Source organism: Limnohabitans sp. Hippo4, assembly GCF_003063605.1.
Taxonomy (GTDB): Bacteria; Pseudomonadota; Gammaproteobacteria; order Burkholderiales; family Burkholderiaceae_C; genus Limnohabitans_A.
Map to the genome: position 1 here is coordinate 516,942 of NZ_NESE01000001.1, position 229,964 is coordinate 746,905.

At 53.6% G+C, this 229,964-nt stretch carries 216 protein-coding genes, 1 tRNA gene and 1 pseudogene (2 of these 218 cut by a window edge); 117 read left to right on the plus strand and 101 right to left on the minus strand.

What is annotated here, in order from left to right; translation table 11 throughout:
* The 8 genes from B9Z46_RS02350 to B9Z46_RS02395 form a co-directional block, all read right to left on the minus strand.
* A protein-coding gene (locus B9Z46_RS02350; protein ID WP_158268386.1) for a metallophosphoesterase family protein crosses the window boundary here: on the minus strand, positions 1-833 show its 5' portion. It extends 643 nt beyond the left edge of the window; 833 of the gene's 1,476 nt are visible here — the first part of the coding sequence; the start codon lies at positions 831-833; its stop codon lies off the left edge, out of view.
* A gap of 9 nt (positions 834-842) precedes the next feature.
* The gene (locus B9Z46_RS02360) at positions 843-2,360 is read right to left on the minus strand and encodes a metallophosphoesterase family protein (RefSeq protein ID WP_108254395.1); all 1,518 of its coding nucleotides are present in this window, start codon (positions 2,358-2,360) and stop codon (positions 843-845) included.
* A gap of 583 nt (positions 2,361-2,943) precedes the next feature.
* Positions 2,944-4,527, minus strand: coding sequence for a YHYH protein (locus B9Z46_RS02370; protein ID WP_108254397.1), 1,584 nt, complete (start codon positions 4,525-4,527; stop codon positions 2,944-2,946).
* Positions 4,524-4,829, minus strand: a complete 306-nt coding sequence (locus B9Z46_RS02375; protein ID WP_158268387.1) for a hypothetical protein — start codon at positions 4,827-4,829, stop codon at positions 4,524-4,526. Before B9Z46_RS02375 ends, B9Z46_RS02370 begins: the two co-directional genes overlap by 4 nt.
* 2 nt (positions 4,830-4,831) lie before the next feature.
* The gene (locus B9Z46_RS02380; protein WP_108254399.1) at positions 4,832-5,374 is read right to left on the minus strand and encodes an RNA polymerase sigma factor; all 543 of its coding nucleotides are present in this window, start codon (positions 5,372-5,374) and stop codon (positions 4,832-4,834) included.
* Between the two features lie 29 nt (positions 5,375-5,403).
* Positions 5,404-5,826: a DUF3106 domain-containing protein gene (locus tag B9Z46_RS02385; RefSeq protein ID WP_055360370.1), complete on the minus strand. Its 423-nt coding sequence runs from the start codon at positions 5,824-5,826 to the stop codon at positions 5,404-5,406.
* 86 nt (positions 5,827-5,912) lie between these two features.
* On the minus strand, positions 5,913-6,821 hold the full coding sequence (xerD, locus tag B9Z46_RS02390; protein ID WP_108254400.1) for a site-specific tyrosine recombinase XerD: 909 nt from the start codon (positions 6,819-6,821) through the stop codon (positions 5,913-5,915).
* Positions 6,821-7,798, minus strand: a complete 978-nt coding sequence (locus B9Z46_RS02395) for a tripartite tricarboxylate transporter substrate binding protein BugE (protein WP_108254401.1) — start codon at positions 7,796-7,798, stop codon at positions 6,821-6,823. The genes xerD and B9Z46_RS02395 overlap by 1 nt, the downstream gene beginning before the upstream one ends.
* Positions 7,799-7,890: 92 nt before the next feature.
* On the opposite strand from B9Z46_RS02395, the gene B9Z46_RS02400 reads away from it, so the two are divergent.
* Positions 7,891-8,808, plus strand: a complete 918-nt coding sequence (locus B9Z46_RS02400; RefSeq protein ID WP_055360367.1) for an AEC family transporter — start codon at positions 7,891-7,893, stop codon at positions 8,806-8,808.
* Here the strand turns inward: B9Z46_RS02400 and queG are convergent.
* A complete protein-coding gene (queG, locus tag B9Z46_RS02405) occupies positions 8,805-9,863 on the minus strand; it encodes a tRNA epoxyqueuosine(34) reductase QueG (protein ID WP_369907413.1) in 1,059 nt (352 codons plus the stop codon). The two genes, B9Z46_RS02400 and queG, sit on opposite strands and share 4 nt — an antisense overlap.
* A gap of 60 nt (positions 9,864-9,923) precedes the next feature.
* Here queG and tsaE point away from each other — a divergent pair, with 60 nt between their 5' ends.
* Together tsaE and B9Z46_RS02415 are read left to right on the plus strand one after the other, a co-directional pair.
* Positions 9,924-10,490: a tRNA (adenosine(37)-N6)-threonylcarbamoyltransferase complex ATPase subunit type 1 TsaE gene (tsaE, locus tag B9Z46_RS02410; RefSeq protein ID WP_108254402.1), complete on the plus strand. Its 567-nt coding sequence runs from the start codon at positions 9,924-9,926 to the stop codon at positions 10,488-10,490.
* The gene (locus B9Z46_RS02415; RefSeq protein ID WP_108254403.1) at positions 10,471-11,784 is read left to right on the plus strand and encodes an N-acetylmuramoyl-L-alanine amidase; all 1,314 of its coding nucleotides are present in this window, start codon (positions 10,471-10,473) and stop codon (positions 11,782-11,784) included. Before tsaE ends, B9Z46_RS02415 begins: the two co-directional genes overlap by 20 nt.
* On the opposite strand, the gene B9Z46_RS02420 is transcribed toward B9Z46_RS02415, so the two are convergent.
* Both B9Z46_RS02420 and B9Z46_RS02425 read right to left on the minus strand, forming a co-directional pair.
* Positions 11,785-12,813 carry a PfkB family carbohydrate kinase gene (locus tag B9Z46_RS02420; protein ID WP_108254404.1) on the minus strand — a complete coding sequence of 343 codons (1,029 nt, stop codon included), beginning with the start codon at positions 12,811-12,813 and terminating at the stop codon, positions 11,785-11,787.
* A 15-nt stretch (positions 12,814-12,828) separates the two neighbouring features.
* Positions 12,829-13,464, minus strand: a complete 636-nt coding sequence (locus tag B9Z46_RS02425; RefSeq protein WP_055360363.1) for a VTT domain-containing protein — start codon at positions 13,462-13,464, stop codon at positions 12,829-12,831.
* Positions 13,465-13,538: 74 nt separating this feature from the next.
* Here B9Z46_RS02425 and mutL point away from each other — a divergent pair, with 74 nt between their 5' ends.
* From mutL to miaA, 3 genes are read left to right on the plus strand one after another with little or no spacing between them, the layout of a single operon-like run.
* A complete protein-coding gene (gene mutL / locus B9Z46_RS02430; RefSeq protein WP_108254405.1) occupies positions 13,539-15,431 on the plus strand; it encodes a DNA mismatch repair endonuclease MutL in 1,893 nt (630 codons plus the stop codon).
* Positions 15,431-16,684: a Bcr/CflA family efflux MFS transporter gene (locus B9Z46_RS02435; protein ID WP_233245885.1), complete on the plus strand. Its 1,254-nt coding sequence runs from the start codon at positions 15,431-15,433 to the stop codon at positions 16,682-16,684. Before mutL ends, B9Z46_RS02435 begins: the two co-directional genes overlap by 1 nt.
* A complete protein-coding gene (gene miaA / locus B9Z46_RS02440; RefSeq protein ID WP_108254406.1) occupies positions 16,681-17,667 on the plus strand; it encodes a tRNA (adenosine(37)-N6)-dimethylallyltransferase MiaA in 987 nt (328 codons plus the stop codon). Before B9Z46_RS02435 ends, miaA begins: the two co-directional genes overlap by 4 nt.
* A 1-nt stretch (position 17,668) precedes the next feature.
* Here miaA and arfB read toward each other — a convergent pair whose 3' ends face one another.
* Positions 17,669-18,073, minus strand: coding sequence for an alternative ribosome rescue aminoacyl-tRNA hydrolase ArfB (arfB, locus tag B9Z46_RS02445; protein WP_108254407.1), 405 nt, complete (start codon positions 18,071-18,073; stop codon positions 17,669-17,671).
* Between the two features lie 96 nt (positions 18,074-18,169).
* Here arfB and B9Z46_RS15190 point away from each other — a divergent pair, with 96 nt between their 5' ends.
* From B9Z46_RS15190 to B9Z46_RS02460, 4 genes are read left to right on the plus strand one after another with little or no spacing between them, the layout of a single operon-like run.
* Positions 18,170-18,313 (plus strand): hypothetical protein, encoded by a 144-nt coding sequence (locus tag B9Z46_RS15190; RefSeq protein WP_197274916.1) that lies wholly within the window; start codon positions 18,170-18,172, stop codon positions 18,311-18,313.
* 19 nt (positions 18,314-18,332) lie between these two features.
* A complete protein-coding gene (locus B9Z46_RS02450; RefSeq protein ID WP_231717700.1) occupies positions 18,333-19,361 on the plus strand; it encodes a DUF6352 family protein in 1,029 nt (342 codons plus the stop codon).
* A gap of 2 nt (positions 19,362-19,363) precedes the next feature.
* Complete coding sequence (locus B9Z46_RS02455; protein WP_108254408.1) at positions 19,364-20,239, plus strand: bile acid:sodium symporter family protein; 876 nt, start codon at positions 19,364-19,366, stop codon at positions 20,237-20,239.
* The gene (locus B9Z46_RS02460; protein WP_108254409.1) at positions 20,220-21,968 is read left to right on the plus strand and encodes an amidohydrolase family protein; all 1,749 of its coding nucleotides are present in this window, start codon (positions 20,220-20,222) and stop codon (positions 21,966-21,968) included. Before B9Z46_RS02455 ends, B9Z46_RS02460 begins: the two co-directional genes overlap by 20 nt.
* 19 nt (positions 21,969-21,987) lie before the next feature.
* Here B9Z46_RS02460 and B9Z46_RS02465 read toward each other — a convergent pair whose 3' ends face one another.
* Positions 21,988-22,629, minus strand: coding sequence for a trimeric intracellular cation channel family protein (locus B9Z46_RS02465; RefSeq protein WP_055360356.1), 642 nt, complete (start codon positions 22,627-22,629; stop codon positions 21,988-21,990).
* 63 nt (positions 22,630-22,692) lie between these two features.
* On the opposite strand from B9Z46_RS02465, the gene B9Z46_RS02470 reads away from it, so the two are divergent.
* Entirely contained in the window at positions 22,693-23,883 is a 1,191-nt protein-coding gene (locus tag B9Z46_RS02470; protein WP_199220532.1) for an aminotransferase class I/II-fold pyridoxal phosphate-dependent enzyme, read from the plus strand.
* An 18-nt stretch (positions 23,884-23,901) separates the two neighbouring features.
* On the opposite strand, the gene B9Z46_RS02475 is transcribed toward B9Z46_RS02470, so the two are convergent.
* The 20 genes from B9Z46_RS02475 to rpsO all read right to left on the minus strand — a co-directional run bounded on the left by B9Z46_RS02475 (position 23,902) and on the right by rpsO (position 43,093).
* Positions 23,902-24,441, minus strand: a complete 540-nt coding sequence (locus B9Z46_RS02475) for a DUF1178 family protein (protein WP_108254410.1) — start codon at positions 24,439-24,441, stop codon at positions 23,902-23,904.
* 87 nt (positions 24,442-24,528) lie between these two features.
* The gene (gene nuoN / locus B9Z46_RS02480) at positions 24,529-26,016 is read right to left on the minus strand and encodes an NADH-quinone oxidoreductase subunit NuoN (RefSeq protein WP_108254411.1); all 1,488 of its coding nucleotides are present in this window, start codon (positions 26,014-26,016) and stop codon (positions 24,529-24,531) included.
* Between the two features lie 42 nt (positions 26,017-26,058).
* A complete protein-coding gene (locus B9Z46_RS02485; protein WP_055360345.1) occupies positions 26,059-27,534 on the minus strand; it encodes an NADH-quinone oxidoreductase subunit M in 1,476 nt (491 codons plus the stop codon).
* A 12-nt stretch (positions 27,535-27,546) separates the two neighbouring features.
* Positions 27,547-29,577 (minus strand): NADH-quinone oxidoreductase subunit L, encoded by a 2,031-nt coding sequence (gene nuoL / locus B9Z46_RS02490; protein WP_108254412.1) that lies wholly within the window; start codon positions 29,575-29,577, stop codon positions 27,547-27,549.
* A 14-nt stretch (positions 29,578-29,591) separates the two neighbouring features.
* Entirely contained in the window at positions 29,592-29,900 is a 309-nt protein-coding gene (gene nuoK / locus B9Z46_RS02495; RefSeq protein ID WP_055360343.1) for an NADH-quinone oxidoreductase subunit NuoK, read from the minus strand.
* Positions 29,900-30,580: an NADH-quinone oxidoreductase subunit J gene (locus B9Z46_RS02500; RefSeq protein ID WP_108254413.1), complete on the minus strand. Its 681-nt coding sequence runs from the start codon at positions 30,578-30,580 to the stop codon at positions 29,900-29,902. The genes nuoK and B9Z46_RS02500 overlap by 1 nt, the downstream gene beginning before the upstream one ends.
* Before the next feature lie 35 nt (positions 30,581-30,615).
* Complete coding sequence (gene nuoI, locus B9Z46_RS02505) at positions 30,616-31,125, minus strand: NADH-quinone oxidoreductase subunit NuoI (RefSeq protein ID WP_055360341.1); 510 nt, start codon at positions 31,123-31,125, stop codon at positions 30,616-30,618.
* Positions 31,126-31,137: 12 nt separating this feature from the next.
* Positions 31,138-32,220, minus strand: a complete 1,083-nt coding sequence (gene nuoH, locus B9Z46_RS02510) for an NADH-quinone oxidoreductase subunit NuoH (RefSeq protein WP_108254414.1) — start codon at positions 32,218-32,220, stop codon at positions 31,138-31,140.
* Positions 32,217-34,343, minus strand: a complete 2,127-nt coding sequence (nuoG, locus tag B9Z46_RS02515; protein ID WP_108254415.1) for an NADH-quinone oxidoreductase subunit NuoG — start codon at positions 34,341-34,343, stop codon at positions 32,217-32,219. The genes nuoH and nuoG overlap by 4 nt, the downstream gene beginning before the upstream one ends.
* Positions 34,344-34,357: 14 nt before the next feature.
* Complete coding sequence (gene nuoF / locus B9Z46_RS02520; RefSeq protein WP_108254416.1) at positions 34,358-35,716, minus strand: NADH-quinone oxidoreductase subunit NuoF; 1,359 nt, start codon at positions 35,714-35,716, stop codon at positions 34,358-34,360.
* Positions 35,713-36,204, minus strand: a complete 492-nt coding sequence (gene nuoE / locus B9Z46_RS02525; protein ID WP_055360337.1) for an NADH-quinone oxidoreductase subunit NuoE — start codon at positions 36,202-36,204, stop codon at positions 35,713-35,715. The genes nuoF and nuoE overlap by 4 nt, the downstream gene beginning before the upstream one ends.
* Entirely contained in the window at positions 36,201-37,454 is a 1,254-nt protein-coding gene (locus B9Z46_RS02530) for an NADH-quinone oxidoreductase subunit D (protein WP_108254417.1), read from the minus strand. Before B9Z46_RS02530 ends, nuoE begins: the two co-directional genes overlap by 4 nt.
* A gap of 25 nt (positions 37,455-37,479) precedes the next feature.
* Positions 37,480-38,085, minus strand: a complete 606-nt coding sequence (locus tag B9Z46_RS02535) for an NADH-quinone oxidoreductase subunit C (RefSeq protein WP_055360335.1) — start codon at positions 38,083-38,085, stop codon at positions 37,480-37,482.
* A 10-nt stretch (positions 38,086-38,095) separates the two neighbouring features.
* Positions 38,096-38,575, minus strand: a complete 480-nt coding sequence (locus B9Z46_RS02540; RefSeq protein ID WP_055360334.1) for an NADH-quinone oxidoreductase subunit B family protein — start codon at positions 38,573-38,575, stop codon at positions 38,096-38,098.
* 37 nt (positions 38,576-38,612) lie between these two features.
* Positions 38,613-38,975, minus strand: a complete 363-nt coding sequence (locus B9Z46_RS02545; RefSeq protein WP_055360333.1) for an NADH-quinone oxidoreductase subunit A — start codon at positions 38,973-38,975, stop codon at positions 38,613-38,615.
* A gap of 55 nt (positions 38,976-39,030) precedes the next feature.
* Positions 39,031-39,115: transfer RNA gene (locus B9Z46_RS02550), tRNA-Leu, on the minus strand.
* Between the two features lie 160 nt (positions 39,116-39,275).
* Positions 39,276-39,653, minus strand: coding sequence for a preprotein translocase subunit SecG (secG, locus tag B9Z46_RS02555; RefSeq protein WP_108254835.1), 378 nt, complete (start codon positions 39,651-39,653; stop codon positions 39,276-39,278).
* A 46-nt stretch (positions 39,654-39,699) separates the two neighbouring features.
* The gene (gene tpiA, locus B9Z46_RS02560; RefSeq protein WP_108254418.1) at positions 39,700-40,455 is read right to left on the minus strand and encodes a triose-phosphate isomerase; all 756 of its coding nucleotides are present in this window, start codon (positions 40,453-40,455) and stop codon (positions 39,700-39,702) included.
* 30 nt (positions 40,456-40,485) lie between these two features.
* Complete coding sequence (pnp, locus tag B9Z46_RS02565; protein ID WP_108254419.1) at positions 40,486-42,603, minus strand: polyribonucleotide nucleotidyltransferase; 2,118 nt, start codon at positions 42,601-42,603, stop codon at positions 40,486-40,488.
* A 223-nt stretch (positions 42,604-42,826) separates the two neighbouring features.
* Positions 42,827-43,093 (minus strand): 30S ribosomal protein S15, encoded by a 267-nt coding sequence (rpsO, locus tag B9Z46_RS02570; protein WP_055360330.1) that lies wholly within the window; start codon positions 43,091-43,093, stop codon positions 42,827-42,829.
* Between the two features lie 250 nt (positions 43,094-43,343).
* On the opposite strand from rpsO, the gene B9Z46_RS02575 reads away from it, so the two are divergent.
* From B9Z46_RS02575 to B9Z46_RS02585, 3 genes are all read left to right on the plus strand, one after another.
* Entirely contained in the window at positions 43,344-43,763 is a 420-nt protein-coding gene (locus tag B9Z46_RS02575; RefSeq protein ID WP_108254420.1) for an RNA-binding S4 domain-containing protein, read from the plus strand.
* Positions 43,764-43,892: 129 nt separating this feature from the next.
* A complete protein-coding gene (locus tag B9Z46_RS02580) occupies positions 43,893-44,906 on the plus strand; it encodes a tripartite tricarboxylate transporter substrate binding protein (RefSeq protein WP_055360328.1) in 1,014 nt (337 codons plus the stop codon).
* Between the two features lie 80 nt (positions 44,907-44,986).
* Positions 44,987-45,964 (plus strand): tripartite tricarboxylate transporter substrate binding protein, encoded by a 978-nt coding sequence (locus B9Z46_RS02585; protein ID WP_055360327.1) that lies wholly within the window; start codon positions 44,987-44,989, stop codon positions 45,962-45,964.
* A 53-nt stretch (positions 45,965-46,017) separates the two neighbouring features.
* On the opposite strand, the gene B9Z46_RS02590 is transcribed toward B9Z46_RS02585, so the two are convergent.
* Both B9Z46_RS02590 and tsaD read right to left on the minus strand, forming a co-directional pair.
* Positions 46,018-47,265 (minus strand): branched-chain amino acid ABC transporter substrate-binding protein, encoded by a 1,248-nt coding sequence (locus B9Z46_RS02590; protein WP_108254836.1) that lies wholly within the window; start codon positions 47,263-47,265, stop codon positions 46,018-46,020.
* A 43-nt stretch (positions 47,266-47,308) separates the two neighbouring features.
* The gene (gene tsaD / locus B9Z46_RS02595) at positions 47,309-48,364 is read right to left on the minus strand and encodes a tRNA (adenosine(37)-N6)-threonylcarbamoyltransferase complex transferase subunit TsaD (RefSeq protein WP_108254837.1); all 1,056 of its coding nucleotides are present in this window, start codon (positions 48,362-48,364) and stop codon (positions 47,309-47,311) included.
* Between the two features lie 123 nt (positions 48,365-48,487).
* Here tsaD and B9Z46_RS02600 point away from each other — a divergent pair, with 123 nt between their 5' ends.
* From B9Z46_RS02600 to B9Z46_RS02655, 12 genes are all read left to right on the plus strand, one after another.
* Entirely contained in the window at positions 48,488-49,150 is a 663-nt protein-coding gene (locus tag B9Z46_RS02600; RefSeq protein WP_108254421.1) for an ANTAR domain-containing response regulator, read from the plus strand.
* A 270-nt stretch (positions 49,151-49,420) separates the two neighbouring features.
* On the plus strand, positions 49,421-50,665 hold the full coding sequence (locus tag B9Z46_RS02605) for a CmpA/NrtA family ABC transporter substrate-binding protein (RefSeq protein WP_108254422.1): 1,245 nt from the start codon (positions 49,421-49,423) through the stop codon (positions 50,663-50,665).
* 9 nt (positions 50,666-50,674) lie between these two features.
* On the plus strand, positions 50,675-51,469 hold the full coding sequence (gene ntrB, locus B9Z46_RS02610; protein WP_108254423.1) for a nitrate ABC transporter permease: 795 nt from the start codon (positions 50,675-50,677) through the stop codon (positions 51,467-51,469).
* Positions 51,466-52,299 carry an ABC transporter ATP-binding protein gene (locus B9Z46_RS02615; RefSeq protein ID WP_108254424.1) on the plus strand — a complete coding sequence of 278 codons (834 nt, stop codon included), beginning with the start codon at positions 51,466-51,468 and terminating at the stop codon, positions 52,297-52,299. The genes ntrB and B9Z46_RS02615 overlap by 4 nt, the downstream gene beginning before the upstream one ends.
* Positions 52,296-54,767, plus strand: a complete 2,472-nt coding sequence (gene nirB, locus B9Z46_RS02620; protein ID WP_108254425.1) for a nitrite reductase large subunit NirB — start codon at positions 52,296-52,298, stop codon at positions 54,765-54,767. The genes B9Z46_RS02615 and nirB overlap by 4 nt, the downstream gene beginning before the upstream one ends.
* A gap of 10 nt (positions 54,768-54,777) precedes the next feature.
* Complete coding sequence (gene nirD / locus B9Z46_RS02625; RefSeq protein ID WP_108254426.1) at positions 54,778-55,119, plus strand: nitrite reductase small subunit NirD; 342 nt, start codon at positions 54,778-54,780, stop codon at positions 55,117-55,119.
* A 14-nt stretch (positions 55,120-55,133) separates the two neighbouring features.
* A complete protein-coding gene (locus B9Z46_RS02630; protein WP_233245886.1) occupies positions 55,134-57,989 on the plus strand; it encodes a nitrate reductase in 2,856 nt (951 codons plus the stop codon).
* Between the two features lie 34 nt (positions 57,990-58,023).
* Positions 58,024-58,926 (plus strand): DNA-binding protein YbiB, encoded by a 903-nt coding sequence (gene ybiB, locus B9Z46_RS02635; RefSeq protein ID WP_108254428.1) that lies wholly within the window; start codon positions 58,024-58,026, stop codon positions 58,924-58,926.
* Entirely contained in the window at positions 58,923-59,756 is an 834-nt protein-coding gene (cobA, locus tag B9Z46_RS02640; protein WP_108254429.1) for a uroporphyrinogen-III C-methyltransferase, read from the plus strand. Before ybiB ends, cobA begins: the two co-directional genes overlap by 4 nt.
* Entirely contained in the window at positions 59,743-60,966 is a 1,224-nt protein-coding gene (locus B9Z46_RS02645) for an NAD(P)/FAD-dependent oxidoreductase (protein WP_108254430.1), read from the plus strand. The genes cobA and B9Z46_RS02645 overlap by 14 nt, the downstream gene beginning before the upstream one ends.
* A gap of 164 nt (positions 60,967-61,130) precedes the next feature.
* Positions 61,131-61,343 (plus strand): 30S ribosomal protein S21, encoded by a 213-nt coding sequence (rpsU, locus tag B9Z46_RS02650; RefSeq protein WP_053175654.1) that lies wholly within the window; start codon positions 61,131-61,133, stop codon positions 61,341-61,343.
* 156 nt (positions 61,344-61,499) lie between these two features.
* Complete coding sequence (locus B9Z46_RS02655) at positions 61,500-61,946, plus strand: GatB/YqeY domain-containing protein (protein ID WP_108254838.1); 447 nt, start codon at positions 61,500-61,502, stop codon at positions 61,944-61,946.
* 151 nt (positions 61,947-62,097) lie between these two features.
* On the opposite strand, the gene B9Z46_RS02660 is transcribed toward B9Z46_RS02655, so the two are convergent.
* Together B9Z46_RS02660 and pmbA are read right to left on the minus strand one after the other, a co-directional pair.
* Entirely contained in the window at positions 62,098-62,997 is a 900-nt protein-coding gene (locus tag B9Z46_RS02660; protein WP_055360322.1) for a DMT family transporter, read from the minus strand.
* Complete coding sequence (pmbA, locus tag B9Z46_RS02665; RefSeq protein WP_108254431.1) at positions 62,997-64,400, minus strand: metalloprotease PmbA; 1,404 nt, start codon at positions 64,398-64,400, stop codon at positions 62,997-62,999. The genes B9Z46_RS02660 and pmbA overlap by 1 nt, the downstream gene beginning before the upstream one ends.
* A gap of 91 nt (positions 64,401-64,491) precedes the next feature.
* Here pmbA and yjgA point away from each other — a divergent pair, with 91 nt between their 5' ends.
* Both yjgA and mog read left to right on the plus strand, forming a co-directional pair.
* A complete protein-coding gene (gene yjgA / locus B9Z46_RS02670) occupies positions 64,492-65,154 on the plus strand; it encodes a ribosome biogenesis factor YjgA (RefSeq protein ID WP_108254432.1) in 663 nt (220 codons plus the stop codon).
* Between the two features lie 29 nt (positions 65,155-65,183).
* Entirely contained in the window at positions 65,184-65,780 is a 597-nt protein-coding gene (gene mog, locus B9Z46_RS02675; RefSeq protein WP_108254433.1) for a molybdopterin adenylyltransferase, read from the plus strand.
* 15 nt (positions 65,781-65,795) lie between these two features.
* Here the strand turns inward: mog and cysE are convergent, their stop codons facing one another.
* Both cysE and B9Z46_RS02685 read right to left on the minus strand, forming a co-directional pair.
* Positions 65,796-66,575: a serine O-acetyltransferase gene (gene cysE, locus B9Z46_RS02680; protein WP_108254434.1), complete on the minus strand. Its 780-nt coding sequence runs from the start codon at positions 66,573-66,575 to the stop codon at positions 65,796-65,798.
* Between the two features lie 24 nt (positions 66,576-66,599).
* Positions 66,600-67,397, minus strand: a complete 798-nt coding sequence (locus tag B9Z46_RS02685; RefSeq protein WP_108254840.1) for an RNA methyltransferase — start codon at positions 67,395-67,397, stop codon at positions 66,600-66,602.
* A gap of 142 nt (positions 67,398-67,539) precedes the next feature.
* On the opposite strand from B9Z46_RS02685, the gene B9Z46_RS02690 reads away from it, so the two are divergent.
* Genes B9Z46_RS02690 through B9Z46_RS02705 form a run of 4 tightly spaced genes read left to right on the plus strand, consistent with a single transcriptional unit; the run spans position 67,540 to position 72,770 of the window.
* Positions 67,540-68,448 (plus strand): inositol monophosphatase family protein, encoded by a 909-nt coding sequence (locus B9Z46_RS02690; protein WP_108254435.1) that lies wholly within the window; start codon positions 67,540-67,542, stop codon positions 68,446-68,448.
* Between the two features lie 3 nt (positions 68,449-68,451).
* Entirely contained in the window at positions 68,452-71,112 is a 2,661-nt protein-coding gene (mutS, locus tag B9Z46_RS02695; protein WP_108254436.1) for a DNA mismatch repair protein MutS, read from the plus strand.
* Between the two features lie 21 nt (positions 71,113-71,133).
* Positions 71,134-71,958, plus strand: a complete 825-nt coding sequence (locus tag B9Z46_RS02700; RefSeq protein ID WP_108254437.1) for a proteasome-type protease — start codon at positions 71,134-71,136, stop codon at positions 71,956-71,958.
* Positions 71,958-72,770, plus strand: coding sequence for an alpha/beta fold hydrolase (locus tag B9Z46_RS02705; RefSeq protein WP_055360314.1), 813 nt, complete (start codon positions 71,958-71,960; stop codon positions 72,768-72,770). Before B9Z46_RS02700 ends, B9Z46_RS02705 begins: the two co-directional genes overlap by 1 nt.
* Positions 72,771-72,792: 22 nt before the next feature.
* Here B9Z46_RS02705 and B9Z46_RS02710 read toward each other — a convergent pair whose 3' ends face one another.
* Entirely contained in the window at positions 72,793-73,617 is an 825-nt protein-coding gene (locus tag B9Z46_RS02710) for an undecaprenyl-diphosphate phosphatase (protein ID WP_055360313.1), read from the minus strand.
* 75 nt (positions 73,618-73,692) lie between these two features.
* Here B9Z46_RS02710 and B9Z46_RS02715 point away from each other — a divergent pair, with 75 nt between their 5' ends.
* Complete coding sequence (locus B9Z46_RS02715) at positions 73,693-75,528, plus strand: glutamine--tRNA ligase/YqeY domain fusion protein (RefSeq protein ID WP_108254438.1); 1,836 nt, start codon at positions 73,693-73,695, stop codon at positions 75,526-75,528.
* An 8-nt stretch (positions 75,529-75,536) separates the two neighbouring features.
* Here the strand turns inward: B9Z46_RS02715 and B9Z46_RS02720 are convergent, their stop codons facing one another.
* The gene (locus B9Z46_RS02720) at positions 75,537-75,917 is read right to left on the minus strand and encodes an MAPEG family protein (RefSeq protein ID WP_055360311.1); all 381 of its coding nucleotides are present in this window, start codon (positions 75,915-75,917) and stop codon (positions 75,537-75,539) included.
* 18 nt (positions 75,918-75,935) lie between these two features.
* Complete coding sequence (locus tag B9Z46_RS02725; protein WP_055360310.1) at positions 75,936-76,721, minus strand: fumarylacetoacetate hydrolase family protein; 786 nt, start codon at positions 76,719-76,721, stop codon at positions 75,936-75,938.
* Between the two features lie 123 nt (positions 76,722-76,844).
* Between B9Z46_RS02725 and B9Z46_RS02730 the strand changes: the two genes are divergently transcribed.
* Positions 76,845-78,107: a hypothetical protein gene (locus tag B9Z46_RS02730; RefSeq protein ID WP_108254439.1), complete on the plus strand. Its 1,263-nt coding sequence runs from the start codon at positions 76,845-76,847 to the stop codon at positions 78,105-78,107.
* A gap of 11 nt (positions 78,108-78,118) precedes the next feature.
* Here B9Z46_RS02730 and ntrC read toward each other — a convergent pair whose 3' ends face one another.
* The 9 genes from ntrC to B9Z46_RS02775 form a co-directional block, all read right to left on the minus strand.
* On the minus strand, positions 78,119-79,618 hold the full coding sequence (ntrC, locus tag B9Z46_RS02735) for a nitrogen regulation protein NR(I) (RefSeq protein ID WP_108254440.1): 1,500 nt from the start codon (positions 79,616-79,618) through the stop codon (positions 78,119-78,121).
* Between the two features lie 39 nt (positions 79,619-79,657).
* Positions 79,658-80,737, minus strand: a complete 1,080-nt coding sequence (gene glnL / locus B9Z46_RS02740) for a nitrogen regulation protein NR(II) (RefSeq protein ID WP_055360307.1) — start codon at positions 80,735-80,737, stop codon at positions 79,658-79,660.
* A 7-nt stretch (positions 80,738-80,744) separates the two neighbouring features.
* Positions 80,745-81,230 (minus strand): hypothetical protein, encoded by a 486-nt coding sequence (locus tag B9Z46_RS02745; RefSeq protein WP_146179215.1) that lies wholly within the window; start codon positions 81,228-81,230, stop codon positions 80,745-80,747.
* A 151-nt stretch (positions 81,231-81,381) separates the two neighbouring features.
* On the minus strand, positions 81,382-82,797 hold the full coding sequence (gene glnA, locus B9Z46_RS02750) for a type I glutamate--ammonia ligase (RefSeq protein ID WP_055360305.1): 1,416 nt from the start codon (positions 82,795-82,797) through the stop codon (positions 81,382-81,384).
* Positions 82,798-82,998: 201 nt separating this feature from the next.
* Positions 82,999-83,853 carry a molybdopterin-binding protein gene (locus tag B9Z46_RS02755; RefSeq protein WP_108254841.1) on the minus strand — a complete coding sequence of 285 codons (855 nt, stop codon included), beginning with the start codon at positions 83,851-83,853 and terminating at the stop codon, positions 82,999-83,001.
* Positions 83,854-83,888: 35 nt separating this feature from the next.
* Positions 83,889-84,749: an EI24 domain-containing protein gene (locus B9Z46_RS02760; protein WP_233245887.1), complete on the minus strand. Its 861-nt coding sequence runs from the start codon at positions 84,747-84,749 to the stop codon at positions 83,889-83,891.
* Positions 84,750-84,754: 5 nt separating this feature from the next.
* Positions 84,755-85,735 carry a sterol desaturase family protein gene (locus B9Z46_RS02765; RefSeq protein ID WP_108254443.1) on the minus strand — a complete coding sequence of 327 codons (981 nt, stop codon included), beginning with the start codon at positions 85,733-85,735 and terminating at the stop codon, positions 84,755-84,757.
* Positions 85,736-85,760: 25 nt separating this feature from the next.
* Positions 85,761-86,582 (minus strand): polysaccharide deacetylase family protein, encoded by an 822-nt coding sequence (locus B9Z46_RS02770; protein WP_055360302.1) that lies wholly within the window; start codon positions 86,580-86,582, stop codon positions 85,761-85,763.
* On the minus strand, positions 86,566-87,522 hold the full coding sequence (locus tag B9Z46_RS02775) for a hypothetical protein (RefSeq protein WP_108254842.1): 957 nt from the start codon (positions 87,520-87,522) through the stop codon (positions 86,566-86,568). The genes B9Z46_RS02770 and B9Z46_RS02775 overlap by 17 nt, the downstream gene beginning before the upstream one ends.
* 151 nt (positions 87,523-87,673) lie before the next feature.
* Between B9Z46_RS02775 and B9Z46_RS02780 the strand changes: the two genes are divergently transcribed.
* A complete protein-coding gene (locus B9Z46_RS02780; protein WP_108254444.1) occupies positions 87,674-88,477 on the plus strand; it encodes an alpha/beta fold hydrolase in 804 nt (267 codons plus the stop codon).
* Here the strand turns inward: B9Z46_RS02780 and B9Z46_RS02785 are convergent.
* The 9 genes from B9Z46_RS02785 to B9Z46_RS15090 all read right to left on the minus strand — a co-directional run bounded on the left by B9Z46_RS02785 (position 88,426) and on the right by B9Z46_RS15090 (position 104,780).
* A complete protein-coding gene (locus B9Z46_RS02785; RefSeq protein WP_108254843.1) occupies positions 88,426-89,151 on the minus strand; it encodes a pseudouridine synthase in 726 nt (241 codons plus the stop codon). The genes B9Z46_RS02780 and B9Z46_RS02785 overlap by 52 nt on opposite strands.
* A gap of 45 nt (positions 89,152-89,196) precedes the next feature.
* On the minus strand, positions 89,197-90,858 hold the full coding sequence (ettA, locus tag B9Z46_RS02790) for an energy-dependent translational throttle protein EttA (protein ID WP_055360300.1): 1,662 nt from the start codon (positions 90,856-90,858) through the stop codon (positions 89,197-89,199).
* 129 nt (positions 90,859-90,987) lie between these two features.
* Positions 90,988-91,902 carry a 3'-5' exonuclease gene (locus B9Z46_RS02795; protein WP_233245888.1) on the minus strand — a complete coding sequence of 305 codons (915 nt, stop codon included), beginning with the start codon at positions 91,900-91,902 and terminating at the stop codon, positions 90,988-90,990.
* 28 nt (positions 91,903-91,930) lie between these two features.
* Positions 91,931-93,919 carry an exodeoxyribonuclease V subunit alpha gene (gene recD / locus B9Z46_RS02800; RefSeq protein ID WP_108254446.1) on the minus strand — a complete coding sequence of 663 codons (1,989 nt, stop codon included), beginning with the start codon at positions 93,917-93,919 and terminating at the stop codon, positions 91,931-91,933.
* Positions 93,916-97,560: an exodeoxyribonuclease V subunit beta gene (recB, locus tag B9Z46_RS02805; protein WP_108254447.1), complete on the minus strand. Its 3,645-nt coding sequence runs from the start codon at positions 97,558-97,560 to the stop codon at positions 93,916-93,918. Before recB ends, recD begins: the two co-directional genes overlap by 4 nt.
* Positions 97,557-100,982 carry an exodeoxyribonuclease V subunit gamma gene (gene recC / locus B9Z46_RS02810; RefSeq protein WP_108254448.1) on the minus strand — a complete coding sequence of 1,142 codons (3,426 nt, stop codon included), beginning with the start codon at positions 100,980-100,982 and terminating at the stop codon, positions 97,557-97,559. Before recC ends, recB begins: the two co-directional genes overlap by 4 nt.
* 74 nt (positions 100,983-101,056) lie before the next feature.
* The gene (locus B9Z46_RS02815; RefSeq protein WP_108254449.1) at positions 101,057-103,645 is read right to left on the minus strand and encodes an ATP-binding protein; all 2,589 of its coding nucleotides are present in this window, start codon (positions 103,643-103,645) and stop codon (positions 101,057-101,059) included.
* 24 nt (positions 103,646-103,669) lie between these two features.
* Entirely contained in the window at positions 103,670-104,515 is an 846-nt protein-coding gene (locus B9Z46_RS02820) for an ABC transporter substrate-binding protein (RefSeq protein WP_233245889.1), read from the minus strand.
* A gap of 115 nt (positions 104,516-104,630) precedes the next feature.
* Positions 104,631-104,780, minus strand: a complete 150-nt coding sequence (locus tag B9Z46_RS15090) for a hypothetical protein (protein WP_158268388.1) — start codon at positions 104,778-104,780, stop codon at positions 104,631-104,633.
* Positions 104,781-104,802: 22 nt separating this feature from the next.
* On the opposite strand from B9Z46_RS15090, the gene B9Z46_RS02825 reads away from it, so the two are divergent.
* The gene (locus tag B9Z46_RS02825; RefSeq protein WP_108254845.1) at positions 104,803-106,614 is read left to right on the plus strand and encodes a DEAD/DEAH box helicase; all 1,812 of its coding nucleotides are present in this window, start codon (positions 104,803-104,805) and stop codon (positions 106,612-106,614) included.
* Positions 106,615-106,636: 22 nt separating this feature from the next.
* Here the strand turns inward: B9Z46_RS02825 and B9Z46_RS02830 are convergent, their stop codons facing one another.
* Positions 106,637-106,921 (minus strand): TIGR03643 family protein, encoded by a 285-nt coding sequence (locus B9Z46_RS02830; RefSeq protein WP_055360294.1) that lies wholly within the window; start codon positions 106,919-106,921, stop codon positions 106,637-106,639.
* A 91-nt stretch (positions 106,922-107,012) separates the two neighbouring features.
* On the opposite strand from B9Z46_RS02830, the gene B9Z46_RS02835 reads away from it, so the two are divergent.
* The 3 genes from B9Z46_RS02835 to B9Z46_RS02845 are packed head-to-tail and all read left to right on the plus strand — an operon-like array spanning position 107,013 to position 109,350.
* A complete protein-coding gene (locus tag B9Z46_RS02835) occupies positions 107,013-107,201 on the plus strand; it encodes a DUF2256 domain-containing protein (protein WP_108254450.1) in 189 nt (62 codons plus the stop codon).
* Positions 107,194-108,732: a cryptochrome/photolyase family protein gene (locus tag B9Z46_RS02840; RefSeq protein WP_108254451.1), complete on the plus strand. Its 1,539-nt coding sequence runs from the start codon at positions 107,194-107,196 to the stop codon at positions 108,730-108,732. The genes B9Z46_RS02835 and B9Z46_RS02840 overlap by 8 nt, the downstream gene beginning before the upstream one ends.
* A gap of 9 nt (positions 108,733-108,741) precedes the next feature.
* The gene (locus B9Z46_RS02845; RefSeq protein WP_108254452.1) at positions 108,742-109,350 is read left to right on the plus strand and encodes a flavin reductase family protein; all 609 of its coding nucleotides are present in this window, start codon (positions 108,742-108,744) and stop codon (positions 109,348-109,350) included.
* Positions 109,351-109,379: 29 nt separating this feature from the next.
* On the opposite strand, the gene B9Z46_RS02850 is transcribed toward B9Z46_RS02845, so the two are convergent.
* From B9Z46_RS02850 to B9Z46_RS02860, 3 genes are read right to left on the minus strand one after another with little or no spacing between them, the layout of a single operon-like run.
* A complete protein-coding gene (locus tag B9Z46_RS02850) occupies positions 109,380-109,763 on the minus strand; it encodes a hypothetical protein (RefSeq protein WP_108254453.1) in 384 nt (127 codons plus the stop codon).
* A 25-nt stretch (positions 109,764-109,788) separates the two neighbouring features.
* Positions 109,789-110,532: a FadR/GntR family transcriptional regulator gene (locus B9Z46_RS02855; RefSeq protein ID WP_108254846.1), complete on the minus strand. Its 744-nt coding sequence runs from the start codon at positions 110,530-110,532 to the stop codon at positions 109,789-109,791.
* Positions 110,529-111,473, minus strand: a complete 945-nt coding sequence (locus B9Z46_RS02860; protein ID WP_108254454.1) for a 2-hydroxyacid dehydrogenase — start codon at positions 111,471-111,473, stop codon at positions 110,529-110,531. Before B9Z46_RS02860 ends, B9Z46_RS02855 begins: the two co-directional genes overlap by 4 nt.
* Before the next feature lie 156 nt (positions 111,474-111,629).
* On the opposite strand from B9Z46_RS02860, the gene B9Z46_RS02865 reads away from it, so the two are divergent.
* The 5 genes from B9Z46_RS02865 to gloA are packed head-to-tail and all read left to right on the plus strand — an operon-like array spanning position 111,630 to position 116,391.
* Entirely contained in the window at positions 111,630-113,366 is a 1,737-nt protein-coding gene (locus tag B9Z46_RS02865; RefSeq protein WP_055360289.1) for an IlvD/Edd family dehydratase, read from the plus strand.
* Between the two features lie 33 nt (positions 113,367-113,399).
* Positions 113,400-114,404, plus strand: coding sequence for a D-erythronate dehydrogenase (gene denD / locus B9Z46_RS02870; RefSeq protein ID WP_108254455.1), 1,005 nt, complete (start codon positions 113,400-113,402; stop codon positions 114,402-114,404).
* A 2-nt stretch (positions 114,405-114,406) separates the two neighbouring features.
* Positions 114,407-115,312 (plus strand): 2-dehydro-3-deoxygalactonokinase, encoded by a 906-nt coding sequence (locus B9Z46_RS02875; protein ID WP_108254456.1) that lies wholly within the window; start codon positions 114,407-114,409, stop codon positions 115,310-115,312.
* A gap of 9 nt (positions 115,313-115,321) precedes the next feature.
* Positions 115,322-115,957, plus strand: a complete 636-nt coding sequence (locus B9Z46_RS02880; RefSeq protein WP_108254457.1) for a 2-dehydro-3-deoxy-6-phosphogalactonate aldolase — start codon at positions 115,322-115,324, stop codon at positions 115,955-115,957.
* Positions 115,958-116,001: 44 nt separating this feature from the next.
* Positions 116,002-116,391 (plus strand): lactoylglutathione lyase, encoded by a 390-nt coding sequence (gene gloA, locus B9Z46_RS02885; RefSeq protein WP_055360285.1) that lies wholly within the window; start codon positions 116,002-116,004, stop codon positions 116,389-116,391.
* Here the strand turns inward: gloA and eda are convergent.
* Together eda and edd are read right to left on the minus strand one after the other, a co-directional pair.
* Positions 116,373-117,017 (minus strand): bifunctional 4-hydroxy-2-oxoglutarate aldolase/2-dehydro-3-deoxy-phosphogluconate aldolase, encoded by a 645-nt coding sequence (eda, locus tag B9Z46_RS02890; RefSeq protein ID WP_108254458.1) that lies wholly within the window; start codon positions 117,015-117,017, stop codon positions 116,373-116,375. The genes gloA and eda overlap by 19 nt on opposite strands.
* On the minus strand, positions 117,008-118,855 hold the full coding sequence (gene edd, locus B9Z46_RS02895; RefSeq protein ID WP_108254459.1) for a phosphogluconate dehydratase: 1,848 nt from the start codon (positions 118,853-118,855) through the stop codon (positions 117,008-117,010). The genes eda and edd overlap by 10 nt, the downstream gene beginning before the upstream one ends.
* 203 nt (positions 118,856-119,058) lie before the next feature.
* Here edd and B9Z46_RS02900 point away from each other — a divergent pair, with 203 nt between their 5' ends.
* Positions 119,059-119,637, plus strand: coding sequence for a gamma-glutamylcyclotransferase (locus B9Z46_RS02900; protein WP_108254847.1), 579 nt, complete (start codon positions 119,059-119,061; stop codon positions 119,635-119,637).
* A gap of 3 nt (positions 119,638-119,640) precedes the next feature.
* On the plus strand, positions 119,641-120,273 hold the full coding sequence (gene pdxH, locus B9Z46_RS02905) for a pyridoxamine 5'-phosphate oxidase (RefSeq protein WP_055360282.1): 633 nt from the start codon (positions 119,641-119,643) through the stop codon (positions 120,271-120,273).
* Here the strand turns inward: pdxH and B9Z46_RS02910 are convergent.
* The 4 genes from B9Z46_RS02910 to msrA are packed head-to-tail and all read right to left on the minus strand — an operon-like array spanning position 120,270 to position 124,266.
* Positions 120,270-121,226: an AEC family transporter gene (locus tag B9Z46_RS02910; protein ID WP_108254460.1), complete on the minus strand. Its 957-nt coding sequence runs from the start codon at positions 121,224-121,226 to the stop codon at positions 120,270-120,272. The genes pdxH and B9Z46_RS02910 overlap by 4 nt on opposite strands.
* 50 nt (positions 121,227-121,276) lie before the next feature.
* Complete coding sequence (locus B9Z46_RS02915) at positions 121,277-123,328, minus strand: TonB-dependent receptor (RefSeq protein ID WP_082466740.1); 2,052 nt, start codon at positions 123,326-123,328, stop codon at positions 121,277-121,279.
* Between the two features lie 60 nt (positions 123,329-123,388).
* Complete coding sequence (locus tag B9Z46_RS02920) at positions 123,389-123,718, minus strand: hypothetical protein (protein WP_158268389.1); 330 nt, start codon at positions 123,716-123,718, stop codon at positions 123,389-123,391.
* Positions 123,715-124,266 carry a peptide-methionine (S)-S-oxide reductase MsrA gene (gene msrA, locus B9Z46_RS02925; protein ID WP_055360279.1) on the minus strand — a complete coding sequence of 184 codons (552 nt, stop codon included), beginning with the start codon at positions 124,264-124,266 and terminating at the stop codon, positions 123,715-123,717. The genes B9Z46_RS02920 and msrA overlap by 4 nt, the downstream gene beginning before the upstream one ends.
* Positions 124,267-124,424: 158 nt before the next feature.
* On the opposite strand from msrA, the gene B9Z46_RS02930 reads away from it, so the two are divergent.
* The 7 genes from B9Z46_RS02930 to B9Z46_RS02960 all read left to right on the plus strand — a co-directional run bounded on the left by B9Z46_RS02930 (position 124,425) and on the right by B9Z46_RS02960 (position 133,134).
* Positions 124,425-125,612, plus strand: a complete 1,188-nt coding sequence (locus tag B9Z46_RS02930; RefSeq protein ID WP_108254462.1) for an acyl-CoA dehydrogenase — start codon at positions 124,425-124,427, stop codon at positions 125,610-125,612.
* 121 nt (positions 125,613-125,733) lie between these two features.
* A complete protein-coding gene (locus B9Z46_RS02935) occupies positions 125,734-126,369 on the plus strand; it encodes a TetR/AcrR family transcriptional regulator (RefSeq protein ID WP_233245890.1) in 636 nt (211 codons plus the stop codon).
* Between the two features lie 8 nt (positions 126,370-126,377).
* Entirely contained in the window at positions 126,378-127,508 is a 1,131-nt protein-coding gene (locus tag B9Z46_RS02940; protein ID WP_108254464.1) for an efflux RND transporter periplasmic adaptor subunit, read from the plus strand.
* 20 nt (positions 127,509-127,528) lie between these two features.
* Complete coding sequence (locus B9Z46_RS02945; protein ID WP_108254465.1) at positions 127,529-130,705, plus strand: efflux RND transporter permease subunit; 3,177 nt, start codon at positions 127,529-127,531, stop codon at positions 130,703-130,705.
* Between the two features lie 57 nt (positions 130,706-130,762).
* Positions 130,763-131,428 carry a protein-L-isoaspartate O-methyltransferase gene (locus B9Z46_RS02950; protein WP_108254466.1) on the plus strand — a complete coding sequence of 222 codons (666 nt, stop codon included), beginning with the start codon at positions 130,763-130,765 and terminating at the stop codon, positions 131,426-131,428.
* A 2-nt stretch (positions 131,429-131,430) separates the two neighbouring features.
* On the plus strand, positions 131,431-131,769 hold the full coding sequence (locus B9Z46_RS02955) for a rhodanese-like domain-containing protein (protein WP_108254467.1): 339 nt from the start codon (positions 131,431-131,433) through the stop codon (positions 131,767-131,769).
* Between the two features lie 51 nt (positions 131,770-131,820).
* Entirely contained in the window at positions 131,821-133,134 is a 1,314-nt protein-coding gene (locus B9Z46_RS02960) for a TolC family outer membrane protein (protein ID WP_233245891.1), read from the plus strand.
* Here the strand turns inward: B9Z46_RS02960 and B9Z46_RS02965 are convergent.
* Positions 133,112-134,386 carry a 3-deoxy-D-manno-octulosonic acid transferase gene (locus B9Z46_RS02965; protein ID WP_108254848.1) on the minus strand — a complete coding sequence of 425 codons (1,275 nt, stop codon included), beginning with the start codon at positions 134,384-134,386 and terminating at the stop codon, positions 133,112-133,114. The two genes, B9Z46_RS02960 and B9Z46_RS02965, sit on opposite strands and share 23 nt — an antisense overlap.
* A 61-nt stretch (positions 134,387-134,447) precedes the next feature.
* The gene (locus tag B9Z46_RS02970; RefSeq protein WP_108254469.1) at positions 134,448-135,851 is read right to left on the minus strand and encodes a phosphomannomutase/phosphoglucomutase; all 1,404 of its coding nucleotides are present in this window, start codon (positions 135,849-135,851) and stop codon (positions 134,448-134,450) included.
* Positions 135,852-135,927: 76 nt separating this feature from the next.
* Here B9Z46_RS02970 and B9Z46_RS02975 point away from each other — a divergent pair, with 76 nt between their 5' ends.
* The 4 genes from B9Z46_RS02975 to B9Z46_RS02990 are packed head-to-tail and all read left to right on the plus strand — an operon-like array spanning position 135,928 to position 139,607.
* On the plus strand, positions 135,928-136,467 hold the full coding sequence (locus B9Z46_RS02975) for a methylated-DNA--[protein]-cysteine S-methyltransferase (protein ID WP_055360270.1): 540 nt from the start codon (positions 135,928-135,930) through the stop codon (positions 136,465-136,467).
* Complete coding sequence (locus B9Z46_RS02980) at positions 136,467-137,378, plus strand: DMT family transporter (RefSeq protein ID WP_108254470.1); 912 nt, start codon at positions 136,467-136,469, stop codon at positions 137,376-137,378. The genes B9Z46_RS02975 and B9Z46_RS02980 overlap by 1 nt, the downstream gene beginning before the upstream one ends.
* 7 nt (positions 137,379-137,385) lie before the next feature.
* Positions 137,386-138,384: a tripartite tricarboxylate transporter substrate binding protein gene (locus tag B9Z46_RS02985; protein ID WP_108254471.1), complete on the plus strand. Its 999-nt coding sequence runs from the start codon at positions 137,386-137,388 to the stop codon at positions 138,382-138,384.
* A 2-nt stretch (positions 138,385-138,386) separates the two neighbouring features.
* A complete protein-coding gene (locus B9Z46_RS02990) occupies positions 138,387-139,607 on the plus strand; it encodes a flavin-dependent oxidoreductase (protein ID WP_108254849.1) in 1,221 nt (406 codons plus the stop codon).
* Here the strand turns inward: B9Z46_RS02990 and B9Z46_RS02995 are convergent.
* From B9Z46_RS02995 to ompA, 4 genes are all read right to left on the minus strand, one after another.
* A complete protein-coding gene (locus B9Z46_RS02995; protein ID WP_369907414.1) occupies positions 139,571-140,650 on the minus strand; it encodes an RNA methyltransferase in 1,080 nt (359 codons plus the stop codon). The two genes, B9Z46_RS02990 and B9Z46_RS02995, sit on opposite strands and share 37 nt — an antisense overlap.
* Positions 140,651-140,697: 47 nt before the next feature.
* Entirely contained in the window at positions 140,698-141,363 is a 666-nt protein-coding gene (locus B9Z46_RS03000) for an HAD-IA family hydrolase (RefSeq protein WP_108254850.1), read from the minus strand.
* A gap of 11 nt (positions 141,364-141,374) precedes the next feature.
* A complete protein-coding gene (ubiG, locus tag B9Z46_RS03005; protein ID WP_055360267.1) occupies positions 141,375-142,115 on the minus strand; it encodes a bifunctional 2-polyprenyl-6-hydroxyphenol methylase/3-demethylubiquinol 3-O-methyltransferase UbiG in 741 nt (246 codons plus the stop codon).
* A 92-nt stretch (positions 142,116-142,207) separates the two neighbouring features.
* Entirely contained in the window at positions 142,208-142,855 is a 648-nt protein-coding gene (ompA, locus tag B9Z46_RS03010; RefSeq protein WP_055360266.1) for an outer membrane protein OmpA, read from the minus strand.
* Between the two features lie 226 nt (positions 142,856-143,081).
* Here ompA and gyrA point away from each other — a divergent pair, with 226 nt between their 5' ends.
* The 10 genes from gyrA (at position 143,082) to B9Z46_RS03060 (ending at position 155,163) form a co-directional block, all read left to right on the plus strand.
* The gene (gene gyrA / locus B9Z46_RS03015; protein WP_108254473.1) at positions 143,082-145,742 is read left to right on the plus strand and encodes a DNA gyrase subunit A; all 2,661 of its coding nucleotides are present in this window, start codon (positions 143,082-143,084) and stop codon (positions 145,740-145,742) included.
* Positions 145,739-146,845 (plus strand): 3-phosphoserine/phosphohydroxythreonine transaminase, encoded by a 1,107-nt coding sequence (gene serC / locus B9Z46_RS03020; protein ID WP_055360264.1) that lies wholly within the window; start codon positions 145,739-145,741, stop codon positions 146,843-146,845. Before gyrA ends, serC begins: the two co-directional genes overlap by 4 nt.
* Before the next feature lie 39 nt (positions 146,846-146,884).
* Positions 146,885-147,982, plus strand: a complete 1,098-nt coding sequence (gene pheA / locus B9Z46_RS03025; RefSeq protein ID WP_108254474.1) for a prephenate dehydratase — start codon at positions 146,885-146,887, stop codon at positions 147,980-147,982.
* A complete protein-coding gene (locus tag B9Z46_RS03030; protein WP_055360262.1) occupies positions 147,979-148,863 on the plus strand; it encodes a prephenate dehydrogenase in 885 nt (294 codons plus the stop codon). The genes pheA and B9Z46_RS03030 overlap by 4 nt, the downstream gene beginning before the upstream one ends.
* Positions 148,864-148,873: 10 nt before the next feature.
* Positions 148,874-150,901 (plus strand): bifunctional 3-phosphoshikimate 1-carboxyvinyltransferase/cytidylate kinase, encoded by a 2,028-nt coding sequence (locus tag B9Z46_RS03035; protein ID WP_108254475.1) that lies wholly within the window; start codon positions 148,874-148,876, stop codon positions 150,899-150,901.
* A gap of 183 nt (positions 150,902-151,084) precedes the next feature.
* Positions 151,085-152,773 carry a 30S ribosomal protein S1 gene (gene rpsA / locus B9Z46_RS03040; RefSeq protein WP_108254476.1) on the plus strand — a complete coding sequence of 563 codons (1,689 nt, stop codon included), beginning with the start codon at positions 151,085-151,087 and terminating at the stop codon, positions 152,771-152,773.
* A gap of 92 nt (positions 152,774-152,865) precedes the next feature.
* Positions 152,866-153,177, plus strand: a complete 312-nt coding sequence (locus B9Z46_RS03045; RefSeq protein WP_055360259.1) for an integration host factor subunit beta — start codon at positions 152,866-152,868, stop codon at positions 153,175-153,177.
* 98 nt (positions 153,178-153,275) lie between these two features.
* Positions 153,276-153,566: a lipopolysaccharide assembly LapA domain-containing protein gene (locus B9Z46_RS03050; RefSeq protein ID WP_108254477.1), complete on the plus strand. Its 291-nt coding sequence runs from the start codon at positions 153,276-153,278 to the stop codon at positions 153,564-153,566.
* Positions 153,556-154,713, plus strand: a complete 1,158-nt coding sequence (gene lapB / locus B9Z46_RS03055; protein ID WP_108254478.1) for a lipopolysaccharide assembly protein LapB — start codon at positions 153,556-153,558, stop codon at positions 154,711-154,713. Before B9Z46_RS03050 ends, lapB begins: the two co-directional genes overlap by 11 nt.
* 120 nt (positions 154,714-154,833) lie before the next feature.
* Positions 154,834-155,163: a helix-hairpin-helix domain-containing protein gene (locus tag B9Z46_RS03060; RefSeq protein WP_108254479.1), complete on the plus strand. Its 330-nt coding sequence runs from the start codon at positions 154,834-154,836 to the stop codon at positions 155,161-155,163.
* 28 nt (positions 155,164-155,191) lie between these two features.
* Here B9Z46_RS03060 and B9Z46_RS03065 read toward each other — a convergent pair whose 3' ends face one another.
* Positions 155,192-158,833, minus strand: a complete 3,642-nt coding sequence (locus B9Z46_RS03065) for a hydantoinase B/oxoprolinase family protein (protein WP_108254480.1) — start codon at positions 158,831-158,833, stop codon at positions 155,192-155,194.
* Positions 158,834-159,032: 199 nt separating this feature from the next.
* Here B9Z46_RS03065 and B9Z46_RS03070 point away from each other — a divergent pair, with 199 nt between their 5' ends.
* Genes B9Z46_RS03070 through B9Z46_RS03080 form a run of 3 tightly spaced genes read left to right on the plus strand, consistent with a single transcriptional unit; the run spans position 159,033 to position 161,836 of the window.
* Complete coding sequence (locus B9Z46_RS03070; protein ID WP_108254481.1) at positions 159,033-160,016, plus strand: TRAP transporter substrate-binding protein; 984 nt, start codon at positions 159,033-159,035, stop codon at positions 160,014-160,016.
* Positions 160,017-160,022: 6 nt separating this feature from the next.
* Positions 160,023-160,532 carry a TRAP transporter small permease gene (locus B9Z46_RS03075; RefSeq protein WP_055360247.1) on the plus strand — a complete coding sequence of 170 codons (510 nt, stop codon included), beginning with the start codon at positions 160,023-160,025 and terminating at the stop codon, positions 160,530-160,532.
* Between the two features lie 2 nt (positions 160,533-160,534).
* Positions 160,535-161,836, plus strand: coding sequence for a TRAP transporter large permease (locus tag B9Z46_RS03080; protein ID WP_108254482.1), 1,302 nt, complete (start codon positions 160,535-160,537; stop codon positions 161,834-161,836).
* Here B9Z46_RS03080 and B9Z46_RS03085 read toward each other — a convergent pair.
* The gene (locus B9Z46_RS03085; RefSeq protein WP_233245892.1) at positions 161,805-162,497 is read right to left on the minus strand and encodes an aspartate/glutamate racemase family protein; all 693 of its coding nucleotides are present in this window, start codon (positions 162,495-162,497) and stop codon (positions 161,805-161,807) included. The genes B9Z46_RS03080 and B9Z46_RS03085 overlap by 32 nt on opposite strands.
* A 121-nt stretch (positions 162,498-162,618) precedes the next feature.
* Between B9Z46_RS03085 and B9Z46_RS03090 the strand changes: the two genes are divergently transcribed.
* From B9Z46_RS03090 to B9Z46_RS03140, 11 genes are all read left to right on the plus strand, one after another.
* Complete coding sequence (locus B9Z46_RS03090) at positions 162,619-163,560, plus strand: recombination-associated protein RdgC (protein ID WP_108254483.1); 942 nt, start codon at positions 162,619-162,621, stop codon at positions 163,558-163,560.
* Between the two features lie 49 nt (positions 163,561-163,609).
* Entirely contained in the window at positions 163,610-164,008 is a 399-nt protein-coding gene (crcB, locus tag B9Z46_RS03095) for a fluoride efflux transporter CrcB (protein ID WP_055360243.1), read from the plus strand.
* 52 nt (positions 164,009-164,060) lie between these two features.
* Positions 164,061-165,038, plus strand: coding sequence for a TAXI family TRAP transporter solute-binding subunit (locus tag B9Z46_RS03100; protein ID WP_055360242.1), 978 nt, complete (start codon positions 164,061-164,063; stop codon positions 165,036-165,038).
* Positions 165,039-165,121: 83 nt separating this feature from the next.
* Positions 165,122-167,308: a TRAP transporter permease gene (locus B9Z46_RS03105; RefSeq protein WP_108254484.1), complete on the plus strand. Its 2,187-nt coding sequence runs from the start codon at positions 165,122-165,124 to the stop codon at positions 167,306-167,308.
* A gap of 86 nt (positions 167,309-167,394) precedes the next feature.
* A complete protein-coding gene (locus B9Z46_RS03110) occupies positions 167,395-167,862 on the plus strand; it encodes a (2Fe-2S)-binding protein (protein ID WP_055360240.1) in 468 nt (155 codons plus the stop codon).
* A gap of 10 nt (positions 167,863-167,872) precedes the next feature.
* The gene (locus B9Z46_RS03115; protein WP_108254485.1) at positions 167,873-170,248 is read left to right on the plus strand and encodes a xanthine dehydrogenase family protein molybdopterin-binding subunit; all 2,376 of its coding nucleotides are present in this window, start codon (positions 167,873-167,875) and stop codon (positions 170,246-170,248) included.
* A 22-nt stretch (positions 170,249-170,270) separates the two neighbouring features.
* On the plus strand, positions 170,271-171,062 hold the full coding sequence (locus B9Z46_RS03120; protein ID WP_108254486.1) for a xanthine dehydrogenase family protein subunit M: 792 nt from the start codon (positions 170,271-170,273) through the stop codon (positions 171,060-171,062).
* Positions 171,059-171,979 carry a MoxR family ATPase gene (locus tag B9Z46_RS03125; protein WP_108254487.1) on the plus strand — a complete coding sequence of 307 codons (921 nt, stop codon included), beginning with the start codon at positions 171,059-171,061 and terminating at the stop codon, positions 171,977-171,979. The genes B9Z46_RS03120 and B9Z46_RS03125 overlap by 4 nt, the downstream gene beginning before the upstream one ends.
* A gap of 12 nt (positions 171,980-171,991) precedes the next feature.
* Positions 171,992-173,170, plus strand: a complete 1,179-nt coding sequence (locus B9Z46_RS03130) for a VWA domain-containing protein (protein ID WP_055360236.1) — start codon at positions 171,992-171,994, stop codon at positions 173,168-173,170.
* Positions 173,171-173,192: 22 nt separating this feature from the next.
* On the plus strand, positions 173,193-173,762 hold the full coding sequence (locus B9Z46_RS03135; RefSeq protein ID WP_055360235.1) for a CoxG family protein: 570 nt from the start codon (positions 173,193-173,195) through the stop codon (positions 173,760-173,762).
* A 16-nt stretch (positions 173,763-173,778) separates the two neighbouring features.
* The gene (locus B9Z46_RS03140; RefSeq protein WP_108254488.1) at positions 173,779-174,819 is read left to right on the plus strand and encodes an XdhC family protein; all 1,041 of its coding nucleotides are present in this window, start codon (positions 173,779-173,781) and stop codon (positions 174,817-174,819) included.
* Position 174,820: 1 nt separating this feature from the next.
* On the opposite strand, the gene B9Z46_RS03145 is transcribed toward B9Z46_RS03140, so the two are convergent.
* The 3 genes from B9Z46_RS03145 to B9Z46_RS03155 form a co-directional block, all read right to left on the minus strand.
* Positions 174,821-175,564, minus strand: a complete 744-nt coding sequence (locus tag B9Z46_RS03145; RefSeq protein WP_233245925.1) for a substrate-binding domain-containing protein — start codon at positions 175,562-175,564, stop codon at positions 174,821-174,823.
* Between the two features lie 86 nt (positions 175,565-175,650).
* Complete coding sequence (locus B9Z46_RS03150) at positions 175,651-176,373, minus strand: energy-coupling factor ABC transporter ATP-binding protein (protein WP_108254490.1); 723 nt, start codon at positions 176,371-176,373, stop codon at positions 175,651-175,653.
* A complete protein-coding gene (locus B9Z46_RS03155; protein WP_108254491.1) occupies positions 176,370-177,107 on the minus strand; it encodes an ABC transporter permease in 738 nt (245 codons plus the stop codon). The genes B9Z46_RS03150 and B9Z46_RS03155 overlap by 4 nt, the downstream gene beginning before the upstream one ends.
* A 133-nt stretch (positions 177,108-177,240) precedes the next feature.
* Here B9Z46_RS03155 and B9Z46_RS03160 point away from each other — a divergent pair, with 133 nt between their 5' ends.
* The gene (locus B9Z46_RS03160) at positions 177,241-178,374 is read left to right on the plus strand and encodes a substrate-binding domain-containing protein (protein WP_108254492.1); all 1,134 of its coding nucleotides are present in this window, start codon (positions 177,241-177,243) and stop codon (positions 178,372-178,374) included.
* A 136-nt stretch (positions 178,375-178,510) separates the two neighbouring features.
* Positions 178,511-179,590: a TRAP transporter substrate-binding protein gene (locus tag B9Z46_RS03165; protein ID WP_055360231.1), complete on the plus strand. Its 1,080-nt coding sequence runs from the start codon at positions 178,511-178,513 to the stop codon at positions 179,588-179,590.
* 116 nt (positions 179,591-179,706) lie between these two features.
* Here B9Z46_RS03165 and B9Z46_RS03170 read toward each other — a convergent pair whose 3' ends face one another.
* The 5 genes from B9Z46_RS03170 to xseB form a co-directional block, all read right to left on the minus strand.
* Positions 179,707-181,428: a TRAP transporter large permease subunit gene (locus tag B9Z46_RS03170; protein WP_055360230.1), complete on the minus strand. Its 1,722-nt coding sequence runs from the start codon at positions 181,426-181,428 to the stop codon at positions 179,707-179,709.
* A complete protein-coding gene (locus B9Z46_RS03175; protein WP_108254493.1) occupies positions 181,425-182,042 on the minus strand; it encodes a TRAP transporter small permease subunit in 618 nt (205 codons plus the stop codon). Before B9Z46_RS03175 ends, B9Z46_RS03170 begins: the two co-directional genes overlap by 4 nt.
* Positions 182,043-182,113: 71 nt before the next feature.
* Positions 182,114-183,958, minus strand: coding sequence for a 1-deoxy-D-xylulose-5-phosphate synthase (gene dxs / locus B9Z46_RS03180; protein WP_108254494.1), 1,845 nt, complete (start codon positions 183,956-183,958; stop codon positions 182,114-182,116).
* 1 nt (position 183,959) lies between these two features.
* The gene (locus tag B9Z46_RS03185; protein WP_055360227.1) at positions 183,960-184,907 is read right to left on the minus strand and encodes a polyprenyl synthetase family protein; all 948 of its coding nucleotides are present in this window, start codon (positions 184,905-184,907) and stop codon (positions 183,960-183,962) included.
* Positions 184,904-185,158 (minus strand): exodeoxyribonuclease VII small subunit, encoded by a 255-nt coding sequence (gene xseB, locus B9Z46_RS03190; RefSeq protein ID WP_055360226.1) that lies wholly within the window; start codon positions 185,156-185,158, stop codon positions 184,904-184,906. Before xseB ends, B9Z46_RS03185 begins: the two co-directional genes overlap by 4 nt.
* 174 nt (positions 185,159-185,332) lie before the next feature.
* On the opposite strand from xseB, the gene B9Z46_RS03195 reads away from it, so the two are divergent.
* From B9Z46_RS03195 to B9Z46_RS03205, 3 genes are read left to right on the plus strand one after another with little or no spacing between them, the layout of a single operon-like run.
* Entirely contained in the window at positions 185,333-186,466 is a 1,134-nt protein-coding gene (locus B9Z46_RS03195) for an aromatic ring-hydroxylating dioxygenase subunit alpha (protein WP_055360225.1), read from the plus strand.
* A gap of 5 nt (positions 186,467-186,471) precedes the next feature.
* On the plus strand, positions 186,472-187,359 hold the full coding sequence (locus B9Z46_RS03200) for a DMT family transporter (RefSeq protein ID WP_108254495.1): 888 nt from the start codon (positions 186,472-186,474) through the stop codon (positions 187,357-187,359).
* A gap of 19 nt (positions 187,360-187,378) precedes the next feature.
* On the plus strand, positions 187,379-188,236 hold the full coding sequence (locus B9Z46_RS03205) for a sulfurtransferase (RefSeq protein WP_108254496.1): 858 nt from the start codon (positions 187,379-187,381) through the stop codon (positions 188,234-188,236).
* Positions 188,237-188,245: 9 nt separating this feature from the next.
* Here the strand turns inward: B9Z46_RS03205 and B9Z46_RS03210 are convergent, their stop codons facing one another.
* From B9Z46_RS03210 to B9Z46_RS03245, 8 genes are all read right to left on the minus strand, one after another.
* A complete protein-coding gene (locus tag B9Z46_RS03210) occupies positions 188,246-189,076 on the minus strand; it encodes a ZIP family metal transporter (RefSeq protein ID WP_055360222.1) in 831 nt (276 codons plus the stop codon).
* Positions 189,077-189,140: 64 nt separating this feature from the next.
* The gene (locus B9Z46_RS03215; protein ID WP_108254497.1) at positions 189,141-191,558 is read right to left on the minus strand and encodes an FAD-dependent oxidoreductase; all 2,418 of its coding nucleotides are present in this window, start codon (positions 191,556-191,558) and stop codon (positions 189,141-189,143) included.
* Between the two features lie 18 nt (positions 191,559-191,576).
* Positions 191,577-192,413 carry an EamA family transporter gene (locus B9Z46_RS03220; RefSeq protein WP_108254498.1) on the minus strand — a complete coding sequence of 279 codons (837 nt, stop codon included), beginning with the start codon at positions 192,411-192,413 and terminating at the stop codon, positions 191,577-191,579.
* 7 nt (positions 192,414-192,420) lie between these two features.
* The gene (locus B9Z46_RS03225) at positions 192,421-192,972 is read right to left on the minus strand and encodes a phosphonate degradation HD-domain oxygenase (protein WP_108254499.1); all 552 of its coding nucleotides are present in this window, start codon (positions 192,970-192,972) and stop codon (positions 192,421-192,423) included.
* A 27-nt stretch (positions 192,973-192,999) separates the two neighbouring features.
* On the minus strand, positions 193,000-194,655 hold the full coding sequence (locus tag B9Z46_RS03230; protein WP_055360218.1) for a Na/Pi cotransporter family protein: 1,656 nt from the start codon (positions 194,653-194,655) through the stop codon (positions 193,000-193,002).
* Positions 194,656-194,659: 4 nt separating this feature from the next.
* Entirely contained in the window at positions 194,660-196,117 is a 1,458-nt protein-coding gene (gene phnY / locus B9Z46_RS03235) for a phosphonoacetaldehyde dehydrogenase (protein WP_108254500.1), read from the minus strand.
* Between the two features lie 19 nt (positions 196,118-196,136).
* Positions 196,137-197,354 (minus strand): phosphonoacetate hydrolase, encoded by a 1,218-nt coding sequence (phnA, locus tag B9Z46_RS03240; protein ID WP_108254501.1) that lies wholly within the window; start codon positions 197,352-197,354, stop codon positions 196,137-196,139.
* An 11-nt stretch (positions 197,355-197,365) separates the two neighbouring features.
* The gene (locus tag B9Z46_RS03245; protein WP_108254502.1) at positions 197,366-198,100 is read right to left on the minus strand and encodes an FCD domain-containing protein; all 735 of its coding nucleotides are present in this window, start codon (positions 198,098-198,100) and stop codon (positions 197,366-197,368) included.
* Between the two features lie 157 nt (positions 198,101-198,257).
* Here B9Z46_RS03245 and B9Z46_RS03250 point away from each other — a divergent pair, with 157 nt between their 5' ends.
* The 10 genes and pseudogenes from B9Z46_RS03250 to B9Z46_RS03295 all read left to right on the plus strand — a co-directional run.
* Positions 198,258-199,289: a putative 2-aminoethylphosphonate ABC transporter substrate-binding protein gene (locus tag B9Z46_RS03250; RefSeq protein ID WP_108254503.1), complete on the plus strand. Its 1,032-nt coding sequence runs from the start codon at positions 198,258-198,260 to the stop codon at positions 199,287-199,289.
* A 54-nt stretch (positions 199,290-199,343) separates the two neighbouring features.
* Positions 199,344-200,414 (plus strand): putative 2-aminoethylphosphonate ABC transporter ATP-binding protein, encoded by a 1,071-nt coding sequence (locus B9Z46_RS03255; RefSeq protein WP_108254504.1) that lies wholly within the window; start codon positions 199,344-199,346, stop codon positions 200,412-200,414.
* Between the two features lie 7 nt (positions 200,415-200,421).
* Complete coding sequence (locus tag B9Z46_RS03260; protein WP_055360212.1) at positions 200,422-202,119, plus strand: putative 2-aminoethylphosphonate ABC transporter permease subunit; 1,698 nt, start codon at positions 200,422-200,424, stop codon at positions 202,117-202,119.
* 50 nt (positions 202,120-202,169) lie between these two features.
* A complete protein-coding gene (locus tag B9Z46_RS03265) occupies positions 202,170-203,285 on the plus strand; it encodes a 2-aminoethylphosphonate--pyruvate transaminase (RefSeq protein ID WP_108254505.1) in 1,116 nt (371 codons plus the stop codon).
* A 36-nt stretch (positions 203,286-203,321) separates the two neighbouring features.
* Positions 203,322-204,695, plus strand: a complete 1,374-nt coding sequence (locus tag B9Z46_RS03270; RefSeq protein WP_108254506.1) for a glutamine synthetase family protein — start codon at positions 203,322-203,324, stop codon at positions 204,693-204,695.
* A 26-nt stretch (positions 204,696-204,721) separates the two neighbouring features.
* On the plus strand, positions 204,722-205,855 hold the full coding sequence (locus tag B9Z46_RS03275; protein WP_108254507.1) for an iron-containing alcohol dehydrogenase: 1,134 nt from the start codon (positions 204,722-204,724) through the stop codon (positions 205,853-205,855).
* Between the two features lie 18 nt (positions 205,856-205,873).
* Positions 205,874-206,659: a gamma-glutamyl-gamma-aminobutyrate hydrolase family protein gene (locus B9Z46_RS03280; protein ID WP_108254508.1), complete on the plus strand. Its 786-nt coding sequence runs from the start codon at positions 205,874-205,876 to the stop codon at positions 206,657-206,659.
* A 45-nt stretch (positions 206,660-206,704) separates the two neighbouring features.
* Positions 206,705-208,090, plus strand: a complete 1,386-nt coding sequence (locus B9Z46_RS03285) for an aldehyde dehydrogenase family protein (RefSeq protein ID WP_108254509.1) — start codon at positions 206,705-206,707, stop codon at positions 208,088-208,090.
* Between the two features lies 1 nt (position 208,091).
* Positions 208,092-208,751 (plus strand): HAD family phosphatase, encoded by a 660-nt coding sequence (locus B9Z46_RS03290; protein ID WP_108254510.1) that lies wholly within the window; start codon positions 208,092-208,094, stop codon positions 208,749-208,751.
* Between the two features lie 124 nt (positions 208,752-208,875).
* A pseudogene (locus B9Z46_RS03295) lies at positions 208,876-209,430 on the plus strand (putative Na+/H+ antiporter); the annotation flags it as partial.
* 11 nt (positions 209,431-209,441) lie between these two features.
* Here the strand turns inward: B9Z46_RS03295 and B9Z46_RS03300 are convergent.
* Positions 209,442-209,651: a DUF2892 domain-containing protein gene (locus B9Z46_RS03300; RefSeq protein ID WP_108254512.1), complete on the minus strand. Its 210-nt coding sequence runs from the start codon at positions 209,649-209,651 to the stop codon at positions 209,442-209,444.
* A gap of 53 nt (positions 209,652-209,704) precedes the next feature.
* Entirely contained in the window at positions 209,705-210,157 is a 453-nt protein-coding gene (locus B9Z46_RS03305) for an OsmC family protein (RefSeq protein ID WP_108254513.1), read from the minus strand.
* A gap of 176 nt (positions 210,158-210,333) precedes the next feature.
* On the opposite strand from B9Z46_RS03305, the gene trxC reads away from it, so the two are divergent.
* From trxC to B9Z46_RS03335, 6 genes are all read left to right on the plus strand, one after another.
* On the plus strand, positions 210,334-210,768 hold the full coding sequence (gene trxC / locus B9Z46_RS03310; protein WP_055360203.1) for a thioredoxin TrxC: 435 nt from the start codon (positions 210,334-210,336) through the stop codon (positions 210,766-210,768).
* Between the two features lie 89 nt (positions 210,769-210,857).
* Positions 210,858-211,202 carry a metalloregulator ArsR/SmtB family transcription factor gene (locus tag B9Z46_RS03315; protein ID WP_199220534.1) on the plus strand — a complete coding sequence of 115 codons (345 nt, stop codon included), beginning with the start codon at positions 210,858-210,860 and terminating at the stop codon, positions 211,200-211,202.
* Between the two features lie 68 nt (positions 211,203-211,270).
* On the plus strand, positions 211,271-211,696 hold the full coding sequence (locus B9Z46_RS03320; RefSeq protein ID WP_108254514.1) for a DsrE family protein: 426 nt from the start codon (positions 211,271-211,273) through the stop codon (positions 211,694-211,696).
* A gap of 43 nt (positions 211,697-211,739) precedes the next feature.
* Positions 211,740-212,051 (plus strand): class I cytochrome c, encoded by a 312-nt coding sequence (locus tag B9Z46_RS03325; protein ID WP_233245893.1) that lies wholly within the window; start codon positions 211,740-211,742, stop codon positions 212,049-212,051.
* Between the two features lie 9 nt (positions 212,052-212,060).
* Positions 212,061-213,344 carry an NAD(P)/FAD-dependent oxidoreductase gene (locus tag B9Z46_RS03330; RefSeq protein WP_108254515.1) on the plus strand — a complete coding sequence of 428 codons (1,284 nt, stop codon included), beginning with the start codon at positions 212,061-212,063 and terminating at the stop codon, positions 213,342-213,344.
* 9 nt (positions 213,345-213,353) lie between these two features.
* Entirely contained in the window at positions 213,354-213,965 is a 612-nt protein-coding gene (locus B9Z46_RS03335; RefSeq protein WP_108254516.1) for a cytochrome c, read from the plus strand.
* A gap of 9 nt (positions 213,966-213,974) precedes the next feature.
* Here B9Z46_RS03335 and B9Z46_RS03340 read toward each other — a convergent pair whose 3' ends face one another.
* Together B9Z46_RS03340 and B9Z46_RS03345 are read right to left on the minus strand one after the other, a co-directional pair.
* Positions 213,975-215,048, minus strand: a complete 1,074-nt coding sequence (locus tag B9Z46_RS03340) for a YeeE/YedE family protein (RefSeq protein ID WP_233245894.1) — start codon at positions 215,046-215,048, stop codon at positions 213,975-213,977.
* Between the two features lie 104 nt (positions 215,049-215,152).
* Entirely contained in the window at positions 215,153-216,214 is a 1,062-nt protein-coding gene (locus B9Z46_RS03345) for a YeeE/YedE family protein (protein WP_233245895.1), read from the minus strand.
* Positions 216,215-216,341: 127 nt separating this feature from the next.
* Between B9Z46_RS03345 and B9Z46_RS03350 the strand changes: the two genes are divergently transcribed.
* The 14 genes from B9Z46_RS03350 (at position 216,342) to B9Z46_RS03415 (ending at position 228,378) form a co-directional block, all read left to right on the plus strand.
* Entirely contained in the window at positions 216,342-216,851 is a 510-nt protein-coding gene (locus B9Z46_RS03350; RefSeq protein ID WP_233245896.1) for a thioredoxin fold domain-containing protein, read from the plus strand.
* Between the two features lie 137 nt (positions 216,852-216,988).
* Positions 216,989-217,303 carry a hypothetical protein gene (locus B9Z46_RS03355; RefSeq protein ID WP_055360197.1) on the plus strand — a complete coding sequence of 105 codons (315 nt, stop codon included), beginning with the start codon at positions 216,989-216,991 and terminating at the stop codon, positions 217,301-217,303.
* Between the two features lie 144 nt (positions 217,304-217,447).
* Positions 217,448-218,023 (plus strand): DUF302 domain-containing protein, encoded by a 576-nt coding sequence (locus B9Z46_RS03360; protein ID WP_108254517.1) that lies wholly within the window; start codon positions 217,448-217,450, stop codon positions 218,021-218,023.
* Between the two features lie 18 nt (positions 218,024-218,041).
* Positions 218,042-219,364, plus strand: coding sequence for an OmpP1/FadL family transporter (locus B9Z46_RS03365; RefSeq protein ID WP_108254518.1), 1,323 nt, complete (start codon positions 218,042-218,044; stop codon positions 219,362-219,364).
* 185 nt (positions 219,365-219,549) lie between these two features.
* Positions 219,550-220,938 (plus strand): sulfite dehydrogenase, encoded by a 1,389-nt coding sequence (gene soxC / locus B9Z46_RS03370; RefSeq protein ID WP_108254856.1) that lies wholly within the window; start codon positions 219,550-219,552, stop codon positions 220,936-220,938.
* Positions 220,922-222,022: a c-type cytochrome gene (locus B9Z46_RS03375; RefSeq protein ID WP_108254519.1), complete on the plus strand. Its 1,101-nt coding sequence runs from the start codon at positions 220,922-220,924 to the stop codon at positions 222,020-222,022. Before soxC ends, B9Z46_RS03375 begins: the two co-directional genes overlap by 17 nt.
* Before the next feature lie 84 nt (positions 222,023-222,106).
* Positions 222,107-222,562, plus strand: a complete 456-nt coding sequence (gene soxY / locus B9Z46_RS03380; protein ID WP_055360193.1) for a thiosulfate oxidation carrier protein SoxY — start codon at positions 222,107-222,109, stop codon at positions 222,560-222,562.
* A gap of 43 nt (positions 222,563-222,605) precedes the next feature.
* The gene (soxZ, locus tag B9Z46_RS03385) at positions 222,606-222,917 is read left to right on the plus strand and encodes a thiosulfate oxidation carrier complex protein SoxZ (protein WP_199220535.1); all 312 of its coding nucleotides are present in this window, start codon (positions 222,606-222,608) and stop codon (positions 222,915-222,917) included.
* 78 nt (positions 222,918-222,995) lie between these two features.
* Positions 222,996-223,799, plus strand: coding sequence for a sulfur oxidation c-type cytochrome SoxA (gene soxA, locus B9Z46_RS03390; protein WP_108254521.1), 804 nt, complete (start codon positions 222,996-222,998; stop codon positions 223,797-223,799).
* A 15-nt stretch (positions 223,800-223,814) separates the two neighbouring features.
* Positions 223,815-224,480 carry a sulfur oxidation c-type cytochrome SoxX gene (gene soxX / locus B9Z46_RS03395; protein WP_108254522.1) on the plus strand — a complete coding sequence of 222 codons (666 nt, stop codon included), beginning with the start codon at positions 223,815-223,817 and terminating at the stop codon, positions 224,478-224,480.
* 64 nt (positions 224,481-224,544) lie between these two features.
* Complete coding sequence (gene soxB, locus B9Z46_RS03400) at positions 224,545-226,281, plus strand: thiosulfohydrolase SoxB (protein ID WP_108254523.1); 1,737 nt, start codon at positions 224,545-224,547, stop codon at positions 226,279-226,281.
* Between the two features lie 13 nt (positions 226,282-226,294).
* Positions 226,295-227,335, plus strand: a complete 1,041-nt coding sequence (locus tag B9Z46_RS03405; RefSeq protein WP_108254524.1) for an MBL fold metallo-hydrolase — start codon at positions 226,295-226,297, stop codon at positions 227,333-227,335.
* Positions 227,336-227,410: 75 nt separating this feature from the next.
* Positions 227,411-227,758 (plus strand): rhodanese-like domain-containing protein, encoded by a 348-nt coding sequence (locus B9Z46_RS03410; protein WP_108254525.1) that lies wholly within the window; start codon positions 227,411-227,413, stop codon positions 227,756-227,758.
* Positions 227,755-228,378 carry a bifunctional 2-polyprenyl-6-hydroxyphenol methylase/3-demethylubiquinol 3-O-methyltransferase UbiG gene (locus B9Z46_RS03415; RefSeq protein ID WP_108254526.1) on the plus strand — a complete coding sequence of 208 codons (624 nt, stop codon included), beginning with the start codon at positions 227,755-227,757 and terminating at the stop codon, positions 228,376-228,378. The genes B9Z46_RS03410 and B9Z46_RS03415 overlap by 4 nt, the downstream gene beginning before the upstream one ends.
* 2 nt (positions 228,379-228,380) lie before the next feature.
* Here B9Z46_RS03415 and B9Z46_RS03420 read toward each other — a convergent pair whose 3' ends face one another.
* On the minus strand, positions 228,381-228,725 hold the full coding sequence (locus B9Z46_RS03420) for a carboxymuconolactone decarboxylase family protein (RefSeq protein WP_055360187.1): 345 nt from the start codon (positions 228,723-228,725) through the stop codon (positions 228,381-228,383).
* Positions 228,726-228,748: 23 nt separating this feature from the next.
* Entirely contained in the window at positions 228,749-229,129 is a 381-nt protein-coding gene (locus tag B9Z46_RS03425) for a rhodanese-like domain-containing protein (protein WP_108254527.1), read from the minus strand.
* Between the two features lie 189 nt (positions 229,130-229,318).
* Between B9Z46_RS03425 and B9Z46_RS03430 the strand changes: the two genes are divergently transcribed.
* A complete protein-coding gene (locus B9Z46_RS03430) occupies positions 229,319-229,447 on the plus strand; it encodes a DUF3149 domain-containing protein (protein ID WP_082466735.1) in 129 nt (42 codons plus the stop codon).
* A 12-nt stretch (positions 229,448-229,459) separates the two neighbouring features.
* Here B9Z46_RS03430 and B9Z46_RS03435 read toward each other — a convergent pair whose 3' ends face one another.
* Positions 229,460-229,964, minus strand: partial view of a Crp/Fnr family transcriptional regulator gene (locus B9Z46_RS03435; RefSeq protein WP_055360185.1) — the 3' portion only. Its footprint extends 200 nt past the window's final position; the window shows 505 of its 705 coding nt (coding positions 201-705); its start codon lies beyond the right edge, outside the window; its stop codon occupies positions 229,460-229,462.

Consider the following 229,964-nt stretch of genomic DNA (forward strand, 5'->3'; position numbering starts at 1 on the left):
GTGTCTCCCAGATAAAAACCGTCAGGTTTTGGGTTGGCAAAATAAGTTTGTCTGGCAGATGTTGCCCACACGGGTAGGACATTGTTTGAGCCGTTGAGCAACCACCCCAACTCGCCATCGTGATTGCCATTGACCAAAAACAATGGGACTGAATGTGTCATCAATCCAAAATTATTTCGCTCATACACATAACGTTGATTGACGATGGCGGCGTTGGCAGCAGCTTGCAACGTGGCCGACAGCGGTTCGCTGTATTTTTCTGTCATGAATGTATCGCCCAAATCAATGTGGAAGTCGGGTTGATCCAACAAGACATTGTTCAAGGTTTGCTTGTATACCGCCAAGTCTGAGTTTTCATCTAAATGTGAATCTGCTTGAAGCGTGAAAGTAAATGATGAGCCAACAGGTTTGGCCGTGCTGAAACTGTAGGTTGACGAGACCAAACTCCCTGTGCTGGTTTGCAGGGTCAGTTTGTAGGTGTAGCGCGTATTGGGTTTGAGGCCAGTCAATTGAATTTCTTTGGGGACGTTGGGGGTGATCATGCCGGCCGCCATCTGAAGATCCTGCATCGCCAAGTTTGATTGATACGCCACATTAACAGCGCCAGAGCGTGGTGTGAGCACGAGTAATTTGATGCTTGTATCGGTTGGCGCTGCCAACAAAATATTGCCTTCAAAGACCTGTGTGGCTTCTGGCACAACTGGGGTCGTCACGGTAGGCGTTGCTACAGTGCCAGTTTCCGTAGTTCCGCCGCCACCGCCACCGCCACCGCAACTCGCACAGACAGCGGACGCCAAAATCAAGATACACAAGCGCAAAGGTTGGCATGTCATCAAATCACCTCAAGGTAATGTGTATGTAAAAGCGACCTCGCCATGTACCTTACCGGGCCCTTCATCTTTTTGGAGGTAAGTTCTGACGTAATCAACTTTGACTTGATTGGGGCTCACACTCACGCGTGTGTAACCTGTGTTTGGAAACTTATCTCCCGTGAGGTAAGCATCTGCATTCCACAGGGTGTAATTGGGGTCTGCAGGTTGTGACAATGTTTGGTAGGTCACACCATCTAGCTTTTGCCGGACCCAAATGTGATCATGTCCTTGGAAAAAGATACTCACTTTATTAGCCGCCATGAGTTGGTGAATGGGTGTTGTCCAATTAGGCCGCTGCCCTGCAAAGTCAAGCTGCCCATTCTGGCTTTCACCACCCCACTCCCACAATTTGGCCAATTCAATGCCCCCGCGCCCCGTGCCCATGACATGGTGCGCAAAAACAAACTTGTATTTGGCCTTGCTTTGCTCTAGCGTACGTTTAAGCCAGTTGTATTGCGCATCGCCATGGGTCACATCCCACATGCTCAGGCGCTTGCCAGCTCCACCAAATTGATTGTCAACCGCAACGGGCGACTCCCAGTAAGGATCGATCACCACAAACAGTGCGTCACCCCAATTCCAAGCAAAGTAATTCCGCAACAAACCAATGAAAGGGACCTGCTCCAAATTGCCCGAATAAAAAGCATTGGGCGCCGGTTGTGAATAAAGAGAATTCCTAGCGTTTTGCGCCCAGACAGCCACATTGTTGGGTGTACCGTTTAACAAATAGCGGGCGGCCTGCTCATGATTGCCATTGACCAAATACAAGGGCGAGGTACGTCCAATCAGATTGAGATAGGGTCTTTGCAAGGTATAGCGTTCGCGTACTAGGGCTTGCGTGATGGTGTCTGGATTGAGCGTGTCGACGCTAAAGTCATCACCGCTCAAGATGTAGAAATCAGGTTTGTCTGCCGCTGCGCGCAGCAGCGTACGCTTGTACAAATCAGCATCAAATTGTGTTTTGAGCCGCTCGGGATGCGAATCACCCTGAATGGCAAAGACAAAGGCTTGTCCAGCTGGCTTGGCGGTCTGAAATTCATATTCAGGCGTGACCACCACATCCTTGCTGTTGCTGGCTTGAAATCTCAATCGATAAAAATACCGCTTACCTGCTTTCAAATTGGTCAGCATCATTTCAAGCGGCTTGTCCATCTGAAGTTGGACTGGGGCTAGCTGCTGATCGTATTGAACACTGCTAGTCCCAAACTCAATGGAGACAGTGCCCTGCTGATCAACGCTGTGCACATTGAACGTGACTGAATCAGCCGTGGGAGAGCCCATCACCCAGGTTCCGCTGAATACGCCAGATGTGACTGCATCAGGCGGCAATGGATTGATCACCGGCGGACTGACGCCTGAAGGCGATGTAGCTGAATTGTCTGCGAGTGCTGCGGGTGAGCTGCCACCGCCACCACCGCCACAAGAAGTGAGCGCTGCACACAGGGCCAGAAGTGTGAACTTACAACGCAAATTCAAAATTTGATCCATTGCGAACTTTCAGTACTGTCAACCCACCTTTGCTGGGGCTTGCTAGCGATCACCAAAACTTTTCCCCAATGTGAAGGGAGCTTAGGTTGAACAACAGACAATTCAGAATTGCCTGTCAATTGAACGCTGAATTGAACGGGCTCTATGTGCGCATGCATGTTCGGATTCACCAATTGTTGGGCCAAGTCCAATTGAATTTGCCGCTTCACAGACTGCCAAGTGGCGAATTGCCAATAACTCAGTTGTGCCTGCTTGTCTTTGTTCAATTTAAAACTGATTTTCTGTTGATAGAAAGTCTGAGCTTTTGTGTACAAATCTTCAAAGGCAGCATCATCTAGGCTCGCCAGATGCACGTAGACTGTTTGTGCAGTGATTTGCCCATCGAGAACCGGCTTGAAAAAATCTTGCGGGCTGACATAAAAGGTCGCTGAAACATGCGAAGACTCTCTTTGTACAAGACTCAGTCTGGTTGATGCCACTTCGTGTGAATTGGCCATGGTGATAGTGCAAAGCCAAATCAAGCAACATCCGAGCGATGTGGCCATCCAATTCACCCAAGTCAAATATGAGTTTCTGGACTGATTCATTTGCAATAAATCACATCAGGTTGACTGACTGCACCAGTACCATTTTTGAATTGAAACACCCAACACATTGACTTTCCTTTGTTCTCAGTCTTGGTCAATGCAGTTTGCAAATCAACATCTGCCAGTGCCTTGTACCGAATTTTGTAAGTGCCCGCTGAATTTGTGTAACTGTCTTTACCTGTTTCGGTACTCACAAAAGATTTTTCTGTTGTGAATTCCAATACTTGAAATGAATCGGCGGTATCTGTTGTCAAACTCATGTTGGAAACACCAAATGGGGTGACGGGCGGTTGTCGCATGGGTGAAAACTTCGTTGCTTGATTGGCCAAGTCTGGGCTTGGCACACCACGGAAGCAGGACAAAATATAGGGCGATATTGAACTAACGTGATAGCTATAGCCAGGGGGTGCATTGCTGACACTGCTGGTATTACCCCCGCAGAGACCATCACGACTGGCAATTTGGCCATCCGCATTGTTGAATCCAAAAATCCCGTAACCATCCAAGGCCCAGCCTACAGGGTGAGTATTCCAATAGCCGTCCGGTTTATTGGCCATCAAACAAATGGGGGCGGCATGGTAGTGGTAATCATCAGCCCTGCCTGCATGGCCATTGCAAATGTCCAATTCACCCAAGACTTTGGTATCGCCGTTCTGACACCCCCCTTGCTTACACGGGTTAAAAATAGGGACGCCATTGACTGCAATGCCGATGGGTCCATCGACAGCAGACACAGGATTGACAGCCAATTCGGGTGTCAATGGAATTCGCCACCCATTCGAGCCCCAAAAGTTTTGTGCGGTTGGCACCTGTAAGTTGGTGGCTGTAATGCCATTCATCATGGCGTGTGAAGGCAGACCCTTGGAGCTGACATACGCATACTGCGTATCACAATTAACACTAACGGGAACTTGGGCGCTGGCTTGAATTGAGTTGCGCACCCATTGACATGCGTTTGAAGCACCCGTTGATGCACTTGTTCTTGAATAACCCGCCTCAAGTGTGGCTTGTCCCAAAATGCCATTTGCCATCAAACTCAGTAAGTCGATGCCTGTCACTGTGCTTGTCGCTGTTTTCAGTGGCGTTGGATAAGACAGCGCATACAAAGTGAATTTGTATTTCTTCAAGCCAGGGCCTTGTGAGCATGGCGGCTGATACGCCAATGTGGGTCCATCACTTCCAGCGCCGTAGGTACCCACCAGCACAGAGTTTTTGGTCAACCCTGTCAGCGAAGCAGGCAAGTTGTAATTCACCCAGTTGTATTTCAAAACGCCATCCCCAGGGTCAGTGCTCATCAACAAAGCAAATGACTTTGTTCCAACAGGCGCATTTCGCCAAGTCAAGGATGGGCTGGAACCCGATCCGTCACAGGTTGCATCCGATGAGAGCATGCCATCTTGGCCCACTTCGGAACTGGTCAGAGTAAAAGCGCTGACCACAACGGGATCGGGTGTCGTGGGTGTCGTGGGTGTCGTGGTTTGCGCAATCTCCGCGGCACCACCGCCACCGCCACATGCCGAGATCAAAGCACTCATGAATAAGGCCAATAAGCTAGCGCGAGAAAATGTGTTGAGTTTCATAGTGTCCCCATAGAGAACTCCAACAACACATCAAACTGTCGCAGCTCCTCCAATTCATGCAGGTGGCGCCAATACCAAACACCCAAGGTCAAAGATACAAGCAACGTCATACCCCACCACCAACGTTGCGACAGAAACGCAAGTACTTGAATGTCTCTGGGATGCCCATTGACATGGGTTTGAGTCATCGACTTGTCTAGCCATGCTGTCGTCAGTTTGTCTTGGAAATCAGGTCGAATGCTCGGTTCCGCATCCATTTGAATCAGATTCCGGACCGCCTGTTTTTCAATTTCTTCTTGCATCATCATCTTTCCGTCAATTTTTCACGCAATGCATTTTTTGCTCGCCAGAGCAATTGATCTACCGCATTTTTTTTCAGTTCCATGACTTGCCCAATATCAACAGCAGTCATGTCGTGGAATGCCCATAAAACCAAAGCCATACGCTGTTTGCTAGACAGGGACTCTAAGGCCTGGTGAATAATTTCTTGGTGGAGACGGAGATCAATCTGAAAATCAGACATCACCTCATCCGCTGAGTCCAACATGTCAATGTCTTCGTGACTTCTGTTGTGTCGAATGAAGGCATGGCATTCACGCATCACAATTTTGTTAAAGTAAGTTCTGATTGATGATTGACCTTCGAATTGTTCAGCTGACCGCCACAGTTGAAACACAGCTTCTTGGACTACCTCTTCAGCTGCGTCTTGGTTTCTTAAAATTCGCCAGGCCAGTGCGTGCGCAGGTTTGATCAAAAGGTGCATCAAACCCCTGGCGGCCTCAGCATTCCCCTGCTTTGAAAGGCGAAGAAGCTCCCTTTCAGCCATCCAAGTAGAAACGTCATTCATCAAAGTTCACTTCAAGCACGTCAAAGGAATCAAGGCCAATGCTTTCTCTCCTCGGGCGACATGAATTCCAGCATCAGCTCTCTGCGTCGCTTCAATTCTTTGCGCTCTGCATCCGGCAATGAAGTGATGTAATTGCGAGCCTCTTGCTTCACTTGCTTTTTTTGATCATCCGTCAGCTTTTTCCACTGAGATTTGAACTTTTCACTCAAATCGCGACGTTCTTCAGCCGATAACTTCTTGACAGCTTCCAAGGACTTGTCAAAGTACATCAATCGCTCTGCAGCACTTGCCTCCTTCAATTTGGCGTGCAGCTGCTTGGTCTGAGCCATACGCTGCTCGAAGGTGTAATTGACAGAATCGCGAGGGTCTACCGGATCTGGAACTGCTGCATGCACAAATGAACCCACAGCAAAGGCTAAAGAGAGTACAAAGTTTTGAAATAATCTTTTCATAAGCCTCCCAACTGAATTTTTCAGATGTTTCAAGCTTAGAGGATCGGAAGTCTCAAAAACTTACGCAATACCCGAAATTAAATTCTTCACCCTCTTGGGTGATGCTGCGCATGCAAGTTCTTCAAGCGCTCCCGCGCCACATGGGTGTAGATGGTGGTGGTCGAAATATCGGCATGCCCCAACAGCACCTGAACCGACCTTAAATCGGCGCCGTGGTTCAGCAAATGCGTGGCAAACGCATGTCGCAAGGTGTGCGGCGACAAGGGCGATGTGATGCCCGCGATCACGGCATACTTTTTGATCAAACCCCAGAACATGATGCGCGACATGGCAGTGCCTGCTTTGGGGCCACTGGCGGTCACAAACAAGTCTTCGGTTTGTTTGGCGCCCAGCAAAGCACCGCGAGCATTCTGCATGTAATTGAGCAAGCTATCTCGGGCCATGTCCCCAAAAGGCACCAAACGCTCTTTGCTGCCCTTGCCCATGATGCGCAAGATGCCTTCGTTCAAAGAGACATGCAAGGTTTTGAGTTTGACCAACTCTGATACGCGTAAGCCACTGGCGTACAACAACTCCAGCATGGCTTTGTCACGCAGGCCCAACGCGGTGTTGGCATCGGGCGCCGACAACAGTGCGTCCACTTGGTCTTCTGACAAGGTTTTGGGCATACGCAAGGCTTGCTTGGCGGCCAGCATTCGGAGGGTGGGATCGATTTGGACAATGCGCTCTCGCAATGCCCAACGGTAGTAGCGCTTGAAAACAGTGAGTCGCCGATTGGCCGAGGTGGCTTTGGAGAGGCTGTGCCTTGCGGCAAAGTAAGCCTGCAAGTGCGACTCTTGAACACTGTCGAGTGGCGTGCCAGAAGATGTCTGGAGCCACTCTGCCAATGCCGACAAATCTCTGCGGTAAGCAGCCAAGGTGTTGGCTGACAAACCATCTTCAAGCCAAACCGCATCAACAAAGCGGTCGATGGCGGCTTGGCTGTCGGGCGTCATCAGTCCAATTTGAGTTTTTGATCGTCCACAACTTTTTTGTAGATCTCAAACTCAGCTTTGATTTGCGCAGCAAACTGCTCGGGTGTGTTGGCCACAATCAAAGAGCCTGTGTCTTCAATGCGCTTGCGAACAGCAGGATCTTCGAGGGCTTTTTTAACACCGCCGCTGATTTTGTCGATCACTTCTTTGGGCAAATTCTTGGGACCCAAAATGCCGTAATAGGCCATGCGATTGACCGGCTCCAGACCAACTTCTTTGAAAGTGGGCACATTGGGCAGCTGCGACAAACGTTGGGGTGCCGCCACCACGATCGGGATCAGCTTGCCCGTTTGAATGAATGGCAAGGCTGATGGCATGTTGTCAAAAATGATGGGCACTTGACCTGCCACTGTGTCGTTCAATGCAGGACCTGCACCGCGGTAAGGAATGTGTGTGATGAAAACGCCTTGCAAGCTTTTCCACAACTCCGTTTGCAAGTGGCCAATGCCGCCTGTACCGGAAGATGAATAAGAATATTTGCCTGGGTTCTTTTTCAGCTCAGCCACAAAATCTTTGTAGTTGCGCGCAGGAAAGCTGGGGTGCACCGCAATCACATTGGGGGTGGCCGCAATGTTGATGATGGGTGTGAAATCTGTAATGGGGTTGTACGGATTTTTGGGGTTGATGGCAGGGTTGGCAGCCGTGGTCGACACAGTGGCCATGCCAAGGGAATAACCATCAGGTGTAGAACGCACAGTTTCAGAGGCACCCACCACTCCGCCGCCACCGGCTTTGTTTTCTACAATTACCGACTGGCCCAAGGCTTTGCCCAAAGGTTCGGCAATGACGCGGGCCACGATGTCTGTGGTGCCGCCAGGCGCAAATGGCACCTGCAATTTGATGACTTTGTTGGGGTAGTTTTGAGCCCAAGCCGCACCCGATGCAGCACCCAAAATGACACAAGTAGCTGTTGCTACCAAACTTGTACGACGGTCCATCTGAACTCCTTCTTTTAACTTCTCAGCATCATAAGCAATAACTCAAGCACTTAGAAGGCAGAAATCGCAAAGTCTGCCGTTATGCTTGAGGGGTGAATTTCGCCCAACTTTTATTCCCCGACTTCTCACTCATTCTGTGCGGCTACTTTTTGTGCCGCTACACAGCACTGAACCGCCCCGTTTGGCAACAAGCCGAATACTTGGTCTATTATTTTTTATTCCCAGTTTTGCTGTTTCACTCCATTGTGAAAAGCCCCTTGGATATTCAGGCCACTTCAAGTTTTTTGCTGGCCGGTATCAGCATGGGCTTGATGGCCATTGCCCTGTCCTACAGCCTGCCCTACTGGCCCTGGCTTGGCAAACACATTGACAGACGCGACCATGCCGCCAGTGCACAAGCCGGCTTTCGATTCAATTCCTTCATCGCCCTGGCCTTGGTGGAGCGGCTTGCAGGCCCACAAGGTCTCTTGCTGATTTCAGTGCTGATTGGCTTTTGTGTGCCGATGTTCAATGTGGGTGCTGTATGGCCCATGGCACGTCACGGCGAAAGTGGCTTCTTGCGAGAACTGATTCGAAACCCCCTCATTTTGGCCACCACGGGCGGCTTGGCTTTCAACCTGCTGGGACTTCGAATTCCCGCATTCATGGACCCCACCTTGTCGCGCATTGGCGCAGCCTCTCTGGCTTTGGGCTTGATGTCTGCCGGCGCAGGCATGGAGCTCAAGGCCCTCAACCAAGGCAAACTCTTGGGCACCATGGTCTTGACTTTCAAGCACTTGGTTTTGCCTTGTTTGGCTTGGGGCTTGGCGCAATATTTCGAACTCAACTCGCTGCAAACCACCGTGCTGTTGATTTTCTCGGCCCTGCCCACGGCGTCCACCTGCTATGTCTTAGCGGCTCGCATGGGTTACAACGGGCCTTACGTAGCCGGCTTGGTCACACTCTCCACCCTGCTGGGCATGCTCAGTTTGCCCTTTGCCTTGGGCGTGCTGCGGGACCTGCGTTTTTAAACGCCTTGCTTCAAAGACCAAGCCACTTGCTCTTGCACCACAGGGTCTGTGTGGCTTGCCCAGTGTTGAAGCCCTTGACGCAAAGCTTGCCTTTGATCTTCTGACAATTGAGTTGGCTGAGCCAAGGCATTCCCTGCAGCCAAAGCCACGTTGCGAAGCCACCTGACGTGGCCAATTCGCCGAATGGCGCTGCCCTCGGTCATGCGCAAAAAGGTGGCTTCGTCCCACGCTAACAAATCGACCAACTCGGGTTCGCTCAACGCTTGACGTGCGTCAAAGTCAGGCAAAGGGCTGCGCTTGGCAAACTTATTCCATGGGCACACCCACTGGCAATCGTCACAGCCATAGATGCGGTTGCCAATGGCCGCTCTGAACTCGATCGGAATGGGCCCATCATGTTCAATCGTGAGGTAGGAAATACAGCGTCTAGCGTCCAGCTGATACGGCGCCACGATGGCTTGCGTCGGGCACACATCGAGGCAGGCAGAACAAGTGCCACAGTGATCGGAGACAGCCTCAGTGAACGGCAAGGCCATGTCAACAAACAGCTCACCCAAAAAGAAAAACGAGCCGGCTTCTCTTTGCAAGACCAAGGTGTTTTTACCGCGCCAGCCAAGGCCGCTGCGCACTGCCAATTCGGCTTCCATCACGGGTGCCGAATCGGTGAACACGCGGTGTCCAAATGGTCCTAACAAGGCCGCCATGCGTTCTTGCAATTTTTGCAATCGACTGCGCAAGACCTTGTGATAGTCGCGCCCCCTGGCGTAAACAGACACCACGCCCTGCTGCGCTTGTTCGAGGTTCTGCCAGGCCGATTCAGCTGAGAGATTGGCCACATTGCCGGGCAAGTAGTCCATGCGCACCGTGATCACACTGACCGTACCGGGGACCAATTCTGCAGGCCGGGCACGTTTCAGCCCGTGGCTTGCCATATAGTTCATGCTGCCGTGAAAACCTGCCGCCAGCCAAGCCTCTAATCCCGGCTCAGCTTCGGTCAAATTCACACCTGTCACGCCAATTTGAGAAAATCCCAATTCCCGGGCTGCTGATTGCAGCTCAGCCCACACTGCCGCGGCGTCCACAGGGCGCGCTGGCAATGCATTTGAAAGAGATTGATGAGCGGTGTTCACCCAGCGATTGTAGGAACTCTGAAGCCCCCAGCTTCGGCCCACTGGCTGTGGACGGACGAAATCGCCACGCAAGCGTTTGCCCAAGCCCTGGCACAGCAGCCAGGTTTGCAAAACGCGTACATCGAACTGGTGGGTGATTTAGGCGCAGGCAAAACCACTTTCGTGCGCCATTTACTCAAGTCACTGGGTGTCCAAGGCCGCATCAAAAGTCCAACTTATGCCGTGGTTGAACCGCATGAGGGGGTTCTCCCCAGCAGCCAAGCGCCCCTGGCCATTTGGCATTTCGATTTTTACCGTTTCAACGATCCCCAAGAATTTGAAGAAGCAGGTTTTCGAGATCTGTTTGCCAGCACCGGTTTGAAAATCGCTGAATGGCCCAATCAAGCGCAAGGAATGTTGCCCCTCGCCGACCTTCAGCTGACCTTGACCGTTAATGACCAAGAGGTTCGTCAAGTTCAAGGTGTGGCCAGCACCTTGCAGGGTCAGGCCATCTTGAAGGGCCTGTTGGCTGCCCAATCCCCAACTGCTTCACATGCAAATTCAAAGACGTGATTGGCTCAAGGTTTCCAGCCTGGCTTTGATGCTGGGATGGGCCGACATCAGCAAAGGCGCCAGCCTGATGGCCGTGCGCGTTTGGCCTGCCAAAGACTACACACGGGTCACCTTGGAATCGGACGTTGCGCTCAAAACCAAGTACACCTTTGTCCCCTCTCCCCCTAGATTGGCCATCGACATTGAAGGCTTGGAGCTGAACCCCGCCATCAAGGAGTGGGTCGGTAAAATCAAACCCGATGACCCCAACATCACGGGCGTGCGGGTGGCGCAAAACAGTCCGGGCATCGTGCGCATGGTGTTTGATTTGAAGCAAGCCGTGCAACCGCAAGTGTTTGCATTGACACCCGTAGGCGCCTATCAACATCGTTTGGTGTTGGACTTGTATCCCACAGCACCCGTTGACCCCCTTGAAAGTTGGATTGCCGAGCGCACCCAAAGCAACGACCCCTTGAGCGACTGGCTCAACAAACAAGCCAATGCCACGCGTCCCAGCGCCAGCAACTCTCCCACACCACCGGCTGAAGCCAATGCGCCCGCCAACCCCCCAGCTGGCAATGCTTCAATCACCGATCGTTTGATCATTGTGGCCATCGATGCAGGTCATGGCGGCGAAGACCCCGGTGCCATTGGCCCAAACGGCACCAAAGAAAAAGACGTGGTCTTGCAAATTGCCTTGAAACTGCGCGATCGCATCAATGCAAGCAGCGTCAAGGGCAGCCCCATGCGCGCTTACTTGACGCGCGATGCCGACTACTTTGTACCCCTGCATGTGCGCGTCCAAAAGGCACGCAAAGTGCAAGCCGATTTATTTGTCAGTGTGCACGCCGACGCCTTCTTCACACCCAATGCGCAAGGTGCCAGTGTGTTTGCACTGAGCCACGGCGCGGCGTCCAGCAGTGCAGCCCGGTGGATGGCACAACAAGAAAACAAAGCCGACTTGATTGGCGGCATGAACTTTGGCGTGAAAGACTCGCAAGTGCAACAAGCCTTGCTTGACATGAGCACGTCTGCACAAATCAAAGACAGCTTGAACTTGGGCGGCGCTATTTTGCGAGAGATTGGCGGCGTGGGCCGATTGCACAAACCCAAGGTTGAACAAGCTGGGTTTGCCGTGTTGAAAGCACCCGATATTCCCAGTGTGTTGGTCGAAACCGCCTTCATCAGCAACCCAGATGAAGAAGCCAAACTGTCAGACCCCAACTACCAAAACAGCGTGGCCGACGCCTTGGTCAAAGGGCTGCAAAAATACTTTGAACGCAACCCACCTTTGGCGCGAAAGCGCAGCACCTGATCAGACGGCTGGAAAGGCCTTCATGCGGGCGCGAACTTCTTCCCAACGCGCAGGGTCGCAGCCGCGGCGCATCACCACCAAGGTGGCACTGGCCAGAGCATGCGCTAAGACATCTTTCAAAGTTGCATCAGCGGCTTGTGAAGCCCACGACTTCAAATCAGGGGCATGAACATCGTCATCTGCATGGTGCAATACGCAAGCCAACAAACCCGCCAAAAAACTGTCGCCAGCCCCCACGGTGTCGACCACTTTCACTGGTGCAGCCTCACGGGCTGCGTAGACCTTGATCTCATTGCCCCTACGAACCAACAGCCGCGCACCTTCAGCACCCAAAGTCAAGGCCATCCACTGCGCCGTGCCCAACTGCATCAAGTTCTGGGCTTGGTCCATGGGCGTCTCGCCAGGCAGTTGCAGATGGGCCAAGTCCTCGTCACTGGCTTTCAGCACATCAGCGCACTTGGCCATTTCTAAAACATGCGCACGGTATGCTGCCAAGTCGGGCATCACGGAGGGGCGCAAATTCACATCCACCACAATCCAACGACCCGCCGTCTTTTGCGCTTTCAACCAAGGCAGGTAATGCGATGCATCGGCAGGGTCCAAGGCCAAACAGCCCGTGCAGGCAATTTCCAACTGGGGCTGAGCTTGGCAAATGGCATTCATGGCCGCCGCAGAAATTTGACGATCGGCCACGCCCTCTCGGTAAAACGCATAGTCTGGATGACCGTGTTCGTTCAATGCCACCACCGCCAAGGACGTGGTTTGAGGCACGGGTGCAGGCATGGCCAATTGAACCCCATCGGCCGTCAAAGCCTGCGCCAATTGACGACCGAAACGATCACTTGACAAGGGGTTTTGATACAAAGTCGGCACATTTTGACGGCCCAAGGCACGTGACAAATTGAACACAGCCCCACCCAAGCAAGGCTGAAAATTGCCATCGGCTTGGGCGACCAAATCGATCAAGGCTTCGCCAGCAGTGACCACACGGGGTGCGACCTGTGTGTCGCGGGTCTGAGGTGTCTTCATTGTCATCCGCACATTTTAGGATTGGCGCGCCCGCCAAGCGCCCCACAAGGCGAACAAACCGGGTACGAAAATCATGGCCCAGATAATTTGGCTTAAGTAGGCTTTGACGAAAGCCGTTTCGCCAAACAGGTAACCTGCCGAGGTCAGACCGCAGACCCAAATCAAGCCACCCAACACGTTGTAGGCCACAAAACGGGAAGGCGTCATCTCAGCCACACCCGCCACGAATGGTACAAAAGTGCGAATAAAAGGCATGAACCTGGCCAAAACCACGGTGATGCCGCCGTAGGTTTCGTAAAAATGGTGCGCTTTGTCAAAGGCTGCGCGGTTGAAAAAACGTGAGTTTTCCCATTGGAACACCTTGGGTCCAAAGTACCGGCCCCAACGGTAATTGACCTGATCGCCCGCAATGGCGGCCACCAACAAGAGGCCCATGGCCAAAGGCAGGCTGAGCAGGCCGATGCCGCACAAGGTGCCGACCACAAACAAGAGGGAGTCGCCGGGCAGAAATGGCATGACCACCAGACCCGTCTCGACAAACACAATCAGGAACAGCAAGACGTAGACCCAGGCACCGTAATTCCCAACGAAGGCTTCCAAATAGCGGTCGACGTGAAGTACAAAGTCCAGCAGTTGCATCAAGGTGTCCATGGGCCAATTATCCCTGTCTTCTGCCCCTTCAAGGTCGGCGCCAAGCCAGGGGCCGGAACACCTACAATTTGAGGATGAGCCAGCCCCAACCCCGACGAACCATTCGTGAACTCCCCGATGTGCTGATCAGCCAGATTGCGGCGGGTGAAGTCATTGAGCGCCCGGCCTCCGTGGTGCGTGAATTGGTCGATAACGCCCTCGATGCGGGTGCGCGCCACATCACGCTGCGCCTGTTGGGCGGTGGCATTCGCTTGATCTCGGTCGAAGACGATGGCTGCGGCATCCCCGTCGAAGAATTGCCCGTGGCCTTGAAACGCCATGCCACCAGCAAGATCGTCAGCTTGGAAGATTTGGAATCGGTGGCCACCATGGGCTTTCGCGGCGAGGCCCTGGCTGCCGTCAATTCAGTGTCTGAAATGAGCCTGTTGTCTCGGACCGAAGGCGCTGCCACAGCTTTCTTGTTAGATGGACAAACCGGTGAAGTCAGGCCTGCTGCGCGTGCCGTGGGCACGACGGTGGAAGTGAAGGAATTGTTTTTCTCAACACCTGCCCGCCGGCATTTTTTAAAGTCAGAAAATACCGAACTTGCGCATTGCATTGAAGCCGTCAGACGCCATGCCTTGGTGCGATCAGAGGTGAGTTTTGCCATTTGGCATGAAGGCAAAATTGTGGAGCAATGGCGCAGCCATCCTGGCGAAGCCGGTTGGAACCAACGCTTGGCCGATGTGCTGGGCGAAGACTTTGTCGCATCCTCTGTCAACATCGATTTCAGATCAGGCCCCGTGCATGTGCGCGGGCGCGCAGGTACACCCGACGCAGCGCGTGCGCGTGCCGACCAACAATTTGCATATGTCAACGGCCGCTTTGTGCGCGACAAAGTGATCACGCACGGTGCGCGCAGTGCCTACGAAGATGTGCTGCACGGCCAACGGCAACCGGTGTATGTGCTCTATTTGCAAATGGACCCCACACGCGTCGACGTGAACGTGCACCCCACCAAAATTGAAGTGCGATTCAGGGACAGCCGCGAAGTTCATCAGGCCATGCGGCATGCCATTGAACGTGCTCTGGCCGTGCCACGTGCGCAACTGTTGACCGGCGCCAATACCAACTTGCCGCAAAGCAAGTTAGACCCAGACGCCGCCGCTTCATTTTTAGGCCCAACACCCAGTGCCCCTGCGACACAAAGCACTTGGTCGCAGCGCGGCATGGCCTTTGGCAGTGATCAGAGCAATCGCAGTGACCATGACCCTGCCAAAGCCATGGCCGACCTCAAAGCGCTTTGGGGCCAGACTGATCAAATTCAAGAACGCACACCGAGTTGGACGCCAAGCAGTGACAAGGCACCTGCAACGCTTTCACAAAATGAAAATGCTGCACAAGAGTGGCCTTTGGGTCGCGCCATTGCGCAGCTTCAAGGCGTTTACGTCTTGGCTGAAAACAGCCAAGGCTTGATCGTGGTTGACATGCATGCAGCGCATGAACGCATTGTTTATGAACGGCTCAAGCAACAACTCGACACCACACGCATCACCAGCCAACCGCTTTTGATTCCCGCATCGTTTGCCGCCACACCCCAAGAAATCGCCACCGCAGAAAACTGCGCCGAGGTGCTGCAACAGTTGGGCCTCGAAGTGTCTGCGCTGTCGGCCAAAACTTTGGCAGTGCGTGCCGTGCCCACTTCTTTGGCGCAAGGTGATGCCGTGGAATTGGCCCGCAGCGTTCTGGCCGAGTTGGCCCAGCACGATGCCGCCACCGTGGTGCAACGTGCGCAAAACGAAATCTTGGCCACCATGGCTTGTCATGGTGCGGTGCGGGCCAATCGCAAGCTCACCTTGGACGAAATGAACGCCTTGTTGCGTCAGATGGAAGCCACCGAACGGTCAGATCAATGCAATCACGGCCGCCCCACTTGGCGACAGGTCAGCATGCGCGAATTAGACGCCTTGTTCTTGCGAGGCCGTTGATGTCCCACACACCCACAAGTTCACGCAGCCAAGCCATGACGGTGCTACTGCTGGCACTGCTACTGGGCTTGCAACCGGTCACCACCGATTTGTATTTGCCTGCCCTGCCCGCCTTGACCCAAAGCTTTGGGGCCAGCATGGTGCAGGCACAACTCACCCTCACAGCCCTGCTCCTCGCTTTCGGCACCTCTCAATTGGTCTGGGGTCCTTTGTCCGACAAATGGGGCCGCAGACCCGTTTTGTTGGGCGGCATTGCTGTCTACGCGGCATCGGCCATTGCGTGCGCTTTGGCGCCTGACATTGAAACCTTGATTGCAGGCCGCACGCTTCAGGGCGTGGCCATGGGCGCTTGCGTCATGGCCGCACGGGCCGTCATTCGTGATTTGTACGAGCCCGTACAAGGCGCCAAAGTGATGTCCCAAGCGCTGTCGGGTTTGGGTTTGATTGCTTGCACATGCGTGCCCGTGGGTGGCTACCTCACGGATTTGTTGGGATGGCGTTGGGCTCTTAGCAGCTTGGTCATGTTTGCTGCGCTCACTGGGGTCCTGATTTACTTTTATTTTGACGAGAGTTTGAAGCAGCGCAACCCGCATGCACTTCAAGCCAAGACTTTGTGGGCGTCGGTCAAGCACATTGTTCGCAACCCCACGTTTCAGGCCTACAGCGCCCTCTCTACGGCATCCTTTGCAGGTCTGTTTACTTTCTTGGCCACATCGTCTTTTGTGTTTACGCAAAGCATGGGCTTGAGTAAAACGGTGTATGGCCTGCTAATGGTCTCGATGTCGCTGTCCTACATCGTTGGCACTTTTTTCTGCCGCTGGTTGTTGCTGCGCATCAGTGTGCAAACTTGTGTGTTTGTGGCCAGCTTTGTGAGCTTGTTTGCCGGTTTACTTTTAATGCTGGTGGCTTATGTTGGCCCTGGCCAATCTTGGTTTGGTGCATGGGCCATCATGGTGCCCATCAACATCTTTTTATTGGCCCATGGCGTGCATCAACCTTGCGGCCAAAGTGGCTGCATCGCCCCTTTCCCTGAAATGGCTGGCACGGCCTCGGCACTGAACGGTTTTTCAATGATGCTGGTGGCTTTTGCCATGGGCACCTGGATTGGCACGCACATGACAGACCCCCTTCAAGCCATGGCCCAGGGCCTCATGCTCTGGTCCGCATGCTTAGCCTTGATCGGCAGCTTGGCTGTTCGCAGAATTCCATTGCCGCGAATGACTTCGTCTGCACCAAAGTCCACCACGCCATGAAAGTTCGTGCGCTCGCCATTGCCGGACCCACCGCCAGCGGCAAAACAGGCTTGGCCTTGGCCATCGCAGCGCATTTGCAATCACGCGGTGGCTCAGAGATCATCAGCGTGGACTCCGCTTTGGTCTACAAGGGCATGGACATTGGCACAGCAAAACCCACACAAGAAGAGTTGGCCACCGTACCGCACCATCTGATTGACATTCGCGATCCGTTGGTTGCCTACAGCGCAGCCGAATTTGCGCGCGATGCGACCAGCTTGGTGAACGACATTGCAAGCCGTGGCAAAGTTCCCTTGTTGGTAGGCGGCACCATGCTGTACTTCAAAGCCATGCTAGAGGGTTTGAACGACATGCCTGCTGCCGACCCTCAAGTCAGAGCCCAAATTCAAGCAGAAGCCGAAGTGGCTGGTTGGCCCGCCATGCATGCGCAACTTCAAGCCGTCGATCCGCAAACAGCGGCAAGATTGGCACCTGCCGACAGCCAACGCATTGCCCGTGCGCTGGAGGTTTTTAGAATCTCTGGCCAGCCTTTGTCGAGCTTTCAACACAACATCAGCACGACCAACACAAGCCCTGAAACATCTGAAGGCCAAGCCCCAACAAACGCACTGAACTTCCACAACGTCCCCATGCTGAGCCTTGAGCCTCTAGATCGGGCGTGGCTACACCGCCGCATTGCGCAACGCTTTGACGACATGTTGGCGCAAGGATTTTTAGATGAAGTGAAAGCCTTGCGCGCGCGAGGCGACTTGAACATTGACCTGCCCTCTATGCGCTGTGTGGGGTATCGCCAAGCATGGGAGGCACTCGATGGCAGCCTGCCCATGGCGGAACTGCGAGATCGCGGCGTCTTTGCGACCCGTCAATTGGCCAAGCGACAACTCACTTGGCTCAGAAGCATGCCGCACCGGCATGTGCTGCAGGCCGATGGCACGGATGTCTTGGCGCAAGCGTGCCAATGGGTTGAAGCGCAACTGGACTGATTCAATCCCAATTTGCTTTGCCGCGCAGCGCCTTGGTCTGCCCCCTTTTCACTTTGCTTTCGACACGCTTCACTTGAGAGCTGCGGGTGGGCCGTGTCGCTTTGCGTTTCTTGGGAACCACCGCCGCCATTTCCAACAAATCGTGCAATCGCAGCAGTGCCGCCATGCGGTTCATGTCTTGGCTGCGGTGTTCTTGCGATTTGATCACCACCACCCCGCCTTGGGTAATGCGATGGTCAGACAAAACGAGCAGCCGTTCTTTCAATACCATGGGCAAACTGGAAGCGCGAATGTCAAAGCGCAATTGAATGGCGCTGGCCACCTTGTTCACATTTTGCCCCCCTGGCCCCTGTGAGCGGATGGCCGTGAGCTCAACCTCATCGGCAGGAATGTGAAATATTGTCATGAAAAACCCTGAATATGCAGCTTCTGATGCCCTTGTACCGCGTGCGTTGATTGTGCCTCGCTTAAACTGAGTGCTTAACTACCTCAAGGTGTTCCTATGGCCAAAGGTCAACAAAAATCAAACAAAGAATCCAAGAAACCCAAAAAGGACACCTCTCCACCCAAAACCATCGCAGTGGACACCGAGCGTCCCGTTCAAAAAATCACGGCTGTGATTCCCCGTGGCAAAAAACCAATTTGAGATAGAACTGCAATAAACGATGAGTGATTCAGCGCAAAGTCTTTGGCCCCAAGCGGGCTATGCACAACTGAAGAAAGACGCGAGGGGTCACCTTACCGTCACCGACGATTTTCTAAGAGTTTTACTGCTGCGCCCTGAATTGGCGCCCATTGAGAGCTCTTGCAAGCATGAAATTCAAATTCATGAACGCTTGCTGGAAAATCCGCGCCTGGATTTGCAAGCAGCCGACTTGGCCCAGATTCAAGACCGTGATGCCGCCGACAACATGGCGGTTTGGTTGCGTTTTCGCAATCGCATCTTGGCGCACGCCACCCTAGAAGCCAGTTACTGGGCTTTGTTTGAAGGACAAGGCGTCGATGTGCCCCCCATCTTGGTGAATCAAATCACGCAAGTGCTGGTGCAACATGTGCTGGGTGACGACTGCACGCCCCTAGAAGCACGTGCCGCAGAATTGCTGTTCAGAGCACAAAAAATTTCTGTCCTTGACGATGGCTCGGTCATGGCTGCTGACCATGAAACAGTGGAACGGCATGCCCTTGAAAGCGGCTTTGGCAGTGTGGGCGAGTTACTGAAACAAGGTGGCATCCCACTTCGCACTGTCGATCTGGATGTGATTCAAGACAGCAACGAAGACAGTTACTGGGAGCGCAGTGAGCGCTTTGACATGGTGGCCTGCCTCAATCTGGGTCAACCCCTCATCGACGCTTTCTGCCGCGTGCTGGAACGTTGGATTGTGCATTTCACCAGCGCCAGCGTGCGCATTGCCACTGCCCGAGAAATTGAAGATGCCCATTGGGTGTGGCATGTGGGTTTGGATGCGCAGGCCAGCAGCATGCTCAACGACTTGTACAACGGTCAGAGCATTGACGAAGACCGGCAACGTCGCATGCTGTGCTTGTTTGTGCTGAACTTTGACAACGCCAGTGACATGCTACAAGACGTCAGTGGCAAACCGGTTTATATGGCCATGGCCATGGACCCACAAAATCTTCTCAAAATCAAACCGCAAAACTTACTGTTGAATTTGCCCCTTGCACGAAGGTCTTGAACATGAACGCATCGCAGATCGTCTTGAGTTTGGTCTTGGCGACCATGGTGTTTTCAGTTGCGCTAGAACTGCGCCTCGAAGACTTCAAGCGTGTTGCACAAGAACCCAAAGCTGTCATCTGCGGCCTCATTCCTCAATTCATTCTGTTGCCCGTTGGCACTTGGGTGGCCACGCTGTTGCTCGACCTCCCGCCCAATGTTGAAGCCGCCATGATTTTGGTGGCAGCTTGCCCTGGCGGTAGCTTAAGCAACGTGGTGACCCACATGGGACGCGGCAACACCGCTTTGTCGGTCAGCATCTCGGCTGTTGCCAGCCTCATTGCGCTGTTTGCCACGCCCTTCAACTTCAGCTGGATGATGGCAGCCAACCCCGAGACAGCCTCGTGGTTGAAAGAGTTGTCGATCGATGCATCTGGTATTTGGATCAGCTTGTTTTTGCTGCTGGGTGTGCCCCTCACATTGGGTTTGATGGCCTCGCATCGCTTGCCAAGCTTGACCGAGCGCATTCGCAAACCGCTTGGCAATTTTTCACTGATTGCACTGCTTTTGTTCATCGTGGCAGGCCTTATCAAAGAGCGTCAATTGCTCACACTGGGATTGCTGCCCACATTGCTTTTGGTTGTTTTGCACAACGCCAGCGGCTTGTTTTTTGGCTGGATCACCAGTATGGTGATGGGTGTGAGCGAACGCGATCGCCGCGCCGTCATGATTGAAGGCGGCATGCAAAACTCTGGCTTGGCACTGGGCATCATTGCGGTGCAATTCAACAGCGACTTGGGCATGGTGACATTGGCCAGCCTGTGGGGCATTTGGCACATTGTGAGTGGCATGTCCTTGGCGTATTTGTGGAGAAGAAAAGATGCTCGATTGCTTGATTAAAAACGGTACGGTGGTCGACGGCACAGGCCAAAAACCTTTCATCTCAGACGTTGGCATTCAAGGTGGGCGCATCACCCACATCGGGCAGATCAACGAAGTCGCCAAAGAAACCATCGATGCCACCGGTTTATGGATCACACCGGGCTTTGTCGATTTGCACACCCACTACGACGGTCAAGTGACTTGGGATGAATGCTTCACCCCCAGCATTTACCACGGCGTGACCACCGTGGTCTTGGGCAACTGCGGCGTCGGCTTTGCGCCCAAGCGTCCTGGCGCTGAAGACGATTTGGTCAAACTCATGGAAGGTGTGGAAGACATTCCTGGCGCCGCTTTGCATGAAGGCATTGTGTGGAACTGGGAGAGTTTTACAGAGTACATGAATGCTTTGGCCGCCACGCCTCACAGCCTCGACTTTTTGGTGCAAGTGCCACACGACCCGCTGCGCATGTACGTCATGAAAGAGCGCGCTTTGGCCAAGGAAGTGGCCACGCCACAAGACATTGAACAAATGCGAGCCTTGCTGCGCGAAGCATTGGAAGCCGGAGCAGCGGGCTTCAGTACGGGTCGCAGTGACAACCACCGCACCTCAGAAGGCAAGGACACCCCTGCGGCCGAGGCCAGCCATGCAGAGCTGACCGGCTTGGCCAAGGCCTTCGAAGGTTTGAATCACGGTGTGGTCCAAATGGTGAGTGACTACAACCTGCTGAACGGTCCTACCGAATTTGATGCCGAATTTGACTTGGTCGAAGCCATTGCAAAAGCCAGTGGCAAATCGCTCTCACTGACTTGGCTGCAACGTGACCCGGGTGGTGAGCAGTATTTGCGCATACAGGAACGCGTGGAACAGGCTGTGGCTAATGGCCTGCCCCTCTTCATGCAAACAGGTGCACGCGGCATTGGCGTGTTGAATGGCTTGGACGCCAGCTTCCATCCCTTCATGGGATTCCCTTCTTACAAAGAAGTGGCCCACCTGCCTTTGGCTGAACGTGCTGCTGCCTTGCGCGACCCCGCCAGAAAAGCCCGCATCCTCTCAGAAAAGTCTGAACGACTGGCTGGCGATGGCAGCTCCATTCCGCCATTGGTCGACATCTTGTTGGCCAAGATCGACATGATCAGTGGGCGCATGTTCCCACTCGAAGTCACTTTGAATTACGAACCCTCCGTGATGGAAAGCTTCTTGGTACGCGCGAAGCAAAAAGGTGTCACACCTTTGGAAGTGATCTACGATCATTTGAGTGCAGGCGATGGCAAGGGTTTGATTTACTTCCCCATCTTCAATTACAACGAAGGCAATCTCGACACTGTTCGCAAAATGTTGGGTCACCCCCGGGCATTGAGCGGTCTCAGTGATGCAGGTGCGCATGTGGGTACTGTGTGCGATGCAAGCTTCACCACGTTCATGCTGACGCATTGGGTTCAAGGACGAGGCAAGGACACTTTGCCCCTCGAGTCCGTGATTGAAATGCTGACCCGGCGCAATGCCAACTACTTAGGTCTCAAAGACCGCGGTGTTTTGGCGGTGGGCATGCGCGCCGACATCAATGCCATTGACCCGCAAAAATTGAGTGTGGGCTTGCCTGAGTTGGTTCACGACTTACCAGCAGGCGGCAAACGCTTTCTGCAAAAGGCGCATGGCTATGTGGCCACGTGGGTAGCGGGTGAGCAAGTTCAGCGCCATGGAGAAATTACTTCTGCACGGCCAGGGCACTTGGTGCGCATGTCATGAATGGTGGGTGCCTGACCACTTAATCTTTTCGCCAAGCGGGCAGCACCCAGTTGTTCCAAATGGCCAGCATGCGAAACACAATGGTGATCACGGCGCAAACCGTCATGCAAAACCAAGGCTCTGCATCAACTGCAGCCAATACAATGTAAATGACACCACCGGCTACCGAGCACAAAGCGTAAGGCCGGTGGTCTTTGAAAGACACTGGAATTTCGTTGCAGACAATGTCGCGCAACACACCGCCAAAAATGCCTGTGATGGTACCCATCAGAACAGCCACAGTAGGCGACATGCCCAGCGCCAAGGACTGGGCAACACCCGATGCCGTAAAAAGCCCCAGTCCTAGCGTATCGGGCCACTGAATGGTTTTCTCCGTCAGCTCGAAGTGCCTTTGTCGCATGAAGGTAATGGACAAAATGCACAACGCCAGAACGGCCCACATCACAACTTCGTTTTCCACCCAAAAGAACGGGCGCTGATCAAGCAAAATATCACGCAGAGTGCCGCCACCAAAGGCTGCCAAAAACCCCACAACACAGACACCCACCACATCCATGCGTTTGCGCGCTGCCTCCATAATCCCTGACAATGCAAAGGCCAAGGTGGCCAGCAATTCAATGCTGGGCAACAAGGTGGAGCCCCATGTTTCGAAACTGTTCATGAGCGATACTTTAATCCAATAGACGCATTCCAGAACAGCCAATCAATCCAAAGAACCAAGCTTATGATTCGCCCTCACCTCCGACTGGCCGCCGTTGAAACGCCCATCATCCCCACCATTGCGGCCTTGGTCAGGAACAACCCTGGCACCATTTCGCTTGGACAAGGCGTGGTCAATTATGGTCCGCCCGGAGAAGCCATTGCCGCTCTGCCCAGCATGATGGGTGATGGCAGTTTGCACAAATACTTAGGTGTCAGTGGCCACCCCGGTTTGGTCGAAGCCATCCAAGCCAAGTTGGCGCAAGAAAACCAAGTCCAATTGGGCACAGATGCCATGCTGATGGTCACAGCGGGCAGCAACATGGCCTTCTTGAATTCAGTCTTGGCCGTGGCCGATCCCGGTGATGAATTCATCTTGCCGATGCCGTTTTATTTCAACCAAGAAATGGCCATCCGCATGTGCGGTTGTGTGCCTGTTCCCGTTCCGGCCAACGACGACTGGAGCCTGAACGTTGATGCCATGGCGGCCGCCATCACACCCCGCACGCGCGCCATCGTGACCGTGTCACCCAACAACCCGACAGGTGCCGTTTATTCAGAGGCCTCCTTGCGTGCCATCAACGCGTTGTGCGCTCAGCATGGTCTCTATCACTTCAGTGATGAGGCTTATGAATACTTCACCTTTGAAGGCGTGAAGCACTTCTCACCTGCCAGCATTCCAGGTGCCATGAAGCACACCTTGTCTTTTTACTCCATGTCGAAGAACTACGGCATGGCCAGCTGGCGTGTGGGCTACGTGGTGTTTCCATCAGACCTGTTTGATGCCATGAACAAGGTGCAGGACACCAACCTCATTTGTGCGCCGATGCCCTCTCAGCTCTTGGCATTGCAAGCCTTGAAACAAGGCAAGCCTTGGGTTGAACCCAAAGTAGAGGCTTTAAGCCAAGTGCGCCAAACGGTTTACAAGACGCTCGAAGGTTTAGGCGACTTGGTGCAATTTCCCAAAACGCAAGGTGCGTTTTACGTGCTGATGAAACTGCCAGGTTTAGCGCAAGGCACTGAACCCATTGCGTTCAACCGCGCTATGACAGAGAAGTTCAAAGTGGCGTCCATTCCAGGTTTTGCGTTTGGTCTCACGCAAGTGCATGAAGCCAACTACCAGCGATTGTCATACGGTGCATTAGACGCAGCCAGTGTGGCTGAAGGTGTTCAGCGCTATGTGGCTGCAGTACAAGATTGGTACGGTAAGCGCTAAGCCGCGCGCCATGACAACTTACTGAAGCCCACCTTTTAGCGCATCAGGCACTGGCAGAGGCATGACCTCAATGCCCTCTTCCAACAAGTCTTTCGTTTCTTCCATCGAGGCTTGCCCTCGAATGTTGCGCTCTTCCGATTCGCCGTAGTGCATCTTGCGCGCTTCTTCGGCAAAGTTTTGTCCTACATCTTCCGTATTGGCAATAACGTGCTTGACCATCTTCATCCAAGCTTCTTGAACCATCTCTGCTGCTTCAGGATGCACTTGCGCCAACCCAGCAGCGACGGCTTCAGCAGTGATCTCCGATGGCACATTGGACGCAGGAGGGGCATTTCCCGTGTTGGTTGATGGCTCTTCTTGAGGTTCAGGTTTGGCCGAACGAGGCTCTGCTGCACCCAAATTCAAACGCGGTGCAGATGGAAGTTTGCGCACTTCGGTGTTGGCACACATTGGGCAAGCCACCAAGCCTCTTTCACGCTGGGACTGGTAATCTTCCTCTGAACCAAACCACCCTTCAAAGGTGTGCAGGCCTGCGCATTGAAGGTTCAAAACTTTCATAACGTGCTCACACAAAAGAAAAGCTGAAGCGCACGGGTCGCTTCAGCTTGGCTTGGATCAGATGGGCGTGCATCTGATGGGCCCTGTTCAATTGGCCAACATCTGGGCCACTGAGCGTGCGCACAGTGACATCAAAGCACCGGGCACAATGCCCAAGACCAAGACGAGCAAACCGTTGATGGACAAGACCATGCGCACGTCGGCGTCAGCGGTAACGGTGGTTGCCGTCACCGCCTCATCAAAGTACATCACTTTGACAACGCGCAAATAGTAGAACGCGCCAACCAAAGACATCGCCACGGCAAACACGGCCAGAGCGATGTCGGCTGTTTGACCAGAGGCTACCAAAGCTTGCAACACAGACAGCTTGGCATAGAAGCCCACCATGGGTGGAATACCGGCCAAGGAGAACATGCAGATGGCCATCACGCCAGCGTACAAGGGGCTGCGGTTGTTCAGGCCAGCCAAGTCGGTGATCTCTTCGCTTTCAAAGCCTTGACGTGCCAGCAGCAAAATGATGCCGAAGGTTGCCAAGGTGGTGAGAACATAGCCCACCACGTAGAACATGGCAGAGCTGTAGGCGTTGGCGCCCATGGCTGCATTGCCACTGACCACGCCAGACATCAGGCCGATGAGCACAAAGCCCATTTGCGCGATGGTGGAGTAAGCCAACATGCGCTTGAGGTTGGTTTGTGCAATGGCAGCCAAGTTACCGACCAGCAATGAGGCAATGGCCAACAGCGCCAGCATTTGTTGCCAATCAATGGCCAATGGCAGCAAGCCCTCTACCAACAAACGAATGACAATGGCAAACGCTGCCAATTTGGGCGCACCAGCAATCATGAGGGTTGCAGCAGTTGGCGCACCTTGATAAACGTCAGGCACCCACATGTGGAATGGCACCACACCCAGTTTGAAAGCCAAACCGGCCACCACAAAGACCAAACCAAAGACCAAGACTTGGTGCTTCACTTGACCGCTTGCAATGACTTTGAACACAGTGGCCAGGTCCAAAGAACCCGTGGCGCCGTACAACATGGACATGCCGTACAACAAGAAACCAGAGGCCATGGCACCCAATACGAAGTACTTCATGGCAGCTTCTGTGGCTTGGGTGTTGTCGCGGCGCAATGCCACCAAGGCGTAGCTCGACAGCGTGAGCAATTCCAGGCCCAAATACAAGACCAAGAAGTTTTGGCCGGAGATCATGACGCACATGCCCAGCAGCGCAAACACCGACAAGCTGAAAATCTCGCCACCGCGCAACATGTCGCGCTCTGCCGCATAGGGGCGTGCATAGACCAAGGTGACCATGACGGCGATGGTGGCAAAACACTTGAGCCAATGGCCCATGGGGTCGGAGACCACCAAACGACCAAAGCCATAGAGCGTGTGGCCGGCATCGGCATAAAACGCATTCAGCAATGCCACGCCACCCAAGGACACCAAGGTTAAAACGTATGTCACAGTGCGCTTAGGGCTGGTGACCAACAGGTCTACCAAGGCAATGACGCAGGCCATGACCAGCAATGCGATTTCCGGATACACCGTCGTCCAGCTGGTTGAGTCAATCATGTCAATTCTCTCTATCTTTAAGTTTCAGCGGCGCAATGTCGATCAAGGCAATTTAGAAGCAGCCACGTGCTGCAACAAATTGGCCACAGAGACTTCCATCACATCGGTGAAAGGCTTGGGATACAAACCCATGTAAAGCACCGCAATGGCCAACAATGCCATGACAGTGAATTCACGTGCGTTGATGTCAGTCAGTTCTTTCACGTGATCGTTGGTGACAGGACCCAGGTAGACGCGTTTGAACATCCACAAGGTGTAAGCGGCACCAAAAATCAAGGCCGAGGCAGCCAACAGGCCCACCACGAAGTCAAACTTCACGGCACCCAAAATGACCATCCACTCGCCTACGAAACCGGCTGTGCCTGGCAAACCGCAGTTGGCCATGGAGAACAACAAGGCAAAGGCTGCAAACTTGGGCATGGTGTTGACCACGCCGCCGTAGCTGGCAATTTCACGCGAGTGCACGCGGTCATACAGCACGCCAATGGACAAGAACATGGCGGCAGATACAAAGCCGTGCGCAATCATTTGCACCAATCCACCCGACACACCCAGCGGATTGAAGATGAAGAAACCCAAGGTGACAAAGCCCATGTGTGCCACCGATGAATAAGCCACCAGCTTTTTCATGTCTTGTTGCACCATGGCCACCAAGCCCACATAGATCACCGCCACCAAGGACAAGACGATCATGAAGGTGGCCCACTCGCGCGCAGCGTCGGGGGCAATGGGCATGGAGAATCGCAAGAAGCCGTAGGCACCCAGTTTCAACATGATGGCCGCCAACACGGCAGAGCCACCTGTAGGTGCTTCAACGTGCACATCAGGCAACCAGGTGTGGACTGGCCACATGGGCACCTTGACCGCAAAGGCTGCGAAGAACGCGAAGAACAAGAAGTTTTGCGCCGTAGCCGACAAAGGCAGTTTGTGCCATGCCGCAATGTCAAAGCTGCCACCCGACTGGGTGTACAAGTAAATCAAGGCGATCAATGTGAGGAGTGAGCCCAACAAGGTGTACAAGAAGAACTTGAACGCTGCATAGATTTTGTTCGGGCCGCCCCAAATACCAATGATCAAGTACATTGGAATGAGCGTGGCCTCAAAGAACACATAGAACAGCAAGCCGTCTAATGCTGAAAACACGCCAATCATCAAACCAGACAAGATGAGGAACGCGGCCATGTACTGGTTCACTTTGCGCGTGATCACTTCCCAACCCGCAATCACCACAATCACATTGATGAAGGCAGTGAGGATGACGAACCACACAGAAATGCCGTCAACACCCAAATGGTAGTTGACGTTGAAGCGCTCAATCCAAGACGCTTTTTCGACAAACTGCATGGCAGCTGTGTCAAGTTTGAAGCCACTGTACAAAGGCAGTGTGATCAGGAAACTGATGACCGATCCGACAAGGGCCAACCAGCGCACAGCCGGAGCTTGTTCATCACGACCCAAAGCCAGTAAAACAAGACCGAACGCGATAGGCGTCCAGATGGCAAGGCTCAACAAATTCATTTTGATGCTTCCTTATTTGTTGAGCCAGACGAAGTACGTCATGAGCAAGAAAATACCCAAGATCATCACCAAGGCGTAGTGGTAGAGGTAGCCCGATTGCAGCTTGCGGGTCCAGGCTGAAACCATGCCCACCAGCTTCCAAGAGCCGTTGACAAGCAAGCCGTCGATCAAGGTGCGATCGCCAACTTTCCAAAGTCCATTGCCCAAGGCGCGTGCACCGCGGGCCAAAACGTTTTCGTTGAACCAGTCCATGAAGTACTTGTTCTCAAGAATGACCACCAAGGGACGCAGCGCACGGCCAATGGCGGCTGGCACTGCGGGGTTGATCAAGTACATGTACCAAGACACCACCACACCGGCCAAAGCCAGCCAGAACGGCGCAGTGGTCACAGCGTGCAATGCCATGGCCACGGGGCCGTGGAAGGCATCTGCCAATTCATGCATCACGTGGTGCTTGTCGCCGTCCACAAAGATCGCGTCTTTGAAGAACTCGCCAAACAGCATGGTGTCGATGGTCATGTAACCAATGACCACAGAAGGAATGGCCAACAAAATCAGGGGCACTGTGACCACCCAAGGTGACTCGTGCGGACCATGATCATCGTGACCATGGTCGTCATGGTGATCATCATGGTGACCATGATGTGCATCAGGGTTCTGGTCATAGCGCTCTTTGCCATGGAACACCAAGAAGTACATGCGGAAGGAATAGAACGCTGTGACGAAGACACCTGCCAGCACCGCAAAGTGCGCAAAGCCAGCCGCAGGCAAATGGCTTTCGGCCACGGCTTCAATGATGCTGTCTTTGGAATAGAAGCCAGAGAAGAAAGGCGTGCCGATCAAAGCCAAAGAACCAAGCAAAGACGTGATCCATGTGATGGGCATGTACTTGCGCACGCCGCCCATGTAGCGAATGTCTTGGTTGTGGTGCATGCCCATGATGACCGAGCCTGCGCCTAAGAACAACAAAGCTTTGAAGAAGGCGTGCGTCATGAGGTGGAACACGGCCACTGAGTAAGCCGAAGCACCCAAAGCCACTGTCATGTAACCCAATTGCGAGAGTGTGGAGTAAGCCACCACGCGCTTGATGTCGTTTTGAATGATGCCCAAGAAACCCATGAACAAGGCCGTGATGGCACCAATCACCATGATGAAGTTCAAGGCAGTTTCAGACAACTCAAACAAGGGTGACATGCGCGCCACCATGAAGATACCCGCCGTCACCATGGTCGCTGCGTGAATCAACGCAGAAATAGGTGTAGGACCTTCCATGGAGTCTGGCAACCAAACGTGCAAGGGGAACTGAGCTGATTTGCCCATGGCACCAATGAACAAGCAGATGCAAATGACGGTGATCAGCATCCAAGAAGTGCCAGGCAATGTGAGCGCGCTGAGGTCAGCGGCTTTGGCAAAGGCTTCTGTGTAATTCAGCGTGCCTGCAAATGCAGCAATGAGGCCAATGCCCAAGATGAAACCGAAGTCACCCACACGATTGACCAAGAAGGCCTTCATGTTGGCAAAAATGGCGGTGGGTTTGTTGAACCAGAAACCAATCAACAAATAAGACACCAAGCCCACAGCTTCCCAACCGAAGAACAGTTGCAGCATGTTGTTGCTCATGACCAGCATCAACATCGAGAAAGTGAACAATGAGATGTAGGCGAAGAAACGGTTGTAGCCCTCGTCTTCTTCCATGTAACCGATGGTGTACAAGTGAACCATCAGCGATACGAAAGTGACGACGCACATCATCATGGCGGTGAGGCCATCGACCATGAAGCCCACTTCCATTTTGAGACCCCCAACGGCCATCCAGGTGTAGAGGGTTTCGTTAAAGCGTGCACCGTCCACCGCCACACTCTTCAAAGTGGAAGCGGACAAGATGAAAGCAATCAACACGCCCAAAATGGTGAGCGTGTGTGTCAGGCGACGACCAATCCAGTTACCACCGAATTGCGTTCCCAAAATACCAGCCAGCGCCGAGCCCACCAGAGGGGCCAATGGCACTGCAAGCAGCGTTGAAGCGTTGAGGGTTTGGCTCATGTTCTTTTAACCTCTTAACCCTTGAGCGAATTGAGCTCGTCCACATTGATGCTGTTCTTGTTGCGGAACAAGAGCACCAAAATGGCCAAACCAATGGCGGACTCGGCTGCTGCCACTGTGAGGATGAAGAAGACGAACACTTGTCCGTGCATGTCACCCAAGAAGTGAGAGAAAGCCACAAAATTCATATTGACCGCCAAGAGCATCAACTCAATGGCCATCAACAACACGATCAGGTTCTTACGGTTCAAAAAGATACCGATCACCGACAGGGCAAACAGCATGGCGCCCAGCGACAAATAGTGTCCAAGTGTCAATGTCATTATTTGGTCTCCTTGGAAGCATCGGCCAAAGCGGGGGCTTCGGGTGCTTCAGGTGCTTTTGGCGCTTCGCCAACTTTGACGGCATCCATCTTGACCACGACCAAACGGTCTTTGGCGCGCACATGAACTTGTTCAGAAGCACTGATGGCTTTGCTGTCTTTGCGTTGACGCAATGTGAGGGCAATGGCGGCAATCATGGCCACCAACAAAATAGAAGCTGCCACTTGAATCGGCATGAGGTACTCGGTGTACAACAAGATACCCAAGGCCTTGGAGTTGGAGATTTGGGGGGCTAACTGCCCGACCGCCATGGCCACTTTGGGCGCTTCAGAAGAGCGGAAACCACTCATCAAAACGCCAGCCATTTCAAGCGCAACCAAAGCACCCAATGATGCTGCCAAAGGGAAATGCTTCCAGAAGCCTTGTCGCAAAGTGTCCAAGTTGATGTCCAGCATCATCACCACAAACAAGAACAGCACCATCACGGCACCCAAGTAAACCAAGACCAAAGTCATGGCCAAGAACTCGGCTTGCAAGAGCAACCACAAACCCGAGGCTTGTGAAAATGCGAGCATCAGGTACAACACAGCATGCACTGGGTTGCGCGCAGTCACAACGCGGAAGGCTGCAAACATCAGCACCACCGAGAAGAGATAAAAGAAACCAGTTTTGACGTCCATGGGTTGTCGCTTGTTAGTTTTGTAAATTCAGTCGATCAACGGTACTTGGCATCTGCTGCTTTAGAAGCCGCAATGTCTTTCTCATAGCGATCGCCCACTGCCAGGAGCATCTCTTTGGTGTAGTGCAGATCGCCGCGCTTTTCGCCGTGGTATTCCAGAATGGAAGTTTCCACAATAGAGTCGACGGGACAACTTTCTTCGCAGAAACCGCAGAAGATGCACTTGGTCAAATCGATGTCGTAACGTGTGGTGCGGCGTGAGCCATCCGCACGCACGTCGGATTCAATGGTGATGGCCATGGCGGGGCAAACGGCCTCGCACAGTTTGCATGCGATGCAACGCTCTTCACCGTTTTCATAACGGCGCAAGGCATGCAAACCCCGGAAACGAGGTGACAAAGGTGTCTTCTCTTCAGGGAACTGAAGGGTCACCTTGCGACGGAATGCATAACGACCCGTTAAGGCCATGCCCTTGACCAACTCAAACAGCATGAAGCTCTTGAGAAAGTCTTTGAGCGAAAAATTGGATACAGCCACTGTAGACATGTCTTAACCCGGTTATTTCCAAATGTTCCAAGGCGAGTGCAACCACACGCCCACAATCAACAGCCACACCAACGTGACTGGGATGAAAATTTTCCAACCCAAACGCATGATCTGGTCATAACGGAAGCGCGGGAAAGTGGCGCGAATCCAAATGAACATCGAGACCACGATGAAGGTTTTGATGCCCAACCAAATCCAACCTGGGATGAGGTTGAAAACAGTGCTGTCAATGGGCGACATCCAGCCGCCCAAGAACATGATGACGGCCAAGATGGACACCAGCCACATGCTGGCGTATTCGGCCAAGAAGAAGATGGCAAAACCCATGCCGGAGTACTCCACCATGTGACCGGCCACAATCTCGGCCTCCCCTTCCACCACGTCAAACGGGTGGCGGTTGGTTTCGGCCACACCAGAGATCAGGTAGACCATAAAAATAGGGAACAAAGGCAACCAGTTCCACGACAAGAAGTTCAGGCCCATGTTGGCCATCTCGCCTTTGCCTTGACCCAGCACAATTTCTGTGAGGTTCATGCTACCCGTGACCATGATGACCACCAAGAAACAGAAGCCCATGGCAATTTCGTAGCTGACCATTTGCGCAGAAGCGCGCAAGGCACCTAAAAAGGCGTACTTGGAGTTGGAGGCCCAACCCGCAATGATCACGCCATAAACCTCGATGGAGGTGATGGCCATGACGAGCAGCAAACCTGCATTCAAATTGGTCAATGCAACTTCAGGGCCAAAAGGAATAGCCACCCATGCGGCAAGAGCCGGCATGATGGCCATGATGGGACCCAAGCGGAACAAACCAGGCGCCACAGCAGATGGCGTGATGATCTCTTTGGTGAGAAGCTTCAAAGCATCTGCAATAGGCTGCAACAAACCAAATGGACCCACGCGGTTGGGTCCCATGCGAACTTGCATGAAACCGAGCAACTTGCGCTCCCACAAAGTGAGGTAAGCCACAGCACCCATCAGGGGGGCCAACACCGCCACAATTTTGATCAAGATCCACAAGACGGGCCAGACCATGGCAGCCCACCAAGTGGCGGAGATGGCGTTCAGGCCACCGTTGTACAGAGCGTCGATCATGCGTGCACTCCTTCAGCAACAGCCTTGGCATTTCTAGCATCTGCTGTCAATTGCAAAGAAGGTGCGCGGCGCACCAAGCTGTCGAGTTGATAAATAGATGCCACGCAAGGTGTGTCTACATCACCTGCCATGCGAACCTCAGAACCACAAGCATTGCTGAGGTTCAAGGGTGTGGCGCTGATTTGTTTCAACACATCTTGTGAAGTTTCAAAAGCCAACTGTGGCAAGCCGAGCATGTTGGCCAAGACGCGCAATACTTTCCAAGCAGGACGGGTTTCGGCCAAAGGCTTCACCACGGCATGGAAACTTTGCAAGCGCCCTTCTGCATTGACAAAACTGCCAGACGTTTCCGTGAACGGTGCGATGGGCAGCAACACGTCTGAGAAAGCCATGTTGGTTTTGAACGGGCTGAGTGTGACCACCATTTGCATGGCGGCCAAAGCAGCAACGGCTTTGGCACCCGCAGCAGAGTCCTCAACAGGCTCAGTGTTGAGCAACAAAGCTGCTTTCAAACCACCAGCCAACATTTGTGCAGCATTCAAGCCACCAGACTGTGGCTGGGCTTTGGCCCACTGCGCACCCACGGTATTGGCAGCTTCTGTGAGGTAACCGAAAGTGGCGCCTGTTTGTGCCGCTATCCATTGGGCCAAGCTGAGCAAGCTTGTAGCGTTGGCATGGTGTGCAGCGGCGTTGCCCAGCAAAATGGCTTTGCGTTCACCGCCAAGCAAGGACGTGGCGATGGCTTTGGCTGCTGGTGTGATTTGACCGGCAACAGGGGCAGCAACGCCCTTTTCTGCCGCAACGACCGCAGCCACATTGGCCAAGCTTTGTGCCCACGCACTGGCTTCTTGCACATCGGCGTTTGCAATCGGCATGGCCCATGCATCCGCAGCGTTGAACAAGGCTGGAGAAGTAATGGCATTGACTTGCGCGCCATTTCGCTGTGCTTGACGAATGCGCTGCGCAAACAGCGGATGGTCTTTGCGCAAGTTGCTGCCCACCACCAACACACGTTGGAGTTGCGACAAGCTGGCAATGGAAGTACCCAAATAGCGCACACCTTCTGCTTTGGCAAACTCAGCATTGCGCAAACGGTAGTCGATGTTGTCAGAACCCAAAGAACGAACCAGGGTGCTGGCCAAATGCAATTCTTCAAGGGTACTGTGAGGGCTGACCAATGCACCGATGCTGCTGGCACCGTGGTCTTTGCTGATTTGGTTCAAGCCGTTGGCCACATATTCCAATGCAGTTTGCCAGTCGACTTCTTTCCACTCACCACCCTGTTTGATCATGGGGGCGCGCAGACGGTCGGCACTGTTCAAGGCTTCGTAAGAGAAGCGATCGCGGTCGGCAATCCAGCACTCGTTGACGTCTTCGTTTTCCAAAGGCACCACGCGGAGCACTTCGTTGTTCTTCACTTGCACCACCAAGTTGGCACCCGATGAATCGTGCGGCGCAACTGATTTGCGACGTGACAACTCCCACGTACGGGCACTGTAACGGAAAGGCTTGCTGGTGAGCGCACCCACGGGGCAAATGTCAATCATGTTGCCGGAGAGTTCCGAGTCAACCGATTGGCCCACGAAGGTTTCAATTTCTGCATGTTCACCACGGTGTGACATGCCCAGCTCCATGACGCCAGCCACTTCTTGACCGAAGCGAACGCACCGTGTGCAGTGAATGCAACGGCTCATCTCTTGCATGCTGATGAGCGGGCCCACATCTTTGTGGAACACCACACGTTTTTCTTCTTCGTAGCGTGACTTGCTGCCACCATAACCCACAGCCAAGTCTTGTAACTGACACTCGCCGCCTTGGTCGCAGATGGGGCAATCGAGGGGGTGATTGATGAGCAAGAATTCCATCACAGACTCTTGCGCTTTGATGGCTTTGTCTGACTTGGTGCGCACAATCATGCCTTGCGTGACGGGGGTCGCGCAAGCGGGCATGGGCTTGGGTGCTTTTTCCACATCGACCAAGCACATGCGGCAGTTGGCCGCAATGCTCAATTTCTTGTGATAGCAGAAGTGAGGAATGTAAGTACCGGCCTTTTCTGCGGCATGCATGACCATGCTGCCTTCTAAGACCTCAACTTTTTTACCGTCTAGTTCAATTTCAACCATGGTGATCTGCCGTCTCAAACGTAAGCGGGGACCATGCAGGTCTTGTGCTCAACGTGGTACTCAAATTCGTGACGGAAATGTTTGATCATTCCGCGCACAGGCATGGCGGCGGCATCACCCAAAGCGCAAATGGTGCGTCCTTGAATGTTGTCAGCCACCGAGTTCAACAGGTCGAGGTCGCTTGCACGGCCGTGACCATTTTCGATGCGATCCACCATGCGCCACAACCAACCTGTACCTTCTCGGCAAGGGGTGCATTGGCCACATGATTCGTGGGAGTAGAAATAAGACAAACGCTGCAAAGACTTGACCATGCAACGCGTGTCGTCCATGACGATGACCGCGCCAGAACCCAGCATGGAGCCGGCTTTGGCAATCGAGTCATAGTCCATGGTGACGTCCATCATGATGTTGGCGGGCAACACAGGCGCAGACGAACCGCCAGGAATGACGGCTTTCAACTGACGTCCACCGCGCATGCCACCTGCCAACTCCAAGAGTTTGGCAAAGGAAGTGCCCAGGGGAATTTCGTAATTGCCAGGACGCTCAACGTCGCCACTGATCGAGAAAATCTTGGTGCCGCCGTTGTTGGGCTTGCCGCATTCCAAATACGCCTGACCCCCATTGCGAATGATCCAGGGAACCGCTGCAAAGGTTTCGGTGTTGTTGATGGTGGTGGGCTTGCCGTACAAACCGAAGCTAGCGGGGAATGGCGGCTTGAAGCGCGGTTGGCCTTTTTTGCCTTCCAAAGACTCAAGCAATGCGGTTTCTTCACCGCAGATGTAAGCACCGAAACCATGGGATGCATGCAACTGGAAGTTGAAGCTGCTGCCCATGATCTTGTCACCCAGATAGCCTGCTGCGCGCGCTTCTTCTAAAGCCGCTTCAAAGCGTTCGTAGGTTTGGAAAATTTCGCCGTGGATGTAGTTGTAACCCACGTTGATGCCCATCGCATAAGCCGCAATGGCCATGCCTTCAATCACAATGTGGGGATTGAATTGCATGATGTCGCGGTCTTTGCAAGTACCCGGCTCGCCTTCGTCCGAATTGCAAACCAGATACTTTTGACCCGGGAACTGACGGGGCATGAAGCTCCACTTCAGACCTGTAGGGAAACCAGCACCACCACGGCCGCGCAAGGCAGACTCTTTGACAGTGGCAATGACTTGGTCTTGCGTCAGGCCTTCGCCGCCATCTTTGCCCAAGATTTTGCGCAGGGCTTGGTAACCACCGCGCGCTTCGTAATCTTTGAGGCTCCAGTTAGCGCCATTCAAACCCGCCATGATTTGCGGGTTGATGTGACGCTCGTGGAAAGAGGTTTCCACGCCTGTGGCCGCAAAGCGCGACAACAACTGATTCAAATCAGCGCTCATGCTGCGCCTCCAGATTTTTGCAAGGTATCGACCAACTCATCGAGCTTTTCGTTGCTCATGAAACTGCACATGGTGCGATCGTTGACAAGCAACACAGGCGCATCAGCGCAAGCGCCCTGGCACTCGCTGGGCTGCAACGTGATGAGGCCATCCGGCGTTGTTTCACCCGACTGAATGCCCAAACGTTTTTGTAAATGGACCAAGGCTTGTTGGCCGCCACGCAACTGGCAAGGCAAATTGGTGCAAACGTTCAGTTTGAACTTGCCCAATTTTTGCTGGTTGTACATGTTGTAAAAAGTGGTGACTTCGTGCACAGCCATGGGCGCCATGCCCAGGTAGTCGGCCACCACTTTTTCGCTCTCAGGGCTGACCCAACCGAGCTCTTGTTGCACGATGGACAAGCAGGCCATGACGGCAGACTGCTTTTGATCGGCAGGAAATTTGGCCACTTCGCGTGCGAAGCGGGCTTTGGTCGCATCAGAGATCATCGGTCAATCTCTCCAAACACAATGTCCATGGTTCCAATAATGGCCACTGCGTCGGCCAACATGTGGCCACGGGCCATTTCATCAAGGGTCGCCAGATGGGCATAGCCCGGGGCACGGATTTTCAAGCGGTAAGGTTTGTTGGCACCGTCGCTGACGAGGTAGATACCAAACTCACCTTTAGGGTGCTCAACGGCCGCATAGGCTTGGCCTTCGGGCACGCGGAAACCTTCTGTGAAAAGTTTGAAGTGGTGAATCAAACCTTCCATGTTGGTCTTCATGGACTCACGTGATGGCGGTGCCACCTTGTGGTTGTCGGTAATGACGGGGCCTGGGTTGACGCGCAACCACTTGATACATTGCTGAATGATGCTGTTGGATTCGCGCATTTCTTGCATGCGAACCAAGTAGCGGTCGTAGCTGTCGCCTGTTTTGCCCACAGGCACATCAAACTCAACTTTGTCATAGGCATCGTAGGGCTGCGTTTTACGCAAATCCCAAGCAATGCCCGAGCCGCGCAACATCGGACCTGTCATGCCCAAGTTCAGAGCGCGCTCTGGGGACACAACACCAATGCCAACGGTACGCTGCTTCCAAATGCGGTTGTCGGTGAGCAATGTCTCGTACTCGTCGATGCACTTGGGGAAACGGTTGGTGAAATCTTCAATGAAGTCGAGCAATGAACCTTGGCGATTCACATTCAATTCGGCAATGGCTTTGGCATTGCGAATTTTGTTGACTTGGTATTGCGCCATAGTGTCTGGCAAGTCGCGGTACACACCACCTGGACGGAAGTACGCCGCGTGCATGCGCGCACCAGAGACCGCCTCGTACATGTCGAACAAGTCTTCACGTTCACGGAATGCGTAAATCAAAACGGTAGAGCTGCCGCAATCGTTGGCGTGCGAACCCAACCACATGAGGTGGTTGAGCAAGCGCGTAATTTCGGAGAACATCACACGGATGTACTGCGCGCGTTCGGGCACTTCAATGCCCAACAATTTTTCAATGGCCAAGCAGTACGCATGCTCGTTGGACATCATGGACACATAGTCCAAGCGGTCCATGTAGGGCAAGGACTGAATGTAGGTTTTGCTTTCGGCCAACTTTTCAGTAGCACGGTGCAACAAGCCAATGTGCGGATCAGCACGCTGTACGACCTCACCATCCATCTCAAGCACCAAACGCAAAACGCCGTGTGCCGCAGGGTGCTGCGGGCCAAAGTTCAAGGTGTAGTTTTTAATTTCTGCCATGTTGATTCACACGAGCGCCAAGCGCTCAGTGCAGACCTCCGTATTTCTCTTCGCGAATGATGCGCGGTGTGATTTCGCGAGGCTCGATCGAAACGGGCTCGTACACAACACGTGCACGCTCTGCGTCGTAACGCATTTCGACATGACCTGAGACAGGAAAGTCTTTGCGAAAAGGATGGCCGATGAAGCCGTAGTCGGTGAGAATGCGGCGCAAATCGATGTGGCCATCGAACACAATGCCGTACAAGTCGAAGGCTTCACGCTCGTACCAGTTGGCAGCGTTCCACAGGTGCATGACCGAATCAACCAAGGGCAAGTCATCTTCTGGGCAACGCACCATGACACGCACACGCTGGTTCAGGGAGACGGACAGCAAGTGCACCACCACACCAAAACGAGGACCCTCATCCCCTACTTCGCGGTAGGTGGAATAGTCCATGCCGCACAGGTCCATGAGTTGTTCAAATTGGCACAAAGGCGCATCGCGCAATGTTTGCATGACCGCAAGGTAATTGGCGGCGCTCACATGCACTGTGACCTCGCCCAAAGCCAAATCGACATGCTCGACTTGCTCGCCCAAGACTTGCGTCAAATTTTGTTGAAGTTGTTCGGGATGAATTGAAAAAGTCATGGTGCTTCTTTCAAACCCGCGCAATGGTTTGCGTGCGGCGAATCTTTTGCTGCAACTGGATGATGCCGTAGATCAGGGCTTCCGCAGTAGGTGGGCAGCCTGGTACATAAACGTCCACAGGCACAATGCGATCGCATCCGCGAACCACTGAATAGCTGTAGTGGTAGTAGCCACCGCCGTTGGCGCAAGAGCCCATGGAGATGACCCAACGGGGCTCGGACATTTGGTCGTAAACCTTGCGCAAAGCAGGTGCCATTTTGTTGGTGAGCGTGCCTGCCACAATCATCAAATCACTTTGACGAGGACTGGCACGGAACACTTCAGCACCAAAGCGCGCCAAGTCGTAGCGTGCCGTGGCAGCGTGCATCATTTCAACCGCGCAACATGCCAAGCCAAAAGTCATGGGCCACAAAGAACCCGTCTTGGCCCAGTTCACCACAGAGTCATAGCTCGTGGTGATGAAGCCTTCTTTCATCACGCCTTCAATCATTGTTCACATCCTTGTTGAAGCACAAAGTCAAACGGGATCATTCCCAATCCAGGGCGCCTTTTTTCCACTCGTAGACAAAGCCCACAACCAGAATGGCGAGAAAAATTACGACAGCGACAAAGCCTGCCACACCCACTTCCTTCAAGGCCACGGCCCAAGGAAACAAGAAAGCAATTTCGAGGTCAAACAAAATGAACAAGATCGCCACCAAGTAGTAGCGAACGTCAAATTTCATGCGGGCGTCTTCGAAGGCTTCAAAGCCGCATTCGTAAGGGGAGTTTTTGGCAGCGTCTGGACGGTTGGGGCCTAAGATGTACCCCAAGACCTGAGGCAGTACGCCGACGGCGACTCCCACCAAGATGAACAACAAGATGGGGAGATACTGGTCAAGGTTGGTCATGGACTTCTACTCACTTGTGAAACGCTGGGTGATCACACCCAGCGACTCTCTGTGTTGGTGCCGTCGGCGAGACTCGAACTCGCACAGCTTTCGCCACTACCCCCTCAAGATAGCGTGTCTACCAATTTCACCACGACGGCGGTTATTTTTGCTCTGATGGCGTGAGGCACCTACAAGTAGGTTTTGGCTCTCAGAACAACTCGTAGTTTACCCCTAAACAGGGTTCATCTTTCGGGGTAAACGCCGAAATTTATGACGCGCATCAAGAAGACCACAAGTGCGCAAAAACCAAGAGATTTCTTACTTCGAACTTGCAGGTGCAGGTGCACCGGAAGTTACTGGTGCGTTACCTGGAATTTGTGACGCTGTGCTGTTGTCTACAGGTGCTGCGGGAGCCACGACTGCGGCGCCTTCCAACACACTGCCAGACGCTGCGGGGCGAAGGTTACCAAAGTAGGCCAACATCAGTGTGCTTGTGAAAAACACAGCGGCCAAAACAGCCGTGGTGCGTGACAAGAAATTGGCACCACCCGATGCACCAAACAAGCTGCCAGAACTGCCGCTGCCAAACGCGGCACCCATGTCGGCACCTTTGCCATGTTGCACCAAAATCAAACCAATCATGGCCAAGGCCGACAACATCTGTACAGCCAAAATTACGGTGATCATTGCATTCATGCTTTGCTCCAAATCTAAATGTCTACTGTCGTACGTTCAAGAGGGCTTAAGCACTCACTGAACCTGCGGCCATGATGGCCAAAAAGTCGGGCGCCTTGAGGGCGGCACCGCCAATCAAGCCACCGTCAATGTCGGGTTGTGCCAGCAACTGTGCGGCATTGGCGGCATTCATGCTGCCGCCATACAAAATAGAAATACGGTCTGAATGTGACGTTGCCGCTTTCAGTTGCGCACGCAACACGGCGTGAACCTCTTGCGCTTGTTCAGGCGATGCCGTTCGACCCGTTCCGATGGCCCACACGGGCTCATAAGCCACCACGATTTCACTGATGCAATGACCGTTGGTGTGAATGACGGCAGCCAATTGGCGCTTCACCACTTCTTCGGTTTTGCCAGCTTCGCGATCCGCCAAAGTTTCTCCCACGCACACAATGGGCGTGATGCCAGCCGACAAAGCGCGCTGCGCTTTGAGGGCCACCGTGGCATCCGACTCTGCGTGGTATTGACGGCGCTCCGAATGACCCACGATGGCATAGCGCACCGAAAAATCATTCAACATGCCAGCAGAGATTTCGCCGGTAAAGGCACCCACCTCTTGCGCTGACACATCTTGCGCGCCCAAGGCGACGAGGGTTTGACCCGAAAGAATGGTTTGCACCTGCGCCAAATAAGCAGCAGGCACACACACAGCAGCTTGGCAATTCATGCCTTTGCTGCCATCAAGCACTGCTTGCAACAAAGAAGCGTTGGCAGCCAAACTGCCATTCATCTTCCAGTTGCCTGCAATGAGCTTTTTCTTCATGGTCTTCCCCTCTTCTGCCTTGGTGTTTGATCACTCAGACTGCGCAGGCGCAGCAGGACGATCGATCAAGGCTTTCATGGACAATTTCACGCGGCCTTTTTCGTCGGTCTCGAGCACTTTGACTTTAACGATCTGACCTTCTTGCAAATAGTCAGACACTTTTTCAACGCGCTCGTGGGCGATTTGGCTGATGTGCAACAAGCCATCTTTGCCTGGCAACAAATTGATCAATGCACCGAAGTCCAACAACTTGGTGACGGGGCCTTCGTAGACTTTGCCGATTTCAACTTCAGCAGTGATCTGCTCAATGCGGCGTTTGGCTTCATCAGCCTTGGCGCCATCGGCAGCAGCGATGGTGATCGTGCCGTCTTCATTGATGTTGATCTGTGTACCGGTTTCTTCGGTCAACGCACGGATGGTGGCGCCGCCCTTGCCGATCACATCGCGAATTTTCTCGGGATTGATCTTCATGGTGAAGAGCTTGGGTGCGAAGTTGGACACTTCGGTTTTGGCTTCGCTCATGGCGTCTTGCATCTTGCCCAAGATGTGCATGCGCGCTTCTTTGGCTTGTGCCAAGGCCACTTGCATGATCTCTTTGGTAATGCCTTGGATTTTGATGTCCATCTGCAAAGCCGTCACGCCGTTGGTGGTACCGGCCACTTTAAAGTCCATGTCACCCAAATGATCTTCGTCGCCCAAGATGTCGGTCAACACAGCAAAGCGGTTGGCGTCTTTGATCAGGCCCATGGCAATACCTGCCACGTGCGCTTTCATGGGCACACCAGCGTCCATCAAGGACAAGCAGCCACCGCACACAGAAGCCATGGAAGAAGAACCATTGGACTCTGTAATTTCAGATACCACACGCATGGTGTAGGGGAACTCTTCTTTGGTAGGCAAAACAGCAGCCAAGGCACGCTTGGCCAAACGTCCATGACCAATTTCACGACGTTTTGTAGAACCCATGCGGCCCACTTCGCCAGTGGCAAAGGGAGGCATGTTGTAGTGCAACATGAAGCGGTCTTCGTACTCACCGGCCAATGCGTCAATGCGTTGTGCATCGCGCTCTGTACCCAAAGTGGCGATCACCAAGGCTTGTGTTTCGCCGCGTGTGAAAAGTGTAGAACCGTGAGTCCGTGGCAACACGGAGTTGCGGATTTCGATAGGACGCACGGTGCGTGTGTCTCGGCCGTCGATGCGGGGCTCGCCTGCCAAGATTTGACTGCGAACGATGTTGGCTTCGATGTCAAACAACATGCCTTCAACTTTGACGCTGTCGAACTCGACGCCTTCAGCCTTGAGGCCTTCCATGGTGGCGGCATAGGTTTCGCGGCAAGCTTGTGTGCGGCTTTGTTTGTTGCGAATTTGGTAAGCAGCGCGCAGTTTTTCTTCAGCGTGAGCTTTGACCTTGGCAATCAGGGTTTCGTCCTTGGCGGGCGCAGTCCAATCCCAAGCTGGTTTGCCAGCATCGCGCACCAATTCGTGAATGGCGTTGATCGCAATGTTGCCTTGCTCATGGCCAAACACCACAGCGCCCAACATGATCTCTTCAGACAATTGTTGCGCTTCAGATTCCACCATCAACACGGCAGCTTCAGTACCGGCAACGACCAAGTCCATCTGGCTGTCTTTGCGTTGTGTTTGACCAGGGTTCAACACGTATTCGCCGTTGATGTAACCCACGCGCGCAGCGCCGATGGGGCCATTGAATGGCACGCCAGAAATTGACAATGCAGCGCTCACAGCGATCAAAGCTGCAATGTCGGCATCGACTTCAGGGTTCAAAGAAACGGTGTGCACCACAACGTGCACGTCGTTGTAGAAACCTTCTGGAAACAGAGGGCGAATAGGACGGTCGATCAAACGGCTGGTGAGGGTCTCCAACTCGCTGGGCTTGGCTTCTCGCTTGAAGAAGCTGCCAGGAATCTTGCCGGCTGCGTATGCTTTCTCAATGTAGTCCACGGTCAAGGGGAAAAAATCTTGACCGGCTTTCGAATTTTTGGAAGCCACCACTGTGGCCAAAACCACGGTGTCTTCAATGTTGACCAGCACAGCGCCGGAAGCTTGGCGAGCAATTTCGCCGGTTTCCATGATGACCTTGTGTTGGCCCCATTGGAAGGTTTTTGTCACTTTGTTAAAAATGGACATGTTCAATAACTCCAGAAAATCACAGTGCAAACGGCTGCACTGAAAAGCCTAGATATTTGCAGTCTGAACTCGATGCCATTCCATGAATGATCTGCTTTGAAACACAGATGATTGATGGAATGACACAGCGCGGGTTCGGTCTGAAAACGTCTTTTTAGAAAATTAAAGTAGAAAGCGCCTGAGCTAGCGGGCTAACTCAGGCGCTTGTCATCTTTCGATACGCTTATTTGCGCAGGCCAAGTTTGGCGATCAGAGCAACATAGCGGTCAGCGTCTTTGGACTTCAAGTAGTCCAACAATTTACGACGACGGCTCACCATGCGCAACAAACCGCGGCGACCGTGGTGGTCTTTGGCGTGTGTTTTGAAGTGAGGTGTCAACTCGTTGATGCGAGCTGTCAGCAAAGCCACTTGGACTTCGGGGCTACCAGTGTCATTGGCAGCGCGGGCATTGGCCTTAACGACCTCTGCCTTGATGGAGGATGCAATCATTTTTCTTCCTTGTTTTCGTTAGGCATTCACATTGCTAGGCAACATGAACAACAAAACGAGGTTTTATAACTTGCGCAAGCGGTTTGGAATCAACTGCTGCGTGCGATCTTGGCCTTGCAAATCCCCAAAGGGGTCTGCTTGGCAAAGCCTCGGAATTATAACCATAGCCACCTGCCTAAACCACCCCCTCCGGCCATACTGGCTTTAAATACAGGTATCAATGCTGATTTTCAGCCCAAAATGGCGTCTTATGGACAAAATCAGAATCGACAAATGGCTGTGGGCTGCCCGGTTTTACAAGACGCGTTCCCTGGCCACAGACGAAATTGGCAAGGGCCGAGTCGAAATCAATGGCCAAACGGCCAAAGCCTCCCGCGAGGTCAAAGTTGGCGACATCGTCAGCACTCGACAAGGCGACATCACCCGAACACTCAGGGTTCTCGGCCTCAGCGACCAGCGGGGCCCCGCACCCATGGCCCAAACTTTGTACGAGGAAACGCCTGAAAGCATTGCCCTCAGAGAAAAAACCAGCATTCAAAGGCGCTTGGCCCGCGAGCCCGCACTGAGCATCGAGCAAGGCCGCCCCACCAAGCGCAATCGCCGAGAATTGGAAAAAGCCAAGGGCGTGGGCTGGAACGACCGCTGGAGCGCTTCGGTCGATTTCGATTGAAAGCGATGCTTCGTGGCTCCAAGTGACGCCTAAGTGCCAGTTTGAGAAGTTAACAGGGGTTTTCACCCTCCCCCAGCCTTCGCCTCCCCCCTACAGTGTGGTCACCCTTTAACCCGTAGGAGACCCTCAATGAAGTTTTCTGGCACCGCAGCCCCAAGCACGCGCCGACTCAGCCTGCGCATTTTGTACGCTTTGAGCTTGGCAGCCCCTCTTGGCCTTGGTCTATTGAGCAGCACCTCAGCCTCTGCACAAGCCTATCCCAACCGGCCGATTCGCTTGGTGGTGACATTCCCAACGGGTGGCGCACCCGACATTTTGGCGCGCCTGTTCAGCGAAAAAGCGCAACTGGGACAGCCCGTGGTGATCGACAACAAACCTGGCGCAGGCGGCAACATTGGTAGCGACATCGTGGCCAAATCTGCTGGCGACGGCTACACCCTTGTGATGGGCACTGTAGGTACGCATTCGATCAATGGCTCCCTTTACGAAAAGATGCCCTACGACATGGTGAAAAACTTTTCACCCATTTCCTTGATTGCGTCTGCCCCCAATTTGCTGGTGGTCAACAACGACCTGCCTGTTAAAACTGTGAACGAGCTGATTGCCTACATGAAGGCCAATCCGAACAAGCTGTCGTTTGGCTCGCCTGGCATTGGTACCTCGGTGCACATGTCTGGCGAATTGTTCAAGTCCATGACTGGCACCAGCATGACGCACGTGCCCTACAAAGGCCGCCAATTTTTCTTGCCCGATTTGTTGGGTGGCAGCATTCAGTTGGTGTTTGACAACATGCCATCGGCCTTGCCCATGGCCAAAGAAGGCAAGATCCGCGCAATTGCGCAAACCACAGCCAAGCGCTCGCCTGCAGCACCAGACGTTCCCACGGTTGCAGAGTCATTGCCTGGCTTTGAAGCCACCACTTGGTTTGCCATGTTTGCACCCGCCAATACGCCCAAACCCATCATCGACAAATTGAATGCCGAGGTGGTTCGCGTCTTTAAATTGCCAGAAGTGACTGAGCGTTTAAAAACATTGGGACTTGACCCTGTGTTGTCGACACCCGATGAACTGGGCAAATACCAAGCCAGTGAAATCGTGAAGTGGACCAAAGTGGTCAAAGAGTCAGGTGCCAAGGCTGAATAAAAACGCCGCAAGCATTCACGAAATTTTGATCTTGATACTGTCCACCTGAATTTTTACTTCCTCTATTTTTGGAACATCAAATGACCTTTGAATTGAATCGACGCGACGTCCTCCAAGCAGGCTTGGCGGGTGCTGTCACCATTGCCATGCCGGCCATGGCGCAAAGCAACTTTCCATCTAAACCCATCAAATTGATTTGCCCTTGGCCAGCTGGTGGCTCTACCGATGGTGTAATGCGCGCCTTGGCTGAAAGCGCCACGCGCATCTTAGGCAGCCCTGTGGTGATTGAAAACAAAGCTGGCGCCAGCGGCATGTTGGGCCCCAATGAATTGGTCAATGCCAAGCCCGATGGCTACACCCTGTCTCAATTGACCATTGGTATTTTGCGTTTGCCGCACATGCAAAAAATGCAATTCAATCCCATGCAAGATTTCACCTACATCGCCTGTCTGACTGGCTACACCTTTGGCATTGTGGTGCGCTCCGACTCGCCCATCAAGTCCATCAAAGATTTGGTGGACTATGCCAAAGCCAATCCCGGCAAATTTACCTTCGGCTCTACAGGCAACGGCACCACACCGCATTTGGCAGTTGAAGAATTCGCCATGAAAGCCGGTATCCAGCTTCAGCACATTCCCTTCAAAGGCAATGCAGATGGCATGGCCGCACTCTTGGGTGGCCATGTCATGTCACACAGCGATGCCACAGGTTGGGCACCGCACGTTGACGCAGGCACCTGTAGATTGCTGGCCACCTATGGCAGCAAGCGAACCAAGCGTTGGCCCAATGTGCCCACACTCAATGAATTGGGCTACGACACAGTGTCCGATTCACCCTTCGGTATTGGCGGCCCCAAAGGCATGGACCCAGCCATCACACGCAAATTGCAAGATGCGTTCAAGAAAACTTTGGAAGACCCACAAGTCTTGGCCACCTTCGAAAAATTTGACCAATCGGTGATTTACATGAACACCGAGGAATACACCAAGTTTGCGCGTGACAACTACCAAAAAGAAAAAGTCATCATTGAAAAACTCGGATTGGCCAAGCAAGGCTAAAACGAAAAAAGCCCAGTCAAAACTGGGCTTTTTACATGGGCATTTGTTTTGTTTCAGAATGCGGGGCGGCTCATTTTGCAACTGCTCGGCATCGCCACTTCGGCTGCTTTGAATTGCTTCACTGTTTTGAATCCGTAGCCTGAGCCTTCCACATCAAAGGGCACGTCTGTGCCGCCCTGTTTGGCCATCACACCCACCACCAAGGGTTGCTGAAACTGATGATCTTGTGCACGCATTTTGCCGCTCCGCCCGGCCATGCTGACTTCCGCATTTTCAAGTTGCAAGGCCACCGCCAAGGGCTCGGCCGAGCCTGCCTTTTCAATCGACTGCGCCAAGGCTTCCACCATCAACTGCATGCGCAAATGCACATAGTCTTCAGAAGGCTTGTCAAAGCGTTGTTTGAAGGCTTGATAAAACTTGACGCTTTCCGCGCCTGCCACGTTGGGCATCCACTCGGCCACCGCCAAAACTTTGCCAACACCCGCCTCACCCATGGCAGCCGGCGCACCTAGGGCATTGCCATAGAAGGTGTAAAACTTACCTTCAAAGCCCACTTCTTTGGCAGCCTTCACCAACAATGTCAGATCATTGCCCCAATTGCCCGTGATCACAGCTTGCGCACCTGACGCTTTGATTTTGGACGCATAGGGTAAAAAGTCTTTCACACGCCCCATCGGATGCAACTCGTCACCGACGATTTGAACGTCGGGCCGCAATTGGGTCAGCTGTTGCTTGGCTTCACGCAGCACCGCTTGGCCAAAGCTGTAATCTTGTCCGATCAAATACACAGACTTGAGTTTGGTGTCTTGTTTTAGCACCTGCATCAGTGCGGTCATGCGCATGTCGGCATGTGCATCAAATCTGAAGTGCCAAAAATTGCACTTCTCTTGCGTCAGCGCAGGATCAACTGCTGAGTAATTTAAAAAGAGTACGCGTTTTTGCAAATCACGATCGTTGTGTTTCTGAATTGCATCAATCAACACAGCCGCGTTGGCAGACGAGTTGCCTTGAAATACATATTGGGCTCCTGCATCAATGGCGGCACGCAATGCAGTGATGGCTTCCTCGTTCTGGCCTTTGCTGTCATAGCGGTTCAAAACCAAAAGCCGTTTGCCTTCAGCAGTGTTCACACCTCCACGTGCATTCACGCGCTCCACCGCCCATACCAAATTGCGCAACACTGCTTCGCCTGTGTTTGCAAAGGGGCCACTCATGCCCTCAATCAATGCCAATTGGATGGGTGCCTTTTGCGCATGCGCAGTCATGCAAACGCCAAGCGCCAGACACGCAATGCTGCGCATCACCGAATGAAACAAGTGAATCAAAACTCAATCCTCAAAAAAATTAAATGCTGGATGCCACAATTTGCGAAAGAGGCCAGCGTGGTTTGACATCAAAGCTGTAGTCAAATTGCGGTGCTTGTTGTCCCGCTTGGACGCGCATGGCAGCGGCCATGGCAATCATGGCGCCGTTGTCGGTGCACAAATGAAGTTCGGGGTAGTGCACACGAACACCTGCTTTTTGACAGGCTTGGTTCAACTGCAGACGCAAGGAACGATTGGCCCCTACACCGCCAGCCACCACCAAACGGCGCATGCCCGTCGCTTTCAGTGCCGCCATGGATTTCTTCACCAGCACCTCCACAATGGCTGCTTCTGTGGATGCAGCCAAGTCCGCTTTGTGCGTCGTGCTGGCATCATGCAAGCTAGCGCCCAATTTGTTAGCCTGCGTCAGCACGGATGTTTTGAGTCCAGCAAACGAAAAATCAAAATCACCACTGTGCAGCAAAGGACGCGGCAATTTGAAGGCTTGTGGATTACCACCCTCCGCGCACTTGGACAATGCAGGGCCGCCTGGGTAGCCGAGTCCCATCAGCTTGGCCGATTTGTCAAAGGCCTCACCGGCCGCATCGTCCACTGTTTCACCCAAAATTTCGTAGGAGCCGACAGCTTCCACGCGCATCAATTGCGTGTGTCCACCCGACACCAACAAAGCCACAAAGGGAAATTCAGGGGGGTCCTCGCTTAAAAAAGGCGACAGCAAGTGGCCTTCCAAGTGGTGAACACCCAAAACGGGTTTATTCAATGCCGCACCCAATGCACATCCCACACCTGCCCCCACCAGCAATGCACCCGCCAAGCCGGGGCCGCGTGTGTAGGCGACCACATCCACCTGGTCCAATTCAACTTGCGCACCCTTCAACACGTCACGGGTTAAAGGAATCACCCGCTTAATGTGGTCACGGCTGGCCAACTCTGGCACCACCCCACCATAGGCTTGGTGCATGTCAATCTGGCTGAACAGCGCATGCGACAGCAGGCGTGGCACGCCAAAGGCTTGGGTTTCAACCAAAGCCACACCGGTTTCATCGCAAGAAGACTCAATTCCAAGAAAAAGCATAGGGGCAGAGTTTATGCGATGCCCTGAGGGCCAGGGTTTTTGAACCAGCATGCCCTTGGTTGGCGCATAAATTGCGTAAGCATTCAAAGTCAGCCCTGCCCACTCTGACTTTTCATAAGATCGATGATTCAAACTTCTAAGTCCAAGAAATCCAAACCACCAGAGGCCCTGCGCATCGTGGTGGTCGCGCCAGACTTGGAAGTCACAGATCCAGAAGACGACCATGCCCTGTCCCAAGCAAAACGCTCCCGCGCCTTGCGCATTGGTTTACTGGAAAACGGCTTCAACCTGATTGCATCCTTGCCGGCCGATGTCTTTTTGGCCGATCGAATTGCACAGCTGCAACCCGACTTGATCATCGTCGATGCAGAATCAGAGGCACGTGATGCACTTGAGCACGTTGTATTTGCCACGCGCGATGCGCGTCGTCCCATTGTCATGTTCACAGACGACAGTGACACCAGCCATGTGAAAGACGCCGTTGCGGTAGGCGTTTCTGCTTACATCGTGGATGGTTTGGCAAGTTCTCGCATCAAACCCATCTTGGATGTGGCCATGGCACGCTTTGAGTACGAAGAGCGCCTGCGTCAAGAACGAGACCAAGCCCGCAGTGATTTGCAGGACCGAACCTTGATAGACCGCGCCAAGGCACTTTTGATGAAGCACCAAGGCTGCACGGAAGAGCAAGCATTTTCGAAATTGAGAAAAGTGGCCATGGACAAAGGCCTTAAATTGGGAGAGGTGGCCCAACGCACCTTGGACATGGCAGATCTCCTGAAATCATAAAGTCGCGTCTCTTCAATGCAATTCAAGAACATGCTGTCTGCGCATTCTTTTGGTGCAAGGCGCTCAATTTAAAGTGCGCCAATCCCTAGCTTGGGGCAGACAAGGCCATCGAATCGAAGAATTTCAGATGGCACAGGTATTGCAAACGACTTGAAGCAAGAGCCCGCGAAGGCTCAGGACAAAGGCGTCCCCACCCGTTCAAACGATTGAACGTGGTGAGGACGCCTTTGTCGTTTCTGACTTTTTTTAACTTGTTTGAGGAGCCCTGCCATGTCCGATATTTTGGAGACCCCTATGAGCCGACGCAATGTCCTGCAAGCCGCTACAGCCGGCGCATTGACCATCGCCCCCGCCTTGCGCGCAGCTGTTTACGCGCAAGGCTCTGACAAACCCGAAAAAGAAGAGGTCAAGATTGGCTTCATTCCCCTCACAGATTGCGCCAGCGTCGTCATGGCCTCTGTTTTAGGCATCGACAAAAAATACGGCGTCAAAATCATTCCAACCAAAGAAGCCAGCTGGGCCGGAGTTCGAGACAAACTGGTCAATGGCGAATTGGATTTTGCCCACGTCTTGTATGGCCTGATTTATGGCGTGCATTTGGGCACATCCGGCCCCAAGAAAGACATGGCCATCTTGATGACCTTGAACCAAAACGGACAGGCCATCACTTTGTCGAAGAAGCTTTCTGATAAAGGTGCGGTGGACGCTGCCAGCTTGGCCAAGCTCATGGCCACTGACAAACGCGATTACACCTTTGCACAAACCTTTCCAACAGGGACCCACGCCATGTGGCTTTACTACTGGCTGGCCAGTGTGGGTGTCAACCCGTTGAAAGACGCCAAAGTCATCACGGTTCCACCACCCCAAATGGTGGCCAACATGCGGGTTGGCAACATGGACGGCTATTGTGTCGGCGAACCTTGGGGTCACCGCGCCATTGCAGATGGTATTGGCATCACAGCCACCACCACGCAAGACATCTGGCCCGATCACCCAGAAAAAGTTTTGGGCACAACCGCAGAATTCGCCAAGAAATATCCCAACACCGCACGCGCTGTGACTGCCGCCATTTTGGAAGCCAGCAAGTGGATTGACGCTGGTCTGCAAAACAAAATGAAGATGGCGGAAACCATTGCCGACAAAGCCTATGTCAACACCAGCGTCGACGTCATCAACCAACGCATTTTGGGACGCTATCAAAATGGTTTGGGCAAAACATGGGATGACAAAAATCACATGAAGTTTTATGCCGATGGCAACGCGACATTCCCCTACCTGTCAGATGGCATGTGGTTCTTGACCCAGCACAAGCGTTGGGGCTTGCTCAAAGATCACCCCGACTATTTGAATGTGGCCAAGCAAATCAATCACATCGACATCTACAAACAAGCGGCCACGGCCAGCAACACACCCGTTCCCAAAGATGCCATGCGCACCAGCAAGTTCATGGATGGCATGGTGTGGGACGGCAAAGATCCCAAGAAATACGCAGACAGCTTCAAAGTTAAAGCTTAAGGATTTCGAATGCCCACTTTCCATTTCAAAACCATTGTGCTCCGAGTGCTGCCACCCCTCTTGGGCATGGCATTTCTCGTCGGCATTTGGGGCTTGGTCTCATTCAGCAGCACCAACAATTTCCCCTCCCCCAAAGAAACCTTGGTGCAAGCCATCCAAGTTTTCAGCGATCCGTTTTACAGCAATGGCCCCAACGACCAGGGCGTGGGCTGGAATATTTTGAGTTCTCTCAAGCGGGTGGCCATGGGATTTGGTTTGGCTGCATTGGTGGGCATACCCTTTGGCTTTTTGATTGGTCGTTTCGAGTTTCTCTCCAACATGTTCAACCCCTTGATCAGCCTGCTGCGTCCTGTTTCACCGTTGGCTTGGTTGCCGATTGGCTTGTTGGTGTTCAAAGGCGCCAACCCTGCTGCCATTTGGACCATCTTCATTTGCTCCATTTGGCCCATGGTGATCAACACAGCGGTGGGTGTTCAACGCGTTCCGCAAGACTACATGAACGTAGCGCGTGTTTTGAATTTGTCTGAATGGAAAATTGTCAGCAAAATTTTGTTCCCTGCTGTCTTGCCTTACATGTTGACAGGCGTGCGATTAGCCGTGGGCACGGCATGGCTGGTCATTGTGGCCGCAGAGATGCTGACAGGCGGCGTGGGCATTGGCTTCTGGGTTTGGGATGAGTGGAACAACCTGAACGTTAAAAACATCATCATTGCGATCTTTGTGATTGGTTTGGTGGGATTGATATTGGAATATGCCTTGATCAAGTTGGCCACTGCATTCACTTTTGAAGAGGTGCGCTCATGAATTTGAATCTCTCATCCAAGTTCCTTGAAATTCAAGGTGTCGCGCAAACTTTCAAAACCAGCAAAGGCGATTTTCCTGCACTGCGTGACATCGACCTGACAGTCGCCAAAGGCGAGTTTGTGGCCTTGATTGGACACTCCGGCTGCGGCAAATCCACCTTGCTCAATTTGATTGCAGGCTTGACCACTCCCACGCAAGGCAATTTGATTTGTGCCAACCGTGAAATCTCGGGTCCTGGTCCTGAGCGCGCTGTGGTGTTTCAAAACCACTCTTTGCTGCCTTGGCTCACTTGTTTTGAAAATGTCTACTTGGGCGTCGAGCGCGTGTTTGGCAACAATGGCCGGGTCGATGGCAAAACCAAAGAAAATGTGGCGCAACTGAAAGCACGAACCGACGCCGCCCTTGACATGGTGGGCTTATCGCATGCCTCACAAAAACGTCCTGGTGAGATCTCTGGCGGCATGAAGCAACGTGTGGGCATTGCCCGTGCCTTGGCCATGGAGCCTCAAGTTCTCTTAATGGACGAACCCTTTGGCGCACTGGACGCACTCACACGCGCCAAACTACAAGACGAACTTCTGGCCATTGTGGCCAACACACAAAGTACGGTGGTCATGGTGACACACGATGTCGATGAGGCTGTGCTGCTGTCCGACAAGATTGTGATGATGACCAATGGCCCTGCGGCCACCATCGGTGAAATCTTGCAGGTTGACTTGCCGCGTCCCCGCTCACGCGTTGAACTGGCTGACGATCCACGTTATCTGGGTTACCGCAAAGCCGTGATTGATTTCCTCTATACAAGACAAGCACACGTGGAGAAAGCATGAGCAAAATGAAATTGGTCATGGTGGGCAACGGCATGGCTGGCGTCCGCACCTTGGAAGAACTTCTCAAACTCGCGCCTGATTTGTTTGACATCACGGTCTTTGGCAGTGAGGTTCACCCCAACTACAACCGAATTTTGTTGTCCCCCGTTTTGGCGGGCGAACAAACACTGGATGAAATCATTCTGAACCCACTCACGTGGTACCAAGAGAATGGCATTGAACTGCACACCGGTTGCACGGTCACGCAAGTTGACCGGGTGAAGCGTGAAGTCCATGCCCAGAACCTGGATGGCAGCACGGTGGTCAAACCCTACGACCGCTTGCTCTTGGCCACTGGCTCCAACCCCTTCATGCTGCCCATTCCTGGCAAAGACTTGAAAGGTGTTCTGGCATACCGCGACATCGCCGATACCCAAGCCATGATTGATGCCGCCAAGCAGTACAAAGAGGCGGTGGTGATTGGCGGTGGCTTGTTAGGCCTTGAAGCAGCCAATGGCCTCATGAAGCGTGGCATGCAAGTGACGGTGGTGCATGGCGCTGAATGGCTGATGGAGCGTCAGCTCGACAAAGTGGCTGGCGGCTTGCTTCAAGAGTCGCTGGAAGAGCGTGGCATGAAGTTCTTAATGCGCGCCCAAACGCAAGAACTCAAATCGGATCCAGACGGCCGCGTCAGTGCCGTTTGTTTCAAAGATGGCTCGCACGTCAATGCGCAATTGGTGGTGATGGCGGTCGGCATCCGGCCCAACACAGCACTGGCTGAGAGCATGCGCCTGCATTGCGATCGCGGCATTGTGGTCAGCGACACACTCCAAACCATCACAGACCCCCGCATCTACGCTGTGGGCGAATGTGCCAGCCACCGCGGCATTGCCTACGGCTTGGTGGCACCGCTGTTCGAACAAGGCAAAGTATTGGCCACCCATTTGGCACAAATGGGGATTGGCCGCTACACCGGCTCTCTGACTTCCACCAAACTCAAAGTCACTGGCATTGATTTATTCTCGGCTGGCGACTTCATGGGCAACAACGGCGCCGCCACACCCGGCTTGGCCGACGACACAGAGGAAATCATCCTCAGCGACCCGCATGAGGGCGTGTACAAAAAATTGGTCATCCGCAACGATCAATTGGTGGGGGCATGTTTGTTTGGCGACACCGTCGATGGCAGCTGGTATTTCAAGCTGTTGCGAGAAGGCCGCAGTGTGGCTGACATTCGAGACAGACTGATGTTTGGCGAGTCCAACATTGGCGATGTGGGCCACGAAGGTCATAGCAAAGCGGCCAGCATGCCCGATGAAGCTGAGGTGTGCGGTTGCAATGGCGTGTCCAAAGGCAGCATCTGCAAAGCCATCCGCGAGAAAGGCTTGTTCACTTTGGACGAAGTGCGCAAACAAACCAAGGCCAGCGCGTCTTGCGGCTCCTGCACGGGTTTGGTAGAGCAAATTTTGATGTTCACGGCGGGCGGTGACTACTCGGCCACACCCAAGAAAAAAGCGGTGTGCGCTTGTACAGACCACAGTCATCAAGAAGTTCGTGATGCCATTCGCGATGAGAAGCTACTGACGCAATCGGCTGTTTTCAAATTCTTAAATTGGCGCACTGAAGATGGCTGCCCCACTTGCAGACCCGCCATCAATTACTACCGCTTGAGCAGTTGGCCCAAGGAAGCGCAAGACGATACGCAAAGCCGTTACATCAACGAACGCAGCCATGCCAACATTCAAAAAGATGGCACCTACAGCGTCATCCCTCGCATGTGGGGCGGTGAAACCACAGCCGATGAACTGCGCCGCATTGCCGACGTGGTCGACAAGTACAAGATTCCCACCGTTAAAGTCACGGGCGGCCAACGCATCGACTTGCTGGGCGTGAAGAAGGAAGACTTGGTCAACGTATGGAAAGACATCGGCATGCCCTCCGGTCATGCCTATGCCAAAGCGCTGCGGACCGTCAAAACCTGCGTGGGCAGCGAGTGGTGCCGTATGGGCACGCAAGACAGCACCCAAATGGGCAAGGACCTGGAGCGTGCCATGTGGCGCATGTATGCACCGCACAAAGTCAAGTTTGCAGTGTCGGGTTGCCCTCGCAATTGTGCAGAAGCGGGGATCAAGGACGTCGGCATCATTGGTGTGGAAAGCGGCTGGGAGATGTACATCGCAGGCAATGGCGGCATCAAAACCGAAGTCGCTCAGTTTTTCACCAAAGTCAAAACCGCTGAAGAGGTGATGGAGTACACAGGCGCCTTCATGCAACTCTACCGTGAAGAGGGCTGGTATTTGGAGCGCACCGTGCACTACGTGAACCGCGTCGGCATGGACTATGTCAAGAAGAAAATTTTAGAAGACGAAGCTGGCCGCAAAGCACTTTGGGCCAAGCTGCAATTTGCCCTGGAAGGTGAACCCGATCCTTGGTTTGAGTTCGACAAAGCGGGTGTGGACACGCGCCAATTCAACGCCTTGAGCGTTTAGGAGACCGACCATGACGCAATGGAAAATTGTTTGCCAAGTCCAAGACATTCCTGTTTTGGGGGCGCGACGTGTGGCCCGTCAAAAAGGCGCCGAGATCGCTATTTTTCGAACACAAGCTGACAAGGTGTTTGCCCTGCTCGACAAATGTCCGCACAAAGGTGGTCCCTTGAGCCAAGGCATTGTGTATGGTGAAAGCGTGGCCTGCCCACTGCACAATTGGCAAATCAAATTGGCAGATGGCCAAGCGCAAGCACCCGACATAGGCTGCACCACCAAGTTTTCAGTGCTGGTTGAAAACGGCAATGTGTCGCTTGATTTTGACGAAGTCAACACACTGGCCATTGAAGCTTAATTGAAACTGCCTTGATGAGTTCAATGCACACGCAAGCACCCAAGAAAACTCGCTCAACCTGCCCCTACTGTGGTGTAGGTTGTGGCGTGATCATTGAAACGCAAGGTCAGCACATCACGGGTGTTCGGGGCGACCCCGAGCACCCCGCCAACTTTGGCAGACTGTGCAGCAAGGGTTCGACCTTGCACCTCTCGGCCAAAGCGGAGGTAACACAGCAAACCAGGCTGCTGGTACCGCAGGCCCGAGCCAAGCGCACGGAGGCCTTCACCCACACCACTTGGGACTCAGCGCTGCAACAGGCGAGCAACAAAATAGCCCAAGTGGTTTCAGACCATGGACCTGATGCCGTTGGCTTTTATGTGTCGGGTCAATTGCTCACCGAAGACTATTACGTTTTCAACAAACTGGTCAAAGGTCTGATCGGCACCAACAACATCGACACCAATTCGCGACTGTGCATGAGCAGTGCCGTGGCAGGTTACAAAATCACCTTGGGTGCTGACGCCCCACCCGCCTGTTATGAGGACATCGCTGCCACCGAGTGTTTGTTCATCGCTGGCAGCAATGCGGCCTATGCGCATCCCATTTTGTTCAGACGCATTGAAGATGCGCGCGCCAAGAACCCAGCCCTCAAAATCATTGTGGCCGACCCCCGCAAAACAGACACCGCCAGTGCAGCCGATTTGCATTTGCCATTGAAGTCTGGCACCGATGTCATGCTGTTTCACGGCATGCTCAGGGTCATGTTGTTGAATGGCTGGACCGATACCCCTTACATTCAACAACACACCGAGGGCTTCGATGAATTGGTTGCCAAGGTGATGCTGTGCACTCCCGACAAAGTCCAAGACATTTGCGGCATTTCACCCGCCCAATTGCACCAAGCAGCTGAGTGGTTTGCCACATCCAAAGCCACCCTCAGTTTGTATTGCCAAGGCTTGAACCAGTCCAGCAGCGGAACGGCCAAAAATGCTTCTCTGGTGCACTTGCATTTGGCCACGGGTCACATTGGCAAACCAGGCGCGGGGCCTTTCTCATTAACGGGCCAACCCAATGCCATGGGTGGCCGTGAAGTGGGCGGCTTGGCCAACTTGCTCAGCGCACACCGAGACCTTGGCAATCCAACCCACCGCGCAGAGGTTGCCAAACTATGGGGCTTGGACGATGTGCCTGCTCAACCCGGCAAAACCGCAGTAGAAATGTTTCAAGCTGCAGCAGACGGCCACATCAAAGTCTTGTGGATTGCCTGCACCAACCCCGCGCAATCCATGCCCGACCAACGCACCGTCCGTGCAGCATTGGAACGCGCAGAGTTGGTGATCGTGCAGGAGGCATTTGCCACGGCAGAAACTTGTGCGTTTGCAGACCTGTTGTTGCCCGCCACCACTTGGGGCGAAAAAGAAGGCACCGTCACCAACAGCGAGCGGCGCATCACCCGCGTGCGGGCTGCTGTGCCGCCTTCTGGTCAAGCGCAGCACGACTGGCAAATTGCATTGGCCTTGGCAGAACGATTGGGTCAACAGGACGTCTTCAAACTGCGCGCGCAGCAAATGAATTTAGCCTACGTCACCCCAGAAGCCATATGGAATGAGCACCGTGAGAGCACACGCGGCCGCGATTTGGACATCACCGGATTAAGTTACACGCAATTGGAACGTCAACCAGAACAATGGCCCTTGCCGGAAGGGGCCACCACTGGCGCCAAACGGCTTTATGAGGATGGTCAATTTCCCACAGCCAACGGCAAAGCCAAGTTCGTGGCGCTGGACTATGTGCCTGTTGCAGAGCCCTGTGAATCGCGCTTTCCATTTTCATTCAACACCGGCAGACTGCGCGACCAGTGGCACGGCATGACGCGCACCGGCACCATTGCCAAACTGTTTGGCCATGTGCCAGAGCCCAGTGTTCAGTTGCACCCCCAAGACATGCTGTCTTTGAATGTGAAAGACGGTGATTTGGTCCACATCACCAGCAAGCGCGGCTCGATTGTGGCGCCAGCGCAAACCTCTCACGAATTGGCACCGCAACAAGCGTTCATGGCCATGCACTGGGGCCCTGGTTTCATCAGTGGTCGAGACCACCAAAACAAGGCACTGGCGGGTGTGAACGCCATCACCACTTCGGCATTTTGTCCCAGCTCCAAACAACCCGAACTGAAACACGCTGCAGTCAAGATTCTCAAGGCCGAGCTGCCTTGGAAATTGTTGGCCATGGCCTGGCTGCCCACTGACCAAGCCTTGACCATTTTGCAAAGTTTGCGGCAGCAAATGGTTCACTTTGAATTTGCAAGTTGCGTTCCCTTTGCAGAAGAATTGCCAACATCCTCCTCATCTGCCCCACCTCGCCAAGGCGTCCTTTTCCGCGCGGCCAGCTCTGAGGCGCCGGACATGCAATGGGTCCACACCCTTGAAGCTTTGTTGCAAATGGATGCGCAGTCTGGCTTGCGTTACGCCGACCCCAAGCGCAGCCACCTGCGCAGCATCCAACTGGACAGAAGCAAAGCGATGCCCCAGCTTCAAGCTTTTGTCATGGCGGGCGACACATCGGCTGAAGCATGGCTCAAAACCTTGTTGCAAACGCAACAAAGCATTGAAAGCTATGGTCGCCGTTTGCTCATGACTGGCCAAAAGCCGCCGGTGGCTTTGAAGGAAGCCGGTCAAACCATTTGCACATGCGTGGGCGTCAAGGATGTGGCCATTGCCGATTGGTTGCAGGCCAACCCAGGGCAAAAAGCGGCTCAATTGACAGGTCTGCAAAACAACTTGAAGTGCGGCACTCAATGCGGCTCTTGTATGCCACAGTTGAAGCGCATCATTGCCCTCCAAAGCACTGATAAGCCCAAAGAAGACACAGCTTCATTGGCCATATAGCCCGAAGTTATCTGAGCTTTGCGACAATACACCTATGGGCATTGGAAAATACATCAAAGAAATTGGCCGCGGCAAAGACGGTGCGCGTGCGCTGTCGCGTGAACAAGCCGCCGATTTGCTGGACCAAATTTTGGACGGGCAGGTCACCGACCTAGAGATTGGTGCTTTCTGTTTGGCCATGCGCATCAAAGGCGAAACCCCCGAAGAAATGGCCGGCTTTCTGGATGCTTTGCATGCTCGCATGAATGCCTTGCCAGAGGATGCATCACAAGCCACCGTGGTCATTCCTTGCTATAACGGCGCCCGCAAATTACCCGCCTTAGCGCCTCTACTGGCCCTGTTGCTTGTGCAGCAGGGTGTGCGCGTCTGTGTCCATGGCACCGCCACCGAAAGCGGACGCACCACGTCTTTTGATGTGTTCACTGCCATGGGCTACACGCCGCTTCAAGACATCCACAAATCCGGAGCTGGCTTGAATTTAGTGCCCACTGAAGTGCTCAGCCCTGCCTTGAAAAAACTCCTGGACGTGCGCCGTGTGGTGAATTTGCGAAACCCAGCACACAGTTTGGTCAAACTCATGAACCCTTGCAAAGGTCCTGCCCTGATCCTTAGCAGCTACACGCACCCAGAGTACGCAGTCTCTATGGCGCAAACTTTTCAGCTGACACAGGCCAATGCCTTTTTGATACGAGGTACCGAAGGCGAGCCCGTGGCCGATGCTCGCCGTACGCCGCAAATGGATGTCTTCCACAAAGGCCTCACGCAAACCGTTCAAGCTGCTCAAGCAGGTGCGCTGCAAAGTCTGCCTGAATTGCCCGCCGCCTCGGCCCAAGCCACAGCCACTTACATTCAAGAAGTCTTGCAGCACCAGCGTGAAGTACCCGCGCCGATTGCACTTCAAGTTCAACACATTTTGCAGGCCTTGAAATCTCTATGAGCCACAACGATTCCTCTTTCACTGACAAAACACGCATCCACCAAGGTACATGCACACTGGTCGGCGCTGGCCCTGGTGACCCCGAATTGCTCACCCTCAAGGCGGTCAAGGCCATTCAAGCTGCCACCGTGTTGTTGGTCGATGATTTGGTCAACGAAGAGGTTTTAAAGCACGCCTCAAGCGAGGCGCGCATTGTCTATGTGGGCAAACGCGGCGGCTGCAAAAGCACGCCCCAAGCCTTCATCGAAAAGCTGATGATCAATGCTGTGCATGAAGGTGAAACGGTGGTGCGCTTAAAAGGTGGCGATCCCTTCATCTTTGGACGAGGTGGTGAGGAAGTTGAGCATCTTCGGCAAGTTGGCATCGAAGTGACTGTCATCAATGGCATCACATCGGGCTTGGCAGCTATCACCAGTTTGGGCGCGCCCCTCACACACCGTGAGCATGCGCATGGCGTGGTGTTTGTCACAGGCCATGCCAAACCCGGCGACAAAGGCACCGACTGGCGGCAACTGGCCGCCACGGCACGCGATGCCAAACTCACGCTGGTCATTTACATGGGCGTGAGTGGTTCAGAAAATATTCAAAACGAATTGCTCACAGGCCTGCCTACAGACACACCTGTGGCCATCATTGAGAACGCCTCTTTGACCCATCAACGTCAAGCACTGACGCAACTTGGCCAGCTCACGCAAACCTTGAAAGAGACCGGATTGAAGAGCCCCAGCGTCTTGGTGGTGGGCAATGTGGTTCAAGCTTGCGCGCAAATTTTTCAAACTGAACAAAACCAGCCAACTACCCCTACACTCCCACTGCATGCAAACATGTGATGTGGTCATCGTCGGTGCTGGTGCTGCCGGCCTTTTTTGTGCGGGCGTCGCCGGTCAACTGAGCTTGTCTGTTTTGTTGGTCGACCACAGCCCCAAAGTGGCTGAAAAAATTCGCATCTCTGGTGGCGGCAGGTGCAACTTCACCAACCGCAACATCGATGTCAGTGCGCCGCACAAACATTTCTTAAGCGAGAACCCGCACTTCTGTCGCAGCGCGCTGTCACGCTACACCGCGCAAGACTTCATTGAACTGATGCAGTCTTACGACATCCCGTTTCACGAAAAGCACAAAGGTCAATTGTTTTGCGATCGGTCTGCTGAAGACCTGATTCAAATGCTGTTGAAAGAATGTGACAAAGGTGGCGTTCAACGCTGGCATGGCTGCGGGGTGAAAGCCATCTCGCAATCAGACAAAGGCTATCAACTGCAAACAGACCAGGGTGAAGTTCAAGCCGGCGCGGTGGTGATTGCCACGGGCGGCTTGTCCATTCCGCAAATTGGCGCCACCGACTTTGGCTATCGCATAGCCGAGCAGTTTGGTCTGCGTTTGGTGGCCAGAAGGCCGGGCTTGGTTCCCCTTACGTTTGATGGCAATGAATGGGCGCCCTACGTCAGCTTGGCGGGCCTGTCACTGCCCGTCAGCATCGAAACAGGCGCCAAAAAAACCCGCATGAGCTTTGACGAGGACCTGCTGTTCACCCATCGCGGCTTATCGGGTCCGGCTGTATTGCAAATTTCCAGCTATTGGCGAGAAGGTCAACCCCTTCATTTGAACCTGGCCCCCCAAGAGGACATTGAAGGCTCGCTGAAGCAAGCCAAGGTCAGGTCCAAAAAACTCATTGCCAATGAACTGGGCGCTTGGGTGCCGCACCGCCTGGCAGACGTCTGGGTGGCCCAAGACCCTCAGTGGCAGCGCCCTGTGGCCGAGGCCAGCGACAAAGCTCTGGCCCAATTGGCCCAAAAACTCAGCCACTGGCCCCTAACGCCCAATGGCAGCGAAGGCTACAAAAAGGCCGAGGTCACCCTTGGCGGCGTCGACACCCGCGATTTGTCATCCCAGACCATGGAATCCAAGCAACCAGGCCTGTATTTCATTGGGGAAGTGGTGGATGTGACCGGCTGGCTGGGTGGCTACAACTTCCAATGGGCCTGGGCCAGCGCCTTTGCCTGCGCCCAAGCCCTGAAACAAAAACAGGAAATTGCCTCTTAAAAGGCCCCAAACAGCTCAAAACTTAGGGCTATAATCTCAGGCTTTGCTGGCAATCCTCCGTCTGCCAAATACTAGTTCGTGACGGGGAACCCGCCGAAACTGCTTGTGAGGGCTCGATCTTCCCTTTCAATGTCAGTCGGCATAATTTGGAAACACTGAAATCCATGACCACCATTCGCGTGAAAGAAAACGAGCCGTTTGACGTAGCACTTCGCCGCTTCAAGCGCACCATTGAAAAACTCGGTCTGTTGACCGACTTGCGTGCCCGTGAGTTTTATGAAAAGCCCACCACAGAACGCAAGCGCAAAAAAGCGGCCGCTGTCAAGCGCCACTACAAGCGCGTGCGCAGCATGCAATTGCCCAAGAAGCTGTACTAAGTACATCGCTTCATTCAAAGCTTCTCACCAAGCTTTGAATCCGCTTAGCCCTCATGACTCATGAGGTGCCAAGCAAGCCCGCTGGAGGACGCTCAAGCGGGTTTTTTTTTAAGTTTTGCTGGTGATGTACCAGCGGCCTACCCTTCAGGAGTCACCATGAGCCTCAAAGACCAAATCACCGAAGACATGAAAACAGCCATGCGCGCCAAAGACACGGCACGCTTGGGCACCATCCGTTTGTTGCTGTCGGCCATGAAGCAAAAAGAGGTCGATGAGCGCGTGGTGTTGGACGATGCCGCCGTGGTGGCCATCGTCGACAAGTTGGTCAAGCAACGCAAAGATTCCATTGCCGCTTTTGAACAAGCTGCGCGCCAAGATTTGGTCGACATTGAGCAAGCTGAGATGTTGGTGTTGCAAGCCTACTTGCCAGCCCGCATGTCTGCTGAAGAAGTCACGGCCGCCGTTCAAGCCATCGTCGCCTCATTGGGCGCCAAAGGCCCAGGTGACATGGGCAAAGTGATGGGCGCCGTCAAAACCCAATTGGCCGGCAAAGCCGACATGGGTCAAGTTTCAGCCGCCGTCAAAGCCGCCCTCGCCGGTTAAGAATTTAATTGGGGTCAGATCAACATTAATTTGGTCAATCAAAGGGGCTAAAGCCTAAGGGGGGCTTCCCCATACTGGAGTACCAGAAATCGTTCAGCCCCCCTTAGGCTTTAGCCCCTTTGATTGGAAATTAATGTTGATCTGACCCCAATTAAATCTTCGAGCTCATGATCATGGCGCTGCCGACCACGGTCATGGCGCCGCCCCACCAGGCGCCAGCGGCGGGTTGTCTGCGATAGACAGCCCACAGTAATGGCAACAAAAGCACAGGCGCAATAGACGAAAAGATCGCCACCAAATTGGCTTGCCCTGTCTTCAAAGCTTGCAGTATCAAGGTCATGCCAATCACCATGGACACGGTGGCGCTCAAGGCGGTGTTGAGCAAGCTTTTCCAATTGAGCGGGTTTTTCAACTTCGACAAACTCAAGCCGCACCACAACAACAAAACATGCGCCGCAAAACTGGCTGTGGCACGCACTGCAGAAGCAGACACCGCATCGATGCCAGTGCTCATCAAGGGTTTCATCATGAGCGTGGCAACTGACTGACCCACCGCAGCCAACAAACCCATGGCCACGCCAATCCAGAGTGCGCCACTGGTATTTTCCCAAGCGTGCGTTTCTTCTTCTCGGCGGCCCCACAAGGTTGCCACCATCACACCCGACACCAAAACGCCACTGCCCATGAGGGTCCAGCCCCAAAGCGTTTCACCGAAGAACAGCCACGCAAACAACGCAGAAAAAAGGGCATGGGTGGCAAACAAAACACCCGAGCGCCTTGGCCCTAACCTGTTCATGCAGACGAACAAAGCCGTGTCGCCCACCAAGATGCCAATCCAGCTGGACAGGGAAAGCCACGCAATGCTTTCAAAAGTGAGCTCTGGCCAACGCCCCACATAAAAGGCTGCCAGCCACAGCAAACACATGGCAAAGAACAAACGCCATCGCGTAAAAGCAAATGCGCCCATCTCAGAAGACGCATTGGCAGAAAACAAAGCGCCAATGGCCCAACAGCCAGAGGCCATGCCGGCCAACAACTCAGGCGCCAGCATCAACTGCCCGCGACCTTCATGCGATTGATGAGCACCGAGCCCACAGTTTTGGCACCGTAAGTGTAGGCATCTGCACCCACAGCTTCAATGCCCTTGAACATGGTTTTCAAATTGCCCGCAATGGTGATTTCGTGAACAGGAAAAGCAATCTCACCGTTCTCGACCCAGAAGCCAGAAGCACCGCGTGAGTAGTCGCCAGTCACATAGTTCACGCCCTGCCCCATCAGCTCAATGACAAACAAACCCGTGCCCAATTTTTGAAGCATGGCCTTTAAATCGTCTGACGAACGAGTGAGCTTGGAAGTCATCACCAAATTGTGCGAGCCACCCGCATTGCCGGTGGTTTTCATGCCCAACTTGCGCGCTGAATAACTGCTCAAGAAGTAGCCTTCAACGCGGCCACCCGATACCACTTTGCGCTTCATGCCGCGCACACCTTCATCGTCGAAGGGAGAGCTGCCCTTGCCGCGAAGCACATGGGGGTCTTCCAAAATATCAATGTGTTTGGGGAAAACCGGCTTGCCCATCGAGTCGACCAAGAAGCTGGTTTTGCGATACAAAGAACCACCGCTGACCGCTTGAACAAAGCCACCCAACAAACCTGCTGCCACGGGCGACTCAAACAACACAGGGCACTCAATGGTGGGGATTTTGCGACTGCCCAAGCGGCTGAGTGCACGCTCTGCGGCATAGCGGCCCACAGCCTCGGGCGTGGCCATTTGATCGGCAGCGCGCATGGATGTGAACCACGCATCACGTTGCATCTCAGCGTTTTTGCCCGGCATGGCCGCAATGGGCGCGACCGACATGCTGTGACGTGAACTGGCATAACCGCCCCGAAAGCCATGGGTGTGCGCGCTGAAAAAATGACTTTGCTGCGCAGAGACACCTGCGCCGTCACTGTTGGTGATGCGGCGACTGGTTTTCAAAGCGGCTTCTTCGCAAGCCAAGGCCAACTGAGCGGCCTGCTCGCTGTTGATGGCCCATGGATGAAATAAATCCAATTCGGGGTGCACTTTGGCGATGTCTTCTTCATCTGGCAAGCCCGCCGTTGGATCTTCGGCGGTGAAGCGCGCGATGTCATAGGCAGCTTGCACCGTTTGCTGAATGGCGGCCTCTGAAAAGTCGGATGTGCTGGCATTGCCGCGGCGATGGCCCACATAGACCGTCACACCCAAGGACTTGTCGCGATTGCGCTCAACCGTCTCCAATTCGCCCTTTCGAACGCTGACACTCAGGCCACAACCTTCAGAAGCTTCTGCACCTGCATCGCTTGCGCCGATCTTTTTGGCGTGTTTCAGGGCAGAATCGACCAATCCCTCGAAATAGTTGCGGCTGTAGCTGAAACCGTCATGGGCCTGTTCGTTCAATGCCTGGGTGGATGCCTTGGTTTTTTTCGTCATGGGGGTCGGATTCTTCAAAACGGTCAATTCATTAAAATTCTAGGTGACGGCTATGATACTTGCCGTCCCGCAATAAGGCTTCAGCGCTCACATGTCCCGTAAATTCAAAAAAGGTTATTTTGTTCAAGGTCAATTTGTTGCCGAAGGCAGCGAACTCGACCTTGAGCTCAAACGCGAACTTAAGGGCGGCACCGATGAGCCTAGCCGCACTGAACTCAAGCGGGAAAGTGACGAGTTGCAAAAGCTGGGCGAAAGTTTGTTGACTTTGCGCGCCGATTTAATGGCCAAAGTCGACTTGCCAGAAAAACTGGTGGAGGCCGTTGCAGAAGCCAAACGCATCACCAATTTCGAAGGCAAGCGCCGTCAAATGCAGTTCATAGGCAAACTCATGCGCAAGTTGGACGACGATGCCGTAGAAGGCGTGCGCGCTGCACTTCTAGAGCAAAGCCAAGGCTCAGCGCAAGAAACTTTGCAACTGCATTTGGCCGAGCAATGGCGCGATCGCCTCATCAAAGAGGACGAGGCCTGCGGCGAATGGTTGCAAAGTTTTCCTGGCACCGACAGTCAGCAATTGCGCGCCCTCATTCGACAAGCTCGAAAAGACGCACCTGCACAGTCAGCCGCCACGGTTTCACAAGGACTGGCACCGCGTCAAAGCCGCGCTTACCGTGAAATTTTTCAACTGGTCCGTGCGGAATTGAGCCAAGCAGATGAAGGCAGCTCAGACCTTGATGAACTTGACGAAGACCATTGATATCAACCTCCTTGCCAGTACACACCACCATGTCATCGCATCACGACGCCGTCAAAATTGGCATTGTTTCCATCAGCGACCGCGCCAGCACTGGCGTCTACGAAGACAAGGGCTTGCCAGCCCTGAAAACATGGCTCACCCAGGCCTTGAAAAACCCCATTGAATTTGAAGCGCGCCTCATCCCCGACGAAAAAGAGGGCATCAGCGCCGCGCTGGTTGAATTGGTCGACTCGGGTTGCAGTTTGATCCTCACAACAGGTGGAACAGGCCCCGCCATTCGCGACGTCACACCCGAAGCCACGCTGGCCATTGCCGACAAAGAAATGCCAGGCTTTGGCGAGCAAATGCGCCAAATCAGTTTGAAATTTGTACCCACTGCGATATTGTCCAGGCAAGTGGCAGTGATTCGCGGTCAAAGTTTGATCATCAACTTGCCCGGCCAGCCCAAATCGATTGCCGAAACGCTTGAAGGTTTGAAAGACAGTGCAGGACAAAGCATCGTCCATGGCATTTTTGCAGCGGTGCCTTACTGCATTGATTTGATAGGTGGTCCTTACCTCGAAACCCATGACGAGGTTTGCAAAGCATTCAGGCCCAAGACGGCCATTCGCCCACCCCAAGCCTGAGTCACTTCAAAGGGCTTATTTGCCCACCAACTGATTGAGTTTTTCAGCTTCAAAGGTTTCGCGCTTGGCGGCATCACCAGGCATCTGAATGCCTTGTGCATTGCCTTGCTGCGCGTTCATTTTTTCCAGCGCTTGCCACAGCAAGGCAATTTGGTGTTCTTGGCTGGCGGCGTTGTCAATCAAGCCGCGCATGGCTTGCGACAAGGGATCGTCATTTTGAGTCACGCCATAAGCTGAAAAACCCATCTTGGAGGCCACTGCTTCTCGCTGCACGTCTTGGTCTTCTTGAATGATACGTGCTGGATTACCTACCGCTGTGGCGCCCGCTGGCACTGGCTTTGTGACCACGGCGTTGGAGCCCACTTTGGCGCCATCACCCACGATAAAACCACCCAGGACTTTGGCACCTGCACCCACCACCACATCTTTGCCCAAAGTGGGATGTCGTTTGGCACCTTTGTACAAAGAGGTACCGCCCAAGGTCACGCCGTGATAGATGGTGCAACCATCTCCAATTTCAGCGGTCTCGCCAATCACAATGCCCATGCCATGGTCAAAGAAAACCCGCTCGCCCAAGGTGGCGCCTGGGTGAATTTCAATGCCCGTGATCCAGCGTGAAAAGTTGGAGATGAAACGGCCCAACCATTTGAAGCCAGCACGCCAGCATGTGTGCGCCCATCGGTGTAAGACCACCGCATGCAAACCGGGGTAACACGTCAGCACCTCCCATGCACTGCGCGCAGCAGGATCACGGTCAAGGATGCATTGGATGTCGGAATGTAAACGTGCAAACATAAGCTTCTTTTCAATGCGCCAAGTCTAGCGTTTTGCTTGCGCCGTTTCGATCATGGCTTTAGCAACACCTCGCAAAATATGGATTTCTTCAGGACTCAAGTTGGCGCGATTGAAAAGCTGGTTCAAACGCGGCATCAGCTTTTTAGGCGCTTCGGGGTCCAGAAAACCAATCTCGATCAGTGCCTTTTCCCAATGCAACAACATGCCTGAGACCTGCGCCGCATCGGCCAAATTGGCATCGGCAACCGACGACGCCACAGGAAACCCACCCAGTGCCAAGCGCCATTCGTAGGCCACCAGTTGAAGGGCTGCCGCCAAATTCAAAGAGCCAAATTGCGGATTGGTGGGAATCGACAAAGCCACATGGCACTTGTAAACGTCCTCGTTTTTCATGCCAAAACGTTCGGAGCCAAACAAGAAACCAATGGAAGAAACGGAGTCGGATTGTTTTGCAGCATCGGCTGTCGACTGGATTTGGCTCCGCGTTTGCGTTTGCGTTTGCGACGCCGATTGTCCCAACAACAAGTCAAAGTGCTCTCTAGGCGAGCGCGTGGGCGGCCCAAAATCGCGGGGCGTCATGGCCGTGGCGCACAAATGGGAGATGCCTTCAAGGGCCTCGTCCAGGGTGTCCACAATGCGCGTTTTGTCCAGCACATCATTGGCGCCACTGGCCCTTTGGATGGTCTCTTCCTTGCGCAGCACATTGGCATAACGGGGCGCCACCAGCACCATCTCATCAAAGCCCATGACTTTGAGCGCGCGGGCGGCCGCGCCCACATTGCCAGGATGGCTGGTTTCTATCAAGATAAATCGGGTTCGCATAGGCGACATTGTCCCAGTTCCAAGCGCACCAAAATGTCCAAATTCAGGCTGTCAGGGGCACTGTTTCTCCAATTTCATGGGAAAATGCGCCATTCGCCTCTGTCATCGCACGGAGGACCTCCGTTTTTGCTCTTAAAAATTCATGTCGACCAATCTCCACCCCATGCTCAACGTAGCCGTCAAGGCTGCACGCGCCGCAGGCGCCATCATCAACCGCGCCGCCTTGGACGTGGAGGCTGTTCGAATTTCGCAAAAACAAGTGAACGACTTCGTGACCGAAGTCGACTTGGCCAGCGAAAACGCCATCATCGAAACCCTGCTCACCGCCTACCCGCACCACGGCATCTTGGCTGAAGAGTCTGGCAAAACACACGGCAACCCCGATGCCGACCACGTTTGGATCATCGACCCCCTCGATGGCACCACCAACTTCATTCACGGCTTCCCTGTTTATTGCGTCAGCATTGCGCTGGCCGTCAATGGCAAAGTGGAACAAGCCGTGGTGTACGACCCCTCACGCAATGATTTGTTCACGGCCACCAAAGGCCGCGGCGCTTACATGAACGACCGCCGTTTGCGCACCAGCAAGCGTACCCAAATGCACGAGTGCCTTATTTCGACAGGCTTCCCCTTCCGCCCAGGTGACAACTTCAACCAGTACCTGCGCATGATGGGCGATGTGATGCAACGCACAGCCGGTCTGCGTCGCCCTGGCGCTGCTGCTTTGGACTTGGCCTACGTGGCCGCAGGCTTCACAGATGCCTTCTTTGAAACAGGCTTGCAAATTTGGGACGTGGCAGCAGGTTCCTTGCTGGTCACAGAAGCTGGCGGCCTGGTTGGCAACTTCACAGGCGAGGCCGACTTCTTGGAGCAAAAAGAATGCTTGGCTGGCACCCCCAAAATTTACGGTCAACTGGTGCCCATCTTGAGCAAGTACAGCAAATTCGCCAGCGCTGGCGAGAAAGCCTCTGTGCGCGCTGCCGATGCCAAGGATGCCGCCGCTGCAGCCCCATTGCAGGCTGGGCAAGACTCAACGGACAGCCCCTTCTAAGCCATGACAGACGCGCTCGACCTGAGTGCCCACACCCCCATGATGCAGCAGTACCTGCGCATCAAGGCGGAGTTCCCTGACACCCTGGTTTTTTACCGGATGGGTGACTTTTACGAAATGTTTTTTGAAGACGCCGAGCGCGCTGCCGGCCTCATGGACATCACCCTCACCCACCGCGGCCAAACCGCAGGCAAACCCATTGCCATGGCGGGCGTGCCTTTTCACTCAGTTGAAAACTACCTGGCCAAGCTCATCAAGTTGGGCGAGTCGGTTGCCATCTGCGAGCAAGTGGGCGATGTGGCCACCAGCAAAGGCCCCGTCGAACGCAAAGTCGTTCGCGTGGTCACGCCTGGCACCCTCACCGACACCGAGTTGCTGTCCGACAAAAGCGAAGCTATTTTGTTGTCGCTGCACATTGCACCGCGCAATGCCTGTGGCTTGGCTTGGCTGAGCGTGACGCAAGGTGTCTTGCATTTGGCTGAATGCACGCACGATGAATTGGCCGATTGGTTAGAACGAATCTCTCCAAGTGAATTGTTGGTCAGCGCCAGCATCACACCCAAATGGGAACAGCAACTCCAATCGATGCGATTGGGTCAACGCGGCTTGGCACTGTCCCTCACTTTGCGCCCCGACTTTCAATACGAAGCAGGCTTAGGTCACGGCAAGCTCATCAAACAACTCAACGTGGCCAGCTTGGCCGCGTGGGATGCAGACAAACTGGGCCATGCTCATGCAGCAGCCGGCGCCTTGCTCACTTATGCAGAACACACTCAGGGTAGAACGCTACCGCATGTGTCTCAACTCAAAGTGCAAAAGGCCAATGACCTCATAGACCTGCCCACCAGCACACGTCGCAACTTAGAACTCACGCAAACTTTGCGCGGTGAAGATTCACCCACGCTGTTCTCTTTGCTCGACACGTGCATGACCGGCATGGGCAGCCGCCAACTCAAGCAATGGCTCTTGAACCCACCTCGCGACCGTCAAATTGCCGTGGAACGATTGGCTGCCATTGACCAGTTGAATGACCACAGCGCTTCCGCACAAAGCGGCGTCGCCATATGGTCGCGCTTGCGTGAACAACTCAAAGGTGCCAGCGATGTGGAGCGCATCACAGCGCGCATTGCCCTTAGACAAGTCCGTCCCCGTGAATTGGTGGCGCTCAAGAACGCCCTCATTCGCTCTGCCAATTTGGCGCTGCACTTGCAAGAAACGCTGGGCCATTTGTCACCCACCAAACTGTTGCACGACATCCATTTCGATTTGCAGCCACCCGCTGGCCTCACCGAAATTTTGCAACAAGCCTTGCTGGAAGAGCCCGCCAATTTGATTCGCGATGGTGGCGTGATGGCGCAAGGCCTCGATGCCGAACTGGACGAGTTGCGCGCCATTCAAACCAATTGCGATGACTTTTTGCTGGAACTCGAAACACGAGAAAAAGCCCGCACTGGCATTGCCAATTTGCGCGTGCAATTCAACAAGGTGCACGGCTTCTACATTGAAGTGACGCAGGGTCAAATTGACAAAGTGCCGGACGACTACCGTCGCCGGCAAACCTTGAAGAATGCCGAGCGCTTCATCACACCCGAGCTCAAAGCTTTTGAGGACAAAGCTTTGTCAGCGCAGGAACGCGCGCTGGCACGCGAGAAATACTTGTACGAGCTCTTGCTCGATCAACTGCAAAGCCACATCCAAGCGCTCACCAAATTGGCGCAAGCCATGGCGCAATTGGATGCCTTGTGCACCCTCACAGAGCGCGCAGCCACGCTCAACTGGTGCGCACCGCAATTTGCCAAAGAGCCGTGCATTGAAATTCGTCAAGGTCGTCACCCCGTGGTGGAGGCCCGCTTGGCTGAAACCTCGGGTGGCAGTTTCATTGCCAACGATTGCCTGATGCACAGCAAGCAGCGTTTGCAAATCATCACTGGCCCCAACATGGGCGGTAAGTCCACTTACATGCGCCAGGTGGCATTGATTGTGCTTTTGGCCAGCATCGGCAGTCATGTGCCCGCCAGCAGTTGCAGACTTGGTCCGATTGACGCCATTCACACGCGCATCGGCGCGGCCGATGACTTGGCCAATGCCCAATCAACTTTCATGCTGGAGATGACCGAAGCCGCTCAAATTTTGCACAGTGCTACGCCTTTGTCCTTGGTGCTCATGGACGAAATTGGTCGCGGCACGTCCACCTTTGATGGCTTGGCTTTGGCCAGTGGCATTGCCACACACTTGCATGACAAAACACAGGCCTTCACCCTGTTTGCCACACACTACTTCGAACTCACCGAGTTCCCTGCCACGCACCACGCCGCTTTGAACATGCACGTGGGCGCCACAGAGTCGGGCAATGACATTGTGTTTTTGCATGAACTGCAAGCGGGTCCTGCCAGCAAGAGTTATGGCGTGCAAGTGGCCCGGTTGGCGGGCATGCCCACTGGTGTTTTGAACCATGCGCGCCACACTTTGTCGGCGCTCGAAGCCGGTGCCAATGAAAACCGAGTTCAAGTGGACTTGTTTGCGCCGCCGCCCGAATCTGAACAAACTGGCCCCTCACCTCTCGAGTCGGCCTTGAACCAAATTGACCCAGACGCCCTCAGCCCACGCGAAGCTTTGGAAGCTTTGTACAGCCTCAAGCGTGTCATGAAACGATCTGAGAATTAACCCCTTTATCTAGGAATTCTGATGACCTATTGCGTCGCCATCAAAACACGAGCTGGCTTGGTTTTCTTGTCTGACTCTCGCACCAATGCAGGCTTGGACATGATCAGCACTTACCGCAAGATGATCATTTATGAAAAGTCAGGTGATCGCTTCATGGTGCTTTTGTCTGCAGGCAATCTCAGCATTTCGCAGTCTGTGCGAGAGATGTTGCAAGTTGAAAAAGTCATCGATCATCCTGATGCTGAACCCATCACCATTTGGAATGCCAAAAGCATGTTTGACGCTGCGCGTGTATTGGGCGCAGCAGTTCGACACGTGCATGAACGCGATGCAGCTGCACTGAAAGCTGGCGGCGTTGACTTCAATGTGTCCATGATTTTTGGCGGCCAAATTGCGGGTGAAGGTATGCGGCTGTTCCAGGTTTACTCGCCTGGTAATTTCATTGAAGCCACGGCAGAAACGCCTTATTTCCAAATTGGCGAATCCAAATATGGCAAGCCCGTGCTTGATCGCGTCATCACACCAGACACACCTTTGGACGAAGCTGCCAAATGCGCACTGGTGTCAATGGACTCCACATTAAAGTCCAACTTGTCGGTGGGTCTACCGCTCGACATGGTGGTTTATGAAGCCGACAAATTGCAAAGCGACCGCGTTGTGTGCATTGACGATCACAACCCCTACTTCAACATGTTGCGCGACAACTGGGGCTCAAAACTCAGAGCCATGTTTGACAGCCTTGAAGACCCCGTCTGGAACGGCGAGGCCACCACCATCCCTCTCAAAACTTCCAGCAAAAATGCGCCTTTGAAGAAAATTTCGACGCCTGAAGAAAAACTCATCTAATGGCTTCCATTGTTTTTTCACATGGCAACAGTTTTCCTGCCAGCACTTACCGAGTTTTGCTTCAGGACTTAAAGCGACGCGGCTTTCACATCAGTGCCATCGACAAATTAGGGCACAACCCCCAGTACCCTGTCACCAGCAACTGGCCGCATTTGGTTCAAGAGTTGGCCGATTTTGCTAGCCAAGTGAAAGCGCAGTCGGGTGAAAAGCCCTTCTTGGTGGGTCATTCATTGGGCGGCATGCTCAGCTTGATGTGCGCTTCACTTCACCCTGAATTGGCTGCGGGCGTTTTGCTATTGGACTCGCCTGTCGTGTCGGGTTGGAAAGCCAGTGCGCTGAAATTTGCCAAGAAAACCAATTGGATTGGCTCGGTCAGTCCAGGGCGTATCAGCAAAACTCGCCGACAACACTGGCCCAGTGTGGCAGACGTGTTAGCGCATTTTCAACACAAGCGCGCCTTCTCCCATTGGCATCCGGATGTGCTGCAAGACTATGCCAACCATGGCACCCGCGAAGAAAACGGTCAACGCGTGTTGAGCTTTGACCGTGACATTGAGACGCAGATCTACAACACCCTGCCCCACAATTTAACGTCCATGCTCAAGCGTCATCCGGTCAAATGCCCTGTGGCCTTCATTGGCGGTACGCATTCACGCGAAATGAAAGTGGTGGGCACAGACATGACGCACAAAATTTCCAAGGGTCGTGTGATGTGGCTGGATGGCTCCCATCTTTTCCCGATGGAAAAACCCATTGCCAGCGCTGCAGCTGTTGAGGCGTCACTGCGCAACATGGGCGCAGAGCCGCGCTGAACCTGTCATCAAGCTGTGGGCATCAAGGTGCCCAAGTCACCACCCCTGTCCACGCGGTGCCCAGCACCACCAAGCCAAAGGCGATGCGATACCACGCAAAGATTTCAAAGCTGTGGCTGGCGATGTATTTCAAAAGCCAACGCACGCAAATCCAAGCACTGATGAAGGACACCACCAAGCCTGTTGCGAACAAGGGGATGTCTTCCATCGACAAAAGGGCACGCTCTTTGTAAAGGCTGTAGACACCCGCACCGATGAGGGTGGGAATGGCCAAGAAAAAGGAAAAGTCGGTGGCCGCCTTGCGCGACAAGCCCAACAACATGCCGCCAATGATGGTGGCACCACTGCGGCTGGTGCCTGGCACCATGGCCAAGCACTGCACCAAGCCCACCATCAGGGCGTCACGGCCGCGCATGTCTTCAACCGCCCGAATCCGCACGCTAGAGGGTGGTCTTCTTTCAGCCCACAAAATGATGAAGCCGCCCACAATGAAGGTGGTGGCCACCACCCAAGGTGTGAACAAATGTGCCTTGATGAGTTTGCCAAAGAGCAAGCCCAATATCACAGCCGGCAGAAATCCAATGAACACATTCAAGACAAAACGCTGCGCTTCAACTTGGTAGCGCAGAGCTTTGAGCGTGCTGCGAATCTTTTCCCAGTACACCAAGATGACGGCAAAGATGGCACCCGTCTGAATGGCGATGTCAAAGACCTTGGCCTTGTCGTCGTCAAACCCTAGCAACGCACCCGCCAAAATCAAATGGCCCGTTGATGAAATGGGCAAAAATTCGGTCAAGCCCTCTACCACGCCCATGACCGCGGCTTTGGCCAGCAACATTGAATCCACAGGTACTCCTTCGATATGCCTGAATTATCGCTCTTCAAGGGCCCGGCACCCTCTGTCTGCCTCTAAAATCGAGGGATGAGCACAGCCAACGACAAAGTCAAAGCGACAGACGCCCCCACCGACGGCCACAAGGTCAGTAACTTTTTGCGCCAGATCATCGAAGCCGATCTGGCCCAAGGCACCTATGCTCAGCGCCAATGGGCCGGCTCACCTGGTGACGCTGCGCACCACGCCAAAGGCACACCCGATCCCGCCAAAATTCGCACCCGCTTTCCGCCCGAACCCAATGGCTACTTGCACGTGGGTCACGCCAAAAGCATCTGCTTGAATTTTGGTTTGGCGCGTGATTACGGCGGCGTCTGCCACATGCGCTTTGACGACACCAATCCAGAAAAAGAAGACACCGAGTACGTCAATTCCATCTTGGATGCCGTGAAGTGGTTGGGCTTCGATTGGGATGCCCATGGCACCTCTCACTTGTACCAAGCCAGCGACTACTTTGACTTCATGTACCGCGCGGCCGAATTCTTGATTCAAGCAGGCTTGGCTTATGTTGATGAGCAATCTGCAGAAGACATGCGCCTGAACCGCGGTGACTTCACCACGCCCGGCAAAGACAGCCCCTTCCGTGCGCGCACCCGCGAAGAAAATCTGTTGCGTTTCCGTGAAATGCGCGACGGTCAATTGGCAGATGGAGCCGCCGTGCTGCGCGCCAAGATTGACATGGCCTCCCCCAACATCAACATGCGCGATCCGGCCATCTACCGCATTCGCAGGGCCACGCACCACAACACAGGTGACTCCTGGTGCATCTATCCGATGTACACCTTTGCGCATCCCATTGAAGATGCCTTGGAGCAAATTACACACAGCATTTGCACGCTGGAGTTTGAAGACCAACGCCCCTTCTACGATTGGCTGTTGGCGCGCTTGAGTGAGTCGCACACACTGGCCGATGGCGCAAGCCTGCCTGCTTTGCTTGCTCAACCCAATCCCAAACAATACGAATTTGCACGCCTGAACCTCACCTACGTCATCACCAGCAAACGCAAATTGGCACAGCTGGTCAGCGAAGGCAAGGTCAATGGCTGGGACGACCCCCGCATGCCCACCATCGTCGGTTTGCGCCGTCGTGGTTACACACCCGAAAGTTTGCAGTTGTTTGCTGAGCGCATTGGCGTGACCAAGAGCGACTCTTGGATTGACTACAGCACACTCGAAGGCTGCCTGCGCGACGACCTTGACCCCAAAGCAGCGCGCGCCATGGCCGTCCTTGACCCCATTGCCCTCACCATCACCAATTGGGATGAACTGATGGGTGCGGGAGCTTTAGACGACTGCCACGCCCCTGTGCATCCGCATCACCCCGAATTGGGACAGCGTCATTTCAAATTTGGCAAATCACTTTGGATTGAGCGCTCAGACTATGAAGAAACGCCGCCCAAAGGATTCTTCCGCCTGTTCCCTGGTAACAAAGTGCGCCTGAAATACGGTCACGTGATTGAGTGCACTGGCGCCAACAAAGATGCCAACGGTCATGTCACCGAAGTATTGGCTCAGCTCATTCCCGATACCAAGAGCGGCACACCGGGTTCAGACAGTGTCAAGGTCAAAGGTGTAATCACGTGGGTGGCGCAAACTGATGCTGCCGCTGCTGAAGTGCGTTTGTACGATCGCCTGTTTACCGAAGCCAACCCCGATGCGGGCGGCAAAGACTTTTTGGCCAGCTTGAACCCAGACAGCCTCAAAGTGATCACAGCTTATGTCGAGCCTTCATTGGCCAACAGCCAAGCCGATGCCAAGTTTCAGTTTGAACGTCATGGGTACTTTGTGGCCGACAGAATCGACCACGCCCAGGGCAAGCTGGTCTTCAATCGCTGCACGGGTTTGAAAGACACCTGGAGCAAATGAACGATCAATCAGTCGATCATGCTGGCAACCAGCAAGGTCACCGTACTGGCAACACCCACCAGCCAAGCCAAAGACCGCAATTTGTCTTGATCGCTTAAATAACAAGCGATGTAGGCAACTCGCGCCGCAATGAAGATGCCAGCACACAACTCAATTTGCTCGGGCGCCACATCGACGTACATCGCCATCAAAATGCTGACCGCGTAAAGCGGAAAGGCCTCAAAACAATTGGCTTGTGCTGCATTGGCGCGAGCACGGTAACCGGTTTGTTGAGACAACCATTCGCGTGGGTTGTGGTTGTCGTAACTTCGCTTGCCTGCTTTGGCGATGCCCGCGCAAACCCAGGGCATGGCGCCTGCAATCAAGATCGAAGCAATGGGAAAATTCATGGTGTTCTTTCGACAGCGTTAAACAATCTTCACGCTCAAATTGGGCAAACGATCAATGTGCATTTCAATCACATCACCGCGCACCACAGGCCCGACATTCTCAGGCGTGCCTGAGTAAATGATGTCGCCAGGGAAAAGTTCAAAGGCTTCAGACAATTTGCTGATTTGTTCTGCAACGGACCAAATCATGTTTTTCAAATTGGAGTTTTGTTTGACTTGGCCATTGACCTTCAGCCAAATGTTGCCTTCTGTGAAATGACCAATGCTGGCCAGTTTGTGCAATGCCCCGATAGGCGCTGACATGTCAAAACTTTTGCCAATTTCCCAGGGCTTCTTTTCGTCGCCCATGGCGCGCTGCAAATCGCGGCGAGTCATGTCAAGTCCCAGGGTGTATCCCCAAACCAGGTCTAAAGCTTTTGCAACGGGAATGTTGCGACCACCTTTGCCCAATGCAGCCACCAATTCGGCTTCGTAGTGGTAGTTTTTGGTCAAAGGGGGATAGGGGTGGTTGGCCACTGTGCCCGCGGCCACATACTGAATGGCATCGGTGGGTTTTTGAAAGAAGAAGGGTGGCTCGCGTGTGGGATCCGAACCCATTTCGCGGGCATGTGCCGCATAGTTGCGACCAATGCAGTAAATGCGGCGAACAGGGAACATTTCATCAGACCCCACCACCGGAATGTATACCTGTGGCACATCAAAGGGGGTTTTGACTTTTTGCTGCGCAATGCCGGGGGTGGCGCAACCCAAAAGTGCACCGGTTGACATCAATGCTGAGCCTTGGAAAAAATTCCGACGATCCATGTGAAATCCTTCAACGTTGAACTTGAAAACAGTATGCCCGAAGCCCTAAACTCGGGCATTGGCACTATCCCCAGTCCTGTCACTTAGAATTTGGGGTCTAACGCTTCCGCACAGGAAATATTCATGTCTTTGCATTCAATTCGCGCATTTTTGCTGGCCTTGGTCTCTGCCGTCTTGGTAGCGGCCTGTGGTGGGTCCTCCAGCTCGACCACACCACCCCCACCCGAAGGCGGCATCAGCGTCGTTCCTGGTGACAGTCAAGTGACCGTGAGCTGGAAAGAAACGCCAGGTGTGGAGTATTGGATTTTTGCGGCCCCCAACAACCCCAACCTGACCCTGAGCACTTGGTTGGCCACCACGGGGTCTACCTATCGACTTAAAGTGACATCACCATTCGTCGTGACAGGTCTGACGAACGGTACCCCCTACTCGTTTTTCATGACAGGTCGCATCAACAGCGGACCTGGAGGCGCTGCCACGCCCACAGTCACGGCAACACCGCGCTTAGCGGGCACCACTTGGACGGCGGGTACCAACCTCAACACAGGCACCAAGACGGGCATGACTTATGGCAGTTATGTTGAAACCGCCACCAACACCACCAAGCTGGCCTACTTGGCTGTCGGCAATGGTGGGCGTCTCTATACAGCCACCAGCATCGACACCTGGACGGCACTCACACCCGTGGTCACCTCCGATTTGAACGCAGCTGAATTTGGGTTTGCCAAGTTTGTGGCCGCAGGTGCTGCTGGCAAAGTGATTTACAGCAGCGACACCAAAACATGGACTCAAGCGGCCAGCATCACCACCCAAAATTTGAATGCCATGGCCATCAACGGCAGCTTGGCTGTGGCTGTGGGTGACAACGGCACCATCATCACCAGCAAAGATGCCATCACTTGGACTTTGGCCACCAGTGTGCCAACTACGGCGCATTTGCTGGGCGTAGCCTACACGGCTTCTGGCACCTGGGTGGCCGTTGGCGCTGCAGGCACCATTCTCACCAGCACGGATGGCGCCACATGGACAGCACAAACATCGGCCAGCACAGCCGACTTGAAAGCAGTCGGCGCCTTGGCCAGTGTTCTGAATGGCACCACAACATATCAGTTCATTGTGGTCGGTACCAACGGCACGGTACTCAGCAGTGCTGATGCCATCACATGGACCGCGCAAAACGCCAACACCACAGCTTCTTTGAATGCCCTTTCCGCCACCAATCAATTCTTGGCCGTCGGCGCCAACGGCACCATCATCACAAGTGCAGACGGCATCAACTGGACACGCCAAGTTAGCAACACCAGCGCTGAGCTCAAAACTCTGCTGCGCGCAGAAAATCAATACATTGCCGTGAACACGGCGGGTGGCATCGTTTCTTCCAAGTAAGTTGAAAGACCCTAGCCTTCAATGTTCAATTCTTGAATTTTGCGTGTGATGGTGTTGCGGCCAATGCCCAATTTGACAGCCGCCTCAATGCGACGTCCGCGTGTGGTGGCCAGTGCAGCTTGAATCAACAAGGATTCAAAACGGCGCGTCAACACGTCCCAAACATCTTGTCGGTCGGTGCTTAACAATTGCAGCGCCTCCACTTCCAGCGCGCTCTCCCAACCTGCATGAGGCCCCAAATTCACCAAGGCGTTGGCAGGTGCAGCCTGCCCCACAGCGGCAGCCTCAGTAACACCAGCATGGTCGTTTGCCTTAAGGGGTGCAAGCACAGCGTGCGTGTCTGAACTCGGTGACAAAACTTCGGGCGGTAAATCCTTGGCCTCAATCATCTGCGCTGGGGCCATTACGGTGAGCCAATGGCAAATGTTTTCAAGCTGACGCACATTGCCTGGGAAATTGAAGTGACTCAAAATTTCCAAGGCTTGGTCTGAAATGCGCTTGGGTTCTACACCCAGCTGCTGCGCGCTTTGCGACAAGAAATGTTTGGTGAGCACATGCACATCCTCACGTCGCTCACGCAAGGCGGGCAATCGCAAACGGATCACATTCAAACGGTGAAACAAGTCTTCGCGGAACACGCCTTCTTTGACGCGCTGCTCCAGATCTTGGTGGGTGGCCGCAATGACCCGAACATTGGCTTTAACGGCACTGTGGCCGCCGACGCGGTAAAAATGGCCATCGGACAAAACACGCAGCAAACGCGTTTGCAAATCAAAGGGCATGTCGCCAATTTCGTCCAAGAACAGTGTGCCGCCCTCGGCCTGCTCAAAGCGACCACGGCGCGACGTTTGAGCACCCGTGAAGGCACCTCGCTCATGGCCAAAGAGTTCGCTTTCCAACAAGTCTTTGGGAATGGCCGCTGTGTTGATGGCCACAAACGGACCATTGGCGCGGGGGGAATGCTTGTGCAGTGCACGCGCCACCAACTCTTTGCCAGAACCCGACTCGCCGGTGATCATGACGGTGACATTGCTTTGAGACAAGCGCCCAATGGCGCGAAACACATCCTGCATGGCCGGCGCTTGGCCCAACATTTCAGGTGTGGATGCCATCAACTCTTCGGCCACCTCTTCGCGCTGGCTTTCTTCCAAGGCTCGGCGAATCAACTCAATGGCTTTGGGCAAATCAAAGGGTTTGGGCAAATATTCAAAGGCACCGCTTTGAAATGCAGAGACGGCACTGTCCAGGTCAGAAAACGCCGTCATGATGATGACGGGCAAACCAGGCAGGCGTTGCTTCACTTCTGTCAGCAAATCCAAACCAGAACCACCCGGCATGCGAATGTCGCTGACCAACACTTGAGGCCCTTCGCGGCCTTCATCCGTGTTCAACGCGGCCAAGACCTCGCGCGGGTTGGTAAAGCTGCGTGTGGCCAAACCCTCGCGCAACAAAGCCTTCTCTAGGACGAATCGAATAGATTGGTCATCGTCTACGATCCAGATAGGCTTCATGGGTCTTAACTTTCTTTAAGTGGCATGCACTGAAACAAGTCAGGGCAACGGAATCAAAATTTTGAAATCAGTTCGACCTGGAACGCTTTCACACTCAATCAAGCCATGGTGCTGCTGGACAAAAGTCTGCGCCAATGTCAGACCTAAGCCAGAGCCCCCTTCCCTTCCCGTGATGAGCGGAAAGAAAATTCGGTCTTTGATCGAGTCTGGAACACCAGGCCCGTTGTCAATCACATGCAATTCCAATGCCAGTCGATACCTTTGCTTGCCAAAGGTGACTTGCCGGGCAATTCGTGTTCGAAAGATGAGCTGGGCATCGCCCTCGGTGATGCGATCGGACATGGCCTGGGCGGCGTTGTGTGCGATGTTCAGAACAGCCTGGATCAGCTGTTCCCTGTCGCCTCTGAACTCGGGAATGGACGTGTCGTAATCGCGAACCACCCGAATGCCTCTTGGAAACTCAGAAACAATCAAGGACCTGACGCGTTCGCACACTTCATGGATGTTGACGTCCCCCACCATGTGAGGACGGCGATGGGGCGCTAGCAGCCGGTCTACCAAGGTTTGCAAGCGGTCGGCCTCTCGGATGATGACTTGCGTGTACTCCGTCAGTTCTTTGGATTCCATTTCCATTTCAAGCAACTGCGCGGCACCTCGAATGCCTCCCAAGGGGTTCTTGATTTCATGCGCCAAATTGCGGATCAACTCTTTGTTGGCTTGGGCTTGGTCTATCAGGCGTTCTTCTCGGTCTTGACGGGTTTGTTGCTGAATGGGCAGCAATTCAATGATGACCTCATCCACATTGTCCGACTGCGCCACAATCACGTGAACAGGCAAGGCCTCTTCGGGATTGATGCGCAACAACTCGGAGTCATATCGCAAGGCTGCAAATTCATTTGCCTTGGCGCCATTCAAGGCATGCTTCAATGGCTGTGGGTCGGCAAAAAACTGAAGGAACGAGTCACCTTCCAAGCTTCTGCGCGATTGGCCCATCACGTCTTCTAATTCAGCATTCACAAAGAGCACAGCGCCATTGCTGTTGAGAACAGCAATGGGCGTGGCCAGCAAATCAAATGCGTGGAATCGGCTTTGTGGTAGTGATTTGGATGGCAGGGTCATGAGAGGTTCACTTCGATGTTGCAGCACTCAAAGGGCTTGCCATTTGCAAGCCGTAACGACTGAGCTCTCGCTGCAAAGCTTGGAGATCTCGCTCCATGCGCTGGACTTGCGCTTTCAATGCCATGGCACGCTGCGGGTCATTTGTCTGATGCATTGTTTCGCCAGCCAGCGGCGTCGACTTGCCACGGTTGTACTGCTGCACCAATTCGGCGTACTGAGCACTTAACTTTCGCCACTCATCCTCCAAGATGGTGCGGGCTTGCGCCTTGCGTTCAAGCGAATCAGCAGCGGGGCCCGTTTGAACCACAGAAGCATCCATGACCGCAGTACCCGTTCCTTTGTGAGAACTTGTTTGCACACGCGTGCCTTCAATTTGCGTCGGCTGCGATATGTTCAAGGGTTGACACAGTTTGGGATCAGTGGGTTGGTTGGTGATTTCTTGACCACATTTGTAAACCACTTGATTGGCTGTGGCACTGAATGCCAGTGACACCAGAACAAACGTGCCAAGACACATCCTCACGCTTGTGCTTTGCATTGCTGGACAGATGTATTTGTTCATTCGGTTTGTATCAGCCAAGAAAAAAGGACGGCCTGAGCCGTCCTTTTGAGGGTCGGGCTCAGGTGCCCAAACTCGCTGTGAATTACAGTGAGTAGTACATCTCGTATTCGATGGGGTGCACAGCTTGACGGAAGCGTGTGACTTCACCCATTTTCAATTCAATGTAAGCGTCGAGCATGGAGTCTGTGAACACGCCACCTTTTGTCAAGAAGGCACGGTCTTTGTCCAAATACTCGAGGGCTTGGTCCAAGCTGTGGCAAACGGTTGGCACCAATGCATCTTCTTCTGGAGGCAAATGGTACAAATCTTTGGTAGCAGCTTCGCCTGGGTGGATCTTGTTTTCCACGCCGTCCAAACCAGCCATCATCAATGCAGCAAAGCAGAGGTAAGGGTTGGCCATTGGATCTGGGAAGCGCGCTTCAATGCGGCGACCTTTGTCAGATGCAACGTGAGGAATACGGATGGAAGCAGAACGGTTGCGGCTAGAGTAAGCCAACTTCACAGGGGCTTCGAAACCAGGCACCAAACGCTTGTAGCTGTTTGTTGTTGGGTTTGTGATGGCGTTCAATGCACGTGCGTGCTTGATGATGCCGCCGATGTAGTACAGCGCGTAGTCTGACAAACCTGCGTAGCCGTTGCCAGCGAACAAGTTTTTGCCGTCTTTCCAGATGGACTGGTGAACGTGCATGCCGGAACCGTTGTCACCGACCAAAGGCTTGGGCATGAAAGTGGCAGTTTTGCCGTAGGCATTGGCCACGTTCCAAACCACATACTTCAATGTTTGAGTCCAGTCAGCGCGCTCAACCAAAGTGCTGAAGCGTGTACCGATTTCGTTTTGACCTGCGCCAGCCACTTCGTGGTGGAACACTTCAACAGGAATGCCCATGGATTCGAGAATCATGACCATCTCTGCACGGATGTCTTGTGTGCTGTCAACGGGAGGCACTGGGAAGTAGCCACCTTTGACGGTTGGACGGTGGCCGCGGTTGCCGCCTTCCATTTTCTTGCCTGTATTCCAAGGGGCTTCGTAGTCGTCGATCTTGAAGAACGTACCAGACATGTCGCTGCCGAAACGGACGTCGTCGAACAAGAAGAATTCTGGCTCGGGTCCGAAGTAAGCCGTGTCACCCAAACCGGAAGCCTTCAAGTAGGCTTCAGCGCGCTTGGCGATAGAACGTGGGTCGCGGTCGTAGGCTTTGCCATCACCGGGTTCCAACACGTCGCAACCCAAGATCAAAGTTGTTTCTTCGAAAAAGGGATCGATGTTGGCTGTGATGGGATCGGGCATCAACAACATGTCGGAGGCTTCGATGCCTTTCCAACCGGCGATAGAAGAACCGTCGAACGCGTGGCCGTCAGTGAACTTGCTTTCGTCAAAGTGAGAAATTGGCACGGAAACGTGCTGTTCTTTGCCACGGGTATCGGTGAAGCGGAAGTCAACAAACTTGACTTCGTTGTCCTTCACCATCTTCATTACGTCTGCGACGGTCTTTGCCATCAGAATCTCCTAAGGATGGATGTTGATAATTGGTTCTTCGGGCTTGCAGTTTTTATGCCAACAAAGGCAAGACGCCACAAATTCCCAAGAGCGCTATTGTGCCCCGAGGACAGGGTTATGACGAAGCCGCTTGCATGATTTTTTAGTGCGCACGCATGCACCATCCAAAAGCAATCAGGCACCATTATAGTGCAATTCTACTTAACGCACCATTTCGGGGCCAAACTCAACTTTGAAGGGTTGAAGGCCCGTTTTCAAGGCTGCAAAAGCCTCAGCAGAAAGACTCTCCTCGCCTTTGACGCCCAGTTCAATGTGTTTTCCCCATTGAGGATGGTCCACGCTTGGCAGACTGAAGACTTTGACACCTGGAAATTGCAACTCAATGGCTTCCATCAAGGGGGTTAGGGTTGCCTCCATGGCACCAAACACAATGACGGAACGCTCAGCACGTTTCGGGGCCGCTCCCCAGCTATGGCAATAAACGTCCAGTTTGTCTTGCATCATGGGCCAGGCCATGACGGGGAAGCCCGGCACAAAATGAACCATGCCCTGCCCTGCACCCTGACAAGTGAAACCCGGAATTTTGTTGTACGGGTTGTGAATGATCTGCGCGCCTTGCGGGAACATGCCCATGTTCAAGCGATGCTGATTGTCAGCGCGGTCAGGCTCATAGGGCAAACCTTGCTCTAGGGCCACATCGCGCACGCGCTCCAATATCAGCGCCTTGGCCTCAGCTTGCAATGCCAGTGGCACGCCCAAAGCTTTGGCAGCACATTGCCGGGTGTGGTCGTCGGGTGTTGCGCCAATGCCCCCGCATGAAAACACCACATCACCCGATGCAAAGGCTCGCGCCAAAACGGGTGTGATGCGCTCTGGCGAATCACCCACGTACTCTGCCCATGACAACTGCAAACCACGCTCGGTGAGCAACTCGATGAACTTGGGAAGGTGCTTGTCGGCACGTTTGCCTGACAAAATTTCATCGCCAATGATGATCAGGCCAATGGCAGGTGCAGGCTGCGAGGCCTGCACTGGCGTGTGATTCAAGGAGGTCATGCGAGCCTTGTGGTGTTCAATGAAAGCGAATGCATTCAAGCATTCAATATTTTGGATTCGACATCGACGATGTCGGCGGCTTGGGTTGAATCCTTGCGCCAAGTTGCAGGCGGCTCCGCACGAACTTGTGAGAGCGCATCGAGCAAGAAATGCACAAACCAAAGTGCTGAAAAAATAAACACCAGGGTGTAAATCCAAACTGCAATGGGAATGAGGACCACAAAGGCAGCCACAAACAAGGCGCCTGAGGCCCATACCAAGCTGGGCGCCGCACCCATCAGGCCCGTGATCACTCCCATGACGAGTAACTGAAAACGATAGCGTCGCATCAACTCTAAGCGTTCGGCGCGAGAGGCATGGTCGGCCAACACGTCATAGGTCATGACGCGATAAGTCAACCAACCCCAGATGAGTGCGGGCATCACCATGGCCATGGGAGGCAACCACCACAGAGGCAAGGTCAAAACCAAAGCACCCAAGGCCAACACCACAGACAAAAGAGTCCAAGCCAAGCCCTGCAACATCGATCCGCCGCGCTTGCGTTCGAGCTGCGCAAAACGTCGATCGGCCACCATGTTCACCAAGGCGGGTGTCATCATGAAGGAGACGGCCAACAAAGACATGACCACCACCAATGGGGTGACAGCCACAATCAGCAGCAAGGGGGGCACGACCGATTTCAGGCTCATCAAGCCCATGCGCTCTAACCAAAGCCAAGCCCAGTCTAAGGTGCTGCTGGCATCCATCCAAACACGCACGCTTTGCAATGCGGCATCCCAGTACAGCGCCCCTAAGCCCATCACAATGACCATCATCAAGATCAAAGGAACCAACGACAAGAAGATCACTTTGGGGTGAAAGCAATAAGCAACAGCACGCCAAAAAGAATCGGCCATGTTCCTCATGCGTTTTGCCTCCGCTCAAAAAGGCGAACCAAACCTAATTTCTGCTGCGCCCAATAACCACGGCCATAGTCTCGCCCTTCTTCGACTTGATCACGAACGCCCGTGGGGTCGTAGCGATCGGAAAAATCAGCGGTTTTGAATAGCATGTCCCACCATGGAAAGAGAACCCCAAAATTATGGCCACCCAAAGTTTTTCGTCCTGCTGATTCGTGCCCAATGCCAATGCTGTGATGCAGGCGGTGAAAACGCGGACTGATCAACAAGCGATCGCCCAGCCAGCCAAAACTGCATTTGAAATTGGCGTGCTCTAAGTTCTCCCACAACTGACTGACGGCCACCAAAGCTACAAACTGGCCAGGGCCGACGCCAATCAACTTGGCAACGATAGACAGCAGCATGGCTGTGATCACATCATCGAGCAGGTGATTTCGATTGTCTGTCCACAGGGTCATGTGGCGCTGCGAATGGTGCAGCGAGTGCAAAGCCCACCAGCGGTTGAACTGGTGCTGACCGCGGTGAATCAGGTAGTGCACCAAATCAAAAACAATCAAGTACAGCACAAAACTCACTGCAGCCTGATCGGTGACACCTGGCCAGATGGCATCGATGTTCAAAGTGGGAAAACCTTCAACCCGAAGCAAGCCAAAGCCTGTTTCAATGGCATTTTCAAACGTGAAAAACATGAACAACTTGAACAAGCCCAAACGCTGGACCAAGGTGTAAATGACATCTACACGCACGGCTGCTGCATCAGGCTGCTGTTCGATAGGACGCCATCTTTCCAAAGGTGCAATCAGGCACACCATGATCGCAATTTGAATCAAGCCCACCAACAACCAGCCCGTGCCTTCAAAAGCCACATCGAGCAGGTTGCCCGCACCGCCATTAAAGGCGATGGGTAGCACCACATTTTCAAACAGCAAGGTTTGCAAATTAGCAAACGCTTCCGTGAAAAAATTGACAACATTGGAAAGCATGTTGAAGCGTTCAGCCTAAGGAGTTTCAGTGAGGCACATCAGCCAAGAGTTTCGAATATTGCGGGTGCTGACGCAAGCTGGCAAAGCAAAAACCCTTTTCTTTCAAGCCCAAGACCAGAGGCTCCAGCACGGCAGGTGCCCACGGGTCTTGACGCGACCAGATGCCCAAATGCGCCATCAAAATATCCCCACTGCGGATGTTCTTCAGGGCACTTGCCAAAAGCTTTGGGTTGGGATGTGTTTGACTCGAAAGCTCGTCCCCTAAAAATCCTGCAGGCGACCACCCGACATGGGTGTAGCCGCAATCTTTGGCCGCCTGCAACAAAGCGGGCGATGTTTTGCCACCGGGTGCGCGAAACAAAGGCAAGGCCTTGCGCCCCGTCATGACTTCCAAACGATCACTGGCTTTCTTCAAATTGGCACAGTAATCCGCTGCGTGCCAGTTTAAATTTTGGCCATTCTGCTCACCTGCGCTAGGCCGAATTTTGAAATGTTGCGCGTCGATGTCGGCACGCCAATAGGCATGGTCATAAGTGTGGCTTGCAAAGTCGTGGCCATTGGCAGCTTGCGCTTTCCACCAAGGGGCCCAGTACTGGCCCAAGGTGCCGTCGCCCTCTTGCGTTTTTTCATGCGCCGCAAAATAGGTCACGGGCACTTGGTGCTTTTGTAACACTTGTGAGATCAGGGGCGCGACACCCATGTGGCCCGTGTCAAAGGTCAGGTACACCGGCTTTTTGCACTGCGGCGTGGTGGGCACACCATTCAGGGCCCAAGCAGAACTTGTGAGGACTGAGGCCAACAAGCCCCAGCCCAAGCACTTCTTGCCGAGCTTACTGACGAGGCGCATGGTCTAAGGTCCACACACCATGCGGCGACTTGCCCACTTTGATTTGTCGAACCACTTTGCGCGTGCTCATGTCAATGACACTCAGTTTTTGCGCCCAACGTGATGCCAACAAAATGGTTTTGCCATCGGCCGTGATGTCCATGCAATCAGGACCGGTTGGGCCGGGGTATTGGTCCACCACGGTGAAGTTTTTGTAATCAATTTTGCTGATGGTGTTGGCCACTCGGTTGCTGACCAGCACGTGTTGTTTGTCACCAATGGCACGGAATGCATGCGCGCCCTTGCCTGTGGTGATTTTTTTGATTTTTTGTGCGGGACCGTTCGAAACGTCATAAACCTCCACCCCATCGCCACCCGTCAAACCGATCAACAAGTGCTTGTCGTCGGGGGTGCCGAACACATCGGCGGGCATGGTGCCAGTTTTGACGCGCCACTTGATCGCTTGCGTCGCAAGATCTACTGCCACCAACTCATTGCTGTCTTGCATGGTGGCCCACACCGTGGTGCTCTTGCTGTCTATCCAAAGGTGGCTAGGTGTTTTGGAGGAAGATATGCGCCTGACCAAGGTGGGCGTTTGGCCATCCCACTTGTAAATGTCAATGTGGTTGAGGCGGTTGGCCACCGTCACAAACCATTTCATGTCAGGCGAGAAACGCAACTGGTAGGGATCCAAAATGCCTGACACCACGCGCTGAACTTCTGCTGTGCGTGGATCGATAAAAGTGAGCGAGTCGGACAGTGCGTTGGCCACAATGACCGATTTTTCGTCGGGCGTGAGGTACAAATGATGGGGCTCTTTGCCTGTTGGAATGCGTTTGGTTTCTGTCCAAGTGACGGGGTCAATCACACTGACGTTGCCATCCAGCGAATTCAAAACAAAAATGGGCGCTGGCGCTTGAACTGCGGGAGCGGCAGGTGCTGGCTGCGGCGTTGCGGACATGGCAGAAGCGATGCTGAAAGTGGCCAAGCCTAGGGAGAGTGTCAGTGCGCGAAATATCATCCCTCAAGTGTACTGGGGTATTGCAACAGCGCGTTGGGGCATGGCCTCTAACTTTGACAAATTAAGGACATTCTGATGTCAAAATGTGCGCATGACGTCACCTACTTTGATCGCCGTCAAAGGTCTTGAATTAGAGGTTCTCCACATTCCTCGCGCGCAAGCCTCGAACACGCTCTCGCCCAAACCCAGCTGTGTCTTTTTGCACGAAGGTCTGGGCAGTGTGGCCTTGTGGAAAGATTGGCCCCAAAAAGTTTGCGAAAGCTTAGATTGCGAGGGGTGGGTTTATTCACGCAGAGGTTATGGTCAGTCCGAGGGCATCCCGGATGTGCGCGGCGCTGGGCGCCTTCGTGCCGACTACATGCACCATGAAGCACAGGTGGTTTTGCCCGCTTTGCTGGCAGCCTTGAACATTCAAAGCCCCCTGCTGATCGGTCACTCAGATGGCGGCACCATCGCCTTGATTCATGCCAGTCAATTTGAGGTGGCTTCTTGCGTTGTCATGGCGCCGCATGTGATGGTGGAAGACATTTCCATTCAGGCCATTTCTCAAGCCCGAGACAACTATGACAAATTAAAGCCGAGGCTTGCGGCGTTTCACAAAGATGTCGATGTGGCGTTTTGGCAATGGAACGATGTGTGGCTGAGTGAAGAATTTAGAAGCTTCGACATTCGCCCTTTGCTGCACCACATTCAAGCCCCCTTGTTGGCCATCCAGGGCATGGACGATGCTTACGGAACCATGGCGCAGATCGATGAGATTGCTGAGAAGGTGCCACATACCCAAGTGGTCAAGTTGTCCCAGTGTGGCCACAGTCCGCACAAAGACCAACCCGAGCAAGTGCTTCAGGCTTTGAAATATTTCTCAAGTTCGCTGGGCAAAATCCAACGCCACTGACCTGGCGCCAAATCTTCAGGCAATTGCAAATTGCCAATGGCACTGCGGTGCAAACCTTCAACCCGATTGCCTACTGCCGCCAGCATGCGTTTAACTTGGTGGTACTTGCCTTCGGTGAGCGTGAGCCTCAAATGCGTGTCCGACACTTTTTCGCAAGCTGCGGCTTTGACGGGTTTGGGGCTATCGTCCAACACCACGCCCGCCAACAATTTTTCAACTTGTCCGTGGGTGATCTCGTGCTTGGTAGTCACCTCGTACACCTTGGGCATGTGGTGCTTGGGCGAGCTCATGCGGTGAATGAATTTGCCATCATCGGTCAGCAATAACAAGCCCGTGGTGTCTTGGTCTAGACGGCCCACTGCTTGCACGCCTTGCACAGCGGCCTTTTGGGGACGCGTTCTTAAGGGCGAAGGCAGCAAGGTGTAAATGCTGGGCCATGTGGATGGCTTTTGCGAACACTCAGTGCCTGTGGGCTTGTGCAGCATGAGGTAGGCACGGTCAAAGTACGGCCACTCGGTGCCCTGCACTTTGAACTTGAGGTTTTCGGGGTCGAAGAAAGCGCCGGGGTCTTCTTGCACCTCGCCATTGACGCTGACGTAGCCCTGCTGCACCAAGCCTGCGCAAACGCGGCGAGTGCCGAAACCTTGGCTGAAGAGAATGTCTTCAAGGCGCATGGGTTTCATGGCACAGCTCCGCGCATAAATTTTGCAGCCAAAGAATTACTTCAAGGCCTTGAAACGCACGCGCTTGGGCTTGGCGCCCTCTTCGCCCAAACGTTTTTTCTTGTCGGCTTCGTACTCTTGGTAGTTGCCGTCAAAGAACACCCACTGGCTGTCGCCTTCGGCGGCCAAGATGTGGGTCGCAATGCGGTCAAGGAACCAACGATCGTGGCTGATGACCATGACCGAGCCTGCAAACTCCAGCAAGGCATCTTCCAAGGCGCGCAATGTTTCCACGTCCAAGTCGTTGGAGGGTTCGTCCAGCAGCAACACGTTGCCGCCTTCGATCAGTGTTTTGGCCAAGTGCAAACGACCGCGCTCACCACCCGACAGCATGCCGACTTTCTTTTGCTGATCGCCACCGTTGAAGTTGAAGCGACCGCAATAGGCACGGCTTGGCATTTGGAATTTGCCGACAGTGATGATGTCGAGGCCGCCCGACACATCTTCCCAAACGGTTTTTTCGTTGGACAAGTCGTCCCGGTTTTGGTCAACGAAGGCCATCTTGACGGTCTGACCAACCTTGATCGTGCCACTGTCTGGTTGCTCTTTGCCGGCAATCAGTTTGAACAAAGTTGATTTACCGGCACCGTTAGGGCCGATGATGCCGACGATGGCGCCAGCGGGTACTTTGAAGCTGAGGTTGTCGATCAGCAAACGGTCGCCGAAGGACTTGCTGACGTTGGTGAATTCAAACACCTCATTACCTAAACGCTCGGCAACGGGAATGAAAATTTCCTGTGTTTCATTGCGCTTTTGGTAGTCGTAGTCGCTCAATTCTTCGAAGCGTGCCAAACGGGCCTTGCTCTTGGCTTGACGGCCTTTGGGGTTGGAACGTGCCCATTCCAATTCTTTTTTCATGGCCTTGGTACGAGCGTCTTCGGTGCGCTGTTCTTGCTCCAAGCGGGCTTCTTTTTGCTCCAACCAAGTGGAGTAGTTGCCTTTGTAAGGAATGCCGTGACCACGGTCCAATTCCAAAATCCATTCGGCCGCATTGTCTAGGAAGTAACGGTCGTGGGTAATGGCCACCACGGTGCCGGGGAAGCGTTGCAAGAACAACTCAAGCCAATCGACACTTTCTGCGTCCAAGTGGTTGGTGGGTTCGTCCAGCAGCAACATGTCGGGGCGGCTGAGCAACAAGCGGCACAAAGCGACGCGGCGTTTTTCACCACCAGAGAGTTTGCCAATGACGGCATCCCACGGGGGCAAACGCAAAGCGTCAGCTGCAATTTCGAGTTGGTGATCGGACGCATCGCCCGCTGTGGAAATGATGGCTTCCAACTTGGCTTGCTCGGCGGCGAGCGCATCGAAGTCGGCGTCTTCTTCAGCGTAGGCTGCATAGACTTCTTCGAGGCGAGCCTGCGCCGCTTTCACTTCGCCCATGCCGCCTTCAACCGCTTCGCGCACGGTTTCGTTGGGGTCCATTTGGGGCTCTTGGGGCAGATACCCAATTTTGAGTCCGGCCATGGGAATGGCTTCGCCTTCAATTTCCTTGTCGATGCCGGCCATGATTTTCAGCAAGGTGGACTTGCCGGAACCGTTCAAGCCGAGCACACCAATTTTGGCGCCAGGAAAGAAGCTAAGGGAAATGTCTTTGAGAATTTGACGCTTCGGCGGCACGATCTTGCCGACGCGGTTCATGGAAAAAACGTATTGGGCCATGGCTGGGATGCTCTTCAAAAGGGAGGGGAATGTGCATTTTCCGGAATGGAAAGGATAAATTCCCGAGCCTGCGATTATCCCAGTCTTTGGCACCCTACTTTCGCTTTAGAGCGCTCGAAATCTTTCAAATTACAGAATGCGGTCGCCTGATTTGCCACTTCGGCTGGAAAACTGGACCCGAGCGTCTTGCGTTTCAAGCCCAATTCGGGCTGCCCTGCCCCCATAAACCTCAGCTTTAAGCCATTCGGCTTCGGCATCCAAAGCTGCAGCTGATTTCACAGAGGTGTACCAAACCCTGGCTTCTGCGTCCCAGCGGTAGCCGCGGGCTTTGAGCTTGTCTTTGGTTTCAAAAGGAGAACCAAAGGCTTTGACCACCGTACGAGCGTTTTGGGACGACTCGAAGAGTTGCAAGAGACCCGTGACAGCACCTTCTGGCTTGTCGGATTTCAAAGGGGTGGACAAGACACGCAGCAAGGCATGGCAATCCACCTGAGCACGGTGGGCGTCGTAGAACCAACCCAACTCGCTGCACAAAAACTCTAATTTAGCGGAGCCCAAGCCTTGGGCTTTCCAATCGATGCCTTGGAACGAACAGGCCCAAGCCTTGTGTTCAAACACTTCAAGACGATTTTCAACGAAGGGGCGATCAAAGCCAGCGTTGTGCGCCACGATCAGGTCAGCACGCTCCACCATGTCTTTGATTTTTTCTTCATTCAATCTTTGACCCTTCACGTCTTGCGCCGTGATGCCCGTGAGCTTGACAATCTCGGGGGGAATAGGACGACCTGGGTCTTCGAAGTCTTCATAGACTTCAACCTCACCCACGGGTTTGCCGGTTTGCATGTCCACGTCCACAGCCAGCATGGCCAACTCAATGATGCTTTCTGCTCGCCAATCAAGGCCCGTTGTCTCGGTGTCCAAGATCAACACGCGTTGGGTGGGACCACCCGTACCAGGGCCAAAATCCAAAATGGGCACCAAGCGTCGCTTGACTTTGAAGTCGGGGTGCGCCGAGAGCTGATCGGCCATGTCATCAAAATTCATCGCGAACTCACTGGATCTGTAAAAGGTCTTATTTTGCCGGATGAAACAAGCCATCGGCCAAACCGCCACTTCGGGTGACCCGTTGGCGCACAGCGTTGAACAAGACAGCGGGATTCGGAGCCCACCAAGTGAGCTGGGTTTTGGCACGGGTCACGCCGGTGTACAGCAACTCGCGTGTCAATACAGGCGCATCGCGATCAGGCAGCACCATCAGCACATGGTCGTATTCAGAGCCCTGTGATTTGTGAACGGTCATGGCCCACACGGTTTCTACCGCATCCAGGCGCGAAGGCAGAACCCAACGCACGCCACCTTCGCCATCTGGGAATGCCACGCGCAATCCGTTTGCGGTTGGCAAACATTGACCTACATCACCGTTCATGAGGTTCAAGTGATAGTCGTTGCGCGTGACCATGATGGGTCGGCCAACGAACCAGTTGTCTTTATAGGCCTCTGGCTGAAAACTCTTGTCGCGATTGGCACTCAGGCCCAAAGCCACTGCAATGCGATCGTTCAAGGCTTGCACGCCCCAGGCGCCTTGTCTCAGAGCACACAGCACCTGAAATTCCGAAAAACGGTTGATCAATTTCAAAGCTTGCGCGTTGTCGCACACTGCGCCTGTTTGAAGAAGCGGCTTTAACTCAGACAACCAATGCGTCCAGCCCAACTTCAAAGCATTCACCACCTCGGGATGCAATGCGCCCTGTGATCTTTCGCGCCATGCGTCTGGCCAGCGCTGAATTTCCGTCAATTCATCGGACGGCGATTGACCGGTGATGGGCAATGCCTGCCATTGTTCTTTGAGCGATTCGTGCTGACCTTCATTGATCAGCTTGGCCCATTGACCGATGGCACTGTTAGCATCAAAGCGCCGACTGACATGCAGCACAGCGGTTTGTTCAGTCAATGTGTAGGCGGTGTTGTTGTGCGCTTGTGTTTGCTCATCCGACTGCACTGCACCTTCGCACAATTGCGACCACACAGCACCTGCTTCGACCGAGGCCAATTGGTCTTTGTCACCCAACAAAACCAATCGTGCATGTGCAGGCACACATGCCATCAAGCGAGCCATCAGTTCCAAGTCGATCATGGACGCTTCATCGACCACCACCAAGTCAGTGGCCAAGATGGGTGCTTTTCTAGCTGCAGCATCTGGGTTGTATTGCAACAGTTGGTGCAAGGTGACCGCTTGGGAAGGAATGCCCTCTGCCCAGCCCTCTGGCAAACTGGCCAAAGCCGATTGAATCGATGCACTCAAACGGCTTGCAGCCTTGCCTGTGGGGGCGGCCAAATGAATGCGCAAAGTTTGCTGTTGATCTTTCCCCGCACCTTGCAGCAATGCCAAGAGGCGAACCACGGTGGTGGTCTTGCCGGTGCCAGGCCCTCCCGTAATGAGGGTGATGCCAGCGCGCAAAGCCTTGGCACATGCAACGCGCTGCCAATCTGTGGCTTGCGCTTCATCACCAAACAAAGCCTTGAGTTTTTCTTCAGTATCTTGGGGTACTTCGAACTGAGTGGCCAGACGCGCTTGAATGGCGGCTTGAATGCTTTGCTCTGCTTGCCATGCACGCCTTAAATAAACGCGTCGAGGCTGACCGTCCACCTGCTTGGACAAGACCATGGGCGAATGATCACCCATTGCCCATGGCATGGATTTGGCGGCCTCGGCCCATGGGTTTACGGGCTCAGAAAACAAGTCTGCGCGCGCTTCGCTTGAATTCAGGGTTAACTGCTTTAAGGCTTTAACTTGCGCATCCGACCAATCAAGCAAATGCGACGGTTCTTGCAACAATAGTTCCAAGTCCAAGCAGGCATGGCCGCGACCCATTTGGTAACTGACTAACAGCGCCAGCACATCATGCAAAGGATCGGTGCTGGCTTGATGCGAATTCAAAAATTTCAACCAGGCCACATCCAAAGGCGTCCACGGCCAAGTGACTGAAGTGGCCGAACCGGCTGCAGCGGCTAAGGGTTGAGGCATATTGAAAATTGGCAGGGTGGAAAGTTGCAAGCTCATGCGACACCCTCCACGGCAACTGCAGATGGCACCGCTTTGAAAGCGTCATCGAGGGCTTCAATCAGCGCAAGGGGTGGTTTGTTGAAATACACCCCCTGCCCCACTTGGTCGATGCCGCGCAAGTAAAGGTACAGCGCGCCGCCAATGTGCTGCTGGTAGTTGTAATGTTTCAAGCGCGATTTCAAAAGACGGTGAACGGCCAAGATGTACAAGGTGTATTGCACTTCATAGCGATGGCTCAGCATGCTGGCCTCGATGCTGTCTTGTGTGTAAAGGGGTAGCTTGTTCGATTTGTAATCGAGCACGTAATAGCGACCTTGATGTTCCAACACAATGTCCATGAAGCCTGTCAACAAACCATTCAGTTGTTGCGCTTGCAAGCTGGGACGCGCTTGGCCTGGATGCACCGCTTGGCTGATGAGCTGGTCAATGTGCTGCGTTGACACACCATGTGTTTTGAATGTGAAACCCATTTCGGGCCATGCGTTAAGGCTGTTCAGTTGAGACAAACAGAAACAATGTTGATCTGACCCCAATTGTTCCAATTGCGTGGAGGCACATTGGCGAATGAGTTGCAGGCAGAGGGTTTGGTGCTCGGGGCTGAGTTGCAAGCTGTCGGCTTGGGTTTGCCACCAGCGCTGCCAGCGGATGTTGGTTTCTGCAGAAATGGCGTGCGCTTCCTGCAACAATGGCCAACCCTCTTTGAGTTGCCATTCAAAGATGTCGTGCAGCAAAGTGCCGTAGGCACTGCCTGCAGGAAACGCGTTGTACAAAGGCTGTGAGGCGATGGTGTTGGCCGTGGTTTCTTCAGGATTCAGGTCGTCGGGTTTTGCAACCGGGTTGTCGATTTGCGAATCTAACCAACGCGCCTCGCGCGCCAAGCCAGAGTCAGAGTCCGAACCCAAGGACAGCGCATGGCTGCCGGACAAATTACGGGTCAAGGCACTGAAGCTGGCGGTCCATCCCGAGCGGGGCAAGGTGCGTGTCGGTTGTCTGGCTGGCGTTGGCGCTTCTTCTTGCGTGATTTGAGGTGACTCATAGAAAAGGTCGTTGGCCTCAGGCGCAGACACCACGTCGATGTCTTCGCAGGCAGCCCAGTTTTGCAATTTCTCTTGCAAGTCATCGACCGATGTACGCCTCAACAAAACGCTCAAGGCACTTTGCGCTTGTGATTCTTTGGCTTTGAAATCGTCCTTGCGCTTGGCAACGCCCATCCACATGGCTTGCTGGGCCCGGGTGAGTGCCACGTACAACAAGCGAATGTCTTCTTGCAGACGCTCTTCGGGGGTTCGGAGTGATTCGTCTTTGTCCTCTCGGAAGTTGGACACAAACGGCAAAAAGACCAAGGGGTACTGCAAGCCTTTGGCCTTGTGAAAGGTGATGACCTGTACCAATTGCGCATCGGTTTCAAGGCGCATTTGCGCCGCTTCACCTTGGGCTTGCGGGTTGGCCAATTGGTCGGTTAAAAACCGCAACAACGCTGTCTCACCTTGCAAACTGAGGCTGGCAGACTGCAACAATTCACCCAAATGCAAGAGGTTGGTCAAGCGCCGCTCGGCGGTGTCACCCTCTGCCTGCATGCGCCTGCCGATGTCTTGCTCGTGCACCATTTTGTAGAGCATGGGCAAAAAGCCTTGACGCTGCCACGTGGTGTGCCAAGCATTGAAGCGCTCGACCCAGATGTCCCATGCGGCCTCGTCGTTGATCGACTGTTCAATTTCATCCAGGCTTAAACACAAAGTGCGCGTGGTCAATGCGGCGCGCAGCAGCTTGGCATTGCGCGCCTGCAAAACAGCTTCCAAGATGCAAGCGAGGTCAAGCGCTTCGCGGGTGGCATAAACACTGTCGCGGTCGGACAAGTAGACGCTGCGAACACCGCGTTGAGCGAGGGCTTGTCGAATTTTTTTGGCCTCATTGCCGTCTCGTACCAACACGGCCATGTGGCCAGGTTGCGCAACGCGTTGGTTCAGCAAGCTGACCATTTGGGTGGCGCAAATGTGCGCAATGGCGTCGCCATACTGGGTGCCACTGAGGGGTTTGTCTGCGTGTAAGTGCCACACCGTCAGCGCGGGTACTTTTTGCCCATTTGGAAAGAGCAGGCTTGTGGCTTTGGCCGGTGTAGGCGTTTGCACCTTTTCAAAGGGCACTTCTCCAAATGGCGCTTGTGCTTGAACAAAGAGATGATTGACCGCATGGACCACTTCTTGGCTGGAACGGAAATTTTCCGTCAAAGTCCAAATTGATTCAGCGGCATGACGTGCTTTCAAATAGGTTGGCAAGTCGGCACCGCGGAAACTGTAGATGGCTTGCTTTGGATCACCAATCATCAAGAATGCGCTGGGCGTCAGTGATTGCGCGTGATCTTGTTCCGGCGATGAGTTGGCGCCGTAGATACAAGACAAGGATTCGTATTGCCAAGGATCAGTGTCTTGAAACTCATCAACCAAGGCCACTGGAAATTGCGCGCGAATGATGGCGGGCAAACGACTGCCATCCGCATGCAAGGCGGCATGAAGTCTTTGCAACAAATCTGAAAAATCAAAACTGGCCAGGTTTTTCTTTTGCTGCAAATAGGCACGCCCCACTTTGACTGCAGCGTGTTGAAGCAGGTCCACACCCACATCGGGTTCTGCCTCGAGGTGCATCATCCACTGGCCAATGGCCGACCACACACCGTGCGCATCCAGCATTGGCGACGCATCTTTTTTCAAGCTGGCATTGAGCTTTTCAAGGGTGAACTTTTTCAGGGTTTCGATGTCGGCTTCTTCACCGGAGGCCCATTCCGACAAGTGAGAAATGAAGTAGCCATGCTTCTTGGGAACATAGATGTTGCCCTTCAGGTCTTTGGCCAGTGCATTGTTTAACTGATTCAAAGCGATGGCCATGTGCTCGGCCATCAACTGCCGCGCAGTTGACTCCAACTCATCGCACGTTGATCGCCACAGGGTCCACGCTTTCAAGGCAGCTTGAGGATCGGGGTCTTGAGACACATCGGGAAAACCACCCGGCGATTTTTCAAACTTCTGCCAATGCGATTGAATGTTTTTCAAAAGCGCATCGGGTGTCGCCCCCAAAGCCTTGAGGGCCCCAAGCTGCTGACCCTCCAATGGATAGACAAATTCACGCCAGTAATCTTTGACCAACTTCAGCTTCAAAGCAGGCGCATCGTCCAAGCGTTTCTGGTCAAACAAACTTTGGCTGTCGAAGGCGTGCTGCCGGAGCATGCGACTGGACCAACTGTGGATGGTGTAGATGGCGGCCTCATCCATCCACTGCGCTGCCTCTTCTAAACGCGCGGCATGCGCAGCCTTGTGCTCGGTGCCTAGCGTGGCTTGTAAATCGCGCAGAAAATCATCTGCGTCTTGCACCTGGCCTCTGAAAAACTGCGCTGCTTGCGCCAAGCGTGAGCGAATGCGATCGCGCAATTCAGCGGTGGCGGCTTCCGTGAAGGTCATGACCAGAATTTGCGGTGGCATCAAGCCCTGACCTTGCCAACCATGGCCCAAGATCAGGCGTACATACAAGGCTGCCAGCGTCCAAGTTTTGCCGGTACCTGCACTGGCTTCAATCAGTTGAATGCCTTGAAGGGGCAGTTTCAACACATCGAGTTTGTGTGTGGTCAAGGTAGTCGAAGCAGTCATGGCGCCTCCCCCTCCATGCAAGCCACGCGGATCAAATCTTCATACAGCAACGGCGCCCACTGCGGGAGTGCATGGCGCAGAAGATCGAAATGATCAAACGAACGTTGCACATACAAAGAGCGTGCTAGGTCGGTGTCTTCTGCAAAGTTGTCGGCAAAGGCTTTGCTGGCTTTGTCTAAAGATTTTCCCAAAGACTGCGCCAACATCTGCTCATCGCGAAGGTCGGCATTCGCCTCTTTGTTGGCTTGCGCCTGTTTGGCTTGCTCCGTTACAAAGGCCAAGCCTGCCTTGAACGTCACAGGCAAGGGCTGTACCCAAGCATGGCGATAAACCGTTAACCACTGGGAGAGCAATTGCTTGGCGCTTTCTGCTTCCAAGCTTGGCAAAACCGCCACGCCATCCAAACCCACAGCAACAGAGCGCACCTCGTAGCCCGCAGCGCACATCAACACATGGCTGGGCCACAAATTGATCAGGACATCTGCACGTGCAGTTTGTTGGTCCTTTTGACCCGTGGCAACTGCGCCGGGTCGGCTGGTGATTTGCAAATAACCCAAGTCGCCTTGACGCAAATTGGTCATTTCTGCACCCATGCGCACATCGCCCCAAGGCATGGACAACACCAGATCAATGGATTGCGCGGCCAATTCGGTGGGGTAATTTTCAGAATAAGGTGCTGCGCGGTCTTTGACGCGCAGCGCTGCCTCGTACTGTTGTTTCAACACGCCTTGACCCGCTGCCCCCATGGGCAGCAGCCCCATCAAAGTTTCTGCTTCCAGTTGTTGCGCGATGTCGTCCGCCTCAAGCAATGAGCGGCCAACCATGTAACGGTCCAAGCCAGAGAGTGCAAAATTCTCATCGTCTTGCAGCGCCTCTTCGGGGCCCCTCAGTTGCACACCCAACCGACTGCGCCAATAAACCTCCACGGGCTGTTTGAGAAGGCGCATGCATTCGCTGAGCGGCCATTCTGTGATGACGGGTAAATCGGCTACTGATTGGGTTGGCACTTCTTTCTGCAATGGTGGCTGATCTGCAGCGAGCAAAACGGAACGCGCAGCTTGCGCTTTTTCCCAATCGTCTGCATACGTGAAAAACTCCGTGTTGGGCTGGAAATATTGGGCAGAAAAAGCTTGCAAGGGCTGCAGGTCGGCTGGTGTTTCTGGCTTGAACCGTGACTTGAGGGCATCGCGTAATTGCGACACCAACACCGAAGGCGGCATGAGCTGGTTGTCAGTGCTTCGTCGGCCTTGCCAACTGATGTACAGCTTTTCACGGGCAGACAAAAATGCCTCTAAAAATAAATAGCGATCGTCTTCGCGTCGCGAGCGATCGCCTGCACGCCAATGATCGGTCATCAAATCAAAATCGCGTGGTGTGCTTTGGCGAGGATAGGCACCATCGTTCATGCCCAACAGGCACAAGCCTTTAAAGGGAATGGCGCGCATGGGCATCAGGGTGGAAAACTGCACGCCGCCGCCGAAGAAGCGTTGCTGCAGGCCAGCAGATTCCAAAGCCGAAAGCCAATGCTCGCGAACAACCGTCAGTGGCAAAGGCTCTGACAGTCCCGCTTGATCACACAGCGACTGCCATTGCGTGAGTTCTTGTTTGAGGCGGAGCAACATGCGCTCGTCGGCTTCGTTGTCGGGTTCAAAAAAGCGCGCCATCAAATCATGCATCACCGCTGACCATTGCGCTGGCGTGTGCGCATGGCACAACTGCTCAAGGCTGATGGCCACAGCCTCTAGCCAACTGGCCAGGTGCCCCACCTTTAGCGCACTCAGGCCAGCCACTTGCGGTAAAGGCAAGACACCTTGCCACGCTGCGTTGCCATCAGCTTGACCTGCGGCATAGCCCAAGAGCAAACGCTGCAAGCCATAGGCCCACGTGTTTTGCTGCGCATGCGGCATGTCTGTGGGGATGCCCCACTTTTGGCGATGCGCCAGATCTAAACCCCAACGCACAGCCGCCGCTTGCAACCAGTTTTTCAGGGTATGGACATCGGCTTCGTCCATTTTGAACTTGGTGCGCACCGCTGACACCTCAAACAAACTGAGCCATTCAGACAAAGTGATGCGGGCCTCTGGCAAGTTCAGCAAGAACTCCAGCGCTTGCACCAAGGGCACTTGCCTAGGCGTGGTGTCGGCTACGGAAAACGGAATGTGCCGTGGATGCTGCTGCGGGAAACGGCCAAACACCGCCTGAATGTGGGCGGCAAATGTGGCCATATCGGGCACCATCACCATCACATCGGTGGGTTTCCACGTGGGGTTGTGATCAAACCAATCCCAAAGCCGGTCATGCAAGATTTCCACTTCGCGCTGGGCTGAGTGCGCTTGGACCATTTGAATGCTGCCATCGTCGTCCAGCGCTTCTGGTGTGACTGGCATCGGATTCAAGGTCAGGATGTCGGATTGGATTTGTTGCAAGCGTGTGGGCTTAGACTGCGCAGTGACGTCTGCAGGGTCCACAAAATAGCTTTGCTTGCTCATCAAGCTCAAGGCATTTTCGGGTTGGTCAAAGCGCTCAAGGGCATGCAAATAATCGCGGCCTTGTTGACCCCACGAAGCCAGCAAAGAATTTTGCTGCGCCATCAGGTCCATGTCATGTCCCCAATATTCTTGGCAAGGGTTTTGCACCATCAAAACGACTTGAGACCAACGCCCCAAAGCCGCCAAGGCTTCCACCACCTGCAAAGGCAAGTTGGAGATGCCAAACACCACAATGCGTGGCGGCAAACCTTCTGGCATCACAGCACTGGCCAGTTGCACCTTGCGCATGAACTGCGAGTGCACTTCTGCGCGAGACACGCATTGAGAGGCCAGCTCGGGCACTTGGGTTTGCAGCACATCTTGCTGCAACAACTGCCACAACTGCGCTTGCCACACTTGATCTGCCGCCAAGGCTTTGCGCTCACCCATGTGTTGCAAAACGAAGCGCCCTTCGGCCCAATCGCTTAGCCAATCGGCACGGTAACTTTGATAGCCGTCAAACACATCGGCCACTTGCTGCGCCAATTGATAACGCTGCCGGCCCAAGGGATCGTTTTTGACATAGGCCAGCAAGGGGGCCACTTGATGGGTTTGTGCAAACTCGGGCAGCAAACGCCACAGTCGCCAGACCAAGGCTTGCTTGTCAAAAGGCATGGCCACCGGCACGACCGAGGGCCCCAGAACCAAGCGGTACATTCGCCAAACGAAGCTGGAGGGCAATTCGGTTTGGGTGGCCGCACAAATGCCCATGGCACTGTCGTCGGCCAATGCCATTTCTAACCAGTGCTTCATGCCATTGCTTTGCACCAGCAAAGTTTCGGGCACCAAGGGCGGCAAGGGATTGTTTTTCAGCAAGCCTAACGTGAGATCGCGCAGATCTTCCAGGCGGTTGCCATGGAACACCATGAATCCTGGTTGAAGTGCGTGGGCCATGAAATGAAGCTTGCGTGTGTCTGAGAATCTAGTCTGGATTATCGACTGCGGCCAGGCTCATGTCGTGAGCTTGCCTATAAAAAACGTTTCAAAACGCGTTGAAATTCAGACGCAGACACTGGCTTGATGAGAAAGTCTTGCATGCCTGCCTTTTGGGCCAAAACGCGGTCCTCGTCCAACACGTGGGCAGTCATGGCCACGATGGGCGTCATTCGCAAAGCCTCGGTGATTTCAATGCGCCGGATTTCGTAGGTGGCCGTGAGACCATCCATACCGGGCATTTGCAAGTCCATCAAGATCAAATCGTAAGCTGATGTGCGGATTTTTTGCAGCGCAACTTCGCCATTCTCGGCAATGTCCACTGTGCACCCCAACTTTTGCAAAGTCCACTGCGCCAACTGCTGATTCATGGGTGTGTCTTCCACAACCAAGACATGACCCGCATGTTGCGCTTTAGGCTTTTGAGTTGAGGTCAGTTGATCACTCAACTCATCCCGCTGGGTCAGTTGAATCAGGGTTCTGTTCAATTCTTGGGCCGTTATCGGCTTGTACAAATTGGCCACTTTGACGCCCAAGGTGCGGGCCACTGCGCTCAGGTTTTGCACATCATGGTTCAAACCAAAATCCGACAGCACCAACCAGGACAATTGGCGCCACTTTTGAGCGTCTTGGGCCAACATGAAGGCAGGCTCAATGAAGGCCAGCATGCTGTGATCAATGACCCACAATGTTTGACGCGAAAGGCCTTGCTGCAACCACGCTTCCAAGCAAGTCTGCAGTGACGCAGGGGTGACTATTTCTTGAGGTGTGATTTGCTGGGATGCCAACAGTGTTTTCAAAATTTCTCGGGCAAACGGATTGGACTCGATCAACACCACATCCACCGAGTGCGACAAAGCATCAAAACCATGACCCTGCAGACGTGTGTCTTGGTGTTCAATGTCGGCATGGGTCAGCGGCTCAAATTGCGCCGTGAAGGTGAACACACTGCCGCCCTCTTCTCGCGCTTGAACACTGATCTCGCCCTTCATCAAATTGACCAAGTTCTTGGCAATCGACAGGCCCAAACCACTGCCTCCAAATTTGCGATTGACAGACGCATCGGCTTGGCTAAAGGGTGAAAAAATCACATGCATTTTTTCGACCGGAATACCAATACCTGTGTCCGTCACTTCAAACGAACATCTGACTTGCGCGTTCAGCTCCGACAAAAATTGAACATGAAGTTTGACCCATCCTGTGTCACTGAACTTCAAAGCATTGCCCAACAAGTTTTGCAAGACTTGGCCCAATCGCAATGGATCTCCCATGACCCACTGTGGCACCTCGGGATCGATCACCAAATAAAGGTCTATCTTTTTTTGTTCAGCCTGAAAAGCGAAGCCCTTCATGGCCTGCTGACAGGCCGTGTGCAAATCAAAGGCCGTGCGATCCAAGGTCAGCCGATTGGCACCTAAGCGTGTGAAATCCAAAATGTCGTCAATCAGACGCAGCAAACTTTTGGATGCCGTGCGAGACATCTCCAAGTAACCCTTTTGTTCCGGGTTCAAGGGTGTCCCCAGCGCCAACTCGGTCATGCCCACCATGCTGTTGATCGGTGTTCTGATTTCATGGCTCATTTGCGCCAAGAATGAGGACTTGGCCTGATTGGCAGTTTCGGCTGCATTCAAGGCACGCGCCATGGCAAAGCTGTCTTGCTCGCGCCGAACCCAAATGGCGGCAATGTGCTTGGTGAGCAAATATGTGGCGATCAACATCATGACCGACAACGCCAATACACCTTTGGAAGACAACCACCACTGCGCTTCTACGCTGCTGCGTGAAATGGCAACAGCCACCGTCACTGGTAAATTGGCTGAAGTTCTGAAATGAACTTCCAATTTTTCAACATCTTGTTTCGCATCCGTTTGGGTTTGCAGGTAACGCCCAAACTCTTGATTGCGAGACACACTTTGAACGGCCGGCATGTTGCCAAATACCTGATCATTGGGAAACCATCGCTTTGAACTGCTGGCCAAAATGCGACCTGCATAATCAAACACGTAGACAGCATCGCAATCGGCATCCACAGACTCGGCAAAGCCATCGATCAAATCCTTTGGATTGATCAACACCAACCAACGAACAACTTGGCCATTGGGCCGTTGTGTGCGCAAAGCCAGAGGTAAGACGGCAATGTCTTGCAGACCCGCGTGACCATTGTTCAAATCAAAAAGGTTGCGCGCAGGCTGCCAGCGACCTGCCGCCAAATCATTGCCGACATCGCGTTCAAGCCCCATAGAGGCCCACTTCACCACGTGATGAACCACCCCTTCTTCGGAACTGGCCAAGACTTGCCCGCTTTCCGACAGCATCGACAAAGATCGGATGAAGCTTGATTTTTCGATGGCCGTTTGCAGTTTGGCTTGATCCCGAAAGTCGGCATCTGACCATTGGTTGACGGCTGTGATGAGGGTGGTGGTGGACTCTAAGGTTCGACTGACATGATTGAACAAAATGCGTGTCAGCAACTCACCTCGAGCTTGTTCACGCGCCAAGGTATCTTGCCTGTCTTGCCACAAATACACTGAAGACACGACCCCAATGAACAAGGCAACTGCCGCACCAAACCGGTAGACCCCTAGCGCGGCCGATGTCTTTGAATGACCCACTTCAATTGCCATGAACTCAGTGCTTGCCTGTTACGATTACTTCAACACCACGATAGGGTCTAAATTGTGTTGCTTGGCATATTGCAACAAACGCCCGTCTTTTTTGACATTGCTTAAGAATGCCTCAACACGAAGCAACAAACTGTTGTCGCCTTTGGCAAATGCATAAGCGTATTCGGTGGTGGGCATGTTGTTGGGCGCTGGTATGACAGCCGCCCAATCGGTCAACTCAATCATTCGCAAGCTGTAGGGATAGTCGGTCATGAAGGCATCCGCCCTGCCCGACAGCACTTCTTGTTCTCGCGTACCCGGCGCTTGGACTTTGACCAATTTGGCTTTCTTCAAAGACTTGGCCATGATGCCCTCCATCAGCGTGCCGGCTGCCACTGCAATCACGCGACCAGGTTGATCGAGACTGTCCCACGATTGCAGGCCTTCTTTGTTTTTAAGCGTGACCGCAAACAAGCCGCTCTTCAAATAGGCTTGCGAAAACTGCAAGCGCGCCAAACGCTCTGCCGTGATACCAATGGCGTGGGTGGCCACATCACAACGGTCTTGCTCTAGCGCGTCGTAGAGTTGAGAAAAATTGCTGTCAACGTAGCGCACCTTTACCCCCAATTCTTTGGCCAATTCTTGCGTGAGGGCAATGTCGATGCCGCTGAGTTCGCGGGTTTTGGGGTTGCGGTAGGTAATGCTGTAGTACTCTGGCCAGATACAGGCTCTGAGTTCCTTGGCTTGAAGCACTTTGTCCAAGCGGCTTGTTTCGGCAAGCGCCACCGACGCAGAGCCCATGGCGATCAGGCCGCACATGACTTGAATCAAGCATTGAACGCCAAAGTGCCGGCTGGCCACCCACAAGGCTTGAAATGAGGAGATGTTCATGAAGGCGAATTCAATGGATTTGGTATGAACTTTAAATTAAACACCAAAAAATTCCATCTGGGTTATAAATTCAATCTTTTGAATTAATTTCTATGCGCAGCGTTTCATGCGACAATCAGCCTGTTGCCGCCTCCAGTTGCCGCAACATCAGCACTTCTGCTGGGGTTTGACCCAGGCTCTCGCCTGTGGTTTCCATGCCCACCTGTGAATCCCATCGGTCTTTGACTGGCGGCTGTTTCCCAACAGCCTGACAAACCGATGCCATGCGCCGCTATTGGCGCTCCATCATGAAATTTGAAGAATTGAATTTGGCTCCGGCCATTCTGCAAGCCGTGCAAGAGCAAGGCTACGACACACCCACGCCCATTCAGGCCCAAGCGATTCCTATCGTCTTGGCAGGGCACGACCTGTTGGCCGGTGCCCAAACAGGAACCGGCAAAACTGCTGCATTCATGCTGCCTGTGCTGCACAAGCTCAGCCTGACAGAGGCCGGTCGCAACAAATTTGGCGGCAAAGCCATCCGCGCTTTGGTGCTCACCCCCACCCGCGAATTGGCGGCCCAAGTTGAAGAGTCTGTCAAAGACTACGGCAAATACCTCAGCCTCCAATCCACGGTGGTGTTTGGCGGCGTGGGTATGAAGCCCCAAGTTGACCGCGTGAAGCGCGGTGTTGACGTCTTGGTGGCCACGCCCGGTCGCTTGCTCGACTTGCAAGGCCAGGGCCTGCTCGACCTGTCCAGCATTGAAATTTTGGTCTTAGACGAAGCCGATCGCATGCTCGACATGGGTTTCATCCATGACGTGAAAAAAGTCTTGGCCCTGGTGCCCAAAGAAAAGCAAAGTCTGCTGTTCTCTGCCACGTTCAGCGATGAAATTCGCGACTTGGCCGCCACGCTGTTGAAGAACCCGCAAAGCATTCAAGTCACGCCCAGCAACACGACCGTGCAGCGCATTTCTCAAGTGATCCATCCTGTGGGACGCGGCAAGAAAAAAGAAGTGCTGGTGCACATCATCAACCAACACAATTGGAGCCAAGTGCTGGTGTTCACTCGCACCAAGTTTGGCGCCAACAATGTGGCCGACTACCTCACCAAGAACGGCATCAAGGCCATGGCCTTGCACGGCAACAAAAGTCAAACTGCGCGCACGCAAGCCTTGGCAGGTTTTAAGAGCGGCGACATTCGCGCCTTGGTGGCCACCGACATTGCAGCACGCGGCATTGACATTGAAGACTTGCCACACGTGGTGAATTACGAAATTCCCAACGTCTCTGAAGACTACGTGCACCGCATTGGCCGTACCGGTCGCGCCGGCGCCAGCGGCGAAGCCGTGAGCTTGGTTTGCTTGGACGAAGAAGGTTTCATGATGGAAATCGAACGCTTCACCAAGCAAGAAATTCCAGTTCAATTGCTCGAAGGTTTTGGCCCCGAGCCAGGCGAGAAAGCGGAACCCATTGCCATGGGTCGCCAAACCTTGTGGGGCGGCGCAGGTCGCCCACCCAGCCGTGATGTGATGCAAGCTGCAGCCAAAGCTGCGCGCTCCGACATGATGCAGCGCATTCGTGAATCCAAAGGCGCTGCCGGCGAAGGTGGCGGTGGCGGTCGTGGAGGTCGCTCCGGTGGCCAAGGCGGTGGCGGTGGCCAGGCTCGCCCCGAGGGTGCAGCAGGACGCTCACGCAACGGCCCTCCCCCATCACGTCGCGGTGGTCCTTCACAAGGCCCACGCGGTGATCGTCAAGATCGTCCCGAAAGAAGTTTTGATGGCGCACCCTCCGATCGTTTCAACGATCGCAATGACCGCAACAACGACCGACGCAATGACCGTGCCCCCCGTGGCGACGAATTGCCACGTCACATCGATCCCCTCATGACCAACCAATTTGCACGTCAAGGTGCACCTCGTCGCAACAGCGGTGGTGGCGGAGGTCAACCCGATCCAACACGCACCAGCATCGACAGCTTGGCGGGCGGTGGCCGTGGTGGTCCTCGCCGTCATGGTGGTGGATTTGGCGGTGGTGGTGGCGGCGGCCGTGGTGGTCGCTCTGGCGGCGGTGGCGGCTATGGTGGTGGCAACGGCGGTGGCCGTTCTTTCGGCCGTTGATCAGCAGCGCCTCAACGCAGAATTAGCAGTTCGCCCTTCGATGGTCGGCAATGGCCCGATCATCGAACTTCATCTCGGCGCTCCGCAATTCGCGGTGCTTGGTCACCCTGCCACGCATTCTGGTGCGCCACATCTTGAATGAACTGGCCGTGAGTTCGGCTCGCATGATTTTGATCACGCCGGGTTCTGTCACGCCCGTTCTTTCGTAGATCGTTTCAAACGTGGTTCGATCTTCCCAAGCCATTTGAATGACCGCGGAAATATCGCCGGCGCTCAAGGGTTTGGAAGATTCAAGCGATTTGGGCATGCTGCATTGGGCTCTGGTTTCATGTCGATCTGACTAGGGACATTATCAAGTCGACCCGCACTGGCGTGCAGGTTCAAGTCAAAATAGCCCCATGAAGACCACGTTCAAGGGCAACAAGCAAAGCCTTCCCAGCAAACCTTGCACTGTGTGCGGGCGCGACATGACTTGGCGCAAAGCTTGGGCCAAAAACTGGGATCAGGTTTTGTATTGCTCTGAGGCTTGTCGCAAAAACAAATCTAACAGCACGCCTAACAGTAAGATAGCGGCAAAGCATGGCTAAGTCCTTTCGACATTTGGTTTTGATCCTAGGCGATCAATTGAACCTAGACTCATCTGCCTTGGCAGACTTCGACCCCAAGCAAGACGCCATTTGGATGGCAGAGGTGATGGAGGAATCCACCCATGTGCCCTCTTCTAAGCAACGCAGCACGCTGTTTCTAAGTGCCATGCGGCACTTCGCGCAAAACTTGCGGGACAAAAACTGGTCCGTTTTTTACACACGTTTAAACGATGCCAACAACACGGGCACCTTGGCCGGCGAACTTGAAAAAGCCATTCAGGCACATCAGCCGCAGCAACTGGTGATCACAGCACCTGGTGAATGGCGCGTCTTGCAAAGTTTGCGCGCTGTGGCAAAGCAGCAGGGCCTAAGCCTTGAGATCAGGGACGACACACATTTCTTCAGCACAGTGCGTGAATTCGCTGAGCATGCCAAAGGTCGCAAGCAATTGCGTCAAGAATTCTTTTACCGAGAACTGCGCCAAAAGACAGGTGTATTGATGGATGGCAAAAAGCCTGTGGGTGGTCAATGGAACTTTGACGAAGAGAATCGCGGCAGTTTTGGCAAGCAAGGGCCTGGCATGCTGCCTTTGCCCCTGAGGTTTGAACCCGACGAGATCACTTTGGAAGTGATGGCATTGGTCAAAGACAAATTGAGTCAAAACCCCGGCGCGCTCAGCAGCTTTGGCTGGCCCGTTACACGACATCAAGCGCTGCAAGCTTTAGACAGTTTCATACAACACCGCTTGCCTTCTTTTGGTTTGTACCAAGATGCCATGTGGGAAGGTGAAGTCTGGTTGTATCACTCTCACATTTCAAGCGCACTGAACTTGAAACTTCTCAATCCCAGAGAAGTCGTGGAAGCTGCCGAAAGAGCCTACCAACAAGGCCATGTCCCCTTGCCCGCTGCAGAAGGTTTCATTCGACAAGTTTTGGGTTGGCGTGAATATGTCCGCGGCATCTATTGGACTCAGATGCCCGAGTACGTTGAGCGCAACGAAATGCAGGCCACCGCCAAACTGCCCGCGTTTTATTGGACGGGCAAAACAGACATGGCTTGCATGCGCGACGCCATCCATCAAACTTTGGAACACGGCTATGCCCACCACATCCAGCGTTTGATGGTCACGGGCCTTTACGCACTGCTGTTGGGCGTTGCGCCCAAAGAAGTCCATGAATGGTATTTGAGCGTTTATGTCGATGCCGTGGAATGGGTGGAGTTGCCCAACACCTTGGGCATGAGCCAGTTTGCCGATGGTGGCGTGATGGCCAGCAAGCCTTATGTGGCCAGCGGCAAATACATTGACCGCATGAGCAACCACTGCAAAGGCTGCAAATTCAATCCAGCCTTGGCCACAGGAGATACGGCTTGCCCCTTCACCACACTCTATTGGGATTACTTGAACAGGCATGTGGATGTTCTGGCCAAAAACCCACGAATGCTGATGCAATTGAAAAACCTCAATCGCTTGTCCGATGAAGCTCGCTCAGAGATTGCCATCCAAGCCAACTTCATCAAGAACGTTTCTTAAAATAAAGCCATGACACATTTTTACGAACCCCGCCTAGGCCATCCCTTTAAGCACGATCCGTTCAACGCCATTGTGGGACCCCGGCCTATTGGCTGGATTTCTTCGCAAAGCGCAGACGGCGTTTTGAATTTGGCGCCCTACAGCTTTTTCAATGCCTTCAACTACGGGCCGCCGCTCATTGGTTTTTCTAGCATCGGCCGAAAAGACTCGCTCAACAACATTGAAGCCACTGGCGAATTTGTTTGGAACTTGGTCACGCAGCCTCAAGTGGAAGCCATGAACCAAACGTGCAAGGCAGTGGCACCAGAGGTCAATGAGTTTGAGATCGCTGGCCTTTCCACAGCACCCTCTCGACTGATCAAGGTGCCACGTGTGGCGCAAAGCCCCGTGAGCTTTGAGTGCAAGTGCACTCAAATTTTGCAGATGAAAAATCTACAAGGCGAATCGATTGAAACTTGGATGGTGTTTGGCGAGGTGATTGGCGTTCACATTGAAGAACGCTTGATCAGCGATGGCATTTACGACACAGCCAACGCACAACACGTGATGCGTGGCGGTGGGCCCGCCGACTATTTCAGCATTGGGCCAGAACAATTGTTCAAAATTTACAGACCCTGAGGAATTTGAAAGATCCAAGCGCCTGAAGCTCAATCCTTCAAAAACAAAGTTCTCAGAGGTTCATCCCCCACCTGCCTGCTCCAATGCCCATGGACGGCAGGGTCAAACTTCGCTCCCTCTGGCAAAGTGTCTGCAGAATAAAAATGATCGCCCGCAGAAAAAATACGTGACGTGCCGTCTTGCAAACCAATTTCCATTTGCCCAGACAAGATGAACACCCATTGCGGTTTGCCGGTCACGTGAAATTGACTTCTAAAGCCAACAGGGCTGTAGCGCAATTGGTAGCCTTCGGCCGAAAAAATGTCAGTCAGCTGACTTTGCGGGTTGCCCTCTTCCATGGGCAATGTTTCTTCTTTGAAGCGGGCTTTGCCATCGGTGTCGGTGAACAAAATGACTTTGGTGAAATGTGTCATGAGCAAAATGAATGTGGAGGGCGCCTCATGGCGCTTTGATTTGCTTGGCAGGGCCTGCCAAACTGGGAAGTTTACGGCGCGTGGTTAAAACATGTTCCATGTCTTGGTGTGCGCCCTCAATCAACACCCGAATGGCCTTTTCAGCCTTGTCTGGATTTTTGGCAATCACGGCATCCAGCACGGCTTTGTGCAAGGGCAAGGCGGCCTTGGGAGCGTCTTTGCGTGTGGTGGAAATTTCAAAACTGGTGCGAAGCAAAGCACCCAAGGCTTTGCTCATTTGAACAATCATGCGGTTGTGCGAAGCCACCAACATGCCCGTGTGAAAGTGCATGTCGTGCGTGACGTAATCACCTCCCTCTTCAATGGCTTTCTTCATGCCATCGTAAGCCGCTGAAACACCTTCAATGTCGGCCGAGGTTGCGCGCTCTGCGGCCAAACGCACAGCGGCAGGTTCGACAACCCGGCGCAGCTCCTGCAAATCTCGCAAGAACTCTGGCGTGAGCCCCGCTTTGGCTTGCCAAGCAATCACATCGGTGTCAAACCAATTCCAGTGCTCTTCTGCCAAGACCCGCGTACCGACTTTGGGTCCGGTGAAGATCAAACCCTTGGCCACCAATGACTTGACCGACTCACGAATGACTGTTCGACTCACGCCCAATTGCTCGCACAGCACTGGCTCGGGCGGCAAACTGCCACCGACAGGGTACCTGCCGGCAACGATGGCTTCCCCTAAAAAATCGACGGTATTGCCGTGGACATTTTTGATCAAGTACGGCACTCCGGCACAGGTGTTTTGACAGGCTGGCCCGCAAAGTGGGCCGCTAAATTGGCCAGCGCCAAAGCCGACATGGCTTTGCGCGTTTCGACGGTGCCGCTGGCGATGTGGGGCGTGAGCACCACGTTGTCGAGCTTGCGAAGTTCGGCGGGCACATTGGGTTCGTCCACAAACACATCCAAGCCTGCGCCTGCGATGGTTTTCTTTTGCAGGGCCTCAATCAAGGCGGTCTGATCCACCACGGAGCCACGGGCTACGTTGACCAAGAAGCCTTGCGGGCCGAGGGCTTTCAAAACTTCAGCATTGATTAAATTTTTGGTGCCCGCACCGCCTGGGGTAATGGCCACCAAATAGTCCACCTGCGTGGCCAGATCCACGAGATTGGCCACATACTGATAGGCCACATCGTTGCGCTGGCTGCGGGTGTGATAACTGATGTCCATGTCGAAGGCCGCAGCGCGCTTGGCAATGGCTTGGCCAATGCGGCCCATGCCCACAATGCCCAATTTGGCGCCAGTCAATTTACGGGTCAATTGAAAAGGTCCATCTAACCAATCGGCATTGCGCGTGAAGCGATCGGCCGCTGGAATTTTGCGCGCCACGGACAATAGCAAACCCAAAGCCAAATCGGCCACATCGTCATTGAGCACATCCGGAGTGTGCGTCACCATGATGCCGCGCTTTTTAGCAGCGACCACATCGATGCCGTCGTAGCCTACGCCGCACACAGAAATCATTTCGAGTGCAGGGAACAAAGCCATGTAGGCCGCATCAATTTTGGACTCACCGCCCCCCACCAACGCACGAACCCGGCCAAAGACTTGGCGGTCGCGAATGTGATCACGTTCGTGCACCACAAAATTTTCTTGCAAGCCCGTGGTCAAAAACGGCGGAATGCGAGAGGTGACAACAACTTCAGGATGGTGAATGCTCATGGCGAATGCTCCAGGACATAAAAGGACAAACCCCTTCGGGGTCTATAGGTTTGAGGGTTTGCACGAGTGCCGTTTTTTGCACAAATCGATGCATTTACCTTATCATCATACGATAATATTTCTACTCGCAACCCACTTTTTCAAAGCATCAGACCCATGACACAAAGCCCTAAGAAAAAACCCGAAGACCTGCGCAGCCAACAATGGTTTGGCCGCCAAGACCGTGATGGCTTTGCCTACCGCAGCTGGGTCAAAGGCAAAGGCGTGCCGCACGACCAATTCGATGGCCGCCCTGTCATTGGCATTTGCAACACCTTCAGCGAACTCACACCTTGCAACTCCCACTTCCGCACGCTGGCCGAGCAAGTGAAGATTGGTGTCTACGAAGCGGGTGGCTTCCCTCTTGAATTTCCTGTGATGTCTTTGGGCGAAACTTTGCTGCGCCCTACCGCCATGCTGTACCGCAACTTGGCGTCCATGGACGTGGAAGAAAGCATTCGCGGCAATCCCGTTGACGGCGTGGTGCTGTTGATGGGTTGCGACAAAACCACCCCTTCTTTGTTGATGGGCGCCTCCAGTGTCGACTTGCCCACCATCGGCGTTTCGGGCGGCCCCATGTTGAACGGCAAATGGCGCGGTCAAGAATTGGGTTCTGGTACCGGCTTGTGGAGCATGAGCGAGCAAGTTCGCGCCGGCACACTCAAACTGCAAGATTTCTTTGAAGCCGAAAGCTGCATGCACCGCAGCCACGGCCACTGCATGACCATGGGCACTGCCAGTACCATGGCCAGCATGGTGGAAGCCTTGGGCATTGGTTTGCCAGGCAATGCGGCCTACCCCGCCGTAGATGGTCGTCGCAATGTATTGGCACGCGAAGCCGGTCGACGCATTGTGGACATGGTTCACCAAGACGTGAAGATTTCGCAAATTTTGACGCGCGAAGCATTTGAAAATGCCATTCGCACCTTGGCCGCCATCGGTGGCTCTACCAATGCGGTGATTCACTTGATTGCCATTGCTCGCCGCTTGAACATCAACCTCACCATTGACGACTTCGAAAAATTGGGCAGCGACATGTCCAACATTTTGAATCTGCAGCCCTCTGGCGAACACTTGATGGAAGACTTCTGCTACGCAGGCGGCCTGCCCGTTGTGATGAAAGAGATTCAACAGTTTTTGCACAAGGACATCTTGACTGTCAGCGGCAAGACTGTGGCCGAAAACGTTGCCAGCGCAGAAAACTACGACCCACGTGTCATCAAAACACTGGCCGCACCTTTCAAAGAAAAAGCGGGCATTGCCATCTTGCGTGGCAACTTGGCACCACGCGGTGCCGTGATCAAACCCAGCGCCGCCACACCGGCCTTAATGGTTCACACCGGGCGTGCAGTGGTGTTTGAAGACAGCGACGATTTCCACAAACGCATTGACGACGAATCCTTGGATGTCGATGAGAACTGCATCTTGGTTTTGAAAAACTGCGGCCCCAAAGGCTACCCAGGCATGGCTGAAGTGGGCAACATGCCCTTGCCACCCAAGGTGCTGCGCAAAGGCATCACCGACATGATTCGCATCAGCGATGCCCGCATGAGCGGTACAGCCTATGGCACCGTTGTCTTGCACACCACCCCAGAAGCCGCTGATGGCGGTCCTTTGGCCGTGGTTCAAAATGGCGACATGATTGAACTCAACGTGCCCGAGCGCAGAATGCAATTGCTCATCAGCGATGACGAATTGAAAGCGCGCTTGGCCAAATGGGTTCGCCCCGAACCACCTTTAAAGTCTGGCTACTGGAAGCTGTATGTCGATACGGTGTTGCAGGCCGACGAAGGTTGCGACCTCGACTTCTTGGTGGGCAAGCGCGGCGCCTTCGTGCCCAAAGACAACCACTGATCAACGAACCTCTATTTTTAGAAAGCATTCATCATGAAATTACTCGTTACCGGTGGCGCAGGATTTGTTGGCGCGCGCTTAGCCCGTGAAATTCTCAAAAAAGGCGAGCTCAATGGCCAAAAAGTCACCGAGCTGCACATTGCCGATTTATTCCCTGCACCCGCCGACTTGTTGGCCGATCCACGCGTCAAAGGCCATGCGGGCCCGATGTTGGAACAAGGCGCTTTGTTTGCCAGTGGTTTTGATGGCGTGTTCCATTTGGCATCTGCGGTATCGGGTGAGTGCGAACAAGACTTTGACTTAGGCATGCGCTCTAACCTGGACAGCACACGTTTGTTGCTCGAAGGTCTGCGCAAAGCCGGCAATGTGCCGCGCCTGGTTTTTGCCAGCTCTGTCGCGGTGTTCGGTCCCGACCCCAGCAACCCCATGCCCGAGCGCGTTGCCGACCACACACTGCCCTCACCTCAGACCTCCTATGGCACTCACAAACTGATGCTGGAGTATCTGATTGCTGACTTCACACGCAAGGGCTTCATCGATGGCCGCTCAGCACGACTCATGACAGTCACCGTTCGCCCAGGCAAACCCAATGGCGCGGCCTCATCCTTCTTCAGTGGCATCATTCGTGAGCCATTGGCGGGCGTAGAGTCCATCTGCCCTGTGGACGAAAACGTGTCACATCCCGTTTCTTCACCCGGAAACACCATCAAAGGTTTAATCACCGTGTTCGAGGCTAGCCGCGAAGCCATGCAAGGTCGTTTGGCATTGAACCTGCCCGGTTTGAATGTGACCGTCAAAGAAATGTTGCAAGCGCTTGAAGATGTCGCTGGCCCTGAAGTTCGTCAGCGCGTCAAGTTTGTGCGCAACGAACAAATTGCCAACATTGTGGCCAACTGGGCTAAAGGAGGGACAGCTGAACGCGCCGCTGCTTTAGGCCTGAAGCCCGACACATCTTTTAAAGACATCGTGCAGCAATACATCGATGATTGCAAGCAGCCTTACTATCCGGCCACCGCCTTGGATGGCTTGAAAAAATAAGCATGCACACATCGCTGCTGGCCTTGGACTGGGGCACCTCCTCTTTGCGAGGCGCACTGCTCAGCAGCGATGGTGTGGTGCTCGACAAACGTGCCTTTCCACAAGGCATTTTGCAAGTGGCCCACGGCCAATTTGCCAATGTATTTGAGCAACGCTTTGGCGATTGGATGAAAGCCGATACGCTGTGCCTGATATCTGGCATGGTCGGTAGCCGGCAAGGATGGCGTGAAGCGCCTTATTGCCCCTGCCCCAGCGGCTTTGAAGACATCGCCCAACATCTGCAGTGGATTGAGAAAGATCGCATTGGCATTGTGCCGGGCTTGTCAACTTGGAACGACCAAACACCCGATGTGATGCGCGGTGAAGAAATTCAAATCTTTGGTGCACTCACGTCACAAAACATCCAAAACGCACAATTTGTATTGCCTGGCACACACAGCAAATGGGCACAGGTGAAAGACCGCAAAATTTCCGCCTTTAAAACCTTCATGACCGGAGAGTTTTACGCCTTGCTCAGCCAGCACTCCATCTTGGCAAAAACATGCTTGCCCGATGCGCCGCTGAAAAAGGAAGTGTTCTTAGAGGGCGTGATGCAAAGTCAACAACCTGGCGGATTGCTGCACCATGCATTTTCAGCCAGAAGCTTGGCCTTGTTTGAAAAGCTCAACCCAGCGCAGTCCAGCAGTTATGTCTCCGGATTGCTCATTGGCGAAGAAATCAAATCGGCCAAGGCTGACCTCATGGCGAATGACACACCCTTGCTGATCTTGGGCAATGGTCAATTGACGCAGCGCTACAGTTTTGCCATGGAGGCTTTGGGTCTCACTGCGCAAGCACTTACCGATGAAGTCACTTGGACCGGCCTTTGGTCGCTGGCTCATCACTTGTACCCCCAAGATTTCATTTAAGCTCAGCACATGACACCTCTGCTCGCTCAATTTCACGCGCACATGGACAAGCTGCCCTTGGTGGCCATCCTGCGCGGTTTGAAACCTGAAGAAGCTTTGGACGTGGGCCGTGCCATTGTGAATGCGGGTTTTCACATCTTTGAAGTCCCCCTCAATTCGCCCGACCCTCTGAAAAGCATTCAAATCTTGGCAGACGCATTTCCCAATGCCTTGGTGGGCGCAGGCACAGTGACCACCGCACAACAAGTGCGTGACATCAAAGCAGCGGGCGGCCGGCTCATCATCTCACCGCACCTGGATGACAACGTGGTGTGCGAAGCCGTCAACTTGGGCTTGATTTCTCTACCTGGCGTTGCAACCCCCTCCGAAGCTTTCAAAGCCATTGCATTGGGTGCGCATGGTCTGAAATTATTTCCAGCAGAAATGATCAGCCCAGCCGTTGTCAAATCCATGCGCGCTGTATTGCCTGGCCACATCCGACTCGTTCCCGTGGGCGGCATTGGCACGCACAACATGGCGGACTACCGCAAGAGTGGTGCATCTGGTTTTGGCATTGGCTCGGCGCTGTATGCGCCTGGCAAGTCAGCACAGGCTGTGGGTGAATCGGCTGCCGCCTTTGTCAAAGCTTGGCAGGCGCCTGCTTAACACCTCGTCCCACTGGGTTTTTTCAATCAGACACAATACGTTTTATGCGATTACTACACACCATGCTTCGCGTTGGCAACCTTCAACGCTCGATCGATTTCTACACCAAGGTGATGGGCATGCAATTGCTCAAAACATCTGAGAACCCCGAGTACAAATACTCGCTGGCCTTTGTTGGTTACGGCAGCAACCCCGACCATGCTGAGCTAGAGCTCACCTACAACTGGGGCGTGGAGTCTTACGACATGGGAACTGCTTACGGCCACTTGGCCATTGCAGTACCCGATGCCTACGAAGCTTGCGAAAAGATTCGCAACGCGGGTGGCAAAGTGACACGTGAAGCCGGTCCTGTGAAAGGTGGCACCACGGTCATTGCCTTCATCACAGACCCCGATGGCTACAAAGTGGAACTGATTCAGCGCAACTTCAGCTGACAAGCTTCACGCGCAAGTTGCTCAATGCGAGGCCAATCGCCTTGAGCCAAAGCATCGGCTGGCACCAACCAAGAGCCGCCGACGCAAGCCACATTGGACAAGCTCAAAAACTCTGAAGCATTCTGAGGTGTGACGCCGCCCGTTGGGCAAAAGCGCACATCAAAGAAGGGGCCGCCCCAGGCTTTCAGCATGGCGGGGCCGCCTGCTTGCATGGCCGGGAAGAATTTCAATTCGGTGTAGCCGTCCTCTTGCGCCATCATGATTTCGCTGCCTGTGGCCACGCCAGGCAACAAAGACAAACCTTGGTCGCGACAGGCTTGACCCAAAGCTGATGTGTAGCCAGGGCTGACAGCAAACTTGGCGCCCGCATTGGCAGCCGCTTTGGCATCGGCCGCACTGCGCACCGTCCCTGCGCCCACCACCGCATCGGGCACTTCTTTGGCAATGGCTTCCATACAAGCCAAAGCTTGAGGGGTGCGCAATGTCACTTCCAACATGCGGATGCCACCGGCCACCAAGGCGCGCGCCATGGGAACGGCATGCGCCACATCGTTCAACACAATGACTGGAATGACGGGGGCGTCTTGCATCACTTGCAAGGCGGTGAACGGTGCATTTACAGCCATGTACAGGCTCCTTCTTCAGCTTTCAGCGCATGCTTGCGCAAATTGGTAAACAGTTCTCTTCCCATGCCGCGGCTGTTGGCCGCTTGCAAATCTATTGGCATGGTAGCGGGAGTTCGTGCATTCCAAGTTTCTGGATCGATCAAAACTTGCAAAGTACCCGCCACCGCATCCAAGCGAATGATGTCGCCATCCAAGACACGCGCAAGGGGCCCACCTGATGCCGCCTCGGGCGACACGTGAATGGCTGCGGGTACTTTGCCTGAAGCACCACTCATCCGGCCATCAGTGACCAAGGCCACTTTGAATCCCTCTCCTTGCAACACAGCCAAGGGCGGCGTGAGTTTGTGCAACTCGGGCATGCCGTTGGCTTGCGGGCCTTGCCAACGCACCACGCACACCACATCTTTGGCCATGTTGCCGGCTTGAAACGCTGCCAACAATTCTTCTTGTGAATTGAACACCTGAGCAGGGGCTTCAATCACATGGAGTGCTTCGGGCACAGCAGACACCTTGATCACACTGCGGCCCAAATTGCCCTGTAACAATCGCAAGCCGCCAGTGGCACTGAACGGCGCTGTAGCAGGCCGCACCACGCTTTCATCTTTTGAGGCGCCAATGTCTTGCCACGCCAGCTGGCCATTCAAAGCAACGGGTGTTTGGGTGAATTCACGAATACCACCGGCACGCACAGTCATCACATCTGCATGCATGAAACCTGCATCCAACAATTCACGAATGACATAACCGGGGCCCCCTGCCGCTTGGAATTGGTTCACGTCGGCACTGCCGTTCGGATACACGCGCGTCAACAAGGGCACCACATCCGACAGCGCAGAGAAATCGTCCCAGTCAATGATCAAGCCAGCCGCTCGGGCCACAGCCACCCAGTGAATCAGGTGATTGGTGGAGCCGCCCGTGGCCAACAAAGCCACCATCGCGTTGACGATACAACGCTCGTCCACCAACTTGCCGATGGGCGTGAATTGCTTGGCTTTGACCAACTTCAAAACAGTGCGCACCGATTCACGAGTCAGCTCACTGCGCAGGCCATCACCCGGATTGACAAACGCTGTGCCAGGGACATGCAGACCCATGGCTTCCAAAAGCATTTGGTTGCTGTTGGCAGTGCCATAAAAAGTGCACGTGCCTTCACCGTGATAGGCGGCAGATTCTGCTTGAAGCAATTCTGCGCGGCCCACCAAGCCTTGGGCCGCTTGTTCACGAACTTTGGATTTTTCATTGTTCGACAAGCCACTGACCATCGGACCTGCAGGAACAAAGACTGTGGGCAGATGACCAAAGTGCAAAGCACCAATCAGCAAGCCCGGTACAATTTTGTCGCACACACCCAGCATCAAGGCGGCATCAAAAACGTCGTGACTCAGTGCCACGGAAGTCGACATGGCAATCACATCACGGCTGAACAAGCTCAGCTCCATGCCTGGCGTGCCTTGCGTCACACCATCGCACATGGCCGGCACACCACCTGCCACTTGGGCTGTGGCGCCCCACTTGCGCGCTTCGTCTTTCACCACATCGGGGTAATGCTGAAAAGGGGCATGCGCTGACAACAGGTCGTTGTAGGCCGTCACCACACCGATGTTGGGACCGCGCTCTGTGACACTCACCACAGGAATGGCCGCCAAGCCCGAAGCTTTCGATTTGTCGGCCGGCGGCATGGCGGCAAATGCGTGCGCCACATTGGCACAGCCAAGCCGATCAGCGCCGGGTTTGCGTGCGGCGGCTTCTTCGACTTGCTGCAGGTAAGCAGCACGACTCGCTTGGCTGCGCCGGGCAATGCGGGCAGTCACTTGGGCTACGGTGGCATTCAGGGTCATAAGAGTTTGATTCAATTGAAAGACGGCTTGTAACTTTGTTACATAACGAATGGTAACTCCTCATCCCCCTCTTTGGTGCATTCACAGTTACAGATCAGTTACGAATTTTCTCAAGACAGCAACTGGCAAGCTCTGGTTTACCCTCAAAATAGACGCACTACATGTTGCCCAACACTTTGAAATTCAACAGCCCTCCTCTTGGCATGCGAGCCGACCAAGCCCTCTGCGAACCCACCCAAGAAGCCTTGCTGACGCAGTGGCCTGCGTCACAGGATTTGTGGGTATTTGGTTACGCCTCCCTCATTTGGCGGCCAGAGTTTGAAGTCTTGGAGCAACACCTCACCAAGGTTCAAGGCTGGCACCGCGCCTTGAAAATGTGGAGTCGTTTAAACCGCGGTACACCCGAGTGCCCAGGCTTGGTCTTTGCCCTGCTCTCGGGTGGCAGTTGCCAGGGCATGGTTTTCAGAACGCCTGCCGCCGATGTGAAGCAAACCATCGAAAAACTTTGGTTTCGTGAAATGCCCAACAGTGTTTACACACCGCGTTGGTTGCAGTGCCCAACACCTCAAGGCCCCGTCAATGCCTTGGCTTTCACTCTGCCACGCAAAAGTCCAAGCTTCACTGGCGACCTAAGCCCTTCTCAATACAGGCACATCTTTCAACATGCCAAAGGCCGCTACGGCACCACCTTAGACTACGCCCAAGAAACACTGAACAGCTTGCAACAACACGGCATTCAAGACAAAGCTTTGGCAGCTTTGCTCGAACATGCCAAGGACTGAATCATGAACATCGCAGATCTGCGTAAAAGTTACGAAAAAGCCGAGTTGAGTGAAGACGCTTCGGATGCCAATCCCTTGAAGCAATTTGAGCGCTGGCTCAACGAAGCCATTCAATCCGAAGTGCCGGAACCCAACGCCATGACCGTGGCCACTGTGGCCAGCAACCTGCGTCCCAGCACCCGCGTGGTGTTGATCAAAGGCTATGACGAGCGCGGCATCGTTTGGTACACCAATTACGACAGCCGAAAAGGCCGTGAGTTGGCTGGCAACCCTTTTGCAGCTTTGCAATTTCACTGGGTTGAATTGGAGCGTGTGGTGCGAATTGAAGGTCGCATGGAAAAAATCAGCGACGAAGAAAGCGATGCTTACTTTCACAGCCGTCCGCTGGACTCGCGCATTGGCGCGTGGGCCTCACCGCAAAGTCAGGTGATTGAAGGTCGCACTGTGTTGGTGACCAATGCGGCCAAGTACGCTGCGCAGTTTATGCTGAACCCACCTCGCCCACCGCACTGGGGCGGCTACCGCTTGGTGCCCGATGAATGGCAATTTTGGCAAGGGCGCAAAAGCCGTCTGCACGATCGACTGCGCTATCGTTTGAATGAAGGCGAATGGTTGCGGGAGCGTTTGGCGCCTTAAGCCGGCAGCATGGGCAGCAATGCCATGACCAAGGTGACGCTGACCAATGCCAGCGCGGTGGACACTGCAACAGCGGCGGTCACCACATCCTCTTCCTTTTGATAACGCTGCGAAAACAAAAACACATTGGCACCAATGGGCAACGCAGCGGCCACCACCATCACCGTCAGGTGCAAGCCGCGCATGCCCATGGCATAGCCGGCTGCGGCCATGAGCATGGGGTGCACAAACGTTTTCACCACAGAAATCTTCATGGCGCCCATGAAGTTTTCACCCACGGGGGTTTGCGCCAACGTAATGCCCACCAACACCAAGGCCACAGGGCCAAATGATGCACCCAACAATTGCAAAGGCTTGTCCACAATGGGGTGCAGGCCCCAGCCTGTTTGTGCATAAATGAGCCCAATCAAAATAGGCAAAGGCACTGGGTGCAACACCGCATTTTTCATCGCCATGCCCACCGTTTTGAGCATGTGCCGAGTTTCACCATGTTCAGCCGCATGTTCATATGCCATTTGCAATTCCAGCACCACGGTGGCCATGGTGAGCAACACCAAGGCATGCAAAGAAATCAGGGTGAACAGCAACACTTGACCAGGCTCGCCATAGGCCAAACCAATGAGGGGCACGCCAATCATGAGGGTGTTGCTGAAGATACTGGCCAGCGCCAACACCGAGGCACGAGAATCACGGCCATACATCATCAGCATGATGAAAAACAAAGCACTCGCCACCACAAAATATTGGAAGACGGGTCGCAAGTCCAAAGTTTCCAGATGCACAGAACTCATGGTTCTGAAGAGCAAGGCTTGCGCCAACACCAGAAACACCAAATTGGTCAAATCACGGACCGCGTCTTGCCGAACCAATTTGGCGCGACCCGCCACAAAGCCCATCGAGATCAAAAAGACAACTGGCAGCAGGGACGATAAAACAGGATGTTCAAAATTCATGACCCCCTGATTATCAGTGCGTCATGCATCCCTGCTGGCCAAGTGCTGATTTAAAAAGTCGCCATCACGCCCAATTTGAAACTTCTGCCAGGCAAAGGGGATTTGCCAGGTGCCGTGGTCGTCAAAATGGATGTGGCGCTGTAAGCCCATTGATTGCTGGCGTTGTCGAGCTTGGCAAACCAATTCAAAGCGGCACCCGACACCTTTTGCTTGTAACTCACAAAACCATGCCACAAGGTGTAGGCCGCTGTGGCCGCAGCGCCTGTGGGCACGCGGTCTTGTGCCGCATACCAATCAAAGCCCCAATCGGCACGCCACGGGCCAGTGGTGTGAATCAATTTGGCACCCAAGCGAACGGGCGAAATTCTGGGCAAGGGTTCGTTGACACTGAGGTTCTGTGCCCGCACCGCATCGGCCTTGAGCGCCAAGTCCAAGCTGCTGGTGGACTGCAGCAATCGCCATTGCGCTGCCGTCTCAAAGCCTGTGAACTTGGCGCGCACGCCTTGGTACTTTTGTACTGGCAGGCCGTCTTCCACTTCCAAGGTGCTCATCAAACCAATGAAATTGGAAAACTGGCTTTGAAATGCTGTGATCTTGAATTGATGGGGCCCCTGCTGCCAGTCTGCAGTGAGATCGATGCTGTTGGCCTTTTCTAAACCTAAATTGGCATCGCCTTTTTCCCATGCGGCCGTTGCCACGTGCGGGCCATTGGCAAACAACTCATAGTCCTTGGGTGCACGTTGAACCTGTGACACATTGGTGCTGAGACGCCATTGAGGCATCCATTGCCAAGACGCAGAAGCAGCCACACTTTGCGGCGAAAACTTGCGCTGCCCCACTTCAAAACGGTCTACGCTTGGATCTGGATTGCCCAGCGATGCCACCGTCACATTTTCTTTGCGCGCACCCACATTGAATAGCAAGTCGTTCAAAGCATATTCTTCAAACACAAACGCCGCGGTGCTTCGGGTATGGCTGAAAGGTGCAAAGGCCTCTGTACCATTGGCAGAGAATTTACCTTGTTCCGATTGCAAGCCCCAAACGCCTTCCCATGTGCCAGCGCCCAGACGCCAAGGTTTGTGGCGCAGCTGAACACGGACATCATGTCCTTGGTTTGCAAACAAGGTGCCTGGTGCACCTGCATCGAATTCAGTGTGCTTGTAATCTGTTTGGCTGGCTTGAAAATTGATTTGTTGGAAGAGACTGGAATCGGGTCGCCACTCACCTTCTAAGGCTGCGTGCTTTGAACGCATCCCAATGGTCACTTCGTCCTCGGCCACCGTGCCGTAGTTGCTTTGGTACTCACTGAGCGACATGCCCACATGACCACGCTCTAAAAACAGGCTGGCACCCACGGCACCACCTTGAGAATCACTTGCGGAATTGCAAATGCGTGAAGTGAGTTCGGGGGCACCTGGTTTGCCGCATGGCAAGTTGCGAGGCACCTTCACATCCTTGGTATGTCGATCAAATGCGTCCGCATGGAATACCCAAGCGCCTTGCCCCACTTCCAGCATCGCACCCTTAGAACGCTCGCCATTGCCAGAGGCCCATTGAGTTTGCGCTTTGCCCGCAATGCCTTGCATGGGTTGGCGGGGAATGCGGTTGTCGATGACATTGACCACACCCCCCATGGCGCTACCGCCGTATTGCAAGGCGGCAGGTCCGCGCAACACTTCAATGCGCTCGGTGGTCAGCACATCCGTCGGCACTGCATGGTCATAACTGAGCGAAGAAACATCCATGCTGGCGCCACTGTTGTTGAGCACACGAATGCGATCACCGTCAAAACCGCGAATGATGGGCCGGCTGGCATTGGGTCCAAAGTAAGTGCTGCTGACACCTGGCAGTTGATTCAAGGTTTCGCCCAAGGTACTTTGCCCCTGCTGCAGCAATGACTGCCCCGACAAACTGCTCACGGCATTGAGGCTTTGAGATTTAGACAATGGATTGCCAGTGATGACCACTTCCTGCACGGCTTGCGCCAAGACAGCAGGCACAAAAACACCATGACCTATCAGCACCACGGCGGATGCTGAAACCGACAATAAGGCATTGCAAGGCGCACGCATGACGCCTTGTCGAGAAGAAATTTTGAACATGAAAAACCTTTGAAAATGAACAAGCACTCAAGCCTTGGCTTGAGCAACTTCAAACATGATTCAAAGGCTGGTGGGCGGTGCGCGCGCAGAGAATGCCAGTGTGAGCGCCACATTACGTTGCGCAAACTGACCAGAAATGAACAAGGTCTCAGGCTGTTCAAACTGTAGCGTGAGGGCTGCTGACTGTGGTCCCTCATCGGATGCCAAATGGTCTAAGGCTTGGCAGACCAAGGAGCCTTCAGTGTGCTCACTGAAGAGTGATTGTTCAGAAAAGGCTGTGGACTTTAAACCGTGAATTGTCTTGTGAATTTGCCCCCAAACAGGCGCAAGCATGACCGCACTGATCAACAGTGCTTGCAACAAGCAGCGCAGTTTGGTTTGAATTCTCAAGGCGTTTTGGTCCACTCAGAAAAGGTCTTTTTGAACTTCCAAACCTTGGGGGCCGCCACAGCCATGCAGTAGCCCTGCGTTGGATTGCGCTCAAAGAAATCTTGGTGATAGTCTTCCGCGGCACTGTAGTTATCCAAGGGCAACACCTCTGTCACCACGGATGCGTCAAAAACCCCCTCCGCTTCGATTTCAGCGATGATAGCTTTGGCAACTTCAGCTTGATCTGGGGTGGTGAAATAAATGCCGCTGCGATATTGCGTGCCACGGTCATTACCTTGACGGTTCAAGGTGGTGGGGTCGTGAATGACAAAGAAAATCTCGAGCAAGGTTCGGGTGCTGATGACTTGCGGGTCGTACACCAACTTCACCACCTCGTTGTGCCCAGTTGTGCCTGAGCAAACTTGCTCGTAGGTGGGGTTGCGGGTTTGACCGTTGGAATAGCCGGACTCCACATCCAAGACACCTTTAACTTGAACGAACACCGCTTCGGTGCACCAGAAGCAGCCACCGCCAAGGACCAAGGTTTGCGCATGAGTAGGAATTTGCATGCGTTCATTCTGACCCAAAACGGCCGCTCCTAAGCTAAAACCCCGCCATAAGAAGGCACATGTCACCGCCTCAACAGGTTACTCGATGGGACAACTCCATGGAACATTTCGCATGACGATAAAATCCCAACATCTTTAATCTTGGATGGATTGACATCATGAAGCCTAGCTTTCAATGGGACGACGCCTTTTTGCTGAACGAACAACTGAGCGATGACGAACGTGCGATCGTCGACGCAGCGCATAACTTCTGCCAGGAGAAGCTCCAAACCCGCGTATTGATGGCGGCTCGCCATGAAAAATTTGACCGCGAAATCATGAACGAATTTGGCAGCATGGGCTTTTTGGGTTCCACCATTGAAGGCTATGGTTGCGCGGGCTTGAACTATGTCAGCTACGGCTTGGTGGCTCGTGAAGTTGAGCGTGTTGACAGCGGCTACCGCAGCGCCATGAGCGTGCAAAGCTCCTTGGTCATGCACCCCATCAATGAATATGGCTCCGAAGCGCAACGCCAAAAGTATTTGCCCAAGTTGGCCACTGGCGAATGGGTGGGTTGTTTTGGCCTCACAGAACCCAACCATGGCTCTGACCCTGCCAGCATGATCACGCGCGCCAAGCCCGTGGATGGCGGCTTCATCATGAAGGGCGCCAAGATGTGGATTACCAACGCGCCGATCGCTGATGTGTTTGTGGTGTGGGCCAAATTGGAAGGTGAAGGCGACGGTCAGTCCGCCATTCGCGGCTTCATTTTGGAAAAAGGCATGAAGGGCCTGACAGCCCCCAAGATTGAAGGCAAGATGAGCTTGCGCGCCAGCATCACCGGTGAAATTGTCATGGACGATGTGTTTGTGCCCGAAGAAAACATGTTGCCCAATGTGTCAGGCTTGAAAGGCCCCTTCGGTTGCTTGAACAAAGCCCGTTACGGCATTGCCTGGGGCGCTTTGGGTGCCGCAGAAGACTGCTGGCACCGTGCCCGCCAATACACCATGGACCGCGTTCAGTTTGGCCGCCCCTTGGCGCAAAACCAATTGATCCAAAAGAAATTAGCCGACATGCAGACCGAAATCACTTTGGGTCTGCAAGGCTGCTTGCGCGTTGGCCGTTTGATGGACGAAGGCAAATCAGTGCCCGAGATGATCAGCCTGATCAAACGCAACAGCTGCGGCAAGGCCTTGGACGTGGCCCGCATGGCCCGCGACATGCACGGTGGCAACGGCATTCACGACGAATACCATGTCATTCGTCACATGATCAACCTCGAAACCGTCAACACCTACGAAGGCACGCACGATGTGCATGCCCTCATCTTGGGTCGTGCACAAACTGGCCTTCAAGCCTTCTATTGAGATTGCTCAAGCTCTCTCTCAAAAAGACCGCTACGGCGGTCTTTTTTTTGGCCTGTCCTACGCTGAGTGCTTGACGCTCCTAGGCCAAGACCGTACATTACTAACCAACGAGTCATTAAACGTGTCTGAATTACTTTCTCCCCCCAAACGCGAGCGTCGCAAGCAGCATCGCCCAGGTGAATTGCTGGAAGCGGCTTTAGACCTATTTGTTGAAAAAGGCTATGCCGCCACACGTTCCGAAGAAGTGGCCGCCAAAGCGGGTGTGTCCAAAGGCACCCTCTTTTTGTACTTCCCCAGCAAAGAAGAATTGTTCAAAGCGGTGGTGCGAGAAAACGTGGTCAAAACAGTCACCGATGGTGCTCTGGAAGTGGCCAATTTCAAAGGCACCAGCAAAGAGTTGCTGCACTTCCTCATGCGCGAATGGTGGCGAAGGTACGGTGCCACCAAAGCCTCAGGCATTACCAAACTGATCATCAGCGAAGGCAATCACTTCCCAGAACTGGCGGCCTTCTACCAAGATGAAGTCATTACGCCGGCCGTCCGCATTCTCAAAGATGTGCTGCAACGCGGCCGAGACAGTGGCGAATTTAAAAACTTTGACATCGACAGCACCGTGATGGTGATCATTGCGCCCATACTGTTTTTCATCATGTCTAAACATGCCAATGCCATGTGCCTCGCGGGCCAACCCAACACGCCACCCGAAAACTTCATTGCACAGCACGCCGACCTCATTGTGCGTGGGCTTTCCGTCTGAACATCACCATGAACTTTCTTTCAAAACGTGCGCTGATCGCAGCACTGCTCCTCATTGTCTTGGGCGCATCCTTGGGCTATTTCCGCGGTTGGTTTGGCAACACGCGAGTGAACACCAAGGCGCCGCAAACCAACGGGCCCATCAGCATCGAACTGGCACCCACGGATGTTGTCATCGCACAAAAGATCAGCATGACACACGGTCTGCCCATCTCTGGCACCCTCAAGGCAACTCGCAGTGCCATGGTCAAGGCCCGAGTGGCTGGTGAATTGCAGGCCCTTGAAGTTCGCGAAGGCGATGCCGTAGCAGCGGGTCAAGTTCTGGCACGTGTTGACAGCACTGAATATGTTGCGCGGCAAAGACAAGCACAGCAGCAAGCTGAAGCCGCTCGCGCCCAGGTCGAGGTGGCGCAGCGCCAATTCGACAACAACAATGCCTTGGTCAGCCAAGGTTTCATTTCTAAAACGGCCTTGGATACCTCCATCGCCAATTTGAATGGCGCCAAAGCAACTTACCAAGCCGCCATGTCGGCTTTGGATGTGGCCACCAAAGCCGTGGACGATTGCATCCTGAGGGCCCCACTCAGTGGCCTGATCAGCCAACGCTTGGCTCAGCCAGGTGAACGTGTTTCACCCGAAGCGCGCATCGTTGAAATTGTTGACTTGTCACAATTGGAATTGGAAGCAAGCCTCACGTCGACCGATGCATTGAATGTGAAGGTGGGACAAACCGCCAAGTTGTTCATTGAGAACAGCAACCAATCGGTCACCGCCAAAGTTCTGCGCATCAACCCCAGCACGCAAGTGGGCAGCCGAAGCGTCTTGGTCTATTTAGGACTCAGTTCACACCCCCTGCTCCGCCATGGCATTTTTGTTCAGGGCAGTTTGGGAACGCAAAAGATTCAAGCCGTGGTAGTGCCTCTCGAGAGCGTGCGCAACGACAAAACAGAACCCTATGTGCAGACGCTTCAAAATGGCAAAGTGGTGCATGTGAAAGTGGCCACAGGGCTCAAGGGTGAGGTAGAAGGAAAAGCCGTGATGGCCTTGAACGAACTGAATGAAGGTACTCAAGTTTTGGCCCCCAGTGCGGGTACTGTTCGCGATGGCACCTTGGTCACACTCAACAGCAGCAAGCCCTGAGCTTTTAAAGGTCCCCTCTCATGTGGTTCACCAGGATCAGTCTGAAGAATCCGGTTTTTGCAACCATGATCATGCTCGCCTTTGTGGTGATGGGCCTGTTTGCATTCCAACGCCTGAAAGTCGATCAGTTTCCCAACATTGACTTGCCCGTGGTGGTGGTCATCACTGAGTACCCCGGCGCTTCACCCGAAATCGTCGAGAGCGAAGTGACCAAGAAGATTGAGGAAAGCGTCAACACCATTGCGGGCATCAGCGCCCTCACTTCACGCAGCTACGAAACGCAATCGGTGGTGGTGATTGAGTTTCAACTCAACATGGATGGCCGCAAAGCAGCCGACGATGTGCGAGAAAAAGTGGCAGCCATTCGCCCCATGTTGCGTGATGAGGTCAAAGAACCGCGCATCATTCGCTTTGACCCCACCAGCAAAGCCATTTGGTCACTTGCGGTGATTCCAGAAGTGCGCAGCGGCGGCACAAGTACCAGCTTGGTCGAGCTCACCAACTATGCCGAACAAGTCTTAAAGAAGCGCCTTGAAAACATTCGCGGTGTGGGCGCAGTCAATGTGATTGGCGGCAGCCGCCGTGAAATCAACATTTATTTGCGCCCCGACGCCATGGAAGCCCTGGGCGTTAGCGCCGATCAAATTGCCAATGCCGTTCGCAACGAAAACCAAGACCTGCCCGTAGGAGCCCTCCGCTCTTTCACACAAGAACGCGTGATTCAAATTCAATCGCGCGTGAAACGGCCTGAAGATTTTGGCAACATCATTGTGGCGCGCAAGGGCAATACGCCTGTGCGCTTGTCACAGGTCGCGCAAGTGAAAGACGGCGCGCAAGAAATTGAGAACATGGCGCTTTACAACGGCGAACGCACCTTGTTGCTCACAGTGCAAAAGGCGCAAGATGCCAACACCATTGAGGTGGTCGATGGCCTCATGGGCTCCCTCAAAGAGTTGCGCAAACAAGTGCCTGCCGACATTCGACTCGAACCCGTGTCCGATGGCTCACGGCAAATTCGCGTAGCGGTTGACAACGTTCGCAGAACCCTGATTGAAGGCGCACTGCTCACCATTCTGATTGTGTTCTTGTTCTTGAATTCTTGGCGCTCCACCGTCATCACCGGCCTCACCTTGCCCATCTCGCTGATTGGTACTTTTTGGTTCATGAACATGTTTGGTTTCACCATCAACATGGTCACTTTGATGGCTTTGTCGCTTTGTGTCGGCCTGCTGATTGACGATGCCATTGTGGTGCGAGAAAACATCGTACGGCACGTGCAGATGGGCAAAAATGCCTACGACGCCGCCATGATTGGCACGCAAGAAATTGGCTTGGCTGTGCTGGCCACCACCTTGTCCATCGTGGCTGTTTTCTTACCGATTGGCTTCATGGAAGGCATCATCGGCAAGTTCTTCCATGAGTTTGGCATCACCATTGTGGCGGCCGTTTTGATCTCCATGTTTGTGAGCTTCACATTGGACCCCATGCTCTCCAGTGTCTGGCACGACCCCAGCATCCACCAACACGACAAGCCTGCAGGCACTTTGAATTGGTACGATCGCAGCATTGGCCGTGTGACGCATTGGTTTGAACTGCAAACCGACCGCATGGCCGATCGCTACCAACACATGCTGGCCTGGGCGCTGAAACACAAGCGCAGTACCTTGCTCTTGGCTGTTGGCATTTTCGTCGCTAGCATCTTGATGGTGCCCTTGCTAGGCACCGAGTTTGTTCCCAAAGGTGATTACTCCGAAACCACCTTGAGCTTTCAAACGCCAGTGGGCACCTCACTTGAAAGCACCGCCTTGAAGGCCAAGCAAGTGGAAGCCATCGTGCGTGAATTTCCAGAAGTGCAGTACACCCTCACGGGCATGAACACCCCCAACGCGCAGGGCAAAAACAACGCCAGCATTTACATCCGTCTGGTCGATCGGAAATTGCGTCAACGCAGTGTCGAAGACATTTCCATTTTGTTGCGCGAGCGGCTTTCCAAGATTGCAGGCATCACCGTGACACACGTGGGCATTTTGGACAGCGTGGGTGGCAACAAACAAATTGAGTTTTCAATTCAAGGCCCCGATCAGCGCGAACTCGAGCGCATCACATTGAAACTGATGGACCGATTCCGTGCCATCCCCGGACTGGTCGATTTGGACAGCAGTGTCAAAGCCAACAAACCCACCATTGCAATTCAAGTGATGCGCGAATCGGCCTCCGACCTGGGATGGAGCGCTGCCAGTTTGGCCAATGGCTTGCGAACTTTGGTGGCAGGTCAAACGGTTGGCAATTGGCGCGCCCCAGATGACCAAACCTATGATGTCAATGTGCGACTGGCACCAGACTTCCGCAACAGCCCCCAAGATTTAGAGCGCCTGCCGTTCAATGTAGCTTCAACGGACGGTCAAACGCGCATCGTTCGTCTTGGTCAAATTGCACAAGTTCAAGAGACCACGGGCTCCAATCAAATCAACCGTCGCGACATGGTGCGCGAGGTGGCCATCAACGCCAACGCCTCGCTTCGTTCGGCGGGTGAAATTTCTGCGGACATTCGCAAAATTTTGGACTCTGTGGCCTGGCCACCCGGCTACCGCTATCAATTTGGCGGCTCGACCAAAAGCATGAACGAGTCTTTCCAATATGCCACTACCGCGCTCTTGATGGCGGTCATTTTCATTTACATGATCCTGGCCAGCCAGTTCAAGAGCTTCTTGCAGCCTTTGGCACTGATGACTTCCTTGCCGCTGACACTCATTGGCGTGGTCTTGGCCCTGATGGCCTTCGGCTCGGCCCTGTCCATGTTCTCGGTCATTGGGGTGGTGATGCTGATGGGCTTGGTGACCAAAAATGCCATTTTGCTGGTCGACTTTGCCATCCGTGCCCGCGAAGGTGGGGTTTCGGACACAGGACAGCCAGTGGCCGGGCTTGATCGCACTGAAGCCCTGTTGATGGCTGCCCGTGTCAGGTTGCGCCCCATTTTGATGACCACCTTGGCCATGATTTTCGGCATGATGCCCTTGGCTTTTGCCATCACCGAGGGCTCGGAACAACGCTCCCCCATGGGTCAAGCCGTCATTGGCGGCGTGATCACCTCCTCCTTGTTGACCTTGGTGGTGGTGCCGGTGGTTTACTGCTACATGGACGATTTGAGTGAATTTTTAAAGCGACTGTGGTCCGGCAAGCAAAAAGGCACGTCTTAAGCCCCGCCAGAAGCTAAAATGGAAATGCTTAGAATTAGATACCCCCTGGAGTAAGAAATGAACAACGATATCGCCCGCTTCAACATGATCGAACAGCAAATTCGTCCTTGGGAAGTTTTGGACGGACAGGTCTTGTCATTGCTGTCGGCCGTTAAGCGTGAAAACTTCGTGCCAATGGCGAACAAGGCATTGGCGTTTGTTGACATGGAAATCCCGTTGCAAGCCCATGGCACACAGGGTCAAGTGATGTTGGCCCCACGCGTAGAAGCCCGTTTCTTGCAAGATGCCGCCATTCAACCTACAGACAAAGTTTTGGAAATTGGCACAGGCTCTGGCTATATGGCCGCATTGGCAGCGCACCAAGCTGCCTCCGTGCTCAGCTTGGAAATCGACAGCAACTTGGCCCAACAAGCCCGCGCCAATTTGCAAGCAGCTGGCATCACCAATGTGGAGGTGCGCAACACCGATGGTTGCCAAGGCGCGCCAGCCGACGGCCCCTTTGATGTCATCTTTTTAAGTGGCTCTGTGCCTGAAGTGCCACAAGTTTTGCTGAATCAATTGAAAACAGGCGGCCGCTTGTTGGCGGTGGTGGGCGAAGACCCTGTCATGCGCGCCAGCGTCATCACTCGCACCGGCGAACAACAGTGGCAAACCTCAGAGCCTTGGGATACCTTGGCACCGCGCCTACAAGGCTTCCCCGAGCACAATCGTTTTTCTTTTTAAACATGCAACAAATTAGCCCCTCACAATTCAAGGACTGGCTTCAAGAGGCCGCCTCTCTGGGTGAACCGTTGGTTTTAGACGTTCGCGAAACTTGGGAGTGCCAGCTTGCCAGCATTGCGCCAGAGGGCTGTGAAGTCATGATCATGCCCATGCAAACTGTGCCTGCACGGTTAACTGAATTGGACAAGGATCGGCCGATTGCCTGTTTGTGCCACCACGGCGGCAGAAGCATGCAAGTGGGCGCATTTCTTGAGCGCCAAGGCTTTACCCAAATCATCAACATCAGTGGCGGTATCAACGCATGGTCAAGTGAAGTTGATCCCAGCGTTCCCGTCTATTGATTTTCAATTTCCATCTCACTCTGGCCTTAGCCCCGAAAGATTTACATGAACATGCGCTTTCTTCCTATCACGTTGGCCATCTCTGCAGCTTTCGCGGGCTCAGCCCAAGCGCAAAGCCTGATGTCTTTGTACGAGACAGCTCGCGGCTACGACGCAGCCTACAAAGCAGCTCAGTCTCAGTACACCGCCAACCTGTCTAAAGGCGATCAAGCCAAAGCCTTGCTTTTGCCCACAATTGGCCTGTCAGCCAACGTCAACAAAACAGAAGTCGAGTTACTGGCAGCGGCACAAACAGTCACATCCCAAAGCAAGGCAGCCACCCTGAGCGCTTCACAACCGCTTTACCGACCTGCCAACTTTGCAACTTACCAGCAAGGCATGCGCCAATTGGAATTGGCCAGCGTTCAACTCAAAGCAGCAGAGCAAGACTTGATGGTGCGCCTCAGCCAAGCTTACTTTGATGTCTTGGTGTCGCGCGAAAGCTTGGACTTTGTCAAAGCACAAAAAGTGGCAGTTGCCGAACAACTGGCGGCGGCCAAGCGCAACTTTGAAGTTGGCACCTCCACCATCACCGACACACGTGAAGCGCAAGCGCGTTACGACTTGGTCTTGGCGCAAGAAATTGCAGCCGACAATGATCTGCGCATCAAGCGTTTGGCCCTGAACCAATTGGTTGGCCTGAACAACATTGAACCCAAGTCACTTTCAAGCAAAGCCAAGTTATCGGGCCCTGATGCTCAAAGTTTGGAGCAATGGGTTCGGCAATCTGCCGAACAAAATCCAAGCGTGATTCAAAGCCGTGCTGCGTTGGAAATTGCCAAATTAGAAACCAGCAAAGCAGAAGCGGGTCACAAGCCCACCTTGGATTTGGTGGCAGGCTACACCCCTACCCGCTACAAAAACGGCAAGGGCATCAACACCTCACAAGTTGACACCAACACCAACAGCGTCACCTTGTCTTTCAACATGCCTTTGTTTGCAGGTTTTGCCACGCAGAATCGCATCAAAGAAACAGTGGCTTTGGAAGACAAAGCACGTTCCGATTTGGAAGCTGCCGAGCGCAACGTGGCGCAAGCCACTCGCTCTGCCTTCTTTGGTTTGCAGTCTGGTTTGGGCCAAGTCAATGCGCTGCAAGCTGCAGAAGCTTCCAGCCAAAGTGCCTTGGATGCCAACAAGTTGGGCTACCAAGTGGGTGTGCGCATTAACATTGATGTGTTGAACAGCCAAAGCCAGTTGTTCCAAACCAAACGCGATTTGGCCAAAGCGCGCTACGACGTGTTGCTGGGTCAGTTGAAGCTGCGTCAAGCGGCTGGCACTTTGACAGAAGCCGATTTGGCTTCCATCAATGCACTGCTGAACCCTTGATCAACCATTCGCGCACAGCATCCGCTGTGCGCTGCGTGGCGCCGCCGTGTTGTTTGGAAAAGCTTGAAGCTTTTGCGGCTTGACTTTCTAAAAGCGCGCTGTTTTGCACCAGTGCCACGGCGCTCTCTAGGGCCAAGGCCATGTTGGCCACACGCAACGCAGCCCCCTCCGCCAATGCAGCCTCCGAAGCCTCTGCAAAGTTAAAGGTGTGTGGCCCCATCACCACAGGACATCCGCAAGCCGCTGCCTCAATGAGGTTTTGCCCTCCCAAGGGCTCAAAACTGCCGCCCAACAAGGCCACATCGGCCAAGCTGTAGTACAGCGCCATTTCCCCTAAGCTGTCGCCCATGAAAATCGTTGAACCTGCAGCGTTGACGGGCGGCGAAGCGCCCTCTTCTTGCCCCCATGAACTTCGGCGCGACACTTGAAAACCTTGCTGCTCAATCAACTGAACCACCTCGTTCACGCGCTGAGGATGACGAGGCACCAGCAGCCACTGAACGTGCTCATCCGGGTTGGACTTCACAAAGCTTTGCCACGCATCCAACCACAAGCGCTCTTCACCTTCGCGTGAACTGGCCAGCATGATGACGGGCATCGCAATGCGCGAACGCCAAGCTTGACCTTTTGCAACTTGGGCTGCATCGGGTGTGGCGTCAAACTTTAAATTGCCGGTGATTTTTTTCACTTTGGCACCTAAAACTTGGAGCCGCGTGGCATCGTCTTGGGTTTGGGCCAGGACCGCTTGGAGACCCGCGTAGGCAGGCTTCATGAGCGAGGGCCAACGCAAGGCTTGCCACATGGACTTGTCACTCATGCGGGCATTGACCAACACCAAAGGCACCTTGAATTGCTGCGCGCAGCGAACCCAATTGGGCCAAACTTCAGTTTCCAAGATCAGGCCAAGGCGAGGCTGAAAGGCTTTGAAAAATCGCGTCACAGCGTCCAGCGAATCCCAAGGCTGCCAAACTTGAACATCGCCTGGCTGCAATAACTTTTGGCCCTCTTCACGGCCTGTGGCTGTGCCGTGGGTTAACAGCAATTTCATGCCTGGATTTTGTTCGCGCAAGCCTTTGATCAAAATACCCGCGGTGCGCGTTTCCCCCAAAGACACTGCATGAACCCACACCCATTCACCTTGGGTGGCATGCGCGTAGTGACCAAATCGTTCCTCAACAAATTGGCCATACAAAGCTTCTGCCTTGGCGCGGCGCTTTAATTTTTGACGCAACAAGGGCTGTGCCCACTGCATCAGTGTGCTGTAGAACCAAAGGGACAAAGTTGATTTCACAAAATGGATTCGGCCGTCAAGTTCAGTGGGCCGAATGCTGCAATTTCGCATCGGGCTTGACTGTGCGAAGCAAGGCCAACATGGCATGCTCAATGCGGTCCAAAGCCGCCTGCGTGTGGCCTTCAAATCGCAGCACCAACACGGGCGTGGTGTTGGAGGCGCGAATGAGGCCAAAGCCATCGGGCCAATCCACACGCAAGCCATCGATGCTTGAGATCTCGGCAGGTGCATTGAAGTGTTGCGGCGCCACAGCCAGCAATTGCGCAGTGAGTTGATGCGGCTCCCCCTCTTGGCAAGCCACATTCAATTCGGGGGTGCTGAAACTGGTGGGCAGCGATTTGAGCACAGCGTTGGCGTCTGCACTGCGGCTGACGATTTCAAGCAAGCGACAACCTGCATAAGTGCCATCGTCAAAACCATACCAACGTTCTTTGAAAAAGATATGCCCACTCATCTCGCCACCCAAAGGTGCTTGGCCGCCGCCAACTTCAATCTCTTTCATCTTGGCTTTGATCAAAGAGTGGCCCGTTTTGTACATCAACGGCGTGCCGCCTGCGGCACGAATGGCGGGCGCCAAACGCTGCGAGCATTTGACATCAAACAAAATGGTGCCCTGCGGAACGCGGCTCAGCACATCTTGGGCAAACAGTTGCATCTGACGATCGGGGTAAATGGTTTCGCCATCTGGGGTGACGATGCCCAAGCGATCGCCGTCGCCATCAAAGGCCAAGCCCAGTTCAGCGCCTGAACTTTTCAAAGTAGCGATCAGGTCTTGAAGATTTTCAGGCTTGCTGGGGTCAGGGTGGTGATTGGGGAAATGACCGTCCACCTCGCTGAACAGTTCAATCACCTCGCAACCAATTGCACGAAAGATGCCGGGGGCACTTGCGCCGGCAATGCCATTGCCTGAATCAACCACAATTTTCATAGGACGGCTGAGTTGAATGCCGCTCACAATTCTTTGAATGTAAGCCGGCATGATGTCTGCCGATTTCACCGACCCGGCACTGGACAGCACCCAAGACTCGGACTCGATGAGTTGTCGCAGGGTTTGAATTTCATCGCCATAAATGGCACGACCGCCCAACACCATTTTGAAACCGTTGTCGTCTTTGGGGTTGTGGCTGCCTGTGACTTGAATGCCGCTGTCACAGAGGGTGTGGGCGGCAAAGTAAAGCTGGGGCGTGGTGGTCATGCCCACGTCAATCACTTGGATGCCCACCGACACCAAGCCGCGCATCAAGGCACTGGACAAAGTGGGGCCACTCAAGCGGCCATCTCGGCCCACTGCCACGGTGTTGCGCCCCTCTTTCAAGGCCATAGTGCCAAAGGCTTTACCCAAGCCTTCGGCCAAGTCTTCATTCAGGGTCCGGGGGTAGGTTCCGCGAATGTCGTACGCCTTGAAAATGGATGCCGTCACTTGCATAAAGTACCAACCTATAAGAGGTGCAAACAGGACTCCATTGTAGGTGGATGCGCCCTAAATCGGATACGATTGCCGCATGCAATTTCATCGCCAAACTTGCTTCAAACAGATCCAAAGCCCTTGGGGGCAGATCACCTTGTCTGCCAGTCCGGATGGCCTGAATGGCGCTTGGTTTGAGGGTCAAAAACATTACCCCAACATCAGCACTTGGCAAGAATCGCCCCACAACGCCACGCTGCGCAAAGCAGAAGCATTGTTGCGTGATTACGGCCAATCTCAATTGCCACGCCAACAAGCCGCACGCCAATGGCTCAAGAGCCTTTCCCTTGACCTCAGCGGCGGCACAGCGTTTCAACAAGCTGTTTGGCAAGCGCTTCTGAGCATCCCGCATGGCGCCACTTGCAGTTATGGCGAGTTAGCCGCAGCCATTGGCAAACCCAGCGCCGTCAGAGCAGTGGGCACAGCCATTGGTCGCAATCCCATCAGCATTTTGATCCCATGCCACCGGGTGCTGGGTGGCCAAGGGCAACTCACCGGCTACGCGGGCGGTCTTTGGCGCAAGCAAGCGCTGCTGCAACTTGAAAACGCGTTAAGGCCTTCGTCGGTCGCCAAATAATGACAACACTTCAAGACAACTCGCAAGATTGGCGAGTTGATTACCTTTTGCTGGCTGCTTTGTGGGGCTCTTCGTTTTTGTTCATGCGGATGGGTGCCTCCGAGTTCGGCCCCTTGGCAACGGCATGGACGCGCGTCTTTGTGGCCACTTTGTTCTTGAGCCCGTTCATGCTGCAACAGGGTCACTGGCCTGTTTTTAAACAACACTGGAAACTGGTGCTTGGCTTAGGTGCCTTCAATTCAGCACTGCCTTTTGCCTTGTTTGCTTACGCGGTGATGCACATCTCAACTGGCCTTTCCGCCATCTTGAATGCAGCAGTCCCCTTGTTTGCTGCTTTGGTTGCATGGCTCTGGCTTGGCGACCGGCTGAACCGTTGGCGCATTGCAGGTTTGATCATTGGTTTTGTAGGTGTCTCTGTCTTGGCCAACAACCAAACCACCGACCACAGCGCCGCCAACCCAGATGCAAGTGCCTGGGGGCAATACACGGCCATCGCCGCTTGCTTGTTGGCCACCATTTGCTATGCCATCTCGGGCAGTTTTACTAAAAAGTTTTTGCCCAATCTGCCGCCCTTGGTTTCAGCCACCGGCAGTCAATTGGGCGCCACCCTGGCACTGACCTTGCCAGCCTTTTGGGCCATGCCCTCCGTGATGCCAAGCCTCAAAGCTTGGGGTGCCCTGATGGTACTTGGCGTGGCTTGCACTGGCATTGCCTACATCCTCTACTTCAGATTGGTGAACCGGGCTGGGCCGGCCAAAGCCTTGACGGTGACTTTTTTGATCCCTGTCTTTGCCCTGATTTACGGTGTGGCTTTTTTGAACGAAACAGTCACGCTGAGCATGGTCTTGCTGGGCGTGGTGGTCGTTTTTGGCACAGCCCTGTCGAGCGGAATTTTTCCGAAAGTGAAATAATCAAAACATGAAACGTCGAACATTCTCTAGCCAACTGATTTTTTCTTTGCTCGCCGGCGCCTTGGCCGCCACACCCGCTTTGGCGCAAAGCACACCGCCTGCCGCATTGACCCAAACGCAAGCGCCCATCAAATTGATTGTGCCCTTCACACCGGGTACAGGCATTGACCTCATTGCGCGCACAGTGGGTCCTCGACTTGCGCAGCGCTTGGGCAGACCGGTGGTGGTCGAAAACAAAGTAGGCGCCTCAGGCAACATTGGCACAGAGTCGGTTGTGCGCGCCGCACCCGATGGTCAAACGCTGCTGGTCAGCGTCAACACTTTGGTGATGAACCGCAGCCTTTATGCAGGCCTCAGTTTTGACCCAGTGAAAGACCTTGCGCCTGTCATCTTGACGAGCTGGGGGCAACTTTTGTTGGTCACCCATCCCAAGTCCAATTTCAAAACAGCTGCTGAATTGGTGACTGCTGCCAAGGCCAATCCTGGTCGCATCAATTACGCTTCCCCTGGTGTGGGCACACCGCATCACTTGTCGATGGAATTGTTCAAGAACACAGCCCAAGTGTTTCTAACGCACATCCCCTACCGCGGCACTGCGCCTGCTGTTTCTGATTTGTTGGGCGGTCAAGTCGATGCCATGTTCTTGCCGATCCATGTGGCCTTGCCACAAATCAAGGCCGGCAAACTGGTGGCTTTGGGCATTGGCAGCGATCAACGTCACCCCCTCCTGCCCAACGTGCCGACACTGGCTGAAGCCAAAACAGGCAAGGTGAATGTGGACATGTGGTACGGCATCTTTGCGCCCAAAAATACACCCAACGACATTGTCCAAGCCCTGAACAAAGAGATCAAAACCATCTTGGCCAGCGAAGAAATTCAAAAGGCTTTTCAGCCTCAAGGGATGGACCCCGCAAACAGCACCCCCGAAGAGTTTGGCAAGCTGGTTGAAAAAGACGCAACGCGCTGGGCCGATCTGATCAAGGCCCAAAACATCAAAGGGGAATGAGCATGAACATCGCAATTGTGGGCGGTGGGATTGCCGGCCTGAGTTTTGCCTTGGGCTTGCATCAAAGAGGCATTGACTGCGATGTCTTTGAAAGTGTGATGGACGTCAAAGAAATTGGTGTTGGCATTACCCTGCTCCCCCACGCCATGCGTGAACTGTCAGCGCTTGGAGTGCAAGCTGAACTTGAAGCAGCCGGCATTGAAAATCTCGAAAGTGTGTTCTACACACAGCATGGCCAGTACGTTTACAAAGAGCCACGCGGCCGCCATGCCGGTTACACCTTGCCAGAAATTGGCATTCACCGCGGCAAATTGCATCGCATTTTGTTCGAGGCCGCAGTCAAGCGCTTGGGAAAAGACAAAGTTCACACAGGCATGCGATGCACAGGCTTTTCACAAGACAAAGAATGCGTGCAAATTGAGTTTTCCAACGCCCACACACAAACAGCCGAAACGCACACCGCTCAAATTGCCGTGGCCTGCGATGGCGTCAATTCAGTCATCCGCAAACAAATGCATCCGCAAGATCAGCTTTGCTTTGCGGGCATCAACACTTGGCGCGGCGTCACTGTTCACCCCCCCATCCTCACTGGCAAAAGTTACCTGCGCATTGGCACTGTTGAAACCGGCAAGATGGTCATTTACCCCATCATTGACAACGTGGACGGCAAAGGCAATCAACTCATCAATTGGGTGGCCGAGTTGCAAAAACCCAATGCTGTCATGAACGACTGGAACCGCGCTGGCGATCCAGCGGTTTGCGCTGAAATCTACAAAGACTGGCACTTTGATTTCTTGGATGTCCCCGAGTTGATCATGAAGGCCGACAAAGTATTTGAATATCCCATGGTGGACAAAGACGCCCTGCCGTTCTGGACACAAGGCCGCGTCACTTTGATGGGCGATGCTGCCCACCCCATGTACCCACGCGGCTCTAACGGTTCAGCGCAGGCCTTGATTGATGCCAGAACTTTGGCAGAACAACTCAGCCAACACACTGACCCCCAAGAGGCGCTCAAATCTTATGAAAGCTTGCGCCTGGCACCCACAGCCAAAGTGGTTGAAACCAATCGGAGTGTGCCGCCCGACTTCATCATCATGAAAGCAGACGAACTCAGTGGTGGCAAACCTTTCCGGCACATTGACGACCTGATCAGTCAGGACGAATTGCGTCAAATTTCAGACCATTACAAAACGGTTGCTGGCTTTGCTTTGACAAAGTGAATGGGCAAAGTCCCGTTCATGACGGGTGACTCATTCAATGCAGACTGAAGCTCACGCGCTCTCAACTGACCACAACCACCCTCCACATCTTGACCGGCTGAATTTCTCAGCTTGGTCAAAATGCCGCGTCGGTGCAAAGTGCGCGCCATTTCTGCAGCCCGCTCCCACGAAGGCCGCTTGAAGGGCAAGTCATCGATGGCGTTGTAAGGAATCATGTTCATCAAGGCGTATTTGCCTTTGAGCAAACGAACGATGCCCTCCAACTCTTCTTCAGAGTCGTTCACACCTTCAAGCAATGTCCATTGGTATTGAATGGGGTAACCGGTTTGACGCGCATAAACCTCTGCTGCCTCGACCAATTCTTCGGGCGACATTTTGGGTGCACGCGGCAACAATTGCGCGCGCAAATCGGCACGTGTGGTGTGCAAAGAAACGGCCAAGGCTGGCTTGACCAAACCCATTGGCAAGCGTTCAAACACACGGGGATCGCCGACGGTTGAAAACACCAAAGACTTGTGGGCGATATTGCCAACAGTGCCCAAGACCTCAATGGCTTCCATCACATTGTCCAAATTGTGCGCAGGCTCGCCCATGCCCATGAAGACCACTTTTTTAACAGGTCGGTGTAACCTGGCAAAAGCAACCTGCGCCACAATTTCCGCACTGCCCACCTGACGAATCAAACCATCACGACCGGTCATGCAAAACACACAACCCACGGCACATCCAACTTGCGATGACACACACAAGCCGTCGCGTGGCAAGCCAACGGTTTCCAAGGTTTGTCCGTCTTGCAAAGCCAACAGCCACCGAACCGAGCCATCTTCGGCAGGATGTGCAGATTGCAAACGCAACAAGCCGTTCAAGTCGTCCGTCAGTTGCGCCAAGTCCTCGCGCAAAGCCGTCGGCATGAAACTCTCTAAGGGTCGTCGGCCACTGTTTTGCGGTTTGGCTTGCGCCCACAGTCGCAAGATGCGCAGCTCGTGTGCAGGCCTTGCACCCAAGCGCCGCACCCGCTCGCGGATGGATTGAATTTGAGACATCGTCATGTCAAGTCGCGCCACACATCAAGCTGTGCAAAGCCAGTCACTCAAACAGACAGCAGGTCCAGCAAGTGCTGGGGCGCATGAATTTGTGCATGGGCTTGCCATGATGCAATATCCGATTGAGTGCCCAAATAGCCATAGGTTGCAGCAACCGTTTTCATGGCTGCGGCATGACCCGCCACAATGTCGCGCTCATCATCGCCGACATACACACAGCGCGCGGGGTCGATGCTCAAACGCTTGGCGGCTTCCAACAAAGGCGCTGGATGTGGCTTGGCATGCGGCGTGGTATCACCACTGATCACCACCGAGGCGCTTGCAAACAAGGGCATGCCTTGCGTCAGCGGCTCCGTAAATCGCTTGGACTTGTTGGTGACCACGCCCCACGGCAGTTGTCGCGCCACCAAGGCCTCGATCAAGTGCGCCACACCCTCAAAAGCAAAGGTGCGCTGGGTCATGCACGCTTCGTAGTTTTGGAAAAACTCTTCTTTCATGGCCTCGTAATCAGGATGATCGGGCGTGAAGCCAAAGGCCAAGCCAATCATGCCGCGAGCGCCTGCACCGGCCATGGGACGGTAATGCGACAAAGGCAAAGAAGACATGCCGCGGTCAACGCGCATCTTGTCAACGGCCGCGCCTAAATCAGGCGCACTGTCGATGAGGGTGCCATCTAAATCAAACAACACCGCCTGAACATTTTCAAATTTCATCATGAAGGATCTCAGGCTGGATCGAATGGCTTTTGCGTGGCCATCAAATAGTTCACGTCGGTGTCATTGCCCATGGCATAGACCTTGGTGAAAGGGTTGTAACCCATGCCCTTCATTTGCATCACATCGAGGCCAAAGGCGCGAACCCAATCGGCCAGTTCACTGGGCTTGATCATGCGGGCATATTCGTGCGTGCCTTTGGGCAACAGATTGAGCACATACTCAGCCCCGACCACCGCAAACAAAAATGACTTGGGGTTGCGGTTCAAAGTTGAAAAGAACACCCAGCCACCCGGCTTGACCAATTTGGCGCAAGCCTGAACGACCGCAGCAGGATCGGGCACATGCTCCAACATTTCCATGCAGGTGACCACATCAAATTGACCAGCTTGTTCGAGTGCCAAGTCTTCCGCGCTGATTTCTCTGTACTGCACGCCTTGCGTGCCAGCCTCCAACGCGTGCAACTGCGCCACTTTCAAAGACTTCACCGCCAAATCGGCACCCAGTACTTGTGCACCTTGTCTGGCCATGGCGTCAGACAAAATGCCGCCACCACAACCGATGTCGACCACTTTTTTGCCAGCCAATGGCGCCAAACTTTGAATCCAATTCAAACGCAAAGGGTTGATTTGATGCAGCGGGCGGAATTCGCTTTCTGTGTCCCACCAACGATGAGCCAGTTCAGAGAATTTGGCCAGCTCTGCAGGATCGACATTGGCGCTAGAAAATTTGGAAGAATGGGGTGTGCTCATAGACAGCATTGTCTCCGAAAGTAAAAAAGCCTCCCGAAGGAGGCTTTTTGGTGTTCAAACATAGGGTTGACTTGCATCAACCCGAATGTTGATTACTTGTTAGGGCGTGTACCCACAACTTCGATTTCCACGCGGCGGTTTTTAGAACGGCCAGCATCTGTCTTGTTGTCAGCAACGGGTTGCTTTTCGCCCTTGCCTTCTGTGTAAACGCGGTTTTTCTCGATGCCCTTGGTCACCAAGTAAGCCTTGACAGCGTCAGCACGCTTCACAGACAACTTTTGGTTGTAAGCATCAGAACCGACGGAGTCAGTGTGACCCACAGCAATGATCACTTCCAGGTTGATCGCTTTAACTTTGCCAGCCAAGTCATCCAATTTGGCTTTGCCGTCAGCTTTCAAGACTGATTTGTCAAAGTCAAAGAAGGTGTCAGCAGCGTAAGTCACTTTGGTGGCGGCAGCTGGTGCGGGTGCTGGAGCGGCTGGTGCAGCAGCTTTGGGGGCTGGTGCGGGGGCAGCGGCTGGTGCGGGGGCAGCAGCTTTAGGGGCAGCAATAGCGCCATCGCAACCAGCAGCAGCTGTAGCGGGTGTCCAGTTGGCATCGCGCCAGCAGTATTCAGCTGTGCCGTTTTTCCAGGCCATTTCGCCTGTGCCGTTGCGCCAGTTGTCTACGGATTGTGCACTTGCAACGCTTGCCAAGGCAGCTGAAGCCAACACCATTGCCACTTTGTTGAATTTTTTCATGGTTCTCCTCATGGGATTAATACCGCAGACATCCTGCGAGAAAAGAGACGTTTTGAATGACCATCACTCAAAACGTTGAAATGATTGTGCCATAGCTCTGAGGCAATTCCCCAATTTGGTGAAAAGCCCTTGCAAGCGATCTTATCAATCTGAGCAATGTGTTGCAAATCAACGACACTCTTTGGACCTAAAATGGCAGTCTTTCACCCAGCGCGCCTGACCCCTCATGACCCAGTTTGCCAAAGAAACCCTTCCCATCAGTCTAGAAGAGGAAATGCGCCGCAGCTACCTCGACTACGCCATGAGCGTGATTGTGGGACGCGCCCTGCCTGATGCACGAGATGGCCTCAAGCCAGTGCATCGCCGTGTGTTGTTTGCCATGCACGAGTTGAACAACGACTGGAATCGCGCTTACAAAAAATCTGCACGTATCGTGGGTGACGTGATTGGTAAATACCACCCTCACGGCGACCAATCTGTCTATGACACCATCGTTCGCATGGCGCAAGATTTCTCCATGCGCCACATGCTGGTCGACGGCCAAGGCAACTTCGGTTCGGTGGACGGCGACAACGCCGCGGCCATGCGATACACCGAAATTCGCTTGGCCAAAATTGCCCATGAAATGTTGGCTGACATCGACAAAGAAACCGTCGACTTTGGACCCAACTACGACGGCTCTGAAAAAGAACCTTTGGTCTTGCCCAGCCGTATTCCTAACCTGCTGGTGAATGGCTCTGGCGGTATTGCGGTCGGCATGGCGACCAACATTCCACCCCACAATTTGAACGAAGTGGTTGACGCTTGCTTGCATTTGCTGCGCAACCCCGAAGCCACCATCGACGAGTTGATGGAAATCATTCCCGCCCCCGACTTCCCTACGGCCGGCATCATTTACGGCATCAGTGGCGTGAAAGAAGGCTACCGCACAGGCCGCGGCCGTGTGGTGATGCGCGCCAAGTGCCACTTTGAAGACATCGACAAAGGCCAGCGCCAGTGCATCGTCGTGGACGAGCTGCCCTACCAAGTGAACAAGAAGACCTTGCAAGAACGCATGGCCGAATTGGTTCACGAGAAAAAGATCGAAGGCATCAGCCACATTCAAGATGAGTCCGACAAATCAGGCATGCGCCTGGTCATTGAACTCAAGCGTGGCGAAGTGCCTGAAGTGGTGTTGAACAATCTGTACAAACAGACGCAACTCCAAGACACCTTTGGTATCAACATGGTGGCCCTCATTGATGGCCAGCCCAAGTTGTGCAACTTGAAAGACCTCATCAGCGTGTTCTTGCAACACCGGCGTGAAGTGGTCACACGTCGCACGGTGTTTACGTTGCGCAAAGCGCGCGAGCGTGGTCACGTATTGGAAGGTTTGGCCGTTGCACTGGCCAACATCGACGAGTTCATTGCCATCATTCGCAATGCGCCCACACCGCCTGTGGCCAAAGCCGAGTTGATGACCCGCCGTTGGGACAGCAAGCTGGTCCGCGAAATGCTCACACGCACTCGCGCCGATGGTGGTGCTGTCAATGCAGACGACTACCGTCCCGATGGTTTGGAAAAAGACTTCGGCATGGGCAACGACGGCTTGTACCGCCTCAGCGACACGCAAGCCCAAGAAATTTTGCAGATGCGTTTGCAACGCTTGACCGGTCTGGAACAAGACAAGATTGTGGTTGAGTACAAAGAAGTGATGTCTGAGATTGAAGACTTGCTCGACATCTTGGCCAAACCAGAACGCGTCTCCGTCATCATCGGTGAAGAGCTGGGTGAGTTGCGCCAAGAATTTGGTCAAACCAAAGTCGGTGCACGCCGCAGCTTCATTGAAAACAACGCCCAAGATTTGGCAACTGAAGACTTGATCACGCCGACCGACATGGTGGTCACCCTGTCTCACAGCGGTTACATCAAGAGCCAACCTTTGTCTGAATACCGCGCCCAAAAACGCGGCGGTCGCGGCAAGCAAGCCACGGCCACCAAAGAAGACGATTGGATCGATCAGCTCTTCATTGCCAACACGCACGATTACATCTTGTGCTTCTCCAACCGTGGCCGTTTGTACTGGCTCAAAGTGTGGGAAGTACCTGCGGGTTCACGCGGTTCACGCGGCCGACCCATCGTCAACATGTTCCCCTTGCAAGAAGGCGAAAAGATCAATGTGGTCTTGCCTTTGACAGGCGACATGCGCAGCTTCCCTGCCGATCATTACGTGTTCATGGGAACCTCCATGGGCACCGTGAAGAAAACATCTTTGGATGAATTCAGCAACCCTCGCAAGGCCGGCATCATTGCCGTTGACTTGGACGAAGGCGACTTCTTGATCGGCGCCGCACTCACCGATGGCAAACACGACGTGATGCTGTTCAGCGATGGCGGCAAAGCCGTTCGCTTTGATGAAAACGATGTGCGCCCCATGGGTCGCAATGCACGTGGCGTGCGCGGCATGATGCTCGACGAAACACAAAGCGTGATTGCCATGCTGGTGGCCGAAGACGAGCAACAAAGTGTGCTGACCGCCACCGAAAACGGTTTCGGCAAGCGCACCTCCATTGTGGAATACACACGCCACGGCCGTGGCACCAAAGGCATGATTGCCATCCAACAATCTGAGCGCAACGGCAAGGTGGTGGCAGCCACTTTGGTTCGCGCCGAAGACGAGATCATGCTGATCACCGACACTGGCGTGCTGGTTCGCACGCGTGTTTCCGAAATTCGTGAAATGGGCCGCGCAACCCAAGGCGTCACACTGATTGGCCTGGACGACGGTGCCAAATTGTCTGGCCTGCAACGCATCGTTGAAAACGACGCCAACGCGCACGATGACAGCGAAGCTCAAGATGCTGAAGGCGAAGCAGGCGAAACCGGTGAAGGTAGCGCTGCCGAATGACGAGGCCTTACAACTTTTCTGCCGGCCCTGCTGCCATTCCCGATGCCGTCTTGATTCAAGCCGCCAGCGAAATGCTGGACTGGCATGGCAGTGGCATGGGCGTGATGGAAATGAGCCATCGCGGCAAAGAGTTCATGTCCATTTACGAAGAAGCAGAAGCCGATCTTCGTGAGTTGTTGGCAGTGCCCGCCAACTTCAAAATCTTGTTCATGCAAGGTGGCGGCATTGCAGAAAATGCCATCGTGCCTTTGAACTTGTCGCAAGAAGGCACGGTCGATTTTGTGGTCACCGGCAGTTGGAGCCAAAAGTCATTCAAGGAGGCTGCGCAATTTTGTACGCCTCATTTAGCGGCCAGCGCGCAAGGCTCAAAATTCACCACCATCCCCACACCTGATGAATGGCAACTGAGTACGAACGCCAGCTATGTGCATGTTTGCACCAATGAAACCATCGACGGCGTTGAATACCATTCCCTACCCGACCTGAAAGCCTGGGGCAGCAACGCCCCCTTGGTGATTGATTTTTCTTCGCATGTAGCCTCACGCAGCATCGACTGGTCCAAAGTCGGCTTGGCGTTTGGCGGTGCCCAAAAGAATCTAGGCCCTGCAGGTCTTACCTTGGTGGTAGTTCGTGAAGATCTTTTGGGCAAAGCCATGAAGCATTGCCCCAGTGCGTTCAATTACAAAATGGTGGCCGACAACGGCTCCATGTACAACACGCCTCCCACCTATTCCATCTACATTGCCGGTCTGGTTTTCAAATGGTTGAAAGCACAAACAGAAAATGGCATGACGGGTGTGGCCGCTATGGAACAGCGTAACATCGCCAAGGCCAAGTTACTCTACGACTACCTTGATCAATCCCAGCTTTACGAAAACCGGGTTGACAAGTCATGCCGCTCCCGCATGAACATCCCCTTCTACTTGCGCGACGAGTCTCGCAACGATGCTTTTCTGGCAGGCGCCAAATCCCGTGGTTTGCTACAACTCAAAGGTCACAAATCGGTAGGCGGTATGCGCGCCAGCATTTACAACGCCATGCCGATTGAAGGCGTTGAAGCCTTGGTGGCCTACCTCAAAGATTTTGAAGCCACGCAAGCTTGAACTTGCCCTGGGCAATCTTCCACACAACACTGATTCACCATGACGCAACCTATTCAATCTGATGCATTGGGCGAATTGCGAATTCAAATTGATTCGCTGGATCAACAGTTGTTGAGCCTCTTGAACCAACGCGCCAAAGTTGCCGAAAAAGTTGGCGAAATCAAACGCGCAGAAGGCTCGCCATTTTTCCGGCCTGACCGCGTTGCCCAAGTCATTGCCAAAATTGAGAAGGCCAACCAAGGCCCTTTGCTCAATGCGCACGTCGCGTCCATTTGGCGAGAAATCATGTCCGCCTGTTTGGCACTTGAGGCGCCTCAACGTGTTGCGATACTAGGCCCCCAAGGAACTTTTTGCGAACAAGCTGCCGTTGAATTTTTTGGCAGCGCCGCCAACCTCATTTATTGCAACAACTTCGACGAAGTGTTCCACGCCACAGCCGCTGGCACCGCACAGTTTGGCGTGGTGGGCATGGAAAATTCCACTGAAGGTGTGGTGGCCAGATCGCTCGATTTGTTCTTGCGCTCACCCGTTCATGTGATTGGTGAAGTTAGCTTGTTGGTGCGTCACAATTTACTGCGTCAAACCGACAACCTGAAAGACATTGAAGTGGTGTTGGCGCATCCTCAGGCCTTGGCCCAATGTCAGACTTGGCTCACACAACACTTACCGCATGTCGAGCGCCGCGCAGTTTCTAGCAACGCCGAAGGCGCGCGTTTAGCGGCAGAAAACCCCACTTGGGCCGCACTGGCCAGCGAGCGTGCTGCCTCTCAATTTGGTTTGCACATCGTGGCCCATGCCATTCAAGATGAAGCCACCAATCGCACGCGCTTCGCAGTCATTTGTTTGCCGCAAACCTTGGCCACACCCCCTGCCTCTGGCAAGGACTGCACCAGCTTGGTCGTGTCGGTACCTAACAAACCAGGTGCCGTGCACGACCTGCTCATGCCTTTGAAGAACAACGGTGTGTCGATGACCCGCTTTGAATCTCGTCCAGCCAAATCAGGTCAGTGGGAATACTATTTCTACATCGACATTCAAGGCCACATTTCGCAACCGCACGTTGCGGCAGCCCTGCAAGAACTGCAAGGTTTGTGCGCCTTCTACAAGGTGCTGGGCTCCTACCCTATTCCCGAATGAAATTCAGCAAAGTCGCTCTCATTGGCTGCGGTCTGATGGGCGGCTCGTTTGCCTTGGCCGCTCGAAGAGCAGGCTGGGCACCCCACATTGTGGGCTATAGCGCCTCCGCGTCATCGCGCCAAAAAGCACTTAGCCTGGGCGTGATTGACTTGGCCGTCGACAGCATGGCCGAAGCGGTGACGGATGCAGATTTGGTTTTATTGGCGGTGCCCGTCAAGGCCACAGAAGCCTGCTTCAAAGCCATCGCCCCTGCCTTGAGTTCAAATGCCCTGCTGATGGACGTGGGCTCCACCAAATCAGACATCGTGGCTGCAGCCCTTGCAACACTAGGAGACAAACTCCCGTGCTTCGTGCCAGTCCACCCTATCGCTGGCAAAGAGGTGGCAGGCGTTGAACATTCAGATGCCGATTTGTACCAAGATCGCGCGCTCATCGTCACGCCCATGCCCAGTTCGGGTTCGATGCAAGTTCAATTGGCCAAACAAATTTGGAAGAGCTTGGGCAGCTACATCACTGAACTCACGCCTGCAGCGCACGATGCGGCCTTTGCCGCAGTGAGCCATTTGCCGCACGTTTTGTCTTACGCCATCATTCGTGGCATTTTTCAACAACACAATGGCCCCGACTTGATTGCGCTGGGTGGCCCTGGTTTCAGAGATTTCTCGCGCATTGCTGCCAGCGATCCCGTCGTTTGGCGTGACATCTTGAGCACCAATCGCGAGCAAGTCTTGCTTCAGATTCGCCATTTTAAAGACGCATTGAATGACTTTGAACAAGCCATTCAAGCCAACGACCCTCAAGCGCTTGAAGAGATGATTCGTCAAGCCAGTGACCTGCGATTCAATTGGCGCATGGGCGCTACCCAGCCATCAGAAGAATAAACACGCCAACATGTTTGCAACTGCGTTTCTCGACCTTCCCTCTTTGCAACAAGCTGGTGGCACTGTCACCTTGCCAGGCTCCAAAAGTATTTCCAATCGCGTGTTGTTGTTGTCTGCCTTGTGCGCAGGCAGCACTTGGGTACACGATCTGTTGGACTCAGATGACACGCGTGTCATGTTGGCCGCATTGCGTCAACTGGGTTGCGGCGTTGAGCCAAAGGCGGGTACCCACAGCGTTTGCATCACCGGCTTAGGACAAAGCACTTCCAACGGCCAATCCGCTGGCTTGAAGAAGCCCACTGAAGCCATTGAATTTTTCATGGGCAACGCGGGTACCGCCATGCGCCCTCTCACTGCTGCTTTGGCTGTGATGGGCGGCGACTTCACACTCAAAGGTGTGCCGCGCATGCACGAGCGTCCCATTGGTGATTTGGTCGATGCACTGCGCCTCTTGGGTTGTCACATTGATTATTTGGGCAACGAAGGCTATCCGCCTTTGCGCGTACGCACACCCCAACTTCAACTCGACAAGCCCATTCAAGTGCGCGGCGATGTGTCAAGCCAATTTCTCACGGCTCTCTTGATGTCGCTGCCTTTGGCTGCCCAAAAAGACATCGTGATTGAAGTGGTGGGCGAGCTGATTTCCAAGCCCTACGTTGAAATCACCTTGAACTTGTTGGCGCGCTATGGCATTGATGTGAAGCGCGATGGTTGGCAACGTTTCACCATTCCCGCTGGCAGCCACTACACCTCACCTGGCGAAATTCATGTCGAAGCCGATGCCTCATCGGCCAGTTATTTCATTGCCTTGGGTGCATTGGCCGCCACAGACAAAGCGGTTCGCATTCAAGGCGTAGGCGCATCGTCCATTCAAGGCGACATTCGCTTCATGGATGCCGCGGCCCAAATGGGCGCCCGCATTGAAAGTGGCCCCAACTGGCTAGAGATCAAACGGGGTGCTTGGCCCCTCAAAGCCATCGACTTGGACTGCAACCACATCCCAGATGCCGCGATGACCTTGGCCGTGATGGCGCTTTACGCCGATGGCCCCACCACCCTTCGCAACATTGCCAGCTGGCGTGTGAAGGAAACCGATCGCATTGCGGCCATGGCCAAAGAAGCACGCAAGCTGGGTGCGCAAGTGGAAGAAGGCCCCGACTGGTTGCGCATTCACCCTTTGCCAACAGGGCAGTGGAAAGCCGCCAGCATTCACACTTACGACGATCACCGTGTGGCCATGTGTTTCTCTTTGGCGGCCTTTAACGTTGACCAGCAAGCCGTGCGCATTGAAGATCCCAAGTGCGTGGCCAAAACATTCCCAGACTATTTCGAAGCCTTGTTCTCTTTGACGCAAACACCTTCGGACCGCATTCCAGTGATTTGCATCGACGGCCCAACCGCTTCAGGCAAAGGCACTTTGTCTAGCCTGGTGGCCCAACAATTGGGCTATCACTACCTTGACTCTGGCGCCTTGTACCGGGTCACAGCTTATGCCGCATTACAGGCTGGCCTGAGCCTTGAAACAAGTAACGAATTGGCCATCGCCGCCCTCGCCGAAAAGTTGCCAGTCCGTTTTGAAGGCGACAAAGTCTTGCTCAATGAGCAAGATGTGACCGACGCCATCCGCAGCGAAGAAGGCGGCATGAACGCCTCCAAAGTGTCCACTTTGCCCGCCGTTCGGGTAGCCTTGGTGGCTCTTCAGCACAGCTTCCAGCGCCTGCCCGGCCTCTTGGCCGACGGCCGCGACATGGGCACAGTGATCTTTCCTGGCGCGCCTTTGAAGGTGTTTTTGACCGCCAGCGCCGCAAAAAGAGCCGATCGCCGCTATAAGCAATTGATTTCTAAAGGTTTTCAGGCTAAAATCGTGGATCTTCGGGCTGACCTAGAGGCTCGCGACGCACGAGACAGTTCTCGCAGCGTGGCACCCTTGAAGCCAGCGCAAGACGCAATGCTGCTAGACAACTCAGATTTGAGCATCGACCAATCGGTGCATCAGGTCCTTGACTGGTGGCAAAGCAAACAAGGCTTTCCTGTTTAAATTTCTTGTTTAAAACAGGCAGGCCTTGAACAGAGGCCCACAAAACACCCTCCGCGCTGCTTGCGCATTTGTTTTGTGGTTCATCAACTTAACCCGCGTGAAAACGCAAACAACCGCCGCATCTAGCCTTGGTAACGACGCAATATCGCAGTCGTCAGACCTTTTTGCGGATTAGGAACTTGAATGTCAGAATCTTTTGCAGCCCTATTTGAAGAATCACTGAAGCGCACGGAAATGCGCCCAGGCGAAGTGATCACCGCTGAAGTTGTTCGCATCGAACACAACTTCGTGGTTGTGAACGCCGGCCTCAAATCTGAAGCCTACGTACCCCTGGAAGAATTCAAATCAGATCTGGGCGAAATCGAAGTCCAAGTGGGCGACTTCGTGTCTGTGGCCATCGGCTCTATCGAGAACGGCTACGGCGACACCATTTTGAGCCGTGACACTGCCAAGCGTTTGGCATCATGGTTGTCATTGGAAAAAGCGTTGGAATCCGGCGAATTCGTCACTGGTACCACCAGCGGCAAAGTCAAAGGCGGCCTCACAGTATTGGTCAATGGCATTCGTGCTTTCTTGCCAGGTTCATTGGTCGACACACGTCCCACCAAAGACCTGTCACCGTACGAAAACAAGACCATGGAATTCAAGGTCATCAAGTTGGACCGCAAGCGCAACAACGTCGTGTTGTCACGCCGTGCTGTGGTCGAAGCTTCGATGGGCGAAGAGCGCGCCAAACTGATGGAAAACCTCCGCGAAGGTTCCGTCGTTCACGGTGTGGTCAAGAACATCACCGAATACGGTGCATTCGTTGACTTGGGCGGCATCGATGGTTTGCTGCACATTACCGATATGGCATGGCGCCGTGTTCGTCACCCTTCCGAAGTGGTGCAAGCCGGTCAAGAAATTACTGCCAAGATCCTCAAGTTCGACACCGAGAAAAACCGCGTGTCCTTGGGCCTCAAGCAAATGGGCGACGATCCTTGGATGGGCGTCAACCGCCGCTACCCACAAAGCACCCGCATGTTCGGCAAGATCACCAACATCGCCGACTACGGCGCATTTGTCGAACTCGAGCCAGGCATCGAAGGCTTGGTGCACGTCTCTGAAATGGACTGGACCAACAAGAACGTGGCACCTTCCAAGATCGTGTCATTGGGCGACGAAGTCGAAGTCATGGTTTTGGAAATCGACGAAGACAAACGCCGCATCAGCTTGGGTATGAAACAGTGCCGTGCCAACCCATGGCAAGAGTTCGCACAAAACACCAAACGTGGCGACCGCGTCAAAGGCCCGATCAAGTCCATCACCGACTTCGGTGTGTTCGTGGGCTTGGCCGCTGGCATCGACGGTTTGGTTCACTTGTCCGACTTGTCATGGAACGAAACCGGCGAAGCCGCTGTTCGTAACTACAAGAAGGGTCAAGACGTTGAAGCCATCGTGTTGGCAGTCGACGTTGAGCGCGAGCGCATCAGCTTGGGCATCAAACAACTCGACGGCGACCCCTTCACCACCTTCGTAACAGTGAACGACAAGGGCCAAACAGTGACTGGTAAAGTCAAAACTGTTGACGCTCGCGGCGCTGAAATCGACTTGGGCGATGACATCATTGGTTACTTGCGCGCCAGCGAAATTTCACGCGATCGCGTGGAAGACGCTCGCAGCTTGTTGAAAGAAGGCGACGAAGTCACAGCTGTGGTCGTCAACGTCGATCGCAAGACACGCAACATCCAGTTGTCTATCAAGGCCAAAGATGCCGCCGATCAAAGCGAAGCCATGGCCACATTGAGCCAGCAGTCTTCACGCGAAAACGCTGGTACCACCAGCTTGGGCGCTTTGTTGCGTGCCAAGTTGGATAACAACGACGCAGCTTAATGATCTGCTGAAGAACAAAGCCTCTGGCCTGGCCCCATCGGGGGTTGGGCGGAGGCTTTTTCTATGCGTCAACCCAACTCACTTTCCCTGACATGACCCGTTCCGACCTCGTTGAAGCTTTGGCCGCCCGTTTCGAGCAGCTGACGCACCGTGACGCCGAATTCGCCGTCAAAACGGTCTTGGACGCCATGAGCGAAGCCTTGGTCAAAGGCCATCGCATTGAGATCCGTGGTTTTGGCAGTTTCACCATCAATCGCCGCCCACCCCGTGTTGGCCGCAACCCACGTTCTGGTGAAAGTGTGCAAATTCCAGAAAAACGCGTACCGCATTTCAAACCCGGCAAGGCACTGCGCGAAGCCGTCGATAAAAAGTCTCTCGACATCCTGCATGGCAAGGCCGAATAAGCCCCCAGCCCGCTCTGAATAAATCGGCCCATCCAAGGGCCTTTTTTGTTTCTGGGTGCAGCATCGCTTTAGAATGACAGGGCTGCCTGAGGCCATTCATGAAACAATTTCTCAAGCTGCTTCAGTGGACACTGAATGCGGCCGTCTTTTTTACCTTGTTTGCCTTCGCGCTGAACAATCAGCACGAAGCCAAGGTGTATTTCTTTTTTGGCACGCAATGGCGCTCTCCCATGGTGTTGATTGTTTTGATTGCTTTCGCTTTGGGCATGGTGGTGGGCGTGCTGGGCATGGTCCCGCGCTGGTGGCGCCAACGCCAAGCTGCCAAGGCCGTTCAAGCACCGGCATCCAGCAGCGCAGAAGCCCAACCGGAAGTACCGCATGGAACTTGACCTCATTTGGATTTTGATTGGCCTGCCTGCAGCCTTTGGTCTCGGTTGGTTAGCTTCTCGACTCGACTTGCGTCAGTTGCGCATCGACAACCGCCAAGCACCACGCGCCTATTTCAAAGGTCTGAACTTCTTGCTCAACGAGCAACAAGACAAGGCCATTGACGCTTTCATCGAGGCCGTCCAAAACGATCCCGACACCTCCGAGTTGCACTTTGCCTTAGGCAACTTATTTCGCCGCCGCGGCGAATACGAGCGCGCCGTTCGGGTGCACGAGCACTTGCTGTCAAGAGGCGATCTGAGTGCAGCAGACCGTCAGCGCGCACAAAACGCATTGGCCAAAGACTTTGTCAAAGCAGGCTTGTTAGACCGCGCCGAAGACGCTCTGCGCAAGTTAGAAGGCACCAGCTTTGAAGGCCAAGCCAGATTGGCACGCTTGGCCATTTACGAACGTTCGCGTGAATGGCCTCAAGCCCGCGAAGTGGCCACCCAATTGGAAGCGTCTGGCGAAGTCAGCTTTTCTGTTCGCAAAGCCCATTACTTGTGTGAACAAGCGCGCGAACTCAACGCCAATGGCGATGCATCTGGCGCAGCGCAGTTGCTGCTGAATGCCATGACCGAAGCACCAGATGCCCCTCGCCCTCGCCTATTGCTAGGACAGCTTCAGCTGAACCAAGGACAAGCACTGCAAGCTTGCGCCACGCTAAGTCAATTGTTTGAATCGGGTTCTGTGGCTGCGCCTTTGGCCGCTGCAAGTTTGGTGCGTGCCGCTCAGGCGGCCCATCAGGTGCCTGCAGCTTTGTCCTTGCTTCAGCAACACTACGCTCAAAGCCCATGCATTGATGTGATGGACGCCATTGTGGCCTTGGAAAAAACCGGCACCGACGCAGAGCAGCAAGTTAGGCAACGCTACATCGAGCACCTTCAAAAGCAACCCTCTTTGTTGGCCGCCTCTCGCTGGTTGGCAGGTGCCGATTTAGGTACTGACGACACGCGGGCACCGGTGCAAAAAGCCCTTGAGCAAGCTTCACGGCCTTTGGCGCGTTATCGCTGCGCAGCCTGCGGCTTTGAAGCCAAGGAGCATTTCTGGCACTGCCCTGGCTGCCAAGCCTGGGACAGTTACCCACCACGCCGCGTCGAAGAACTCTAAAACACTTTCAAGGCATTGCTTGCACTCACCTTGAATTGCAGAATGCACTTCTGCAGTTGAATCAGCAGTTGAATCGGGTTTGCATCACCGTTGGGGTGATGCCCAACTTAGGAATTCAACATGTTGAAAAAGATCTTAACCACCACCGCCCTGCTGTTTTCACTCAGCAGTTTTGCAGCCGTTGACGTCAACAAAGCCAGCGCCGCAGAATTAGATGGCATCAAAGGCATTGGCCCTTCTTTGTCCGGCAAAATTTTGAAAGAGCGCAACAAAGGCAATTACAAAGACTGGCCCGACTTGATGCACCGCGTCAGTGGCATGGGCGAGAAAAGTTCCGCCAAGTTTTCAGCACAAGGCCTCACGGTCAATGGTTCGGGCTATCAGGGCGGCGCGGCCGTTGAACCGGCCAAAGGCAAACCAACCGACAAACCCAAAGCGGCCAAGTCCTGAAGTCGACAGCCCTTTGAGTTTGAACTTTTCAAGCTTGAGGGGTGCCGTAACCGCCTCCACCAGGCGTGTGAATTTCAAACACATCGCCCGGTGCCATTTCCACTTGGCCAATGTGCTTCAGCACCTCCACGCGGCCATCGACACGCTGCACTTGGTTGATGCCTGGTGCACCGGCTTTGCCACCGGCCATGCCAAAAGCGGGGTGAACGCGGCCATTGGACAAAATGCTGGCTGTCATCGGCTCCAAGAAGCGAATGCGACGCACACCGCCCATGCCGCCATGCCATTTACCTTGCCCACCCGAGCCTTCGCGCATGGCATAACTTTCCAAGCGAACAGGGAATCGGAATTCTAAAATTTCAGGATCTGTCAGCCGTGAATTGGTCATGTGCGTCTGGACCACCGAAGTACCGTTGAAGCCCGATGTGATGTGCCCTGCCTCGTCCACCATCACACCGGCACCACTGCCGCCCGAAATGGTTTCGTAGTACTGGTACTTGGCATTGCCAAAAGTGAAGTTGTTCATGGTGGGTTGACTGCCCGCCATCACACCCAAAGCGCCAAACAAGGCATTGGTGATGCAGCTCGATGTTTCTACATTGCCCGCCACCACGGAGGCTGGGAAATTGGGGTTGAGCATGCAGCCTTCGGGAATGATCACGTTCAAGGGTTTCAAACAACCCGCATTCAGCGGAATGTCGTCGTTGACCAAACTTCTGAACACATACAACACCGCCGCCATGCACACCGCTGTGGGCGCATTGAAGTTGTTGGTCTGCTGCGCACTGGTCCCTGTGAAATCAATTTCTGCACTGCGGTTTTTGGCATCCACCCGAACGGCCACTTGAATTTGCGCGCCATTGTCGAGGGGCAAGGTGAAGACGCCATCTTTCAAGCGCGTGATCACGCGGCGCACCGATTCTTCAGCGTTGTCTTGCACATGGCGCATGTAGGCCTGAACCACATCCAAGCCAAACTCAGCCACCATTTTGTGCAACTCTTGCACACCCTTTTCGTTGGCGGCCAACTGAGCACGCAAATCGGCCATGTTCTGTTGCGGATTGCGACTGGGGTATTGGCCGCTGGCCAACAAGTCCAACATGCCCTGCTCCTGCAAAACGCCTTCAGACACCAACTTGAAGTTGTTGATTTGCACGCCTTCTTCTTGAATGGTGGTGGAGAAAGGTGGCATCGAGCCCGGTGTGGTGCCGCCTATGTCAGCATGGTGACCACGCGAGCCTACATAAAACTCTGGCTGCGTTGCACCTTCTAAAAATACGGGCGTGATGACCGTCACATCCGGCAAGTGCGTGCCGCCGTGATACGGGTCATTGAGCACAAACACATCCCCGCGGTGCATCTTGCCTGCGTTTTCACGGATGACGGTTTTGATGCTTTCTCCCATGCTGCCCAAGTGCACGGGCATGTGAGGCGCATTGGCTATCAAGTGGCCTTGGGCATTGAACAAAGCGCATGAAAAATCAAGACGCTCTTTGATGTTCACCGAATAAGCGGTGTTTTGCAATTGCAAACCCATTTGCTCGGCAATGTTCATGAACAGGTTGTTGAACACTTCCAACAACACTGGATCGACCGTGGTGCCAGCTGCATGTTTGGTTTGACGCACTTCCACACGGTTCAGCAACAGATGGTCCAGCGCAGTGACTTGCGCTTGCCAGCCAGGCTCGACCACTGTGGTGGCGTTTTTCTCTGCAATGATGGCGGGTCCTGCAATCACATCACCGATACGCAAGTCTTCGCGCACAAACAAGCCGGCATCCCACCAGCGCGATTCACCATCGGAGCCTGCAGCGTACATGCGCACGGTAGCTCGTTTGGGGACATCCCGCACAGGGTTCACCGATCGTGGCACTTCAACCGCAGCGTCTCCTTTGATCAAAGCCTCGACTGAAACGGCTTCCACCATGAGGGCCTTGCCCGTCATTAAAAATGCAAAGCGTTGACGGTAAGCCTGCTCGAATCGCGCGGTTATTTCTTCCAAGCTGCCCATGCTGACCACCAAGGCGGAATCACTGCCTTCGTACCGCACATGCACGCGCTGGTGCAATTCAATGGCATCGCCCAAGGCTTGCTGAGACAAAGCAGCGCGCGCTGCATCGCCCAAACTTTGAAGAGGCGCCAACAAAGCTGGCATGGCCTCTGGCGTCAGCCGCAACTCTACCGCTTGTTCCCGAATCAAACTCTGATCGGCCAAGCCCATGCCATACGCAGACAACACCCCCGCCAAGGGGTGCACATAGACTTGTTTCATGCCCAGTGCATCGGCCACCATACAAGCGTGCTGCCCACCAGCGCCCCCAAAACATTGCAAGGTGTAGCGCGTGACGTCGTAGCCGCGCGCCACTGAGATTTTCTTGATGGCGTTCGCCATCTGCTGCACTGCAATCCGCAGAAAACCATCGGCAATGGCTTCGGCGGGTCGGTTCATTTGCTGAGACAAAACATCAAAACGTTCTGCGACAGCCTGCTTGTCTAAACGCTGATTGCCCTCAGGACCAAACACAGCGGGGAAGAAGTCGGGCTGCACTTTGCCCACCAACACGTTGGCATCTGTGACCGCCAAAGGGCCACCACGTCTGTAACTGGCCGGCCCTGGATTGGCACCAGCGCTTTGCGGACCCACACGCAAACGCGCGCCATCAAATTGCAACAAAGAACCACCTCCGGCCGCCACGGTGTGAATGCTCATCATGGGCGCACGCATGCGAATGCCTGCCACTTGCGTTTCAAACTCGCGCTCAAACTGACCTGCATAGTGCGACACATCCGTAGACGTGCCGCCCATGTCAAAGCCAATCACTTTGTCGTGACCCGCGCCTTCGGCGGTGCGCGCCATGCCCACAATGCCCCCAGCAGGACCACTCAAAATGGCATCCTTGCCCGCAAAGGCGTGCGCGTCTGTCAGACCACCGGATGACTGCATGAACATCAGCTTGACGCCTGGCATTTCACTCGCCACTTGGTCGACATAGCGGCGCAAGATGGGTGATAAATAGGCATCGACAACGGTGGTGTCACCGCGGCTGACAAACTTCATCAAGGGACTGGTTTGATGGGAGGTGCTGATTTGCGTGAAGCCAATTTCACGCGCCAACTGCGCAGCCAAAACTTCGTGTTGCGAATAACGATAAGCGTGCATGAACACAATGGCCACGCTGCGAATGCCAGCATCAAATTGAGTTTGCAATTGCGCGCGCAATGCATCGACATGCAGCGCTTCAATCACTTCACCTCGCGCCGACATGCGCTCTTGCGCTTCAATCACCTCGCTGTAGAGCAATTCAGGCAAGACGATATTGCGGTCAAACAAGCGCGGACGGTTTTGATAAGCAATTCGCAAAGCGTCACGGAAACCTTGCGTGGTCACCAACAAGGTGCGCTCACCTTTTCGCTCTAACAGTGCATTGGTGGCCACTGTGGTGCCCATCTTGACGCAACTCACCAAATTGGGGCTTACTGGCTCGTTCGATTTCAACCCTAACAAATGGCGAATACCCGCCACCGCTGCGTCTTTGTACTGATCAGGATTTTCAGACAACAGTTTGTGAGTGACCAACTGACCATCAGGCTGTTTGCCCACGATGTCTGTGAATGTGCCCCCTCTGTCAATCCAGAATTGCCACAACGGACTGGACGGTAAGCTCGACATTGATTTTCCTTAAAATGACAGCGCAATTCAGCCCTGTTGAGGGCTGTTTTCAATTGATATTGAACGAGATGTTAAACCTTTCAGACTCATCTTCGTGATGAACATCGCGTTTCTACCAAGCCGGGCCTGTATTTTGCATTTGCAGTCAGTGCTATTCTTGCAATGCTTTCCGATTTTTTTTTCATTCAATGGAGCACCTATGAAAAGACGTTTAATTTCCAAAGCCCTTATCACCACTGTGTTGGCCATGGGTGGCATTGCATCCGTCCAAGCCCAGACTAAGTGGGACTTGCCGGCAGCCTACCCCGCCAACAACTTTCACACCGAAAATTTGGTGCAATTTGCCAACGATGTTGAAAAAGCTTCTGGCGGCAAATTGAAGATTACCGTGCATGCCAATGCGTCATTGTTCAAAGCGCCTGAAATCAAGCGTGCTGTGCAAGGTGGTCAAGCACAAATTGGTGAAATCTTGTTGGCCAACTTCCAAAATGAATGGCAATTGTTTGGCGCCGATGGACTGCCCTTCTTGGCTGACAGCTATGAAGAATCTTTCAAACTCTACAAAGCTCAACGTCCTTTCTTGGAAAAGAAACTGGCTGAGCAAGGCATGATCTTGTTGTATGCAGTGGCATGGCCACCACAAGGCATCTATGTGAAGAAGCCCATCAACTCGGCCGCAGATTTGAAGGGTGTGAAATGGCGCGCTTACAGCCCATCCACAGCCCGCATAGCCGAATTGGTTGGCGCTCAGCCTGTCACTGTGCAAGCAGCCGAGCTCTCGCAAGCTATGGCAACAGGTGTGGTTGAAAGCTACATGTCTTCAGGCTCAACTGGCTACGACACCAAAACTTACGAGCACATCAAGTACTGGTACGACACACAAGCTTGGCTGCCCAAAAATGCGGTCATCATGAACAAAGCCGCATTTGATGCCCTCGACGCCGGCACCAAACAAGCCGTTTTAAAAGCAGGCGCTGATGCAGACGCACGCGGCTGGAAAGTATCTCAAGCCAAGAACGGTGAATACATTGACTTGCTCAAAAAGAACGGCATGAACATCGTCACACCATCTGCACAGCTCAAAGCCGACATGAAAAAAGTAGGCGATGTGATGTTGAAGGAATGGCTTGAAAAAGCGGGTCCTGAGGGCAAAGCTTTGGTCGATGCCTACAACAAGCTTTGATTCACAATGCGCAGTTTGTTAAACCGCATTTATGACAGCGCCGCCGCTTTGGCGGCGCTTTTCATGTGCGCCATGCTCGCGATGGTTTTGATGTCCATCATTGGCCGTGAATTTAACTTTCACATCAGAGGCACAGATGCTTATGCGGGCTATTGCATGGCCGCCAGTGGCTTCTTGGCTTTGGCGCACACCTTGAAAAAAGGCGAGCACATTCGTGTCACGGTACTCATCAGCCGATTCAAAGGCGGCTGGCTCAAAGGCATTGAATTGTGGGCATTGGGCATGGCCACTTTTTTAGCCTGCCTCATGGCGTACTACAGCATTCGTTTGTCTTGGCAGTCATACACCTTCCACGACATTTCCACCAGCAATGATGCAACGCCCTTGTGGATTCCACAAATTTCCATGGCACTTGGTACCGTGGTTTTGGCGATCGCTTTCATCGACGAATTGATTTTGGAAATTCTGGGCAAACGAGTTGCCTTGAATTCAGATGAAGCGTTACACAACGAGTAACTATGAATGATTTACTGATCACAGCGCTGCTGGTTGCAACGCTGTTTCTCATTTTGGGCAGTGGCGTCTGGATTGGCTTGTCCTTGTCAGGCGTGGCTTGGGTGGGCATGCAATTGTTCAGCAGCCGTCCTGCTGGCGACGCCATGGCCGTCACCATCTGGGGATCCTCTTCCAGCTGGACCCTCACAGCATTGCCTTTGTTCATTTGGATGGGAGAAATTCTTTTTAGAACGCGACTCAGTCAAGACATGTTCAAAGGCTTGGCACCCTGGCTCCAAGCTTTACCGGGTCGCCTCTTGCACACCAATGTGGCGGGATGCACCATTTTTGCAGCGGTATCGGGTTCTTCGGCGGCCACTTGCGCCACCATTGGCAAGATGACTTTGCCTGAGCTGTCGAAAAGAGGTTATCCAGACAACATGGTCATTGGCACCTTGGCAGGCGCTGGAACTTTGGGACTGCTGATTCCGCCATCCATCATCATGATCGTTTACGGCGTAACGGCAGACGTTTCCATCGCCAAATTGTTCATTGCCGGCATTTTGCCTGGTCTTATGTTGGCTTGTTTGTTTTCGGGTTACATCATTTACTGGGCATTGCGACATCCAGAACAGGTTCCTGCCAACGATCGTCAATACACCTTCATGGAAAAGATTCGCGAATCGGGCAGCCTGATTCCTGTCGTGTTGTTGATTGCTGCTGTGCTTGGTTCTATTTACGCTGGCATTGCCACTGCCACTGAAGCAGCAGCAGTTGGCGTTGTAGGTGCCATGCTTTCGTCTTCAGCTCAAGGGTCCTTGAATCGGGCAAGCTTCAAAGAAGCTCTGATGGGTGCAACACGGCTTTACTGCATGATTGCCCTGATCTTGGCTGGGGCCTCGTTCTTGACGCTGTCCATGGGTTATATCGGTTTGCCGCGGCACTTGGCAGAATGGATTGCCACTTTGGGTCTGAGCCAATTTGAATTGATTCTGGCGCTGACCGTTTTTTACGTGGTCTTGGGATGCTTCTTAGATGGCATCTCGATGGTGGTCCTCACCATGGGCGTCATCATGCCCACCGTGCAAAAAGCCGGTATCGACCCCTTGTGGTTTGGCATCTTCATTGTGCTGGTGGTTGAAATGGCTCAAATTACCCCACCTGTGGGTTTTAATTTGTTTGTGTTGCAAGGCATGACCGGCAAAGACTTGCTGTGGATTGCCAAAGCCACACTGCCCATGTTCTTCTTGATGGTGTTGGCCGTTTTGTTAATTTACTTCTTCCCTGGCATCGTTACTTGGATGCCTCAGCAGATGAAGTTGTAAGCAGTTGATACAGGCTGTGCAGTTGCCAGCCTGTAGCCACTTGTATGGCCCCCGCATAAGGCGGCATGTTGGTGCACTCCAAAACCACATGCTTCACTTCGGGGGCTTTTTGCTTCAAACGCAATGCTGCTGACACCACACTTTTCTGAGCAGCTGCAACATCCATTTCCAATTGGTTTCCCATAATAGCCAAGGCAAAAGCTTCGTTTTTTTGAACACCCTGCACGCGCAACCGAGACAAGTCTTTGACTGCGACACCTGCTGCCAGAAAATGTGCAGCCCCCAAAGCTTCATCGTCCATCGTTAAGACACCCACCGTGTCATGCACTGCCAACAATTGTGGCAAACACAACAAACTAGAACTGATCACAGGCACTGGCAATGTTGCTTGCAATTCGTTTTGCAGCAAGACCAAAAAGCCGCAACTGGTGGTGATGCCTTCAGCGCCCTGCGCGATCAATTGTCGACTGGCATTGACAAAGGCTGGCAGCACCAAGTGCTGCTTCAGACTATCGGCGCTGCGCACAATTTCTTGGGGAAACATGCCGGGCACTTTTTGATACATCAAGTCAAATGGCCAGCCTTCAGGGCAGCCAATATCGCCCAGCAAACGCGGAAATTGCGTGTCCAACATCAACACACCCCAGCGTTTGCGTGCCATTAAGTTGGGTAACAAAGAATTCCTGATCATGAGACGAAGTGTGGCTGATTTTGATTCAAAATTAACACCCTATGATGTCGATTAATTTGACCTCAAGTCAAAGAATACCCAAAGGAATTTCGTGTTTAAAAATGTAATGGCCTATCGAATTGGGCCAAATTGGGTGGCGACAGTTCCCGAGATTGAAACAGCACTGGCTGCCAATCGTTTTGTAGAGTGCTCCCCCGGTCAAGACAAATCGGTCGGCTGGACCGAGCCACGCGGCGTCGCCCATGGTCCCTTGCTAGAGTCCATAGGCGGTCAATGGATTGCCAAATTGTTGATCGAGACCAAGGCCGTCCCCACTTCCGTCGTCAAGCGCAAAGCCGAGTTGCAGGCCAAAGACATTGAGGAAAAAACCGGCCGCAAGCCCGGTAAAAAAGAGCAACGCGAAATGCGCGAAGACATTTTGCACAGCCTGTTGCCCCAAGCCTTTGCCAAGCAAGGTGCCGTCATGGTGTGGATCAACCCCAAAGACCGCTTGTTGGCCATCGATGCTGGCAGCACCAGCAAGGCCGACGAGGTCATCACCCAATTGGTGCGCGCGTTGCCAGGGCTCGACCTCAACTTGCTGCAAACGGCCATGTCGCCCCAAACCGGCATGGCCGCTTGGTTGTTGGCCACCGACCCGCACGAGCTGCCACCTGCTTTAAGTGTTGGAAAAGAATGCGTCCTCAAATCGGGCGCGGAAGACCAACCCATGGTCAAGTACACCCGCCACGTGCTCAACACCGACGAAGTGCGCAAGCATGTGCGCGATGGCAAGCTGCCCACACAGCTGGGCCTCAGCTGGGAAGGCAAAGCCAGCTTTGTGCTCACCGACAATTTGCAGTTCAAAAAAGTCAGCTTTCTAGACGGCACAGAGCCTGAAGCCATTGGCACCGAAGGCGATGACAAGTTCGATGCCGATGTGGTTCTGAGCACCGGCATGTTAGGCCCACTCATCAAAGACGTGGTCACCGCCTTAGGCGGCGAGAATGTGTTTGCAGAAGCCGCCTCTTCAGAGGAAGGCCCACCCTTTTAAGCCTCATGCTGCTGTCGCCCATTTGATTTAATTCACAAGGATCACTGCCATGTTTGCCGTCATTGCCATTTGCTTCGGTGCTTGCCTGGGCGCTTTGGCGCGCTGGCAATTGGGGTTGTGGCTCAACCCCAGCACATCAGATGATGGTTTATTGCCATGGGGCACCTTGGCCGCCAACTTGATCGGCGGCTACCTCATTGGATTGTGCGTGGGTATTTTTCAAAACATGCCCCAACTGGCACCCGAGTGGCGCTTGTTGTGCGTCACGGGCTTTTTAGGCGCACTGACCACCTTTTCCACGTTTTCCGCTGAAGTGGTGGGCATGTTGCAACAGGGTCGACTGGCCCTGGCCCTGTTTACGGCAGGCATTCATTTGCTGGGTTCCCTGGTTTTGACTTATTTTGGGCTTTACACTGTCAAATTAATCGGTATTAGTCCTATGCCCTAAATCTGGGGAATGAGGTCTACTGCAACATTGTTTGGTTTTACTTGGAGCACCTATGACCCTGAATCACATTGCACGTCGCCTAGCCCTTGGTGTGGCTGTGGCACTCCCCTTGGCTTTGACCGTGAGCACCAGCGCACAAGCACAAGCTTTCTTCCGCATTGGCACAGGCGGTACAGCAGGCACTTACTACCCCGTGGGCGGCATGATTGCCAACGCGGTGTCTGTACCAGGCAAACTGATTGCCACTGCACAGGCCACCAATGGCTCTGTGGCCAACGTCAATGGCGTGGCCAGTGGCGCCATGGAATCAGGTTTCTCTCAGTCTGACGTGGCCACTTGGGCCCAAAAAGGCACGGGCATCTACGAAGGCAAGCCCAATATTCCAGATTTGCGCCTCATCGCCAACCTCTACCCTGAAACCATTCACGTGGTGGTCAAAAAATCTTCTGGCATCAAAAGCATTGCTGAACTCAAAGGCAAGCGCGTTGCCTTGGACGAGCCAGGCTCTGGCACGCTGGTCAATGCCCGTTTGATCTTGGCCGCCTACAACATCAAAGAATCCGAAATCAAGCCCGAGTACATCAAGCCCAACCAAGCGGCTGACAAAATGAAAGACGGCGCTTTGGATGCCTTCTTCTTCGTGGGCGGTGCACCGGCTGGCGCCATTGCCGAATTGGCTTCTAGTGGCGGCGGCATTGCCTTGTTGCCCATTGACGGTGCTCAAGCGCAAGCCTTGCGCAGCACCAGCTCCTTCTTTGCCAACGACAGTGTGCCTGCTGCCACCTACAAAGATGTTGACGCTGTGAACACTTTGTCTGTGGGCGCCCAGTGGGTGACCAGCGCCAAAGCTGACACAGAAACCATCTACCAAATCACCAAAGCTTTGTACAGCGAGTCCACCCAAAAAGCATTGGCCGCTGGCCACGCCAAGGGCAAGCTGATCACCTTGAAAAATGCTGTGCAAGGTGCTGGCATTCCTTTCCACCCCGGTGCAGAAAAGTTCTACCGCGAAGCCGGTGTCTTGAAATAATTTAACGTTTCGTTAAATGCCAACGGGCGGGTTAACTTCAGGTTAACTCGCCCGTTATTACTTGAAGTTTCCAGAGTATTCACATGACCGCTGCCACCCTGCTCCCCGACGATCAAAAACTACAAGAACTCGAAGAACAGTTTGATCCCGAAATGCGCTTTCGGCCCACCTTGCCGCCTGCCACGCAAATCGTCAAATGGCTCTTGATTGCCCTGTCTTGCTTTCACTACTACACCGCAGGCTTTGGCTTGCTGCAAGAAATCACGCACCGCGGCGTGCACTTGGCCTTTGTGTTGGGCATGATTTTTTTGGTGTTTGCTTTCAGTAGCAGTTCTGCCAATCGCGACCTCAAAAGTTCGTTTTTAAATCCAGGTGGTGTGCCGCTGGTGGACTGGCTGTTGGCAGGTGCTTGCGCATTGAGCGTTTTGTACATCCCCTACGTCTTTGATGACCTGATGTTCCGCGTGGGCAACCCCAGCAACATGGACGTCATCATGGGCAGCATTCTGTTCATCACCTTGCTGGAAGCCACACGGCGCTCCATGGGCTGGCCTTTGCCACTGATCGCGATTGGCTTCACGGCTTATGCATTGCTTGGCCCCTACTTCCCCGGTTTGCTCAAACATGCTGGCGCCAATTGGTCCATGATGATCAATCACCAGTACCTCACCAGCCAAGGCATTTACGGCGTGGCGGTGGGCGTGGTGGCCACTTATGTTTTTCACTTTGTGTTGTTTGGCGTCATGGCCACACGCATTGGCTTGGGACAATTGTTCTTAGACGTTGCCTCTAGCATTGCCGGACGTTATGCCGGTGGCCCTGCCAAAGTCAGCGTATTTGGCTCGGCCCTGTTTGGCATGTTGAGTGGCTCCTCCGTGGCCAATGCCGTCACGGTGGGCTCGCTCACCATTCCCGCCATGATTCGTGTGGGCTATAAAAAGCACTTTGCGGCAGCGGTTGAAGCAGCCTCATCCACAGGCGGACAAATTACACCGCCCGTGCTGGGTGCTGCAGCGTTCTTGATGATCGAATTCTTGAACGTACCCTACCAAACCATCATTGCCGCATCGGTGGTGCCTGCGTTCATGCACTTCTTTGGCGTGTTCATGCAAGTGCACTTTGAAGCCAAGCGATATGGCCTGCGCGGACTCACAGAAGAAGAAATGCCACGTTTGGCCGAGTCACTCAAAATGCGATGGCCCACCCTCATTCCTTTGGGCTTGCTGATCAGCATTTTGGTTTCAGGTCGCACGCCTTATTTGGCGGCATTTGTGGGCATCAGCTCATGTGCCATTGTGGGCATGTCCACCAAAATCAGTGGCAATCAACTCAAGAACTGGGGCCTCTTGGTGGTCATGCATGTCATTTTGATGACCATCGCCTTCTCCGATTTTGGCAATGACAACAGCACCATCAAATTGGTCTTGTTTGCATTGGCCTTGATCGTCGGCGCTGCTGCCTACATCTGGGCAGGTGTACGCGGCCGCATTGAACCGCATGTCTTGATTGAAGCGCTTGAAACTGGCGCCAAGTACGCCTTGGCTGTGGGTGCCGCGGCGGCCACCGTTGGCATCGTGATTGGTGTGGTCACGCTCACTGGCGTGGGCTTCAAGATCAGCTACATCATCACGCAAGCAGCGCAAACCATTTCTGCCTTCATGAGCGGCTGGATCCCTGCAGATTGGGCGTCCTTGAACACACTCACCTTGCTTGCAGCCCTCACCATGACCGGTCTGGTTTGCATCTTGATGGGCTGCGGTGTGCCCACCACAGCCACCTACATCATCATGGTCACCGTGGCTGCCCCCACCTTGGTGGGCTTGGGTGTAGAGCCCTTGGTTGCGCACTTCTTTGTGTTCTATTACGGCGTGTTAGCCGATATCACGCCTCCGGTAGCTCTTGCCGCTTACGCCGCCGCAGGCATGGCTGGCAGTGACCCTTTCAAGACCGGCAACACGGCCTTCCGCTTGGGCCTGGCCAAAGCATTGGTTCCTTTTGTCTTTGTCTTCTCGCCCTCTTTGCTTTTGGTGGCCAAAGGGTTTACTTGGGAAAGCTTCATCATTACCTTTAGCGGCTGCGTTTTTGGCATCACCCTCATGGCAGCTGCTTTGAGCAAGTTCCTCTTGGTAGAAATGAAACGCTGGGAACAGCTCACTTGCTTGTTTGCCGCCTTGCTGATGATTGCACCTAGCCTGACGGCCAGTTTGGTCGGCGTGGCCATGGTCATTCCCATGGTGGTCAGTCAGTGGCGAAGGTCTAAGCTGGCCTAATGCGTTGAAAATTGGGGAAAGCCCTTACCGAACATTTGCTTGCTGCGTGATCTACTGGAGGACGAATTCAATCCGAGGAGTTACGCATGCAGGTTCAAATGAAGGTCAACGGCAAATCAGTGTCCGTTGATGCCGCCCCCAACACATTGCTCGTTCAAGCCTTGCGCGAGCACCTCAAACTCACTGGCACCCACGTGGGTTGCGATACCGCCCAATGCGGCGCTTGTACTGTTCATGTGAACGGCCGTGCAGTGAAGTCATGCAACATGCTCACCGCACAGGCGCAAGGCGCCGAAGTCACCACCATTGAAGGCATGGCCCAAGCCGACGGCACCATGCACCCCATGCAAGCGGCATTCAAAGAATGTCACGGCTTGCAGTGCGGCTTCTGCACCCCCGGCATGGTCATGAGCGCGGTCGACATCGCCAAGCGCCACCCCAATGCCAGCGAAACCGAAATTCGCGAATTGCTCGAGGGCAACCTGTGCCGTTGCACCGGTTACCAAAACATCGTCAAGGCCGTGCAGCAAGGTTCTGCTGCCATGAAAGCTTAAGGAGCTCACCATGGGTGCATCAGATTTCTCCAAACTCCCCCACATCGGTGAAGCCTTGCGTCGCAAGGAAGACTACCGTTTCCTCACGGGCGCTGGCAACTACACCGACGACATTCGCCTCGACAATATGACGCACGCTGTGTTCGTGCGTTCACCGCATGCGCACGCCAATATCAAAAGCATCAACAAAGCAGCAGCTTTGGCAGCACCGGGTGTGGTGGCAGTGCTCGACGGCCCCGATGTAGTCGACGCCAAGATCAATGGCTTGCCCTGCGGCTGGTTGATCACCGACACCAGCGGCAAACCCATGAACGAGCCACCTCACCCCATTCTTGCCAATGGCAAGGTTCGCTACGTGGGCGACCACGTGGCCATGGTGGTGGCCGAAACTTTAGAGCAAGCCAAAAACGCTGCTGAATTGGTCGAAGTGGATTACGACGTGTTGCCCGCTGTGGTCGATGTGCGTCAAGCCAAAACGGCCACAGCCCTGCACGCAGAAGCCCCCAACAACCATTGCTACAACTGGGCCATTGGCGACAAGGCCGCTGTCGACGCTGCCTTTGCCAATGCAGCACACGTGACCAAGCTTGATTTGATCAACAACCGCTTGGCGCCTAACCCCATGGAGCCACGCGCCGCCATTGGCAGCTACAACCGCGCCAGCGACGAATACACACTGTACGTGTCCAACCAAAATCCGCACGTCGAGCGTCTGCTCATGACCGCGTTTGTGATGGGTTTGCCCGAACACAAAGTGCGCGTGATTGCTCCCGATGTGGGCGGTGGTTTTGGCGCCAAAATTTACTTGTACGCTGAAGATGTGTGTCTCACTTGGGCTTCTAAAAAGCTCAACCGCAACATCAAGTGGAACTGCGATCGCTCAGAAGCTTTCTTAAGCGATGCGCACGGCCGTGACCATTCCAGCCACGCCGAATTGGCCATCGACAAAGACGGCAAGTTCTTGGCTTTGCGCGTGCACACCGATGCCAACTTGGGTGCTTACTTGTCCACGTTCTCAACAGCGGTGCCTACGATTCTTTACGCCACTTTGTTGGCTGGCCAATACGCCACACCTCAGGTCTATGTCGAAGTGGATGCCTGGTTCACCAACACCGCGCCAGTCGATGCTTACCGCGGGGCAGGTCGTCCAGAAGCCACTTACCTGCTAGAGCGCATTGTGTCTCGCGCAGCTTTCGAGTTGGGCATGACGCAAGACGCCATTCGCAGCAAGAACTTCATCACACAGTTCCCGTACCAAACGCCAGTGGCTTTGCAGTACGACACGGGCGATTTCCACGCACTCATGAACCACGCCAACAAACTGGGCGACTTGGCAGGCTTCCCTGCCCGCAAAGCGGCCAGTGCTGCCAAAGGCTTGCTCCGCGGCATTGGTTACTCCAGCTACATCGAAGCTTGCGGCTTGGCCCCAAGTAATGTTGCAGGCGCTTTGGGCGCTCGCGCTGGCTTGTTTGAGTGCGGTGAAGTTCGCGTTCACCCCACAGGCAGCGTCACAGTGTTCACCGGCTCACACAGCCATGGCCAAGGTCACGAAACCACATTTGCACAGGTGGTGGCCGCACGCTTGGGCATTCCGGTTGAAAACGTCGACATCGTTCACGGCGATACTGGCCGCGTGCCATTCGGCATGGGCACCTACGGCTCACGCTCGATTTCTGTGGGTGGCGCCGCCCTCATGCGCGCCCTCGACAAAATTGAAGCCAAAGCCAAGAAAATTGCAGCCCACCTGATGGAAGCTGGCGATGCCGACATTGAATTTGCCAATGGTGAATTCAGCGTCAAAGGCACCGACAAGAAAGTTCCTTTCGGATCCGTTGCACTCACGGCCTACGTGCCACACAACTACCCCTTGGATAAGTTGGAGCCAGGCCTGAACGAAACTGCGTTCTACGACCCCACCAACTTCACATTCCCTGCAGGCACTTACATCTGCGAAGTGGAAATTGATCCTCAAACTGGCGTCACCAAAGTGGACAAGTTCACAGCCGTGGACGACTTCGGCACCATCATCAACCCGATGATTGTGGAAGGCCAAGTGCATGGCGGTTTGGTGCAAGGCATTGGCCAAGCCCTCATGGAAAACTGCGTGTACGACAAAGAAACCGGTCAACTCTTGACGGGCTCTTTCATGGACTACCCCATGCCCCGTGCCGACGATTTCCCAGAGTTCGCCATCGGTCACGAGTGCACCCCCTGCACCACCAATCCTTTGGGCACCAAGGGTTGTGGTGAGGCGGGCGCCATTGGCTCTCCCCCTGCAGTGATCAACGCCGTGCTGGACGCACTGGCACCCCTTGGCGTCAAAGACTTTGACATGCCTGCCACACCGCACCGTGTGTGGGAAGCCATTCAAGCCGCCAAGCATTAATTAGAAATTCGGAGAACACACCATGTACGCATTCAAATACGAACGCCCTACCGCATTGGCCGATGCCCAAAAATTGGCACAAGCCGGTGGCCAAGTTTTGGCCGGTGGTCAAACCATGATCGCTGCGATGAAGCAACGCCTGCAGCAACCCGAAACTTTGATTGACCTGGCCGCCATCAGCGGTTTGGCCGGTGTCAAAAAAGACGGCAACAACATCGTCATTGGCGCCATGACGCGTCACCAAGACGTGGCCGACAACGCAGACGTCAAGCAGCACATTCCTGGCTTGGCGGCTTTGGCCAACAACATTGGCGACAAGCAAGTGCGCGCCATGGGCACCATTGGCGGATCAGTCGCCAACAACGACCCCGCTGCTTGCTACCCCAGCGCCTTATTGGCCTTGGGTGCCACGGTCAACACCGACAAGCGTGCCATCAAAGCCGACGACTTTTTCCAAGGCCTGTACACCACCGCCTTGGAAGCGGGCGAAATCATCACCTCCGTAAGTTTCCCCATTCCCACCAAAGCGGCGTACGCCAAATTCAACCAACCGGCCTCACGCTTTGCGTTGGTGGGCGTGTTTGTGGCGCAAACCGCTGGTGGCGCTCGCGTGGCCATTACCGGCGCAGGCAATGGCGTGTTCCGTCATGCCGGCCTTGAAGCCGCTTTAAGCAAAAGCTTCACACCCGAAGCAGTTGCCGGTGTCGCGGTAGACTCTACAGATCTCAATGCCGACCTGCACGCTTCAAAGGCCTATCGCGCTCACCTGATCACCGTGCAAACCCAAAGGGCGGTGAAACAGGCGAACGGATGACCGCAAAAGACACTTTCAAAACCATCGACGAACTTGCCCAGGCCTTAGAAGGCGTGGGCTATTTCGCGGAACGGCGGCTCATCACCGCCGTTTTTTTGAGCCTCAAATTAGAGCGCCCTTTGCTTCTTGAAGGCGAACCGGGTGTAGGCAAAACCGAGTTGGCCAAAGCCTTGGCCAAAGTCTTAGGACGCCCTCTCATTCGGCTTCAGTGCTACGACGGCATGGAACAGCGCGAAGCGCTTTACGAATGGAACCATGCAGCCCAGTTGTTGCACATGCGCGCAGCGGCTACGCATGCAGGCTCTGCAGCCACGCCCCAAGACATTGAGCGTGAGGTCTACCAAAAACGCTTCTTGGTCAAGCGCCCTTTGCTTGAAGCCCTGCAAACCGAAGCGCCAGGCGCGCTGCTACTGATCGATGAAGTGGATCGCACGGACGAGCCCTTCGAAGCGTTCTTGCTGGAGTATTTGGGTGAGTACCAGGTCAGCATTCCAGAACTGGGCACCATCAAAGCCGAAGTGGCACCGGTCACCATTCTCACCAGCAACCGCACCCGCGATTTGAACGATGCCGTGAAGCGACGCTGCTTGTATCACTGGATAGATTACCCCGATCGCGAGCGCGAGTTGGCCGTGGTGCGTTCACAAGTGCCTCAGGCCAGCGCGCAGTTGACTGAACAAGTCGCTGAGTTTGTAGGTCGCCTTCGCAGCCAGCCCTTTGCCAGTGCCTTTCAGCGCGCTCCCGGCATTGCCGAAAGCGTGGAGTGGGCCAAAGCCCTGGTCGCCTTGGACACCCTCACACTCGACCCTGAAGTGGTTCAAGACACCGTAGGTATTTTGTTCAAGCAGCGCGAGGACATTGCAGCCATCACGCCTTTGCTTGACGATTTGTTGGCCCCTGCCCCTACCGTCCTTTAAGAATTTTTGACCATGTTGTTGGGCGACGCACGCACTGGCAAACTCAGTGACAACATCACGGGTTTTGCAAGGGCCTTGCGCAGAGCAGGCTTGCCCATCGATGCGTCGCGCATCAGCTTGGCCATTGAATCGACTCAGCTGGTTGGCATTGAACGCAAAGGTGATTTGTCTGCCGCCCTTCAAGCCTGCTTGGTCAGCCGACAAGAGGACCTGGTGGTGTTTGAACAAATGTTCTCTGCATTTTTCAGAGACCCCGAACTCACGCGCCAATTGCTGTCGCAGTTGCTGCCCAAAGCGCCTACCGCTACACCCGGTGTGCCTCGCAAGTCGCGCGTGCAAGAAGCGCTGGCCGCCAAAAACAAACACAACGATCCCGTCAAACCCAAAGAAGATGAGCTGAAGTTTGACGCTGCCATGAGCGCCAGCGATCGTGAGCGTTTGCAACAAGCCGACTTTCAAAGCCTGAGCGCCAGCGAATTCAACTTGGTCGAGAAATTAGCGCGACGCGTCAAGTTGCCCCTGCCCCAAATTCAAGGTCGCCGAACCCGTGCTGGCGGTCGTGGCGAACGCATGCATTGGGCCAAAACCATGCAAATGGCCGCGCGCCAAGATGGCGATGTTTTGCGTCTGCCCCGCATGCAACGCAAACCCCAAGCCCTGCCCTTGCTCATCTTGGTCGACATTTCGGGCTCGATGGAACGCTACGCCCGTTTGCTGCTGGCCTTTTTGCACCAAGCCACCCGAGGCACGCCGCGTCAAGTGTTCGCGTTTGGCACAGGCCTGACTGACCTCAACCCCGCCTTCAAACTGCGCGACACCGACGACATGCTGGCCTTGGCCAGCCATCAAATTAAAGACTTTGCGGGTGGCACTCAGTTGGGCCAATCGCTGGTGCAATTTCGCAAACAGCATGCCAAAAAACTCACAGGCAGGCGAACGGTGGTGTTGTTAATCAGCGATGGCTTGGACACGGGCACTGCGGAAGCGCTAGACTCAGAGCTTGTTTGGCTCAAGCGTCACACACGCTCTTTGCTTTGGCTCAACCCTTTGCTGCGTTTTGAGGGCTATGCGCCCATCGCAACGGGTGCAAGCGTGTTGAATCGCCATGTGAACGGCATGTTGGCCATCCACAATTTATCGCGCTTAGAAGAACTGGCCAGTGCCTTGTCTAAGCTCTTGAAATCACATTAAGAATCACTAGGAGACTCACCTCATGGACATGCAAGGACAACGCGTTTTGCACGTGACACAAGCACAAGCCTGGGATGCATTGAACGATCCCGCCATTTTGAAATCATGCATTCCCGGTTGTGACAAATTTGAATTGACCGAACCCAACGTTTACAACGTGGGCGTCGCCATCAAAATTGGCCCTGTGTCCGCCAAATTCACAGGCAAGGTCACACTGTCTGACATTCAAGCGCCTAACGCGTATGCCCTGAACTTCGAAGCACAAGGCGGCGTGGCAGGCTTTGGCAAAGGCGAGTCCAAGGTGTCTTTGCATCCCCATGCCGAAGGGTGCGAGCTGCAATACACCGTTCACTCCACAGTCGGTGGAAAGTTGGCGCAATTGGGCCAACGCCTGATTGATGGTGCGGCCAAATCCTTGGCTGAGGATTTCTTCAAACGCTTTGACGAGGCCTTGCAGGCCAAGTACCCCCAAGCAGAAGGCGCAACGGCATCGCCCGAACCCGCAGCCACACCCGCCTCTGGCAGTGTCCCCACTTGGATTTGGCTTGCACTGGCCGTAGCGGCCGGTGCTGTTTGGACCTTGATTCGCTGAAGCACTTCAAATCATCATGGAAAACTTAGACATTGTGGTTTTGCGAACCCTCAAAGCTTGGCGCGATGCTGGGCAGCGAGCCATGCTCACCACCGTGGTCAGAACTTGGGGCTCTTCACCTCGCCCTGTAGGCTCCATCATGGCCTTGTGTGAAACCGGCGCCGTGGTGGGTTCGGTATCGGGTGGTTGCATTGAAGACGATCTGATTGCGCAGTACAGCAAAGCCAACGCCATTACCGACAGTGCGCCTGTGCGCTTGAAATACGGCATCAGCGCCGATGAAGCACACCGTTTTGGATTGCCATGCGGTGGCACCCTCGAGTTGTTATTGGAGTTCAACCCCGATGCCGCCCGCTTGACGGCGTTGATCGACATGTTGGCTCGCGGTCAACTGACCCAACGATGTACGGATCTGCAGACTGGGCTAGTCACGCTGATCGCCAGCGATGCACCCAGCGAATTGCACATCGACGAACACCAGCTCATCAACACCTTTGGCCCCGAATACCGCATGCTGCTCATCGGTGCCGGTCAGATGACCGAGTACTTGGCCACCATGGCCCTCTTCAATGGCTTTGCAGTGACCGTGTGCGATCCGCGCGAAGAATATCGCGGTGCATGGTCCGTGGCTGGCGTCACAGTGAAGCACGACATGCCCGATGACTTAGTAGGCAGCTTCAAGCCCGACCGTCGAAGCTGTGTGATTGCCTTGACGCACGACCCCAAACTAGATGACTTGGCTTTGTTGGCGGCCTTGGAAACAGATGCGTTTTACATTGGCGCCATTGGCTCACGCCGCAACAACTTGCTGCGCCAGCAACGCATGATCGAGCATTTTGATCAAACGGAAGAATCCCTGGCCAGACTGCGCGGCCCCATTGGCATTTACATTGGCAGCAAAACACCCGCTGAGATTGCGGTCAGCATCATGGCCGAAGTGTTGGCCGTTAAAAATGGCGTGCCCTTGCCGCGCGACATGGATGTAGCGCATGCCAAAAACACGCACGAAGGACCGCCCATCGATCCTTCGGTACCTGTTTGCTTTACAGGCAGGTAAATTACTTGTTGGCGTTGGGGAAAAAAACCGACTCACCGCCAATTTTGTAGGCTGCAATGGCTGCCTGACCATTGCTTGAAATCACCCAGTCCACAAACTTTTGCGCATCGGCTTGTTTCACGTGCGGGTGCTTGGCGGGATTGACCACCATCACACCGTATTGGTTGAACAACTTGGCATCGCCTTCCACCAAGATTTTCAAGTCAGCGCGGTTTTTGAAGTTCAACCACGTCCCGCGGTCTGTGAGCACATAGGCGCCAGTGGACGCACCCATGTTCAAAGCAGGCCCCATGCCGCAACCACATTCTTTGTAACCGCCACCCTTTTTATCGGCCATTGAAGCTTGGCCCCAAAAGCGCAACTCTGCAGCGTGCGTGCCACTTTTGTCACCGCGCGAAATGAAGGCGGCATTGCTGCTCGAGATTTTCTTCAAAGCGGCCACGATGTCATTGCCCTTAACATTGGCGGGATCGGCTTGCGGACCCACCACCACAAAGTCGTTGTACATCACCGGAAAACGCTTGATGCCAAATCCTTCAGCGACGAATTTTTCTTCTGCTGGCAGGTCGTGCACAAACACCACGTCGGCATCGCCCCGGTGCGCCATGTCCAAAGCCTGGCCTGTGCCCAAGGCCACCACCTTGATGTCTATGCCAGAGGCTTTTTTGAACTCGGGCAAAAGGTGACCAAACAGGCCCGATTGTTCAGTGGACGTCGTTGAGGACATGACAATGGATTGCGCCATGCTTTGGAAGCTCAGTGCACCCAAAGCCAAGCTCCATAAAAGGCGACATGCCCATGGCTTTTGCAGTAGCGATGAGTGGACGTTTCTCATGAAGTTTCTCCTTGAAGAAATAAATACGCCTGATGGCTGTGTTGTTTCAAACACTCGGCATTGAAAAAATCTGCTGTGGGCAAATCTGCCAAGATGCGGCCTTGTTCGATGTAAATCACCCGACTCGCCCATCGCTTGACTTGACCCAAGTTGTGACTTGCAAAAATCAAAGTCATCGGATTGGCTTGGTCCTTGGGTGCAATCATGCGCTGCACCAGCGCTTCAATTTCTCGTTTGGCCGGTGGGTCCAAGCTGGCTGTCGGCTCGTCCAAGAAAAGCAATTCGGGCTCTTTGGCCCAAGCTCTGGCCAAGGCCAAGCGCTGCTGCTGACCACCCGACAAGGTGGCCGCGTTTTGCAACTTCACACCGGACAAACCCACCACAGACAAAGCATCTAGCGCACGCGCTTTGGCTTGATGCCAAGGCAAACCCAAACTGCGGTCTAACCACAAGCCCAAAGCCACATTGCTCCAACTGCTCATGCGCAACATGTGGGGTCTTTGGAACAGCATGGCTTGACGGCAAGTCGCCAATTGCAACTCGCCCTCTGAGATTTGGTGCAAGCCATTCAAAACGCGAAGCAAGGTACTTTTGCCAGACCCGTTGGCGCCGATCAGTGCCACATGCTCACCCGCGTCAATGCGCAAACTCACATCACTCAGAGCTAGCACATGGCCCAGTTTCAGGCTCACATGCTGAATGGCAATCAGGGAAGTCATGCCACCCACCCTCGCAAGCTGGTGGGCATGGACGCTTGATGGCGGTCCTGCCAATGCCTGAACAGCGCCAGCAGCATGTTCAAACAGCCCACAATGGCCAACAGCACCATGCCAAGCGCCAAGGCCAATGGCAAATCACCTTTGCTGGTTTCAAGCGCAATGGCTGTCGTCATCACACGTGTGAAGCCTTCGATGTTGCCACCCACAATCATCACAGCGCCCACTTCTGAAATGGCGCGTCCAAAACAAGCCACCACCACGGTGAGCAATGCAAAGCGCTCGTTCCAAGCCAACAACACACAGCGCACCAAATGACCGGCCCCTAAAGACCGCCATTGCTCGCCATGCGCTGCTTCTACGTCTTCGACCACTTGCCTGCTGAGCGCTGCAGCCACAGGCACCACCAGCACGACTTGCGCCAGCACCATCGCTTTGAAACTGAACAACCAACCTAAAAAACCCAAAGGGCCTGTGCGCGACAGCAACAGGTAAATGACCAGCCCCACCACCACCGATGGCAGTGCCAGAAATGTGTTCAGCACGGTAAGGACAACCGCCCTGCCTGAAAAGCGCGACACCCCCAAAAAAGCCCCCACAGCGATGCCGATGGCGCAGCCAATGACGCAGGCTACCGCACTCACGCCAAGCGACCTGCCCGCAATGGCCCAAAGTGCTGGATCCAAGGAGGTGATGAGTTGAAACGCAGTCAAGGCGCTGTCTGAAAAAGTATTCATAAAAATTAAAACTTGCGCCGATGCTAGCCGTTTTAAATAACCTGAACTAGGCGGGTGTTCAGCTATGAAGTGAGATGCATAAGCACGCCGACACGTCAATCGAACCTCGGTCTAAATGAGGCACACTTAAGCCGTGCGAAAAATTGAACTTTCTTACAGTTGGGGGCCTGAAGATGCGCCCCCCTTAGCGGCCGATGCTTTAAAACCAAGGCAGCAAGCATTGCTCCGCAACCCGCTCATGGACTTGCTCCAAGCTGTTCGCGAACAAGGCTCCATTGCGGCAGCGGCAAAATCGCTCAACCTGTCTTACCGTCATGTTTGGGGCGAGTTGAAAAAATGGGAGCAACGTCTGAACCAAAACTTGATCGTTTGGGAAAAAGGCATGCCTGCCGAATTATCAGAATTTGCGAGTAAATTGCTGTGGGCCGAAAGACAAGCCCAGGCCAGATTGGCGGCCCCCATTGAATCTCTGATGGCAGAGATCGAGAGAACCTTTGCTGTCGCTTTTGACCCTCAAGCTCACTTGCTCACCCTCTATGCCAGTTATGACGATGCGTTGGTTAGTTTGCGCGAGTCCACAGCTCAACAAGCTTTACACCTGGACATTCGGTTTTGCGGCAGCGTGGATGCCATTCGAGCCTTGAACGAAGGTCGCTGCGAAATTGCTGGATTTCACACCCTGTCACAGCCCAACGACAAAAGCCTTTCCGCAATCACCTACAAGCCCCTTCTCAAACCGGGTCACCACAAATTGATAGGCTTTGCCAAACGCACCCAGGGCTTGCTGGTCAGGACGGGAAATCCTTTGAACATCCAATCCCTGGCGGATGTTGTGAACGGCAGGTTTCGCTACGTTAACCGCGGACTGGGGACGGGAACAAGACTGCTGCTGGATGAGTTGCTCAAAAATCAAAACATTCAAGCTGACCAACTGAAAGGCTACCAGCGACAAGAACTCTCTCACAACGCGGTTGCAACTTGCGTGGCCTCCGGTCAAGCCGATGCGGGTTTGGCCATAGAAAGCGCGGCACTGGCCGCCGGCCTAGACTTCATTCCCTTGGTGACTGAAAACTATTGGCTGGCCTGCCTCAAGAGCGCCTTAGACTCACCCCCTGTAGCAGCGCTAAGACAGCATTTGACCGATCAGCGGTGGCAAACCACCTTGCAGGCAATGCCCGGCTATCAAACCAATCAATCGGGCAATGTGCACTCCTTGCGAAATGAGTTGCCCTGGTGGAACTTAAAACCCCGAAAAACAGTCGCTTGATCCTTGATCAAGCGCAGGGAAAACCCGCGCCAAAGCGCGATTTAAATTTCCTACAATAGCGATCATGACTGTAACCAGTCTTCAGTGTCGCTCAGGCGTCCTGAATTCATCAACCTAGACTTCCGGAGTGAACCCCATGGATCGTCGTTCCCTTATTAAAAATGCCGGTATTGCTGGCGTCTTGGCCGCTGGTGTAGCCCCAGCGGTTCACGCTCAAGCCACATTGCGCTGGCGCATTGCTTCTAGCTTCCCCAAATCACTCGACACATTGTTTGGTGTTTGCGACGTGTTTGCCAAAAAAGTTGGCGAATTGTCTGGCGGCAAGTTCACTATCACCACTCACGCTGCTGGCGAATTGATGCCTGCATTCGGCGTGCTCGACGGCGTGTCCAACGGCACCGTTGAAATGGCCAACACTGCGCCTTACTACTTCTTCGGCAAAGATCCCACATACGCTTTGGATTGCGCCATTCCTTTCGGCCTCAACAGCCGTCAAATGACTGCTTGGATGTACGAAGGCAATGGCTTGAAGCTGTTCCGTGAGTTCTACGCCAAAGTGGGCATCGTGAACTTCCCAATGGGCAACACAGGCGTGCAAATGGGCGGCTGGTATCGCAAAGAGATCAAATCTTTGGCCGACATGAAAGGCCTGAAATTCCGCGTCGGCGGTTTCGGCGGCAAAGTGCTGGAACCCCTGGGCGTTGTGCCCCAAAACATTCCTGGTGGCGAGATTTATCAATCCCTGGAAAAAGGCACCATCGACGCAGCCGAGTGGGTTGGCCCTTATGACGACCTCAAATTGGGTCTGAACAAAGTGGCTCCCAACTACTACTTCCCCGGTTTCTGGGAAGTGGGTCCACAGTTGGCCTTGTACGTCAACCAAAAGGCCTACGAAGGTTTGTCTAGCGAATACAAAGCCATTGTTGAGTGCGCTGCAGCTTATGCCCACACCGACATGCAAGCCAAGTACGACTACAAAAACCCAGCGGCTCTCAAGACACTCATTGGTCAAGGCGCCAAATTGCGCGCATTCCCCAAAGACGTGATGGACGCTGCCTTCAAGTCTTCGCAAGAAGTTTACGCAGACCTGAACAACACCAACCCAGCCTGGAAGAAAATCTACGCTGACTACTCTAACTTCCGTCGTGAAGCCAACCAGTGGTTCAGCTTGGCTGAGTCCAACATGAACAACTTCATGGAACGCCAAAAGCTGTAATACACAGCCAAGGCTCTGGGGACTTTCAAGGTCCCCAACAAAAAACCCGCCTAGGCGGGTTTTTTGTTGCTTGTGAATCCAACACCTCTTAGGGAGAGGTGCTGTGATTCAGAAGATCAAGGCTTCTTAGCTTGGTCTTCTTTCATGGACTCCATTAAGGCTTTTACAGGATCCACTTCCTGGCCGGGGGTCTCGTTTTTAGCTGCATCCGCATCATCGGTTGCAGTGTCAGCACGCATTTGCATGAGCACGGCCTCGGCGTCCACTGTAGGCTCTTTGGACAAACCACTGGAGACCAAACCAGGGAAGGCAATGATCAAGCCCACCATGATCACTTGAATGACCACAAAGGGAACTGCGCCCCAATAGATGTCTTCGATGGTGACTTTCTTGATGGTTTTCTTGGTCACGCGGTCAATGTAGTCTTCCACAGGTGCCACGCTTCGGAGATAGAACAAGGCAAATCCGAAGGGAGGGTGCATGAAGGACGTCTGCATGTTCACAGCCAACAACACACCAAACCATACCAAGTCAATGCCCAGTTTCTCAGCGACAGGGCCAATGAGTGGGATGATGATGAAGGCCAATTCAAAGAAGTCTAAGAAGAAGGCCAAGATGAACACCAAAATGTTCACCACAATGAGGAAGCCCAACTGACCGCCTGGCAAGCCAGACAACAGATGCTCCACCCAAATGGGACCATCCACACCTTGGAAAGCCAAGCTGAACACGGTGGCACCAATCAGGATGAACAACACGAAGCAAGACAGCTTCATGGTGGAGTCCATGGCTTGACGGATGAGTTTCATGTCAATGCGGTTACGCGCCAAGGCCATGACCAAAGCACCAACAGCACCCATCGCACCGCCTTCAGTGGGGGTTGCAATGCCCAAGAAGATGGTTCCCAGAACCAAGAAAATAAGGGCCAAAGGAGGAATCAACACAAAGGTCACACGCTCGGCCATGTTGGACAAGAGGCCCAACTTGGTGATTTTATTGACCAAGGATGCAATGAAGGCAAAGCCAACACCAACGCACATGGACACCACGATGGTTTCATCCGTGGGGGTTGTATCTGGCAACCACTTGGCAAAACCAACTGCAATTGCAACAGAAACAATTGTCAAGATGGACAATGAACGCAAGCCGGAAGTGCCGTCATCTTCTTTGATGGTTCGCGCCTCCAAGGGCAAGGCTGGCACCCACTGTGGACGCATAAAGCTGATCATCAAAATGTAGCCCACATACAAACCTGTGAGTACAAAACCTGGAATGAATGCGCCCTTGTACAGGTCGCCCACACTCTTGCCCAACTGGTCGGCCAACACGATCAGCACCAAGGAAGGCGGAATGATCTGTGCCAAGGTACCCGAGGCGGCAATCACACCACCCGCCACGCGGCGGTCATAGCCGTAGCGCAACATGATGGGCAGCGAAATTAGGCCCATGGAAATCACAGAAGCTGCCACCACACCGGTGGTGGCAGCCAACATGGCACCCACCAAAATAACGGCGTAGGCCAAGCCTCCACGGATGGGGCCGAACAACTGACCAATGGTGTCAAGCAGGTCTTCCGCCATGCCAGAGCGTTCCAAGATCAATCCCATGAAGGTAAAGAACGGAATGGCCAACAAGGTGTCGTTTTGCATGATGCCGAACATGCGAAGCGGCAAGCTTTGCAAGAAGGTGGCTTGAATAACGCCCAACTCCACACCGACAAAACCAAAGAACAGACCGCAAGCGGCCAAAGAGAATGTGACTGCGTAGCCGAACATCAAAAACAAGATGAGCGACACGAACATGATAGGCGCCATGTTGGCGATCAAGAACTCGGTCATTTTTGGGCTCCCATTTGTGCAGCTTCACGGGCAGCAACTTCTTTTTGCAACAAGAACTCTGCGAATTCTTCTTCAGGTGTTTTGGCACCTTGTTTTTTACTGGGATCGGGAATCATGCCCTGCAAGAACGCCACGCGCTTGATGAGTTCGGAAATGGCCTGAATGCCCAATAACAATAAGCCCAAAGGCAACAAAGCAAACACGGGCCAGCGAATCAGGCCGCCGGCATTGGAAGACATTTCGTTGCTGACGTAGGCATTGATGACCAAAGGCATGGCCAACTTGATGATGTAAAAAACAAAGGGCAGCAAGAAACAAGTGATGCCGACAATGTCAATCCAGATTTGGGTGCGTTTAGAAAAACGTCCCGACACAACGTCAATCTTGACGTGCTCTTGTCGGAGCAAGGTGTACCCCGCAGCCAACATGAACACAGCAGCAAACAAGTACCACTGAATTTCAAGAAAAGCGTTGGAGCTGGTGTTGAAAGCTTTGCGAACGACCGCATTGCCAGCGCTGATGAGCACGGCTGCCAAAACCAACCAAGCCACCCAACGACCCACCCACTCACTGAATTTGTCTATCCGTTTGGACAGCGCTAACAGGGATTCCATAAAGACTCCAGGAAAAGTAACAACCGCTGATTGTAAAAAAAATTGAAGCGCCGAGCGAAGGGGTTTACCCTTCAGACTGATTGGGGCCATTTTTTCGCGATGGCAGCCTCGATGCCAGCCGCATCCAGCCCTTGCAAAGCCATTAACTTTGCTGGGTCACCATGCTCAATGAACTCGTCAGAAAGCCCCAAATTCAAGACAGATTTTAGAACATCCGCTTTTTGAAGTGCCTCACAGACCGCACTTCCAGCCCCACCCATCACGCTGGCGTCCTCAACGGTCACAATGCGATCGTGGCCAGCAGCCATTCGCAAGACCATTTCAAGGTCCAAGGGCTTGGCCCACCGCATGTTGACCACCGTGGCATTGAGCTTCTCGGCAACCTGCAACGCGGGATACAGAAGCGTTCCAAAGGCCAAGATACAAAGGCTTTGACCTTCTCGTCTGATCTCTGCCTTGCCAAATTCAAGTGTTTTCAGGTCTTGACCTGCATCCATTCCGACACCTGTACCCCGCGGATACCGCACTGCCACCGGGTGATTTTGAGCATAAGCGGTGCTGAGCAACAAACGGCATTCACGCTCATCACTGGGACATGCCACCGACATGTTAGGAATGCAACGCAAATAGGCAATGTCGTAAGCACCGGCGTGCGTCGCGCCATCAGCGCCCACCAAACCAGCACGGTCCAGGGCAAAGACCACGGGCAAGTTTTGCAATGCCACGTCGTGGATCAATTGGTCGTAGCCACGTTGCAAAAAGGTGGAGTAAATGGCCACCACTGGTTTTAAACCTTCGCAGGCCAAGCCGGCTGCAAACGTCACGGCATGCTGTTCGGCAATGCCCACATCGTAATAACGGTCGGGAAAGCGCTTGTGAAACTCCACCATGCCCGAGCCTTCACGCATTGCGGGCGTGATGCCCACCAAACGCGTATCTTGGGCGGCCATGTCACAAAGCCATTGGCCAAAGATGTGCATGAAAGCAGGCTTGGGGGCCGTCGCTGCGGGTACCAAACCCACCTTGGGATCGAACTTGCCAGGACCGTGATAGTTCACGGGATCGTCCTCAGCCAGCTTGTAGCCCTGCCCTTTTTTGGTAATCACGTGCAGGAACTGCGGGCCCTTCAGTTGCTTGATGTTTTCCAGCGTGGGTATGAGCGAATCCAAATCATGGCCATCGATGGGGCCAATGTAGTTGAAACCAAATTGCTCAAACATCGTGGCTGGAACCACCATGCCTTTGGCATGTTGTTCAAAGCGCTTGGCCAATTCAAACAGGGGCGGCGCGCTCTTTAAAACGTTCTTGCCCATGTTCTTGGCCGTTGAATAAAAACGACCACTCATCAGTTGTGCCAAGTAGCGATTCAGCGCCCCAACCGGTGGGCTGATGGACATGTCGTTGTCATTCAAGATCACCAACAATTTGCAATCTTCAATGCCCGCGTTGTTCATGGCTTCAAAGGCCATGCCCGCTGTCATGGCGCCATCGCCAATGACCGCAATCGCATGGCGTGACTCGCCCTTTTGGCGTGCCGCAATGGCCATGCCCAAGGCTGCAGAAATACTGGTCGAAGAGTGCGCTGTGCCAAAGGTGTCGTACTCGCTTTCGTCGCGACGCGGAAAGCCTGACAAGCCGCCCAGCTGGCGCAATGTCGGCATGCGTTCACGACGGCCCGTCAAAATTTTGTGCGGATACGTTTGATGACCGACGTCCCACACGATGCGATCTTCAGGAGTGTTGAAGACGTAGTGCAAAGCGACGGTCAGTTCCACCGTGCCCAAATTGGAGCTCAGGTGCCCGCCGGTTTTAGACACGTTGTCCAAAACACATTGACGCACATCGTCGGCCAAGCGCGGCAAATCACTGCGCTGCAGTTTTCGCAGATCGGCAGGTGAATGAATCGATTCAAGCATGTTAGTTTTTCCGTTCCACCACTTGGCTGGCCAAGGCGCGCAAAGCGGCTGTGGCTGTGGCGTTCAAACCGCTGGCAGTCAATGCGGCCAGCGATTCAGCATGAAGTTGTTCTGCCAGTTCTTGCGCTTTGGCAAGACCTAGCAAAGACACATAAGTGGGTTTGTCGGCCGCGGCATCTTTGCCAGCAGTTTTGCCCAAGGTGGCCGAGTCTGAGGTGACATCCAAAATGTCGTCAACCACCTGAAAAGCCAGACCCAAGCATTGGGCGTATTGCGACAATGCGTCCATCACCAAGGTGCTGGGCTTGCCCGCACAGACGGCACCCATTTGCACGCTGCACAACAACAAGGCGCCGGTTTTGAGGCGATGCATTTGGCGCAGTTGCGCTTCGGTCAAGGGCAATCCAACGCTGGCCAAGTCAATGGCTTGGCCGCCTGCCATGCCTTGGTAGCCCGCAGCTCGGGCCAACAAACCAACTTGCAAAGCTTGCACTTCCAACTCGGTGCTGCCATCCAATGGCGTGAGGTATTCAAAAGCCAAGGCTTGCAAGCCATCGCCCACCAACAAGGCCTGCGCCTCACCGTATTTCACATGAACCGTGGGCTTGCCGCGGCGCAACACATCGTTGTCCATACAAGGCATGTCATCGTGAACCAAGGAATACGCATGAATCAATTCAATGGCGCATGCAGCTCGCAATGCGGCAATGGCGGCAGGCTGATCAGACACACTGGCGGCTTCTAAGTCCACGCCAATGGCTTCTGCTGCAGCCAAAACCAGCAAGGGGCGCAAACGTTTGCCGCCGTCCAAAACGGCATAGCGCATGGCTTCACCCAAACCAGCGGGGGAATGCCCATCAATGCCTTGTTTGAGTTGTTGCTCGACTTGCGCCAGTCGGGCTTCCGACCAAGCTTTGAAATTGAAGTTGCCAGAAAAAGAATCGCTCATACGCCGTCCCAAGGTTTCAAACTGCCCTCGTCTAAAACACTGATTTGGGTTTCGATGGCGGCCAAGCGTTCGCGGCAGTAGGCCAGCAAAGTTGCGCCTCTTTGGTAATGCGTCAGCAGTTGATCCAAAGGCAATTGGCCGGATTCGAGTTTGGCCAGCAACTGCTCCAGCTCTTGAACCGCCTCTTCGTAGCTTTCAGGAACGGCCTGATCGGCCTGCGCTTTGGCTGGGGTAGGAGTGGCTTTGGGCATGGCTGAATTAGATCTAAAGAAGGGCATTTTAGGGCGACTTCACCCCGAAATTGCTGACCTGAGGGTACAATTCCCCTTCATCGCGGGCTTCGGTCCGTTTTTTTCGCGGTCAGCTCTCAAGGCCCCGCATTGTCCCTGCCCCTTCATAGGGGGAGTCTCTAGGTCAGGTCACCCATGTCTGATTTAAGTCTTCAACTGCAGCAGGCCGCAAGCCAACTACCAGTTTCAAGCTACTTTGATGACGCGCTGTTTCAGCGCGAGCTGAAAAGCATTTTTCAGCAAGGCCCCAAGTACGTGGGTCATCAACTGTCCGTTCCCGAAATCGGGGACTACCATGCCCTGCCCCAAGAGGCCGGTGGCCGTGCCTTGGTTCGGTCCGAGCGCGGCGTCGAATTGATCTCCAACATTTGCAGGCACCGCCAAGCGGTCATGCTGCAAGGACGTGGTTCACTTCATACCCAACAAAAAGGCAGCGCGGGTGGCAACATTGTTTGCCCACTTCACCGTTGGACTTATGCACCTTCTGGCAACTTGCTGGGTGCCCCACACTTTGCCCAAGACCCTTGCCTGAACCTTCAAAACTACCCACTCCAAGAATGGAATGGCTTGCTCTTTGAAGGCAATGGCCGCGATGTGACCGCCGATTTGGCCGGCATGGGCCCTCGCGCCGCCCTTGACTTCACGGGCTTCAAACTCGATCACGTTGAGATGCACGAGTGCAACTACAACTGGAAAACCTTCATCGAGGTTTACCTCGAGGACTATCACGTCGAGCCCTTCCATCCTGGCTTGGGCAATTTCGTGACCTGTGACGACCTCAATTGGCAATTCCAAAAAGAGTTTTCGGTGCAAACGGTTGGAATCGCTAACCGTTTGGGAAAAGCAGGCAGCCCGGTCTACAAACGCTGGCAAGAGCAACTCATGCAATACCGCCAAGGTGCCGTTCCCGAATTCGGCGCCATCTGGCTGACCTACTACCCCCACATCATGGTTGAGTGGTATCCGCATGTTTTGACGGTGTCCACACTGCACCCCATCAGCCCCGAAAAAACGCTGAACATGGTGGAGTTTTACTACCCCGAAGAAATCGTTGCCTTTGAGCGTGAGTTTGTAGAAGCACAGCAAGCCGCGTACATGGAAACATGCATTGAAGACGATGAAATTGGCGAACGCATGGACGCCGGTCGCAAAGCCTTGCTGAAACGAGGCGACAACGAAGTGGGCCCCTATCAAAGTCCCATGGAAGATGGCATGCAACATTTCCACGAGTGGTACCGACGAAAAATGGGCGACGCCCTTACCGACTGAAGCGCATGCAAGCACTCTGGATGGTTCTGGCCTCGCTGTTTTTCTCAACCATGAGTGTTTGCGTGAAGTTTGCAGCCACGCATTTCAACACCTTTGAATTGGTTTGCTACCGCGGTGCCATTGGCACCTTGATCATGGCGGTCATCTGCAAGCGCAAAGGCATGTCACTCAAAACCCCCGTGCCCAAAATGCACCTCTGGCGCTCCGTGGTGGGCGTCACGTCCTTGGCTGCATGGTTTTATGCCATTGCGTATTTGCCCTTGGCCACCGCCATGACGCTCAACTACATGAGCGGTGTCTGGGTGGCGGCATTTTTGGTGGGCAGCACCATTTGGGCAGGTTCCTTGCAAAACGCCAAACAACAAATTCCAGTGGCCCTCACCGTGATGGTGGGTTTTGTCGGTGTGGTGATGATTTTGCGTCCCACCTTTGAACAAAATCAGTGGCTGGCAGGCTTGATTGGCGTGTCCTCTGGGGTCATTGCAGCCATGGCTTATTTACAGGTTGCTGCTTTGGGCCGCGAAGGTGAACCCGTCGAGCGCACTGTGTTTTACTTTTCCTTGGGCGCCACAGTCTCAGGCGCTGTGTGCATGCTCTTTACCGGCACCAGCGAGTGGGTGTGGCCACAAGCGTGGTTGCTTTTGCCGATGGGCATTTTGGCGGCTTTAGGTCAATGGTGCATGACCCGCGCCTACAACGACGGCGCCACCATGGTGGTGGCCAATCTGCAATATTCGGGCATCGTTTTTTCAGCCTTGTTTGGCATGTTTTTGTTTGGCGATCAAATCCCCCTCATTGGATGGGCCGGCATCATTGTCATCGTACTGAGCGCCATCGCCGCAACGGCATTGCGATCACGCAGTACCGTTGCCTTGCCCGTTGAAGACCACTGATATTGAAAGGATGCATTCGATGTACACCACCCTCATTTCCGTCCAACAACTCAAAGACCTTCAAGCCTCTGGACAAGCCTTCATGGTGTTCGATTGCAGTTGCGATTTGATGAAGCCTGAAATGGCCGACATGATGTTTGCAACAGTGCGCATTCAAGGTGCGCGCCAAGCGCATTTAGATCGCAACCTGAGCACACATGGCCCCACAGCCGTCAACGGCGGCCGCCATCCCCTGCCTTCACGCGAAACATTTGCGGCGTGGCTTGGCAGTTTAGGGTTCACCAACGAGATGCAAGCTGTGGTCTACGACCGCAACGGTGCCAACTATTGCGGCCGTTTGTGGTGGATGCTGAAATGGCTAGGCCATGATGCCGTGGCGGTGCTCGACGGCGGATTGCAAGCTTGGCAAGCCGCGGGCGGCGCTGTCGATTCTGGCGCTGCTTTACCTGCGCAAGCTTCATCTAAGTTTGCCTTGAAACCCGCGCTGCGCGAATGGGTCAGCACCGCCGACCTGGCACCCCAAGTGGGTCATGCCAATCTCACCATCATCGATGCGCGGGGTGCTGCACGCTATCGCGGCGAAATGGAACCCATCGACCCTGTGGCGGGCCACATCCCTGGTGCGCTGAACCGCCCCTTCAATGAAAACCTCACCGCTGAAGGTTTTTTCAAATCACCGCAAGTGCTGCGCGCAGAATTTGAAACACTCTTGGCGGGTCGCGACGCGTCAACGGTGGTGCATCACTGCGGCAGTGGCGTCAGTACGGTGCCCAATATTTTGGCCATGGAGTTGGCGGGCTTGGGTGTGACCCGTTTGTACCCAGGCAGCTGGAGTGAATGGTGCAACACACCTGGCCTGCCCTGCGCCAAGTCTTGAAATTGCCAGTCAGTGCAGGCTTGAAGCGTGGGCGAGCATGCTCACGCCACTCACCAAAGCCATGCCAGACACCAACCACACAATTTGTGCGGCCGTCTCGCGAGAGCTGAGGCGCTTTTGAAGTTGTGGAATCAGGTCGGCCAGCGCCACATAGATGAAACTGCTGCTTGCAATGGCCAGCATGTAAGGCAAGATGCCATGCAACTGGTCTAGCAAGACGTAGCCTGCCACGCCGCCCAATGCCGTGATTGCACCTGCCAGCGTCACTTTCAAAATGGCTGTTTGACGGCTGCGGGAACCTTCGTTCAACACCACCAAATCGCCCATGTGGTGCGGCACTTCGTGCGCCAGCACGGCCAAGGCAGCCACAACACCCAAGCGCAAATCGACCATAAAGGCCGAAGCAATCAAGACGCCATCGCCAAAGCAATGCACGCTGTCGCCAGCCAAAATGGCCCAACCACCAGCCATTGGTTTGGCATGCGTGTCATGATTGTGTGAAGCGTCGGCTGCATGGTCGTGATCATCGTCATGATGATGGCCATGGTGCGCATCGCCATGGTGGTGTTCATGACCGTGATGCCACAACTCGGCTTTGTCGAGCAAGAAGAAAAAGAGCAAACCAAACAGCAGCGTGACAAACAGGTTGTGGGGTTCAACGCCAGCCTCGAAGGCTTCGGGCAACAGGTGCAAAAAGGCTGTGGCGAGCAAAGCGCCTGCAGCCAAACTGAGCATGTGCTGCGTGTAGCGGCTCACAATGCCAAAGCTGAGCCACGCCGCAAGCCACACACTGCCAATGCCAGCGGCCAAGGTGCCCAACAAAATCGCCAATAAAGTCATTCAAATTCCTACGCCCAAACATCCACAGGGGCACAGGTCAAATTATGCCTGCCCGCAACAGGCTTTAGTTGGCTTCATGAATCACCACATCAATGGGGACACCCCACAACTCGGCTTGCGCCTGCAATTGGTCAATGGGTTGGCGGGCCCAATCACCTCGGATGTAACCCAAAGCCACCATGGCCCCAGCTTCATAGCCCCAACCTGCTGAGGTAATTTCACCGACAAACTTCCCCTTCACGTTCAGGGGCTCACCACCCCATAAGTAATGTTCAGGTGATTTGGCGACGATCTTCACCAACTTCTTGTCCAAAGTTGAGTTTCCTTGTGTTTTGCGTGCAAGCAATGCTTGCTTGCCTTTGAAATCAGACATCTTGTCCAATTTGACGCCGGCCCACAAGCCAGCTTCAAAAGGCGTTTCATCAGGACCCATTTCCGCGCCCCAGGCCCTTCGCTGCCTTTCGATGCGCAACGCATCGAGGGCGTAATAACCCGCGTCACGCAAACCCAAATCGACACCTGCGCCTTGCAAGGTCAAATAAACGTGGCGCGTCATTTCAACAGGGACGTACAACTCATAACCCGGTCCGCCCACATAACTCATGCGCGCTGCGCGAACTTTGGCATGGCCCACATCCACTTCGCGTGTGTGTGCAAAAGGCAAGCTGGCTGGCGACAAATCGTCGGGGCACACACGCGCCATCAAGGCGGTCGAGTTGGGCCCCATCAAAGACAGCACGCAATACTGCGCCGACACATCATTGATGTAGACGCGCATGTCCTGTGTGACGTGGCGTTGCAGCCAATCCAAATCACGCGTGGTTTGCCCTGAACCTGTGACAACCATGAACCGGTCGGTGGTCAAACGAATCACTGTCAGATCGCTTTCAAAACCACCCCGATCGTTCAGCAAAGGGGTGTAAACCATTTTGCCGATGGCAACATCCATGTCGTTGGCACACATGTGCTGCAAGAAACTCAAAGCATCAGGGCCTTGCACCCATAACTTGGAGAAGGAGCTCTGATCGTAGAGTGCCACAGCTTCCCGTGTGGCCCTCTGCTCAGCTTGCATCCATGGCAACCAATCTGGCGTGTCCAACGTATCGCGTGCTGGTGCAGCGCCTGCAGGACGGAAATAGTTCACACGTTCCCAACCATTCTTGCTGCCAAATACAGCACCTTTTGCCGCCAAAATGTCATAAAGAGGCGAACAACGCAAAGGCCGAACTGTCTCTAACTCTTGGCGCGGCCAACGCATCGCGTAATGCAGCCCCAAAGTTTCTGCCGTTCTTTCAGACAATGCTTTTCGGTTGCCTGTGAACGGACCAAACCGCCTGACATCCACATCCCACAAATCAACACTGGGCTCGCCGCCAACAATCCATTCAGCCATCAAACGGCCTGCACCACCCGAGTTGGCAATGCCCGCAGAGTTGAAGCCAGCGCACACAAAATAATTGCGCACTTCAGGCGCTTCGCCCAAAATGAAATTGCCATCGGGTGTGAAGCTCTCTGGACCATTCAGCAACATTTTGACCTTGGCTGTTTCCAGACAAGGTGTTCGCTGAATGGCATTTTCCATCAAGATTTGAAACTGATCCCAGTCTTCACCCAAAAGTTCAAATTGGAAAGTGGAAGGAATGGGGTGCACGTTCCAAGGCTTAGCCACAGGCTCAAAGCCACCCATGACCAAGCCCCCCACTTCTTCTTTGTAATAAATGTAGCCATCAGGGTCGCGCACCACCGGCCACATCGGATGAATGCCTTCAATTTTGTCGGTGACGATGTAGAAGTGTTCTGCGGAATACAAGGGCACGTTGACGCCTGCCAGTTGCCCAAATTGACGTGCCCACTGGCCAGCGCAATTCACCAAGATGTCACACTGAATATCGCCTTGTTTGGTTTTGACACCTTTGACTTGTCCGTTGTGCAAATCAACACCCGTCACTTCAATGTCTTCAAAAATCTTCACACCCTTTAGGCGCGCACCCTTGGCCAAAGACATGCAAAGGTCAGCAGGATTGGCTTTGCCATCGCCAGGAATCCAAATGCCGCCCACCAAATCATCGGTGCGCAACAAAGGCGCACGCTCTCCTACTTCATGTGGCGTGATTTCGTGCACTTCAACCCCAAAGCTGCGGGCCAATGCAATTTGCTTGCGCAACACTTTCATGCGCTCGGGGGTACGGGCCACGTTGACACTGCCACATTGCTTCCAACCTGTGGCCAATCCAGTTTCAGCTTCTAAAGTAGAGTAGAGGTCGATGCCGTACTTGCTCATGCGCGTCATGTTGCGGTTCGGCCGCATCTGCCCCACCAGGCCCGCAGCATGCCAGGTCGTGCCACTGGTTAACTTGCCTTGCTCCAACAAAACCACATCGGTTTGGCCCAACTTGGCCAGGTGATAAGCCACCGAGCATCCGGCAATACCACCGCCCACAATCACAATTTTGGCTTGCTTAGGAAACTCTTGTGTTGCCATGATGAAATCCTGATTGATTTAACCTAAACGAAGCGCAGCCACCCCAGACAAGATGGCTACAGTGCCGACAACTCTCTGCCCTGTCCAAACCTCTTTCAAGAACCACGCCCCAATGAGGGCTGCAAAAAATACAGAGGTTTCGCGCAACGCTGCCACCATGGCAACCGGCGCAACCGTCATGGCCCAAAGGGCAATGGCGTACGAGCCAATCGATGCAGATGCGCCGCCCATGGCCACCGGCCAGCGAGCTCGCACATACGGCCAAACTTGGCCCTTGCGTTGCATGAAGACCAAGGCAGCAAAGGGCCAACCATCCAGCACAAACAACATGCTGATGTATTGTGCAACATGGCCCGAATTGCGCGCACCTTTGGCATCGATCACGGTGTAGATGGCAATCAAGACGGCGTTGCTGAGCGCAAACACAATGGCTTTGCGATGCGACCACCAAGCCCTCGTAAAACCCAACATCAACACGCCACCGCAAATGCAGGCAACACCCATCCATGCCAAGGGCGACAAGGCTTCGCCGATCAAAGCAAAAGAGGCAATGGCCACCAACATGGGTGCGGTGCCTCGCATCAAGGGATAGGTCAACCCCAAATCACCATGTTTGTAGGCCCCGGCCAATGCAAAGTAGTAACCCACATGCACCACCAAAGAACCCAAGATATAAGGCCAAGATTCAGGCGACGGTGGGCCTACATACAAACACACAGGGAGTGCCAAAATGGAGCAGAGCACATGGATCAGGGCTGTGTCCAAGGTTTTGTCAGTGCTAGATTTCACCAGTGCATTCCAACTTGCGTGCAGCAATGCACCCAACAACACCAAAAACAAAACAGACCAGGTCATGTCCGGCTTAGGCTTTCAAAGCGCAGCGTCTTGCAATCTGCATGTAATGTGAAAGTCCTGGTGTTTGAAGCGCAGGTTGCTTGGCCAAGTCGTCCCACAAACGCAATCGCACAGCATCAGGCGCACCTGGCTCCGAAATGAACTTGTCGGCTTCTTCTTTTGAAAAGATACCGCCTTGCAACTTCAAACTGCGCTGAGAATCCTCTGACAAAGCATCGTGATATTCCGGTCGCGCAGCACACAGGTACCGTTTGGCATCGACGTGCCGCTGAATGGCATCAATGACCGCATCTGAAAACAAGCCGCGTAAAAATGGCACCACACGGTACTGATGCACATCATCGACGCCATGCATGCTGGGGGTGTCGCCCAAGTCGTGCAACAAATGGCCCAAGTCGTGTAAAAAAGCTGCTGTCACCAACTCATCACTGGCGCCCTCTTGTTCTCCCAAATAAGCTGACTGCAATGCATGCTGCAACATGGTGACAGGTTCGCCGGTGTATTGCTCATGGCCCTTCTGTTCAAACAATTTTTCAATGTCATTTAAGCTTAAAGCCATGTGCGTCTCAACAAATAAAAGTAAACATCAGTCAGACAAAAGATCTGGCTGCTTCAGGCGTGTATGAGTCAATGCACCCGCCTGCTCCAAGATGGGATAAGCAATGGAGCAAATGTGCGAGTTGATGCGTTTCAAGTCGCTGATCAAATCAATGTGCAAAGAACTTGTGCCAATGCTTTGCGGTGTGTTCTCCTGCAAACGCGCCAAGTGGCGGCTGGCATACTCATGCTCCAAATTGCGAAACTGAACCTTTTGCTCCAGCAATGTTTGCGCATTGCGTACGCCACCGTCTAAGAACACACTCATACCCAATTGCAAGTTGGCAACCAAGCGTTGGTGCAAATCCTCGATCTCTGACAAACCTGCTTCTGAAAACTTGCGTCCTTTGGCAATTTTTTTATCTTCAATGTCTTGCAGAACCCGCTCAATGATGTCGCCAACTTGTTCCATGTTGATGGCAAAGGACATGATGTCAGCCCAGCGCTGCCCCTCACGTTGTGACAAGGCCTCGCGCGAAATTTGCGTCAAATAAAACTTGATGGCGGAATACAAATCGTCAACGCCATCGTCCATCTCTCGGAGTTTGGCAGCCAGCACTGCGTCGTCGTTTCGAATCACAGGCACAATGCCGCGCAACATCGCCTCCACGACATCGGCCTGATGCAGAGCCTCGCGGGCGGCACACGCAATGGCCAATGAGGGCGTCGTGAGTGCCGTAGGATCCAAATACTTGGGTTGAACTTTGTTGCTGTCAATTTGCGAAGAGGGCAAATACTGCGTGAGCCAATCGCCCAATTTGCCCGTCAACATCAACATGCAAACCGACAACAAGACATTGAACAAAAAATGGAAGCTAACGACCGCATCAAAACCCCAAGCCTGAATGTCATCGGCAACAGGCAAGTAAAAGCCTAAAAATGGCACCGCCAAAGCACATCCAATGGCCTTGAACATCAAATTGCCCAAAGGCACCCTGCGCACTTCGGCAGGTGACTTGGACATCGTGAAGAATGCCAACAAACCACTGCCCAAGTTGGCGCCAAGCACCAAGCCTAAAGCCATGGGCAAAGAAACCACTTGGGTTTGACACAAGGTGGCCGTTAACAAAACCATGGCCAAACTGGAGTAGGAAATGACGGTCAGCAAGGCCCCAATCAAAATCAAAATCACGGGGTCGTTGGGCAACACACTGAGCAGCACATGCATGCCATTGGATTGTGTGATGGGCTTGGTGGCCTCCACAATCAGGTGGAGCGCCAAGGTCATCAAGCCCAGCCCGATGGCCACACGGCCCCATCGGCCCAAAGTGTTGTTTTGATTAACCACAAACACCACCACCCCCACCACAATCAGCAATGGCGACAACCAACTCAGATCAAATGAGAACATCAGCGCCATCAGGCTAGTGCCCACATCGGCACCCAGCATCATGATCAAGGCTGTTGACGTCAGAAAAATACCTTGCCCCACAAAGGAACTCACGATGAGGCAAGTGGCGGTACTGGACTGCAGCAAACTGCTCACGCCCACGCCAGACACAAAAGCCCAGAGCGGCTTTTTGACACTGCTGGCCAGCACTTCACGCAGCGATGCCCCCAGAACACGCAAGATGCCAGTTCGCACGGTATGGGTGCCCCACACCAACAATGCAATTGCCGCCAGCAGGTTCAGAAGGTTGTGCATGCGCTCAAGCCCAAGGCATTGAATACGTTTTGATGTTGGTAAAGCTCTTCATCGCTTCTTGAACGCCTTCTTTGTAGCCCAGACCAGAATCTTTGATGCCACCAAACGGTGTGAGCTCTAAGCGATACCCAGGTACCTCTCGAACATTGACACTGCCCATTTGCAACTCATTCACAAAGCGCACAATGTAGTCCATGCGATTGGTGCAGACCCCGCTCGACAAACCATAGACAGTGCCATTGGCAATTTGAATGGCTTCGTCAATGTCTTTGAATTGAATGATGGGTGACACAGGACCAAAAGTTTCCTCTTTCACCAACAACATCTCTGGTCGCACTTGGTCCACCACGGTGGGTGAGTAAAGGGCGCCCCGTCGTTGATTGCCCACCAACAAACGAGCGCCGTGGGCGACAGCGTCGTTCACGCGTGCTTCAAAAAACTTGGCCGCTGCCTCGTCAATCACAGTGCCCATCAAATTGTCTTTGTCCGATGGATCGCCATACGTCCATGCTTTGGTTTTTTGCACCACCAAGTCGGTAAAGTCTTTGGCAACAGCTTGATGCACCAGCATGCGCTTGACGGCTGTACAACGCTGTCCCGAATTTTTGTAAGAACCTTGAACGGCCAAATTGGCGGCCTCTTCCAGGTCGGCATCTTCCATCACGATGAGCGGATCGTTGCCACCCAACTCCAACACAATGCGTCGGTAGCCCGCTTTGTCAGCAATGTATTTGCCAATGGCCACGCCGCCTGTAAAGGTGATCAAATCCACCGCTGGGTGCGTGAGCATTTCATCGGCAATCTCACGCGGGTCGCCTGTGATCACACTCAACATCTCTGGCGGCAAGCCCGCTTCGTACAACAGGTCTGCAAAGTAAATCGCCGAATAAGGCACCTTCTCAGAGGGCTTGAGCACCATGCGGTTGTTGGTGGCCACACTGGGAATGACTTTGTGGGCCACTTGGTTCATGGGGTGGTTGAACGGCGTGATGGCCGTGATCACACCCAATAATGGCGCACGCTGTGTGTAAACACGGCGCTGCTTGCCGTGGTGCGTCAAATCGCAACTGAAAATTTGCCCATCGTCTTTCAGCACCTCTTGTGCGCCAAACAACAAGACATCGCTGACACGCCCGGCTTCGTAAACGGCATCTTTCCAGCACAAGCCAGCTTCAGCAGAAATCAAGTTTGCGATGTCGTCCAAACGATCTCTCACCAATGCTGCTGCTTTGTTCAAAATGGCTGCGCGGTCAAAACGCGACAACTTGGACTTGTAGGCATGCGCAATGGCATAGGCTTCGCGCACTTCTTCCAAGGTGGCTTTAGGAACCGTCCCCAAGCGTTGCTCGGTGAAAGGGTTAAACACTTCGATGAAACGATCGCGTCCGACGCCCACCTTTTTGCCGCCAATGCGCATGGCATCGAGTTGATGGTCTTGGATGAATTGTTCGACTTGACTCATGGCCCTGGCCTTTTGAAATTTAAGCGGTTTGTCCAAAATTCAAGGCCAGATCAAACGCATCAAAATTGCGCCAGCGACGTTGACGGTCCAAGTTGGGCACAGCACGGTTCATGATCAGGGGCACGCGCTGTTCACTGATGCCACCGTGCGATCGCAAGGGAACATCAAGGCCTGACAAATCGTGCTTCGATTTGGCGGTGCCCAGCACCGTGTCGTAATCGGACACCACCACCAAATCTCCCAATCGATCTGCTGGCAATTCAAATTTTTCAGCCGCTTGCTTGCGTGTCAACACCACCTCAATGCCCTGTTCGGCTTGCAATTTTTCACAAGCCTTCAGCGGATCTGTGCCTGCTGGCAAATAAATGGTCGCAAAAGAACCCAAAGCGCCATGGTGCACCACATAGGGATCGGTGATCGGCAGAATGACGCGCACAGCGCCGGCACCCAACCAAGAATCAAACCAGTCTTGCAAATAGATCACCTTGGGTTGACCGTCCATACCCACCTTGGCATTCATGCCATGGTCGGCCGTCAACACCACAACGCAACCCATGGCATCGAGTTGCGCCATGTAATTGTCCATCATGGCGTAAAACGAATTGGCACCATCCGTGCCAGGGGCAAACTTGTGTTGGATGTAATCGGTGGTCGACAAATACATCACATCGGGGCGTTGGTTTTTCATCAGCCACACACCGGCCGCAAACACAAACTCAGACAAGTCTGCGCTGTAGACGCTAGGCAAAGGCTTGCCCACTTTGTTGAGCACATCGTCAATGCCATGCTCTGCCACTGTGGCTTTGTCGGCCTTCTCGGCAGAGAAGCAAATGCCCTTCATGTTGTGACCCAACAATTGGCGCAACTTGTCTTTGGCAGTGACCACCGCCATCTTGCAACCTGCGTCGGCCAATGCAGCCAGCAAAGAAGGCGCACGCAACCACTTGGGATCGTTCATCATCACCTCAACGTTGTTGGCACTGTCGTACAGATAATTGCCACAGATGCCATGCACACTGGGCGGCACACCTGTCACGATCGACAAATTATTGGGATTGGTGAAACTGGGCACCACACAATCGGCATGCAAACCCGTGCCTTGCGCCAGTACTTTTTTCATCCAAGGCATGTGACCGCCTGCCACGGCTTGGCCCAAATAGTCGGGCTCACAGCCGTCCACACACACCACCACCACAGGCTGTTTGGGCATCTGATAAGTGCGATTGTTCACTTGCATGATTTTTCCTTTTAAGGCGCTTTGCGCTCTGAATATTTAACGAAATTGCGTATCGTTCTTTCGCGGCTCATCAGGACATGCTGTCGCAGTGCTTCTGCAGATTTGGCTGCGTTGCGAGAACCGATGGCATCCAAGATGTCGCGGTGTTCATTCACCGAGGTCACCAACAAGGCGTGATCTGAGAAATTGCGCCGTCGAAACAGGCTCAACTCGCGTGTGAGTTTGCGGTACATCGCAATGAGTTTCTTATTGCCTGCATAGGCCACCATGGCTTCATGGAATTCCACATTCAAGCGGTAATAAGTGGCCTCGTCTTCCACCTTGACCGCCTGCTCCATTTGGGTCACCAAGGTTCGCAAACTTAACAACTGTTCTTCCGTGGCGTTGGCCGCCAAGGTGCTGCCCACGTGCGCTTCAATCATGGCGCGCAGGTCAAAAATCTCAAGGGCTTCTTCCAATGGAATTTGCCTGACATACACGCCTCGATTTTTCTCAAGTTGAACCAAGCCCACCTCTTCCAACACTCGGAAAGCTTCTCGCACGGGCCCTCTCGACACGCCGAGACGCTCTGCGAGGGAAGCTTCCGTGAGTTTGTCGCCAGGGCCCAACTCGCCCTCATTGATCAAGCGCTCAATCTCCTGTTGCACCGCACCCGTCAGCGAGTGTTTTTGCAACAGGGAGATGGTGGCATTGGCCTCACTGACGCTTGAAAGCGGTGCAGGCGAGAGAACAGTTTCGTTCGGCATGCACCGAATTTGATCACAACTTAGTCAATTGTCAACAATTTACAAAAAACAATTGACATGCTTTAAATCTTCGATTCCAATGATTTTCACGGGCTTGTCACAGCGCTGTCACAGCGTGCGTGGAAAGTAGTTGGTTTTAACTTGATAAGGATGACGTATGCGCGCACTTTACAAATCAGCCCTTCTTGTGGGCGGTCTGTTGCTAGGCTCTATGGCCTGGGCTCAAAAAACCCAACTGCTGGTCTATACAGCGTTGGAAGTTGACCAATTGAAAGCCTATCAAGAAGGCTTTAACAAGGTCTACCCCGACATTGAACTCAAATGGGTGCGCGACTCGACAGGGGTGATCACCGCCAAACTGCTGGCAGAAAAAGCCAACCCCCAAGCGGATGCCGTGATGGGCGTCGCTGCCACCAGCCTCGAGTTGATGAACAAAAACGGCATGCTCGAGCCTTACGCCCCCCTCAACTTGGACGCCATCATGCCGCAGTATCGCGACAAGGCCAACCCACCTGCCTGGTGGGGTATGGACGTCTGGGGCGCCACCATTTGCTTCAATACCATTGAAGCCAAAAAACGCAACATTCCAAAACCTGAAACTTGGAAAGACCTGACCAAACCTATCTACAAAGGTCAGGTTGTCATGCCCAACCCCGCTTCAAGCGGCACCGGTTACTTTGACGTCATTGCATGGCTGACTTTGTTTGGCGACCAAAACGGCAAAGGCGGCGGCTGGAAGTACATGGACGCATTGCACGAAAACATTGCGCAGTACACACACTCTGGCTCCAAGCCTTGCAACATGGCGTCCAGTGGCGAATACGTGGTGGGCATTGCCTTTGAATACCGCGCGAACGCCAACAAAACCAAAGGCGCCCCCATCGACTTGGTCTTCCCCAAAGAAGGCTTGGGCTGGGACTTGGAATCTTTTGCCATTCACAAAGGCACCAAGAAATTGGACGCTGCCAAGAAATTGGCAGACTGGGCCTCTAGCAAAGATGCCATGAAACTCTACGGCAAAAACTTTGCCATCACAGCACACCCCGGTGTGGCAGACCCTTTGCCCAATGTGCCCAAAGATTACGAGTCACGCTTGGTCAAGCTGGACTTCAAATACGCCGCAGAGCAACGTGAACGCATCCTGAACGAGTGGAATGCACGTTACAACGGTAAATCTGAAAAGCGTTAATTTTTACCAAATGGCCGCCTGGCCTTGCCAAGGCGGCCTTTTTGTTGGTCACTCATGTCTGCAAGTCCTTATCTTTCTCTTCAACACCTACACAAAGCCTTTGGCAACTTTGTTGCCTTGCAAGACATCAACTTGGACATCGTTCCAGGTGAGTTGGTTTGCTTTTTAGGCCCCTCAGGCTGCGGCAAAACCACTCTGCTTCGGATCATTGCAGGACTTGAAGTCCAATCGCGTGGTGTGATTTTCCAAGATGGCAAAAACATTTCGAGCGCCCATCCCGCCGAGCGAGATTACGGCATCGTGTTTCAAAGCTACGCCTTGTTTCCCAACCTTAGCATTGCCGATAACGTTGCCTACGGCTTGGTGAATCGCAAAGTGGCACGCGACGTCGTTCAACAACGCGTTCAAGAATTATTGAAGTTGGTAGGTCTGCCAGGCAGCGGTACCAAATATCCCAGCCAACTGTCTGGCGGGCAACAACAGCGCATTGCGTTAGCGCGTGCCTTGGCCACTTCACCTGGCTTGTTGCTGCTAGACGAACCTTTATCAGCCCTAGACGCTCTCGAGCGCGTTCGACTGCGCGAAGAAATCAGATCTTTGCAACAAAGCTTGGGCGTGACGACCATCATGGTGACGCACGATCAAGAGGAAGCCCTGAGCATGGCCGATCGCATCGTGGTCATGAACCATGGTTGCATTGAACAAGTGGGCACACCCACCGAAATTTACAGAGAACCTGCCAGCGCTTTTGTGGCAGATTTTGTGGGCCAAGTGAATGTCTTGGATGGCACAGTTTCAGGTCAAGCATTGCAACTGGGCGACATGCGAATTCCACTGGCTGAAATCCCTGCAAATCAGCATCCAGAAGGCCCTGTCAAAGTGTATTTACGTCCAGAAGATGTTTTGGCACGCCCCATCTTGGCAGGAGATGCATGCGTCTTTCAGGCAAGCATCCATGAGATTGAATTCTTAGGCGCGTTTTGCCATGTGCATGTGATGGCACCTGCTATCACGCCAAAACCACTCACCGTTTATTTGTCACTGAACTTTCTTGCAGAACAAAACTTGCAAGCTGGATCAACAATTCCTCTCAAACTGATGCCAGAGCGCATCAAATTGTTTTAAACCAGGCATGACTCTCGCACTGACTCACGTCAAACAACGCACGCATTGGAGTGAGTGGTTTGGCTTTGCTGGACTGGCCCTGGTCCTGCTCATTCTCCTGGCCTTCTTGGCAGCACCGTTGCTTGCCATCTTGCAACAGGCAGCACAAGATGATCAAGGGCAGTTTGTGGGGCTGCGTAACTTTATAGGCTACCTGCAAACGCCATCCCTACTAGACAGCTTGTGGAACAGCGTGTGGGTGTCGCTTTTGGTGACCTTCATTGTGGTGCCCCTGGCATTTGTGTTTGCTTATGCACTAACGCGAAGTTGCATGCCAGGCAAAACTTTGTTCAGATCCATCAGCCTGATTCCATTGCTGGCACCCTCCTTGTTGTCTGCCATTTCCCTCATTTATTGGTTTGGCAACCAGGGCGTTTTGAAAGATGCCATGCAAGCCGTTGGCATTTCTCAAATCTATGGTCCTGCAGGCGTGGTGATTGCAGAATGTTTTGCAGCGTTTCCTCATGTTTTGATGATCTTGGTCACAGCACTTGCACTGGCCGATGCGCGCTTGTACGAAGCGGCCGATGCACTGGGCACCAGCACCCAACGCAAGTTCTTCACCATCACCTTGCCTGGCGCCAAGTATGGCTTAATCTCTGCCGCCTTGGTCAGCTTCACCTTGGTCATGACCGACTTTGGCATTCCTAAAGTCATTGGCGGCAATTTCAACATGATGGCCACCGATATTTTCAAATTGGTGATTGGCCAACAAGATTTTTCCAAAGGTTCAGTGGTGGCTTTGTTGCTGCTCTCTCCTGCAGTCTTGAGCTTCGCCGTTGACCGCTATGTCAGCGCACGACAGACCGCCATGCTGAGTGCCCGCGCAGTCGCTTATCAGCCCAAACCCAATGCACGGCACGATGCCATCATGCTGGTTTATTGCACCTTCATTGCCATCCTGATGCTGGCCATGTTGGGCATGGCTGTGTTTGCTTCCTTTGCCAGCTTCTGGCCCTATGACCTGAGCCCTAGCCTGCGTCACTACACCTTGGGTTTGGTGGATGGCGAAGTAGGTGAAGGCTTTGTCAACAGCCTGAAGATGGCCAGCGGCACTGCATTCTTTGGCACCTTGCTTGTGTTTGTCACTGCTTACCTGCTTGAAAAAACAAAAGGCATGAATGCCGTGCGCGCACCGCTTCAATTGCTGGCAGTCATCCCAATGGCTGTGCCTGGTTTGGTTTTGGGCTTGGGTTATATCTTTTTCTTCAACATGCCAAACAACCCTTTGCATGGCATGTACCAAAGCATGGCCTTGCTCACGCTTTGCACCATTGTTCACTTCTACACCACTGGACACCTCACGGCCACCACCGCTTTGAAATCTTTGGATGCCGAATTTGAATCAGTCAGTGCCTCGCTCAAAGTGCCGTTTTACAAAACTTTTTGGCGCGTCACCTTGCCTATCTGCACGCCAGCCATGGTGGACATTGCGCGCTACTTTTTCATCAATGCCATGACCACCATCTCGGCAGTGGTGTTTTTGTATTCACCCGAAACCAAAGTAGCCTCCATTGCCATCTTGAATTTGGATGAGGCCGGCGATATTGGCGCCGCAGCCGCCATGGCGGTGCTCATTGGATTAATTTCCACCGTGGCCACTTTGTTGTTTGCGCTATTAAGCTGGTTTGTTGACAAGCGAACTCAAGCTTGGCGCGTTCGATAATTGTTCAGTTTAATCTCACGCACCCATTTAACGACAGAGACATTTCCATCATGCAACGCGAAGCCATTCTCCTCACCCCCGGCCCCCTCACCACCACCTTGCGAACTAAATTGGCCATGCTGCGAGATTGGGGCTCTTGGGACAGCGACTTCATTGCCGTGACAGCACGAGTGCGCAAGAGTTTGCTGAATGTAATTCAGGGTCAAGAGACCCATGTGGTGGTGCCCTTACAAGGCAGCGGCACTTTCAGCGTTGAAGCTGCAGTGGCCACAGTGGTCCCACCCAGCGGTCATATTTTGGTGTTGGACAACGGCGCCTATTGCAAACGTGCGGCCAAAATTTCCACCATGATGGGGCGCAAAACCACATTGGTACCCACACCCGAAGACAAAGCTGTATCGCCCATTGAACTTGAAGCTTTGCTCGTCAAAGATCCCAGCATCACGCACGTGGTCTTAATTCACTGTGAAACGGGCGCAGGAGTTTTAAACCCTCTGCACGATGTGGCCAAGGTTTGCGAAAAGCACAACAAAGGCTTGATTGTCGATGCCATGAGCTCGTTTGCTGCCATTGAAATTGATGCCCGCAGCACCCGCTTCGATGCCCTCATTGCAGCCAGCGGCAAATGCCTTGAAGGCGTTCCTGGCATGGGCTTTGTGTTCATTCGAAAAGCCATTCTGGACAGCTGTGCAGGCAACAACACCTCGCTGGCCATGGACTTGCACGACCAATACGTTTACATGGAAAAAACAGGCCAGTGGCGCTTTACTCCCCCCACCCATGTGATGGTCGCTTTGGCTGAAGCCATTCAGCAGTTTGAAGACGAAGGCGGCCAACCTGCCCGCCTGAAACGCTATCAGCGCAATTACCAAACCTTGATCGAAGGCATGGCGGCACTGGGCTTCAAACCTTATCTTGACCCTTCTGTGCAAGCACCCATCATTGTCACCTTCCATGCACCCGCGCATGCCAACTACGAATTCAGAAAATTCTACGAAGCTGCCAAAAAGCATGGCTTCATTTTGTACCCTGGCAAGCTGACTGAAATTGAAACATTCCGTGTGGGTTGCATTGGCGCCATTGGCCCCATTGAAATGCAACAAGCCGTGCATGCCGTGGCACTCACATTGAAAGAATTGGGCATTGCCAGCGGCGCACCCGCTTGATGCTTGTTATCGCATTGAATTTGTAAAGGACAAACCATGGCCACCTCCAAAGTACACCCCGCACTCAAAGCGGTTGAAAAAAGCGGTGCTCAAAAAGTCAAAGTGGCTGTGAGTGACATCGACGGCATTTTGCGTGGCAAGTACTTGCACATCGACAAATTCAAAGGCGCAGCAGAACCCTACCCTGCGGGTGGCTTTGGCTTTTGTGACGTGGTGTTTGGTTGGGACTCGTCCGATCAGTGCTACGACAACACCTCCGTCACGGGCTGGCAACATGGCTTCCCAGATGCACTGGCGCGCCTGGACTTGAACACGGCGCGCAATGTCCCCTGGGACAACAACGTGCCCTTCTTCATTGGCGAGTTTGTGAACAGCGATGGCACGCCCCATCCCTTGTGCCCTCGCCAAACTTTGAAGAAGGTATTGAAGCGCGCCGAAAAACTGGGCGTCAACCCCATGTGCGGCATGGAGTTTGAATGGTTTAACTTCTTAGAAGACTCGCATTCATGGCAACACAAAAAAGGGGTCGACCCCACACCTTTAACGCCCGGCATGTTTGGTTACTCTTTGCTGCGCATGAACCAAAACCGCGAGTTTTTCAACGCCATTCAAGATGAAATGCTTCAATTTGGCGTGCCCATTGAAGGCTTGCACACCGAAACAGGCCCAGGTGTTTACGAAGCCGCCATTGCCTTCAGCGATGCGCTGACACAAGCCGACCGAGCCATCTTGTTCAAAACAGGCACCAAAGAAATTGGCGCCCGCTTTGGCATCATGCCCAGTTTCATGGCCAAGTGGAACGCCGCACTTCCGGGCTGCAGCGGCCACATTCACCAAAGCCTGAGCGATGGCAAAAAGAATTTGTTTGCCGATGCCAAAGGCCGTCATGGCATGAGCAAAGTGTTTGAAAGTTACTTGGCAGGGCAAGTTGCGCACTTGATGGAATTTGCCCCTATGTTCTGGCCCACCATCAACAGCTACAAGCGCTTGGTGGATGGTTTCTGGGCACCTGTGAAACCCACTTGGGGCATCGACAACCGAACGGCCAGCTTCCGCGTCATTTCTGGCTCGCCCAAATCGACACGCCTTGAAACACGTTGCCCGGGTGCCGACGTCAACCCTTACCTGGCCATGGCAGCCGTCATTGCCGCCGGTTTGGACGGCGTAGAAAAAGGCATGAAGCTCACCGCACCAGCCATTCATGGCACCAACGGTGGCGCCGAAAACATTCCCCGTGCGCCTCGCACACTGATCGAAACCACCCGAAATTTCCAACAGTCCAAAGTGGCACGCGATTGGTTAGGCGATACATTTGTGGATCACTTTGCGGCCACCCGTGAATGGGAGTGGCGCCAATGGCTGGATGGCGTGACCGATTGGGAACTCAAGCGCTATTTCGAAATCATTTAATTTTTCAGATCCAACTGGACACCTTCATGAGCATTGATAAATTCTCCTTCCCCACCCCCATTCACTTTGGCGTGGGCGCCCGCAAGTTGGTGGGCAAACACCTTCAAGATTTAGGCTATAAGCGCCCTCTCATCGTGACCGACAAAGCCATGGCAGACCTGCCCCTCATGGCCGAGTTCATCAGCCACTTGGCTGGCTTAGATGTCGCCGTTTATGCCGGTGTGCATGGCAACCCCACCGCCTCACAAGTGACAGCAGGCGGCGTGGCTTTCAATGCCCACAAGGCCGATTGCGTGATTGGTTTAGGTGGCGGTGCCTCATTGGATGTGGCCAAAGTGGTGGGCTTGTCGGCCACCCATGACGGCCCCATCTTGGAATACGCATGGGACCATCCCAAGGTGCGCAGCATCTCGGGTGCCCTGCCTTACTTTGTGGCCTTGCCCACCACCTCTGGCACGGGCTCAGAAGTGGGTCGCTCTAGCGTGGTCAGCGAAGACGACACACACCAAAAGCGCGTGATCTTCCATCCCAAGTTGTTGGCACAAACGGTTTTTGCAGATCCAGAATTGACCGTGGGCTTGCCCGGCAAAATTACCGCAGCCACCGGCATGGATGCCCTGACGCACAACATCGAAAGCTACTTGTCACCTGCCTACCACCCCTTGTGCGATGGCATCGCTTTAGAAGGCACTCGCATTGGCGCGGCAGCGTTGCACACTGCGGTCCACGAGCCTAGCAACCTCAAAGCCCGCAGCGACATGCTGATGTCGTCCATGATGGGCGCCATTGCGTTCCAAAAAGATTTGGGTGCGGTGCACTCTTGCGCACATGCATTGGGTGCGGTGGTCGACATGCACCACGGCTTGGCCAATGCGCTCATGATCGATGTGGTCATGGCTTGGAACTACGAAGCCGTGCCCGAAAAATTCAACGAACTGGCGCATGTTTGCAATGTCAAAGGCGGCGGCAGTGCCTTTGTGGCATGGCTCAAAGAATTGAAAGCGTCCATCGGCATCACAGGCAGCTTGTCCACTCATGGCGTGAAGCCAGAACACATGGCGCGCTTGGTTGAAATTGCCACCGCCGACATCTGCCATCAAACCAACCCACGTCCTTGCACTGCAGCCGATTTTGAGAAGCTGTTCAAGGCTGCCATGTAATTGAAGGCTTGCGCGTTCATGTCCTCCAATACCAAACGTCTCAAAATTGGCATCTCGGCTTGCTTTTTTCACCCAGACAACGAGCGTCCTATTTTCAAAGGCAAGACGCTTCAGTACATTGAACAATCAGTGGCCCACTGGGTCATGTCGCAAGGTGATCTGGCGGTCATGATTCCTTCGCCTGAAGGCGATACGCAAGTGGGTGATGCGCAAATTACCGATTACGCCGACTGGTTAGATGGCGTCGTGCTAATGGGCGGCAGCGATGTGTGGCCAGGCAGTTACGGTGAAGAGGTGATGGACCCACGCTGGACGGGCGACCGTGTGCGTGATGCCTATGAAAAGAAATTGATTGAAGCCTTTGTCGCCGCAGGCAAACCTGTATTGGGTGTATGCCGTGGCATGCAAATGATCAACGTGACGTTTGGTGGCACCTTGTACCAAGACATTGCCACACAAAGACCTGAAGCCTTGATGCACCGCGACGGCGTGCAATACGACCTCAACATGCACGAAGTTGCCTTCGATCCCAACAGCAAATTATCGAAACTACTAGGCGGCACCCAAAAGGCCAAGGTCAACAGCATTCACCACCAAGGTGTGAAAGATCTGGCACCCAACTTTGTGGTGGAGGCCTACTGCCCGCACGACCGCATTCCAGAAGCCATACGGCATCAAGGCAAAGCTTATGTGGCTGCGGTGCAGTGGCATCCAGAATTCCACAAACCTGCATTGGGGACCTTGGACGACAGCCCTATCCTGACCGATTTTTTGAATGCAGCGCGCCACAAGCCTGTAGCTTGAGCAAACCGCATTGATCAACACCGACATTGAACCCATTGGACTCCTATGAAACTGCTTGACGTCATCAACCCCGCCACCGAAGAACTGATCACCCAACTGCCCATCGACGATGGCGCTGCCGTGGCCCTGAAAGCGCAAAAAGCGCGCAATGCACAAGCTGCTTGGGCGGCTACACCTTTGTCCGAGCGCATGGCCTGCATCCAACGTTTCCGTGCATTGGTCCAAACGCAACTGGACGACCTTGCCAAAATCATGACGCAAGAAACCGGTAAACCTTTGGGCCATTCACGCAATGAACTGAATGGTTTCTTAGGCCGTGTTGATTTCTTTTTGGCTGAAGCTGAGGGCATTCTCAAAACCGAAACCGTCTTCAACCAAGACGGCATGTGCGAGCAAATTCAACACATTCCGCTCGGTTTGATTGGCAACATTTCTGCGTGGAACTATCCCTGGTTTGTGGGAGGTAACGTGTTTGTGCCAGGCTTGCTCATGGGCAATGCTATTTTGTACAAGCCCTCCGAATTCGCAGCCATGAGTGGTCTGGCCATGGGCCGTTTGCTCCACGAAGCAGGTATTCCTGCAGACGTGTTTGCAACCCTGATTGGCGCGGCAGACACAGGTAATTCTTTGCTGGCTCAGCAACTCGATGGTATGTTTTTCACGGGCTCTTTGGCCACAGGCCAACACATTGCCAACGTGATGGGCCCGCGCATGACCAAATTGCAATTGGAATTGGGCGGTAAAGACCCCACCTATGTCTGCGCCGATGCCGATCCCGTAGCAGCTGCACAATCATTGGCCGATGGTGCCATGTACAACGCAGGTCAAAGTTGCTGCTCCGTCGAGCGCATCTATGTGCACGCCAGCATTCACGATCAGTTTGTACAAGCTTTGGTTGACACCGTTCGCACGTTCAAAATGGGCGACCCCTTGGCAGCCGACACCTACTTGGGCCCTCTGACCCGCGCGCCTCAAATCAAAGTGTTGGAAGATCAAATTGCCGACGCCAAAGCCAAAGGTGCGCGCTGTTTGCTGGGCGGTCAACGCAGCAAAGGCCCCATGGGCGGCAAAGGCAATTGGTTTGAAGCCACCGTGTTTGACAACGTCAACCACAGCATGTCTCTGATGCGAGACGAAAGCTTTGGCCCCATCATCGGCATTCAAAAAGTCAGTGACGATGCTGAAGCTGTGCGCCTGATGAACGACACTCAATACGGCTTAACGGCAGGTGTTTACACGCCCAACGAACAACACGCACGCGATCTGCTGTCCCAAGTTCGCGCAGGCACGGTGTACTGGAACTGCTGCGACCGCGTCAGCCCTCGCTTGCCTTGGAGTGGCTACGGCCACTCCGGTGTTGGCCTCACCCTGTCACGCGAAGGTTTGGCCACCTTCACACGCCCCAAAGCTTGGCACCTGCGCAGCAACTGACATGCGCCTAGCCCTGTTTGATCTAGACCACACACTGCTGGATGGCGACAGCGATCAGCTGTGGTGTGACTTTCTCATTGACAAAGGATTGCTAGACAAAGCCATCTTCTCGACCAAGAACGAGGCCATGGCACGGGACTACAAATCCGGCGCTGTTGATGTGCAGGCCTTTTGTGAGTTCTACATTGGCACCTTGACCTTGAAATCACCACAAGATTGGGAACCGCTGCGCCAAGAATTTTTGAGTGAGTGGGTAGTACCGCGGTTGTGCGCTGGCGGCAAAGCTCAAATCAAATCACACCAAATCAATGGCGACCACGTGGTCATGACCACAGCCACCAACCGTTTCATCACTGAACTCACGGCGGCTTTCTTGGGTATTCAAGAATTGATCGCCACAGAGGCCGAGATCCATGAAGGCTTGTTCACGGGAAGAACGCAAGGTGTACTGAACATGCGCGAGGGCAAAGTGACGCGCCTTAAAGCTTGGTGCAATGCGCAAAACTTGCAATGGGAACAATTGGAATCTTGGGGCTACAGCGACTCCATCAACGACCTCCCCTTGCTAGAGGCCGTCACGCACGCCACTGTGACGCAAGGCGACATCAAACTGCGCGCCGAAGCGGCCAAGCGGGGTTGGCCGCAAATTGAATGGTTTTAATCTAGACGGCAGATGCGCCCCACCGCGACCTGCTCACCCACTCCGTTTGCAATAGACCTTGAAACACACGGTGAATTCAACCGACATAAGATTTCCACTGGGTGCTGTTCAAAGGGAATGGCAGGTTCATGCGATGGCATCAAGCGTCCGCTTGCCCACCAGCTTGGTTCGCACCTGGATGGGGCTCGCCATGGTGCCTTTGATTGGTTCTTTGATCACAGAGCCTGCAGCCATGACGCTGGCAGCCCTGATGCTGGCTCCGCTGGGGTTTCATACCAAGGTGCCCGAACGACTCAAGTATTTCACACTGGTTGTGTTGTTCGTGAACGTCTCGATTGGCGGCATGCAACAGTGGTGGTTGCAGCCGCTGCTCACCCAACTTTCGCCCAACGCTTTGTTTGGCAGCGCATTGGGGCTGACCGCCATCACAGACAATGCGGCCCTGACCTACTTGGGCTCTTTGATTGAAGGCCTTTCAGACGAAGCCAAATACAACCTCATGGCAGGCGCCGTTGCAGGCGGTGGCCTCACGGTGATCGCCAACGCACCTAACCCTGCAGGCGCTGCCTTGCTCAAGAAGGGATTTCAAAATGCAAGCATCAGTGCGCTAGGCTTATTGGGCGGGGCATTGCTGCCCACATTGATCGCAGCCTTCGCTTTGAAATTTCTGCCCTTTTGATCAGCACTGAATCAGGTAGAGGGCTCTTGGTCTTTGGGCATTGGACAGGTACTGAATCCAAACAAGGTATACGCGCCACAAAAGCTGAACAAGCCTGTGGCCAACACCACAATGCCCACCCAACCCCAAGGACCGACTTGGCCTGTTGCAGCCAAGGCCATCAATGCAAGTCCCGCCACAATTCGCAAGATGCGATCTATTCCGCCGACATTTTTGAGCATCACAATTCTCCTTAGAAGTGAATGAATTCATTTTGCGCCGATTGAATGAAACGTCAAGGGCCTTTCAAAATGACACCCTTCGAATCCAAAACACGCGTGTGAATGGGAATGCCCTGCCCCACGCTTTGCGTCACAGTACAAAAATCTTCGAATTGCGACAAGACCCGATCCAGGTACTCAAGCTGGTGTGCCTCCAAGCCCAAATGCAATTTGGCCTCGATGCGCAGAACACGCATGCGCCCTTCTGCATTGCGCCCCACCTCTGCAAGCACCACCGTATGAATGGGTTCTGGCGATTGCTTGAACTTGGCCAGCGCAAAATACAAAGCATCACTCAGGCAATTGCCAACAGCAGCGGCCAGTAAATGAACAGGTGTTGGCCCCTTGCCTTCACCCAAGGGTGCCGGCTCATCGGTCATCAGCTGCGGCATGCCTTCACTGAATTCAATGTCAAATTGGTATTTTGAGCGTTGACGAAGTTCAACGGTAATGGTTTTTTCTGACATGGTTGAAGCCCTCTAATTTTCTCGGGTGAGTCCACGAAGCACAACGCCAATATGAGGGATTCCATCCGCCTCGGACTTAACTTAGATCAATTCATTTCAAATACCGTAGGTCATGATGCGCTTGAAATACAAAAAACAATCGCTACTTGTCCTAGACGACGTTGAAAGGAACTCACATGAAAACACATTTGGTTTGCCCCCACTGCAACAGCACCAACCGTGTTGCCACAGCGCAATTGGAAGCCGAGTTGTCTTGCGGCAGTTGTCACAAGCCGCTTTTTGACAAGCACCCCTCCAGCCTCACAGCCACGGGTTTGGAAGCACAAATTGCAAAAAGCGAAGTCCCTGTGGTCGTCGACTTCTGGGCACCTTGGTGTGGCCCTTGTCGCATGATGGCACCCGAATATGAAAAAGCGTGCGCCATGCTGGAGCCACATGCTCGTTTCGTCAAAGTAGACACTGAGGCGCACCAAGAGGTGGGGGCCAAACACAACATTCGCAGCATTCCCACATTGGCAATTTTCAAAGGGGGCAAGGAAGTGGCCAGAATTTCTGGGGCTAGATCGGCTGCAGATTTGGCCAAATGGGTTCGGACGGAAATTGGAAAATAAGCTGACTCTATCCGTCTCTCGCTGGTCCTAGCCCTTTGTTGGCTCGCAAGGGGCTACAGAGAGATGGTTTTCAAGCTATATTCCGGTTCATGCGAACCAGCAAAATCAAAAACATTCAATTCGAAAAACTCGAAAAAGACGACGCCACTTTCAACCGTGCCGCTGAAATCTTTCGCGTGATGTCGGCACCCATGCGTTTGCGAATCATGAGTTGCTTGTGTGCTGGTGAAAAAAATGTCAGCGAGTTGCTGGAAGAAGTCGACACCACGCAATCCAACATGTCGCAACATTTAAGCACCTTGTTCCAAGCCGGCATTCTTCAAAAACGCCGCGAGGGCGTACAAATTTATTACAGCATCGCCAACCCAGGCTTTGTCGACCTGTGTCGTGCCGTCTGCACACAAATTGCCTCTGAAAGTCTCACGTCAGTTTGAAGTGGGGTTAGTACTGTGCGCCAGACCCCTTCGAGAGCGATAACATCTCCTTAAATAAGGAACGGCTAATGAATACACTTTCTCTTCTCCGAACAACGCTCTTTTCTTTGTCCTTTGCTTTTTGCAATGTTGCCATGGCGCAGGTCAAAGTGGTCTATCACATCAATGAAGGCGTTGCGCAGGCCTATCGAGCCATGGGCAATATCCGCAATCATTTAGCAGCAGACCCAACCGCCAAAATTACGGTGGTCACGCACGGCCCTGGCATTGACTTTTTGTTAGACGGCGCCACCAATGCCATTGGCGAAAGTTTTGCAGGCAGCATTGGCGACCTTGCCGCGAAAGGCGTTGAGTTCAAAGTTTGCAACAACACATTAGCCACCCGAAAAATTCCAAAAGACCGTGTGGTGATGGAAGCCTCTGTCGTCCCCTCTGGTGTGGCAGAGGTGGCATTGCTACAAGCACGATCGGGGTTTGTTTACATACGCCCCTAAACCGACGCACACAAACCCGACTTCAATTGAAATAGAGAACAACATGAAAAAACTTACTTTTCTTTTTATGGCCATGATGGGCACTGCCTCGATCGCATCAGCCCAAACAGCGACACCCGATCCACTCACCGTTCGCAGTTGGGCGGCGAGCTGTTCCAATTGCCACGGCACCAATGGTCGTGCTGAGCCGGGCAATGAATCTTTAGCAGGCGCAAACAAAGACGACATCGTGAAAAAAATGTTGGATTTCAAAGCCGGCCGCAAGCCCGCCACCATCATGCATCAGTTGGCCAAGGGCTACAGCGACGCGCAAATTGTTGCCATCGCGGGTTACTTTGCTGCACAGAAAAAATAAGGAGTTGTCATGAAACGTCGTCAATTTATTCAAACCGCTTCTGCAACTTCAGCACTGGGTGCGATGGGCCTGATGTCTGGCTGCGCCAGCATCGGTGGTGCAAACGGTCCTAAAGTTGTGGTGGTGGGCGGTGGCTACGGTGGAGCGACAGCGGCCAAATATGTTCGCATGTGGTCAGACTATGGCATTCAAGTGACCTTGATCGAGCCCAACGCCAGCTTCATCTCCTGCCCTATTTCCAACTTGGTCATTGGTGGCAGCAAAACCATGGCCGACATCACCACGTCTTACGACAATTTGGTCAAACGCCATGGCGTGAATTTGGTCAAAGACTACGTCACACAAATCGATCCCGACAAACGCATCGTCAAATTGGCGGGCGGCACTGAAGTGCCCTACGACCGATTGATTCTGTCGCCTGGCGTTGACTTCATGTTCGACGCGCTGCCTGGATTGAACAAAACGGGTGCACAGGAAAAAGTGCTGCACGCTTGGAAAGCAGGCGCTCAAACTGTGGCATTGCGCAAACAATTGGAAGCCATGCCCGATGGCGGCGTCTACGCCTTGTCCATTCCCTTAGCACCCTACCGCTGCCCTCCTGGCCCTTACGAGCGTGCCTGCCAAGTGGCAGAGTACTTCAGCAAAGCCAAGCCCAAAAGCAAGGTTCTGATTTTGGATGCCAACGACGATGTCACCTCCAAAGGTCCGTTGTTCAAAAAAGCTTGGGCTGAACGTTACAAAGGCATTGTGGAGTACCGCAGCAAACACAACGCGGTTGACGTGGATGCCGCTACCAACACCTTGAAATTTGAATTCAACGACGACGTCAAAGCCAATGTATTGAACGTCATTCCGCCCATGCGCGCCGGCGAAATTGCTGTCAAATCCGGCTTAGCCACAGCCAATAAACGCTGGTGCGAAGTCGACTTCCTCACCTTTGAATCGAAGGCTGCCAAAAACATTCATGTGTTGGGCGACTCTATTCAAATTGCACCCGCCATGCCCAAATCAGGCCACATGGCCAATCAGCACGGCAAAACTTGTGCAGCAGCAGTGGTTGCCTTGTTGAGCGGCAAAACGCCCAACAACATGCCCATCTACAACAACACCTGCTACAGCTTTGTCAGCTCTGAAGATGTGGTTCACGTGGCCAGCGTGCATGCTTACGACGCCGACAAGAAAACCATGTTGGCAGTCCCAGGTTCCGGTGGCGTGTCTAGCGCGGCCAACGAATTGGAAGGCCGCTATGCCATGGCATGGGCACGCAACATTTGGGCAGACACATTGGCGTAAGCATTGAGCATGAAGAAGACTGCATTGACAAAAGCGCTGGCCATTGCATGGTTGGCGTTGGGCTCCTGCTCGATTGCGTGGGGACAAGCTGACGAAGCACGCGCCAAAAAAATCATTTCTGGCTCATGCTTTTTGTGCCATGGTGCACAGGGTGACTCGTCCAGCGAGGTCTTCCCTCGGCTGGCTGGACAACACTCTGAATACATTGCCAAACAACTGTCTAACTTTAAAAGCGGTGCACGTAAAAGCACCGCCATGCGCGACATGGTGGCCAAGCTCACGCCAGATGAAATGTTGGCCATTGGCAAGTTTTTTGAAAAACAAAGTGTGCCCGTAGAAGCCCCCAAAGATGCAGGCTTGGCTGCAGTTGGCAACTATGTTTTTCACAATGGCAACAAGTTCAGTGGTGTTCCAGCATGCGCCAGCTGTCACGGCGCAGAAGCCAATGGCACGGCGACATTACCTCGCTTGGCCAGTCAATATGCTGTTTATATTGAAACGCAATTGAAGCAATTCAACACGCGTGAGCGCAACAACGACAACGCTGTGATGCACGCCATCGTGGCCAAAATGACGCCTCTTGAAATGGCCGCGGTTGCGGAGTACCTCAGCGGCAAATAAGCCAATCGCCTAAGGGTGCCGGTGGTTGGCGGGAGAATCCAACCACCGATCTGTGATGCCAGCACCCAGCCACATACCCACCAAGGTCACCCATGCGGTCAGCGCAAAAATAGCGCCGCCTGTTACGCCAGCCCCAATGGCACAACCGCCGGCCAACATGGAACCAAATCCCATCAACACGGCACCCGCAATGTAGCGACGCATGCTGTAACCATCTTTGAAGCCTTCCAGTTTGAATTCGCTGCCCGCCATGGCACCCAAAAAAGAACCTAAGAAAACACCCGGCAACAAGCCAAATTCAAAGCCAATTTTCGGCGCAGGCGATTGCAACACCCGCATCAACCATTCAGCGGAGGGGCCACTGAAGGTCAGTCCTTGAATTTGAATCGGTTCAAATGAATTTTTAGCCACCCATTGCGTGAAGCCCCATGCAGCAGCCACTGACAAACCTGTGCCAATGCCACCCACCCACAGCATCACAGGCTTGCTTGTGCTGCGGCTGACAAAATAAATGGCCATGACAAAACACACTACGCCGATGGCCAAGCCAGTCGCATGACCTACGCCAGCCATAGCCAACAGGTCACGGCCTGATCCGCCATCCAAGGTTGACCATTCGCTGATGTAAAGCCTGGCGGGCATGAGCGCCCCCGACAAACTTGACTGCGCAACCACGGCAAAAATCAAACCAGAAAGTAAGGCGCGTAAATTGCCATTGGCAGACAGAATGAGCAAGCGACTGGCACAACCCCGTGTCAAGATCATGCCAATACCAAACAGCAGGCCACCCACAATGGCACCCGACAAACTGCCACGCGCTGCAATTTGACGCGCACCACTGCTGTCCAATCCTGCCCACAAAACCAATGCTTGTGTAGCAATAACAGCAGCAGAAAAAGCCAACAACCAAATGGAGAGTTTGTCTTTGAAATGTCCATGCCAAAAATCAATGACGGCAGCACGCAAACAAAACTTAGACCGCTGCGCAAAGAATCCGAAGAGCACACCGATGACGGCGCCGCCGATGGCCAAAACGTTGCCTTCGCCATATATTTCAATCACTTCATTCAGTGCAAAGCTCACAGGCAAACCTCTTCAAATCAGCATGGACTGATCAAGATGCTATCAACAAGCCGCCAGTTTGAATTGACATGCGTCAATGGCCCAACTAACTTCGCAGGGCGTGTTTATGTCGGTGCGCCAATCGACTTGAGAAAGCGATAGGTCAAGGCGGCACCCGCCATGATCGACAGCAGCGTCAACCATGCGGTGTTGGAAAACACCACGCCACCTGACATGCCTGCACCCACCGTACACCCGCCGGCCAACACAGCACCAAAGCCCATCAACACAGCACCCGTGAGGTAGTGGCCTAATTTATTTTCGGTTTGAAAGCCTTCAAATTTGAACTCGCCAAACAAGAAAGCAGCAATGTAAGAGCCCACAAAAACACTGGGCAACAGGCCTGCGTCAAAACCAAATCGCGGGGCTGTATCTGTGTAAAGCACACGGGTTAACCACTCGGCAGAAGAACTGCTGAATGAAAGACTTTGAAGCGGAATCGGTTCAAAAGAAGCACTGGCAATCCATTGTGTGAAAAACCAACCCAGTGCAATGGCCACGCCAACAAATACGTTACCCCATATCAAGGGTTTGGTCCCGCCCGCAACACGGAAACGCCAAATAGCGACGCCCAAAAATAGCAAGCCAATGGCCAACCCCATCCAAGAGGATGCACCCAATGCATTGAGCATATTGCGCTGAGGACCCCCATCAACCAACCACCAAGATGCCATAAATTGGCGCGCCGGTGCCAAGGCCCCAGAGATGGTGGCTTGCACAGTCACTGCAAACACCAATCCTGAAAGCAACGCACGTAAATTGCCGTTGCCCGAAAGAATGATCAACCGGCTTGCACAACCGCGCGTCATGATCATGCCCATGCCAAACATGAGGCCACCCAGCACAGCGCCAGAAATGCTGCCTTGTGAGCCCAAATGTCTGGAACTTTCAGGTTTCAATAATCCAAATGAGATGGCCAACTGAACCATCAGCATGGCCACAGCAAATGCCAAAAGCCATCCTGCAAATTTTTGCCGCCACTGTCCCTCACAGCATTCAATCACGGCAGCCCTGGCGCAGAATTTAGAGCGTTGTGCACTGAAGCCAAACATCAACCCAATCACAGCCCCACCCATGGCCAAGACCCAATGATCACCGTAGGTTTCCAAAAGACTTGCGAGATTCACAAAGTTCCCCAATAATTCATCACTTACTGATATATCGAAAGACGCACTCGCCATCACAAGTGACACCTGGTTCCGCTGCCTGCAGCGAAAAACCACCGATTGTCCCTTTTTTTCACGCTCATTGCCCATGTCCCAACTCAATGCCGTTACTCATGACCTGATGACACGCAGAACGTATGTGTCACGCCTTGGTTTGAGCCTGACCGGCGCCCTTGTTGGCCTTCCCCTCCTAAGCCAAGCTGCACCGGCCATACTGCCTGCTGCCACGTCCCTGCCGGATGAACTTGAAAAGGCCCTGAAAGCCAAAGAGCCCTTGATCGTGATGGTCAGCTTAGCGGGTTGCCCGTTTTGCAAAATGGCCAGAGAAAGCTACCTCAGCCCCATGCAAAAACAAGGATTTCCAATTGTTCAAGTGGACATGAGGAGTGAGCTTCCAGTCAAAGGCCTCAACGGTCAAATGCAAACGCATGACCAATGTGTCAAGCAATGGCGTGTCAGCATTGCACCCACCCTGATCTTCCTAGGTCCCAAAGGACAAGAGTTGGTAGAGCGCATGGAAGGTGGTTACTTGCCAGACTTTTATGGTGCCTATTTGGATGAACGCATCGCATTGGCCAGAAAATCCTTGCGCAGCTAAACCCCAGGCTTCAAACAAAGAATTCTTCTTGGCACGAGGGAAAGCACCTAGCAAAGTGTGGCCATCTGACAGCTTATGCCTCAGCCATCATCCGTTAAATTAGTCACGGGTTATCTATTTCACAAGCAAAGATTGACATGAAACTTCAAACATTCGCATTGGCCGCATTTCTGTTGAGCAACGTTGCCATGGCTCAGCCTGTCCTCTTCAAAGATGCCGACTTGAAATTGGGTGCACAGCTCATCGCCCAGAACAACTGCGACAGCTGCCATCAAAAACGTGTAGGCGGTAATGGCAGCGCCATCTACAAGCCACAAGGCCGAATCAACACTCCAGGATTTTTAAGGGGCATGGTGGAGCAGTGCAACACCGAACTCAACTTGGGATTTTTCCCCGAAGAAGTCACCGCAGTTGCCGCTGTACTGAACCGTGATCATTACAAATTCAAATAAAGGCTGACGCCTGGCTTACCTTACCCCCTAGGGTATATTCCAATACCCCCCTGGGTTATTTTCCAAGATGATCGCTGCATCACTGAAGATTTGCGAATACACGCAAATCTTGACAGTTGGATGCGATCAAACAGGAGAACCCCCATGCGCTTTGGATTAAAGACAGCCACGTTGGCAACGGCACTAACAGCAACACTGATGCTGACGGGCTGCGGCACGATCAGTACCATGGCAAAACTTGAAAGTGGCGCAGGCGCTGAAGCCAGCCGCATGTGGGATCGTTGGGTTGAAGGCAATGGTGACATTGCTATTGCAACTACTTGGGAACGCAAAGTTGCCAAGGGCGTGACCCCCAACGACATCGAACAAATCCTGAAGCAGGTCGCCACTGAGCGCAACATGAAAGACGTCGGCACCTTGCCCTTGTCAAAAGAGCTAGAGGCACGAACAGGCCAAAAGCAAAAGTTACTCACCGTCTACTCTTTCTGCACCCCCACAACTGCCCGCCGCATGGTGGACTTCAGCCCCCACATGGCGGCTTACCTGCCCTGCCGCGTCACCGTGGTTGAAAAAGAAGATGGCCTGTGGCTCTACACCCTCAACATGGACATGATGGTCAAGATGGGTCGCAAATTGCCCTCCCCCTTGAAAGAAGAAGCCAATGCCGTCAGAGACACCATCTGGGAAATGATGGAACGTGCCTCTAAAGGCGAAATTTAATATTCAGGAGGAGACAACATGCACATCCAATTTAAAAAACAAACCACTGCCATTGCTGCCGCCATCTTGATGACGGGCTCGTCTGCTTGGGCCACCAACGGCATGATTTTGGAAGGCTACGGCCCTGTGGCACTGGCCATGGGCGGCGCAGCAACTGCCATTGAAAATGGTACTGCGGCCATGATGAACAACCCAGCCACCTTGCAAATGGGTCCTGATGGCACCCGCTTCGATTTGGCCGTCGGTGTTTTAGGCCCCAAAGTGAGCACAGCCATTCCCGGCTTTCCCACGGCCAACTCTGGCGGAACTTCTTATGTCATGCCCGCCTTTGGCTGGGTTCGCAAAGCGGGTACCCTAAGCTATGGCGTTGGCATGTTTGGGCAAGGTGGTATGGGCACAGAATACGCCGCCAACTCTGCGTTGGCCATGGGCTCTGGCTCGGATGTTCGCTCGGAACTCAGCGTGGGACGTGTGCTGTTTCCTGTTGCCATGCAAGTCAACGACAAGTTGAATGTGGGTGCGACACTGGATTTTGCTTGGTCCAATCTGGACATGAAAATGGCGGCCACAGGTGCACAACTGGGTAGCATGGTCAATGGCATGCCCTCTGGCAATCTAGGCATGGCTTTGCCCCAACTTGCACAGGCACCTTGGGCACGGATTGATTTTTCAAACAACAGCGATTTCAGCGGCGCAGCAAAGGCAACGGGCTGGACTGGCAAATTGGGCATGACATACCAAGCAACGCCTGACTTGACTGTGGGTGCAAGTTACCACCTTAAAACGGCTCAAGGCGACATGAAAACTTCTGCCAAAGGCGCAAGCATGAGCGCACCAGGCGGCTTTGCCGATATGGGGCAACTCAAGGTCTTGAACTTCCAAATGCCCGCCACACTGGCCATCGGCATGGCTTTCAAATCAAGCCCTGCATTGACCCTGGCAGCAGATGTCAAACGGGTTGAATGGTCCAAGGTGATGAAGCAGTTCTCCATGAACTACACCAGTGCAGGCATGGGTGGCAGCGTCAGCTTTGCAATGCCACAAAACTGGGCGGATCAAACAGTTGTTTCTTTGGGCGCAGCCTATCGCATGAACGATGTTCTGACATTGCGCGGCGGTTTGAATTTGGCCAGCAACCCCATTCCGAAAGATATGACCAACCCCTTGTTCCCAGCCATTGTGGAAAACCACGTGACATTGGGTGCAGCCTATCAGCTCAGCAAGCAATGGCAGTTAGATGCCGCCATGTCGCATGCAGGCAAAGTGACCGTGGCAACACCTGGCGCCAGCATCTCACACAGCCAAAACAATTGGCAACTGTTGGCAAGCTATCGTTATTGAGCACTTTTTACGTTGCACAGAGGAATTGATTTAAATCAATTCCTCTGTGCGCATGTCAATCACAATCAGACACAAACTTTTTGTAATTTTGAGTTCAGCCACACAGCTGAGAATCACGCCGTATAAATAAGCATTGGCTTATATAAACCAACAATGTGATTGCCAATGCTGACCAAGGAGATAACGTGACAGAGCGATTCAATTCCTCAGGACGGGTCCAAAAAGCCCCTGAAAATTTCTTAACCCCAGCTGGTGTCAAAACGGTTTTTGCTGAAGGCAAACAAGGTCGCCGCGACTTCATTCGTCGTGCATTTGCAGCAGCCTCTACAGCAACAGCGGCAGGTGTTGCAGCAGTTGCAGCGCCCGCCAATGCCTGGGCCCAAGGCAACCCCATCCCTACCGAGGGTGGCGACCCCAACATTTTGAATTTGCCCGCACACGCCACTGGACTTGGCCAGGGTGTTGCCACAGAGGGTTACGGCAAACCCTCCAAGTACGAATCCAATTTGCAACGACGCCAAAGCCCTGGTTTGACACAAACCACACAGGCATCCGTTTCTTTTGCACCCTTGCAATCTTTGTTTGGCATCGTCACGCCCAGCGGCCTGCACTTTGAGCGTCACCACCAAGGCTGGTGGGACATCGACCCCTCCAAACATCGCTTCATGATCAACGGCATGGTGAAAAACCCCAAGGTTTTTACCATGGACGAAATCATGCGCTTGCCATCCGTCTCACGTTTTCACTTCATTGAATGCGGCGCCAATACGGCGGTTGATTGGGGCAATGTGGCGGTGCCCACAGTGCAATACACACACGGCATGTTGTCTTGCAGTGAATTCACAGGCGTTCCGCTCATCACCCTGCTTGAATTGGCGGGTGCCGATTTGAAAAATGGCAAGTTCGTATTGGCCGAAGGCGGCGACGGCTCAGCCATGACTCGTACCATTCCCATGAGCCTGATCACATCAGGTGAAGTGTTGGTGGCCTATGGCCAAAACGGCGAAATGCTGCGTCCAGAAAACGGCTACCCCTTGCGCTTGGTCGTGCCGGGTGTTCAAGGCGTCAGTTGGGTCAAATACCTGCGACGCGTTGAAGTGGGTGATCAGCCATACGCAACCAAAGACGAAGCCATTCATTACATCGATTTACAACCCAGCGGACTGCACCGTCAGTACACGAACATTCAAGAATGCAAGAGTGTTGTTACCACCCCCTCTGGCGGTCAAGTTTTGTTGGACAAAGGGTTCTACAACATCACTGGCTTGGCTTGGTCGGGCAAAGGAAAAGTCAAGCGTGTGGACGTGTCAACCGATGGCGGACGCAACTGGCGTCAAGCAAGACTCGAAACTCCGGTGTTGTCAAAAGCCCTTACCCGCTTCAACTTAGATTGGGTCTGGGATGGCAAACCCGCCATCATTCAAAGCCGCGCGCAAGACGAGACTGGGTACGTTCAACCCATGTACAAACAACTGCGCGATGTTCGCGGTACACGTTCTATTTATCACAACAATGCCATTCAGTCATGGTTGGTGCAAGAAAATGGCGAGGTGAAAAATGTTCAAGTTTCCTAAGATTGTTCTGGCCATCGCCATCAGCCTGTCCTTTGTATCTGCATCTGCATTTGCGCAAAACACCAAATATCCAGGCGTAGGACGAGACGCCACCCCCAAAGAAGTGGCAGCTTGGGACATTGATGTTCGTCCCGACTTTAAAGGCTTGCCTGTAGGCTCTGGTTCTGTGGCCAAAGGCCAAGATGTTTGGGAAGCCAAATGTGCGCAATGTCACGGTATTTTTGGTGAATCCAATGAGGTCTTCAGCCCATTGATTGGTGGCACCACTGCCGAAGACATCAAAACCGGCCGTGTGGCCAACCTCACGCGCACAGACTTCCCCGGACGCACCACCATCATGAAGGTGGCCACGGTGTCAACCTTGTGGGACTACATCAACCGTGCCATGCCTTGGACCAATCCCAAGACACTCACCACAGAAGAAGTCTACGCAGTGACAGGTTTCTTATTGAACTTGGCTGGCGTGGTGCCCGATGACTATGTGCTGTCAAACAAAAATATTGCCGAGGTGCAAAAACGGATGCCCAACCGCAATGGCATGACCACCGCACACGCCATGTGGCCAGGCAAAGAATTTGGTGGTACCAGCAAACCCGATACGCAAAACACGATTTGCATGAAGGATTGCAAACCCGAAGCCAAAGTGGCCTCTTTCTTGCCCGACTTTGCACGCAATGCCCATGGCAACTTGAGTGAACAAAATCGCATGGTCGGTCAGCAAAAAGGCGTCGACACCACCAAGCCAGAAGGCAGTACTGGCAAAACAAGTACAAGCGCTCCTGCGACCAGTACAGCGCCAGCCACACCCGCCAAAGCGGCAGATGGCAAAGCTGACAACAAAGCTGTCATGGCCCTGTTGAGCAAAAACGTCTGTACGGCATGCCACGGTATCGACAAGAAAATAGTGGGTCCAGGCTTTAACGACATTGCGAAAAAATATCCAGGCAAAGTTGATTACATTGCAGGCAAAATCAAGTCAGGCGGTTCAGGTGTGTGGGGTGCCATCCCCATGCCTGCACAAAACTTAAGCGATGCAGACGCGAAGCTCATTGCTGAGTGGATTGCCAACGGCAGCCAAAAGTAAAAAAGGGTCAAAGTTCATCAGGTTTAACTGAATTGACTTTGACGCAGATTTCAATAGCATCAACTTATTCACAAGGAGAATCAGATGCAAACTCGTCGCGAGACAATCAAACAGAGCATGGTGGTTGCAGGCTTGCTGGCTTCTGCTGGCTTCCCTCAATTTGCTCACGCAGCCTTTAACAAAACCGGCTTCGATGCCAAGTCGGTTCAAGACGCAGTGAAGGCCTACGGCGGTGGCGCCATTGCTGAAAGCAAAGATGTTTCCATCACAGGTCCTGACATTGCAGAAAATGGCGCTGTGGTTCCTTTGGGTGCCAGCACCACATTGCCAGGTGTCAAGCAAATGTTGGTCTTGGTCGAAAAGAACCCCGCAGCATTGGTGGCCATGTTCCACGTAAGCGATGCTGTCGAAGCCAATTTCTCTACACGTGCCAAGATGGGCCAATCATCTGATGTCTACGCTGTGGCCATCATGGCTGACGGCAAGGCTTTGTTCGCCAAGAAAGAAGTCAAAGTCACTTTGGGTGGGTGCGGCGGTTAAGCCCTTCACACCTTAGTTCATTTACATATATCAGGAGAAAAAAATGGCAGATCCAATGCGCATTCGCGCCCAAGCCTCTGGTGATAAAGCAACTGTTCGTGTTCTGATGAGTCACGAAATGGAATCCGGTCAGCGCAAAGATGCGGCTGGCAAAACAGTACCTGCATGGTTCATTCAAGAAGTTTCTGCGACACACAACGGCAAACCCGTTTTGGCCGCTGAATGGGGACCCGCTGTATCCAAAAATCCATTTTTGCAATTTGCAGTCAAAGGCGCTAAAGCCGGTGACAAAATTGCAGTCACATGGAAAGACAGCAAGGGTGACACCCGCACCGACGAAGCCACGGTGTCCTAAGTAACCAAGTTGCACATCAAGGGTGAAGCGCAATCTTCACCCTTTTTCAGTTTTTGAAGTTGACACATTGAGGCGCACATGAAGCAAAAACTCTCCTTCTTTTTGGCTGCAGGTTTAATGGCCCTCAGTCTCAGCAGCTTGGCTCAAAAAACCGCCAGTCAAGGCATTGACGAATACCGCGCCATGTTGCAAGACGGCAACCCTTCCGACCTGTTCGAGGCCAAAGGCGAAGGTTTGTGGACTCAAAAACGCGGCCCCAAAAATGCATCGCTTGAAAAATGTGATTTAGGCAAAGGCCCTGGTGTCTACAAAGGCGTCTTTGTCGAGTTGCCCAAATATTTTGCAGACACTGGGCGTGTGCAAGACATGGAGTCGAGGCTGCTCACCTGCATGGAAACTTTGCAGGGCTTCAATGCCGCCGAAATTGCCAAGACGCCCTTTGGCAAAGGTGAACAAGTCAATGTCACGGCCTTGGCCACTTGGTTGGCCGCCGAATCCAAAGGCATGAAATTCAACCTGTCGCAAGCCCACGCGTCCGAGAAAACTTTTTATGAAGTTGGCAAACGTCTGTTCTTCCAACGCGGTGGCCCGCATGACTTTGCCTGTGCCTCTTGCCATGCAGAAGATGGCAAGCGCATTCGCCTGCAGGATCTGCCCAACCTCACCAAAAATCCGGGTGATGGCATTGGCTTTGCCGCATGGCCAGCCTATCGTGTCTCGAATGGTCAGATGTGGGGCATGCAGCAACGCCTCAACGATTGCTACCGTCAGCAGCGCTTCCCCTACCCTGGTTTTGGCAGTGATGCCACCATTGCCTTGGGCGTTTACTTGGGTGTGAATTCTCAAGGCTCTGCGTCCATTGCCCCCGCCATCAAGCGCTAAATCGGAGTCCATGCAATGAAACAAATGAATTCAAAAATTCGTACCAGCCTGGCTCTCGCAACGGTTGCGTTGTTGGCTGTTGGATGCGCCTCGGTGCCCAGCGCATCAGACCTGAAAGCGCTCACACAGCAGATTGTGAAAGCCTCATTCCGCGATGAAGGCATCGTCAAAGCCAGCATCTTGGCCAGCACCGATGAAACCAATCAGGCTTGCAGTGAAGCCGATGCCAACGGCAAACCCTTGGATGAAAAAACAAGTCAAGCCCTAGAAGCCGCCAACTTAAAAACCATCAAGTGGCCCAGCAATGGCAAGTTCCTAGGCGATTGGAAAGAAGGCGAGAAGATTGCTCAAAACGGTCGCGGCCTCACCTTCACGGATGATGCCAAAACGGTCAATGGAGGCAATTGCTACAACTGCCACCAAATGGACCCTAAAGAAATTTCCTACGGCACCATTGGCCCCAGCCTCTACAACTACGGAAAAATTCGCAGCGTCAGCAATCCCGACAGCCCTGATGTCAAACTGATTGTGGAATACACCTGGGGCAAAATTTGGAATTCCAAAGCCTACAACGCTTGCTCCAACATGCCACGTGCGGGTCACAACGGCATCTTGTCGGAAGATCAAGTGCGTCACTTGGTGGCATTGCTGCTGGACCCTCAATCTCCCGTCAACAAATAAAGCCGTTTTAAAACCCGGGCGATCCGGGTTTTAAATGCCTATATATATTAGCGAAGACAAAAGTATGAACCTCTCTAAACGTGAATTTATGCAGGTCATGGGCGCAGGCACCATGGCCGGTTTGGGTATGGGCACTTACGCAGAGGCAGATGCTGCAACAGCCGCCAACGGTCTTTATGACATTCCCAAGTTTGGCAATGTATCGTTCCTGCACATGACCGACTGCCATGCGCAACTCAAGCCGATTTATTTCCGCGAGCCCAGCATCAATTTAGGACTGGGCAGCATGAAAGGCAACCTACCACATTTGGTCGGTGAGCATTTGCTCAAGTTTGCCAACATTCGGCCTGGAACTTCTGAGGCCCACGCCCTGACCTACCTGAACTACGAGAAAGCCGCAGCACGTTATGGCAAGGTCGGCGGCTTTGCGCACTTGGCCACCTTGGTCAAGCGCATGAAAGCCAGCCGCCCAGGTGCCTTGTTGCTCGATGGCGGTGACACATGGCAAGGTTCAGGCACATGCCTTTGGACCAACGGCCAAGACATGGTGGACGCCTGCAAATTATTGGGCGTAGACGTGATGACGGGCCACTGGGAATTCACACTGGGCATGGACCGCGTGAAAGAAATTGTTGAAAAAGATTTTGCCGGCAAAGTTGAGTTTGTGGCGCAAAACATCAAGACCCAAGACTTTGGCGACCCCGTCTTCAAGCCCTACGTCATCAAAGAAATCAATGGTGTGCAGTGCGCCATCATTGGCCAAGCCTTCCCCTACACCCCCATTGCCAACCCACGCTACATGGTGGCCGATTGGGCCTTTGGCATTCAAGACGAAAACATGCAAGCCATGGTGAACGAAGCCCGTGGCAAAGGTGCGCAGGTGGTGGTGGTGCTCAGCCACAACGGCATGGACGTTGACCTCAAGATGGCCAGCCGCGTAAGTGGCATCGACGCCATCATGGGCGGCCACACACACGACGGTATGCCCGTGGCCACCTTGGTCAGCAACAAAGGCGGCAAAACCATCGTCACCAACGCGGGCTCCAACGGCAAGTTCTTGGGCGTGCTCGACTTTGAAGTCAAAGAAAAACGCGTCACCGATTTCCGTTACAAGTTGCTGCCCGTGTTTTCAAACATGTTGCCCGCCGACAAAGAGATGGATGCGCTCATCACCAAAATTCGTGCGCCCTACGAAAGCAAACTGAACGAAAAACTGGGCATCTCTGAAGGCCTCTTGTATCGTCGCGGCAACTTCAATGGCACGGGCGATCAACTGTTGGTCGATGCTTTGATGGATGTTCAAGGTGCCGAGATTGCGTTCTCGCCTGGCTTCCGCTGGGGTACCACCCTGTTGCCAGGCCAAGCCATCACACGCGAATGGCTGCTCGACATGACGGCCACCACTTACTCTTACGCCACCGTCACAGAAATGACAGGCGAGACCATTAAAACGGTGCTTGAAGACGTTTGCGACAACTTGTTCAACCCAGACCCCTACTACCAACAAGGGGGTGACATGGTGCGTGTGGGCGGTTTGCAATACCACTGCAACCCCACCGCAGGCATGGGCAAGCGCATCGAAGAAATGCGCCTGAACGGCAAGCTCATTGAGTCTGGCAAAAAATACAAAGTGGCTGGATGGGCTCCCGTTGCCGAAGAAGCCCGCACGCAAGGCAACAAGCAAGTGTGGGAAGTGGTGGAGCAATGGCTCAAAACCCAACCCAACGGCCGCATCAAGCCCCGTCAACTGAATGCACCCAAGATCACGGGCGGCTTGCCCAACCCAGGGTACGTGGCCTAACAGGAGTCTTCTCATGACCCACTTCAAAACGAAACAGCACGCAACGCCGGTCTTACCGCGTCGCACTTTTTTGGGGGCATCCGCCATCGGTGCGGGGCTGGTGGGCATGTGGCCAGAGCTGCAAACTTTTGCGGCCGATGTGCAAGACTTTTTGGTGGGCCCACCGGTTAAAGACATTCCGCCCATCCAACTGTCCAAGCATGTGTGGATGATCTTTGCACCCGATGGATTTCCCACGCCCGAGAATCGCGGCATGATGTCCAACGTCACCTTTGTGGTCACCACTGCGGGCGTCATCATTTTGGATTCCGGCAGCTCTTTACAAATTGGCCAGATGGCCATTCGCATGATCAAAAAAGTGACGCCTTTGCCTGTGATTGCAGTTTTCAACAGCCATTTCCATGGCGACCATTGGTTGGGCAACCACGCGTTTGCCGAAGAGTACGGCGCACAGTTACCCATCTACGCTTTGGGCAAAACACAAGAAACCATCAAGGGCATCGAAGGCAACACTTGGCGCGTTTTGATGGAGCGTTGGACCAATCAGTCTTCGGCTGGCACCAAGGTTGTGCCGCCCAACAAGGTGGTCACCCACGGCCAAAAGTTCAAATTTGGCGACGTCGATTTGGTCATGCATCACTATGGCCGCGCCCACACAGATGCCGACTTGTGTGTTGAAGTGGTTCAAGACAAAGTCACCAGCGTGGGCGACATTGCCATGGCCAACCGCATTGCCAACATCGATGACGGCTCTTACCCTGGCACCTTCAAGTATTTCAAAGCGCTCAGTGACAACGCAGGCCAGCAATTGTGGCTGCCGGGTCATGGTCAACCTGCCAAAAATTTACTCGAAACCTATGGCCAGTTTTTGGCGGGCATTTGGGAGCCCTGCTTACAAGCCGTCAAAGATGGCAAGTCAGAGGCTGAAGCCAAACAGATGGTTCTCAATGACCCGCGCGTGAAAAAACGTGCCACAGACATGCAGGGCTTTGAGAACAACATTGGCAAGTACACCAGCCTTGCATATTTAGAAGCTGAAAAAGAAGCTTTCTAAACAGAATGGTCACATATCGGCTGCTGACAGATTGGATGAGTCACAACGAATTGCGAATAAGTTAGAAAGTAATCGATGCAACAATTGATCAAAGAGTATTGGCCGTTTGTACTCTTAATTCTGTGGTGGACTTACAAATGGTGGCACGCCAAACAAGTGAAGTCAGAGCTTCCAGTTCTGAAGAGTGCAGGCGCCACACTTGTCGATGTTCGCTCCGTAGGCGAGTTTGCCAATGCCAATGCAGCCGGCACTGTCAACATCCCTCTGTCTGAATTAAGCAGCCGATTGAACGAAATACCCAAAGACAAGCCAGTGGTGGTGTGCTGTGCCAGCGGCACCCGCAGCGGCATGGCTAAACTTCTGCTGCTCAAAAACGGATACCGCCAAGTTCACAACATAGGCAATTGGAGCAACCTGGCATGACTCAATTTTCTAACCCATTGGCGCGTTGGAATGAACGCTTCTCCTCGGACGATTACCTTTTTGGTGAAAAACCCAATCAATACTTGGCTGACAAAACACCCTTGCTTCAAAGAGGCAAGGCCTTGTGCATTGCCGATGGTGAAGGCCGTAACAGCGTTTGGCTTGCATCGCAAGGTTATGACGTTGATGCATTCGACTTCTCACCCATTGCCATTGCAAAAGCTAAGCAATTGGCTGCCAAACATCAGGTAGCGGTCAACTTTCATTGCAGCGACTGGCAAAGTTTTGATTGGCAAGCCAACCAGTACGACACCATTGCAGGTATCTTTTTTCAATTTGCCGATCCAGAAGCACGTACAGAAATATTTACAAAATTAAACTCTGCACTTAAGCCTGGCGGCACTTTGATCATTCAAGGATATGGCAAAGACCAGATGCAATACAAAACGGGTGGGCCTGGCATTCTTGAAAATCTATACGACGAAGACTTGCTGCTGAGCGCTTTCAAAGGCTACAAGGTCCTAGACATCAAAACCTATCTGGAAGTAGTCGATGAAGGTCCGGGGCACAGTGGTATGTCGGCACTGGTGGGCTACATCGGGCAAAAACCTAACCCATAGGTTTAAGCAGAAAAGGTTTCCCAAGCTTTGAGCGCTTCTGCAGCGTACATCAATGCAGGGCCACCGCCCATGTAGACGCACACGGCCAGCATCTCTTCAAGCTCTTGGCGTGTACAACCCAACTTCAATAGTGCTTTCACATGAAAGCCGATGCAGCCAGAGCAATGCTGCGTGATACCAATGGCCAAAGCAATCAATTCCTTGTGCTTGGTACTGACTTCACCTTCCGCCATGGCGCTGCGTGCCAATTGCCCAAAACCTTGCATGACATCGGGCTGAGATTGACGAAAAGGTGTGAGGCTTGCATTGATGTTTTGAATCAGCTCAGCATGCTCAAAGGTACTCATGAGATCAGTCTTTCTAGCAAGTCTTAGTCAAAGGATGGGGCAACTGGTTTTTCAACATGAAAGCCTGCTGCTTGCCATGCATCAAAACCACCCGCGATTGAACTTACATTTGAATAGCCCATTTCTTTCAATGACTGAGCACACAGTGCAGCCCTGCCACTGGTTTTGCAATACAGAGTGATTTTGAGATCGCGCGATTGATATTGCGGATTGGCTGCAAGCTTGAACTCCAACATGCCGCGTGACATGTGAATAGCACCAGGTAGATGGCCAGACTGAAACTCCTCAGCCTCACGAACGTCAATTAACACGTCATTTTGAGCAATCACAGCAGGCGCTTTGTCAATTGGAATTTCAAGAACCGTTTGTTTTGCGGCCAATACCAAGTCGTGAGGTGTTTTCATTTTTCACTTCGCTTTAATCAATTCAAGTGCTTTCAAATATACCCCCTTAGGTATTTGCGTGTCCAGCATTTTTGCGAATTAAATGTCTACAAAACTTAACGCAGATCAAAGAGGACTGATGACCGTCCTAGCAAGATGGACACATTGACATTGACATTGCTATTTCAAAACACTCTGAAGGAGAAAAAAATGAAATTGTTACACGACTTGTTTTTCACAGACTACGGCCTGATGAGCTTCATCGGCATCGTGTTCATGATGGGCATGGCGGTATTTTTTCTAAGGCTGTTTTTGTCAGGAACACCCCCCAAATCCTGATCACTTTTGCAATCAGGCAGTTTGAAGTGCTTGTTCGTTCTGGATGCGATACAGCCGTCCCGATTTGTCCAAGGGTTCTATCACTTGCTCGCGAACCAGACCACTCACTTCACGGCTGACGGTTTCTAATTTGAGGTCCATCATGGCACCCATGTCTTCACGAGAGAACATGCTGCTTTGGTTTGGCAAATCGTCATGGCGCATTTTCAGAATGAATTTTGAAACCCTTTGACGCGCAGTTCCAAAGTTCAAATCGGCCAACCAATCGTCTGCCCCTTTTAACGCTTGCTGCCATTTCTGCATCAATCGGTTGTGAAGTCTGGGTGACTGCGTGCTAAGTTTGTGCATCACGCCCAACGGAATTCGACAGACTTTGACATCATTGAGTGCCACGGCCTCTGAATCGTATTGCCCCGTGGCCAATGCCTCAATGCCCACCACATCACCCGCACGCAACACGCGAATGATGCGCTCTCTGCCATCGGCTGTGGAGCGAACCAACTTGACCATGCCTTGG

Excerpts from the sequence above, each read along its gene's own strand:
- B9Z46_RS02420 (WP_108254404.1), bottom strand. The coding sequence starts at position 12,813 with ATGAAGACACCTCAGACCCGCGACACACAGGTCGCACCCCGTGTGGTC.
- nuoI (WP_055360341.1), bottom strand. The coding sequence starts at position 31,125 with ATGTCTACAGTGGCTGTATCCAATTTTTCGCTCAAAGACTTTCTCAAG.
- B9Z46_RS02775 (WP_108254842.1), bottom strand. The coding sequence starts at position 87,522 with ATGTCCGCAACGCCGCAGCCAGCACCTGCCGCTCCCGCAGTTCAAGCG.
- B9Z46_RS02980 (WP_108254470.1), top strand. The coding sequence starts at position 136,467 with ATGACAACACTTCAAGACAACTCGCAAGATTGGCGAGTTGATTACCTT.
- B9Z46_RS02725 (WP_055360310.1), bottom strand. The coding sequence starts at position 76,721 with ATGGATCGTCGGAATTTTTTCCAAGGCTCAGCATTGATGTCAACCGGT.
- nuoG (WP_108254415.1), bottom strand. The coding sequence starts at position 34,343 with ATGGTTGAAATTGAACTAGACGGTAAAAAAGTTGAGGTCTTAGAAGGC.
- B9Z46_RS02975 (WP_055360270.1), top strand. The coding sequence starts at position 135,928 with ATGCAATTTCATCGCCAAACTTGCTTCAAACAGATCCAAAGCCCTTGG.
- B9Z46_RS02850 (WP_108254453.1), bottom strand. The coding sequence starts at position 109,763 with ATGACACATTTCACCAAAGTCATTTTGTTCACCGACACCGATGGCAAA.
- eda (WP_108254458.1), bottom strand. The coding sequence starts at position 117,017 with ATGGCTGTAAATGCACCGTTCACCGCCTTGCAAGTGATGCAAGACGCC.
- rpsU (WP_053175654.1), top strand. The coding sequence starts at position 61,131 with ATGACCACCATTCGCGTGAAAGAAAACGAGCCGTTTGACGTAGCACTT.
- B9Z46_RS03375 (WP_108254519.1), top strand. The coding sequence starts at position 220,922 with ATGTTCAAGTTTCCTAAGATTGTTCTGGCCATCGCCATCAGCCTGTCC.
- nirD (WP_108254426.1), top strand. The coding sequence starts at position 54,778 with ATGACGCAATGGAAAATTGTTTGCCAAGTCCAAGACATTCCTGTTTTG.
- pmbA (WP_108254431.1), bottom strand. The coding sequence starts at position 64,400 with ATGACGAAAAAAACCAAGGCATCCACCCAGGCATTGAACGAACAGGCC.
- recD (WP_108254446.1), bottom strand. The coding sequence starts at position 93,919 with ATGAGCTTGCAACTTTCCACCCTGCCAATTTTCAATATGCCTCAACCC.
- B9Z46_RS03130 (WP_055360236.1), top strand. The coding sequence starts at position 171,992 with ATGTTGTTGGGCGACGCACGCACTGGCAAACTCAGTGACAACATCACG.
- B9Z46_RS03175 (WP_108254493.1), bottom strand. The coding sequence starts at position 182,042 with ATGGAATCCCTGTTAGCGCTGTCCAAACGGATAGACAAATTCAGTGAG.
- B9Z46_RS03070 (WP_108254481.1), top strand. The coding sequence starts at position 159,033 with ATGAAAAGACGTTTAATTTCCAAAGCCCTTATCACCACTGTGTTGGCC.
- mutS (WP_108254436.1), top strand. The coding sequence starts at position 68,452 with ATGACAGACGCGCTCGACCTGAGTGCCCACACCCCCATGATGCAGCAG.
- B9Z46_RS02970 (WP_108254469.1), bottom strand. The coding sequence starts at position 135,851 with ATGCAAGTGACGGCATCCATTTTCAAGGCGTACGACATTCGCGGAACC.
- mog (WP_108254433.1), top strand. The coding sequence starts at position 65,184 with ATGTCATCGCATCACGACGCCGTCAAAATTGGCATTGTTTCCATCAGC.
- B9Z46_RS02730 (WP_108254439.1), top strand. The coding sequence starts at position 76,845 with ATGTCTTTGCATTCAATTCGCGCATTTTTGCTGGCCTTGGTCTCTGCC.
- B9Z46_RS02860 (WP_108254454.1), bottom strand. The coding sequence starts at position 111,473 with ATGAGCATTCACCATCCTGAAGTTGTTGTCACCTCTCGCATTCCGCCG.
- B9Z46_RS03050 (WP_108254477.1), top strand. The coding sequence starts at position 153,276 with ATGAAACAATTTCTCAAGCTGCTTCAGTGGACACTGAATGCGGCCGTC.
- B9Z46_RS03145 (WP_233245925.1), bottom strand. The coding sequence starts at position 175,564 with ATGGCGCAATCCATTGTCATGTCCTCAACGACGTCCACTGAACAATCG.
- B9Z46_RS02605 (WP_108254422.1), top strand. The coding sequence starts at position 49,421 with ATGTCCGATATTTTGGAGACCCCTATGAGCCGACGCAATGTCCTGCAA.
- B9Z46_RS03410 (WP_108254525.1), top strand. The coding sequence starts at position 227,411 with ATGCAACAATTGATCAAAGAGTATTGGCCGTTTGTACTCTTAATTCTG.
- B9Z46_RS02900 (WP_108254847.1), top strand. The coding sequence starts at position 119,059 with ATGCGAGCCGACCAAGCCCTCTGCGAACCCACCCAAGAAGCCTTGCTG.
- B9Z46_RS02435 (WP_233245885.1), top strand. The coding sequence starts at position 15,431 with ATGTCCCACACACCCACAAGTTCACGCAGCCAAGCCATGACGGTGCTA.
- secG (WP_108254835.1), bottom strand. The coding sequence starts at position 39,653 with ATGAATGCAATGATCACCGTAATTTTGGCTGTACAGATGTTGTCGGCC.
- B9Z46_RS02500 (WP_108254413.1), bottom strand. The coding sequence starts at position 30,580 with ATGGACGTCAAAACTGGTTTCTTTTATCTCTTCTCGGTGGTGCTGATG.
- B9Z46_RS03420 (WP_055360187.1), bottom strand. The coding sequence starts at position 228,725 with ATGAGTACCTTTGAGCATGCTGAGCTGATTCAAAACATCAATGCAAGC.
- B9Z46_RS02385 (WP_055360370.1), bottom strand. The coding sequence starts at position 5,826 with ATGAAAAGATTATTTCAAAACTTTGTACTCTCTTTAGCCTTTGCTGTG.
- B9Z46_RS02755 (WP_108254841.1), bottom strand. The coding sequence starts at position 83,853 with ATGACCTCCTTGAATCACACGCCAGTGCAGGCCTCGCAGCCTGCACCT.
- B9Z46_RS03255 (WP_108254504.1), top strand. The coding sequence starts at position 199,344 with ATGTCTGCAAGTCCTTATCTTTCTCTTCAACACCTACACAAAGCCTTT.
- dxs (WP_108254494.1), bottom strand. The coding sequence starts at position 183,958 with ATGCTTGAATCGATTCATTCACCTGCCGATCTGCGAAAACTGCAGCGC.
- B9Z46_RS02475 (WP_108254410.1), bottom strand. The coding sequence starts at position 24,441 with ATGAAAGTTTTGAACCTTCAATGCGCAGGCCTGCACACCTTTGAAGGG.
- soxB (WP_108254523.1), top strand. The coding sequence starts at position 224,545 with ATGAACCTCTCTAAACGTGAATTTATGCAGGTCATGGGCGCAGGCACC.
- B9Z46_RS02830 (WP_055360294.1), bottom strand. The coding sequence starts at position 106,921 with ATGCCCAAATCGCTTGAATCTTCCAAACCCTTGAGCGCCGGCGATATT.
- B9Z46_RS02840 (WP_108254451.1), top strand. The coding sequence starts at position 107,194 with ATGGCTAAGTCCTTTCGACATTTGGTTTTGATCCTAGGCGATCAATTG.
- B9Z46_RS03100 (WP_055360242.1), top strand. The coding sequence starts at position 164,061 with ATGACCCTGAATCACATTGCACGTCGCCTAGCCCTTGGTGTGGCTGTG.
- B9Z46_RS03210 (WP_055360222.1), bottom strand. The coding sequence starts at position 189,076 with ATGACTTTATTGGCGATTTTGTTGGGCACCTTGGCCGCTGGCATTGGC.
- B9Z46_RS03045 (WP_055360259.1), top strand. The coding sequence starts at position 152,866 with ATGACCCGTTCCGACCTCGTTGAAGCTTTGGCCGCCCGTTTCGAGCAG.
- B9Z46_RS03205 (WP_108254496.1), top strand. The coding sequence starts at position 187,379 with ATGTACACCACCCTCATTTCCGTCCAACAACTCAAAGACCTTCAAGCC.
- B9Z46_RS03265 (WP_108254505.1), top strand. The coding sequence starts at position 202,170 with ATGCAACGCGAAGCCATTCTCCTCACCCCCGGCCCCCTCACCACCACC.
- B9Z46_RS02645 (WP_108254430.1), top strand. The coding sequence starts at position 59,743 with ATGCAAACATGTGATGTGGTCATCGTCGGTGCTGGTGCTGCCGGCCTT.
- B9Z46_RS02960 (WP_233245891.1), top strand. The coding sequence starts at position 131,821 with ATGCGCTTTCTTCCTATCACGTTGGCCATCTCTGCAGCTTTCGCGGGC.
- B9Z46_RS02845 (WP_108254452.1), top strand. The coding sequence starts at position 108,742 with ATGACACATTTTTACGAACCCCGCCTAGGCCATCCCTTTAAGCACGAT.
- lapB (WP_108254478.1), top strand. The coding sequence starts at position 153,556 with ATGGAACTTGACCTCATTTGGATTTTGATTGGCCTGCCTGCAGCCTTT.
- B9Z46_RS02395 (WP_108254401.1), bottom strand. The coding sequence starts at position 7,798 with ATGGACCGTCGTACAAGTTTGGTAGCAACAGCTACTTGTGTCATTTTG.
- B9Z46_RS02660 (WP_055360322.1), bottom strand. The coding sequence starts at position 62,997 with ATGCTGGCGCCTGAGTTGTTGGCCGGCATGGCCTCTGGCTGTTGGGCC.
- soxX (WP_108254522.1), top strand. The coding sequence starts at position 223,815 with ATGAAACAAATGAATTCAAAAATTCGTACCAGCCTGGCTCTCGCAACG.
- B9Z46_RS02720 (WP_055360311.1), bottom strand. The coding sequence starts at position 75,917 with ATGAATTTTCCCATTGCTTCGATCTTGATTGCAGGCGCCATGCCCTGG.
- B9Z46_RS03315 (WP_199220534.1), top strand. The coding sequence starts at position 210,858 with ATGCGAACCAGCAAAATCAAAAACATTCAATTCGAAAAACTCGAAAAA.
- B9Z46_RS03360 (WP_108254517.1), top strand. The coding sequence starts at position 217,448 with ATGCGCTTTGGATTAAAGACAGCCACGTTGGCAACGGCACTAACAGCA.
- nuoN (WP_108254411.1), bottom strand. The coding sequence starts at position 26,016 with ATGATTGACTCAACCAGCTGGACGACGGTGTATCCGGAAATCGCATTG.
- tsaD (WP_108254837.1), bottom strand. The coding sequence starts at position 48,364 with ATGCTTTTTCTTGGAATTGAGTCTTCTTGCGATGAAACCGGTGTGGCT.
- B9Z46_RS02910 (WP_108254460.1), bottom strand. The coding sequence starts at position 121,226 with ATGAATTTTGAACATCCTGTTTTATCGTCCCTGCTGCCAGTTGTCTTT.
- msrA (WP_055360279.1), bottom strand. The coding sequence starts at position 124,266 with ATGCAAATTCCTACTCATGCGCAAACCTTGGTCCTTGGCGGTGGCTGC.
- B9Z46_RS03185 (WP_055360227.1), bottom strand. The coding sequence starts at position 184,907 with ATGAGCGATTCTTTTTCTGGCAACTTCAATTTCAAAGCTTGGTCGGAA.
- B9Z46_RS03300 (WP_108254512.1), bottom strand. The coding sequence starts at position 209,651 with ATGCTCAAAAATGTCGGCGGAATAGATCGCATCTTGCGAATTGTGGCG.
- B9Z46_RS03115 (WP_108254485.1), top strand. The coding sequence starts at position 167,873 with ATGGGTGCATCAGATTTCTCCAAACTCCCCCACATCGGTGAAGCCTTG.
- B9Z46_RS02765 (WP_108254443.1), bottom strand. The coding sequence starts at position 85,735 with ATGCTTTCCAATGTTGTCAATTTTTTCACGGAAGCGTTTGCTAATTTG.
- B9Z46_RS03405 (WP_108254524.1), top strand. The coding sequence starts at position 226,295 with ATGACCCACTTCAAAACGAAACAGCACGCAACGCCGGTCTTACCGCGT.
- ntrC (WP_108254440.1), bottom strand. The coding sequence starts at position 79,618 with ATGAAGCCTATCTGGATCGTAGACGATGACCAATCTATTCGATTCGTC.
- B9Z46_RS03425 (WP_108254527.1), bottom strand. The coding sequence starts at position 229,129 with ATGAAAACACCTCACGACTTGGTATTGGCCGCAAAACAAACGGTTCTT.
- B9Z46_RS03220 (WP_108254498.1), bottom strand. The coding sequence starts at position 192,413 with ATGACCTGGTCTGTTTTGTTTTTGGTGTTGTTGGGTGCATTGCTGCAC.
- B9Z46_RS03250 (WP_108254503.1), top strand. The coding sequence starts at position 198,258 with ATGCGCGCACTTTACAAATCAGCCCTTCTTGTGGGCGGTCTGTTGCTA.
- B9Z46_RS03350 (WP_233245896.1), top strand. The coding sequence starts at position 216,342 with ATGTCCCAACTCAATGCCGTTACTCATGACCTGATGACACGCAGAACG.
- cobA (WP_108254429.1), top strand. The coding sequence starts at position 58,923 with ATGAGCCACAACGATTCCTCTTTCACTGACAAAACACGCATCCACCAA.
- B9Z46_RS02760 (WP_233245887.1), bottom strand. The coding sequence starts at position 84,749 with ATGGCCGATTCTTTTTGGCGTGCTGTTGCTTATTGCTTTCACCCCAAA.
- pdxH (WP_055360282.1), top strand. The coding sequence starts at position 119,641 with ATGAACATCGCAGATCTGCGTAAAAGTTACGAAAAAGCCGAGTTGAGT.
- B9Z46_RS03415 (WP_108254526.1), top strand. The coding sequence starts at position 227,755 with ATGACTCAATTTTCTAACCCATTGGCGCGTTGGAATGAACGCTTCTCC.
- B9Z46_RS02415 (WP_108254403.1), top strand. The coding sequence starts at position 10,471 with ATGCAAATTCAAAGACGTGATTGGCTCAAGGTTTCCAGCCTGGCTTTG.
- B9Z46_RS02915 (WP_082466740.1), bottom strand. The coding sequence starts at position 123,328 with ATGTTCAAAATTTCTTCTCGACAAGGCGTCATGCGTGCGCCTTGCAAT.
- rpsO (WP_055360330.1), bottom strand. The coding sequence starts at position 43,093 with ATGATTGCATCCTCCATCAAGGCAGAGGTCGTTAAGGCCAATGCCCGC.
- B9Z46_RS02815 (WP_108254449.1), bottom strand. The coding sequence starts at position 103,645 with ATGGCAATTGAAGTGGGTCATTCAAAGACATCGGCCGCGCTAGGGGTC.
- B9Z46_RS15090 (WP_158268388.1), bottom strand. The coding sequence starts at position 104,780 with ATGGCATCGGTTTGTCAGGCTGTTGGGAAACAGCCGCCAGTCAAAGAC.
- yjgA (WP_108254432.1), top strand. The coding sequence starts at position 64,492 with ATGTCCCGTAAATTCAAAAAAGGTTATTTTGTTCAAGGTCAATTTGTT.
- B9Z46_RS03035 (WP_108254475.1), top strand. The coding sequence starts at position 148,874 with ATGTTTGCAACTGCGTTTCTCGACCTTCCCTCTTTGCAACAAGCTGGT.
- B9Z46_RS03430 (WP_082466735.1), top strand. The coding sequence starts at position 229,319 with ATGAAATTGTTACACGACTTGTTTTTCACAGACTACGGCCTGATGAGC.
- gyrA (WP_108254473.1), top strand. The coding sequence starts at position 143,082 with ATGACCCAGTTTGCCAAAGAAACCCTTCCCATCAGTCTAGAAGAGGAA.
- B9Z46_RS02425 (WP_055360363.1), bottom strand. The coding sequence starts at position 13,464 with ATGGACACCTTGATGCAACTGCTGGACTTTGTACTTCACGTCGACCGC.
- nuoH (WP_108254414.1), bottom strand. The coding sequence starts at position 32,220 with ATGATCGACGCTCTGTACAACGGTGGCCTGAACGCCATCTCCGCCACT.
- gloA (WP_055360285.1), top strand. The coding sequence starts at position 116,002 with ATGCGATTACTACACACCATGCTTCGCGTTGGCAACCTTCAACGCTCG.
- soxZ (WP_199220535.1), top strand. The coding sequence starts at position 222,606 with ATGGCAGATCCAATGCGCATTCGCGCCCAAGCCTCTGGTGATAAAGCA.
- B9Z46_RS03330 (WP_108254515.1), top strand. The coding sequence starts at position 212,061 with ATGAAACGTCGTCAATTTATTCAAACCGCTTCTGCAACTTCAGCACTG.
- B9Z46_RS03275 (WP_108254507.1), top strand. The coding sequence starts at position 204,722 with ATGAGCATTGATAAATTCTCCTTCCCCACCCCCATTCACTTTGGCGTG.
- B9Z46_RS02880 (WP_108254457.1), top strand. The coding sequence starts at position 115,322 with ATGACACCTCTGCTCGCTCAATTTCACGCGCACATGGACAAGCTGCCC.
- B9Z46_RS03030 (WP_055360262.1), top strand. The coding sequence starts at position 147,979 with ATGAAATTCAGCAAAGTCGCTCTCATTGGCTGCGGTCTGATGGGCGGC.
- B9Z46_RS02450 (WP_231717700.1), top strand. The coding sequence starts at position 18,333 with ATGAGTGATTCAGCGCAAAGTCTTTGGCCCCAAGCGGGCTATGCACAA.
- serC (WP_055360264.1), top strand. The coding sequence starts at position 145,739 with ATGACGAGGCCTTACAACTTTTCTGCCGGCCCTGCTGCCATTCCCGAT.
- B9Z46_RS03320 (WP_108254514.1), top strand. The coding sequence starts at position 211,271 with ATGAATACACTTTCTCTTCTCCGAACAACGCTCTTTTCTTTGTCCTTT.
- B9Z46_RS02370 (WP_108254397.1), bottom strand. The coding sequence starts at position 4,527 with ATGAAACTCAACACATTTTCTCGCGCTAGCTTATTGGCCTTATTCATG.
- B9Z46_RS03165 (WP_055360231.1), top strand. The coding sequence starts at position 178,511 with ATGGATCGTCGTTCCCTTATTAAAAATGCCGGTATTGCTGGCGTCTTG.
- B9Z46_RS02945 (WP_108254465.1), top strand. The coding sequence starts at position 127,529 with ATGTGGTTCACCAGGATCAGTCTGAAGAATCCGGTTTTTGCAACCATG.
- ntrB (WP_108254423.1), top strand. The coding sequence starts at position 50,675 with ATGCCCACTTTCCATTTCAAAACCATTGTGCTCCGAGTGCTGCCACCC.
- glnL (WP_055360307.1), bottom strand. The coding sequence starts at position 80,737 with ATGACCCTGCCATCCAAATCACTACCACAAAGCCGATTCCACGCATTT.
- B9Z46_RS02930 (WP_108254462.1), top strand. The coding sequence starts at position 124,425 with ATGAAGCCTAGCTTTCAATGGGACGACGCCTTTTTGCTGAACGAACAA.
- B9Z46_RS03335 (WP_108254516.1), top strand. The coding sequence starts at position 213,354 with ATGAAGAAGACTGCATTGACAAAAGCGCTGGCCATTGCATGGTTGGCG.
- B9Z46_RS03105 (WP_108254484.1), top strand. The coding sequence starts at position 165,122 with ATGACCGCTGCCACCCTGCTCCCCGACGATCAAAAACTACAAGAACTC.
- tsaE (WP_108254402.1), top strand. The coding sequence starts at position 9,924 with ATGAGCGGTGTTCACCCAGCGATTGTAGGAACTCTGAAGCCCCCAGCT.
- B9Z46_RS03085 (WP_233245892.1), bottom strand. The coding sequence starts at position 162,497 with ATGGCACGCAAACGCTGGGGTGTGTTGATGTTGGACACGCAATTTCCG.
- B9Z46_RS02685 (WP_108254840.1), bottom strand. The coding sequence starts at position 67,397 with ATGCGAACCCGATTTATCTTGATAGAAACCAGCCATCCTGGCAATGTG.
- B9Z46_RS03260 (WP_055360212.1), top strand. The coding sequence starts at position 200,422 with ATGACTCTCGCACTGACTCACGTCAAACAACGCACGCATTGGAGTGAG.
- B9Z46_RS02690 (WP_108254435.1), top strand. The coding sequence starts at position 67,540 with ATGTCGACCAATCTCCACCCCATGCTCAACGTAGCCGTCAAGGCTGCA.
- B9Z46_RS02875 (WP_108254456.1), top strand. The coding sequence starts at position 114,407 with ATGCACACATCGCTGCTGGCCTTGGACTGGGGCACCTCCTCTTTGCGA.
- B9Z46_RS02715 (WP_108254438.1), top strand. The coding sequence starts at position 73,693 with ATGAGCACAGCCAACGACAAAGTCAAAGCGACAGACGCCCCCACCGAC.
- B9Z46_RS03215 (WP_108254497.1), bottom strand. The coding sequence starts at position 191,558 with ATGGCAACACAAGAGTTTCCTAAGCAAGCCAAAATTGTGATTGTGGGC.
- trxC (WP_055360203.1), top strand. The coding sequence starts at position 210,334 with ATGAAAACACATTTGGTTTGCCCCCACTGCAACAGCACCAACCGTGTT.
- B9Z46_RS02580 (WP_055360328.1), top strand. The coding sequence starts at position 43,893 with ATGAAGTTTTCTGGCACCGCAGCCCCAAGCACGCGCCGACTCAGCCTG.
- B9Z46_RS02985 (WP_108254471.1), top strand. The coding sequence starts at position 137,386 with ATGAAACGTCGAACATTCTCTAGCCAACTGATTTTTTCTTTGCTCGCC.
- cysE (WP_108254434.1), bottom strand. The coding sequence starts at position 66,575 with ATGTTTGCACGTTTACATTCCGACATCCAATGCATCCTTGACCGTGAT.
- B9Z46_RS03075 (WP_055360247.1), top strand. The coding sequence starts at position 160,023 with ATGCGCAGTTTGTTAAACCGCATTTATGACAGCGCCGCCGCTTTGGCG.
- crcB (WP_055360243.1), top strand. The coding sequence starts at position 163,610 with ATGTTTGCCGTCATTGCCATTTGCTTCGGTGCTTGCCTGGGCGCTTTG.
- recC (WP_108254448.1), bottom strand. The coding sequence starts at position 100,982 with ATGGCCCACGCACTTCAACCAGGATTCATGGTGTTCCATGGCAACCGC.
- B9Z46_RS03150 (WP_108254490.1), bottom strand. The coding sequence starts at position 176,373 with ATGACTTCCCTGATTGCCATTCAGCATGTGAGCCTGAAACTGGGCCAT.
- B9Z46_RS02530 (WP_108254417.1), bottom strand. The coding sequence starts at position 37,454 with ATGGCAGAAATTAAAAACTACACCTTGAACTTTGGCCCGCAGCACCCT.
- B9Z46_RS03195 (WP_055360225.1), top strand. The coding sequence starts at position 185,333 with ATGTCTGATTTAAGTCTTCAACTGCAGCAGGCCGCAAGCCAACTACCA.
- B9Z46_RS03080 (WP_108254482.1), top strand. The coding sequence starts at position 160,535 with ATGAATGATTTACTGATCACAGCGCTGCTGGTTGCAACGCTGTTTCTC.
- xerD (WP_108254400.1), bottom strand. The coding sequence starts at position 6,821 with ATGACGCCCGACAGCCAAGCCGCCATCGACCGCTTTGTTGATGCGGTT.
- B9Z46_RS03120 (WP_108254486.1), top strand. The coding sequence starts at position 170,271 with ATGTACGCATTCAAATACGAACGCCCTACCGCATTGGCCGATGCCCAA.
- mutL (WP_108254405.1), top strand. The coding sequence starts at position 13,539 with ATGAGCCAGCCCCAACCCCGACGAACCATTCGTGAACTCCCCGATGTG.
- ettA (WP_055360300.1), bottom strand. The coding sequence starts at position 90,858 with ATGGCCCAATACGTTTTTTCCATGAACCGCGTCGGCAAGATCGTGCCG.
- B9Z46_RS02590 (WP_108254836.1), bottom strand. The coding sequence starts at position 47,265 with ATGCGCAGCATTGCGTGTCTGGCGCTTGGCGTTTGCATGACTGCGCAT.
- nuoE (WP_055360337.1), bottom strand. The coding sequence starts at position 36,204 with ATGATCTCTGATGCGACCAAAGCCCGCTTCGCACGCGAAGTGGCCAAA.
- B9Z46_RS02460 (WP_108254409.1), top strand. The coding sequence starts at position 20,220 with ATGCTCGATTGCTTGATTAAAAACGGTACGGTGGTCGACGGCACAGGC.
- B9Z46_RS03365 (WP_108254518.1), top strand. The coding sequence starts at position 218,042 with ATGCACATCCAATTTAAAAAACAAACCACTGCCATTGCTGCCGCCATC.
- B9Z46_RS03290 (WP_108254510.1), top strand. The coding sequence starts at position 208,092 with ATGCGCCTAGCCCTGTTTGATCTAGACCACACACTGCTGGATGGCGAC.
- B9Z46_RS02455 (WP_108254408.1), top strand. The coding sequence starts at position 19,364 with ATGAACGCATCGCAGATCGTCTTGAGTTTGGTCTTGGCGACCATGGTG.
- pheA (WP_108254474.1), top strand. The coding sequence starts at position 146,885 with ATGACGCAACCTATTCAATCTGATGCATTGGGCGAATTGCGAATTCAA.
- B9Z46_RS03135 (WP_055360235.1), top strand. The coding sequence starts at position 173,193 with ATGGACATGCAAGGACAACGCGTTTTGCACGTGACACAAGCACAAGCC.
- B9Z46_RS02655 (WP_108254838.1), top strand. The coding sequence starts at position 61,500 with ATGAGCCTCAAAGACCAAATCACCGAAGACATGAAAACAGCCATGCGC.
- B9Z46_RS02535 (WP_055360335.1), bottom strand. The coding sequence starts at position 38,085 with ATGACTTTTTCAATTCATCCCGAACAACTTCAACAAAATTTGACGCAA.
- B9Z46_RS02780 (WP_108254444.1), top strand. The coding sequence starts at position 87,674 with ATGACGTCACCTACTTTGATCGCCGTCAAAGGTCTTGAATTAGAGGTT.
- phnA (WP_108254501.1), bottom strand. The coding sequence starts at position 197,354 with ATGCAAGTGAACAATCGCACTTATCAGATGCCCAAACAGCCTGTGGTG.
- B9Z46_RS15190 (WP_197274916.1), top strand. The coding sequence starts at position 18,170 with ATGGCCAAAGGTCAACAAAAATCAAACAAAGAATCCAAGAAACCCAAA.
- B9Z46_RS02865 (WP_055360289.1), top strand. The coding sequence starts at position 111,630 with ATGACACAAAGCCCTAAGAAAAAACCCGAAGACCTGCGCAGCCAACAA.
- rpsA (WP_108254476.1), top strand. The coding sequence starts at position 151,085 with ATGTCAGAATCTTTTGCAGCCCTATTTGAAGAATCACTGAAGCGCACG.
- B9Z46_RS03325 (WP_233245893.1), top strand. The coding sequence starts at position 211,740 with ATGAAAAAACTTACTTTTCTTTTTATGGCCATGATGGGCACTGCCTCG.
- ompA (WP_055360266.1), bottom strand. The coding sequence starts at position 142,855 with ATGAAAAAATTCAACAAAGTGGCAATGGTGTTGGCTTCAGCTGCCTTG.
- B9Z46_RS03000 (WP_108254850.1), bottom strand. The coding sequence starts at position 141,363 with ATGAAATTTGAAAATGTTCAGGCGGTGTTGTTTGATTTAGATGGCACC.
- B9Z46_RS02540 (WP_055360334.1), bottom strand. The coding sequence starts at position 38,575 with ATGATTGAAGGCGTGATGAAAGAAGGCTTCATCACCACGAGCTATGAC.
- B9Z46_RS03305 (WP_108254513.1), bottom strand. The coding sequence starts at position 210,157 with ATGTCAGAAAAAACCATTACCGTTGAACTTCGTCAACGCTCAAAATAC.
- B9Z46_RS03140 (WP_108254488.1), top strand. The coding sequence starts at position 173,779 with ATGGAAAACTTAGACATTGTGGTTTTGCGAACCCTCAAAGCTTGGCGC.
- B9Z46_RS03230 (WP_055360218.1), bottom strand. The coding sequence starts at position 194,655 with ATGCACAACCTTCTGAACCTGCTGGCGGCAATTGCATTGTTGGTGTGG.
- B9Z46_RS02545 (WP_055360333.1), bottom strand. The coding sequence starts at position 38,975 with ATGACCAACCTTGACCAGTATCTCCCCATCTTGTTGTTCATCTTGGTG.
- B9Z46_RS02615 (WP_108254424.1), top strand. The coding sequence starts at position 51,466 with ATGAATTTGAATCTCTCATCCAAGTTCCTTGAAATTCAAGGTGTCGCG.
- B9Z46_RS03170 (WP_055360230.1), bottom strand. The coding sequence starts at position 181,428 with ATGACCGAGTTCTTGATCGCCAACATGGCGCCTATCATGTTCGTGTCG.
- B9Z46_RS03280 (WP_108254508.1), top strand. The coding sequence starts at position 205,874 with ATGTCCTCCAATACCAAACGTCTCAAAATTGGCATCTCGGCTTGCTTT.
- B9Z46_RS02485 (WP_055360345.1), bottom strand. The coding sequence starts at position 27,534 with ATGAATTTGTTGAGCCTTGCCATCTGGACGCCTATCGCGTTCGGTCTT.
- B9Z46_RS02600 (WP_108254421.1), top strand. The coding sequence starts at position 48,488 with ATGATTCAAACTTCTAAGTCCAAGAAATCCAAACCACCAGAGGCCCTG.
- B9Z46_RS03110 (WP_055360240.1), top strand. The coding sequence starts at position 167,395 with ATGCAGGTTCAAATGAAGGTCAACGGCAAATCAGTGTCCGTTGATGCC.
- B9Z46_RS03355 (WP_055360197.1), top strand. The coding sequence starts at position 216,989 with ATGAAACTTCAAACATTCGCATTGGCCGCATTTCTGTTGAGCAACGTT.
- B9Z46_RS02825 (WP_108254845.1), top strand. The coding sequence starts at position 104,803 with ATGAAATTTGAAGAATTGAATTTGGCTCCGGCCATTCTGCAAGCCGTG.
- B9Z46_RS02630 (WP_233245886.1), top strand. The coding sequence starts at position 55,134 with ATGAGTTCAATGCACACGCAAGCACCCAAGAAAACTCGCTCAACCTGC.
- B9Z46_RS03060 (WP_108254479.1), top strand. The coding sequence starts at position 154,834 with ATGTTGAAAAAGATCTTAACCACCACCGCCCTGCTGTTTTCACTCAGC.
- nuoL (WP_108254412.1), bottom strand. The coding sequence starts at position 29,577 with ATGAGCCAAACCCTCAACGCTTCAACGCTGCTTGCAGTGCCATTGGCC.
- nuoF (WP_108254416.1), bottom strand. The coding sequence starts at position 35,716 with ATGAGCGCTGATTTGAATCAGTTGTTGTCGCGCTTTGCGGCCACAGGC.
- B9Z46_RS02835 (WP_108254450.1), top strand. The coding sequence starts at position 107,013 with ATGAAGACCACGTTCAAGGGCAACAAGCAAAGCCTTCCCAGCAAACCT.
- B9Z46_RS02705 (WP_055360314.1), top strand. The coding sequence starts at position 71,958 with ATGGCTTCCATTGTTTTTTCACATGGCAACAGTTTTCCTGCCAGCACT.
- B9Z46_RS02470 (WP_199220532.1), top strand. The coding sequence starts at position 22,693 with ATGATTCGCCCTCACCTCCGACTGGCCGCCGTTGAAACGCCCATCATC.
- B9Z46_RS03285 (WP_108254509.1), top strand. The coding sequence starts at position 206,705 with ATGAAACTGCTTGACGTCATCAACCCCGCCACCGAAGAACTGATCACC.
- B9Z46_RS03270 (WP_108254506.1), top strand. The coding sequence starts at position 203,322 with ATGGCCACCTCCAAAGTACACCCCGCACTCAAAGCGGTTGAAAAAAGC.
- B9Z46_RS02990 (WP_108254849.1), top strand. The coding sequence starts at position 138,387 with ATGAACATCGCAATTGTGGGCGGTGGGATTGCCGGCCTGAGTTTTGCC.
- B9Z46_RS02700 (WP_108254437.1), top strand. The coding sequence starts at position 71,134 with ATGACCTATTGCGTCGCCATCAAAACACGAGCTGGCTTGGTTTTCTTG.
- recB (WP_108254447.1), bottom strand. The coding sequence starts at position 97,560 with ATGACTGCTTCGACTACCTTGACCACACACAAACTCGATGTGTTGAAA.
- B9Z46_RS03225 (WP_108254499.1), bottom strand. The coding sequence starts at position 192,972 with ATGGCTTTAAGCTTAAATGACATTGAAAAATTGTTTGAACAGAAGGGC.
- B9Z46_RS03155 (WP_108254491.1), bottom strand. The coding sequence starts at position 177,107 with ATGAATACTTTTTCAGACAGCGCCTTGACTGCGTTTCAACTCATCACC.
- nuoK (WP_055360343.1), bottom strand. The coding sequence starts at position 29,900 with ATGACATTGACACTTGGACACTATTTGTCGCTGGGCGCCATGCTGTTT.
- B9Z46_RS02575 (WP_108254420.1), top strand. The coding sequence starts at position 43,344 with ATGGACAAAATCAGAATCGACAAATGGCTGTGGGCTGCCCGGTTTTAC.
- B9Z46_RS02965 (WP_108254848.1), bottom strand. The coding sequence starts at position 134,386 with ATGCAGTGGGCACAGCCCTTGTTGCGTCAAAAATTAAAGCGCCGCGCC.
- B9Z46_RS03245 (WP_108254502.1), bottom strand. The coding sequence starts at position 198,100 with ATGCCGAACGAAACTGTTCTCTCGCCTGCACCGCTTTCAAGCGTCAGT.
- B9Z46_RS02770 (WP_055360302.1), bottom strand. The coding sequence starts at position 86,582 with ATGCGCCTCGTCAGTAAGCTCGGCAAGAAGTGCTTGGGCTGGGGCTTG.
- tpiA (WP_108254418.1), bottom strand. The coding sequence starts at position 40,455 with ATGAAGAAAAAGCTCATTGCAGGCAACTGGAAGATGAATGGCAGTTTG.
- B9Z46_RS02950 (WP_108254466.1), top strand. The coding sequence starts at position 130,763 with ATGAACAACGATATCGCCCGCTTCAACATGATCGAACAGCAAATTCGT.
- soxY (WP_055360193.1), top strand. The coding sequence starts at position 222,107 with ATGCAAACTCGTCGCGAGACAATCAAACAGAGCATGGTGGTTGCAGGC.
- B9Z46_RS02955 (WP_108254467.1), top strand. The coding sequence starts at position 131,431 with ATGCAACAAATTAGCCCCTCACAATTCAAGGACTGGCTTCAAGAGGCC.
- miaA (WP_108254406.1), top strand. The coding sequence starts at position 16,681 with ATGAAAGTTCGTGCGCTCGCCATTGCCGGACCCACCGCCAGCGGCAAA.
- B9Z46_RS02820 (WP_233245889.1), bottom strand. The coding sequence starts at position 104,515 with ATGAACATCTCCTCATTTCAAGCCTTGTGGGTGGCCAGCCGGCACTTT.
- phnY (WP_108254500.1), bottom strand. The coding sequence starts at position 196,117 with ATGAGTCAAGTCGAACAATTCATCCAAGACCATCAACTCGATGCCATG.
- nirB (WP_108254425.1), top strand. The coding sequence starts at position 52,296 with ATGAGCAAAATGAAATTGGTCATGGTGGGCAACGGCATGGCTGGCGTC.
- B9Z46_RS03125 (WP_108254487.1), top strand. The coding sequence starts at position 171,059 with ATGACCGCAAAAGACACTTTCAAAACCATCGACGAACTTGCCCAGGCC.
- B9Z46_RS02795 (WP_233245888.1), bottom strand. The coding sequence starts at position 91,902 with ATGAATTTTGATGACATGGCCGATCAGCTCTCGGCGCACCCCGACTTC.
- B9Z46_RS02995 (WP_369907414.1), bottom strand. The coding sequence starts at position 140,650 with ATGTCTCAAATTCAATCCATCCGCGAGCGGGTGCGGCGCTTGGGTGCA.
- B9Z46_RS02375 (WP_158268387.1), bottom strand. The coding sequence starts at position 4,829 with ATGCAAGAAGAAATTGAAAAACAGGCGGTCCGGAATCTGATTCAAATG.
- B9Z46_RS02785 (WP_108254843.1), bottom strand. The coding sequence starts at position 89,151 with ATGCGCCTTGAAGACATTCTCTTCAGCCAAGGTTTCGGCACTCGCCGC.
- edd (WP_108254459.1), bottom strand. The coding sequence starts at position 118,855 with ATGACCCTGAATGCCACCGTAGCCCAAGTGACTGCCCGCATTGCCCGG.
- B9Z46_RS02940 (WP_108254464.1), top strand. The coding sequence starts at position 126,378 with ATGAACTTTCTTTCAAAACGTGCGCTGATCGCAGCACTGCTCCTCATT.
- denD (WP_108254455.1), top strand. The coding sequence starts at position 113,400 with ATGAAATTACTCGTTACCGGTGGCGCAGGATTTGTTGGCGCGCGCTTA.
- ybiB (WP_108254428.1), top strand. The coding sequence starts at position 58,024 with ATGGGCATTGGAAAATACATCAAAGAAATTGGCCGCGGCAAAGACGGT.
- B9Z46_RS02465 (WP_055360356.1), bottom strand. The coding sequence starts at position 22,629 with ATGAACAGTTTCGAAACATGGGGCTCCACCTTGTTGCCCAGCATTGAA.
- soxA (WP_108254521.1), top strand. The coding sequence starts at position 222,996 with ATGAAGCAAAAACTCTCCTTCTTTTTGGCTGCAGGTTTAATGGCCCTC.
- glnA (WP_055360305.1), bottom strand. The coding sequence starts at position 82,797 with ATGGCAAAGACCGTCGCAGACGTAATGAAGATGGTGAAGGACAACGAA.
- B9Z46_RS03065 (WP_108254480.1), bottom strand. The coding sequence starts at position 158,833 with ATGTCGAGCTTACCGTCCAGTCCGTTGTGGCAATTCTGGATTGACAGA.
- pnp (WP_108254419.1), bottom strand. The coding sequence starts at position 42,603 with ATGTCCATTTTTAACAAAGTGACAAAAACCTTCCAATGGGGCCAACAC.
- ubiG (WP_055360267.1), bottom strand. The coding sequence starts at position 142,115 with ATGAGCACACCCCATTCTTCCAAATTTTCTAGCGCCAATGTCGATCCT.
- arfB (WP_108254407.1), bottom strand. The coding sequence starts at position 18,073 with ATGACAATATTTCACATTCCTGCCGATGAGGTTGAGCTCACGGCCATC.
- xseB (WP_055360226.1), bottom strand. The coding sequence starts at position 185,158 with ATGCCCAAAGCCACTCCTACCCCAGCCAAAGCGCAGGCCGATCAGGCC.
- B9Z46_RS02585 (WP_055360327.1), top strand. The coding sequence starts at position 44,987 with ATGACCTTTGAATTGAATCGACGCGACGTCCTCCAAGCAGGCTTGGCG.
- B9Z46_RS02360 (WP_108254395.1), bottom strand. The coding sequence starts at position 2,360 with ATGGATCAAATTTTGAATTTGCGTTGTAAGTTCACACTTCTGGCCCTG.
- B9Z46_RS03200 (WP_108254495.1), top strand. The coding sequence starts at position 186,472 with ATGCAAGCACTCTGGATGGTTCTGGCCTCGCTGTTTTTCTCAACCATG.
- B9Z46_RS02380 (WP_108254399.1), bottom strand. The coding sequence starts at position 5,374 with ATGAATGACGTTTCTACTTGGATGGCTGAAAGGGAGCTTCTTCGCCTT.